Source organism: Streptomyces cinerochromogenes (genome assembly GCF_014648635.1).
Taxonomy (GTDB): Bacteria; Actinomycetota; Actinomycetes; order Streptomycetales; family Streptomycetaceae; genus Streptomyces; species Streptomyces cinerochromogenes.
Genome location: NZ_BMRM01000021.1, coordinates 1 through 175,397, shown reverse-complemented (window position 1 = coordinate 175,397; position 175,397 = coordinate 1). Strand labels below are relative to the sequence as shown.

Below are 175,397 nucleotides of genomic sequence, written 5' to 3'. Positions count from 1 at the left end.
GGCCGCGGTGCAGGACACGGCCGAGGCCGCTGGGCGGGATGCTGTCGTCGTGGGCAGTCTCCGGCGTGACGAGGACGGCCCGCGCCGCCTCCTCACCTCCCTCGCCGCGCTGCACACCACGGGCACCGACGTCGACTGGACGGCGTACTTCGCGGGCGTCACCGGCCGGGCCGACCTGCCCACCTACCCCTTCCAGCACACGCGCTACTGGCTGACCCCCTCCGGGCCGTCCGCCGGGGAACTGGCCGGAGCGGGCCTCACCGCCGCCGGGCACCCCCTGCTCGGCGCGGCCGTCGACCTCGCCGAGGACGGCGGCCTCGTCCTGACCGGACGGCTCGCCGCCGACCCGGCAGCCTGGACGGCCGACCACGTCGTCCTCGGCACCCCACTGCTGCCCGGCGCGGCACTCGCCGAGCTGGCCCTCGCCGCCGGCGACCGCGCCGGCTGCGCCACCCTGGAAGAACTCGTCCTCGGTACCCCCCTGGCCCTGCCCGAGCGTGGCGCCCTGCGCCTCCAGGTACGGGTGGGCCCCGCCGAAGCCGACCACCGCCGTACGGTCAGCGTGCACGCGCGCCCCGAGGACGGCGACACCCCCTGGACGCGGCACGCCGAGGGCGTCCTCGCCCCCGGGGACGGCACGGCCGGCACACCGCTGACCGAGTGGCCCCCCGCCGGTGCCGCACCCCTGGACGTGTCCGCGCTCTACGACAGCCTCGCCGACCGCGGCCTCGACTACGGGCCGGTCTTCCGCGGCGTCCGCGCGGCCTGGCGGCACGGCGACGACATCCTGGCCGAGACCGAACTGCCCGCGGAAACGGACGAGTCGGACTTCCTGCTGCACCCGGCCCTGCTGGACGCCGCCCTGCACCCGATCGGCCTCGGCGGCCTGGTCGGCGACGGCGGACTCCCCTTCGCCTGGCACGGCCTGCGCGTGCACGCCGTCGGCGCCCGCGCGGCGCGGGTACGGCTCACCCCGCTGGGCGACGAGACCGTCGCCGTCGACCTCGCCGACGGCACAGGCGCCCCCCTGGCCACCGTCGCCTCCCTGCGTCTGCGCGCGGTCACCGCCGGACAGGTCGCCGCCGCCCGCACCCTCACCGACCCGGCCCTGCGCCTGGACTGGCTCCCGGTGGCCGGCACCGCACCCGCGTCCGGCACCGCCGTGGAACTCCTGCGCCTGGACACGACGCACGGCACGGACGCCGGTCCCAAGGCCGTACGCGAGGCCGTGCGCACGGCCCTCACCACGATCCAGGAACGGCTCGCCGAAGACCGGGCCGAACGGCTGGTCGTCGTCACCCGCGACACCGACCTGGCCGGCGCCGCCGTCGGCGGCCTGGTGCGCTCCGCCCAGTCCGAGCACCCGGGCCGCTTCGGTCTCGTCGTGCTCGACGGCCACCCCGACTCCGAACGCGCCCTGCCCACGGCCGCGGCCCTGACCGACGAGCCGTGGATCGCCGTACGGGAAGGGGAGACGTACGTCCCCCGACTCGCTCGGGCCGACGCACAGACGGGCGACGACGTGCCGTTCGGTGCGGACGACGTGGTGCTGGTGACGGGTGGCACGGGTGTGCTGGGGGCGTTGGTGGCCCGGCATCTGGTGGTCGTGCATGGTGTGCGGCGGCTGGTGCTGGTGAGTCGTCGTGGTGGTGGTGAGGAGCTGGTCGCGGAGCTGGCGGCGTCGGGTGCCGTGGTGGATGTGGTGGCGTGTGATGTGTCGGACCGGGCCGCGGTGGAGCGTGTGGTCGGGGCGTATGCGTTGACGGGTGTGGTGCATGCGGCGGGTGTGCTGGACGACGGCACGGTGGAGTCGCTGACGCCGGAGCGGGTCGAGGGGGTGTTGCGGGCGAAGGTCGACGGTGCGTGGCATCTGCACGAGCTGACGGCGGGTCTGGGTCTGCGGGCTTTCGTGTTGTTCTCGTCGTTGGCGGGTGTGGTGGGCAGTGCGGGGCAGGGTGGGTACGCGGCGGCGAACGCCGCGCTGGACGCCCTGGCCGAGTACCGGCGGGCTCGGGGACTGCCCGCCACCTCCATCGCCTGGGGCCCCTGGACCGACGGCATGACCACCGGGCTCCGCCGGGCGGACCTCGCCCGCATCAGCCGGTCCGGCACCCGGACCCTCGGCACCGAGGACGGGCTCGCCCTCTTCGACCAGGCCGTCCGGGGCACGGACGCGCTGGCCGTCGCCGCGCTGTGGGACCTGCCCGCACTGCGCACGGCGCACGCGCTGCCGCCCCTGTTCCACCGGCTCGTCGGGCGCCCGGCCCGGCGGTCCGTCGCCGACGGAACCGTGCCGGGCGCGCAGTGGGCCGACCGGTTCACCGGACTGTCGCCGGCCGAACGCGAACGAGCCGCCGTCGAATGGGTCCGCGAGCAGGCCGCGGCCGTGCTGGGACACGCCTCCGCCGGCGCCGTCGCCGCGGACCGGGCCTTCCTCGACCTCGGCTTCGACTCGCTCACCGCCGTCGAACTGCGCAACCGGCTCACCACGGCGACCGGACTGCGGCTCGGCACCACCGCGGTGTTCGACTACCCCACCCCGGCCGGACTGGCCACGCACCTGCTGGAACGCGTCCTCGGCACCACGGACGGCCCGACCCGGGCCGCCCCCACCGCCGTACCGGCGGACGAGCCGATCGCGATCGTCGGCATGGCCTGCCGCTACCCCGGCGACATCACCTCACCGGACGAGCTGTGGCGCGCCGTCACCGAAGGCCGCGACGCGATCTCCGGGTTCCCCACCGACCGCGGCTGGGACCTGCGCGCCCTGTTCGCCGACGACCCCGAGCGGCCCGGCACCAGCCACACCCGCGAAGGCGGATTCCTGCACGACGCCGGCGACTTCGACGCCGACTTCTTCGGGATCAGCCCGCGTGAGGCGCTCGCCATGGACCCCCAGCAGCGCCTGCTGCTGGAGACCTCCTGGGAGGCGATCGAACGCGCCGGGATCGACCCGGCCTCGCTGCGCGGCAGCCGGACCGGCGTGTACGCGGGCGTCATGTACCACGACTACGCGGCCCGCGTGGACGTCCTGCCCGACGGGGTCGAGGGCTATCTGGGCACCGGCAACTCCGGCAGCATCGCCTCCGGCCGGATCGCCTACGCCCTCGGCCTGGAGGGCCAGGCCGTCACCGTCGACACCGCCTGCTCCTCCTCGCTGGTCGCCCTGCACTGGGCCGTCCGGTCCCTGCGCTCCGGCGAGAGCGACCTGGCCCTGGCCGGCGGCGTCACCGTGATGGCCACCCCGGGCGTCTTCGTCGACTTCTCCCGTCAGCGCGGCCTCGCCACCGACGGACGCTGCAAGTCCTACTCGGCCGACGCGGACGGCACCGGCTGGTCCGAAGGCGTCGGCATGCTCCTCGTCGAGCGGCTCTCCGACGCCCGCCGCAACGGGCACCGGGTGCTCGCCGTCATCCGCGGAACCGCCGTCAACCAGGACGGCGCGTCCAACGGGCTCACCGCGCCCAACGGGCCGTCGCAGCAGCGGGTGATCCGGCAGGCGCTGGCCGACGCCGGTCTGCGGCCGTCGGACGTGGACGCCGTGGAGGGCCACGGCACCGGCACCTCGCTCGGCGACCCGATCGAGGTGGAGGCGCTGCTCGCCGCCTACGGCCAGGAGCGGGACGAACCGCTCTGGCTCGGCTCCGTCAAGTCCAACATCGGACACACCCAGGCCGCCGCCGGTGTCGCCGGTGTGATCAAGATGGTCCAGGCCATGCGGCACGGGACGCTCCCGCGCACGCTGCACGCAGGCGAGCCCTCCCCGCACGTTGACTGGGCCTCGGGCGCCGTGGAACTGCTCACCGAGCAGCGGGAGTGGCCGCGGACGGACCGGCCCCGCCGGGCCGCCGTGTCCTCCTTCGGACTGTCCGGCACCAACGCCCACGTGGTGCTGGAACACGGCGACCAGCCGGCCGAGCCCGTCGAGCGGCCCGCCGTACCCGTCCCGGTGCCCCTGTCGGCGCGTACCGACGCGGGGCTGCGGGCCCAGGCCGACCGGCTCGCCGCGGCACTGACCGCGGACCCCGGCCTGGTCCCGCTGGACATCGCCTACTCGGCGGCCACCGGGCGGGCCCGCCTGGAGCGCCGGGCCAGCATCGTGGCCGCGACCCGGGAGGAACTGCTGGCCGCGCTGGCCGAACCGGGACCGGTCACGGCGGCCGGCACCGGGCACACCGCGTTCCTGTTCACCGGGCAGGGCGCTCAGCGCCCCGGCACCGGCGAGGAACTCGCCGCCGCGCACCCCGCGTTCGCCGCCGCCTACGCCGAGGTGTGCGCCGCGTTCGACGCGATCCTCGACCGGCCGCTGCGCGAGGTCGTCACCACCGGCGACGGCCTCGACGACACCGGGTACGCACAGCCGGCGCTGTTCGCGCTGGAGGTCGCCCTCGGACGGCTCTTCGAGTCCTGGGGCGTCGTCCCCGACCTGCTGCTCGGCCACTCCGTCGGCGAGCTGGCCGCAGCCCACCTGGCCGGCGTCTGGTCGCTGCCCGACGCGGTACGCGTCGTCGCCGCCCGCAGCCGGCTCATGGCCGCCCTGCCCGCCGGCGGTGCGATGGCCGCCATCGAGGCACCCGAGGAGGAGGTGGCCGCCGCACTCGTCGACGGCGCGGTGCTCGCCGCGGTCAACGGCCCCCGGTCCGTGGTCGTCTCCGGAACGCGGGCCGCGGTGCTGGCCACCGCCGCGCTCTTCGCCGGGCGCGGCAGCCGCACCCGGGAGCTGAAGGTGTCGCACGCCTTCCACTCACCGCTGATGGAACCCATGCTCGCGGACTTCGCGGCCGCCCTGGCCGACGTGGAGTTCCAAGCGCCGCGGATCCCGCTGGTGTCCACGCTGACCGGCACCCTCGCCGGCGATGAACTGCGCACCCCCGGCTACTGGGTCCGGCACGTACGCGACACCGTGCGGTTCGCCGACGGCGTCCGCGCCCTCGGGGAGGCCGGCGCCGACACCCTCGTGGAACTCGGCCCGGACGGCGTCCTCACCGCGATGGCCGCTCCGCTGCTGCCGGACACCGCCGTGGCCGTGCCGACACTGCGCGCCGGACGCCCGGAGGCGCCCGCCGTGGCCGCCGCCCTCGGCACCCTGCACGACCGGGGCACGGCGGTGGACTGGCCGGCGTTCTTCACGGACACCGGAGCCCGGGCCGTCGAACTGCCGACGACCGCGTTCCAGCGGACCCGCTACTGGCTGGAGTCCGCGCCCCGCACCGGCGACCTCTCCGCCGCCGGGCTCGCCACCGCCGGCCACCCGCTGCTCGGGGCGGTCGTCGACTCGCCCGACAGCATGCTCCTCACCGGCCGGCTGGACACGGCCACCCACCCCTGGCTGGCCGACCACACCGTCCTGGACACCGTCCTGCTCCCGGGCACGGCCTTCGTGGAACTCGCCCGCGCGGCGGGCGACCGCGCCGGCCTGCCCCGGGTACGGGAACTCACCCTGGCCGCACCGCTCGTGCTGCCCGCGGACGGCTCCGTCCTGGTCCAGGTGCACGTCGGCAGCGCCGTCGACGGGGAACGGCCGGTCACCGTGTCCGCCCGCGCCGACGACGGCCAGGAGTGGACGCGGCACGCCACCGGCGTACTCGCCCCCGCCGCCCAGCCACCCGGCGCCGACCCCCTGCCCTGGCCGCCGCGCGACGCCGAACCGCTGCCACGGGCCGGCCACTACGACGAACTGGCCGCCGCAGGACTCGGTTACGGCCCCGCCTTCCGCGCCCTGCGCGCGGTCTGGCGGCGCGGAGCCGGCCCGACGGCCGAGGTGTTCGCCGAGGTCGGCCCCGCACCGGGCACCGACCCGGCGGGCTTCGGCGTGCACCCGGCGCTGCTCGACACGGCCCTGCACGCGGCCGGCGTCGGCGGACTCACCGCCGCGGGCGTACCGTTCACCTGGACCGACGTCCACGTGCACAGCACCGGCGCCCGCTCGCTGCGGGTCCGGATCACCCCGGACGGAAGCGGCGGGCTGTCCCTGCGCGCAACGGACGACGAGGGCCGCCCCGTGATCGAGGTCGCGGCGCTGCGCCTGCGCGCCCTCGCACCGGAGGACCTGCGCGCCGTACCGGCCGCCGGCGAGACGCTGTACGACCTGGACTGGGTGCCCGTCCCCGTCCCGGCGGCCCCGCGCCCCGCAGGCCGCCGGGCGGTCCTCGCCCCCGCCGACGCCGCCCTGACCGCCGTACTCGGAGCGGACACCGAGACGCTCAAGGACCTCGCCACGGTCCCGGACGACACGGACGTCGTGCTCGCGGCCCTGCCCGCCCGAACCGGCACCGACGTGCCCGAGGCCGTCCGGGCCGCCCTGCGCGACACCCTCGACCTCGTCCAGACCTGGGTGGCGGGCGACCAGTCCGCGGCCCGGCTGGTCGTACTCACCCGCGGCGCGGTCGCGCTCACCGGGGAGCGGCCCGACCTGGCCGGCGCCGCCGTCTGGGGCCTGGTACGCGCCACACAGTCCGAGCACCCCGGCCGGTTCGTACTGGCCGACGTGGACGACGACCCGGCCTCCCTGGCCGCGCTGCCCGCCGCCCTGGCTACGGACGAACCGCAACTGGCGATTCGCGCCGGCACCGTGCGCGCCGCCCGTCTGGTCCGCGCCGCCCCCGCCGAACCCGCCGCCCCGCTGGGCGCGCGCGGCACGGTGCTGGTCACCGGAGCCACCGGCAGCCTCGGTGCCCTGGTCGCCCGTCACCTGGTCGCGGAGCACGGCGCCCAACGGCTGCTCCTGGTCAGCCGGCGGGGGCGGCAACCGGAACTGGCCGCCGAACTCACCGCGGCCGGCGCCCAGGTCCGCTTCGCGGCCTGCGACGTCGCCGACCGGGACGCGCTGTCCGCGCTCCTGGCGAGCGTCGACCCCGAGCACCCCGTGACGACCGTCGTGCACGCCGCGGGAGTCCTCGACGACGGCGTCGTGGCGGCACTCACCCCGGACCGGCTCGACACCGTCCTGCGGCCCAAGGCGGACGCCGCCTGGCACCTGCACGAACTCACCGGCCCCCTCGACGCGTTCGTGCTGTTCTCGTCGGCCGCAGGACTCCTCGGCGCCCCCGGGCAGGCCAACTACGCTGCCGCCAACGCGTTCCTGGACGCCCTCGCGGCCCACCGCCGGGCCGCCGGCCTGCCCGCCGTGTCGATCGCCTGGGGCCCCTGGGCCGACGGCATGGCGGCACAGCTCGACACCCGGCGCGCCTCCCGGGCCGGCCTGCTGCCGCTCGACGCCCCCCTCGGCCTGGCGCTTCTCGACGCCGCCCGGACCGGGGCACCGGCCGCGCCGCTCGCCGCCCGGCTCGACCTGCCCGGGCTGCGCGCCCGGGCGGCCGAACTCCCGCCGGTCCTGCGGGCCCTCGTGCCCGCTCCCGCCCGGACGGCACCCGAGCCGGCCGAGCCGCTCGCGGACACCCTGGCCGCCCTGCCCGCCGGGGAACGTGAACCCCACGCGCTCGACGTCGTGCTGCGGCACACCGCGGACGTGCTCGGCCACGCCACGGCCGACGGCGTCGACCGCGACCGCGGCTTCCAGCAACTCGGCTTCGACTCCCTCATGTCCGTGGAACTGCGCAACCGGCTGGGAGCCGTGGCCGGTCTGAGGCTGCCCGCCACGGTGATCTTCGATCACCCCACGCCCGCCGCGCTCGCGACCCACCTGGTGGCCGAACTGGCCCCCGGCCGCCCCACCGCGGCCTCCCTGCGCACCAGCACGCTCGCCCAACTCGAAGAAGCGGCACCCGAGTTCGCCACCGACCCCGAGCTGCGCGAGGACCTGCGCACCCGGCTGCGGGCACTGCTGCGCACCCTCGACGACCCGGCCCCCGACGAGCCGCTCGCCGAGACCGGCGAGGAGAGCCTCGCCGATCTGCTCGACCTCGCCGACCGGGAGCTGGGGGACTTCTGATGACCGACGACGACCGCACGACCGACCGCACCACCGCACGAGGAGCCACCGCGTTGTCCCAGGAACAGACCGACGACCGCAAGGTCGTGGAAACGCTCAAGCGCCTGACCAACGACCTGCGCCGCGCCAAGCAGCGGCTGCGCGAGGCGGAGGACCGGACGCACGAGCCGATCGCGATCGTCGGCATGGCCTGCCGGTACCCCGGTGGCGTCACCTCGCCGGAAGACCTGTGGCGGCTCGTCCTCGACGGCCGGGACGCCATGGGCGCCTTCCCCACCGACCGGGGCTGGGACCTGACGGCACTCTTCGCCGACGACCCGGAGCGCTCCGGCACCAGCCACACCCGCGAGGGCGGATTCCTGCACGACGCGGGCGAGTTCGACCCCGGCCTGTTCGGGATCAGCCCCCGTGAGGCGCTCGCCATGGACCCCCAGCAGCGGCTGCTCCTGGAGACCGCCTGGGAGGCCGTCGAACGCGCCGGAATCGACCCCACCTCACTGCGCGGCAGCCGCACCGGCGTGTACGCCGGGGTGATGTACCACGACTACGGCACCGGGGCCCACCCCCTGCCCGAGGGCGTCGAGGGTTACCTCGGCCTGGGTACCGCGGGCAGCGTCGCCAGCGGCCGGATCGCCTACACACTGGGCCTGGAGGGCCCCGCCGTCACCATCGACACCGCCTGCTCCTCCTCCCTGGTCGCCCTGCACTCCGCGGTCCGCGCCCTGCGCGCCGGGGAGTGCACCATGGCCCTGGCGGGCGGCGCGACCGTGCTGTCCACCCCGGCCGTGTTCGTGGACTTCTCCCGGCAGGGCGGTCTCGCCGCCGACGGCCGCTGCAAGTCCTACTCGGCCCAGGCCGACGGCACCGGCTGGTCCGAGGGCGTCGGCATGCTCCTCGTGGAGCGGCTCAGCGACGCCGAACGGCTCGGCCACCCCGTCCTCGCCGTGCTGCGCGGCTCCGCGGTCAACCAGGACGGCGCGAGCAGCGGCCTCACCACCCCCAACGGCCCGGCCCAGCAGCGGGTCATCCGGCAGGCGCTGGCCGACGCCCGGCTCACCCCCGCCGACCTGGACCTCGTGGAGGGCCACGGCACCGGTACCCCGCTCGGCGACCCCATCGAGGTGCAGGCGCTGCTCGCCACCTACGGGCAGGACCGCGCCGAGCCGCTCCGGCTGGGCTCGGTGAAGTCCAACATCGGCCACACCCAGGCGGCCGCCGGCGTCGCCGGTGTCATCAAGGCCGTCATGGCCCTCCGGCACGGCGTGCTGCCCGGCACCGCCCACCTGACCGAGCCGACCCCCCAGGTCGACTGGGCCGCCGGCGCGGTGGAACCGCTGCGGGAGTCCCGCCCCTGGCCCCGGACCGGCAGGCCGCGCCGCGCGGCGGTGTCCTCCTTCGGCATCAGCGGAACCAACGCCCACGTCGTCCTGGAGCAGGCCCCCGACACCCCCGCGGCGACCGAGGCCACCGCGGACCGGGCACCCGCGACGCACCCTCCCGCCGCGCAGCCGACCCACCGCACCGGCCAGGGCACACCGGCCCCCGCCGCGGACCGGCCCCGGCCGGCCGCCCTCCCCGTCCCCCTCTCCGCCGCCACCGAGGCCGGTGTCCGCGCCCAGGCGCTCCGGCTGGCCGCCCACCTCGCGGAGCACCCCGAACTCGCCCCGCACGACATCGCGTTCAGCGCCGCCACCGGCCGGGCCGCGCTGGCCGGCCGGGCCGTCGTCCTCGCCGACGACCGCGCCGGACTGCTGGACGGGCTCACCGCGCTGGCCGTGGGACGGCCCAGCCCCGCCGTCGTCACCGGCACCGCCGCGGCCGGCGCCCGCCGCGTCACCTTCGTCTTCCCCGGCCAGGGCGCCCAGTGGGCCGGGATGGCCGTCCCCCTCCTGGAGACCTCCCCGGCGTTCGCGGCCAGGTGGGCGCAGTGCGTCCGCGCGCTCGCCCCCTGGGTGGACTGGTCGCCCGACGAGGCGATCCGCTCCCCGGAGGCACTGGAGCGCGTCGACGTCGTCCAGCCCGTGCTGTGGGCCGTGATGGTCAGCCTCGCCGAACTGTGGCGGGCCGCCGGCGTACGGCCCGACGCCGTGATCGGCCACTCGCAGGGCGAGATCGCCGCCGCCTGCGTCGCCGGCGCCCTCACCCTGGAGGACGGCGCGAAGGTCGTCGCGCTGCGCGCCAAGGCCCTGCTCGCGCTCGCCGGCCGTGGCGGCATGCTGTCCGTGCCGCTGCCCGAGGCGGAGGTCCGCGCCCGGCTCGAGGCCCGGCCCGGCCTCGGTATCGCCGCCGTCAACGGGCCCGCCACCGTGGTGGTGTCCGGCGAGACGGCCGCCCTCGACGAGGCCCAGGCCGCCTGGGAGGCCGACGGCGTCCGGGTGCGCCGCGTCCCGGTCGACTACGCCTCCCACTCCCCGCACGTCACCGAGGTCCGCGACCGCCTCGCGGCCGACCTCGCCGGCCTCACCCCGCGCCCGGCGGACGTGACCTTCTTGTCCACCCTCACCGGGGAACCCCTGGACACCACCGCGCTCGACGCCGGCTACTGGTACCGCAACCTGCGCGAGCCGGTCCGCTTCGAGGCGGCCACCCGGCGCGCCCTGGGGCAGGGCCACCGCGTGTTCATCGAGGTCGGCCCGCACCCCGTGCTCACCCTCGGCGTCCAGCAGACCGCCGAGGCGATGGACGTCCCCGCCGCGGCGATCCCCACCCTGCGCCGGGACCACGGCGACCTGCTCCGCTTCCGCACCGCCCTGGCCGAGGCCGCCGTCGCCGGCGTGCCCGTGGACTGGGTCGCGGAACTCGCCCCGTACGCGCCCCGCCGGGTCGACCTGCCCACCTACGCCTTCCAGCGTGAACGCTTCTGGCTCACCCCCCAGCGGCGCGCCGCCCTGGCCGCCGACACCGGCACCGACCCGTGGGACGGCCGGTTCTGGGACATCGTGGACCGCGCCGACGCCGAGGAACTCTCCCGCGCCCTCGGCGTCGACACCGACGACCCGCTCACCGCCGTCGTACCGGCCCTCGCGCGCTGGCGCCGTCTGCTGCGCGAGCAGTCCGCCGTGGACGACTGGCGCTACACCGTCACCTGGGAACGGCTCGCCGTCCCCGACAGCGCCCGGCTGACCGGACCCTGGCTGCTCGTGGTGCCCGAGGCCCGGGCCGACGACGCCCTCACCGCGCGGTGCGCCGCCGCGCTCACCGGGCACGGGGCCGAGGTCACCACCCTCGTCCTGGGTGCCGCGGACACCGGCCGCGAGGCGCTCACGGCCCGGCTCACCGGCCTCCGCCCGGCCGGGGTGCTGTCCCTGCTCGCCCTGGACGACACCCCGCACCCCGAGCACCCCGCCCTGCCCACCGGACTCGCCCTGGCCGTCCCCCTCGTACAGGCGCTGGGCGACGCCGGCGTCACCGCCCCCCTGTGGTGCGCCACCCGGGGCGCCGTCGCCACCGGCCCCGCCGACCGCGTCACCGCCCCCGCCCAGGCCCAGACCTGGGGCCTGGGCAGGGTCGTCGCGCTGGAACACCCCGACCGCTGGGGCGGCCTGATCGACCTGCCCGAAGAATGGGACGATCGCACCTCCGGCCGGCTGGCCGCCCTCCTCGCCGCCGGCGGCGACGAGGACCAGACGGCGCTGCGCGCCACCGGAGTGTCGGCCCGCCGGCTCACCCGCGCGCCGCTCGGCACCCGGCCCGCCCCCCGGCCCTGGCGGCCGACGGGCACCGTCCTGCTCACCGGCGGCACCGGCGCCCTCGGCCCCCACCTCGTGCGCTGGCTGGCCGAGCAGGGAGCCGAAAGCATCGTGCTGCCCGGCCGTCGCGGCGCCGACGCCCCGATAGCGGCCGAGCTGACCGCCGAACTGGCCGGCACCGGCACCGCGCTGCACTTCCCCGTCTGCGACGTCACCGACCGGGCCCAACTGGCCGCGCTGGTCGGCGACCTGGACGCGGCCGGCACCCCGGTGCGCAGCGTCCTGCACGCCGCCACCGCCCTCGAACTGCGCCCGCTGGCCGACACCCCCGTCGACGCCTTCGCCGGCCAGACGGCCGCCAAGGTGCTCGGCGCCCGTCACCTCGACGAACTCTTCGCCGACCGGGACCTGGACGCCTTCGTGCTGTTCTCCTCGGTCGCCGGAGTCTGGGGAAGCGGACTGCACGCCCCCTACGCCGCCGCCAACGCCTACCTCGACGCCCTCGCCGAGGAGCGCCGGGCCCGCGGCCTGACCGCGACCTCCGTCGCCTGGGGCATCTGGGCCGCCGTCAACGAGTGGGACGGCGTGAACGAGGACGTCGACCCCGAACGCGTCGGCCGCCAGGGCCTGCCGTTCCTCGACCCGGACCTCGCCGTCGCCGGCCTGCGGCAGACCCTCGACCACGACGAGACGAACGTGGTGATCGCCGAGGTCGACTGGACCCGGTTCGTCCCCGTGTTCTGCTCCGCGCGCCGCCGGCCGCTGCTGGAGTCCGTGCCCGAGGCCGCCGCCGTCCTGCGCACCGCCACCGTCGACACCGGCACGGTCTCCGCACTGCGCGAGCGGCTCGGCGCCCTGCCCGAGGCCGGCCGCCGACGGGCCGTCACCGACCTGGTCCGCGAGCACGCCGCCGCCGTCCTCGGCCACGACTCGCCCACGGCACTCCCCGCCGACCGCGCCTTCCGGGACGTCGGCTTCGACTCCATCACCGCGGTCGAACTGCGCAACCGGCTCCGCTCGGCCACCGGCCTGTCCCTGCCCGCCACCCTCGTCTTCGACCACCCGTCACCCGCCGCGCTCGCGGACCGGCTGCTCGCACTGGCCTTCGACACCGGCGTCGCGGACACCGCCGCCCCCGCGGCCGCCGCCGCCACCGACGACGACCCGATCGCCATCGTCGGGCTCAGCTGCCGGTACGCCGGCGGCGTCACCTCCCCGGACGAGCTGTGGCGGCTCGTCACGGCCGGCGAGGACGCGGTGGGCGGCCTGCCCACCGACCGCGGCTGGGACCTCGACGCGCTCTACGACTCCGACCCCGACGCCCGCGGTCGCAGCTACGTCCGGCAGGGAGCGTTCCTCACCGACACCGCCGGTTTCGACGCCGCCTTCTTCGGCATCGCCCCGGCGGAGGCCCGCGCCACCGACCCCCAGCAGCGGCTCCTCCTGGAAGCTGCCTGGGAGGCGTTCGAACACGCCGGCATCGACCCCACCGGCCTGCGCGGCGGACGCGTCGGCGTCTTCGCCGGCGCCAACGTCGGCGACTACGCCTCCAGCCGCGGCCCGGGCGCCGGCGGCTCCGACGGACAGCTGCTGACCGGCAACGTACCGAGCGTGATCTCCGGCCGGATCGCCTACACCTTCGGACTCGAGGGCCCGGCCGTCACCGTGGACACCGCCTGCTCGTCCTCCCTGGTCGCCCTGCACCTGGCCTGCCGGTCGGTGCGCAGCGGCGAGAGCGACCTGGCACTCGCGGGCGGCGTCGCCCTCATGTCCAGCCCGGCCGCGCTGATCGGCTTCTCCGCGCAGCGCGGGCTGTCCGGCGACGGCCGCTGCAAGGCCTTCGCCGACGCCGCCGACGGCACCGGTCTCGCCGAGGGCGTGGGACTGCTGCTGGTGGAGCGGCTCTCCCGGGCCCGCGCCCAGGGCCACCGCGTCCTGGCCCTGGTGCGCGGCTCGGCGATCAACCAGGACGGCGCCTCCAACGGCCTCACCGCCCCGAGCGGCCCCGCCCAGCAGCGCGTCATCACCGCGGCGCTCGCCGACGCCGGGCTGCGGCCCGCCGACGTGGACGCCGTGGAGGCCCACGGCACCGGCACCCGCCTCGGCGACCCGATCGAGGCCCAGGCCCTGCTCGCCACCTACGGCCAGGACCGCACCGAACCCCTCTGGCTCGGCTCGGTGAAGTCCAACATCGGCCACTCCCAGGCCGCTTCCGGCGCGGCCGGCGTGATCAAGACCGTGCAGGCGCTGCGGCACGGCCTGCTGCCCGCCACGCTCCACGTGGACCGGCCCACCACCCAGGTCGACTGGACCACGGGTGCCGTCGCGGTGCTGACCGAGGCCCGTGACTGGCCGGCCGTGGACCGGCCGCGGCGGGCCGCCGTGTCGGCGTTCGGCCTCTCCGGCACCAACGCCCACGTGATCCTGGAACAGGCCCCCGCCGAGGACGCCCCGCCGCCCGCCCCCGACGAGGCACGGCCCGTGGTGTGGCCGCTGCACGGCCGCACCCCGAACGCCCTGCGCGCCCAGGCGGCACGGTTGCGCACCCACCTGGACACCCTCCCCGACGCCCGTCCCGCCGACGTCGGCTGGACCCTCGCGACCGGCCGGGCCGTGTTCGACCACCGCGCCGTCGCGTTCGGCACGGACCGCGCCGAACTGCTGCGCGCACTGGACGCCGTGGCCGCCGGAGCCCCCGACCCCGCGGTCGCCGAGGGCGCGGCCGACGGAGCCGACCGGGTCGTGTTCGTCTTCCCCGGACACGGCGCCCAGTGGCCCGGCATGGCCCGGCAGCTCTTCGACGACTTCCCGGTGTTCCGGGACAGCGTGCTCCAGTGCGCCGACGCCTTCGCCGAGTTCGTCGACTGGTCCCTGCTCGACGTGCTCCGCGACGAAGAGGGGGCACCCCCGCTGCACCGGGTCGACGTGGTCCAGCCCGCCCTGTTCACCATGATGGTGTCGCTGGCCGCGCTGTGGCGGTCGTACGGAGTGGAGCCGTCGGCGGTGGTCGGCCACAGCCAGGGCGAGATCGCCGCCGCGTACGTCGCGGGCGCCCTCGGTCTGCGCGACGCCGCCCGGATCGTCGCCACCCGCGGCAAGGCCTGGCTGACCCTGGCGGGCACCGGTGGCATGGCCTCCGTGGCGCTGCCCGCCGCCGCGGCATCCGAGCGCCTGCGGCCGTGGGGCGACCGCCTGGACATCGCGGCCGTCAACGACCCGCGCTCGGTCACCGTCGCCGGCGACCTCGACGCGCTGGAGGAGTTCCTGACCGGCCTGGAGGCCGAGGGGGTCCGCGTCCGCCGGGTCCGCCAGATCGTCGGCGCGGGTCACACCGCGCACGTCGACGCGCTGCGCGACCAGCTGATCGAGACGCTCGCACCGACCGCGCCGCGCTCCGCGCCCGTCGCGTTCTGCTCCACCGTCACCGGAGAACTGCTCGACACCGCCGCGCTCGACCACCACTACTGGTACCGCAACGCCCGCCGCACCGTCCTGTTCGAACAGGCGGTCCGCACCCTGGCGGAGCAGGGCTACGGCCCCTTCCTGGAGATCAGCGCGCACCCGATGTTCACCGTCGCCGTCCAGGAGACCCTGGAGGACACCGGCGGCGGCGCCACCGTCCTCGCCACCCTGCGCCGCGACGAGGGCGGACGCGACCGGTTCCTGCGCGCCGCCGCCGAGGCCCACGCGGCCGGCGTCACCGTCGACTGGCGGCCGGCCTTCGACGGCACCGGCGCCCGCACGGTCGACCTTCCGACATACGCCTTCCAGCGCACCCGGCACTGGCTGGAGCCCGGCGGCGACAGCGGTGACGTCACGGCCGCCGGCCTGGCCCCCGCCGGACACCCGCTGCTCGGCGCCGTGGTCGAACTCGCCGACGGCGCCCTGGTGCTGACCGGGCGGCTCTCCGGCTCCGCGCCCCCCTGGCCGGGGTCCGAGGCGCCGGCCGCCGCGCTGGTCGACCTCGTCCTGGCCGCGGCCGACCGCGCCGACTGCGCGGCCATCGGCGAACTGACCGCCCACGAACCGCTGACGGTCCCCGCCGGCGGCGCCGACCTCCGGGTCACCGTCGGCGCGCCGGACCCGGCGGGCACCCGTACGGCCGCCGTCCACACCCGTACCGCCGACGGCCCGTGGGTACGCCACGCCGAGGCCGCCCTCGTCACCCGGCCGGCCCCGGGACGGTCCCTCACACAGTGGCCGCCGCCCGGCGCCGAACCGCTGCCGCCGGCCCCCGCGGACCCGGCCGCGCAAGCGGACCGTGCCGGTGCCACCGTGGTCGCCACCTGGCAGCGCGGCGCGGACCTCTTCGCCGAAGTCGCGCTCGACACAGACGCCGCCGAACGGGCCGGCACCTACCCGTTGCACCCGCTGCTGCTGGACGCCGCCCTGCGCCCGCTCCTCGACGACGCGACGGTGCCCACCGCGTGGTCCGGTGTCCGCCTGCACGCGACCGGCGCCCGGACCCTGCGGGTGCACGCCGAACGGACCGGTCCGGACACCGTGGCACTCACCCTGGCCGACCCCGAGGGCGGCCCGGTGCTGACCGTCGGCACCGTCCGGCTCGGCGCCGCGCCCGCGGTGGGAGCCGGCCGGCGGATCGGCCAGGACTCCCTGTTCCGGATGGACTGGGTGCCGGCACCGCTCGCGCCCGCCGCACCCGGCCGCTGGGCCGTGCTCGGCACCGACCCGCTGGGCGCCGCCGGCACCCTGCGCGCCCTCGGCCACACCGTGCGCGGCGCCGCCTCCCCGGCCGCCCTGACCGAGGTGCCCGACGCGCTGCTGCTGACCGCCGTCGGCGCGCCCGGCGAGGCGCCCGCCGAGGCACGGACCGTGCTGCGCGACACCCTGGCGGCCCTCCAGGGCCTCCTCGCCGACGACCGGTTCGCCGCCGTCCCGCTCGTGGTCCTCACCCGGGGCGCGGCGGCCGGTGCGGCGGACGACCTCGCCGGCGCCGCGGCCTGGGGCCTGGTGCGCTCCGCGCAGTCGGAGCACCCCGGCCGCTTCGTCCTGGCCGACATCGACGACGACCCCCGCTCCTGGCGTGCGCTGGGCGGCGTCCCGGCGACGGGGGAGCCGCAGCTCGCGCTCCGGGCCGGCGAGGCCACCGTCCCGCGGCTGGCCCGGCTCACCCCGCCGGACGACCCGGCCCCGTGGCAGCCGGACGGCACCGTCCTGGTCACCGGCGCCTCCGGAGACCTCGGCGCGCTGATCGCGCGGCACCTCGTCGCCACCCACGGGGTCCGGCACCTCATCCTCGCCTCCCGGCGCGGCCCGGCCGCCCCCGGCGCGGCGGAACTCCGCGACGAACTGCGGGCGTCCGCCGCCACGGTCACCTTCGCGGCCTGCGACGTCGCCGACCGCAAGGCGCTCGCCGAACTCCTCGCCGCCGTCCCCGAGGAGCACCCGCTCACCGCGGTCGTGCACAGCGCCTCCGTCCTGGACGACGGTGTGGTCGCCGCACTCGACCCCGACCGGCTGGACACCGCGTTGCGCCCGAAGGCCGACGCGTCCTGGCACCTGCACGAACTGACCCGGCACCTGAACCTGTCCGCCTTCGTGCTGTTCTCCTCGGTGGCGGGCACCTTCGGCGGCCTCGGCCAGGGCAACTACGCCGCGGGCAACGCCTTCCTGGACGCGCTGGCCCGCCACCGCCGCGCCCACGGCCTCCCCGCGACGTCCGTGGCCTGGGGCTGGTGGGCCGAACGCGCCGCCAAGAGCGGGCACGGCACGGTCGCCGACGCGCCCGCCGCCGTCAACGGGATGACCCCGCTCACCGCGGAGGAGGGCCTCGCCCTGTTCGACGCGGCCTGCCACGGCGACGAGCCGTTCGTGGTGGCCGGTGCCCTGCACCTGCGTTCGCTGCGCGCCGCGGCCGGCGAACTGCCCGCGCCGCTGCGCGGCCTCGTCCGGGCCCCCGCCCGCCGAGCCGCCGCCCAGGCCGGCACGAGCGCGCCGACGGTGGCCGGAGAGCTGGCCGGCCGGTCGCCCGCACAGCGGGAGGCGTTCCTGGTGGAGCTGGTCCGGGACGAGACCGCGCTCGTCCTCGGCCATGCCGGCCGGGACGAGGTCCCGGCCCACCACCGGTTCCTCGACCAGGGCTTCGACTCCCTCGCGGCACTCAAGCTGCGCAACCGGCTGACCACCGTCACCGGGCTGCGGCTGCCGCCGACACTGGTCTTCGACCACCCCACCCCGGCGGAGCTGGCCCGCCATCTGCTGGCCGAACTCGCCCCGCCCGCAGACGCCCAACCGCCCGCGTTCGACGACGAGGACGCCGCGACGGCCGTCCTGGTCCTGGAAGAACTCGGCCAGTTGGACGAGGCCATCACGCGCCTGCCCGCCGACGGTCCCGAACGCACGCGCATCGCCGGGCTGTTGACGGATCTGCTGGCCAAGTGGGGGCGATGACGTTGTGCACGGCACTGGCCAAAATCCATGGGCCGTCCGATAGCATCGCCATGATCGCTACGGCAGGGCGGGCCGACCACCGTCCCGGCCGAATCGCGCCAAGGACGCGCGTACGGCCGAGGGCGATCGCTACGCGTGAGCAGGCAGTCACGTCCGGCGCCGCACGCACGCACACAAGGGGGAACTGATGGAGAACGTGCAGGCCTGGGTGCTGCCCGCGGGTCCGCAGGACAGGTCCGGCGGCCCGGTCCGCGGCGAGCTGACCCTCACCCGCATCCCGGTCGCCTCCCCGGGCGAACACGAGGTACTCGTCGAGTCCCTCGTGGGCTGCTGGGAGGCCAACATGGAGCACGCCCTCGCGCGCACCCCCGTCGACATCGTGCGGCAGCGCGGCGAGGACAGGATCGTCATCGGCACCTGCGGCGTCGTCCGCGTGCTGAAGACCGGCCCGGCCGTGCGCGGACTGCGCGAGGGCCAGGAATGCCTGTGGATCCCGTTCGGCCAGGTCGACCGCAACGGCTACGCCGAGACCATCTGCGCCTACGACGCGCCGGGCTCGCCCGGGCTGCTGGCCGAGCGCATGGTCGTCCCCGCCGACCGGCTCGTGCCGCTGCCGTCCGACGGACGCTACCCGCCGGAGCGCTGGGCGCCGTTCGCCCGGTACTTCACCGCATGGGACAACTGGCGCGTCACCAGCCGGTGCTGGCGCAGCCAGGTCGACGACGCCTGGGACGAGCAGCCCCTCGTCCTGGGCTGGGGCGGCGGCGTCGTCTTCGCCGAACTGGAACTGGCCCGCCGCGAGGGCTTCCGCACGGCGATGGTCTCCGGCCGGGAGAGCCGGCTGAAGGAGATCGCCGCGTCCGGTGCGATCGCCGTCGACCGCCGCGAGTTCCCCGACCTGGACTACCTCCGGGCCAAGGAGTCCACCGACCCCGATGCCATGGACCGCTACCGCGCCTCCGAGGCCCGGTTCCTGGAGATCGTCGGCGAACTCTCCGGTGGCCACGGCGTCTCCGTCTTCCTGGACAACCTCGGCGGCGGCCTGCACCGGGCCACCATGAAGAGCCTCGCCCGCGAGGGCGTCGTCTCCACCGTCGGCTGGAAGACCGGCATGCGGCTGTGGAACCTGCGCGCCACCGAGTGCATCAGCCGGCACATCCACGTCCACACCCACGCCTGGCGACTGCAGGACGCCGCCCGCATCCGTGACGTCCAGCAGGAGACGGGCTGGCTGCCCGACATCGCCGACGACCCGGTGACGCCGTTCGCCCGCGTCCCCGAACTGGCCGAGTCCTACCGCCGGGACGACCTCGACACCTACTTCCCGTTGTTCTCCGGCGCCGGGAGGGGCTGAGCCATGAGCCCGCGTTCCTACGACGTGGCGGTCGTCGGCATGGCCTGCGCGTTCCCCGGCGCCCCGGACCTCGGACGGTACTGGGCCAATGTGCTGGCCGGTGCCGACGCGGTCACCGAGGTCCCGCCGGACCGCTGGCAGGCCGACCGCCACTGGGCCGGGGCCGGGGCGGCTCCCGGCGAGCGGTCGCCGTCGAAATGGGGCGGTTTCCTGCCGCCCCTGCCCTTCGACGCGCTCGCCCACGGCGTTCCGCCGAACTCCCTCGGCGCCATCGAGACCGCCCAGCTGCTCGCCCTGGACACCGCCGACCGGGCGCTGGCCGACGCCGGGTACGCCAAGCGCCCGTTCGACCGTGAGACCACCTCGGTGATCTTCGCCGCGGAGGCGGGGGCCGACCTCGCCTCCGCGTACGCGGCACGCTCCCTGCTCGGTCAGCACCTGGAGTCGGTGCCGCAGGAACTGGACGCCCGGCTGCCCCGGCTCACCGAGGACTCCTTCCCCGGCACCCTCGCCAACGTCATCGCCGGCCGGGTCGCCAACCGGCTGGACCTCGGCGGCCCCACCTACACCGTGGACGCGGCCTGCGCCTCCTCGCTGGCCGCGCTCGACCAGGCCTGCAAGGAACTCCTCGCCCACACCAGCGACATGGTCCTGTGCGGGGCCGTCGACACCCACAACGGCCTCCACGACCACCTGCTGTTCGGCTCGGTGCGGGCCCTGTCGCCCACCGGCCGCTGCCGCGCCTTCGACGCCTCCGCCGACGGCATCGTCCTCGCCGAGGGCGTGGCCTGCCTGGTGCTGAAGCGGCTCGCGGACGCCGAACGCGACGGCGACCGCGTCTACGCCGTGATCAAGGCGGTCGGAGCGGGCAGCGACGGGCGCGGCCTCGGCCTGACCGCGCCCCGCCCCGAGGGCCAGCGGCGCGCCCTCGAACGCGCCTACGCCCTGGCGGGCGTGTCACCCCGCGAGGTCGGCCTGGTCGAGGCGCACGGCACCGGCACGGTGCTGGGGGACCGCACCGAACTGGAGACGCTCACCGAGGTGTTCCGCACGGCCGGCGCGCGGCCCGGAGCGTGCTCGCTGGGCTCGGTGAAGTCCCTCATCGGTCACGCCAAGTGCGCGGCCGGCATGGCCGGACTGATCAAGGCCGTCCTCGCCGTGCACACCGGCGTCCGCCCGCCCACCCGCCTCACCGAGCCCAACGCGGCGTGGAACCGGTCGACCAGCCCCTTCGTCTTCGACACCACCGCCCGCCCCTGGGCCGGCCCCGAACGCGTCGCGGGCGTCAGCGCGTTCGGCTTCGGCGGGGTCAACTACCACGCGGTCGTCACCGCCCACCACTCCGACCCGGCGGGACACGCCGTCGCGCCGTCCGCCGGACTGCTGCTGTTCCGCGGCACCGAGGACGAGGTCCGCGACGCCCTGCGGGAGCTGGCAGGCCGGCTGGCCGACGGCGCTCCGGGGCCGGCCGCCCCGACCGCCGTCACCGGCACCGGCCCGACCCGCGTTGCCATCGTCACCGGGGACCCCGCCGCACTGCGGGAACAGCTCGAACTGGCCCTGCGCCTGGAGGACCGCCCCGAGCACGGCGTCCATGTGGGGGACGGCACCCGGCAGCCCGTCGCGCTGCTCTTCCCGGGCCAGGGCAGCCAGCGGCCCGGCATGCTCGTCGACCTCTTCGTCGCCTTCCCGCGCCTGCACCGGTACCTGCGTGCCGAACCCGCACTCGCCGACGCCCTCTTCCCGCCCGCCACCTTCGGCGGCGACCCCCCGCGCCTGGTCGACACCCGGCTCGCCCAGCCCGCCCTCGGCCTCGGCGGACTCGCCGCCCTGGACCTCCTGCGGGCCTGCGGCGTCGCATACGACATGACCGCCGGCCACAGCTACGGCGAGCTGCCCGCCCTCGCCGCCGCCGGCGTCCTCCCCGAGCCGGCCGTACTGCCGCTGAGCGGCGCCCGTGGCGCGGCCATGCACGGCGCGGCGGGTACGGACCCCGGCGCGATGGCCGCGGTCGCCGCGCCCGCCGGCACGGTCACCGACCTGCTGGCCCGGCACGGACTCGCGGACGACGTCACCCCGGCCAACCACAACGCCCCCGGACAACTGGTGCTCGCCGGTTCCGCGGCCGGGATCGACACGGCCGTCGCCGTCCTGCGGGAGGCCGGTCACACCGCCAAGCGGCTCCCGGTCGCGGCGGCCTTCCACACCCGGCGGATGGCCCCGGCCGTCGACGTGTTCGCCGCCGCGCTCGCCGGCCACCGGCTCCACGCACCCCGGGTGCCCGTCTGGTCGGGCGCCACCGCCCGGCCGTACCCCACGGAGCCCGGGGCGATGCGCACACTGCTCGCCGACGCCCTCGCCCGCCCGGTGCGGTTCGCCGAGCAGATCGAGGACATGTACGCGGCCGGCGCCCGCGTCTTCGTGGAAGCGGGCCCGGGCACGGTCCTGACCCGCCTGGTCGGTGAGGTGCTCGCCGGCCGGCCGCACACCGCCCTGTCCGTGGAGGCACCCGGCCGCCCCGGCCTGCCCCACCTGCTCGGCACCCTCGCCGCGCTCGCCGTCCGCGGAACCCCGGTACGGCTGGACGAGTTGACCGGCGACCGCGTACCCCCGCAGGAGCCGGCCCCCGCGACCGCCGGCTGGACCGTCGACGGGCACCTGGTCCGCACCGCGGACGGCACGCCCGTACCCGGCGGTCTGCGGCCCGCCGGACCGCCCGCCACCCTGACCGGCGGCGGCACGCCCGACGGCCGCGACGAGACCGTCATCGAGTTCCTGCGCGGCACGCAGCGGATCGTGGCCGCGCAACAGGAGGTCGTGCTCCGGTACCTCGGCACGGACGCCCCGGCGCCCGAGCGGCCCGCCGCGGAGCCGCCCCGGCAGCCCGCCGGGCCCGAGCCCGAGACGGCCGCACCCGCCGGGACCTCCGCACCGACCGTCCTGGACCTGGTCGCCGCACGCACCGGCTACCCGCCCGCCATGCTCGACCCGGACCTGGACCTGGAAGCCGCCCTCGGCGTCGACTCGCTCAAGCGAACCGAGATCGCCTCCGCCCTGCTCCGGGGCACCCCGGCCGCGGAAGCCGTGGGCGAACTGGCCGACCTGCGCACCATCCGGGCGATGACCGACTGGCTCACCGCCCGCACCGTCCCCGCCCACCAGCCGACCGCCCCGGAGCCGCACGACCGGCCCGCCGACCCGAAGGACACCTCCGGTCAGGTGGGCGGGGCGGAGCCCGAAGGCCGGTCCGCCGGTCCGTCGGACGCCGTCGGCGGCCGGGTAACCGGGGCGGAGGCCGCAGACCCGTCCGCCGGTCCGGCGGACGCTGTCCGTCAGGAGACCGAGGGCCCTTCCCCCGGTCCGTCGGGCGCTGTCCGGCACGTGGTCGAAGCCGTGGCCGAGGAACGGCCGGCCGGCCCGCCGCCGGCCCTGACCCGTGCCGTGGTCAGCGGCGGCGGCGAGATCGCAGACGTACTGGCCGCCCAGCTCAAGGAGAACGGCACCGAAGTCGTCAGCGACCCCGCGGGCTGCGACGCCCTCCTGCTGCTCGACGCCCTCGACGGCGGCGACGGCATCCTGCCCGGCCGGTTCGCCGAACTGCGGGCGGCGATCCTGGGCGGTGTGTCCACCCTGCTGCTGGCCACCTGCCACGCCGCGGGGCCCGCCGGCAGCGGACTGCACGGGCTCGCCCGCGCGGTCTCCCGTGAGCATCCCGGTCTCGCCGTGACCGCCGTCGACCTGCCCGCCGGACTGCCACCGGAGGCCGCGGCCCGGACCCTGCTCGGCGAACTCCGCGCCCCCCGCCCCTCGGTGACGCACACCGCAGGCCACCGGGCCGTCTGGCGGACCCGGCCGGCCCCGCTGCCCGCCGCCGACGTCACCGCCCGCGACCTCGGCCTGGACCGCGACTGCGTGGTGCTCCTCACCGGCGGCGCCCGCGGCATCACCGCACGCGTCGCCCGCGCCCTGGCCGCTCTCACCGGCTGCCACGTCGAACTCGTCGGACGCAGCGAACCCCTCGACGGGCCCATCCTGACCGACGCCGACCTGCGCGCACGCCTGATCGCCGACGGCGGGCGCGACCCGGCCGGAATCGAACGCGCGGTCCGCGCCCACGCCGCCGGCCGGGAGGTCCGGCAGTGCCTGGACGACCTCGCCGAGCGGGCCGCGTCCGTGCGCTACCACCGCGCCGACGTACGCGACCCCGAACGACTGGGCGCCGTCCTGGACGACGTGTACGCCCGGCACGGCCGGCTGGACACCGTCGTCCACGCGGCCGGCCTGGTCCGCGACCGGCTGCTGCGGGACAAGACCCCCGACGAGTTCGCCGAGGTGTACGACACGAAGGTCGCGGGCGCCCGCACCCTGGCCGCCCGGTTGCGGCCCGGCCTGCGCCACCTGGTGCTCTTCGGCAGTATCTCCGGCGTCACCGGCAACCGCGGCCAGACCGACTACGCCGCCGCCAACGACGCCCTGGACACCCTGGCCCGGCACTGGTCCGGCCGGGTCGCCGACCGGGTCCTCGCCCTGGACTGGGGCCCGTGGGCGGCCGAGGCGGGCGGCATGGTCACCGCCGAACTGGAACGGGCGTACGTCCGCAACGGCATCGGCCTGATCGACCCGGAGGACGGTGTACGGGCCTTCCTGCGCGAACTGGCCTTCGGCCGCGACCCGCAGGTGCTGATCACCGCCGGGGACCCCGCCCGGTTCGGGAGCACCCTTGACTGAGATCCTCCTCGCCGCCGCGGACGACCCCGGCACCCTGCGCGCCGCCCTGCGCTCGGGCGGAGGCGGCGGCACCGGTCCCTGCCGCGTCGCCGTGCTCGGCCCCACGGCCGAGCGGGTCGGACAGGCCCTCGCCCTGATCGAGCGGGGCGAGCCCTGGCGCGGCGGCAACGACATCTGGTTCGCGCCCCGCCCCGGGCCCGTCGGCGGTACCGTCTTCCTCTTCCCCGGACTGGACGCCCGCACCGGCCCGCCCCCCGACGACGTCCTCCACTGGCTGGGCCGTCCCGCCGGACCGGTGACCGGCACAGCCACCCTCGCCGAACGCACCCACGCCACCCTGCGGCTCAACCGGGTGCTCCACGCGGCGCTGCTGCGGGCCGGGATCGTCCCGGACGCCATGGCGGGCCACAGCGCGGGGGAGTGGAGCGCGCTGTTCGCGGCGGGCCTCTTCCCCGAGCAGGCGTTCGACGCGTTCTCCCGGACCATGGGTGCCGCCCCGGTCCCGGACGTGGTCTTCGCCGCCGTCGGCCTGCCCGCCGAGGCAGCGGCCCGGCTCGCCGAGGGCGAGCCGCGGGTGGCACTGTCCCACGACAACGCGCCGGACCAGAGCGTGCTGTGCGGCGACGAGGACGCCGTCACCCGCTGCCTCGCCCGGATCGCCGACCCCGAAGTGCCCCGCAGGGTGCTGCCGTTCCGGTCGGGATTCCACTCGCCGATGCTCACCCCGTACCTGCCGGGCTTCTCCGCCGTGTTCGACCGCGTGCCGCTCGCCCGGCCCGCCGTCCCCGTCTGGTCGGCGACCACCGTCGCCCCCTACCCGGACGACGATGCGGAACTGCGAGCCCTGTTGAACCGGCATCTCGTGGAACCGGTGCGGTTCCGCGCCGTGATCGAGCGGATGTACGGGCAGGGCGCCCGCGTCTTCGTCCAGGCCGGCTGCGGCAGCCTCACCCGCTTCGTCGCGGCCACCCTCCACGGCCGGCCGCACCTCACGGTCAGCGCGGGCTCCGCGACGAGGCCGCAGCTCGACCAGCTGCGCTGGGCCGCCGCCGCGCTCTGGGCCGAGGGCCACACCCCGGACCTGACCGCACTCGGCCTGCCGCGGCCCACCGGGGACCTGACCGCACTCGGTCCGCCCCGGTCCGCCCCGGCCCGGACGCCGAACGCCCACCGGGCGACCGGAGCCGACCCGGTCACCACCGTCCACGCGGTACCCGGTGCCCACCCGGTGACGGACGCCTACGAGGCCGCCGTCGCCGCGGTGAGCGCGTCCGTGGAGACCGTCTACCGGACCTGGAAGGAACGGACATGAGCAGCCGACGACACGCGGTCGTGACCGGATCGTCCAGCGGCATCGGCGCGGCCGTCGCCGCCCGGCTGGCCCGGGCGGGCTGGGCGGTCACCGGCTGGGACCGCAGACCCGGCGACGGCACCGGCCTCGCCGACTGGCGCGAGGTGGACGTCTCGGACGCCGAGTCCGTCCAGGCCGCGGCCCGCGAGGTGACCGGCACCGACCTCCTCGTCAACAGCGCGGGCGTCGGGGCCATCGCCCCGTCGGCCGAGCTGAAGCCCCGCACCTGGGAGCGGGTCGTCGGCGTCAACCTCAGCGGCACCTTCTACTGCGCCCAGGCCCTCCTCCCGGCCCTGTCCGCGAACCGCGGACTGGTGGTGAACCTGGCCTCCGTCATGGCCCACCGGGCGGTGCCCGGCCGGGCCGCCTACTGCGCGTCCAAGGCCGGCGTGGTCATGCTCACCGAGGCACTCGGCGTCGAATGGGCCGAGCACGGTGTACGCGTGGTGGCCGTCAGTCCCGCCTACGTCCGCACCCCCCTCGTGGCGGAGGGCTTCGCCCGGGGCAACCTGGACGAGGCCGCCATCGCCGCCCGCACCCCGCTGGGCCGGCTCGCCGAGCCCGAGGAGATCGCCGACCTCGTCCTGACCCTCACCGGCGACGAGTTCGCCTACCTCACCGCCACCACCCTGCGCTTCGACGGCGGCTGGACCGCCGACGGCGTGTTCCCCCGCTGAACAGGCCCACGGACAAGGAGAACCAGACCCGATGCCCGTCACGGACTTCGGCGTCCTCGCGCTCGCCCACGCGCTCGGCGACCCGCATGACGTCGCCGCCACCGCGGCCGACCACGTCGACGACCCCGACCGCGTCCTGCTGTGGGGCTACCGCGGCTACCACCGCGCCCCGGAGGGCACCACCTCCACCGCGCTCGCCGCCCGCGCCGCCGAGAAGGCCCTCGCCAAGGCGGGCGTCGATCCACGCGACCTCGACCTCGTCGTGGTGGCCGACAGCAGTGTTCCCGAATACCTGCTGTGGGACACCTCGGCCGCGGTCGCCCGCGCGATCGGCGCCGGCACGACACCGACGCTGCTGCTCAGCCAGGGCTGCGCGTCCGGCGTCACCGCCTTCCGGCAGATCGCCGGCACCTTCGCGACGCGCACCGACGCCGAGACGGTCCTGCTGGTCGCCGTCAACCAGGTCAGCGAGGCACACACCAACCGCATGCGCTTCAACACCCTGCTCGGCAGCGACGGCGCCGCGGCGGCCGTGCTGCGCCGCGGCCACGGCCGGCTGCGCTGGCTCGCCACCGAACAGCTCACCGACCCCGCCTACGCCGACTTCTACCGGGTCGAGTACGGTGGCGCGACCGCCCCGCACGCCCCCGAGGGAACCGGCAACCCGGACGTCGACCCGCTGGCCCTGGTGTACCGGCACTTCCGCCGGGAGCCCGAGGACCTGGCGAAGTTCGTCCGCGTCATCAACAGCCGCGTCCGCACCGTCTTCGAGGACGCGTGCGACGAGGCCGGTGTCGACCCCGGCCAGGTCAAACGGTTCCTGTTCCTCAACGACAACCAGGAGTCCCTCGCCGACGTCGCCAAGGCCGTCGGCGTGCCCCTCGACCGCACCAACGCCGAACTGGCCAAGGACCTCGGCCACTGCGGCGGCGCCGACCAGCTGATCTGCCTGGACACGCTGCTGGAGCGCGGCGAGCTGGCCGAGGGCGACGTGGTCGCGCTGGCCGGCCTGTCCATCGGCATGCACTGGTACTGCACCCTGCTCGCCGTCTGACCCGGCACGGCCGAGACACACCCGTACCCACCGATCACACGATCACGCCGGTCACGCCGGCACACCGACGAACACGGAGAAGGACGACCATGGCAGAGCTGACCATCCAGGACCTGATCGACGTCTTCAACCGCAGCAACGGCGACCAGGACCCGGTCGAGCCCGAGGGCGACCCGTCGGACGTCACGTTCGCCGCCCTCGGATTCGACTCGCTCACCACGCTGAACGCCGTACGCCGGATCGAGCGCAAGCACGGCGTCGCACTCGGCGAGAACGTGATCAGCGAGGCCCGTACGCCGCGGCAGCTGCTCGACCGCGTCAACGCCGCGCTCTCCGCGGCCTGAAGCCCCAAGGGGGACACGACATGTGCGGAATCACCGGATGGGTGGCCCACGGCGAGGACCTCGCGCGGCACCGGTCCGTCGTCCAGGCGATGACCGACACCATGATCTGCCGCGGGCCGGACGCCGAGGGCGTCTGGATCGACGGACCCGTCGCGTTCGGCCACCGCCGGCTGTCCATCATCGACCCCGAGGGCGGCGCCCAGCCCATGGTCGCCGAACGCGACGGCCGGACCCTGGCGGCCCTCACCTTCTGCGGGGAGATCTACAACTTCCGTGAGCTGCGCGCCGAACTGACCGCCCTCGGGCACACGTTCCGTACCGGCAGCGACACCGAGGTCGTCCTCCTCGCCTACCTCCAGTGGGGTGCCGAGTTCGCCGCCCGGCTCAACGGCATGTTCGCCATCGGCCTGTGGGACGCGACCACCCGCGAACTGCTGCTGGTCCGCGACCCGATCGGGGTCAAGCCGCTCTACTTCGCCCGGACCTCCGACGGCGTGGTGTTCGGCTCGGAACCGAAGGCCGTGCTGGCCCACCGGGGCGTGCCGCGCCGGGTCGACGCCCAGGGTCTCGCCGAGATCCTGGACATGGTCCGCACCCCGGAGATCACGCCGTTCGCCGACCTGACAGAGGTCCGCCCTGGACAGGTGGTGCGGGTGACCGAGGGCGGTCTGACCCGCACCCGGTACTGGCAGCTGACCGCCCGCGAGCACACCGACGACCTGAACACCACGATCACCACCGTGCGGGAGCTGCTGGAGGACATCGTCTCCCGCCAGCTCGTCGCGGACGTCCCGGTCGCCACCCTGCTCTCCGGCGGCCTCGACTCCTCGGCCATCACGGCCCTGGCCCAGCGCGCGCTGAACGCCGAGGGACGCGGTCCGGTCCGCTCGTACTCGGTGGACTTCCAGGGTGCGGCCGACGGTTTCGAACCGGACGCGGTCCGCGGCACGGCCGACGCGCCGTACGTACGGGACTGCGCAGCCCACGTGGGCTCCGACCACAGCGAGGTGCTGCTCGACAGCACCGAGCTGGCCGACCCGGCCGTCCGGGCGGCGATCCTGGGCGCCACCGACCTGCCGCCGGCGTACTGGGGCGACCTGTGGCCGTCGCTGTACCTGCTGTGCCGCGAGATCCGCAAGCGGGCGACGGTGGTGCTGTCCGGCGAGTCCGCCGACGAACTGTTCGGCGGCTACCGCTGGTACCAGCGCCCCGAGGCGGTCGACGCGCCGACGTTCCCCTGGCTCACCCCGGGGTCGGCGCGCATCTTCGGCGGCAGCTCACTGATCGACCAGGGCCTGCTGGAGAAGCTGGACCTGGAGGGCTACCGCGGGGACCGCTACGCCGAGGCCCTCGCCGAAGTGCCGGTGCTGCCGGGGGAGTCCGCGTCCGACCGGCGCATGCGCGAGGTCACCTACCTGAACATCACCCGGTTCATGCAGGCCGTGCTGGACCGCAAGGACCGCATGAGCATGGCCGTCGGCCTGGAGGTCCGGGTGCCGTTCTGCGACCACCGCCTGATGGACTACGTGTTCAACGTGCCCTGGGCGATGAAGTCGTTCGACGGCAGGGAGAAGAGCCTGCTGCGCGCCGCCGTCCGCGACGTGCTGCCGGCCTCGGTCCTGGAACGCACCAAGACCCCGTTCCCCTCCACCCAGGACATCCGCTACGAGCAGGCCCTGCGTGCCGAGCTGCGGGAGGTGCTCGCCGATCCGGACGCGCCGGTGCTGCCGCTGCTCAACACTGCTCGGGTCAAGCGCGTCCTCGGCCGTGAGCTGGACGACTTCAGCATGCCGCACGACCGGGGCGGTATCGAGATGGCCCTGTGGCTCAACCGCTGGCTCGTCTCGTACGACGTGACCGTCACCATCTGACGGCCGACCGCCGGAGCGCCGCCCGCACGGGCCGGGCGGCGCTCCGACCCACCCCGGGCGACCTCGCCGACCACCGTCCGCACCAGCACGTTCCACAGTCAAGTACGTTCCACAGACAGTACGTTCCACCAAGGGGGACACATGGCCGATCGGTCCAGCGCGGCGCACCAGTTGTGGCTGCGCGGCTTCCACCAGCCGACACCGGGAGCGCCGCGCCTGCTGTGCCTGCCGCACGCGGGCGGCTCCGCGAGCTTCTACTTCCCCGTCTCCAAGGCCCTGTCGCCCGCCGTGGAGGTGCTCGCGGTGCAGTACCCCGGCCGCCAGGACCGCAGGCAGGAGCCGCCCGCGGAATCCGTCCAGGAACTCGCGCAGGGTGTGTTCCGCGCCCTGGACGAGCGGGACGACACACCCCTCGCCCTGTTCGGGCACAGCATGGGCGCCATGGTCGGCTTCGAGCTGGCCCGGCTTCTGGAGGACGCCGGGCGGCCTCCCGCGGTGTTCTTCGTCTCCGGCCGCCGGGGCCCCTCCGTCCAGCGGTTCGAGAACGTGCACGAGGGCGACGACGCGCGGCTGATCGAGGAGGTCACCAAGCTCGACGGCACCGACGCGGCGCTGCTCCAGGACGAGGAACTGCTGCGGATGATCCTGCCCGCGCTGCGGGCCGACTACCGCGCGGTGGAGACCTACCAGCCCACCGCCGGACCGCGTCTGAAGAGCCCCTTCGTCGCGCTGACGGGCGACGCCGACCCCCGGGTGACCCCCGACGAGGCCCGGACCTGGTCCCAGGAGACCGACGGCCCCTTCGAACTCCACGTGTACCCCGGGGCCCACTTCTATCTGGTGGCGCAGCAGCAGGCGGTACTGGCCCGGATCGAGGCCACGCTGCAGCGGCTGGCGTCCGGCACCCGCGCGGCGGTCTGACCCCCGTGAAGGAGATACTCAGCGCTGTCCTGTCCGGACAGGCCGGCCCCGCGGACCTCGCGGCCCTGCCGCTGCCCGAGTCGTACCGTGCGATCACCGTGCACAAGGACGAGACGGAGATGTTCGCGGGCATGGAGACCCGCGACAAGGACCCGCGCAAGTCGATCCACCTCGACGAGGTGCCCGTGCCCGAACTGGGTCCGGGCGAGGCCCTGGTGGCCGTCATGGCCTCCTCGGTCAACTACAACTCGGTGTGGACCTCGATCTTCGAGCCGCTGCCGACGTTCGCCTTCCTGGAGCGCTACGGCAAGCTGTCGCCGCTGGCCAAGCGCCACGACCTGCCGTACCACATCATCGGCTCCGACCTGGCGGGCGTCGTCCTGCGCACCGGCCCCGGTGTCAACGCCTGGCAGCCCGGTGACGAGGTCGTGGCGCACTGCCTGAGCGTCGAGCTGGAGTCGCCCGACGGACACGGCGACACCATGATGGACCCCGAGCAGCGGATCTGGGGCTTCGAGACCAACTTCGGCGGTCTCGCGGAGCTGGCGCTGGTGAAGTCCAACCAGCTGATGCCCAAGCCCCGGCATCTGACCTGGGAGGAGGCCGCGGCCCCGGGGCTGGTGAACTCCACCGCGTACCGCCAGCTGGTGTCCCGCAACGGCGCCGGCATGAAGCAGGGCGACAACGTCCTGATCTGGGGCGCGAGCGGCGGACTCGGCTCCTACGCCACCCAGTTGGCGCTGGCCGGCGGCGCGTTCCCGGTGTGTGTGGTCTCCAGCGAGCAGAAGGCCGCCGTCTGCCGGGCCATGGGCGCCGAGGCGATCATCGACCGCAGCGCCGAGGGCTACCGGTTCTGGAGGGACGAGCACACCCAGGACCCGAGGGAGTGGATGCGCTTCGGCAAGCGCATCCGGGAACTCACCGGCGGCGAGGACGTCGACATCGTCTTCGAGCACCCGGGCCGGGAGACCTTCGGCGCCTCGGTGTTCGTCACCCGCAAGGGCGGCACGATCGTCACCTGCGCCTCCACCTCGGGCTACCGCCACGAGTACGACAACCGCTACCTGTGGATGTCACTGAAGAAGATCGTCGGCTCCCACTTCGCCAACTACCGCGAGGCCTGGGAGGCCAACCGCCTGGTCGCCAAGGGCAGGATCCACCCCACCCTGTCGAAGGTCTACCCCCTGGAGGAGACCGGACAGGCCGCCCACGACGTGCACGGCAACCTGCACCAGGGCAAGGTCGGCGTGCTGTGCCTCGCCCCGCGGGAGGGCCTGGGCGTGCGGGACGAGGAGACACGCGCGAAGCACATCGACGCCATCAACCGTTTCCGGCCGCCCACGGCGGCAGCCCCTTCGAAAGGAACGACGTCATGAGCAACCCGTTCGACAACGAGGACGGCCGCTTCTTCGTGGTCGTCAACGACGCCGGTCAGCACTCCCTGTGGCCGGCCTTCGCCGAGATCCCGGCCGGCTGGTCGGTCGTCCACGGCGAGGCCGACAAGGCGTCCTGCCTGGAGTACGTCACCACCCACTGGACCGACATGCGGCCCCGTCAGCTGGCCGAGGCCATGGCGGCGCAGAGCTGACCGGCCGAGCGCGGCGGCGCGGGCGGCACCGGTGACCCGGTGCCGCCCCGGCGGCGTGCCTCGGGCGAGGACCTCGGCGGACTCGATGCGGTCCCGCGTCAGGCGGTGGCGGCGGCGTCGAGGGCGGCGAGTGCTTCGGTGGCCTCGGTCTGGAGCGGGCTTCGCAGTGCGGCGAGGGCGTCGCGGGCGGTGCGCAGTGTCGTGCGGGCTTGCGGGTGTCCCAGGGCGGCGAGTGTCTGACCCAGGTGCAGGCGGGCCCGTTCGGCCCACGCCGACACCTGGGCGGCCTCCAGGGCGCTGAGGGCCTGCCGCAGCGGCGTCTCGGCCTCGTGCCAGCGTCCCAGGGCCGCGAGGTCGTTGCCGATGTGCAGGCGCGTGACGGCGAGGTACAGCGCGATCACCCTGTCCGTCCGGCCGGGGATGCCCGCGCGGCAGATCCGTTCGCTGCGGTGGTGCAGGTCCAGTGCCTCGGCCGCCCGGCCGGTCTCGCGCAGCAGGGTACCCAGGGTGTTGAGGAGTGTCAGCTCGGCCAGCCGGCCCTGCGGCGACTTCTCGGTGGTGATACGGAGGGCGCCCTCGCGCAGCCGCTCCTCGGCCTCCTGCATGCGGCCCTGCCGCTGGAGCGCGCCCGCGCCGTAACCGAGTGCCCAGCCCTCCTGGAGTGTGTCCCGGCACTCGCGGGCCGCCGCGAGCGCGGCGTCGGCACTCGTCAGGGCGGCGGGGGCATCGTGGGTACAGAAGTTGTGGGCCCAGGAGAGGTAGTTGAGGTGGACCGCCTCCTCCCGTCTGCTGCCCAGAAGGCGGGCGGAGGCGGCGGAGAGCCGGAACACCTCCACCCACTGCTCCCAGTGGTGGTTGAGGTCGGAGAACCAGTGCATCGCCTTCGCCGTGTCCAGGACCTGGCGATGACGGCCGGTGTCATGGGCCCGGCGCAGTGAGGCGAGCCACTGGGCCCGCTCGGCCTCCAGCCAGGCCCGCGCCTCGTCGCGGACGGCGGGCGCCGTCTCCGGGTCCGGGTCGTCGTGCGGCACGGTCTGTTCGTGGTCGGTGTCGAAGTGCAGCGCGGCGGCCGTGGCCCGGCGCAGCATCCAGGACGCGGCCCGGTCGAGCGCGGCGTCGCGCACCTCGGGACCGTCCTCGGTGTCCACCTGCTCGGCCGCGTACAGCCTGAGCAGGTCGTGGAAGCGGTAGCGCTCGGTGGCGCCGTCGCTCTGGAGCAGACCGGCGTCGGTGAGTTCCTCCGCGCAGCCCACCGCCTCGTCGTGGGACAGGCCGGACAGGAGCGCGGCGGTCTCGGGGCTGAAATCCGTTCCGGCGGCCAGCGCGGCACGCCGGAGCAACGTCTGTGATTCCGCCGGCAGTTGCCGGTAGGAGAGCGCGAAGGCCGCACGCACCCGCAGACTTCCGGCCTGCAGGCCGTCCAGCCGCCGGCCCTCGGCAGCGAGACGGGCGACGAGCTTGCCGAGGCGTTCGTGGGGCCGGCTGAGGAGCCGCTGGCCGGCGATCCGGACGGCCAGGGGCAGGTGCCCGCACAGGTCGGCGAGATCGCGCGCGGCCTGTGCCTCCGCCCGTACCCGGTCCGGCCCGATGATGCGGGTCAGCAGTTCGACCGCCTCCTCGCGCCGCAGCAGGGCGAGATCGGTGCGGTGGACGGACTCCAGGCCGGCCAGGGAATGGCGGCTGGTCACGAGGGTCAGGGACGGACCGCTGCCGGGCAGCAGGGGGGTCACCTGCGATTCGTCGGCGGCGTTGTCGAGGAGCAGCAGCAGGCGTCGCTCACCGGCCAGGGACCGCCACAGACCGGCACGGTCGTCGGCACCGGCCGGTATCGCCGCGTCGGCGACCCCCAGCGCACCGAGCAGCCGGGCCAGCGCGTCCCGCGGGGTCGTCGGCTCGGGATCCATGCCGTGCAGGTCCAGGGCGAACTGCCCGTCCGGGAAGTGCGGGGCGAGGTGGTGCGCGGCGTGCACCGCGAACGAGGTCTTGCCGAGCCCCGGCTGCCCGGTGACCACGGTGACCACCGGCGCCCCCGCATCGGTGTCCTGCGCCAGTTCCAGCAGCCGGGCCAGCGCCGGGCCGCGGGCGGTGAAGTCCTGGATGTCGCGCGGCAGCGCCAGGGGCCCGCCCCCGGCCGGTCCGGGCGCCGTCCGGAGGCGCGGGCGGCCCAGGGCGGCGGACTTCTCCAGGCCGGCCGCTTCGTCGCTGTCCAGTCCCAGCGCCTCGGCCAGCGCCTGCACCGTACGGCGCTGCGGTCCCCGGGTGCGTCCGCGTTCCATGTCGGCCAGCGCCCTGACGCTCACCCCGGCCACATGCGACAGCGCTTCCCGGCTCAGCCCGCAACGGACCCGCAGGTGCCGCAACCGCTGTCCGAAGTCCCCCGGGGAAGGCGTGCCGTCGTGCACCGTCGATGACCTCGTTTCGTCCGGCTCGTCCGGTTGGGAAGTCCCTGGCAGAAGTATGACCGACGGTACTTCTGCCGGTGGAATCGCCTGGGCGGCGGAAACCGGAAATGGTCGACTGGAGTCAGACGCGGAACGCGCCTGCCGGTACCGCCGGAGGGCGCACGCCACGCGTGAGGTGGTGTGCGCCGTCGTCCGGCTACCGGAACGGCAGGGCAGTCGACCACCTGATCGACCTGATCCGCATATGACACATCGGCCATGGCACCGTGCCGTGGCCCAGAACCACTCACGGGGGATCCTCCATGAACACTGCACGTCACCGCTCCACGCTGCTCGCCGCCGCGGGCACGGTCGTGGCACTGTCGCTCACCGCCTGCCAGAGCGACGGGGACGGCACGTCGTCCGCGCCGACCACCTCGGCCACGGTGGCGTCGTCCCCGGCGGCCGCCGCGCCGACGGCCGGCAAGGCCACCGGCACGTCCGGCTCGACGGGCTCGACCGGCTCGGGGGGTTCGGCGGTGTCGAAGGGCTCGGCCGGCTCCGACGGCGCCTCCGCGGGCTCGACCGGTGCGACCGGCGAGCGGGTGAGCGCTTCCACCGCGGTCTGCACCGCGAAGGACGTCCGTGTCACCGCCGCCACGCAGGACGGGCCGCCCTACACCCACATCGTCCTCACCGCGAGGAACACCAGCGGGCACTCCTGCCGGCTGACGGGCTTCCCGCACATCCAGTTCCTGGAGAGCCACAAGAAGGATGTCCCGGCCGTGGCCAAGAGCAAGCCGGCCACGCCGGTCGTCCTCACCGCGCAAGCCCCGGCCTACGCTCTGGTGAAGCTGTCGGACGGCGGGCTCGACGAGGACAACGAACCCGTGTCGGCGTTCTCCGTCATGCTGGACGGCGACTCCACGGTCATGGCCGTCACCGCGCCGGGCAGCGACGGCATCGCCGTCGACCCGGCGAAGGCCCTCACCGGCTACTGGACGCCTGAACTGCGCAACGGCGCGGACGACTTCTGATCCCAGCCGAGGAGGACGGCCTCCCCGGACGGTCGCGCGGACAGGGCCGCAGAGGGGGTGTCGGCGGTGCCGGAGCGAATGCCGCGCAGTCGTCCGTGCCGGCGCGGTCGGGGCGTCAGGGCTCCGGCTTGTCCGCCTCCCGGATCTCGTGGAGGTGGATGAGGACGTCGAAGGACTTGCCGATCGCCAGGTCCCGTGGCTTCTCGGGGAACTGGGTGCCGATGCCGAGCGTGGGCCGGGCGACGTTCAGCCAGGCCCGCGCGGCAGCCGGGGTCTTGCGGACGTCGAGGTAGAAGTCCCTGTAGGGGACCTGGTCGAGGGTGTACTCGTTCCGGCCCGGCCCGGCAGCGCCCGCGGTGAAGGTCTTCCAGTCACCGCCGAGGGCGGCGTCCTTCGACAGGAACGAGCCCCGGAAGAAGGCGAAGTCGATGGGCAGGTAGTTCTCGCCCATGGTGTCGCGCAGGAACGACCCTTGGGTCCTGGAGTACAGCCCGGGGTTGTCGGAGACGTAACCGACATGGTTGTTGTGCGCCGAGACCAGGACCTTGTCGCCGGTGTGCTCCTGGCACCACGTGACGTTCCGGGCCATCACCTCGTCACGGAACCTCGTCACCGGCGCCGGGCTCGGGAAACCGCTCCGAGAACGCTCCCCGGGGCCCGAACTAGAAGGGGCCGCCCAGGGCATCGCCCACCGCCGCGCCGACGACGGCACCGGCGGCCCGCTCCATCCGCTCCATGGCCGGTAGGACCCCCTCAGTGATGTGATCCATGCCACACTGATGGGTCCGGTTCGTTCCAGGGTATCCGGAAGGGGCGACTCCCGAACGATGGAGGTACGGCGTCCGTTTGCCGACTCTCGCGCATATCCCGTGGACATCTGAGAAAGATCCATCACACAAAGGACATGAGGCTTCACGTCGCCTTCATCGAAAGTCAGGCCAACCGGGTCCCCGGCACCCTGCCGCGGCACACCAAGACCCACCGAACCGGGACGATCACAACGGGCCAATGTAGGGATTGGCCTTGCTGCCGCCCTCGCCCGAGATCCACACTCACTGCTGTACGACGAATGATCGTTCGACTCCTCCTCCAGCTGTGAGCGCTGTTTCCTCCATGCCTCTTCGGCATGTCCGCGTCGCCGTTCCAGCGGCGCGTTCCGGTCTCCCTCTCTCTCGAAGGAGTTCGTCATGTCCCGTAGCCAGAACCAGCAGGACGCCCTGGGGCTTCAGGACCTCGTCCTCGACGCGGACCTGGACCTGGACCTGGATCTCACCGACCTGACGGTGACGTCGCTGCGCGACACCGCGGCGCTGCCCGAGAACGGAGCCTCGTGGGGCTCCTGTTCGTGCCAGGGCTCGTCGTCGTGCGCGCAGCCGCAGGACAACGGACCTGTGGTCCTCTGACCTCGCGCAGGATCCGGACTGACGCCCTTCGAAGCTGAAGGGCGTCAGGTGCCGTCCTGATCCGCCCCCGGTCCCGTGCCACGCGAGGCCGGCGCATGGGGTGGTCATCGTGCGGCCGGCCGGGCAGGCCGGTCCTGCCCGGCCGGCCGCACGAGCCCGCGCCCGCTCCGGCCCTGCCGTCCCGGCGCGGTTCGCCGAGGTGCTCGCCCGGTCCGCGTTCCCGCCTGCTCCACCGGTCCCACCCGCCCACCGACTCGTATGCCGGGAGCCCCTGTCATGTCGTACCCCGTCCCGCCGGCGGCCCCGGTGCGCGTGCCGCCGCCCGACCGGGCCGGCCCGTCCGGACCGGCTGCGACAGACACCCCGGCGGCCGCGTACGACCTGGTGGACCGCCGCGCCCCGGCGGACCCGTACGACGAAGCGGGCCGCTCCGATCCGGCGGACCCGTACGCACGGATGGCGCCCTACGCCCTCGTCCGGACGACCGCGCTGGCGTACCCCGCCGAGAGCGCCCCTTCCGCCGCCGTGCGGACCCTGCTCGCCCGGCTCACCGTTCTGGCGGCCCGGGACACCGCCGTGCGGGCCGCCCTGTGCGAGGACCTCTTCGCCGCGCGCGGCGCGCACGACGAGGATTTCCACCGCCGGGTGGTCCTCCCGCTCCGCCGTGCCCTGCACAACGGCCGCGAGCCGCGCCCCGCCCTCCTCGGCCGACTCGGCACCCTCCCCGAGCGGGTGCCGCGGCTCGCCGAGTGGCTCGCCCTGCGTGAGCTGCGTGCCGGGCTGTCCGACGAACTGGCCTCGGCCGTCCCGCGCGCCCTGGCCGCCGAGCGCGAGGCGCTCGCCGGCCTCTGCCGTTCCTCCGACTTCGCCCGGGCCATCGCGCTGACCAGTGCCGACCTGCTGCGGGCGGTCAACAGGGCCGGTGAGGGCGCGCACGGTCGGCGGGTACGCAAGGAGGAGGCCTCGGTCCTCCGGCACGCCCTGCGGGCCAGCACGAAGACCAGTCCGCTGTCGTGGTTGACGGCCGTCGGGTGGGCGGCCGGACCCTTCGCCGACACGGCCAGCGATGCCGACGCCGATGCCGAAACGGCCGCCGATGCCGACAGGGCCGCCGATGCCGATGCCGAAACGGCCGACGCCGATGCCGCCGCCTCCGGGCCCGAGCCCTCCGCTGCACCGATTTCCGTCGTCAAGGAGAACCGCACGCTCGTCACCGCGCTCACCGCGGCCCTGCTCGACGAGCCGCGCCGCCGCCGCGCCCTTCCCCACCGGCTGACCAGCACAGCGCGGGTGGCCGACGGGCGGGCGCGCTTCGCCCGCGCGGAGGCGCTGTTCGCCGGTGGCCGGTACCTCGTCAGCAGGGAGGACTCGGTGGAGGTGGCCGCCCGCCCCGCGCTGGGCACGCTGGCCGCCGCCCTCGCCGACGGCCCGCTCACCCTCGGCACGCTGACCGCCCGGCTCGCGGCCGGCCTGGGGCGCACGGCCGACGACTGTGCCGTCACGCACTTCGTGGACCGGCTCGCCGACTCGGGACTGCTCGTGCCCGCCGAGCCCGTCGACCCCCAGCACCCCGCTCCCCTCCTGGCACTCGCCGACTGGCTGGGCCAATGGCCCGCGGACGCCTCCCTGGCCGACCGGATCACCCGGCTCGCCCACGACACGGCCCGGTTCTCGGCCACCCCCGCCACAGAACGCCCCGCCCTGCTCACCTCCCTGACCGTGCGCTGGCACGAGCTGCTCGCCGACGCCGGCCGGCCCGTCGCGCCCGACGCGGCCCCGCTGACGGTCCTCACCGAGGATGTCGTCACCCCCGTTCCACTGTCCCCCCGCCGCCCGCCGATCGCGCCGCACACGGAAGCGGACACCACGGCACCGCCGTACGAGGACCGTGCTGCCGGGTACGATCCGTTCACCTCGGCCGATCAGACGGCGCTCACCGAACTCACCTCCCTGGCCGAGCTGTTCGACCTCGGACATGTGATGAGCCGGGTCGCCCGCGACCGCTTCGTCGCCCGCTACGGGGAAGGCGGCGTCTGCCGCGACCCGTGGGACTTCGGCGCCGACACCGCCGCCGCCTGGGAGGAATCCGGCCGCCACGCGGCCCGGCCGTCCGACGACCCCGCACTGCCCGCCGGGCTGGCCGAACTCACGCGGCTGCGTGAGGAGTTCACGGGACTGGCGCGGAAGGCGGCGGGACCCGCCGGGGAGACGGCCGCCGAGGTGGTCCTGCCGGCCGGTCCCGTCCGCGCTCTCGCCGCCCGCCTGCCCGACTGGACGGCCGCCCGACCGCTCAGCTACTCCCTCTTCGTCCAACGGGCCCATGAAGAAGACCTGTTGTGCGTCAACCACGTCTACGGCGGCTGGGGCCGGTTCACCAGCCGCTTCCTCGACGCCCTGCCGGCGGGCGCGGCGGCCGCGGTCGGCGAGCGCCTGCGGCGGGGCCTCGGGGGCGCCCGGGCGGCCCAGATCCGGCCGGTGGGCGGGTTCAACGCCAACCTCCACCCGCTGCTGCTCGCCGAGGAGATCGGACCCGACCACGGACGCACGTCCCTCGCCGAGGCCGACGTGGATCTCGTCCACGACGCGGCCACCGACCGGCTGCGCTTCCGGGTACGGGCGACCGGTGACCTGCTGGACGTTCTCTATCTGGGGTTCCTCGCCCCGGTCATGCTGCCGCAGCGGCTCGCGCCGTACCTCTGCGACCATCCGGCGGGGGCGGTGGACTTCCGCCCCCTGCTGCCCCGGCACGTCATGGACGCGCCGGGCGGACCGGTGGTCCGTACACCACGGCTGCGCCACCGGCATCTGGTGCTGGCCCGGTGTCGCTGGCACCTCGGCCCGGCCGCGCTCGACGCGCTGCGCGCGGACCTCGCAGCGGAGCAACGGGAGGTGCCGGTGGCCGCGGTGACCCGCTGGCGGGCCCTGCTGGACCTGCCGGAGCAGCTGTTCGTGCACCCGGTCCCGCAGCCCCCGGCCGGACGCGCCGTCGACGACTTCGTCGCGCGGCTGCGGGCGCCCAAACCGCAGGCGCTCGACCTGGGCAACGCCCTGCACCTGCGCTGCCTGGGCAACTGGCTGGCACGTCATCCCCGGGGCGTCGTCCTGGAGGAGGCCCTGCCCGTCTTCGGCGGCCGGGACCGTCCCGCCCGTGCCGTCGAGTCCGTCGTGGAGACGTACCGCCCGGCACGCCGCCGTACGGCCGCCTTTGCCGCACCCGCGGACCCGGCCCCGTCCGCGCCCCGTCGAGGAGGCACCCGATGAGCACCTCGGCCGGTCCCGCACGCGCCACCGCACCCGAGGACCCGGCCGTGCCCGGCTCCGCCGTGGCCCTCGACGTGGTGCTGTACGACTACCGCGAGGACAAGGCCCCTCTGCTGCGCGAGGTGGTACTGCCGCTGGCCCGCCGGGCCGCCGCCGAGGGGCTGGCCGCGCACGTCGAACGGCACTGGCTGTACGGCCCGCACGTGCGGCTCCGGCTGCGCGGCACGTCCGGCGCGGTGGCCGAGGCCGCCGAGCGCGCCGCGGCCACCCTGCGCGGCTGGGCCGCCGGCCATCCCTCGGCCGCCCGCGTCGACGAGGAGGAACTGCTCGCCCGGGCCGCGGTCGCCGGCCGCGCTGAGCTGATCGCCCCGCCGTACGGCCCGCTCGTCCCGGACGGCACGGTCCGCGTCGAGCCGGTCGACCAGTCGTCCCTGCGCGCCCTGATCGGGTCCGACGGGGCCCGGCTCCGTGACGACCTGCTGGCGCTGGGCCTGCCGGCGCTGGAGACCGGGTGCGCGTTCCTGACCGGGCACGGTGCCGCGCCCGCCGCCCGGGTACAGCTCGCGGTCGCGGCGCTGGCCGCGCACGCCGCGGCACACCCGCAGGGTCTGGTCGGCGGTCACTACTCGTTCGTCTCGCACCTGGAGGACTTCCTGGTGTACGAGGACGAAGGAGGGCGCCTGCGGGCGGCCTTCGAACGCCGGTGGCAGGCCACCGAACCGGCCGTCACCGCCCTGGTCGGACGGATCACGGGCGGCGGGGCGGCGGGCTGGGAACGCGCCTGGGCCGACTGGTCCGCCGAGGCGTGGCGCATCGCGGAGGAGCGGTTCGCCTCGGGCGCGGACTTCACCGGAGACCCCCTGGAGTACCGGGACCGGGCGGCAGCGCTCGGCGACCGGACGGTGGCCGAGCGCTGGGATCAGGACGTACGCACCCGCTACAGCGAGTTCCACCGCCGGCTGCGCCGCTCGGACCCCGAGGGCAGGATGTGGAGCCGGCCCGACTACCTGATCTACCGGGCCTGTACGAACGCGCTCTACCGGCTGTTCGCGATCTGCGACGTACGGCCCGTGGAGCGGTACTTAGCCGCGCACCTTCTCGTGCGCACGGTGCCGAAGCTCACCGGGCACACCTGGCAGGCGCGCGTCGACGAGGTGATCGCGGCGGTGGAGGGCTCCTCATGACCACCGCTTCCGCCGCATCGGGTGCGCCGGAGAACCCCGTTGCGGGCATGGGGGCCACTCAGTCGGCCCCCGATGCCCCCCTGGCGCCCGAGCCGAGGCCGGTACGGCGGCTCCGGCTGCGGCCCGGCGTGGCCGTCACCCCGCTGCTCGCGGGGCTGCATCTGCGCGGTCGCGGCGTCACGGTCACGCTGGAGGGCAGCCGCGCGCTGCCGGCCCTGTGGCGCCTGCTCTCGGACCGGCTCAGCGCGGACCCGCCCGCTGGGCATCCCTTCGCCGCGGACCCGCTCGCTGTCATGGAGCGCGCGGTGCCCGGTGACGGCCGGGCGCGGGCCGATGCCGGGGCGCGGGCAGACACCGGCAGCGGCGCCCGGGCGGACACCGGAGCCGGGGCCGGGAGCCCGGTCCGGGCCGACGGCGGAGCGGGAGCCGGCACCCGGACCGAGGGCGCCGCGAGCGACCAGGCCGGCCACCGGGTGGAGGCCGCGCTGACCACCCTCACGGCCCGGCTGCGCGAGCACGACCTCCTGGTCGAGCACCCGGACGGTGCCGAACTCCCGCCCTGGCCCGGCTCGTCGGCCGCCCACCCGGCACAGGCCGTCGAGGCGATCCGGGCCGCGCGACCGGTCGTCGCCGCAGCGGATCCCCGGGGTCCGCTAGCCGTGAGCCTCGTCGGGGCGCTCCGCCGCTCGGGGGCGGCCCCCCGGGTCACCACCGATGTCCGGCTGCCCCCGGACCAGGCCGTGATCACGGCTGACGTGCCGTCCGGAGCCGTGGCACTGGCCGTGTCCTGCACCGCCGACGGCGGCTTCGTCACCGAGCCCGGACCCCCGCGCCTCGTCCGCTCCGACGCCGCCACCCTCGCCGGCCGCCTCGCCACAGACGACAGCACCACCACCGGCGCGGCACCGGGGACGCCGAGCGGCCCCGCCGCCACGCGGTCACGGCCGGCCGCGCCCGGCCCGAACCCGTCCGGGACTGCCGTCGGTCCCGGGGCGCCGCAGCGGACGGCTGCCACCGGCGGACCGTCCCGCACGCATGCCGCACTGCTCGCCGGTGCCGCGGCCGGGCGGCTGCTCGCGGCCGTCGCCGGCCTTCCCGATCCCGCCGAACCCGAGAACGCCTCCCGCACGACGGGGGCCCGGCACCCGGCGGTGCTGATCGCCCGGGCCGACCCGCCCACAGCGACGTACCACCCGTGGGCCGCGGCCCCGCGTGCCGGCCGCCGCCGGCCCGACGCCCCGCCCGCACAGGACCTCGGGGAGGCCCTGCGCCGGGTCACGGACCTGGGCGACCCGCGCCTGGGAGTGCTCGACGCGCCGCTGCCCGCGGACCTGCCGCAGCTCCCCGCCTCGCTCGTGTCCTGCCGGACCCCGGCGGGACTCTTGGTCGCCGGGGCGGTACGGACCGACCTCGCCCGGCTGGAAGCGGCCTGCCGGGCCGCCGAACTCGCCCTGGACGACGGCTCGTCGGTCCCGGCGGTCGGGGCGGGCCCCGGCCACGCCCTCGGCCGGGCCCTGCGCCGCGCCGTCCTCGGCGGCATCGAGGGGGAAACCGCCTTGCCCGCGAAGCGGGACCCCGCCGCAGCGGACGCCCGCGGGGGCGCCGCCGGGAACGCTTGCGTGGGTGCTGCCGCGGACGGCTGCGCGGACGGCTGCGCGGACGGCTGCGCCGGCGCCGCCGGGGACGACGCCTGGCGCACGCACCCGCAGGCCCGCCACTGGTGGACCGTGTTGACCGAACGCATGGGCCGGCCCGCCGAACTGTCGGTCCGGCGGCTCGGGCCCGGAGGGGCCCACCTGGCCGTCGTCCGAGTCCGCCCGGCCTCCAGCGGAACCGGTGCCGGCCCCGGCACGGTGAGCCGGGCCGTCGAGGCCACGGCGGCCGACGCCGTGGCCCTCGCCGCCCTGGACGCGGTCACCCGCGTGATGGCGGCGGAGCACGTGCCGGGCCCGGTACGGCACACCGCGCTCAGCGGTGCCGTGGCCCCGCTGGCCGCGTCCGGTGCCGAGCCGGCCGACTGGGCCGACGAGGGATGGACCGACACCTGGCTGGCCGGGATCGCCGCCCGGGAACCAGCCCTGCGCGCCGCTCTGTACCGCCTGACCGGCCTGCGCCCCGCCCCTTGGCGGGGCACCGGCCGGCCCGCTCTCGCCGAGGCCCTGCGCGCCTCCGGATTCACGATCCTGACCGGAGGTCCACGATGAACACCGCGGACGCGTACACCCTGCCCGTCCGGGTCCTCGATCCGGAGGCGGCACTCGCGACCGTCCGGGGAACTGCCGTCGTACGGCTGACCGCGTGGGACCTCGCACTGGCCGAGCGGCTCAGCCGGCACGCCCTGGCCCACCCGGTGCGCCTTGTGCCGGTGCGCGAGGACGGGGCGCTGACCGTGATCGGACCGGTACTCCATCCCCGGGCGCGGGCCTGCGCCGGCTGCGCGGAGTACCAGCGGCTGGCCACTGCGGGCGGCCGGGTGCCGTGGCACAGCCCACGGCTGGCGCTCGGCGGCACCGGCACCCCGCCGCTGGCCGAAGCGGCGCTGCGGCTCGCGGCGGACCTGCTGACGGCCGTCCCGCCGGGACCGCAGCAGTCCGCCGCCGACCGGCACGGCCGGGACACGACCGGCCCGCCGGGACCGGACCCCGGCGCCTCCGGCCCGGTCGCCATCGAGGATTGGGCCGTCGTTCACGTCCTCCACGGCGACCGGTACACCTGGTCCAGCCACCGTGTCCGGCCGGTCGGCGGCTGTCCCGTGTGCCGGCCGCTGCCGGACGACTCCCCGGCCGCCGCCCGCTTGCCCGCCGGCCCCCGGCCGTTGCCCGATCCGTCGGTGCTGCGCGGCGCCAACACCCGGACGACACCCGCCCGGCTGCGGGACGCGTTGCACGACGAGCGGTTCGGCCCGGTGCGCCGGCTCTTTCGGACCGAGGATTCCGCGTTCGCGCTGACCACCGCCTGGGTGACGGACGGCCGCTCGCTCGACGACGGCGGTTACGGTCGGGCGGGCGACTTCGAGTCCAGTGAACGGGTCGCCTTGTTCGAGAGCGTGGAGCGGTTCGCCGGAATGCGGCCCACCGGCCGCCGCACGGTGCTGCGCGCCTCGTACGCCGACCTTGTCGCGGCGGGCGAGCACGCCGTACTCGACCCCGTCCGGCTCGGCCTGCCGGACCCCGAGTTCGACGGCCACCCCGCCCGGCGGACCGTGCCGTACTCCCCGGATCTGGCGCTCGACTGGGTGTACGGCTGGTCGCTCACCGAGCACCGCGCGGTGGCGGTGCCCGAGCACGTGGCGTACTGGGACGTACCGGGCCCGGACCGGCCGCGGGTGGTGTACGAGTCCTCGAACGGCTGCGGACTGGGCAACAGCCCCCAGGAGGCCGCGCTGTACGGGCTGTTCGAGGTCGCCGAACGCGACGCCTTCCTGATGGCCTGGTACGCGCGCACCCCGCTGCCCCGGGTCGCCGTACCCGCGGACGACCCCGAGGTCACCCATCTGGCCGACCGTGCCGTGCTGCTGCGCTACCGCCTGACCCTGCTGGACGCCACCAACGACCTGGGCATACCCGCGGTGATCTCGCTCTGCCGTTACGAGGGCTCGCATCCCGGCGCGCCCCGCGCGTTCCTGGCCGCCGGCGCCCACCACGATCCCCGGGTGGCGATCCGCTCGGCGGTGGCCGAGGTGGTCACCAACGTCCAGGAGGCCGCGCGCCGTTCGGCCCCGGGAGGACCCCGGGACCCGGAGCGGCTGCGACCGATGCTGGACCGCCCCGAGCTGGTGCTGGACCTCGACGACCACGTCGGCCTCAACACGCTGCCCGAAGCGCAGCCCCGGCTGGACTTCCTGTTCACCGACACCCCTCAGGCGCCCTGGCGGGAAAGGTGGCCGGGGGCGCCCGAGCCGGTGACCGACCTGACCCGGCTGCTGGACCGCACCGTCGAGCGGCTGGCCGCCGAGGGCCTGGAGGTCATCGCGGTCACGCAGGACGAGCCGGGCGTACGCGACAGGCTGGGCCTGCACTGCGCCAAGGTGATCGTCCCCGGCACGCTGCCGATGACCTTCGGGCACGTCAACCGCCGCACCACGGGACTGGGCCGGCTGCTGGAAGTACCCCACCGGCTGGGCCGTACCGCCCGGCCACCGCGCCACGACGAACTGCCCCTGCACCCCCATCCCTTCCCGTGAGGACGCGATGACCACCGCCCGCCCCCGCCCGGCCGCCTCCGGGACCACGCCCGAGGACCCCGCGCTGCCCTGGCACAGCTTCCACGTCGCTCTGCACACCGGTGGCGCGGAGACGGACGCGTTCGTCACCGACGACCTCGCCCCGCTGATGGACGCTCTGACCGCCGACTCGCGCGCCGCCTGGTTCTTCATCCGCTACGGCGAGGGCGGCCCCCATCTGCGCATCCGTTTCCGGGGGCCCCTGTCCGCGCGTGCGGCGGCCGAACTGCCCGCCAGACTCGCCGAGTCGGCGGCGGCCCGGCCGGCGCAGTTCACCGGCCCCTGGCCGCTGCGGCACGGCGAGGTGCGCGAGGTCCCCTACGTCCCCGAGACCGAGCGCTACGGCGGCCCTACCGCGCTTCCCCTCGCGGAGGAGGTGTTCGCCCACTCCACCCGTGCGGCCGTCGGAGCCCTGCGCGCGACCCCGGACCGTGCCGCCCGGCTCCCGCTCGCCCTCGACCTCGCCCTCGCCACCGCCCAGGCGCTCGGCCTGGACGAACTCCAGGCCGCGGGCTGGCTGCGCCGGCACGCCGCCTCCTGGCGCTGGATCACCGAGGTGGAGCCGCTGCCCGGGGCAGCCGTCCACTCCCGGGTGAACGCCGTGTTCGCCCTCCAGCGGCCGGCACTGGTACGCCGGGCCGGGGCTCTGCGCACCGCCCTCGACACGGACAGCGCCGCGCCATGGCTGGCGGAGTGGGTACGCCGGGTCCGCGCCGCGGACGCCCGGTTGCGGAACGCCGTGTCCGCCGGGCAGGCCGCCCACCGCCTGCCCTGGGTGTGGGCCTCCCAGCTGCACATGCTGTTCAACCGGCTCGGCGTCACCCCCGACGAGGAGCGCGCCGTCTGCCACCTCGCGGCCCGCACCCTGCTGGAGACCGAGGACGACCCGGGGTTCTTCCCCGCCGGGCACCGCGCGGCCGACTACCAGTACCTGGAGCGCAGCAAGTTCCGGATCGGGCGGCCCGAGGACACCGAGCTGCGCGACCTGCCCCCGCCGTCGGCCCCGGCGACCCGGTCGGCGACCGAACTTCCCCTGCCCTCGGCTCCGCTGCCGGACCTGTCCTTCGCCGAGACACTGCGCCGGCGCGGCTCCGTGCGCGGGCCGCTGTACGGGCCGCTGGACGCGGAGATCCTGGGCGGGGTGCTGTGGTCCGCGTACGCCGAGAGCCACACGACGCACCAGCCGCTCTCCGACGGCACCGTACGCACCCTGCGGCACCGCCCGTACCCGAGCGCCGGTGCCCTCTACAGCGTGCGCGTGCGCCTGGTGGCGCTGGACGTCGCGGGGCTGGCCGCGGGCACGTACCACTGCGTACCGGAGCGCCGCGCCCTGCGGCTGATCGGCCCGGCGCCGGCCGTCGCCGACCTCAAGGCGCTGTCCTCGTATCTCTCCCGGCCGGCGGACGACCCGGACGCGGTGGGCATCGACGAGGCCCCGGCGGTGCTCACGGTCCACCTCGACCTCGGACTGCTGCGCCGCCGCTACGGCCTGCGGGCACTGCGGCTGGGGCTGCTGGAGGCCGGCCACCTCACGCAGACACTGCTGCTCACCGCGGCGGCGTTCGGCCTGTCCACCCTCCCGCTGGGCGGCCTCCACGACGACCTGGCCCATGAACTCCTCGGCCTCGACGGCCTGGACGAGCCGGTGCAGTACCTCCTTCCCTTGGGCCGCCCCGTCCCGCCCGCCCTGCCGACCGCGTCGACCGGGAGCGTCGTCCGAGGACCAGGGTCCTGAGGGGGACGCCGGTCCGGGGCGCGAGTGGCTCATCGGCCCTTCCCGGTGACCATGCTGATCAGGCCGTGGGCTGTGCCGTCGGCAGAGTTGATCCCGGAGATCTCCTCCGTGTCGGCGCAGCGGCGGACCATGGCCTGCTCGTACTCGATGAGCGCCGTCTGGCTGTCGTCGAGGTGCGCGGCGAGAGCCTCACCGGCGCGACGTCGCTGTCGGTGATCAGCGCGGCGAGCTGGCGTCCAGCCGTCGAATTCCTGCGCGATCCGCGCGTTGGGGCCCGTTGCAGCGCATGATGTGGAGCTGGTCCACCGGCTCGGGCCTGCGCCATCGTGGCCTTCGCTGGCATTGGTGGTGGCTGTCGCGGCGCCGGCCTGAGAAGCTGTCCGATGCCGGTGCCGGGCTATTCGGTGAGGGACATTCGAGGTGCATGGCGACGATCAGTCAGTGAACCTTCCGACCGCGCTGCCGCCGGAGCGGGTTGCTGAGATCAACGAGGTCATCGACCGGATCACACGCTGGGCGAGGGACCGCGAAGACATCGTCGGCCTGCTCCTGGTGGGATCGTGCGCCCGCAACACCGCGCGACCGGACTCCGACATCGACGTCGTCCTGCTCACCACGGAGGAATCCCGGTACCTTCGTGAGGATGCCTGGGCCGTGGAACTCGGCCTGGGCGAACCGATCCGCACCCAGCCGTGGGGACCGCTCACGGAACGACGCTGTTCCACGGCCTCCGGCCTGGAAGTCGAGCTGGGCATCGGCTCCCCGACCTGGGCAGGAACAGATCCAGTCGATCATGGGACGCATCGTGTCGTCACCGACGGTGCCCGCGTGTTGCACGACCCGGCAGGCATCCTTGCCGGCCTTCTCGCCGCCTGCTGATCGACCGGCGGATTGTCGGTGGAGCCCTTGGGCCGCTTACCGAGCCGGTGGCCGGGGCCGTCCATGACGACCTGGTGGCTGGCGTTGATCAGCCGCTCCGGCAGGGCGCGGTGTCAGCGCCCGCCGGCGGGACGCCAGTGGGACCCCGGGAGGGGCGTCCTCAGATGGGCTTGCGCCACACGGAGATGTGCTTCGGGGAGTCCTGGGTGAACGGCGCTCCGTCCCAGTCCGCGACGCGCCGTTCCAGCTCGAGGCCCGCGATCCGTGCCATCAGGTCAAGCTCCGCCGGCCATGCGTACCGGTGCCGGGAGCTGCCCCGCCGGTAGCGGCCGTCTTCGCCGTCGCGGGTGAGATGGTGCGAGACGAGAATCTGCTCGACGAGGTCGAAGGTGTCGAAGCCGAGGTGCCGTTCGGAGACGTCGAACGGGACCGCGACCTGCCCGGGCGGGAGGAGCCGCAGTGGCGGCACGCCCAGCTCGACGACGTATCGGCCGCCGGGCGCCAGGTGGCGTGCGGCGTTGCGGAAGCACTCGACCTGCTCGTCCTGAGTGAGCAGGTTCGTGATCGTGTTGTAGACGAGATAGACCAGGGTGAACTCGCCGGGGACGATGGTTGTGGCCATGTCTCCCAGGGCGACCGGGAGCATGTCCTCGTCCATCTTGCGCCGCAAGACCGCCACCATGTGCTCGGACAGTTCGATGCCCACAACGGGTACGCCGCGTTCCCGGAGCGGGACGCCTACTCGTCCGGTTCCGATGGCGAACTCCAGCGCCCGGCCGGTTCCGGCGAGGCTGGTGAGGAAGGTGAGCGTCGGTCCGAGAACAGCGGCCGAGGACATGCCGGTCTCCTCGGTGTCGTAGCGGTCGGCCATAGCACGGGTCCATAGTTCACTGCTCGTCACGGGCGGCCACTCTGCCGGGCGCTGCGGGGACTGTCCACGGATTTACGACCGGAGCAATCGTCAAGACCTGTGGATGAGCTGAAGGCAGATCGGGTTGACGAAGAGCGATGGATGGTCTCGCAACGTTTAGCAGCCCAAGGTCGGCTCGCCCACCGATCTGCTCTGTGGCTGGGGTTCGGCGAAACGGCGCGGGGCAGGGGCGAGTCCTGACTACGGTCCGGCCGTGCCGGTGGAGTTTCCGGAGGGACAGGTGACGGCCCAGGCCGCCTCGATCATCTGAAAGATCTCGCCCACCGCGGCCTGCGGATCGGCCGCCTCACGGGCCAGCGAATAGGCGTCGATCACGAACCTCGCGATCGCCCGGCAGGCCGTTGGGGTCCCTGACAGGTCGGGATCGGCGGCGATGGCCGCTGCCAGCGACTCCGCGTGGCGCAGCCGCATCGACTCTTCGTACTCCCGCAGGGCGGGTGAAGCGTCGATCATGCGCCAGATCGGGGCGGCACTGTCCGCCGTACAGTGCCGCACCAAGGCCTGGATCTCGCGGCGCAGCGCGGGGACGAGCGGCTCGTGCGCCGCCCGGTCGGTGACCGCCCGCACGAGGCGCTGCTCGAAGTCTTCGTCCTGTTCGAAGACCAGGGCCTCTTTCGAGGCGAAATGGGAGAAGAGCGTGGTGACGGCCACGTCGGCCTCGGCGGCCACCTCACGGATGCCCACCGCCTCGTACCCGCGCTCCAGGAAGAGCCGCAGGGCGGCGTCAGCGATCTTCTGGCGGGTCGCGGCCTTCTTGCGCTCACGGCGTCCGGTCGGCACGGTCATGCCCTCACGCTATCAGGTGCAAATCCATAACAGGTTCAAAACACTAACCGTTAGTGTTACGGTCCCTGCATGAAGAAGGTGAGCTTCGCCGAGTTCGGCGGTCCGGACGTTCTGCACCTCATAGATGCCGAGGAGCCCCACGCGGGCCCCGGCCAGATACGCATCGCCGTACGGGCGGCAGGCGTGAACCCCGTCGATTGGAGGCTCCGCGAAGGCCAGGTCCTGGGGGCTCATCCGATCGAGTTGCCCGCCGGAGTGGGGTTGGACGCCGCCGGGGTGGTGGACGAGGTCGGTGAAGGCGTCGAAGGGGTCGAGGTCGGCGACCGCGTGTTCGGCGAAGGCACGAGCACGTATGCCGAGTTCGCCGTGCTGTCGGCCTGGGCCCGTATGCCCGAGGGCCTGACGTTCGAAGAGGCGGCCGGCTACCCCTCCGTGGTGGAGACCGCGCTGCGCATCATCCGCGAGGTCGGTGTGCGATCCGGGCAGACGCTGCTGGTCAGCGGCGCGTCCGGGGGAGTCGGATCGGCGGTGCTGCAGATCGCCCGCGACCGCGGCATCACGGTGATCGGGACCGCCGGGGCAGCGAACCAGGACTATCTGCGCAGCCTGGGCGCCCTCGCCACGACGTACGACGAGGGCTGGGTCGAGCGGGTGCGGCAGCTCGGCCATGTCGACGCAGCCCTCGACCTGGCCGGCTCGGGCGTGATCCGCGAGCTCGTCGAACTGACCGGGGACCCGCAGAAGGTGGTCTCCATCGCCGATCTCGGTGCGCCGGAGCTCGGTGTCCGATTCTCCGGCGTGGCCGGGAGCGTGCCGGAAGCGCTCGCCGAAGCCGTCGGCCTCATCTCGCGAGGAAAGCTCCACATCCCGGTCGAGAAGTCGTACACGCTCGCCGAGGCCGCGGCGGCGCACATCGACAGCCAGGCCGGCCACACACGCGGGCGCCGGGTCCTGGTTGTCTGAAGACCAGACTGCGTGTCGTCCTCAATCAGAAATTGAGGACGACGCCGACCAGGATCCCGCTGCTTGATCGGACGCCGCGGACACGAACTGGCTGACTTCTGCCTCCAGTGCGGCGGCGAGCATCTGGCGCGCTGAGCAGGGGCGTACCTTCCCGACCCGCGCTGCGAACGCGGGCCTGCTCGGACATCACGGGATCATCGGGAAGGTACGCCTTCTGCGTCCAAGAAGCGCGCCCGCGCGGCCCCGTGCCGGAGCGACGGAGCTTCGTGCGCCTGAGACCGACGGCTGCTCGGTCGGCGACGTGCACCGTGACGCACAAGTTCCCGGGCGCACCGCCGTTCTTGCCGGGGCCCCGGTACGGGCGAGCCGACGCACGGGGGTTGTCACCAGCGGGGTCGTACGAGCTGACGAACGGGATCGGTCGAAGCAGTCTGGTTGGCTCAAGGGAGGCAGCCGACCTGTCACCCACGCTCATCCGGCAGTCGTTCTGTCACCACAAGCGAAGATCGGGACCCCGCGGCCGTTCATGGCGCTTCCATGGGCTATGGCCGCTGCACGGGCCGGGTTGGGCGTGTGCCCCCACACGGTGCGGCAGAGGCTCTCATCGGGCAGACCCGGAACCGTCGGGTTGCAGAAGACAGGTGATGGACATGCGAACTGAGGCCGCCAAGCGGGTGGAGCTGGTCTTCTCCCTCTTCGACGCCAATGGCAACGGAGTCATCGACTCCGACGACTTCGACCTGATGACGGGCCGAGTTCTGGAGGCGGCGGCTGCGTCGGACGACAGCGCCAAGGACGCCATCCGCGCCGCGTTCCGCCGCTACTGGACGACGCTGGCCACTGAACTGGACGCCAACGGCGACGGTGTGATCACCGTGGACGAGTTCCGTCCGTTCGTGCTCGACCCCGAGCGCTTCGGTCCCACGATCACCGAGTTCGCCGAGGCGCTCGCCGCACTCGGCGACCCTGACGGGGACGGCCTGATCGAGCGCCCGCTCTTCGTGTCGCTCATGACGGCGATCGGTTTCGAGGAGGCGAACATCCACGCCCTCTTCGACGCCTTCGGCCCGGACGCCGAGGACCGCATCACCGTGGCTACGTGGGCCGCCGGCATCGAGGACTACTACGCGCCGGACCTGGCCGGGATCCCGGGCGACCGACTGGTGGCCGCCCGGACCGTCTGAAACGCCCCGCCAGCGGCATCCTCGGGCGGGAGCGGCGACCACTGCGACGCACCCTGACCGCCGCCTCCATCGGAACGCGTCCCACCGGGCGGGGCCTGCGGCAGGCCCCGCCCTCGTCCCCGTGCGGACGTCGTCATGACCGCCGCGGGCGTCAGGACCGGGGCTTGTGCGCGAACACCCACCGGTTTCCCTCCAGCGCATCGTTCGGTTCGGGGAGAGGGCCACGTCGGTGCCGACGGGTGAAGTCGAAGGGCGTGTACATCAAGGCGGACCAGCCCTTGGCCGTCAGGACGCCCGCCGAGTCGGGTCGTGGCCCCTTGTCGAACAGGTGGAGCAGGTCGATGCCGGTCTGTTCCCGCGTCGCCGTGTAGATCGGGCTGTCGCGGTACACCATCAGGTCCTTTTCCAGTTTGGCCTCGAAGGCCAGCGCGCTGCCCTCGGTGGTCAGCCTGTCCACCATGTCGATGAGGTACGTCTCGGCGGGCCCCGGCAGGTAGAAGAGGAGTCCCTCGGCCAGCCAGACGCTCGGTGCGGCCGGGTCGAAGCCGACGGTGATCAGCGCGGTGATCCAGTCCGCGCGCAGGTCGACCGGTACGGGGACGCGCTTTGCCTTCGGGGTGGCCGCCAGGTCCGCGAGCACGTGGTGCTTGAAATCCAGCACGCCTGCTCGGTCGATCTCGAAGACCGTGCAGCCGGACGGCCAGTCCAGTCGGAAGGCGCGAGTGTCCAGCCCCGCGCCCAGCAGGACCACCTGCCGGGGGCCCGTCCGGACCGACCCGAGCAGGAAGTCGTCGAGGACCCTGGTCCGCAGGCCGAAGTAGCGGGCGAACCGCCCCCACAGCGGGTTGCCGTCCCCGCCCGGGACCTGCTGGATGCGCACCGGCCAGTCCGCGCACGCCGGGGCGGCACGCACGAAGTGTTCCGCGTAGACGTCCTGGGCCAGAGCGTCGTGGCGGTGGGTCTCGATCGCCCGTGCCGCAGCGACCAGGAGGGCGGTCAGACCGACGCCTCCGTCCACGCCTTCCACGTCCGTGTGCTGTGGCGCCGTGCCAGTCATGTCTCCTCCGTCGGCGGGAGCGGGGACCGCGAGCTTCCTGCTCGTCGGATGTGGTGGGTCCGCGGCGCCGCGTCCCGTGCTCACCGGCTCCTCCCGGCCGGGAGGAGGACGGGTTTGACCACGCGGCCGGCCTCGCAGTCACGTTCGGCCTCGTTGATGTCGGTCAGCGGGTAGGTGCGGATGAGCTGATCGAAGGGAAAGCGTCCAGCCTGCCAGAGCCGGGTCAGCAGCGGTATCAGCAGCCCGGGGACGGCGTCGCCTTCACAGATGTGGCGGATGCTGCGGCCCCGGTCGAGTGTGCCCGGTTCGAGCGGTAGCGGGTCGTGGAGCCGTGCCACCAGGCCGAGGCTGCCGGTCGGGCGCAGTGCGCGGAGCCCCTCGTTGACGAGCGGGGCGGAGGCCGTGGTGTCGAGCGCGTACCGCGCGCCGCCGTCGGTGAGCCGCCGGATCCGCTCCGCCAGTCCTGCCGTTCCGGCGAGCAGCGGGATGGCACCGAACCGTTCGGCCAGGGCCAGCCGTCGGGGATGCCGGTCGACGGCCACGGTCAGCGCGCCGGCGGCGGTGGCTGCCATCACCGCGGCCAGGCCCACGGCTCCCGCGCCGAGAACGACGAGGCTGTCGCCCGGGCCGGCACTGAAGGTGTTCAGTACGGCTCCGGCGCCGGTGAGGAAGCCGCAGCCGAGCGGCCCGAGCATTTCGACGGGCAGCTTGGTGTCGACCCGGACGGCGTTGCGGGCCGAGACGAGCGCGTATTCGGCGAAGGAGGACTGGCCGAACCACCGCGGGGCCAGCGCTCTCCCGTCCGCGTCGGTGAGCCGCGGCGCGCCCTCCCCACGTCCTCCGAAGAGGTTGAGGGAGGCGAAGGAGTCGCAGTAGGCAGGAGCCGCGCCGCGGCAGTTCTGGCAGTGCCCGCAGGAGTCGAAGCTCAGCACGACGTGGTCACCGACGCTGATCGCGTTGTCCGGGCCGCCGCCACTGCGCACCACGACCCCGGATCCTTCGTGGCCGAGTACGGCCGGCAACGGGCTGCTGCCGGCCGATCGCCGGACCGCGAGATCGGTCCGGCACATCCCGCAGCCGGCGATCTCGACCAGGAGCTCGCCCGCGGCGGGTTCCGTCCGCAAGGCCACCTCCTCGACCGCGAACGGGTCCTCGTACGAGCGCAGTACGGCCGCCTGGAACCTCATTCCTCACGCCTCCCATTCCTCACGCCTCCCGCGGGCGGTGGACGACGAACGGCCGTAGGCTGCCGGACGGCTCCCACGGTCCGCCCGCCACGCCGACGGCGCTGTCCCTGATGCCCCCGAAGGGCTGCGCCAGGGACGGTTCGGCGTGGTGGCCGATCGAGGCCGTACCGCATTCGCGCCGGTCGGCCGACGTTTCGGCCCGGCCGGGAGGCGAGGCCGGGCCCGACGGCGACGGTCCTGGCGCGCTCGGCGAGAGCTTCGGCGGCCTGGGCGTGGAGCCGGGCGGGGGAGTGGACGCGTGCCAGGCCCGGCGGGACCGGTCGATCACGGTGTCCAGCGTGTCCGGCTGCTGCTTGGGGGCCTCGTCGGAGGCGTCCCCGGTGGCCGGACCGACGACGGCGACCTGCGCGGCCCGGCGTCGGGGGCTGCGGTCGGGCTCGGAGGTGGGCATGCCGGCGGTCAGCTCCCGGCGGTGACGCCGGCCGCGTGCTCGCGGGCCTGCCGGTCCATCTCCGTCCGGAAGGCGGCCACCAGGTGCGGCTGAATCCGTCCGGCGTTGCGGTCGCCGCCCTCGCAGACCGCTCCGCGCACCCCGACGATGTCCGTACCGATGCGGGTCAGCGGGCCGAGGTCGGCCTGCTTCACACTGCCCGCGAGGGCGGCGAGCAGGCCGGCCGTGTGGGCCAGCCGGACGAACTCGGCGCAGGCGTCAGGCGGCACGTGGTCGAACAGCCGCGTCCCGTCCTTGATCGCGGTGTCGAGCATGGCGGCGTCGGTGCCGGAGCGGGCGGCGATGTCGGGCAGGGCGAGCGGGTTGACGCAGCCGATCCGGTGGGCGTCGGCGTAGCCGGAGGCGACGACGAGCGCTTCGGGGCGGTGGTCCTTCACCGCCCGGACGACCGCGCGCATGACGTCGATGCCCTGGTCGGGCGTCGTGCATCCGTAAAGGCCGACCTTGATGTACGTGGCGCCGGAGACGACCGCGCCGAGTGCGGCCTGCGCCACCGTGCCGGGCTTGTACGGGACATCCCCCACGGTCGCGGACACCGGTTTGTCCGCCGGTACCGCGTCGCGGATCTCCCGGATCACCCAGGGGAAGTTGGCACCGAGCGAGCCCTCGTCGGGCTTCTTGACGTCGACGATGTCGAGGTGCTCCGCCGCCTTCGCGCAGTCGAGGGCCTCCTCGACACCGTCCGGGGAGATGAGAAGCAACACCATGGACTCCTTCCGCCGTCAGTCCGCCCGGCCGGGGGACAGGGGACCGCGGATCACCTGGTTCATGTGCGGTGTGCTCATCATTTCCGTCACCCACGGGAACCGGGAGAGCGCACGGAGAATCTATGGGCGCTTCTGCCCACGCATGCCCACGCACGATGCGCCGGGCATCACCGGGCAAAGCAATAAATCTAGTGAGGTTTCGTCCGCGCCGGCACACGCCTGCCAGGACCGGCGGCAACTCGTCTGCCTTCGAGGAACTGACCGCCCTGCCCGTACGTGGGGATCCGGGATCGACGCGATGCTACGGGCGGAAACCCCGACCAAGGGTGCCGTCGTCCATGAACGGCTGGTCCAGGAGCACGGATCCACTGGCAACTACCAGCGTGTGAAGCTCCACCTGCACGAAGCCCGGCCCCGGATCGCGGAAGAGGTCGGCATCGTTCCCGATGAACTGGCGGGTCCGCACCGCCGGTTCGAGGTTCATTCCCGGAGCCCAGGCGCAAGCCGACCGGGGAGATGAGGGCAAGATCCTCGCCCACGCCGGGATCCCGAAGGTCCGGATGCCGTTCCGCTGCACCCGGATGCGGTCGCGTTCGCAGGGCACTACGACTTCGGCATCGAGGTCCTGGCAGCCTGTTCCCCCACCGGCACAGGCCGGGCCGAGCGGCAGGTCGACATCGTCCGGGACCACGTCCTGGCCGGCCAGGCATGTGCCTCCCTCAAGGAGTTGGACTCCGCGTTCACGGCCTGGATGCCTGTGTGGCGGGCCCGGACCCACCACACCCACGGCGGGGTCATCGGCCTGGGGCTGTCCGGGACCACATGGCCTCGCGGCCGCTGCCCGAGACGCCCTATGCCGTCACCCAGCGGCACCTGCGACCGGTCGGCAAGAACTGCCTCGTCGACGCCGCCGGAAGCCTCTTCCTTTCAGCCCGACCTCGACCCGCGCAAGGTGAAGGACCTGTCCACCCTTGTCGTTAGTCGAAGCCAAGGCGAACGCGGCCCTGCTCGGCCCGCCCGGAGTCGGCAAGCCCCACATCGCCGTCGCAGCCTGCCGGGCCGACGCGCCGGCGCCCGCGGCCATCACGCCGACGACGACTGCTGCCCAAGCGAAGGCCGCCTGCGACGCCCAGCTGAGGCGGCACGTGACGACGGGAGCAGCAAGCCCCTCGCCTGTGTCTCCTGGACGAAGCCGTCCGCTGCCGACCGTCAGGCAGCGATCACGGCCTGGCCGGCACCGGACTGGTGCGACGACCACGGCGCCAACAACACCTGCTACGACACCCGCTTCAAGGCATGCGGCATCTTCGCCGCCGACGTCACCGTGCGCGATGTCCACACCGGGCGGGTCACCGGCAAGATGCACTACCTGGCCATCGCCTACGCCTACAGCGACCACAGCATCGAGAGGTGGGCCCACCAGGTCGAACTGGTGCAGGTCGGCGCTTCCGGCGACGCCAAGGGCGGCAGCGCGAACGGCAAGGGCACGTGCAAAGGCAAGTGCAAGGTCAACGACGGCAAGTTCCCCTCCCGGAAGACGGGACAGGACAAGGAGGCCGACGGACAGTTCTTGTTCGACACCACGATCAAGGCCCGGCCCAGGGCGACAAGGGCAACGGGACGGGGACAGCCCACTGGAAGTTCACCAACCCCAGGTGGGCGGCGCCGTGCAGGGACCATCCCCGCACGTGGTGTCGGCTCATGATCGGGGGCCGGCCGGGTTACAGCTGATACCAGTCGTCGCCACCGGCTTGGAGCGAACGGACGAGGTAGTCCTGCAGGTTGTTGGCGACCCATCGACGACTGTCGCTCTCGTGCTCCCAGACGAAGATGTCGGGACGCTCGGGCTTCTGCACGAAGGCGAACTGGTCGCCGCCTCCGTTGTCCCCGAAGAAGAGGAAGGCGTCGAACGTCATGTAGAGCTGCGCGAACGTCTGGTCGGACCAGAAGAGCAGGTTCCTCTCGACGATCTGATCGATGGGCCAGACGGTGTCCACGTGAGTGTGCCCGATTACCCCATTGCTTTCGAGAAGCAATTGCCGAAGCTCCGCCGGCAGCGTTCGCCTGAGTCGCGTCTCCGCCGCGACGAGATCGGATGCCTGGGCCGGTTCCCGGAAGCCCACGCCGGGAAAGACCGCTGTCGCTGCCTGTCTCCACATGATCCGGAGCCTAGCCAACCACCTCCAGGGCGCCTGTACCGCATCGGCGGTGGCAGATGAGCATGCCGGCGATACCAACGAAGGCCAGGAAGTGTTCGGCCTTGCGCTCGTGGCGTCGGTGCAGGCGACGGCACCCGTTCAGCCAGGACATGATGCGCTCAACCACTCAGCGGTGCCGGCCCAGGCGGCCGGATGGCTCGATGCCTCGCTGGGCGATGCGCGGCACGAGCTGCCGGCGCCGTAGCCATCTGCATAGGTGGTCGAAGTCCGCTGATGAAGAACTCCTGCTCCTGGCCGTGCTCCTGGTCCTCCCCGACGTCGCCGAACGCCAGCTTGGTTCGTTCGCTTTCACCGACAGCGTTTGTCGATGAGTTTCAGCAGCAGTCGGCCACCGGCCGACTCGCGGATGTTCAAGAGAAATGACGGCAGCGCTGGGGTCCAGGGGCGGGGCGCGGTGCGCTCAGGCGGCGTGGCGGGTCTTGCGGCGGCGTATGGCGAGGGTGGTGCCGCCGCCACCGGCGGCGATCAGCGTGGCGGCCACGCCGGCAATCGCCGCGGTGTTGTCGTTCGTGCCGGTCTCGGCGAGGTCGGAGCCCTTGGCCGTAGTCGACGGAGCGCTGTTGGTCTTCATGGTCTTGTCGATCCAGCCCGCATATGCGGGCGCGCTGGTGTAGAGGCCGGGGCCCTGCGAGCACGGCACGTTCGGGGCGCCAGGCCCCGAGGTGACGCCGATCAGCTCCCAGCGGCCGTTCCGGCCCTTTTGGACCTGCGGTCCGCCGGAGTCCCCGAAGCACGCCATGGCCTTGGGCACGGTGGTGATCGTGCACAGCCGGGTCCGGTCCGCGTACCCGGGCGCGCACTCGGACTCGGCGCCCCTGCGGGTGTTCAGCTCCTGCAGCCGGTCCGGGAACTTGAACTTGGTGTCGACGGTGGTGCCGAAGCCCAGGAGCCGGGTCGGCGTGCCGGGCCGCCCTGCCTGCTCGGCGATCTTGATGGGTTGCTGGGCGACCGGGCGGTCCAGGCGTATCAGCGCGATGTCGTTTTTGTTGGCGGCCTTGTTGTCGCCGTTCACATAGCCGGGATGGACGTAGGTCCGGTCGATCTTCCGGACGGTGCCGCCGGACTTGCGGTGGTCGCTGCCGACCCGCACGATGCCGTCCAGCTTGAGCCCCTCGCCCTTCACGCAGTGGGCTGCCGTCAGCACCCACTGCTGGTCGATCAGCGACGCCCCACAGTTCCCATCGATCAGACCCTGGTCCGGGGCCGATGCCGGGATGACCGCCATGAACGGGTACCTCTCGGTGGAGTCCGACCCGTTGACGATGGCTCCGGCGCTGCCGGTCATGACGATGACGCAGGCCGCAATGGCCAGAGCGCCGACGGCAGCGGTGCGGGCGGTACGGCGACGCAGCGGCTTGAAGCTGAACACAGAGGGTTCCCTTTTTGCTTGGTGGATCCGTATGCATTCAGCCTCGTCGTCCGGTGCCTGCCGGACCATCCGGGCAGCGGGCCGGTCGATGGTGGGGCCAGCCCCCCTCTGTACTGGGGAAAGCCCGGCGCCCGGAGTGTGGCTTGCCCGGCGAAGGACTTCGCAGAGTGCCGGAGAAGTCCCCGGAGGGAGTCACCCGCCGGCTGCGACCCGGAACGGCCGATGCTTCGACATCTGCGGTATGAACAGCCCCTTTCACCAGGAGCATCCCGATGCTGTCCCAGCAAGAACCGCAGTGCTGTCAAAACTCGTGAACATCACCCGACCGTCGATCGGGGTGACTCCCGATCCCGTGAACAACCGCTGTCACGACCCGTGAATGAAGCCACCAGATGCTCGTACAGCACAGCCGCGGTCTCCTGGTCCGCCGGTGACGGCTTGCCGCCCCGCGCGGACCGGCCCGGCTGCGTTGGCGGGGGCCGGGGTCCTGGACGCCCGCAGGAGGGGCTGGAGACGGATGCTGGCCTGCTTCGGCGGCACCGGCTTGGTCAGCTGGCGCCGTCGAAGCACTCCTTGCCGGGATGTCCGAAGGATGGGTAATAGCAGGCGCGCAGATTCCGAGGGTGGGGGGCGGCGATCATTGTCGTCGTCACTACGTTGTCCTTCGGCTGTGCTGTTGCAACAGCGCTCCGCGGGTGTGCGTTAGGACCGGCGATTTCGATGCGGACGCCAGGGTGAGTGGGCCAGGCGCGTATCCACCCTGCCTGACAGCTGGGGCTGAGCCGGATTTCGAGCGTGCGCCGGGCGACGGTGTCCGGGCGGGAGCCGCTGAAGAAGCCGGCCGAGCCGCGTGGCCCGGAGCGGGAGGCGTACGCCAGGTTGCTGAACAAGCTGGCGGGGCTCTACCCCGCGGCCGCGGCGGCAGCGGGCGCGGCGCCGACCACCTTCACCTGCGAGTCCGCTCCGACAGAGCGGACTCTGTCCACACGCGCGGCCTCCGAGGCTGCGGGCATGACCGCACCCGAGAACACCCAGACCGCTGCTCCTGCCGAGCAGGCCGTGCCGCGCCTGGCGCGCACCGCCAGGCGCACGTCGACGTCACGCCGCCCGGGCACGCGGAAGGCTGCCCCCGCCAACACCCTGGCGGGCGGCACCGACCCGCGCTTCAAAAGCGGACCGCTCGCGGTCGTCGGCGCCGACGGGCAAGTGCTGGCGTACTGCACCGGCGGCCTGGTCCTGGACGTGCCTGCCAAAGAGCACCAAGGCGGTCGTCCAACTGCTGCGGATCTCCCAGCGCACCGTTGAACGGTACGTGAAGGACCAGATCAAGAAGCGCCGCCCGGACCTCGCCGCGCGCCTGGAGCACGAGGTCAAGAAGCGGTGGCAGCCCCAGATCCGCGCCAGAGCCCGGCGGACGGCAGCGACGACCGGAGGCACCGTCATCGACACCCGGGCCCGCATGGGCTACACCGCGCCGATCGGGTCGACGGATGAGGACCGTGTCCGGCACCTGACCGTCGCGCTGCCGCCCCACTCCGCCGCTCGTCTCTTCGAGGCCCAGGAGGCCGGCGCCACCGACCAGCAGCTCCAGGAGATCGTGGCCGAAGGACTCAAGGAGGTGTACTTCCAGGACCGCGGCCGCCGTGCCGACAGCCTGGAAGAGGTCCGCTTCACGGACATCGAGCACCTCGGTTTCGACCTGTAGTCGCCGCACCCCGAACAGCCCGCGAGCCCCCGTGTGACTGAGCGCTTCATTTGGCGATTGAGCGCGTGAGTTGGCGACCAGAGCATCCGGTGTCGATGGCTTGGGAGGCACGGGTGCATTGGGTCTCGCTGCGGGTGACCTGCGTCTGGGGCTCGGCCTCGAAGAGGCTCACGGCCGGCCAGGCGCATGAGCCTCGTCCGAGCGGCACCAAACAGGAGTTCCCGCCTGATAACGCCTTCTGAATCTCAGATGTTGCGGGTGGCGCTCTGCGCCGCGTGCCATGATCGAGGGGCTCGGGGCGACGGCGCACAGGTGAGTCCACGACGGGGAGGGCGCGGTGGAGGGCCAGCTTCTGGGAGGCCGTTACCGGTTGGTCCGGCAGCTTGGCGAGGGCGGCATGGGCGAGGTCTGGGAGGCGCGGGACGAGACGCTGGACCGGCAGGTCGCTGTCAAAGTGATCTCCCTTCTCGCCGGGGGGGGAAAGCCGTGGGGATGAGGCCCGCGCCCGTTTCCTGCGCGAAGCACGGATCACCGCCCGGCTCCAGCATCCGTACATTGTGTCCGTCCACGATCTCGGCGAGAGCGATACGCAGAGAGGCACCGTGCCCTTTCTGGTCATGGAGTTGGTGCGGGGCGAAGGGCTCGACGTCAAGCTCCGCGAAGGCTCCGTCGACCTGGCCGAGGCGGCCCGGTGGGGCGCTCAGATATGTGACGCATTGGGTGACGCGCACGCTCACGGCATCATGCACCGGGACATCAAGCCGTCCAACATCCTCGTCACACCTTCCGGAACGGTGAAGGTCCTCGACTTCGGTGTCGCACGCGCCGCCGACCCCTACGCGACTGCTGACCGGCTGACCCAGACCGGATTCATCGTGGGCACGCCCCCGTACATGGCGCCGGAGCAGGCGCGCGGCCACCCGGAACCGAGGAGCGATCTGTACGCTCTGGGCTGCCTGCTCTTCGAGCTGGTCACCGGCAGGTTGCCGTTCCAGGCACCGGACAACGTCGGCTATCTGACGGCGCATCTGAGCCAGCAGCCACCCGCCCCCAGTTCCGTGGCCGCGGGTGTGCCAGAGGCCTGGGACGCTGTCCTGCTCAGACTTTTGCGCAAGGATCCCACAGAGCGGTACGCGAGTGCCGCCGACGCCGCTCAGGCCCTGCGGAGGCTTGCGGACGCGCCCGAGCCCGTGCCGGCGGCCACCGCACTGCTGACAGAGGTTCGGCCGTCGTCGTCCCCCGGTGGCCCCTCTCCCCGGAAGCCCGTTGCGCCGCGGTCCTGGATCGCGATCGCGGTCTGGTTCCTCATCATGCTGGTGGCCGCCACGGTGACCGCGGCCAATATCGACGGAGCCTATGACGGCCGCGACGTAGCCAGCGGCGTCGGCGCAGTCGCCATCGCCACTGTGGGGCTGATCGTATGGTTCGCCGTGCAGGCAAGACCCCGTTGGCAGGCACGCGTGGCCCTGCCGCTCCGGTTTCTCCCGTCGGCGCTCCTCTTCTGCGCCTACGCCATGGTGGTCGCGTCCGCCGCGGCGGACGACAGCATCGACTGGGGCTACTGGCTGCCCCCTGGCGGGATCTCCATGCTGTCGCTGGCGGGCCTCCTGGCAATGGCCGCGGCCCTCACTTCCCGGACGGAACGCCGGACGCGCGGAATCGGCTACGCCCTCGTCGGCGTCAACGCCGCCGCGGTATGGGGATCATCCACACAGCTGGTCTCGGGTAGTCGGGTCTGGTTTCAGTACGTCGGTTTCGTCCAGCCGCAATGGGTCCCCCTCGCCATAGGCGTGTCGGCCATCGCGCTGTACTGCACGCGCGAGATCAGAACGCGCCGGGCGGGTTCCGCATCGAGGTCTGGACGAACACTGCCGAGCACGACGACGAGAACTGGCTCTCCACGCTCATCTCGCTGATCGCCACGTGCCGCCGCAATGTGCCGGACGGCCCAGTCGAGCACCTCTGCCAGGGGCCCTGGGCGACAGTGAGGCTTTCCACCCTCACTCTGAGCTGGTCAGATGAGGGGTGAGGACGGCCTGGACGAGGTTGGTGAACCGGGTGGTCGAGCACCGCAGTTTGCGGAGGAGCCGCCAGGACTTGAGGGTGGCGACGGCCTGCTCGACGAGGGCCCGGATCTTTGCGTGGTACCGGTTCACCTCCTTCTGGCCTGCGGAGAGGGTCTCCCGCCGGTCAGCCGGTAGGGAACACGGCGAAGCAGGATGCAGGCCAGCACCGGCTGGGAGCTCACATGACGTTCCGGCTCACGAAGCGGGGCCACTTCCACGGCATCAGCCTCGGCCTGCTCGCGCTGGCGGACTACCTTGCCGGGGGCAGCAAGCGCCGACGCCGCGCCCTGTCGCTGTGGGACGAGGACATGCGCAACCGGCAGCAGCACGAGACGGACACCGGCCACCTCCCATCCGGCGGCGGCATGACCGGTGGGCAGCGCCGGGCCGAAATACGCGCCCTCGCCGAGCAGCTCGGCCTGGCCCCGCTGTCCGCACCCAGGACCCACCAGATCCTGCTCACCGCCGCACCGGCCGCGGGCCTGACCGCCGTGAAGGTGGGCGCCGCCTGGCGGGTGGCTTCCGGGTTCGCACACGGCCGCTACTGGCCCAACCTGCGCGCGTCCCAGCCCCGCGCGGTCATCCCGGGAGGCGACGGCCACACCGTCGCCTTCGTCCTGGACGAGGACCAGCACCGGCCGCTCGCCGAGTACCGCGCCCTCGTCTTCCTTGCGCGGGCTGACCACCTTCCCCGGACCGGGACGGCGATGGGTGACGTGCTCCGCCTCGTCCAAACCCTCGCTCCTCGCACACCGACAGCCACACTGTGCGGGGCGGGCTACGGATCCGGGTGAACCGACAGAGACCCTCACCTCCGTGGACCGGCTGGCGGCAGCTACGGGCCAGGGCGACGACGTCCGGCTCGCTCTCGCGGAGCTCGTGAAATCCGGCGATGCCCGTGTCCAGCGCGGCGAGGAGCCGCCCGACGCGGAGCGCCTGGAGGCCCACCGCCGCTTCCGCCTGGTCATGGACTGGGAGCACTTCCACGAGAACCGCATCCGGGTGAGACGCGGGTGTCTGAGGCCGCGCACGGCACCCTGGGGACCAGCGACACGCGCCTGATCGTGCTCCGCGGCAACCGCGCCTCGGCAATCGGCCATCGTGGCCGGCCTGCGCGAGAAGTTCGGCCGCAACCTCGCGATGCTGAGTGCCTTGCGCACGTCGACGTCGGCCACCTGCGCGACTGGAACCGAAAGAAGGACCTGCTCCCCAACGGCCTGGAGACCGTCGTTGACGCGGCCAGTGCCCTGGACGACACGATCCATCAGGTTCTCTCCGGAGCGGCCTGGACGACATTCCCCCGATCGACGGCTGAGGGGCGCCACCGCAGGTACGGTCGGCTTCACGGTACGGAGGACAACACACACCACCCGGACCCAGGGGGTCCAACGGGCGTGGAGAACGAACCGCAGAGCATCCCGTGGCGCGGCGAGTGGCGACGACACCTCCGCTCCGGTCGGGAAATGGATCTCAAGGCGTCGCCGTGGCCTGTTCGGTGGTCAGGCGGACCCGCCAGTCACGGACGTCGTCAGGGGGGATGGAGGCCAGGCGGGCTATCTCCGCGTCGTCGCGGCCGTCGGCCCACGCCAGGATCCGGGTCACGGTGCGGTTCCGCGCGGTGCGGAGGTCCTTGAGTATGCCTTCGAGGCGTTCGACCTCCTCGCCTTCGTAGGCGAGTTGCCGGTCGACGGCGGCCCGTTCGTCGGCGCGCAACTGCTGCAGATAGGCGGGGAGACCGGTCAGCACCAACCCCTCCTCGTGCGCGGCGTTCTGGAAGCGTTCGGCCAGGGCCGCCAGCACGCAGTCGGGCACATCGGCGAGCGTGGCTCCGGGGGGCTTGGCCGCCTCCCAGGTGTCCCTGCCGGCCTCTGTCGTCTCCAACCAGGTGCGGGCCTCCGTCGGGGAACGGTCGCCGCACGCCGTGGCGCGATAGGCGTACAGGGCGGCGCGATGGCCGTAGAAGGTGAAACCGTCCTCGATCTGCCGGTCGGCGGCGCGGCACATCCGCCCCGGGACACCGCCGTAGCCCGAGTCGGGCCGGTAGTCGGCGTAAGCCTCCAGTTCCGCGTCGGTGGCCACTCCCCAGGACGGGTCGCACAAGTCGGGGTTTCTCGCGAGGAACGCGCCGACCTCGACCCGCCACGCGGGGACCGGGCTCATCCGGAGCCGGGGCCAGACGACGTCTCCGGAGGGAGCGAAGGTGTAGGTGGCGGCCTGCTCGATGTCGTCCCAGGCGGTGGCGGCCTCGGCGGACCACTCCAGTTCGCCGGCCGGTCCCGTACGGTGGATCGAGTCCACGAGCCGCTGTACGGCGGGCAGTGTGCGCAGCGCGAGCGCATGCAACTCCTCGGCCGTGAAGAAGCGCCAGGAGTAGCCGCGCCGTTCGTCGTGCGCAAGGTGGGTCAGCAGGTGCACGAGAACGCCGGGGGCCGGCAGTGTCCCATCGCCGAGTGCGCTGCGCGGGACACCGGGGAGCTGGCGTTCCAGGTGCTCGCGCGAGGCTCGCCAGTCGACGTCCCCGAACCAGACCCCACCGCTCTGCGCGTCGATGGCCAGCCACTGGTGGTATCCCACGCCCGGGCCGTCCCGCTCCTCTTGCTGCTCGGCGTCTTCGTCGTGCCAGACGTACTCGGCGGGGGGCGGGTTCAGCCCCACGGCCACGAAGCCGTCCTCCACGCGATAGCCGGTGAGGATGTGGGCTGTGATCGGTGCGCTGTCGGCGGCGGTCATGAGGGGTTTCCTCTCGGTGGAACGGCAACCGCCGCAAACCGTAGGTGTGTCCGTCGGCCACCAGTTCAATTTTGAGTCATTTATGCCTGGCTCGGCGCGGCAGGCGGGCACTGCCGGGGTCCCGGTGTCACGCGAGGTCTACGCGCGTGCAAGTGATCACCAGGTTGGCCATAATTCACGCGGCCTCCACGTTTTATTCGCTTCACGGCATGCTTTTGCAGCTCGCCCTCGCTCGATTCGAAGGCATGTCGGGCGCGTACGGCCGCATGGGACACCGGTCGCCGGATCTGCAAACACCTATTCAAGGTTCCGCTACTGGCCGGGGGTTGCGGCGCGTTCCCCACGAACGCAACGTGCTTGACGCCAGCCGCGGCCGATCCGGCGCGGCCTTTCACCAGCTTCGGCGCGCGGCCTCACGGGCAGCGCGGGCGGCGGCCCGCGGGCTGAGGTCGGTCCCGGTGACGCGGTGCCCGCGCAGCGCCAAGCCGATGGCCTGCGTGCCGATGCCGCAGGAGCAGTCGAGCACCGCCACTCGGTCCCGGCCGATCGGAGCGTCCAGGGCGTCCCCCTGCCGACGGATGCTCGCGTCCCGGTCCGCGTAGATCAGGTGGTAGTCGTCGGCGAGTTCGGCGTAGAAGTGCGCCACCGATGTCCCGGGCACGGCCAGAGGTTACGGTCCCTTGTCGCCGAGGGCCCTGATCGCTCCTCGAACGGGGCGCTCTCCCTCACTGACGGCAGTGCCGCGACGACAGTGCCGCGCTGTGTGGAGGCGTTTTCCCCTGGCGGCTACCACGAGCGCTCGCGGCCGCGCAGAAAGTCGCTGGTGGCGTACAGCCAGCACGCGTACGCGCGGGTCACCAGGGAGCTGGGCACCATGCGGTCGTAGCGCGGCGGGTGGTAGCGGTAGGTGTACTCGGTGGCGGCCAGCCGGGCGATCGGGGAGACCCGCCGGGAACGGAGGTGTTCGTAGCGGCGCAGCACCGAGACGGGGTTTCCCGACCGGTGGGCGAGCAACCGGGCGAGCACCCAGGCGTCCTCCAGTGCCTGGTTGGCGCCCTGGGCGACGATGGGCGGCATCGTGTGAGCCGCGTCGCCGAGCAGGGTCGAGCGTCCGGTGCCCCAGACCCGGCGGACCCGATGGGTGTGGTGCGGGAACATCTCGATCTCCGTCTCCCGAAGGCCCTCCAGTACCGCCGGCACAGGCGCCGCCCAGCGGGCGAAGCGCTCACGGAGCAAGGGCAGGGCGGGTGCCCCGGCCGTGCCGGGGTGCCACGGGAGGCTGAACCACCACTGGAGGGTGTCCGGCCCGGCCGGCAGCAGTCCGCAGAAGCCGGCCCGGCCGTTGATCATGAGCCCGTGGTGCGGACCGGTGATCCGGGAACGACGGTCCGCGAGGCCTTGCCAGGTCGCCCAGCCGGCCGGAACGGTCGGGTCGTGCCCCCACAACTGCCGACGAACGGCGGAGTGGTGGCCGTCGGCGCCCACCAGCAGGTCACCCTCGACCGTGCCGCCGTCCACGAAGACGGCCTGGACGCCGGAGCCGTCCTCCTTGACCTGCGCGCACCGGCGTCCGTACGCGATGGTGCCCTCCGGCAGGCCGTCGGCGAGGCGGGCGAGCAACTCGCGGCGCGGCGCGGTGATGCCGGGATGGCCCAGTCGGCGGGCCGCGTACCCGACGTCGATGGCGTAGAGGTGTCTCCCGGCGTCGGTCCGGGTCTCCAACCGGTCGATCCGGGCGCCCAGTCCGTCGGTGGAGACTCCGAGCGCGCGCAGGATGCCGACTCCTCCACTCCAGACAGTGATTGCCGAGCCTGAGGTCCGGGGGCTCGGCGCCTGCTCCAGCACGGTCACCCGGTGTCCCGTCGTGAGCAGTCCCCGGGCGAGCGCCAGACCGCCGATGCCCGCACCAACTACCAGTACTCGCATGGAAGTTGATCCCCCATTTGTGAATACATCGGCGAGTGGGAGCAATGCGGCGCCCACGCTCATACAGTAAGGACGAGAGTCCTCAAGTGTCACGTCCCACCCGCTACTGGCCTGCAGTCCAGATACCGAGGGTCACTATCGTGCGCACTGATCTGAAGGTTGCCGTCTCCCGTGGAGTGGACCACCTGCTGTCGATCCAGGAACCGGAGGGCTGGTGGTCCCGCTGTCCGGACGCGAATGTGATGGTCGACGCGGTCGACCTCTTCATCCGCGAACTGTTGGGGGTACGCGACGAGCGCATCCTCGCGGCGACCGCCCGCTGGATCCGGTCCCGACAACTACCCGACGCCGGATGGGGCCTGTACCCGGGAGGCCCCGGCGACCTGTCCACCACCGTAGAAGCCTACGTTGCGCTGCGGCTGGCCGGCGACGGTCCGGAGGAACCGCACATGGCGGCCGCGGCCCGTTTCGTCCGCAGCCAGGGGGGCGCCGAACGCTGCCGCCTGGAAGCACACCTGTGGCTGGCCCTGTTCGGCCAGGAGGACTGGCGGGCCGTGCCCACCGTGCTCACCGAGGCGGTGCTGCTGCCTCCGCGCTTTCCGCTGTCGCTCTACCGCCTGTCGACCTGGGCCCGGCTGGCGATGGTGCCGCTCGGCCTGGTCCACCGGACCAGGCCCTGCCACGACCCGGGCTTCCGGACGCAGGAGTTGTGGACCCGCCGCCCCGCCCCGGTCACGCTGCCACCAGCCCTCCGGGCGGTGAACCGCGCGGCCGGCTGGTACAACGAGCACGCGCTCGGCCTGCCGCGCCGCCGGGCGGTCAAGCGTGCCGTCCGGTGGATCGTCGACCGCCAGGAGGCGGACGGCGCCTGGCTGGCTTGCAACGTGGCCTCGGTGTTCTGCCTCCTCGGCCTCCATGCCGCGGGCCTGAGCAAGGAGCACCCCGCGATCCGCGCCGGACTGCGCGGGCTGGACGGCTTCGCCGTATGGCAGGACAGCGCCGACGGCCCCGTCCGCCGGATGAACTGCATGCCCACACCGGTCTGGGACACCGCCCTGTGCGTGACCGCACTGGCCGACGCCGGCCTCGGCACCGACCACCCCGCTCTGCTGCGGGCCGCCCGCTGGCTCGCCGGCCAGGAGGTCACCGCGCACGGTGACTGGGCCATGGCCAGGCCCGGGCGGGCCGCGGGCGGCTGGTCGGTCGGCTTCGTCGAACAGGCATTCCCCGACTGCGACGACACGGCGGTGGTCATCGAGGCGCTTTCCAGGGTGACGGCGTCCGACCCCGTCGAGGCCGCCCGACTGCGCGGCGCCACCGTTCGCGGTACGGCCTGGCTGCTGGCCATGCAGTCCTCGGACGGCGGCTGGGGTGCCTACGACGCGGACAACACCTCATGGGCCGCATCCCGCCTCAGCACCCTCGACTTCACCGAACTGACCGACCGGCCCTGCCCGGACATCACCGCACACGCCCTGGAGAGTCTGGCCCGCCAGGGCCTCCAGGCCGATCCGAGGCTCCGGGCCGCCGTGAGGTGGCTGACGCGTCATCAGGCCGCGGACGGCTCCTGGTTCGGCCGGTGGGGCGCCAACCACCTCTACGGCACCGGAGCGGCGGTCACCGCGATGCTGAGCGCCGGCGTCCCGCCGCACAGCCCACCGGTGCGGCGCGCTATCGACTGGCTGACCGACCACCAGAACTCGGACGGGGGCTGGGGCGAGAGCCTGCGTTCCTACGAGGACCCGGCGTGGTGCGGTCGCGGGCCCTCCACCCCCAGCCAGACCTCCTGGGCACTGCTCGCCCTGCACGCGGCCGGTCTGCCGGCCGACGACGACCGGGTCGACCGGGGGCTGGCATGGCTGGTCGCGGCCCAGCGGGAGGACGGCGGCTGGGACGAGGAGCCGTTCACCGGCACCGTCCTGCCGCGGCAGTTCTACATGAGCTACCCCCTGTACCGCCACCTCTTCCCCGTCATGGCGCTCGGGCGCTACCAGCGCTGATGCCGCCCCGGGTCACCGGCCGCCGTCCGGAACCGGCGCCGCCGCCCCGTCCCGTCCTGGATCTGCGCTGCCCCGAGCCACCGGTGACCACCAGAAACGGAGTCCCGTGAAGAAGCCCAGAGTCAAGGCGAACGACCTCACCCAGTACGACGACCTCGCCGACCAGTGGTGGGATCCGCGCGGCCCCTTCGCCGCGCTCGGCTGGATCGCGGCCGAACGCGGCCGGCGCATCCCACCGGCCGACCGGCCCGGCGCCCGGCTGGTCGACGTCGCCTGCGGCGGCGGTCTGCTCCACCCGCACCTGGCCGGCAAGGGTTACCGGCACATCGGCGTGGACCAGTCCGAGCGCTCGCTGGAGGTGGCCGCCGCCCACGGTGTCGACGAGACGGTCCTGGCCGACGTGGCCAAGCTGCCGTTCGAGGACGACAGCGTGGACGTCGTGGTCGCCGGTCAGTGCCTGGAGCATGTCCCGGACCCGTACGCCGTGGTCACCGAATGCTGCCGCATTCTCCGCCCGGGCGGCACCCTGCTGCTCGACACCATCGCCGACACCTTCCTGGCCCGGATCCTCATCGTCACGCTGACCGAGAACCTCCCGTTGCCCGGAATGGCTCCCAAGGGCTGTCACGACCACCGGCTCTTCGTCAACCGCCTGCGCTTGGTCCAGGCCGCCGCGCTCGGCGGCGTGGAACTGCGCCTGTACGGGCTCTGGCCGCAGGCCCGCGCGCTCATCCCCTGGTTCTTCAAGCTCCGGTCGACGGTTCCGATGTCCCCCACCCGCTCCACCAATGTGATGTTCCAGGCGATCGGTACCAAGCGCCCGCCTGCCCCGGGAAGCGAACGGTGACGGCTGAGCGCGCGACGGCGACGCCCGTCCGGACCCGGCCGGGACCGCGGGCCTGGCTGGTGGCTGCCGGGCCGCCACTCGTCCTGGTCATCGTGCTGCAGGGCCTGTACGCGGTGGCCGCCGCCCGCCATGTGCATCCGCTGGAGCCCTGGCGGGTGGCGCTGACCCTTTTCGTCCTCGTGCCGGACTGTGTCGGACGGCGCTACGTGAACGATTACGAGGACTACGTACGCGGCCTCGACAAGACGGACCGGGTGCGGCCCGAGAGCGCCCTCGCGCAAGGCCTGGACATGCGCCGGCTCCGACTGGCCGGGCTCGGCTGCTTCGCCGTCGCCTGGGCCGGTCTCACCGTGCTGGCCGTCACCACCACCTGGTGGCTGCTGCTCCTGATCGCCCTCTGCTACCTCGCCTACTTCGGCTACGCGGGCGGCCCGCGGCCACTGGGCCACCGGGCGTTGGGCGAGTTGCTGGACTTCGCGGTGACCGGCTTCGGCGTCACACTGATCCTCGCCTGGCTGAACGCGGGCCGGGTCGATGCAACCCTGCTGCTCGCGGCCCTGGGCCCCGGGTTCCTGTTCGCCGCATTGATGCTCCACAACAACGCCCGTGACACGGAGAAGGACGCCGCGGTCGGCAAGACGACCCTGCCGCACGTCATCAGTCCGGCGGTGACGAAGCTGCTGTACGGCGGCTGTCTGACCGGCTTCTACCTGGTCGACGCCGTACTGGCCTGGCGTCTGCACGCGGTCGGCGTGCTGCTGCCGCTGCTCACGCTGCCGTGGGCCGCGGCGCTGGTCGCTGCGGTCGCCCGGTCCCGGATCGGCCCGTCGATGGCCTCCTGGGCCTGGCTGTACTACCTGATGATCGCCGACTTCGTGCTCTTCGCGACGGGAGCGTGGATCTGAGATGCCGTCTGCTGGTACCAGTTCCCCTCCGCCGGACCCGGATCTCCTCCGGCTCGCCGGCGACCTGTCGCGCGTCCGCGACCGAGTCGTCGAGGAGCTGACGCTGGACGACCCGCCGATCGAGGACGCACTGCAGCATCTGATCCGCCACCCGGGCAAACTCCTCCGCCCCGCCCTGGTACTCGGCTCCGCTGGACTGGTCGGTGCCGACGCCCCGGTCAGTGAGCAGGTGGTCACCGCGGGCGCTACGGTCGAACTGCTGCACCTCGCCTCCCTGTGCCACGACGATCTGTGCGACCGGGCCGAGGTTCGCCGCGGCGTGCCCACCGTCAACGCGCGCTACGGCGACGACGCCGCCTTGGTGGTCGGCGACTATCTGCTCGCCTCCGCGCTCGGGCTCGCCGGCGCACTGGGCCCGGAGGCGGCCACCGCCGCCGCACGCTGCGCCCGGCGGATCTGTGTCGGGCAGCTCATCGAGCTCCGCGAGACCGGCGACGTGGGCCGCACCGTCCCCGGCTACCTCGCCGCTGTCGCCGGCAAGACCGCCGAACTCATCTCCTTCAGCGCGCGGTTGGGCGCCCTCGCGGCCGGCGCCGACGAAAGCCGACAGGAGGCTCTGTCCGCCTTCGGCCACCACCTCGGAGTGGCCTTCCAGATCTGGAACGACCTGGGTGACCTCACCGCACCGGGCGAAGGCGCCGGCCGGGACCTCGGCAACGGCGTCTACACCCTGCCCGTCCTCTACGGCTTGGAGGCGGCCGGTGACCGGCTGCGTCCGCTGCTGTCCGCGTCTCCTCGGGACCGGACGGTCGCCGAGGTGGTCGCCGTCCTGCGCGAGTGCGGTGCACTTGATCGGGCCGCCGGCACCGCGGCCGGCCGGCTGAGGTCCGCCTTCGACCGCCTGGAAGCCGCCGGCCTGCCTCGGCCCGCCGGCGTGACGGCGCTGCGAAGGATGCTGGCCCGTCTCCTTCCCGAGGTGGCGGAACTGCTCGACACCCCGCCCAGGACCACTCGACCCGCGGAGGCGGCGCGATGACCACCGCGAAGATTCCCAGGCTCGCGCCCGCCGAGGTGTTGCGGTTCGCCACCGACCCGTTCACCGGGATGCTGCGCGCCCAGCGCCTCCACGGGGACGTGGTGGAGGTCGGGTACGGCCGTCAGCGCTCGACCTTCCTCTTCGGGCCGGAGGCCAACTCCTTCGTCTTCGCCAACCCCCACCTGTTCTCCTGGCGTGACTCCTTCGAGGTGATGCTGCCGGTGCTGGGGGAGAGCGCCCTGCTGGTGAGCGACGGCGAGGGCCACCGCAGGCGCCGCCACCTGGTACTGCCCGCCTTCCACCGCCGCCGCATCGAGGACTACGTCCGTCTCATGGCACACAACACCGCGGCCACCGTGAGCGGTTGGGTCACAGGCCAGCGCGTCGACCTCTACCGGGAACTGCGCGCGCTGATCCGCCGCAACACCGTCGAGTCGCTCTACGGCTCCCGGCTGGCCGCCCAGAACGACGCCATCGGCGCTCGGCTGCAGATCGCCCTCGACGCCACGGACCTGCCCCTCGGCCTGCAACTCTTCCTCACCCGCCTCCCCAATCCGGTCACCGCCCGGGCCAAACGGGCCCGTCGCTGGGTCGCCGCGCGCGTCCAGGCCGAGATCGAGCACCGGCGCCGGCATCCCGAACCGGACGGGGACGGCCTCGGCGCACTGCTCGCGGCCGGGGCCGGCGAGCGCTGCCCGCTCGACGACAGTGAGATCCAGGACCAGGTGATCAGCCTGATCGTGGCCGGTTACGAGACGACGAGTGCCGCCATGGCGTGGGTGGTGCACGCCGCACTGAGCACCCCGGGAATCTGGGAGCGGGCCCGGGAATCCGTCACGTCGCTGCTCGGCGAAGCTCCGGTGACCGTGGAGGCACTGGAGAAACTCGACTACCTGGACGGTGTGGTGCAGGAGGCGCTGCGCCTCCACCCGCCCGTGGTCGTCCTGCCGCGGGTGACGGCCCAGGACGTCGAATTCGCCGGCCACCGGCTGCCGGCCGGCACCCGCCTGGCAATCAGCCCGTACGTGACGCACCGGATGTCGCGGGTCTGGCCCGAGCCCTCCCTGTTCGTCCCCGAGCGGTGGCACAAGCGCCATCCCTTGCACCGGGAGGTGACCCCGGCCGGCTTCCTGCCCTTCGGGGGCGGCCGCCACCGCTGCATCGGCGCGCCATTCGCGACCGCCGAACTCAAGACCATCCTCGTGGAGCTGCTCCGACGGACCGACTTGACACCGTCCGGCCCGGTGACCCCGGTCAGCATCATGGCCATGCGCCCGCGCCGGGGAGTCCCGGTCGTGGTGCGCCGACGAAAGGCAGACTCGCGCGCATGAGGATTTCGATCGTGGGTGGGGGCATCGCCGGCTTGACCAGCGCCCTGAGCTTGCACGCGGCCGGTTTCGAGCCACGGGTGTACGAGGCGGCGCGGACCATCGAAGCGGTCGGCGTGGGGATCAACCTGCTGCCGCACGCCGTGCGGGAACTCGCCGAACTGGGCCTGGCCGACGGGCTGGACGCAATAGCCCTGCGCCCGCGCCGGCTGAGCTACCACGACCGGGACGGCTCGCCCGTGTGGGAGGAACCGCTCGGCGTCGACGCCGGTTACCGCTGGCCCCAGTACTCGGTACACCGCGGCCGCCTGCACCTGCTGCTGCTCGCCGCCGCGCGCGAGCGCCTGGGGCCGGACACCATCCGCACCGGCCTGCGGTTCCAGCGCTTCGAGCAGACCGCGGGCGGCGTCCGGGCCCACTTCCTGGACCGGGCGAGCGGCACCCCGGTGACCGAGGACTCCGACCTGCTGGTCGGTTCCGACGGCATCGACTCCGCCGTCCGTGCCCAACTGCACCCGCAGGAGGGGCCCTCCCACTGGAACGGCGTGCACATGTGGCGCGGCGTCGCACCGTACCCGCACATCCTCGGGGGCCGCTCGATTGTCGTGGCCGGAGGCAGCCCCGGTGACAAGTTCGTCGCCTACCCCATTGAGGACCCCGCGACCGAGGGCGGCGACGCCCTGATGAACTGGGTGCTGGAGACGCGGCACATCCCGTCCGCCGCACCGCTGGACCGCTCCAGCCGCCTCGTCCCGCTGTCGGAGGCCCGCGCCGGCCTGGCGGGCTGGAACCTGCCCTGGATAGACCTGCCCACCCTGATCGGGAACTCCTCGGCGATCTTCGAATACCCGATGCTCGACCGGGACCCGCTGCCCCGCTGGAGCTTCGCCCGGGTCACACTGCTGGGCGACGCCGCGCACCCCATGTTCCCGATGGGGATGAACGGTGGGTCGCAGTCCGTCGTCGACGCCCGGGTGCTGGCCTGGTGCCTGGCGCGGGAGCACGATCCAGTGGCCGCGCTACGCCGTTATGACGAGCTGCGCCGCCCGACGGTCAATGCCATCGTGCTGAGCAACCGGAACCTGGGACCAGAACAGATCATCGCCAGGGCCGCTGAGCACGGCGGTCCGCTGCCCGCCGGCCAGTCCGAGGCCATCGCGAACGGCTACAGGGAGCTGACCGAGGCCACTGTGTCCCAGGTGAATTCGCACCCTTCGTGGACGGTGGCCCGCCACGCGGCCGACCGGGTCCGCTGAAGGCCCGCATGCCCCCCAACACCTCCCGTGCCCGCATTCCGCGGGCTGCCTGGGCGCTCAGCTGAGGCTCGTAGCCGAGGACGATGCCGTTGGCGCCGTTGGTGCGCACATCGAGGCGCGCGTGCCCGTCGGCGGTCTGCGACTCGATACCCGCCGGCCGATTGATCTCCTGCCTGATCGAGAAGCATCGAGCCTGGCCGCCTGGCTCACCCAGCGGCCAGGGATCGAGGTCGTCTGCCGGGACCGCGCCCCGCTCTTCGCGGAAGGCGCCACTGCCGGGGCACCCCAGGCGAAGCAGGTCGCGGACCGCTGGCATTCGTGGCACAACCTCGGGGAGGCCGCTGAGCCGGCTGTCGCCCGACATCGCCAGTGCCTTCGCGTCATGGCCCCCGATCGCGAGACGAAGGCCGAACCACCTGCGCCGCCCGAGGAGAAGGCGGATTCGCCATGGGGAGCGATCGGTTCGCCAACCGTGTCCGAGCCAGGCACGCCACGGTCCACGCACTGCTGGAAACTGGCCACAACCGTCACTCCATCGGGCGTCAGCTCCAGATGACCCACCGCACCGTCAAGAGCCTCGCCGACGCTGCGAAGCCGGAAGACCTCGTTCGCGGCCAGTGGCAGCGCAACCGGACCTCCGTCCTCGACGAGTACAAGCCCTACCTGGACACACGTTGGGACGAGGGCTGCACCAACGCCTGGAAGCTCCGGGAGGAGATCGTCCCCTTGGGCCATCGCGGCAGCTACGGCCGGGTCAGCGCCTACCTCCGAGAGAAGCGCACCTCGCCACGACCGGTCGCCGCGCGGTCGCCGACACCCCGCGTGGTGACGCGATGGATCCTCAGCCGACCCGAGACGCTGACCGAGATCGAACAGCTCCGGCTCAAGGTCGTCCTGGCCAACTGCCCCGAACTCGATGCCCTGACCGGTCACGTCCGGTCCTTCGCCCGTATGCTCACCGAGCGCCAGGGTGAACGACTCCCGCAGTGGCTCGACGCCGTCCGCCAGGACGACCTGCCCAGCCTCCACACTCTCGCCGCCGGCATCGACCGCGACCGCAACGCGGTCATCGCCGGCCTGACGCTGCCCTGGAACTCCGGCGTCGTCGAAGGCCACGTCAACCGGATCATGACGCTCGCGCCAGATGTTCGACCGCGCCGGCTTCGACCTCCTGCGCAAGCGTGTCCTGCTCGCATGACGAAGCCTGCCACCTCGCACCGCAAGAACAGCTATACCGGCTCCTCGTACAGATCGATCTCGGAGGGCCTGCGACCGAGTAGCAGCGCGAGACGCCCCTCCATAGCGGCGAACCACTCATCCAGCTCCGCATCGGCATCGTGGAAGAACCAGGAGTCGAAGCTTCCCAAGGCATCCAGGTCTGGTTCGGCCTCGTATCGGAGTTCGCAGTGAACTTGCACGTGTAGTGGTCGTGCTCGCCGTCATCGTCGGTGACGTCGAACTGCCGGGTGAGGCCCACGGTGAACATCGGTCGCCCACTGAAGGCGTACGTGCCGTGTCGAAAAAGCAAGCCGTCGGAGTCGGGCGTGGCCGCTGTGTCAAAGCGCCAGCGCCCGAAACGCACGAAGGCGAGCCAAGCACCCCGAGTGGTCCGCTCGGCCATCTCCGACTGCCCGGTCGCCAGCTCGGCCCGCGAGAAGTCGAGAGCTTCCTCCGGCCGCGGTCTGTTGGGCACGTCGGATCCCTTCGCACTGGCTCGGAACGCTCGGTGACCGCTGCACAGAAGCTGTGCCAGAACCACTACTCGTGAACAAAGCCAGTCAGCCGAGCCAGAGAACCGAACCACGTACAGGCGCCCCCGTGTGCTGTTGATTCTGTACGCGGCGGTCAGCCGGCCGGCGGCGGTTGCGCGGACGTCCTGGCCCTTGATGTTGCCGGCGTCCAGCGGCGGTCGGGGCGTGATGCGTGCGAGCGGGTTACCTGTGGCAGACGTCAGAACGTGCCGCCGGCGTCGTGGCCACCGATGTCGTGGCCGCCGCCGTGGTGGCTGCCTCCCGCGTCGTGGTGGTGCGTGGTGTGATGCCCGGCGCTGTGGCTGCTTCCACTGCCGGAATGGTGGGTGTGATGGTGGTGGGTCGGCTGTGACGATCCACGACTGTCATGGTCAAGGAGGGGGTGAGCGGCGCTGGAGTCCCCCGCCGCCTTCACCGCCCCGTTCTTCTTCGGCTTCTTGTTCGGCGCCGTGTTCGGCGGTTGCTGAGCGGGAGGCGGGGACGGCTTGGCCGGCTTGGCCGGCTTCGGCTTTGTCACCGGGGGAGGCTTCGCCGGGGGCTCGTCCTTCAGCCACGCTGCGATCCACTGCCAGGCGAAGTAGCCGACGACCGCCCAGAAGCCGATGCCGAGCAAACCTGCCATCAGGTGCACCTCCAGTGCATATACAGCGGCGCGGGGTCAGGCCTCGATGTGGGCGACGACCACGATCGTGCGCAGCGCGGTGATGAAGTAGATGATCCGGACGTCGTCGCGTAGTCGCGCAGGCCCGGGTGGGAGCCGAGGATAGGAGCGCCGGCGACGGGGTCGACGGACAGCACCGCCAGGGTGCGCTCCAGGGCCAGCAGTGCGGCTTCGTCGGTCAGGGCCTCGATCTGCTTCTCCGCCGACTCGGAGAAGATGATGCCGGCCCGGGGCGGGAGTGGCGCGGCATCAGGCGACGTGGCTGCGCGCGGTGTGCAGCTGCGCGAGCTTGCGTTCACGCAGCTCTTCTCATGGCGTGCAGGTCGCCGGGTCGGGCAGGCCGCTGAGCGCGATGTCCTCGAGTACGGCCGCCAGGCGGTCGGCGTTCTCGCGGGTGCGGGCCGCGAAGGCGCGCAGTGCGTTCGCGCCATCGGGCGTCAGCGCCTCCCGGCCGGCGGCCGGGAGCTGGACGTCGTCGGGTGCGGGCTGGTCGCTCATCAGGGGCCTCCAGGACGGAGTTGCGGGCCTGTTGCCACGGTAGCGGCCCCGCGGGGCCGCCCGTGCCCGCTTGACCGGACATCACGGCTCAAGCCGAGGCTGATCCTCCCCGGGCGCTGCCGACGGGACGGCCTGCGTGGTGCGGGAGCCGGCCAGGCGCTCGCGGTGCAGGCACCGCTCGCGCCACCAGGCCAGCCGGTCGGCGGACTCCTGGACCGAGCTCCGAGCGCAGATCGCCGGCCGCCCAGCGACACGCCGACACTGTCCGCTTCGTGCTGTTCGAGGCGCGGCCGGCCGGTCTGACCTTCCCCCAACTGGTCACTGACTTTGGCGGCGTGATGTCGTTGAGGGCTGACGATGTGTGATCGTCGCGGTATGCCTGTGGTGTGAGATATCCGCAGGGTGGTGGGCTGACGCGTGAACGGCAGGCGTTTCGCGAGCGGATCCGGCTGGAGGCTGCGGAGCGATTCGCCGCAGGTGCCTCCAGGGTGGAGGTCGCCAAGGACTTACGGGTGAGTGTGCGCTCGGTGCAGCGCTGGCGCCGGGCCTGGCACGACGCCGGCACCGAGGGGCTGCGGTCTCCCGGGCCCGTGTCGCGGCCCAAGCTGGGTGAGCCCCTGTAAGTGGGAGGAACATCTGCTGGTCGGTACGTTCGACCTGTGGCTGTGCGACGACCCGGACCGCCCCAACACCTGGCTGGTGGTCAGCGTCGGCCTGTGGACCGAGCCGCAGCTGTTCGACCCAGAGCCCGCCGCCCGCTGCGGGCACTTTGACTTCACCCCGCACCACCCGCTGCTGTTCTTGCCGCCTCCATTGGGACCGGCGACCTTCACCGCCGGGGTGACCGGTGGCGCCTTCCCCGACAAGAGCTCCTCGCGCACCGTGGCCGCCGACGCGATCGGCGTGGCCCACCAGTGGACCGTGAACGACCCGGTCGTCCTGGTCGCACGCGTCCGCCGTGATCTCATTACGCTGCTGCCCCATCTGCCCGCACCGCACTGAGACTAGGGCGTATTGTGAAAGTGGGGATGGGGCTCACAGGGCCCAGGAAATTCTTGGGCGGCCAGGGATGTTGATCACGTCATGACTCAAGGACCAGCGCCTCGCCCACTGTCCGACGAAGCCCTCTCCGATCTGCTCGGCAAGCAGCAGTTCGGCACGCTCGCCACTGTCAAGCGCAGTGGCCATCCACACCTGACCACCATGCTGTACAGCTGGGACTCCGAGGCCCGCATCGTGCGGTTCTCAACGACGGTCGACCGCATCAAGGTCGGCCACCTGCGACGCGATCCGCGTGCCTCACTGCATGTGCAGGGCGGCGACGTGTGGTCGTTCGCCGTCGCCGAAGGCGAGGCCGAGGTCTCGGAGATCACGAGGGTTCCTGGCGATGCGGTTGGTCGGGAACTGCTCGGAATGATCCCGCAGGCTGCGAAGCCGGAGAATGAAGACGCGTTTCTGGAGGAGCTGGTTGCCGAGCGCCGAGTGGTCATCCGGTTGAAGGTGGACCGGATGTACGGAACAGCACTCGACATCGACAGCTAGGACGAATCGGGTCGGTGCTGGTCATAGCCACTCGTTGATGGCTGCGACCAGCGCGGTCGCGTGATAGTGGACGGCGAGTTTGATGCCCCATGGATGTCAAGCAGCAGCTGGTGTGCCGTGCCACCGTGCTTCTGGGGACGATCATCTGGTAGATCTCTCGTGCGACGTAGCGTTTGAGGCAGCGGATGGCTTCCCGACAGGTCTTGCCCTCGCTGGCGCGCCGCTCCACGTAGTCGCGGGCGCAGGTGTCCCAGCGCAGGCGAGCTAGGACGATGGTGTAGAGAGCGGGGTTGGCTTGGCGGTCGCCACCTGATCCTCGCGGTGAGGTCGTTACTGGTCACTGCCGGCCAGCACACATCCACAAGATCGTGTTACGAGCTCTCAGGGCTCCCAAACATCAAGGCCCTGGGCAAGCTTCGCTACGTCGTCGAGCAGACCTTCTCGCTCCTGCACCAGTTCAAGCGCCTGGCCGTCCGCTGGGAAAGACGCCTTGACCTGCACGACGCCCTCGTCTCATGTGCCTGAGGCCTCATTTGCTGGAGACGTCTCAAGAAGGTCCGCAGCAGATCAGAAGGGTGGCGGCTCGGAGCTGAGTGACTCGGTGTATCCCAGGGACCACCGTCCGGGAACGATCTCGCAGATCGCATCCAAATCGGCGCGTGTCCGGCCCCGGATGTGAAGCCAACTGTGGGCGCCCAGGCCGTCTTGGCGCAGCAGCTTGCCGGGGGCAGAGAACCAACGCACGGGAAACTCTTCCGGACCGGTCCACATCGGGTAGTCCGGCAGTTGGATCCGTTGAAAGTGTTCGGGCACCGCATCAAGCAGGTCTGCCGGCAGCTCGCAGGCGTTGTACAGCCGTCCTCCGCCGCCGAGCAGCGCCTCGCTCAGTACGAGCTCGACGCAGGCCACGGATACCTGGTCCATGAACGGCACCCAGCCGTGCCGCGCGTGGACGAGCACTGAGGGATCGTCTTGGTCAAGGTCGGTAAGGCGCACGCCCCAGAAGGCGCAGCCCTGGTTCTCGCTGCGGAATACGAGGACACCGCCGTACTCGTCGTGCACAAACATCTCGTGAGGCGGCAGCAGGGGGTCCTGGTTGGCGACCAGGTCGGTCCGGGCTCCGGCGAGCGTATAGAACTCGTGCAGCGCAGTCGGCAGCGAGCAGCCGAGAGCCGCCTCCGCCTGCGCCAGTTCCGCCTCGGGCGTGCCGTCGCCCTCGGTCAACCGATCACCCCAAGCACCAGCAAAACTGCGGATGCCCAGGCCCGCTCCCGATCGGAAATCCCGCCGTCCAGAGCCTCGGCCACGTCGAAGCTGCCACTCATGCCACGCAAGGTATCGGAAGCCTGAGCCGCAGCACCAAGAAGCCATCGGGCCACCCATGGGCGAGCGACCCTCCAGGAACGGTCGGCAGCTCACCAGAGCGGCCAGTATGGATCCGACGATCGCCATCCCTCGACGACCACTTCCAAGACCGTGTGACGAGCTCTTAGGCGATGGGCAGCCGTGCTTGCTGTCCTACCGCGGCGCGTGATCAGATGGCGTCAGCATCGCGTGCCGGTGACGGACTGCGTCAGGCATGGAGGTGTGGAATCGAAGGGGCCGCCATCCGTGGCTTCCCGTGACGGCGACCGTGTAGTCGCCTTGAGTCAGCAGCTTGCGCAAGCGCATCAAGAACTGCGTCGCCAGATCAGCGAGATCAGGACAAGCCTCGGACGCCGCCGGTTGAGCGACGATGTACTTGTCACCCATTGCTTGGCCTTCTGTGCCGCGCTGACCTCGCACCACCAGGGTGAGGACAACGGGATGTTCTCCGAATTACTACGAGAACGCCCGGATCTTGCTGCGACGGTCGCGAAACTTGTTGAGGACCATGAGCTGATCGCCTCGATCCTGTCTCGGGTGAGGGAACTCGCTGACAGGGCTGCAGAATCGCGTGGTTCAGCCCTGGAGTCGATCGGGGGCGAGCTCGACGGATTGGCGGCGATCATGGAGTCTCACTTCAGCTACGAAGAGCGGACGATCAGTAAGGCGCTCGACGACGGAATACCTGATACGGGCTGGTCCGGCATGGTGTTCGAGTTCGGCTTGGCGTGAAGTATCTGATCCGGCGCGGCGAAGTAAGGGGTAGTCAGCCGTCGGTCGGCAGGGCCTCGGCGAAGTCGCGTGATGCCCGGTTTGTGTTCGTGAGGTACCAGGAGGTGAGGGGCGCCGAACGCCGCAAGCCCCACGAACTCGTGTGCTGATAGCTTCGCGTCCGTGATCGTGTATCCGCTGTGGCATGTCGGCCACCAGAATGAAGCCGGCGACGACGGCTCGACAGTGCACGTCGATGAGAGCGGCGTGTTCTGCGATGAGGAGGACGGTGACGACGTAAAGCTGCTCGGCATCTACTCAACCCTCGAACAGGTTGAAGAGCGCATACGTCAGGCTCGACTGCTACCAGGCTTCCGTGATGAACCGGAGTGCTTCCACTTCGACGCCTACGAGCTCGATGAGGACCATTGGACCGAGGGCTTCGTTCGAGTTCCGCCGGGCGAGTAGGCCGGTGGGCAGAGCCCCGGTGGGATGCCGTTCCGTGGTCACGTAAGCCCCAGGGCTTCGGCGTAGTTCCATGACGTTCGGTTCGCGATCACCCGAGGCCGAGGAGCGTGAGGGGTCGGCCAGGGTCGCGGGCGTTGCGACGGAGGCCGGCCGCGATGTACTTCAAACCGGCTGTGCGGAGAGCTCCGATGGCGAGGTTGCGCCAGGTGGCCGTCGAGCGGGGCGCGTTAGCGGTCCGCAGCTGGGAGGCGTCCTTGGCGAAGGTGGTGTCCCGGACGTGGACCAGGGCCTTGATCCTCAGGAGAGCGAGTACTTCGCGCAGCGGCATGCCGTGAAGGCGAGACCTGCACCGAGCAGGGGAAAGACCCTGATGCCGAAGGCCTGCGCGGCGCTGACCGGGGCCCGCCCTAGACGGCTGCGGTCGTCGGGGTCGGGTGCGGTCGTGCCCTCACGGATGGCGGACATGCCGAAATGCCTCCCAGGCATATGGGCGGTTCGGCTGCCCAGCGCCTGACCTGACTCCGCCGCCGCGCCGGCCGGGGGTCACCTTGTCCACGCGTCCAGCTTGTCCTGCCACCTCCACCTCCACCTCCACCTGCGCCCCGGCCCGAGCCCGCAGCGCGGTGTCGGCCTGGGCGGTCACGCTGGTGTGGTGCAGAACTGGTGGGCACCGCGCAGCGTGGTGCGTAGATTCCGCTGGGTGGCCCGGCTGTCGAGGCGTACGTCGAGGGCACCGGGAAGCGTGCTGTGGGCCCGCAGGCCCTTGGGCAGCCGGGAGGCGTCCAGGCCGTCACGCCTGGCGATGAGGATGCCGAGCTCGTGACGGCTCACCGCGTCGGGCCCTGCGAGATGGTGGACGCCGGCCGCGTCGCCGCACGCCAGTTCCAGGAGGGCGGCGGCGAGGTCGGCGACGTGCACCGGGCAGCGGATGTCGTCGGTGAACAGGACACCGTCGCGGGTACCGGCGGCCAGTTCCTGCACAACGCGCTCATGCACGGAATCCCCGTCGCCGATGATCAGCGACGTGCGGGCGACGACGGCCTGCGGATGCACGAGGAGGATCCCGGTCTCCGCTGCCGCCTTCGCCGCCCCGTATGGGGTGACGGGGTCAGGGAGGCACGACTCGTCGTAATGGACTCGGGCGCCGGAGAACACCGCGTCGCTGGACACATGGACCAGGCGGCTTCCATGCTTCGCCGCGGCCATCGCCAGCCGGACGGGCCCCTGAGCCGTCACCGCCCAGTCGGCGTTGCCGCTGGATGCGTTGACGACAAGATCCGCGCCGACTTCGGTCATGACGGCGTCCACGCGTCCGGGATCCCGCAGGTCAAGTTGGTACCACGCGGCGTGGGACGTGGTGCCGGGCTTGGTCGCGTAGGTCGCGGCCGTTGCGTGCCCGGCCCTTGCCGCCTGCCGGATCAACTCGGTGCCCAGGAAGCCACTGCCGCCGATGACCAAGACCGTCATGACGCGACGGTAGACCGTCCCGGCCGGTATCGGACACGGCACTGCGGAAATCATCGGCGGGCGCCGCGCCGATCCCGGCGTCAGCGAGGTGTATAGCCTCGGTGGCCGTCCAGCACCGGGCCGGGACGGCCGTCGCGGGGTACGGCTGCCCGGCCAGGCCGAACCCGGTGCCGGTGGCCTCCTGACGAGTCCTGGTCGCAAGCCCGAAACCGCTTCAGGATCCTCGACAGGCGGGGAGTTCCAGCGATGGGCCACCGAGGGTGACGTGGCCCGCTTCCGGATGATGAAACCGGACCACCGTCAGCGATGATCCGCCGGTCCCGGCGGCGTACCGCCGGCCCCGAACGCAGCGCTCTGTGCTGGCACGCAGCACACGACACGGCTGCGGGACAGGACTGCTCGAGCCGGCCGCCTCAGGCCAAACGATGTGGCAACCCAAGGGAGCCTGCAGACGACAGTTCCCAGTTCGTCCAGCGAACGGCCCCGACGATCCCGGGCAGTGGACGAGACGGTCGGGAACGGTTCGCTGATCCACCCAGCCGGCACCCGTATCACGGGTGAGCCGCGATGAGGTACGGGCGTCACCTCCGGTCGCTACGATGCGCGCCGGGGTCGCGTCCCAGGAGGGCGCGAGAACGCTTCTTGAGGGGGATCACCTGTGTTCGTGCTGTCCATCGTGCTGCTCATAGCGGCCGTCGTCCTCTTTCTCGTCGGCCGGCACCGGGAGGTGACGGGCTGGAAGCTCGGGGCGGCGCTCAGCGTCGTGGCGGGGCTGCTGGCGGCGACGTTCGCCTGTGTGCATGTCGTGAGTGCCTACGAGGTCGGCGTCCCGGTGACCTTCGGGAAGACCGGTACGCCGCTGACGCCCGGCGTGCACTTCAAGTCGCCGTTCACCGACGTCACGTCCTTCTCGACCCGCCCGGTCGATCTCGATCTCAACGGCAAGGACGTCGTCGAGGTCCGCTCCTCGCAGGGCGGTCTGCTGTATGCCGACGTCACCATCAAGTGGGCCGTGGTGCCGGCGAAGGCGGTCGAGCTGTACCGGCTGGCGGGCAGCGAGGAGGCCGTCGAGCAGCGCCTGGTGCTGCCCGACGCCCGCGAGATCATCCGCAACGTCTTCGCCAAGCACACCAGCGAGGAGGGGTACACCTCCGCGCGCGAGCAGATCGGCTCCGAGATCGCTGGCCTCGTCAAGGAGCGTCTGGCGCCGCGCGGGATCGACGTCACCACCGTCAACCTGCGCAATGTGAGGCCGTCGGACAGGCTGCAGGACCAGATCGACAAGAAAATCCAGCAGGAGCAGGCCACCGAGCGGGCCACGGAGGCGGCCCGTACGGCGAAGGCGGAAGCGGAACGCAAACGGATCGAGGCGGAGGGCATCGCCGCCGCCAACAAGATCATCGCACGCTCGCTCAGCGACAAGGTGCTGTACAACGAGTGTCTGGAGGCCTACAAGGAGGCCGCCAAGGCCAACCCGGTCTACGCGGTCCCCTGCGGCACGGACGCCAACGGCACACCGGTGATCGTGGACAGCGGGAAGAGGTGACACCAGGCGTCGAGAGAAAGCTCGGCCGCTGCTCCCGCGTGGCGGGACATGCAGCTGATCGAGCCTCTCTTGCACGTTCAGAGCGGTATGGCGTTGCTCCTACATGATGGATATCGCGCTGATCACAGCCGAGTAGATGTACCGCTACCTGCGCCACGTCGTTGTCCGTGACGGCCGCCGACCGGCCCGTACGACCCTGGTCCAGGCGCTGGAAGCGACTTGGAAACCCGGCCGGGCGATGGATGGGCCGGGGCCTTGCCGTCCTGGTACTGCAACGGTGCTTGCCGTGACTAGCAGCCAGGTCAGTGGCTGTGTCCGCGGCGTTTGCAGTGACTGGTGCGGCTTGGTGTTGACGTCGTCTGCGCCAGGTCGACCAGTGCCGATGTGCTCGACGGGTGTAGGTCCTTGTCCGCGATCGCACGGCGGACCATCGCCCTTGGCCATGGCCACCTTGGTCTCGAAGACGACCTCGTCGTCGATGCCGGCCCTGTGGCACCTGTCGCGGTCGTCGGTCCAGGAGGTGGGCAGATACAGACGCCGGTCGATCAGCGTCCGCCCGCGGCCGGTTGCATAGGCGAGGAAGACGCCGATCCGGCAGTTCTCCGTCCGGCCGACGGTGCCGGAGTACTGCCGTTGCACCCCTGCCGACCGTGCCCCCTTCTTCAGGAAGCCCGTGTCGTCCACGACCAGGACGGCGTCGAGGTCGTCGAGGTGGTCGACCACGTACTGACGCACGTCGTAGAGGACCTCGTCGGCGCCCCACTCGACCCGGTTCAACATCCGGTGGATGCGGTCCGGGCCCGCATGGCCGGCTTCCTCCGCCAGCGTCCAGCCGTTCTTCCGCTGCAGCGGAGCGATCAGACCCCGCATATGAGCCAGTGCGGAACCCCGGGGCTCCGATCTGCGGAAACGGTGCGCGAACCGCCCATGCACAGCTTCCAATTCGCCCGCCCACAACCTGGCATCAGCAAGGCCCCCACCCATAACCACCCCAACGACCAACCTGGCCATAAGTCACAGCAAGCACCGTTGCAGTACCAGGCCCCCACGACCCGCAGCCCGTCGTCGGACGCAAGCAGGCCCCACAGTCTCAGGCCTCCAGTTCAGAGAGGCGCTCGAGGTCGTCATGGGCGTACTCCCGCTCCTCGTCGGTGAGATGGATTGCGGAGGCTCGGGTGAGCGCGGACCTCGCGGTCTCTTCGTCATCGAGGCGCACGGCTACATCCGCACGCAGCACAAGGAGCCGAAGCAACTGCACGGGCGTGGGGGGCTCGTCCTCGATGCGTAGCGCCCGATCGATGATCTTCGCGGCGCCCGCGAGGTCCTCCTTCGAGTCCGCGAGCAGGGATGCGTGATGGAGGGCTCGGGAAAAGGGATCCTTGGGCGCGGGTCGGTGGTGCTGGTCCTGGCTCGTCTGCTGTCCGATGCGGATGCAGTTGCCGCCCGGATCGGTCAAAAGGAACTGCCGCATGCCGTATGACGTGTCCTTCAGCGGCCCGATTCGCGGCAGCCCGCGGGTCGGGATTCTTCCGTACGCCGCCTTGAGGCCAGCCCGGAAGACCTCGTGCAGCCCATCGACATCATCGGTATGGACGTAGCACGTGCTGTAGGACTCGGCCGGTTCGTACTTCTTCAACGCGAAGAAGTGGAGCTGAATGCCGCCGCGCTCCACGACCGCGTACGGGTTGGGGCTCTTCTGCTGGAAGGTCACCTCGAAGCCGAGGACGGTGTAGAAGTCGAGCACAGGCTGGATGGTTCGGCACGGCAGGATCGGGATGGTCGTCTCCATGCCGACAGCGTAGTCAAATTTGAGTAGTAGGGGCGAACGGATTGGCCTCCACCCGCCGCTATCAACGGGCGCATGGTGCGGCAGCCCTAGTACTGCAACGGTGCTTGCCGTGACTTCGCCCCAGAGGGCGACCGCCAGCCGTCATGGGGCGCATGTCAACCGGTCTAAGTCGATCCTCGGTCGCCCCGAAGGGTGACCGTCAGGCTGCTCAGCTCGTCGCCGTCGGCGAAGGCATCGACGTTGTGATCCCCAGCTGCCTCCCGGAGGGCGACCGTCACCTGCTTCTCACCAGCGACCTTGTACGTCTCAAGCTGGTTGCGACCCTAGTGCTGTGACCGGAAACGATCACCGGGTTGCTGTGCTGTCACCTCGAAGGCGGCACATCCCGGGGACGCGAGAATGAGCGCCATGGCAGTGAAACGTGAATGGACGTACGACGGTACGGAGCTGGCTTGGCTCCGAGACCGGCTTGGCCGCGCGGAGTCTGGGCCTGGGCACGTGGTGTCCGAGCTTGTACCGACCGGGTACGAGGCATACGTGCGGATCTTTCATCGCTTCGAGGCCACCGATGGGTCGGGCCGTAGCCGCACGTGGCAAGCCTGGGCCAAGGACTCCGCCGTCCCGTTCCATGCTGAACTGTCCCACTGGTGGCTGCGGGATGAAGGCTGCAGTTCGGGACGCTCCCTGTGGCAGGCCGAAGACGGAGCTCTCGACGACAGCAGTCGGCGGGCGCTGGCTGGTGTACTTGGCGAGGTGTCCGGCGACCAGGTCGTCTACTTCGCCTACGATCTCGCGGCCCTGCTCTGGGGCGAAGATCAGCCGCTCATTCGTCGCGCTTCTCTGGCGGACCTGGAGACCGTGAGGGAAGCGGTGATGAACGTGGTGGGGCAAAGCGGCCCGGAGTTCTGGTGGCCGCAGGATCGCAGCTGGGTGGTCACGACCGACTATGACCTGTTGTCGACCTACGTTGGCTGCTCGGCGAAGACTGCTGAGAGGCTCCTGGGTGACGATGAACTCGAAGCCCTGCCGGTCACCCCGCAGACCCGCGTCGACTGGGAAACCGAGCAGCCACACCACCAGTGACCACGCCGACTCTCACGCGACGAGTGGCCGCCTGCCCCAGCGCATGCCCTTCTCGCTGCGGACGCGGACGCGGACGCGGACGCGGGCGCGTTCGCGCCGCTGAGCGGCCAGGACGTCGGGGCGCCGGGCATTCAGGTTGCGCCAGCGGAGGTAGCGGTGCAACTCCCGGGTCTGGACGGTGTGGTTGGGATGGTTGGAGTTGGCGAGGGTGAGTGGAGACCTGGCCCCGGGCGGCGCGGGAGGTCGCCTGCAAGTGACCGGTCACCGGCTGCGGTGCAGTGCGACCAGCAACTGCCAGACCTGGTCCGCGGCTTCCTCCGGCGCGGCCCTTAGCAGCCCGTGCAGCCAGTCCGCGAGGACACCCGCGAAGGTCGCCGCCACCGCCGACGCGACCAGCGGGGCGTCAGCCGCGCCGGCCAGTTCGCGCTCCTCGAGGCTGCGGGCCCGCAGGTCCCGGTGCAGCACCCGGCCGAGCGGCCCGCCGCCGCCCGGCGCGAGCAGCGACCGGTACAGGGCCGCGTGCGGGGCCAGACCGGTGAAGAACTCCCGCAGCGCGGGCGGGGCGTGGACCGGATCGGGCCGCCCTCGCCAGGCGTGCAGCGCGTCCACCGCCTGCCGTACGACGTCCGCGCACGCGTCGACCGCCAGCGCCTCGATGCCGTCGTAGTGCACATAGAACGTGGCCCGGCCCACCCCGGCCCGGCGCACCAGCGCGGCCACGGCGACCTCCGCCGGCGGTCGCTCAGCGCACTCGGCGAGCAGGGCGGCGCGCAGCCGGGCGCGGGTGCGCGCCGCCCTCGGGTCCTCGTGCGGCGCCCGGCTCATCGTGCGGCGAGGACGGCGGCCAGCGCGAGCGCGCCGGGCAGCGCCTGGGCGAACAGGATGCGGCGGTTGGCCGTGGTGGCGCCGAACACGCCCGCCACCACCACACAGGACAGGAAGAACACCTGGACCCGGAAGCCGGTCGGGTCGGAGGCGAGAAGCCCCCACACCAGCCCGGCCGCGAGGAAGCCGTTGTAGAGCCCCTGGTTGGCGGCCAGCGGAGCGGTCGCCCGGGCCGTCTCCGGGTCGAACCCGTGCAGCCCCCGCCCCGGCTTCCGCTGCCACAGGAACATCTCCAGCACCAGGATGTACATATGCAACACGGCCACCAGGCCGACCAGCACGTTCGCCACGATTTCCATGAGCAGCGAGCCCTCCCCTTCTTGGACAGGTGTCCAGGATAGCTGGACACCTGTCCAAGGAATCACAGGGTCCCGCCACCCCCCTCGGCGCAGCTCCGGTGCCCGTAAGGCCAGCTGGATCTCGAAGCGGGCTGCCGGGGCGTGCAGTAGCTCACCGAACAGCTCGTCCAGCTGCCGCATCCGGTAGCGGACCGTCTGCGGAGCCACCGCGTCCGCGTGTTGCTGGAGCAGTCCCAGTCCACTTCGGGCCCCTCGCCGCGCTCGGCCGCGCTCAGCATCTGTGCCCAGTCTTCGGCCGTCAGCCCGACCATGCCGAACGCTTCGGCCAGCGTCCGCCCCGACCTCCTGCACGCCGAAGCCGATCGCGGCGACCAGGTGCACGATGCTCCTGGCGAGTCCGGCCCTTCCGCCTCGGCGGGCACGTCGCCGCCGGCTTCGAGCGCGGCGCGTACCAGGGCGGGGTTCGCTGCCCCGCAGTAGGGCTTCATGAGCCGGCCGGCGACCTCGTACAGCGCGTCCGGCCCTTCCTCACCCCCCGGCCGCGTCGCGGGCGAACGCCACCAGGCGCTGCGGCACCGACTTCTCCAGCGGTCCCGGTGCCGGAGCCCCCGAGCGGGGGCCGTTCGAGAGGTCCTTGTATGGGTAACCACTCCAGCACGGCCAGCCGCCGGTCTCGCCCCTGCGCCGACGTGGCCCGGCCTCGTCCAGGCGGGAGCCAACCACAGCGCCTTCACCGAGCCCGGCAACACCCCGAGGTGAGAGGGTCAACCACCCTGTCGAGTGACGCCGCATCACCTGTCGGGCGGCCCGTGGCTGGAGATTCAGGAGCGCCGGGCGCCGGCCGGGGACCACCGTGGCGCAGACGACAGGCCCGACCACGAGGCCGACCATGCCCGGGGCGAACCCGACCGCTCGGGCGTGCCCGAAGCGACACGGAATCCGAACAAGCAATCTAATACCGGTATGGACGTGACCGACTTCCCCGACGGCCTCGTGCGGACGCAAGCCGCCTGGAACACCACCTACCAAGCGGTCGCCGCGCCCGGACCCCGAGACACCACCGCCCTGCGCCGCCGCCTGCTGCTCCTGTCCGTCCGGCTGTGGTGGCACCCCTACTGGGAGACCGCCCCCTCCGTGCCGGCGGCACGCTCCGCGCTGCGCCACCTCCCCCGCGCCCACGGAGCCGTCCGGGCCGCGAAACCGGTCGCCCCGCCAGACCAGGAGCACGGGGTTACGGCAAGGGTTGCGCCCATCTGTTGTGCCAAGGGTCGCGCGGCCCGCAGGACCGTCCCCGCGTCCGCACCAGATCACGACGCGGCTTTAGCCGTGGTCGGCCCCTTGACATCCCCGTCTGGTTGCTCTGCCCGTATTCCTTGGCTGGTGTGAAGGAGGAAGGGACGGCCGGACGGGCGGCGCGGCCGGGGATCGGGGCCCGCTCAGCCGGTTGCGCGTCGGCCGGCGCCCGTCGCGACTCGCCGCCGTCAGCCCGGTGGCGGAGCCGGGACGGGAGTCGCCGGCGCCCCGGTGCTGTCCTCCCGGTGCTGGGGCCCGGCAAGGGGTGAGGCGGGAGAGTCCCGCCGGATGGCACCCGATGGCCTTCGCACACTCGTTCCGCATAGGCTTGCCGCTGGCCCGAGTCGCGCCCAGTGGCTGCGGGAGGTCAAGGAAGTGGAGGGCCGATGCCCGAGCAGGCTTCGGCATCCGAGGACGGCGCTACTGACAAGCGCCTGCATCTGGTGCCCGACGAGGTCGTCGAGGGCGGCCGGATGGAGGCGGTGCGCCGCTACGACATCCTCGACACCCCGCCCGACGGCGCGTTCGACCGGGTGGCTGCGCTGGCAGCCCGGCTGTTCGACGTCCCCGTGGCGACGGTGACGATCGTGGACGAGGACCGGATCTGGTTCAAGGCCGCGCACGGCCTGGACGGGGTCAGCGAGATCGGCCGGGACCCGGGCCTGTGCGGCTCCGCGGTGCTGCGCGACGATGCGCTGGTGATTCCCGACACTCTGCTCGACGACGTCGCCTGCGGCAACCCGCTGGTCACCGGTCCGCTGGGAGTTCGGTTCTACGCCGCCGCGCCGATCGCCACCGCGGACGGGCACAAGCTGGGCACGGTCAACGTCCTGGACACCAAGCCCCGCTCCATCACCTCCGACCAGACCGCCACCCTGACCGATCTGGCGGCGATCGTGTTGGACGAGATGGAGCTGCGCCTGTCCGCGCTGCGCACCGTGCGCCAGGAGCAACGCGCCGCCGAGGCTGAGCGGGCGGCCCGGGAGCAGGCGGAAAGGGACAAGGCGGCGATCGCCTCCTTCGCCTCCACCTTGCAGCGCACTCTGTTGCCGCCGGCACTGCCGACAGTGCCCGGCCTGGAGCTGGCCTGTCACTATCACACCGCGTCCGCGCACGACGTGGGCGGCGACTTCTACGATGTCTTCCCCCTGCCCGCCGGGAAGTGGGGACTGTTCCTGGGGGACGTGTGCGGCAAGGGCGCCGAGGCGGCCACCATCACCTCTCTGGCCCGCTACACCCTGCGGGCCTCCGCCCAGCACACGGATGATCCCGTCGCGGTACTTGAGGCTCTGAACAGCGCCCTGCTGGCCGATGTGTGGGCGGGCAGCAGGTTCTGCACCGCTTTCTTCGCCACCCTCACCCCTGACGCGGCCGGCGGCTTCACCGTGGAGCTGGCCACCGGTGGGCACCCCCCGGCCTACCACCTCAGCCCCGCCCCGCCCGAAGCCGGGTCCGCCACCCACACGCGGGTGGAAGCGGTCCATCCCAAGGGCGGCATGCTCATCGGGGCCTTCCCTTGCGCCCGCTTCGCCTCCACCACCCTCCACCTCGCCCCCGGTCAGGCCCTGCTCCTCTACACCGACGGCCTGACCGAGGCACACACCAGCACCGGCACCATGCTCGGTGACGAGGGCCTGACGGCGTTCCTCACCACTCGTCCCGCCTCGTGTGGGGCGGCGCAGTTGATCCAGGACACCGTCGGTCTGCTGCACGCCCTGCCCGAGGGCGCGAGTGACGACGTCGCCCTGCTGGCTCTGTCGGTTCCCACTCCCGACCAGGCCGCCGCCGCGACGGGGGCCGGATCCACCGCACACACTGCCGCCGCGCCCGCCGGCGAGGAGCACTGACACCATGACCGACGACATCGAGCTGACCCTGACCGCCACCTCCGGTCCCGCAGCGGTCGCCACCGTCACGGGTGAGATCGACCTGCACACCGCACCCGGCTTGCGTAGCCGCGCGCTGGAGCTGATCGGCCGGGGCCACCACCACTTGATCCTGGACCTGTCCGGTGTGGGCTATTGCGACTCCGCCGGGCTCAGCGCACTGATCGGCATCTGGCACGGCGCCCAGGACGCCGGCGGCTCCCTGACCCTGGCGGCCATCCCCGACCGGCTGATGCGCATGCTCACCCTCACCGGAGTGGACAGCCTCCTGCCCCACTACCCGAGCACTGCCGACGCGCTCAGCGCCCACCAGGGCGCTCGCAACGCCGTCTGAACCGCTTTTTGGCCAGTCTCGACGTTGCGGGGGTGGCGCGATTCGTCGCCAGGCGGTCGACGGCATCCTGCACCGGGTCCGAAACTTCGCCGGGGAGGTTCCTTTCACACCCGGACGGCCCAGCTGTCCGCCACCGGCCTCGCAGACGGACGTAGCGCGGTGCCGGTGACCGAACGGCCGCCGGGGGAGCGCATGCAGATTTCTCCGGCCTGGCCCTGGCCGCAGCGTCCGGTGCTCGCCACTCGACCGCGTCGCCGGGCTCACCATAGGAAGTCGACGGCGTCCGGCCGCGGCCAGGGCTTCGGGTGCCGCAGCGGCTGCGGCGCCACGGTGTTCTCCATGCAATGCGTCTGCTTCGACCCGGATTCGATCTACGTCACCGGGCCGGGTGCGTACGTGCCGGGGTTGGAGGACATCCGCACTGCGGTCTCGCCTACGTGAGCGTGCGTCCGGACCCGCGGGCACATCGCTGGACCGGTCCTGCCACCGGGGACATCGTCGCCTGGGCGGATGAGTGGATCATCAAGGCGACCTCGCCCGACGGCACCGCGCTCGACATGAGCGGCGTGTCGTCCGACGTGCTGCGCCGGCGACCGGACGGCACCCACATCTACCTGGTCGACAACCCTACGGCCACCGGTACAGCGACGCTTGACTGACTGCGCTCGACAGTACTGCCGACCGCAGGCGAGCCGTGTGGCCCCCACCGGTGGGGCGAACCTCGAGGCGTCGGCCAACACGTCATGCACCTCATGAGGCAGCCGCGGCTCCCCGGGACGCTGCACCGGAACGCCGAGAATCAGTCGCTGCGGCGGCTGTTTCGGCCGGTCCACCCGCGCAGACGATGGGGCTCAGACCGACCGGCAATAGGGTGGCCCGGAGGTGGGAGGCAGCCGAGCGGCCAGGGGCTAGGCGATCACGGAGTCCTCTACGCTCAGTAATCGCAAAGGACAGCCTGACCGCACTGCCATAGTGCCTATTTGATCCCTCCCGTAGGGCAGTGCAGGGTGTATCCATGGCATGGACAGCACCACCGGTCGAGCGCACCAAGCAGCTAGGGGACCTGGGTACCGTAACTGAGCGTCAGATGTTGGAGGGTTGGCTGAACTGGCACCGGGAGACGTTGCTGGCCAAATGCGCCGGGCTTGAGCCGGCCCAATTGGCGCGGACGACCGTAGAGCCGTCGAACCTCACCCTCCTGGGCTTGGTCCGGCACATGGCGGAGGTGGAGCGATGGTGGTTCCGACGAAGCTTTGCGGGTGAGGATATCGGTGATGTCTTCACCGGCCCGTCCGATGGCAATGAGGGACTCGACGGAGTGCGCGCAGCCGATGCGGAGAGAGACTTCGGACTGTTCCGGACCGAGGTCCACGCGTGTGACGCGGCGGCGGCCGGACACGATCTCGACGAGACCTTCGTGTCCTCTCGCGGAGTTTGCCTCAGCCTGCGCTGGGTCTACGTGCTGATGATCCAGGAGTACGCTCGTCACAACGGCCACGCTGACTTCCTTCGGGAGCGGACCGACGGGGCGACGGGCGACTGAGTTTCCTTCTCTGGCCGACCGGGCAGCAGGTGCCCCGGACGTGGTGGGGGCTCCGAGTGGCCACGGGGCCACGCGATGATGGAGTTCTCTGCGCTCGGTGATCGCGAAGGACAGCCGTGCCCGCACTGCCGTCTTGCCTGCTCGAACGCCTGTGGAACCAGTTCGTGGCGACCATCTCGTCCGCGATCAGCATCATGTCGTTCTCCAGATGCAGGCCCCACTGGCGCATGACGTCGGCCACAAGGTCGCGGGCGTCGGGGACCGCGCTGGATACCGGGGCGTAGTCCCGTACGACCGTCACCACCGCATGGCAGGGTGACCCTCTGAGGCCCCCGGCAGGCCGGTGGCGGTACCGGTCTGCCGGGGAGCACCGGCGGTCATGCGAGGCCGACGGTCGAGGACGGGTGGTTGACGCCCCGGCCGTAGCCTGCGGTTCGCGGCTGTCCGTGGCTTGGACGGCGTTTTGACGTCGCGGGGCCGCAGTGTTTGGAGGTGGTCGAGGAGAATGCGGAGGTCGTTCGATGCACGACTCGGGCCCCGAGTTCGCGTGCTCGTTCAGCCCTGCTGTCACGGAAGGACTGCGTCTCGACTCAGCCTCGCTCCTTCGACGCGTTGCCCTCGATGGCCTCGACGACCTTCTTCGCTGTGGCCTTGGCCGAGCCCGGGTTCTGGCCGGTGACGAGGTTGCCGTCGGTCACGACGTAGGAAACGAACGGCAGCGCCGCCTTCTCGTAGAGCGCGCCGCGCTGCTTGGCTTGCTCCTCGGCGTTGTAGGGGACCAGCTTGTCGACGCGGGCGAGGACTTCCTCGGTCCAGGCGAACCCCGTCATCTTGCGGCCGGCGATGAGGTGAGAGCCGTCGGAGAGCCGGGTGTTGAGCAGGCCGCAGTAGCCATGGCAGACCGAGGAAACGACGCCGCCGCGCTCGTAGATCTCGCGGGTGATGCGCTGCAGGCCCTCGTTGTCGGGGAAGTCGTACATCACCGCGTGACCGCCGGTGAAGTAGATCGCGTCGTACTCTGATGGGTCGATCTGGTCAGGGCTCGCCGTGTTCTCGAGCAGCGCCATCTTCCCGGGGTTGGCGCGCCAAGCCTTGGCGGTCTTGTCGTAGTTCGGGAACTTCAGCGCACGCGGCTCGAGAGGCACCGCGCCGCCGGCCGGGCTGACGAGCGTCTGCGCGTAGCCGTGCTCCTCGAAGACGTGCCAGGCGTGCGTGAGCTCGGAGAGCCACAGGCCAGTGGTGTGGGAAGGGTCGTCGTAGTGGCCGACGTTGGTGACGACGTTGAGGACGCGCTTGGTCATGGCTGATCTCCTTTCATGCGGACCGGGGTGGCGAGGTGGCGGGCCGTCATGGCCAGCGTTCGGTCAGCGGACGCCCAGGGCACGCAGCGTCTTGAACGCCCGGGTCAGGATCCGCGCCCACTGCTCGTACTTCACCCCGCGGGGCGGGGTGAAGCCCTGGAGGCGCTGGTGGGCGACGGTCTGGGCTTCGGTGTATTTGAGCAGCCCGTCGGCGCCGTGACGACGGCCGAGGCCCGAGTCGCCCATGCCGTCCATGGGGGCGTCGATACTGCCCCAGGCAGCGGCGAACGCCTCGTTGACGGTGACGGTGCCGACGTGCAGCCGTCCCGCGACCTTGCGCGCCTCGGCGCCGTTGCGGCCCCAGACGCTCCCGTTGAGGCCGTACGGCGTGGCGTTGGCCATCGCCACCGCCTCGTCGACGGACCGGTAGCGGTAGATCGACACTACGGGGCCGAACGTCTCGCGGTCGAACAGCGTCATGTCCGGGGTCACATCGGCCAGGATCGTCGGCTCGTAGAACAGGGGGCCGAGGTCGGGCCGGGCCTTGCCTCCGGCCAGTACGGTCGCGCCTTTCGCCACCGCGTCATCGACGTGCGAGCTGGCGGTCTCGAGCTGCGAGGGGGTGGTCAGCGAGCCCATGTCCATCGAAAAGTCGTAGGCCGCGCCCAGGCGCATGGCCCGGGTGCGTTCGACGAACGCGGTGACGAACGCGTCGTGGATCTCATCGGCGACGTAGAGCCGCTCGATGGACACGCACAGCTGGCCGGCCGAGGGGAAGCAGGCGCCGACGGCGCCGGCGGCGGCCTTCTCGATGTCGGCGTCGGCGAGGACGACCATGGCGTTCTTGCCGCCCAGCTCCAGGGACGCGCCGATCAGCCGCTCGCCCGCGTCGCGCGCGATCCGGCGCCCGCTTGCGGTGGAGCCGGTGAACATCATGTAGTCTCCGCCGGCCATGAGCGCGTCTCCGATGGAGCTGCCACGGCCGACCACCATCTGCCAGACGTCGGCCGGCAGTCCGGCCTCGCGCATCAGGTCCAGCGCCCACAGCGCGGTCAGGGCGGTCTGGGTGTCGGGCTTCTGTACGACGGCGTTGCCGGCCATCAGGGCCGGGAGGGCGTCGCCGGCGGCCATGCTGAGCGGGTAGTTCCAGGGCGAGATGACGGTGACGACGCCCTTGGGGTGGTGCAGCTCGGTGGTGTGGGTCAGCACCGGGATCGCGCCCTTGCGGCGCTTCGGTGAGAGCAGCCGCCGTGCGCTGCGCGCGTAGTAGCGGGCCGTGATCGCGATGTCGCTCACCTCGAGGAACGCGTCGCGACGGGTCTTGCCGCTCTCGGCCTGCATCAGGTCGAGGGCTTCCTCCTGCCGCTGGAGGACGAGGTCGTGGAAGCGCAGCATGATGCGCTTGCGGTCGGCCACCGTGGTGGCTGCCCAGCCGACCTGGGCGGCGCGTGCCCGGGCGAAGGCATCCTCGACGTCGCCGGGGGTGGAGACCGGCAGGTCCGCGAGCGGTGCGCCGGTGTACGGCGAGGTCGCCGCGGCTGGGGAACTGGCGCGGGCCTGTGGCCGGCATTTCACGGTGGCAGCCGGGTGGCGGGGCACGCGCCGCTGACGCTCGACGGGCTGTCCTCGCACCGCAGGCCGCTGTCGGATCTGCTGGGGCTTGACCCGGCGCTGCTGGCAGGCGCGACGGAGGGCCGCATATCCGGCGGAGTGGCGGAGGCCAGTGCGCGCGGTGTACGTTCTCGCCGGGGAATGGTGATCTGATGCGGGTCCGCACAGCGGTCGGCCGTGCGGCATCGAGGTGGTCGCGTGGACGTTATGGGTGGAGCGGCCGGACGGCACCGACTACGACGCTCCGTTCATGGCCAGCGCGGTTCGCGCCAGCCCGCGCAGCCAGGCGTGGGCGTGGTCGGTGTCGTAGCGCTGATGCCACGACAGGTATATGGGTGCCGACGGCAGGTCGAGCGGGAGGGGGAGCACGACCAGGCCGAGGTCGGCGACCGCTGACCGCGTGGTGACTTCGGGGACGGTGATCAGGAGATCGGAGCCGCGCGCGAACTCCAGCGCGGCCGCTTCCGTGGGCGCGGTCGCCACCACGCGGCGGGTGAGGCCGAGCCGCGCGAGGGCGTCGTCGAGGGCGTTGTTGAGGTTTCCACGTCGCGAGACGGTGACGTGCTCAGCGGCGGCGTACCGCTTTGCGGTGACGGTCCTGACGCGGGTGAGGGGGTGCCCCTGCCTCACGACGATGACGAGGCGGGTCTCACCCACGTTCTCGGCTCGGATGTCCGGTGCGCTCGGGCGGTTGGCGTTCGCCTCCAGGTCGACCTCGCCGCGCCGCAACTCGGGGGTGTCGATGCTCGATTCCGCGACGAAGCGCAGTCGCACCCCCGGCGCCTGTCCGCGCACGGCCGCGAGTAGTGCGGGGCCGCTCAGGGCGACCAGGGAATCGTGCCAGCGGAGTGTGAAAGTGCGCTCCAACGTTGCCAGATCGAGTTCACGGCTCGGTGCCAGCACCCCCTGAACCTGGTGCAGCAGCTCGTGCACCTGTTCCCGGACTGCGATCGCATACGGCGTCGGGGTCATCGTGCGGCCGGTGCGCACCAGGATCTGATCCCCGGTCGTGCGCCGAATCCGGCCCAGACTCCGGCTCATCGCGGGGGCGGTGACGTGCAGGCGCGCCGCCGCCCCGGCCACACTGCCCTCCTCCAGCAGCGCGTCGAGCGCGGCGAGCAAATTCAAATCCAATTGCATGTGAGTAATCCTAGCCGTGCTTGACATGCATTTGAAGTTAATGGAAGGGCTGCATACCGTTGAGACGAAAGCGCAAGAAATAACGCGCAGTTCGGCCCTCGACCGGCCTCAGCACCCCTCCTCAGACGGGAGTACCACCATGTCCAAAACGCTCCAGACCACTGACGTCGCCGCCCTCGACGCCGACGTGCTCGCTCAGGCCGCGATCGCCGTGCGTGAGGCGGGTTCGGCGCTGCGCGAGCGCTTCGGCGAGGTGGTCGGCTACCAGACCCGCGAAGAGCTGATGCGCGCGCTCGCCGCCAACGACGAGATGGCCCTCGACATCCTGCGCCCCCGCCTCACGCGCCTGCGCCCGGACGCCGGCTGGGTGGAGGACGAACTGGACGGCGGGGCGCTGCCGCCCGGCGAATGGTGGGTCGTGGATCCGGCCGAAGGCAACGTCAACCACCTGCACGCCCTGCCGGAGTGGGCGGTGACCGCCACCCTCGTGCGCGACAACCAGCCCGTGCTCACCGCGGTCCACCTGCCGTTGACCGGCGAGACCTGCACTGCGCTCACCGGCGCGGGCGCCTACCTCGACGGCCGGCCGCTGCACGTCTCCCAGACCGCGGACCTCGGCCTGAGCATCGTGGCCACCAGCCAGGCCCGGCCGGACGAGGACGAGAAGGTCGTGCGACGCGTCGGCTCCTCGATCACCGCGATGCTCTTCGACGCTCTCGTTGTCCGCACCGCCGTATCCGCGACCCTGCACCTGCTGAATGTGGCCGCCGGCCGGATCGACGCCTTCTGGCAGTTCGCCGGCGCCCGCGCGGACCTGCTTCCCGGAGCGCTGCTCGTCACCGAGGCCGGCGGACAGATCTCCGACGCCGGGGGCCGTCCCTGGACCCCGCAGAGCGAAAGCTTCCTGGCCGCCGCACCCGGCGTCCACGCCGAAGCCGTCGCCACCCTCTCCCACTGACCGCGCACCACAACCCGCACGCACGGAAGGACCACATCATCATGACCACGATCGCAGTTCTCGGAAACGGCCGCGTCGGCGGCAACCTGGCCACAGCCCTCACCCGGGCAGGGCATGAGGTGACCGTCGCGGACCGCACGCCGGGCGCCGCCGCCGACGCCGCCCGCACAGCCCAGATCGTCATCAACGCCACCCCGGGCGCCGGCTCGCTGGACCGGCTCGTCGCCCTGCGCGAGGAACTCCGCGACAAGATCCTCGTCGACGTCTCCAACGCCACCACCGACGGACCGGACGGACTGCCCGCCGACCTGATCTACCCCGGCTCAAGCCTCGCCGAGCAACTCCAGGAAGCGCTCCCCGAAACGCGTGTCGTCAAGACACTCAACACCATGCTCTTCCCGGTGATGACCGCGCCAGCCACGCTCACCCAGGCGCCCGACGCCTTCCTCTCCGGCGAGGACCCGCAGGCCAAGCAGACCGTCCGTGAACTGCTCATCAACCTCGGCTGGCACAAGGAATGGATCACCGACCTCGGCGGGATCCAGACCGCCCGCGCCACAGAGGCCGCGATCCTCTTCGTCCCGCACGTGATTCGGTCCAGCGGATTCACACCCTTCGCGATCTCGATCGCCCGCTGACTGTCGAGCTGCGCCGGCCGGAGGTGGCCGGAGCCGGCTCGCTCCGGCTGGTACCCGCTTGAGGTGCACACCGGCGTTCGCCGGGTCGGGCGCTCCTCTTTCACCTCCGGAACAGGTGATCATGCTCGGCGGCCAGCAGGGGGGCAGTGGGCGAGGCAACTGTCGTGCTGGCCGACACCCCGGGGCGGCTCCAGCTTCCAGACGAGCCGATCGCCGATCTCGACCCGGGTGTTCGGGTGTGCTTGATCCACAGGCCCTTCGGTTGCAGAGCCGTCTGCGGGGCGACGACTCCGGTGATGAACCTGCGGATTTCGGTGAGCCTCTTCCGGATGACGGCGAACTCCTATGCCGGCGCACACAACGGGCGTCGGACCTCGCAAACCGCGGCACACGTGGCGGGACTCGCCGCCTGCCTGCTCCACGTCGAAGGATCTGACCCCTGCGACCGCCGGAGAGCCCATCACCACTCGGACTGTCCCCAACCGCCTGCTCGTCTGTCAGTGGGACCGAAACTGCCGGCGTTCAACAACGCGTCGACCAGCCGGCCATCCCTCTACAGAGGCCCGTACCGTTCGCCGTCGGCCCAATCGGTACCCGGGCGCCGCCGGCAGGCACCCGATGACACCCCGGACACACTGCCTGGCCCCGCCCTAAAAGGCGTTGTCCAGCGTCAGAGTGAGTTCGGCGATCCGCCACCCACCGCAGGACCGGCGCAGGCAGAACTCGTAGACCCCAGTCGAGATCATCTCGATGCTCTCGCCGGTGTTCCTCGTCTACACCGGATAGGCCCGCACCTCAGCGGTACACGGCGTCCGTCGTCGTGACCACGACATCACCCAGGTGGTGCCGCACCCTTCCGGTCCGGGCCGTGTGCCCGTCACGGATGAAGCCGAGCACCGGAGCGCGTCCGGTGACCGGGTCGAGCACTCTCTGTCCGGGCATCGTCAAGGTCCAGGTGGGGTCTTCGGCCAGAACCGCTTCCGGCTCGGGCACATTCAGCTCGTCCAGGGCGTGGGCGTAGTGCGCCACCGCCTGCTGGAGTTCGGCGATCACGAGACCACCGTCAGCACGATCTTGCCTTGGAGGTGGCCCTGCGCGGCTCGCGTGTGTGCACTGCCCGCCTCGGGCAGCGGGTAAGTGCTGTCCACCCCGACCTGGAGCTTGCCCTCGTCGAACAGGCGCCCGATCTCGGCGAGCTGGGGACCGTTGGAACGCACCTGAATGTTCGAGACCGTGATGCCCAGACGCGCCGTCTCTTCCGGGTCATACTGGGCGAAGAACACCGGAAGCATCGTGCCGCCGCGCTTGAGCACGGCCAGGAAGCGTGAGCTGTCCGGGCCACCGACGGTGTCGATCACCAGGTCGACACCGCTGACCACGTCCCCGGCCCGCGTCCTGGTGTAGTCGATGAACTCATCTGCGCCGAGCTTGCGCAGGAACTGCTCGTGCCGGCCCGAGGCCACCGCGATTACGTGTGCCCCCTTCCATTTCGCCAGCTGCACCGCGAAGTGGCCCACTCCACCGGCGGCCCCGTTGACCAGCACGGTCATCCCTGGCCTGATCGGCACCGGCTGGTGCACCTGGCCGGTGAAAGGAGACGGCACGTCGTGGCCGAGATCAACCAGGTACTGCCAGGCCGTAAGCACGGCCATCGGCGCCCCAGCCGCCTGCACGTGGTCGATACCGGCCGGCTTGTGAGCCAGGTCCGAAGCCGGCGCGGCCACGTACTCGGCGTATGTCCGGCCGTCGAATCCGGGGAACCGCAGCATGCCGAAGACCTCGTCACCGACGGCGAACCCCAGCACGTCCGGAGCGACCGCCTGGACCACACCTGACATGTCCGTTCCGGGGATCAGGGGGAACTCCAGGGCCGGCCTCATCTCGGCCGGCATGACCTTCATCCCCTCACGCAGGTACCAGTCCGGCGGGTTGATGCCCGCCGCGTGCACCCGGACGAGCACCTCGCCCGGGCCGATCTCGGGAACCGGCACCTCGTCATACTGCAAAACTTCCGGCCCGCCCGCTTCGTGGAACTGGATCGCCTTCATCTCGCCTGTCGCTTTCTTGGGGAAACGTTGCTCCTTCAGTCAAGGCCCAGGACGGCATGGCCGTCCAAGACCGGTTCGGCAACCCAGCCATTCCGAAACGGCATGACGCGTACGCTGCCAGGGTGAACGATCTCGGACAGGACCTGGAACTGCGGCTGGTGCGCTACTTCACCGTGGTGGCGGCGCACCAGCACTTCGGCCGGGCCGCCGCCGACTTGCACGTGGCCCAGCCGGCGCTGAGCCGCCAGATCCAACGGCTCGAGAGGTATCTCGGCGCACGACTGCTGGACCGCGACCCCAAGGGCACCCGGCTCACTCCGGCCGGCCAGAGGTTCCTCCCCCGTGCCCAAGCCCTGCTGCAGGCCGCCCGTCAGGCCGAGCTGGCCGTGCGTGAACAAGCCGAGATTGAACGAATCGCCATCGGCTACGTTGAAGACCTGGTGATCACTACCGCGGTACGGGAACTGCGCCGCCGTTACCCGGACGCCGAGATCGCCACCCGGTACCTGAGCTGCCGCGACGTCGGGGCGCTGTCCGACAAGCGCGTCGACGCCCTGATCGCGCGGGCCCCGCTGCCGCTCGCCGCCGACGACGTCTTCACCACCCCTCTGTACGAGGAGCCCCGGATGCTCGTGGTCCCGCGCGGCCATCCCTTGGCCGACCGCCCGTCGGTGACCGCGGAAGAACTGGCCGGCGAAGAGACGGCACCGTGCCCGTTCGAGACCGCGGACTGGACTGCCTACCGGATCCTCGGGGCGGGCGTGCCGCCGATCGAGAGCTACGAGGACAAGCTCGAACTCGTCGCGAGTGGCCAGGCGATCGCCGTGCTACCGGTCGGCGATCGGCGTAGCTCACTGCGCCCCAACCTCGTCACCGTCCCGATCGAGGGCGCTCCTTCCAGCCAGGTCGTCCTGGCCAGCCGCAAGGGTGACCCGAATCCGATGATCAGGAATCTCCGGCTGGTGGCCAAGGCCGTCCTGACCGCCCCGGCGGCCTGACCGGGCTCGTCTTCTCCTGCAGCAAGGCGACGCCCAAGGGCCAGGAGGTGCGCATCCTGCGCAACGGGCGGACCCGCTCATGCGGCCAAGATCTCCGTGATCCCACGTGACACCCTGCACGACCCTGGTAACCGTGAAGGGGCAAGCAACCGACAGCACGTCACCGACCCGGAAATCCCCCTCATCGATCATTCGATCAGGGTAGTCGGGTTCCTTTGGCGGCTTACGCGGGCCTACCAGCCAGGGCGCCCGCTCGGGTCTACGGGCCACCTACCGCACACATGGACCAACTAGCGTGCTCAAAGGCGTGTGCGGGCGACGGTGATGCATGTGCGCTGTCCGGATCGGGTGCCTGAGGAGATCTACGGTGGGTGCTGGAGGTGCTGGCCGGTCTGTCTCCGGTCGTGCAGGCGCTGCCGCTGTCTGCGGCCCTGGTCGAACTGAAGAGCGCCCTGCGCGCTACCACGGCACCGACGCGGCTCACCAGGGGAGGTTCTGTGCGTACGGTGCATCTCGCAGCTGGGGGTCGACGTCCGGGTCGGCGTCGGGCCGACGATCACCGTCGCGGCCACCGCCTCCGCCCAGATCACCCATCCCCGGATTCCGTAGCTCCGCGTTTCGGACGTGGCCTGTTTTCACTCCCGGACGTTTCCTTCCTTTTCCTGTCACCAGCCACGCCCTAAGTGGTCGAAGTGGACGGCATTTCGCGCACCAGACGCAGGGGAAGGGTCGGAAGATGATCGAATACGGTCAATCGGCCGACGTAGCACGACCTGGGACATGCCACACCCCGCCCACCAGCTCGCAGAAACGTTTGCTGAACGTCCACCCCAGACGCTTGATACGCAGGCGGGACGGAACAGCCCGGTGCGCAGGTCGGGGACGAAGGCTTCTCGTACGACGCGGCGGAAGCGCCGGCGCTGGGCGGGGGTGAGGTGCTGGAGGTCGGTGGTGAAGCGGGGGAGTGTCTCGTACGTGGGCACGGTGTCCTCCGGGCAGCACGACGAAGCCCCCGGCGGTTGCCGGGGGCTGGGTAGGCGGTCGTCCTTGGCGGTGCCTGTCGGCTGGTGCGTGTAGGTGGTGCTCGGTGGTGTCGTTCAGGTAGCTGCAGGAGAGCGATGACACTGGCGAGCCGCCCGGAGCCGCTTCCCGTCTGACGGGCACCTGAGAAGAACGTTCGGCCCTTCCTCCCGCGTGGTGGCACGTGCGGCTGATCGGGCCTTTATTGCGGGTCAGGTCCGTGTGGCGTGGCTTCCACGATGGATATCGCGCTGATCACTGGCGGGCAGATGTACCGCTACTACCTGCGCCAGGTCGTCGTTGGTGACGGCCGCCGGCCGGCTCCCACGCCCTTGGTCCAGGCGGAGGAAGAGGCCGGGGTCCCGACCGGGCGATGGATGGGCCGGGGCCTTGCCGTGCTCGGCCTCGCGGCGGTGGCGTCGTCACCGAGGCGCAGCTACGCAACCGCTTCGGTGAGGGCTGGCACCCGCGCGCCGACCGGATCGAGGCCGACCAGCTCGCCGCCGGGAAGAAGCCCGCGGCCGCGCGCCCGGCCGGGGCGCTCGGCCGCAAGGTGAAGGTCACCGGGTTCGATCTGGTCTTCCGTCCGCAGCCGACGATCTACCTGTTGTGGGCCCTGGGTGATGACGAGACCCAGCGGTTGATCGAGGCCGCGCACGAGAGGACGATCGCCGCTGTCCTCGCCTGGATCGAGGACGAGGTGGCGGTCCTTCGCTTCGGGGCGAAGGACGTCTACCGGGCTCGCCCGGTGCATGGTCTGGTCGCCGCGCGGTTCCGTCACTACGAGGCGCGCTCCGGGATGCTGCTCCTGCACGACCATCTCCTTGTGTCCGTCAAAGCCCAGCGCCCGCACAAGGACAACAACGGCCAGGGCATCTGAAGTTCGGTGCACTCCACGGCTGGCTCTGTCCACGGGAACGGACAGCGGATGTTCACCACTTTGGGGGCACCAAGGATTCGAACAGACCGCAATCTGAGGCGAAAGGTCCTGAGTCCACGACGCCGACGTGCTGGTCCCCATGACCAAGTGTGGTGAGCCGATGACGGACTTAGCTCAGGGGACGGTCTGCCCGGCTCAGGTCGCGGTATCGCTCGAACGCATCGCGGGCGTCGGGGACGAACTCCTGCTGCCTTACCAGGGACTCGAGCTCTGGCTCGGTGAGCCAGTCGTGCCAGGCGACTTCCTGGACATTCGGCCGGACGGATGCCGTGATGACGACCTCGTGCAGTCCGAGCCAGTAGGGACTGATTGCCCCAGCACACAGAAATTTGAGCACGAAGCGGGGGGCAGCATGAACGCCTAGTTCCTCCGACAGTTCCCGGGCTGCAGCCTCCTCGTACGATTCGCCAACATCAGCGGCACCGCCAAGCATCCAGTTGTACTGACCCGGAAAACGGGACGAATCGTCCGGGCGGCGATGAACAAGGAACCGTCCGTCTTCGTCGCGGCACACGATCGTGGCGATGCGATGAAGCCAGCCCTGACGAATGGCTTGAGCTCGGTCAACGACCCCCAGCACCTGGTCCTGCTCGTCGACGCGCTCAACCAGTTCACCCATGGGCCACACGATGCCAGGGGATGCACACGGCGAAGCCAGCGGGTTCTCACGCTGGCTTGCCCCGCCGGCGGGGCCGAAACGAGAGGGCTGACAAACCATCGCAGCCCATCTCGGAACGGCACCGTCCCAGGTCATCCACATTCGAACAGAGCGGGAGGCAGGTGCCTCCCGAAGTGGTGAATCTGGTCCGTTCTCGCGTACCGCAGCCAACCGGCCCTCCTGAACGAGCACTGACGAAGCTTTCGTCTGCGTCAACGTGCAACCTTTCGGCCCCACTACCGGTCTCCTGCTTGGCGGACCCCACGCGTCACTCGGGAGACTTTCGGTGAACGGCGTGGGGCCCCCGAGAACCAGCGGCCACGCACTCCGTGCGCCCGCCGATTGAGCCCCCTGCCTGCGCGATCACAAGGAGCCTCGACACTCATGCCCGTCCGCACAACGGCTACGCTCGCCACCTTCGTGGTAGCGGGCCTCATCCCCCTCACTCTGCCCACCGCGGCAGCGAGCGCCGCGCCCGCGCGGCACGGCGACGACTTCAACGGCGACGGGTACCGCGACTACGCGTACTCGAGCTTCAGCGCAAGAGGGGGCGGCGGCGTCACCGTGGTCTTCGGCACTGCCACCGGGCCCGGCCCCAAGCAGCAGCGCATCACTCAGGCGAGCCCTGGCGTGCCCGGATCCGACGAGGCCGACGACATGTTCGGCGAAGTGCGGGCCGCCGCCGATTTCGACGGCGACGGATACGGCGACCTCGCGGTGTCAGCGACCGGCGAGAACCATTCTCAGGGCGCCGTGACGATCCTTTGGGGGTCCCCCTCCGGCCTGTCCACGGGTACGGCCCTGCCGAACAAGAACCCGGGTCGCGACAACTACATGGGCAAGGACCTGGCGACCGGCGACTTCAACGGGGACGGCAAGCAGGACCTGGCCGTCATCAACGAGTCCATGACCTACGTCTACCGCGGCCCCTTCAAACGCACCGGTACCACCGGCACCGTGACCAAGCTCGACAAGACGTCGTCCTTCTACGCCACCGCGCTGATCTCCGGCAAGGTCAACGGCGACAAGAAAACCGACCTCGCGATCATTGGTGACGTGGTCAGCCCCGAATACATCGCGTCCGACGTCTGGTTCATCAAGGGGGGCGCGAGCTCACTCACCCCGGGCAAGAGCCTCCGCCTGGAGTCGGAATCCGGAAACGGCGGCAGCTCCGAACGCGGCGGCGACGGTGTCATCGCCGACTTCAACAAGGACGGCTACGGCGACATCGCCGTCGGCACACCCCTCTACTCCAAGCACAAAGGCCGAGTCAGCGTCTGGTACGGCTCGTCCGCCGGCCCGTCCCGGAGCACCCGCCTCACCCAGTCGACCAGTGGCGTCACCGGATCTCCCGAGAACCGGGACGAATTCGGCGCATCCATTTCGGCGGGTGACGTCAACGGCGACGGCTACGCGGATCTCGCAGTCGGCGTGCCGGGCGAGGAGATCGATGACCACGACTACGCGGGCGGCGTGCACATCTTCAAGGGGCGGCCGGGCGGCCTGACCGGTGCCGGCTCACAGTGGTTCGCCCGCAACACCCGAGGCGTCCCGGGTGCGTTGACGGCCGACGAACAGTTCGGTGGCCTGGTACGGCTGCGCGACACGGACGGTGACGGAACGGCCGACCTGTACGTGAGCGGTGCCGGCGCTCTGCGGCTGCCCGGTTCAGCCAGCGGCATCACCACCGCTGGCGCGACGGAATACCACGCGGCACCCATCGACAGCTTCCTGCAGTGATGTGGCGTAGCTGACTCGTGTGGCTGCACCAGCTGCTCCCGGACCTCGCTGAGCAACTGCTCGATCCGGGAGCGGAGCGTCCACCGTGGCTCGCCACCGGGTACCCGAGCCGCCCGACTGCCGCTCGGTCGCCCTGACGCGCAACTGGCCGACCATCGGGGCGGGCTGCTGCTCCCGCCTCAGCCGCCACGGATCACCCCATCCCGGCGGCCCTGCCTCGCGGCGGCGGGCGCGCACCAGCGCCCCCGTGAAGCCGTGCAGCGGGCTGTCGTGGTCGGCGGCGATCCAAGGCCCCAGCCAGGCACGGCCCACCCGCTCGCCCAACCAGCGGCAGAACACATCAGCGCCCCGCGCCCGAGGCCGCGTCCCCCCCGCTTGCCTGCCAGGCCAGCCCGGCCGTCTCCGGCTCCAGCAGCGCCTGCATCACCGCCACCACCTCAGGGAAGATCGCCGCATCCCGGCCCACGATCCGCCACCCTGCAAGCCGAACCCGCATTGCCGCCCGCCAGCCGGTGCAGACGGTGCGGCCAGATCTCCTCCCGCTCCCAGCGCAGGGCCTCATCCCACCACCGGGCCACCACCGCGTGCGCCAGGGCGAACACCTCACCGCCTGCCGCCCCGGAACGCCCCGCACTGCGCGCCACACCCGCCCACCGCCGCTGCGCCGTAGCCACCTCCCGCTCAGGTCGATGTGGGGCGAGGACATGCGCAATCGCCAGCAGCACGAGACGGACACCGGCCACCAGCCCTCCGGCGGCGGTATGAGCGGCGCGCAGCGCCGCGCCGAGATAAGCGCGGATAGCAGTGCATCGGCCTGTCCCCGGCATCTCCAAGACACCGTTGGCGAATCCAGGAAGTTGTGTCTACGGGATCTGCGGGGCATGAGGAAAGCTGTGTCGGTTCAGCACTCGTCGGCAAAGGGGGCCAACTTGCGCAGCCTGTTGGCCCGGTGGTCCGTGTGTGCGAGTACGGGGTTGTCTGTCCTGGGCCGATAGGTGCCGTGGCGGTGTGTCAACGAGGGCGGGAGGTCAGGGCCTTGTTCGAGGGCTTTGAGACTAGGCGGGTCCAGGTCGATGAAGCATCGATTTTCGTTCGCTACGGTGGGGAAGGGCCGCCGGTGGTGCTGCTGCACGGCCATCCCCGGACATCTGCGACCTGGCATCGCGTTGCCCCGTTCCTCGTCCGACGCGGTCTCACCGTGGTCTGTCCCGACCTGCGGGGATACGGCCGGTCCAGGGGTCCGGCGCATACCGCACACCACGCGGGGTACTCCAAGCGGGCCGTCGCTGGTGACGTGGTCGAGGTGATGCGCTCCCTCGGTCATGCCCGGTTCGCGCTCGCCGGGCACGACCGAGGAGGTAGTGTCGCGCTGCGTCTTGCCCTCGATCATCCCGACGCGGTCTCGCGGGTGGCGCTGATCGACTGTCTGCCCCTCACCGAGCACCTGTCCCGCATCACGACCGAGTTCGCCACGCAGTGGTGGCACTGGTTCTTCTTCGCCCAGCCGGACATCCCCGAGCGGGTCATCAACGCTGATCCGGACAGCTGGTACCACGGTGACCCCCAGAGCATGGGGCAGGAAAACTATGACGAGTGGCGCGCGGCCACGAGAAACCCCGACGTGGTGCGGGCGATGCTGGAGGACTACCGGGCCGGTCTCACCGTCGACCGGCGGCACGAGGAGGACGATCGCGCGGCCGGGACACAGATCCAGTGCCCGGCGCTGATCCTCTGGTCACTCCGGGACGACCTTGAGGATCTGTACGGGGACCCGGTGAAGATCTGGCGGCAGTGGGCACCGAACGTACGCGGCCACGGCATCGACTCCGGGCATCACGTGGCCGAAGAGGCTCCAGAAGCGCTCGCATCTTCCCTTACGGATTTCTTCGCCGGACGACCTGGATGAGAAGCCGCTGGACCGCCTCCCGCAGAGCACCGTAGGGAAGTGCTCAGCGCAGCAAAGGCGAATGACGGCGACGACGTGCCGACACCTGCTCACGCTGCGGCCACGTGGTGGACGCTGTCCCCGTGGACGGCGCCTTGATCAATGCCCTGCTGGGCAGAATCCGCTCTGCAGGCTCGCCGGATGCGGTCGTTGCGTGCGGTGGGTGCGGCGCCGTCCGGCTGCATGAGCGCGACGACGAGCTGTTCGCGATGCTGCTGGATCGGGTTCAGAAGCCTCACGCGCACGGGGAGACCAGTAGCTGCAGAGAGCCGCTTTCCGTCCGGGCAGCCCCCATGCCTGGCCGCTGCCGCTGTCACCGCTTGCGACCTTCCTTTCGAACCGCTGTAGCCGCCCTCACTCAGGGCCTGCATGAGATGCCCATGCTCTGGCGGCATTGACCGGAGGGGTTCGAAGCCGAAAGGTTTCCGGAGGCGGCTGGGTGGAGTGGTGGGGGAGTGTTGTGGATCTTGCCTATGTGTCGGAGCGCAAACTCTACGGGCGGCTCGGAATGCGGCCTTCGGCTGTGCAGCAGAGCGTGCAGGCTTCGCTGAAGGTTCCGCCGTTGATCGAGGTGTCGGGAAGCCGGAGCAGGGAGAGGGCGGCTGAGCCCATCGCTGCGCATGCGCTGGTGGAGAATGCACAGAGGATCATCGCCAGTCGCCGTGGGATCCGCTGCCGGTGCGGCGGCGGATCGCCCGGAGACTGTGCGAGGCGATCAGCCCTGAAGTGTGGGTGGTCGACGATGTGTCGTTTCCCAAGTGCGGCCCGGCGTCGGTGGGGGTGGCCCGGCAGTACTGCGGAGCTCTGGCCAAGCGGGCGAGCTGCCAGGTCGCGGTCAGCGTGCACGCGGCCCCCGACACCGCCTCGTGCCCGCTGGAGTGGGAGTTGTTCCTCCCTCAGGAGTGGGCGGACGATGACCGGCGACGGCAGCGGGCCGGGATGCCCGAGGAGGTCGGTCACGTGTCCAAGACGCACTTGGCGTTGGGGCTGCTGGACCGGCTGGCCGGCCAGAGACTGGCGGTGCCGGTGATCGTGGCCGATGCCGGTTACGGCCGCAGCGTCTCCTTCCGGCTCGCTCTGGAAGAACGCGGCTGGTCATACGTGATGGCGGTCGACCCAAAAGAGGTTGCCCGTCCTGGCCCCCCAACCCTGCCCCGCTACCGCGAGGTCGCCAGACATCTGACCGCGCTCGTCGACTCCGGTACCCGATTCGAGCCAGTGACCTGGCGTCAGGGCAGCAAGGGCACGACGACCTCGCGCTTCGCCGGGCTCGAGGTACGGACATCGGGCAAGGAAGCCACCCGAACCGCTCAGGAGGCAGCCGGCGGACGCAGCCGATGGAAGGGGGGTGCTGCCGCTGCGGACTTTGCTGGTCGAGCAGCCCATTGAAGCGGCCGGTCCGACTGGCTACTGGATGACCAACCTGCCCGCCACCACCGCGGTCGCCGACCTGGTGCGGTGGGCGAAGACGCGCTGGCGCATCGAGCACGACTACCGCCGTACTCAAGCACGGCCTGGGCCTGGACCACTTCGAGGGCCGCACCTGGCACGGCTGGCACCGCCACCTCACCCTCGTCACCGCCGCTTAGGCCTTCCTCACCCTGTGATGGCTCGACCCAAAATCCCAGACGCCGGCCTGACCCTCTACCAGGTCCTCGACGCCCTTCAAGACCTGCTGAGGTGCTGGACCGGCACCCGTACCACGTGCGGCCGCCCCCTGCCCAGAATCAGATCCAGAACCTAACGAAGCACCACTAGGGCACGTCGACGTCGTCGAAGAGCGTGAGCATCCGGGTCAGGACGTGCACGCACGCGTCCACGTCGGCGCCGGTGAGGTTGCCGCTCACCTGCCGTAGGGCCGCGTGTTCCCGGGCGTGGACCGCGGTGATGGCCGCCAGGCCGTCGGCGGTCAGCCGGATCAGCGAGGACCGCTGGTGGGCGGGGTTGGGGATGACCTCGACCAGGTGCTGCGCGGCGGCGTCGTTGACCATGCGCTGCACGAACTGCCGGCTGAGGGTCTGGGCGCGGCCCAGTTGGGGGACGGTCATGGGTCCGTGCTGACGCAGCAGGTCCAGGACGGCGCGTACGCCGACGGACAGCCCCTCGATGGACTCGGCCTGTTCCACCTTGCGGTACACCCTCCGGTACAGCGGCCCCACCAGGGCGAACACCTCCGTCAGTCGGTCGGCGAGCTCGTCGGGCGGCAGTGGGGTATCGGTGCCTGTCATGTTCCAAGGATGACACTTCGGTTGCCATCTTCCGACGATGATGACACCTTGGTTGTCATGTCTGCTTTCGCCGAGCACCCCGAGATGCTTTCGTTCGCGACCTCTGACGGCTCGCTCGCCTACCGCGACACCGGCAAGGGGCAACCGCTGGTGCTGCTCCATGCCGGCTTCTTCGATCACAGCATGTGGGACGACCAGACAAGGGCGTTCGCCCCGCACTACCGGGTCATCGCACCGGACGCCCGCGGACACGGTGCCTCCTCGAACGCGACCCGGCCGTTTCGTCCGGCCGACGATCTGGCAGCGCTGCTGCGCCGTCTCGATGCCGGGCCGGCGGTGCTCGTCGGGGTCTCGATGGGCGGGGGTACCGCGGTCGACGTTGCGCTCGAGCATCCGGAACTGGTGCGCGCCGTGGTCGTCAGCGGCGTGGGAACCAGCGAACCGTACTTCGAGGATCCCTGGAGCCTGGAGGTCCTGGGGAAGCAGAACGGCGCACTGGCGGCCGGCGACATCGAGGGCTGGCTGGACGGGCACGTGCGCTTCGCGGCAGGCCCGCACCGCTCGCTCGGTGACGTCGATGCGGACGTCGTGAACCGCCTGCGCGCGATGGCGTCCCGGACGATCTCCAAGCACGCGGCCGGCGAACCGGACTATCGCGTACCCGTTCTCCAGACCTGGCGGCGTGCGGCGTCCATCGACGTTCCTGTCCTGGCGATATGCGGCGCCCTCGACGTGAGCGACCACAGAGCGATGGCCGAGCGTCTGGTCGACGCGGTACCCGACGGCCGCGCGGTGTTCGTGGAGAACACCGCGCACTTCCCCAACATGGAGCGGCCGACCGAGTTCAACGCCCTCCTGGCCGCCTTCCTCGAAGCTCTTCCGCACCGGGGCCCGTCCGAGGCCGCGACTCGCCACCGGGTATGACGAGACGGCCAGGAGCCACCTCACCGGCCGGTACGGCGCCGGTCGTGGACCCGAGGCGGATCAACGCCCGTCGTGCCGCATGGCCTGCTCGCGAAGCGCGTGGACGAGCGCCGTGACGTGGGGCCGGTCACCGCGGCTGATCGCGGCGACGCCAATGTGCCGGGCCGGCCCCGGCGACCTGACCGGGACGGTGCACAGGCCCGGGATCTCCGGGGTGAGCGCGATGGAGGGGATCAGGGAGACGCCCACGCCCGCAGCGACCAGTGAGCGGGCGAAGAAGTAGTCGGTGGTGGTTCCGCGCACGTCCGGATCGAAGCCGGCACGCTCGGCGTAGCGCCGCAGGTATGCCTCGCTCTTCAGACAGCCGAGCACCCAGGGCTCGGTTGCCAGTTCGGCGAGGTCGAGCGCGTCGCGGTGGGCGAGACGGTGTCCTGGCGGCAGGACGACGTACAGGGGGTCCTCCAGGAGCGGCGTCCACTCCAGGCCGGAGCCGGGGCCCGGCCCGACGGGCAGCGGGCCGTCGAAATGGTAGGCCAGGGCGAGGTCCACGGCGCCCTGACGCACGAGCGGCAGGGAGTCCTCGGGTTCGCCTTCCCTGATGTGGACCACGGTGCGGGGATGGTCTGCCGTGAACCGGGCGAGGGCGGCGGGCAGCAGCAGTCTGCCGCCGCTGGTGAAGGTGGCGACGGTGAGCTGGGTACGGCCCGTACTGAGTTGGGCGACCCGCTGCCGTGCGTGTTCGAGTTCTGCCGCGACGGATTCGGCGGCACCGACCATGATGTGGCCGGCCTGGGTGAGGGTGACGCCGCGGGTGCTGCGGGCCACGACCTGCGTGCCGAGGCTGCGCTCCAGGGCGGCCACCTGCTGGGAGACGGCGGACGGGGTGAGACGGAGAGCCGTGGCCGCCCGGTTGAAACTCCCGTGCTCCGCCACCGTCCGCAGCACACGCAGCCGTTGCACATCGATCAACAGTTTTCCTTAATACCCGACCAGTAGATCAGCACTTCTGCTGATGACCGTAGGTCTCCAGGATGGGGGCATGCAAAAGATCTGCGTCATCGGCGGAAGCCGGTATGTCGGAAAACTCCTGGTGCAGCGTCTGCACAGCACCGGCCACCAGGTCACTGTGATCAATCGCGGCTCCACCTCGCCGCCCGTCGGCGTCGAGCACCTCGTTGTCGACAGAAACGACGAGGCCGCCCTGACGGCCGCGCTCGGCTCTCGTACCTTCGACGTCGTGGTGGACCAGGTCTGCTACACCCCGGTGCAGGCCGCGATCGCCGTCCGCGCCTTCGCCGGCCGCACCCGGCGCTACGTCATGACCTCCACCATCGAGGTCTACGACCCGGCGACCGCCGCTCTGCCGGCCGTGCCGTCGGGGACGCCGGTACCGGAGGAGACCCTGGACCCGGCCACCTGGCTGGTGGCCACGGACCTTCCCTGGCACGACGACGCGTACCTGCAGGCGCACTACGCCGAGGGGAAGCGCCAGGCGGAGGCCGTCTTCCTCCGCACCGGCGGCTTCGAGTTCGCCGGCGTGCGCAGCGCCCACGTCCTCGGCGGCGGCGCGCAGGAGTTCACCGGCAGGCTGGCGCACTACGCCGGGCGCATCACCCGGGGCGAAGAGATCACCGTGCACGCGAAGGCCTTGCCCACGGTCTTCATCCACTACCGGGAGCTGGCGGAGCTGCTGCTGTGGGCGGCCGCAGCCCACTTCACCGGCCCGGTGAACGCCTGCTCCGACGGCCCGCTCGACGTGTACGACCTCGCCGCGGTCATCGCCCGGCAGGTGGGCCGGGAGGCCGTGTACCGAACCGTCACGACGGGCGAGGAAGCTTCCCCGTTCTCCCTGGACCGCCACTACGCCATGAGCAACGCCCGCGCGAAGGATCTGGGCTTCTCCTTCTCCCACACCACCGACTGGCTGCCCGGCGCCGTTGTCGAAGCCCTCACCACCGACCCGTCACCCACCGCCTGAGGAACTGACGCCACCGTGCAGTACCGCACCATCGCCCACACCACCGTCAGCGCCATCGGCCTCGGTGCCATGCCGCTGTCCATCGAGCACCGCCCGGACGAGACACAGGCGATCGCCACCATCCACGCCGCCCTCGACGCCGGCGTCACGCTCATCGACACCGCCGACAGCTACCACTGGCACGCCGACGAGGCGGGCCACAACGAACTGCTGATCGCCCGCGCGCTGGCCGGCTACGGGGGTGACACCTCCGGCGTCCTGGTGGCCACCAAGGGCGGCCGTGGCCGTCCCGGAGACGGCAGTTGGACCGTCACCGCCACCCCTGCACACCTCAGACGAGCCGCCGAGGCCTCCGCCAAGCGCCTCGGCGTCGACGCCATCGGCCTGTACCAGCTGCACAAGCCGGACCCGGCCGTGCCCTGGGCGGAGTCCGTCGGCGCGCTGCGCGACCTGCTCGACGCCGGCACGATCCGCGCCGCGGGAATCTCCAACGTCACCACGGCCCAGATCCGCCAGGCACATCAGATCCTCGGCGACGGGCTCGCCTCCGTGCAGAACCAGTACTCGCCCGCCGTCCGCGACAGCGAGCCCGAACTACGGCTGAGCGCACAGCTGGGTCTGGCCTTCCTGCCCTGGAGCCCCCTGGGCGGCCTCTCGCGCAGCTCCCTCGACGGTCCCTCCGGCCCGACGTCCCTCGGCACCGCCTTCCACCGTGTCGCCGCCGAGCGCGGCACCAGTCCCCAGCAAGTCGCCCTGGCCTGGCTGCTGGCCCGCTCCCCGGTAGTGATCCCGGTACCGGGAGCCAGCCGTCCGGCCTCCATCACCGACTCGGCCAGGGCCGCGGACGTCACGCTGAGCGAGGAGGAGCTGGCGCGACTCGAGGACGTCCTGCCGTCCGACCAGAGGCCGCCCAGGGTCGGTCAATGAAGCAATCACCTTCCGAAAAGGGGCGCCTCGAAAGGCGCCCCATGTCGTGCTCAGATCTCAGTAAATACGGATGGATAAGATCTCGTGGACGTGACCCGGATTCCACGAGCTCCACTTCTGAAGGGTGACGGTTTCCAGCGTCGGGTCACTCAGGTTTCGCTGGAACTGCAGAGTCACGACGTTGTTCCCGGATTCCACCCAGTTCACGCCGTAGATGGCGACGGGCATCGATCCGGCATTGGCGAAGCAGAGCGTGTCGCGACCCTCGTTGTTGTGGATTTCGAGGTAGCCGTTCTCGTTACAGTCCGTACGGTTGATGGTCGGCCCGATGGCGGAAGCCGTGCTGGGCGAGGCCACGGCGGCCGTGGCGGGCACGATCGTGGCGGTCAGAGCGGCCGCGGACACTGCTGCTACGCCGAGGAAACGGCGCATGGAAAGCTTCATTCTCTTCCTCTCGCACGAGTAGCTGGAGCCCTCACCGTCTCACACGCCCCCATCCGGCAGAAAGCACTTACTGGCCATGTGCACGCACCCCTTGGCGCCCACGCGGAGCAGGGTGAGCGACACCACGTTTCAACCGGACGTACGAAAGTCTTGCCAGTTGGACAGGGTATTCAGCTGGCCGAGTTCTAAAAGGCGGAAGCCCCGATACCGGAAGAGCGGTCAGCAGCCCGCCGGCCGTCACGCAGATGATCAGCGGCGGAACAGAGATGACTCGTTGCCGGAAGTCAGCTGAAATTCGGGGAATACCAAGCCGTCCCACTTGGTCGCGGGAGGGGCTACCGTTCCCTCCATGCCTTCTGCGCTGGACACGCCCCAGGGAGCGGCCGAACTCGCCGAGTCCCTGCTCGCCCCGCTCGAACATCGCTGGCTGCACACCCAGGCCGTGGCGGTTCGGGCTCACCAGGTTGCCCCAGCCGTGTCCAGGGCGGACAGGGATCTCCTCGTCGCCGCCGCCTGGCTGCACGACATCGGTCACGGGCCTGAGGTGTGTGACACCGGGTTCCATGCTCTCGACGGTGCTCGACACCTTGAGTCGCTGGGTGCGCCGGCGCGTCTGGTGCGGCTGGTCACCCAGTACTCGGGGGTCGTGTACGAGGGGGAGCGGCGCGGGCTCTGGGCTGAGCCGGCGGTCCACGGGCGGGAAGACTCTGCGCTCCTGGACGCCTTGGTCTTCGCCGACATGACGACAGGTCCCGCCGGGCAGTCCGTCGACATCGACACCCGGATCGACGACATGCTGCTCCGGCACGAACCAGGCAGCGAGGTCCACAACGCGATCAGCAAGGCCCGGCCGTACCTGGGTGCCGCGGTGGAGCGCACCTGGCGGCGGTTCGCTGTCTTCATGTCGCTGCGACCGAGTCAGCAGGAGGCCATCGACGGCAGTGGCTGGTGGCCTCCGACGCTCTTCGCCGTGGAGCACCAGGATGCGGAACTGCTGGCCCGGCTGCTCGATACCGGCGCGGACCCCGACGAAGGAAACGGTGCGACTCCGCTCACGCACGCGATCGAGACGGAAGCCGACGTGGCACTGCAGAGCGGAGAGCCGCTCACCGTGGCCACGACTGCGGTGCTCCTCGCCTACGGCGCGGATCCGGCGCTGCGGGACAGCCGCGGCGAGACGCCGCTCGAGGCGGCGGAACGCAACGACCACGTCCTTGCGCTTCGGCTGCTGCGCAGGCATCTGCCAGGCGACGAGGTTCGGGTTTCGAATACCTCGTCGGCTCCTTGCTAGATTCGGCGCAACCCGGCATCGGCAGAGCGCCGATCACTCCGTGAAGGCGGATCACATCAGGTGCGAGGGGACTGCGCACGTCCGGGCACCGCCGTCTCACACAGCGCCGTCGCGTGGAGAGGGGAAGATGTGCAGGATCTGCCCGCGTCAGTGACGGAGCCCGACGGCTCCGTGGTCGTGCGTGTGCTCAGTTACAACATCCGCTCCATGCGCGACGACGTCGCGGCCCTCGCCCGGGTGATCCGGGCCTGCCGGCCCGACATCGTCTGCGTGCAGGAGGCGCCGCGCTTCTTCCGCTGGCGCCAGGCCGCCGCCGGCCTCGCCGGTTCCTGCGGACTCGTGTACGTCTCGGGCGGCGCCCCCGCCTCCGGCCCCATGATCCTCTCCTCGCTCCGCGCCCACGTGGAACGCACGGAGGACGTCCTGCTTCCCCGTACCCCCGGCCTGCACCAGCGTGGCTTCGCGACCGCCGTGCTCCGGTTCGGCCGGGCCCGGCTCGGGGTGCTGAGCTGCCACCTGAGCATCGACGACCGGGAGCGCTATGAGCAAGGACGGCTGCTCCTCGACCGGCTGTCCGCCCTGGACGCGCCGTACGCCGTCGCCGCGGGCGACCTCAACGACCGGCCCGACGGCCGTACCTTCGGCCTGCTCGCGCACGCCCTGCGGGACGGCTGGGCGACGCAGCCGTGGGGGCGTGAGCACACCACCCGGCTGGGCGACCCACTGCAGCGGATCGACGCCGTCTTCGTGACGGAGGGAGTCCAGGTGCTCGGGTGCGGAGTGCCGATGGGGCTGTCGGGGGTCGAGGAACGAGACCTGCGGGCCGCCACGGATCACCTACCGGTGCTGGCCGCCTTGCGGGTGCCCGCCGCGTAATGCTGTGAAGGCCGGACGAGCGCCGGGCGACCGGAGCCGTTCAGAAGGCGTAGCGGATGCGCAGCCAGGGGGTGTGGGCCGCTACCAGTGTGCGCAGGGCCTGGACGGCCTCCGCTTTGACACGGTTGGTGTAGCGGACGTTCAGTGCGCCGTTCTCGGAGCGTTTGCCCTGCTGGAGGGCGGGCTGCCACAGCACCTCCTCGGCTCGGGGGTGCCAGCCGAGGTTCACCTCGTGCAGTTCCCGGTTGTGCGTGAGCATGATCACTTCGCAGGCCGCCTGCCGCTTGACCCGGTCGGGCAGTACGTCGTCGAGCTGCCGGAGGACCTCGGTCCAGGCCTCCTGCCAGCCGGGGCGCAGCACCACGGGGGAGAGGTTGAAGTGGACCTCGTAGCCGGCGTCCAGGAAGTCCGCCGCGGCGGCGATCCGGTCGTCCACCGGTGACGTGCGGATGTCCAGCAGCCGCGAGTCCTCCGGAGGCATCAGCGAGAAACGGATGCGGGTCCGGCCCCGCGGGTCCAGCGCGAGCAGGTCGGGATTGACGAACTTGGTGGCGAACGACGCCTTCGCCGAGCGCGACTGGCGGAAGAACCGCACGAGATCGGCGGTGTTGTCGCTGATCAACGCGTCCACCGAGCAGTCGCCGTTCTCCCCGATGTCGTAGACCCAGGCTGACTCGTCGCACTGGTTCGGTTCCGGTTTCCGGCCCTGGCGTGCGATGTGCCGTGCCAGATGGGCGATGATCGCGTCGATGTTGGTGAAGACGGTGACCGGGTTGGCGTACCCCTTGCGGCGCGGCACGTAGCAGTATGCGCAGGCCATGGCGCACCCGTTCGAGGCGCCGGGGGCGATCCAGTCGGCGGACCGTCCGTTGGGCCGTGTGGTCAGCGTCTTCCGCTCGCCCAGTACCAGCGTCTCCCCCTTCACCCGCACCCATCGGTCGACGTTGCCCTCGTTGCCGTGCAGCCCCGGGATGCCCCAGTGGGAGGGCACCTCGACCACCTCCGCGTCCGGGAAGCGGGCGAGGATCTCACGGCCGCGGGCGGAAGCGGCGGCGGCGGGCTCCGCGTAGACGATCCGCACGGGCAGCAGACGGCGGGCCGCGGGGGAGTCACGGAAGAGGGGGCGGTCCTGCGCTCCCCGTTCGCAGGAGTCGTCGTGTCCGGGCGTACCGTCCTCGTGCGGGGGCGCGCCGGAGCCGAGCGCGTCCAGCCCGAACAGGGCGTCGGCGCCGTCGGCCGGTCGGGCGGAGTGGTGTCGCATGCGTGCTCCGCTCGCGGTGGTGTCGGGGCTGAGGGCCTCACTCCACTGTAGGGGGCTGCCACGGCTACGACGCGTACGGGACACCGCGCCCGGTGCGCCGGACGCGGAGGTCCGTGAGCGGGGCTCACGCGTCGTGGAGCGGGTCGTGGCCCCAGTTCATCAGCGAGTGGCGCCACCGCGTGTCCCGCACCTCTCCGGACGGGCGCTGGGCCAGGTGGCGGCGGACGTAGCCGACCACTTTGCGCATGTGTGCGTAGTCCGCGTCCGAGAGGTCGCCCTTCTTCTTGTGGAGGATCTCCACGATCGTGCGGCCGGAGGCGTGACCGGTGGACTCACCCCCGTCCTTGTGCTGCCCGGCCGCCCGGGACTCCTCCGTCGCCAGCCATTTCTCCAGGGCGGACGGTGTCATGTTCACCAGTTCGCGGAAGGCGTCCCAGATCTCGCGGTGCTCGTCGGAGCCGGCCACGCCGGTCTACTTCTTCTTCCTGAGGGCCGACGGCTTGTGCACGGCCGTGCGGCCCGACTTGTCACTGCGCACCTCGTACTGGGGGTCGCCGGGCGAGGCGTCCACGGTCCGGCCCGCCGCCTCGGTGCGCTCGGTGATCTTCTTCTCCACGGTCCCGGTGGTCTCGCTGCCGTGGCTGCGCCAGGCCACCTTGTCACCCTTGGACGGTCCGTCCTTCCCCGAGGAGCCCTTCGCCTTCGCCATGGTCGTCCTCCTGCTGCGCTGAGGTTCGCGGGTGGGGCACTCCCACCTTGCAGCCGAGGGCCGGCCGCTGCATCCCCAGGAACCCCCAGGTCGGACACCGCCACGATGACACAGCGCGTCGGTCGACCCCACGACGTCCCCGCATCTTGGGCGGACAAGGGCCACCACGGCGGCGTCCCCTCCGTCCGGGTTCCCCTCACGGCCGTCCCACAGCGCGCCGCAGGGCGAGCGCCGCCGCCCCGTCGCGGACCGACGGTCGTGCGGGGCCACACATCCGGCACCCGCTACTCCCCGGCGAACGGCCAGAGCATCGCGGTACGCACAGCCACCTCCGGCGTCTCCGGCACCAAGCTCAGCTTCCTGGCCGCCGACCAGGCGGGCGCGCCGCCCCAGCGTCGTCAGAGGTCTGACCACCAGCGGGTGTTCAGGTGCCGCGCCGGCTCGGAGTGGACACGGGCCTTGCGCGGCCTTGAGCGAACCGCGGTCGCCTGGCCCGCACATGCTCACGGGCAACGCGGCGTGCACCCCGGTCGGCATGCCGCCCTGGCGGGTGCCGTGCATGACACCGTAGCGCCGGCGGATCACGGCAGCGTCGCCGACCCCGTACACGTCGGGGTGGGACACCGACCGCAGCGCGGCGTCGGTGAGGATGCGTCCGTGCTCCTCAACGGCCAGCCGGGCGGCGGCTGCCAGGGGCGCCACCACCCGTGCTCCGCCGGTCCACAGGACCGCGTCGGCCGCGACGCTCTCCCCGCCCGCTGGCTCCACCGCGTCGGGCAGTACCTTCACCACCTCGACGCCGGTGCGCACCCGGACGCCCAGCCGGTCGAGCGCGGCGCGCAGATACGTCCTCGCCCTGCGGTTCACGGCCGTACCGGGCTCCTGTCTGCCCAGCACGGAGGGGAAACAGCACGAGGAGCCAGCGGCGTCGCTGGGCTCAGGCGCCCACGGTTCCGTCGATACCCTCACGCAGGAAGTCCGCGTGCCCGTTGTGGCGGCCGTACTCCAGGAGCACGTGCACCATCACCATCCGCAGCGACACCTCCTCGCCCCATCGTGGCTGGTACCCGGCCTGGTCGAGGGATTCGGCCTCCCGCTCGACACGGCGTGAGTTCTCCACCTCGGCCTCCCAGGCCGCGAACGCCTCCTGCCTGGTCGACGTGCTCGCGTCGTACGCCGCCTGGAAGTCGATCTCATCCGACCAGACCATGGGCGCGTCGTTGTCGTCGAACACGCGACGGAACCACGCACGCTCCACCTCCGCCATGTGCCGCACCAGACCGAGCAGCGAAAGCGTGGACGGCGGCATCGACTGCCGCCGCAGCTCCTCGTCGGTGAGGCCCTCGCACTTCATGGCGAGGGTGGCGCGGTGGTAGTCCAGAAATGCGCGCAGTGTCTCCCGTTCGCTACCGAAATTGGGCGGTCCTATGCGGTTGTCGGCGGTCACTGATGTCCCCCTCGTCCGAGCCTGCGGTCAGGGCCAGTATCCACTCCCACCGACCGCCCCCCGGACCAGGGGCACCGCGCTCAGGGTCAGCCCTCACGCACCAACCGTCGGTCACCTGATTCTGAGGATTGTCTGCCTGTTCCGGCGAGAATGAGCCGCATGGACCGCCTGCTGCACCTCGACCGTACGCTCGACCAGCTGGACCCACCCGCCTGGGGGTCCCCTGCCGCTGACGCGACCCATCTGGTGCGCAAGGTGCATGCGTTGCGGCGTGTGCCCCTGGGCCAACTCGGTCCGGCGGATCTGCGCACCCTCGTCTCACAGCAGGTGGCGCTGCCCTACGTCCTTCCCCTCGCAGTGCGTCTGCTGCTGGAGGAACCGCTGCTTGACGCCTACTTCTACGAGGGTGACCTGCTGCTCGCCGCGGTCAACGCGCCCGCGTCGGCCTGGGCCCGGCTGCCGGATCTGGGTGCGCGGCTGTGCACCCTGGTCAGCGCATTGCCGGAGCCGGCAGTCGCCCGCCTGCCCACCGGAGCCACGGAGGAGCTTGCCCGCTTCGTCAGGTGGGCGGACTCACTCCCCTCCACCAGGTAAGGGCCGACCGCCTTGGTGCCACCGACGAGAGCGCCGACAGGGCCTTGGCAGTGACTTGACGGTGCGACGGTGTCTTCTCCGGGCCGCGCCGTCTGAACGCCGGAAGTCACTCGGGGAAGGCAAGGGAACGAAGGTCAGCGTCCAACATGCGGATCAACTCGCCGACTCGTCCTCCGCCGCTCGGCGCCGCGGGGAAGCGTTTGAGTACGTCAACGACGACGGGTGTGGCACGGTGCACCGTCTGCTCAAGGTGCCTGGCGCCCACGCTCCGATCGTCACCGGCGAGGAGTTCGGCCGCTCTGGCCGCGTGGGCGCCGGCTCCGAGAATGTGCTTGACCTGGGTGGCCTTCGCCAAAGGATGCAGGTAGGCGGCGCCGGCCGCGGACATCGCTGCCCATGCTGCCTCGCGCGCGGCAGCAGTGTCCGTGCTCTTGGCCGCCTTGAGGGCCGCCGACGCTGTGTCGCGAAGAGCTTTCCCGCGTTCGCCGCCGCTGGCGAACTCCCATGCGGCACTGACAGCGTCTCGAGGTCGCGAGTCACCCGGCTGATCGGCCTCGAACACCTTGAGCGCCGCCTCCGCACAGGTCGCGGCGAACGCGGTGACCTCACGAAGGTCCTGCTTGCTCAGAACGATCTCGCTCACTTCCGCTGTCATCGTTTCCTCTTCCACGATCGGGCTGAGCGGTCGGTGCGGCTCGGGTCAGTCGATGCCTACGGGCTCCACAACAGACGGGATCGTAGAAGGCCGCCCGGCGACAGCGAGCCGGAACCGGCCGGCCGACCACTCCGTGAGTCGCCCTACCCCGCAGACAGCCGCCCACGACCACCATGACGTACAGGGGCCCACTGCCGAAGGCGGCATCGTCCAGGCTCAAGTTCCGCTCAAAGCAGCGGCGTCCGCCCCGAGAGCGAGCTCATACTCCCTGAAAGGATCACATACACAGGGGAGAACGCGCATGAAGACCTTGCTCATCCGGACGACGATGCTGGTCCGAGACACGGTCTCCGGCCGTCGGCGCCTCAAGCGGTACACCCACCCGGAGGCCCACCGCCGCAACCACCACCGCGACGCCCACCTCGCCTACCACTACATTCCGACGGCACAGCAGATTCCCGTCACTGGGTCGAGTGGCATGTAAGAGGCTTCGCGCACACCAAGGGCCGGGCTGGGCCGGCACAGGCAGACCGGCGACGGTGTCCTGCCCGGCCCGGGTCGGCGGGCCCACGCCGTGCAGAGGGAACTGGGTCGGCCAGGTCGCCTCCGTCGCCCACCGAGCGCCGGCCCGGCCGGACGCGCACGGAAGTCATCCGATGCCTCCCACGTCCTCCCCGTTCCGCTCGACCGTCCCGGACCGAGCCGAACTCCACCGCACAGGCCTCACTCGGCAGAGGCGTCCTGCCGACACCCGGTAGCCGCCAAGGGGCTGGCCCATAACGATCACCAGGACTGCGCCGCAGCCGGTTGTCGACCAGCCGCGGAGTCAGTCGAGTCCGGTTGCCCATGCCGTCAGCGTGGCGAAGTCGTCCGTGGTCAGGCCGCGTCGTGGGTCGACCCGGTGCAGGAGGGCAAGACCGTCGTGGTGGTTCCTCACCCAGGTGCGGTCCGCCTCCGTGATGTCATCGTCGACCCAGGCGAACGCACGGCCCTTCGCCCACGCGACGATCTCAGGCGTCTTCCAGAACACGCCGTTCCCGGGCTCGGGTCGAGGCGAAGGCCAGGGGATGAAGGGCAACTCGGGTAACCCCAGGACTGGCGCGACGAAGACATTGGCTTCTTCCTCCCACGTCGTCGCCCATACGAGGTCGAAGGGAAGCGCGTCCAGAGCCGGGCCGTGATTCGGGTTGAGCCACACCCGCAGCGGTTTGACCGGCTTGTTCGGCAGCCCCCACTCGGCAAGCCGGCGCCGCTCGGCGGCCTCCCAGCGAGGGGTCAGCAGACGGTGTGTCTCATAGCCCTCGGGCCGGCGGTGCGGCTTCGCGGCGTAGGGGTTCAGTGGTCCGTCGACATCCAGCAACAGCACTGGGCGCACTGGCTCATCCCCCCTCGGTCCTGTGCCGCACGGTACCGGCCGGCCGCTCAGGTCGGCCGGGTCACGGTGCGACTACCCCGGGCCCTGGCCGAGGCCGCGGTGGCCGCGTGGAAACGTGACGAGCTGGGTGGGCGCGCCCCGAGACCCATGAGGAGCGGGCGTCGCAGTAGTCGGGCCGTGGCCGTTGCTGGTCGGCCGGCCCAGCTGGCCCTGACCAGGTGGCCGCCGAACGCAGCCGAGACCTGGTCAAGGGGTACGGCCGGCAGCACGTCCAGTCGTCTTCGATCGGCTATTTCCGGGCGGCTTTCAGTAGCTGGTCGACGGACATTTCGGCCCACCGGGACTTGGTGTTCATTCCGTACGGCTCCTGTTCCGAATCGCTGAGTTCTTCGCTGCCATTGGCTTTGCGCGCGATGGACACGTACAGGTACGGGTCCGTGTCTCCCTTGGCGACAAGAGGGCGCTCGTCCCATGCGTTCCAGGCGGGCAGGATCCACCACGCGCTCACATAGTCCGTGGGGTGCGTGAGGTTCAGCATCTCGCTGCTGTGGTAGATCTTGGCGTGGTAGCGCAGAAAATCGCTTCCAGCGGCAGTGAGCCAGCCCGGACCGTCCCATTCGTGCGCTCCGGTATCAGGGTTCCAGGAGGTCTCTTTCGAATCCGGGTAGTTGTTTCCGAGCTTGCCCCGGTCTGCCCTGATGAACGATGCGTCCGCGTCGATCTCGACACGACCGATCCCTGAGTGCAAGGGCACGTCGATCACGAAATCCCGCGACAGGTCGTCACCCGGATCGAGGCGATCGCCCGGGCCCGCGAAGGTCCCCATGCCCAGCATGCGGGAGGGCTCGTAGACGACGTGTCTCACTGTTTCGTCGAAGTCTTGAAATTCTCGCTTCCAGGTGTCCTGTTTCGTACCCTTTTCCGTGTACCGGGTGGGCCAAGCCACGGCCTTCCAAAGGGTGCCTACCACATAGATCCGTACGGACCCGGTGTTGCGGAACTCCACGTGTTCCGGAACGTGAAGCACTGTGCCGTCCGCGCTCAGTGCGGGCGTCCCGAACGTGACGCTGAACGGCGTCTGCACGGGTGTCGAGTAAGGGACGTACATCTGGGAGTAGGCGAGTCCTGCGATGCCGATGACCGCGGACACCACCACACTCATCGCGACGCCTTTCGGGTGCGGGATGTGCTTCCACACTCCCTGCTGTGTAAGCGTCCACAGCGCCCAGGCCGCCCACAGTGCCAGGCCGATCCACAGCCAGAGGAAGACGGTGTACGACCTGCCCTGGATCTGAGTGATCAGGAACATGAGGTCGGTGACGGTCACGCTGACGACGCCGACAAGCACAGCCGTGCCCGAGTAGCGCAGCGCCCGGTTGCCCCAGTAGTCGCTCACCGCAAGAGCCGCGATCACTTCCACCAGCGAAGCGGTCACGAAGACGACCCCGACGACGCGCCCGCCGTACGCCAGCGCATTGACCGCGTCCTTCGTCCCCACGTGGAAGAGCACGGCGGCGGACACGAGAAGCCCAAGCGCGGTCACGGCACCAGCAGTTCGTCTGCGCCATGGGCGATCGGGCCAGTCGGAAGGGTCTGCCAGCCAATCGACCTGGCCGGGGTCGTCGAGGTCCAGCTCCGGCAGGCCCGCTCGGCGCGCCAGCCGCAGAGGACCGCGTCGCGACCAGGCCCGGCCGACGGTCTCCCCTCGCACCCGCAGGGACCGCTGACCCCGGTCGTCCGGGGCCTCCACGACGACTGTAGGACGGTTGCGCATGAGCCAAGCGTGACAAGACCCTCGGGATCGCTCACGCAATGACGCGCACCCGCATCCCGGTCGGCCTAGCGGGTGCTCGGGAGAACGAGGGAGACGACGACCATCGCAGTGACGGTGAGCGGCACGATCCCGCGTCGCGACCGGATTCGGCAATACCCGTCGGCACCGCCCACGCATACGTCACCGCTGTCACCGGCGTGCTCCCCGATCTCGCTCCCGGCCTGCTCAAGTCGCTGTGCGAGCACGGTCCGGACTTCGTCCTGCCGGAAAGACGCTCCGCTCCAGCGTGGTTCCAACCTGCAGTTCGAAGTCGCCCGCACCCACGAAGTTGCCGTGACGGTCAGGAGAGAGCTGTCCTGACACGTAAACCGTGTCACCGACCTGGCGCAGGGCCGCAGTGGCCGTGTCAGCCGGTCTGGTGGAGGCGGGTGGCGTTGTCGTACGACTCGCGGGCGTCGAGGAGTTCGTCCCAGTGCTGCTCGGTCCAGGCGCAGGCGACCGCCATCGGTTCGAGCAGGCTGTGGCCCAGTGGGGTGAGTTCGTATTCGACGCGCGGGGTGGTGTCGGTGTGGACGGTGCGCTTGATCAGGCCGTCCCGCTCAAGGGAGCGCAGCGACTGCGTGAGCACTTTGGGGGTGACACGGCTGAGTGGTACGCGCAGTTCGGAGTAGCGGCGCGGTCCGGATTCGAGGCAGCGGATGACGAGGGCCGCCCATTTGTCGCCGAACCGGATGGGATTGAGCGAGGACGGACACAACTCGTCGAACATGTCGGCGGACAGCGGTTTCCTCATGGCCTCACGATAACCGGTATCCGGTTGGTAACCACGGCCGTCGTTAACGTCGGTGGACCAGCCAGGGGCACACGGCCTCCGGCCCAGGTGAGAGGCGGTTCGTCGTGAACATCGTGATATTCGGCGCGGGTGGCCGGGCCGGGCGGCAGGCCGTCGCCGAGGCGCACCGGCGCGGCCACCGGGTCACCGCTGTGGTGCGGGACCCCGCGCGTCACAGCGATCTGACCGGCGCGCGGTTGGTGGCGGGCGATGTCACCGACGCGCTGAGCGTCGAGCGGGTGGCCGCCGGGCACGACGCCGCCGTCAGTGCCGCCGTGGATCTGTTCGTACCGGCGCACGGCTTCTTCACCGCCTCCTCCCGCGCACTGAGCACCGGCCTGGCGAAGGCGGACGTGGGCCGCCTGGTGGTGGTCGGTCTCGCATCGATCCTGCCCGGGGCGTCGGGTGCCGCCCTGATGGACGAGCCCGGCTATCCCGACGAGTACCGCTCGTTCTCTCTCGCCCATGCGGCAGGGCTCGACGAGCTCCGGGCCGGCGGCCTGGACTGGGCGTACGTGGCTCCCGCGGGCGACTTCGACCATGACGGCACGCATACCGGCCGGTACCGGGTCGCCGACCACGGGGACCCGGCCAGCCGCATCTCGTACGCGGACTTCGCGATCGCGCTGCTCGACGAGGTCGACGCTCCCCGCCACCACCGCGCCACGGTCAGCGTCCGGGAGAGGTGATGCCGCAGGTCCACGACAGCCCGATCCCTTTCGTCGCCGAGCACATCCGCCGTTTCGAGGAGACCGGCGGCCGGCCCCGGCTGGGTGTGCGCGACCGCTCCTGACGACCCGGGGCCGGAGATCGGGCGAACTGCGCCGCACCGCACTCGTCTGCAGACGCGACGGCGACCGCTGCGTCCTGGCAGCCTCCAACCGCGGTGCGGACCGTCACCCGGCCTGGTACCTCAACCTGCCCGCCGACCCTCACGTCACCCTCCAGGTCGGTGCGCCGGCCTCCACCGCCCGAGCACCCTTCGCCACCGCCACAGAGCGTCTGCGCCTGTGTTCCTTCGGGCGGTGCAGGGGAACCGCGAGGTGCGGTACCCGAACACCGCCGCGCCGGACCACGTGGGCCACCACGACGCCGGCACGGTCGACCGGCTCCTGGACCCGTCGGGCGGCATGCTGCCGGTCGACCAAGGGGAGCAGGCCGGGCCGAGCGCTTTGACCTGAACCGGTGCGGCCGCCGGCACCCCTACTACGGCGGCACCGAGGCGGGTACTACGGCGGCACCGAGGCGGGCCGGCCGTCCGGATCGACATGGGCATCCCGTCGATCCGCGGCCCGTCGTCGAGGTGCTCAACCGCGTGCTTGTCTACTGGAGGGCGCTTACCTCCCTACCCTGACAGCATCGGAACCCAGTGGTCCATCACCATGCGCAGACGCCGACGGTGATCGGCGATCCAGTCCTCCGGCGGGACGAGCGGGACGCGAACGGTGACCATGGACCCGGATTCGTCCTCCACGATCACCTCCGGGCAGCCGTACTCGCCGGCGAGCTGGACGAAGAGGGACGGCCCCCTGCTCATCTCCATCCAGGCCACGTCCTCGCCGGCATCGAGCCGGTCCAGCGCGTCAGCCCAGCTCTCCAGCCTCGCAACGTACAGCGCAACATCGACCCGCCCGGACACGAAGGGCGTTCTCACCACGATCTCGGCGTCGAGTCCGGCGGTCCACCTGGGGTTTCTCCCCAGGACACGGACGGTGACGCTGTTCCCCTCGTCGTCGGCGAGGGAGATGAGCTCCCTCGGCGGACTGTCGCGCATGGCTGCCCCTTTCGTCGGCAAATACGGGGATCCTCGCCTGGCCGGAGGGCCTCTCCCACTCCATTTTGTCAGCCGTTCAAGTACTCCAGCGGCGGTGCGTGTCCCGGTGGTCGGTGGCGGAGCGGGACGGCAGCGGCTGCGATGGAGAGCGGCCTGCCGGAAAGCGTCGTCGCGGGGATCCGGCGCATCGCTCGCCGCCTCATGTCGCCAACGCCTGAGGTCCGTGTCAGCCTGAGGAGGGGGTGCAGCTGCTTGTGCGCCCCGAGTGCAGAGGGCAGAGTGCAGAGGGCAGGAGCAGCCTCATGACGAAGCTGGCCGATGACCTGCGGACTCTGAGCCGTGAGGCCTACGTCTACCTGTATCCGCTGGTGACGATGGACGTCACGCGCGAACGATGCGTGAGCGTGCCGGCTGGTCTCCAACCCGGGTCGGGGCCGCCCAACCAGTTCCACCACATCCGTGAGTTCCCGTCCGCGGACTTCCGTGATGTGGTGCGCCCGAACTTCGACACCCTGTATTCGGCCGCCTGGCTGGACCTGACCCACGGACCGGTCGACGTGTCCGTACAGGACACCGAGGACAGGTACTTCCTGCTGCCGATGCTCGACATGTGGACGGACGTGTTCGCCGCGCCAGGCAAGCGCACGACGGGTACCGGCGCGCAGCGCTACACCCTTGTGATGAACGGTGACCAGGTCGCAGATGCCCAGGACGCCACGATCATCCAGGCGCCGACGCCCTACGTATGGGTCATCGGCCGGACGCAGACCAACGGTCCCGACGACTACAAGTTCGTCAACGCGGTCCAGGACGGCTACACGGTCACCCCGCGCACGCCGGCACCCGGCGAGACCGAGCAGCGCTCCGCACCCGCGGCCGAGGAGCCGCTCTCCTTCGTCAACGGACTCAGCGCCGTCGAGTTCTTCCGCCGCGGCGCCGAGTTGCTGCGCCTGCATCCCCCGCACGCCACGGACTTCTCCGTCCTGGCCCGCATCGCCGGTCTCGGCCTCGTCCCTGGGCGCCCCTTCACGGACAGCGGCTTCGCCCCGGAGCAACTCCGAGAGATCCAGGCGGGCGTCGATGAGGCCCGACAGCAGATGCTCGCCGCCCGCACCTCGTTGGGACGGCAGCTCAACGGATGGGCGGTCGTCACGGAAAACATCGGGGTCTACGGCAACAACTACTTCCAGCGCGCGGTCGTCAGCATGGTCGGGCTCGGCGCCAATCAGCCCGAAGACGCCGTCTATCCGGTTCTCGGTGCCGATGCCGACGGAGAGCCGCTGGTGGGCGAGCGCGACTACGTGCTCCACTTCGACGCCGATGCGATGCCCCCGGTCTCCGCCTTCTGGTCGGTCACCATGTACGACGCGGCAGGCTTCCCGGCACCCAACGAGCCGAACCGCTTCGCGCTCGGCGACCGCGATCGGCTCAGCTACAACGGCGACGGCTCCCTCGACATCCTCATCAGCCACGCCCATCCCGGCCCCGAACGCGAAGCCAACTGGCTTCCCGCCCCCACGGGCCCGCTGGGCGTCACTCTGCGCCTGTACGCGCCCCGCCCGGTGGTGCTCAGCGGATGCTGGGCACCACCCGCTGTACGCAGGTCCTGACACCGACGCACCGCCGTCGCTCCGGCCGGGGCCCGGACCGGCGTGGGTGGGGGAGTGCTCGGCACGGCGCAAGGACTGTGGTGCCCGTGCCGGGCCGGGCGTGGGCTAACTCGTCCAGCTGTGGGCTACGTCGACCACGATCCGGCCGTCCAACTGGGTCACACGGAACGGCAGTCGGGCACGGACACCGAGACCGACCTGCGTCTGCCCCTCGAAGGTGCCGCCGAACCGGGTGTCCCGGAAGGTGTTGTAGCCGCTGACGTTCACGCCGGGCAGGGTCTTGCCCACTTGTCCCGGGTAGGTCGGCGCGCCGGCCTCCAGGTCGTAGCTCCACGCGCCGATGCGGATGTCGAGGATCGCCCCGCCGGCAACGGGTATGTACTCGCCCGTGGGGTCCGCGTAGAACCGGTCCACGTACTGGACGTGGTAACCGATCTGGTCGCCGCCGCCGGGCACGTCGAACACGATGCGGTCGTAGCACTCGTGCTGCCCGGTCCTGACGTTCTCAAGGTGATCGGCCCCCATGGTGGCACCACCCTTGGCGCCGCTGCCCCAGCCCGTCGGGCAGGTCGCTGTCGCGCGCGGTCCCTCCGCCGGGGCCGCGCCAGCGGTGGTCGCCGCCGTCCCCAGCGTGGCTCCCGCGAGCGCGAGCACCGCCACTGCCGCTCTGACACGTCGCATCCTGTCCCCCTTGGTCGCGTGCCTCTGATGCTGGGTGAGACGGGCGGCCGCAGTGGAAGGTTGTACGCGAGACGGGGACAAAAAGGGAATCTTGCCGTCCGTGAGTTGGCGTTGAGCCGCTCGGTTCGATGCGACTCTGGGGGAGTGGTGACGAACAGGCGAGGTGAGGTGGTCCCGGTGGGCGGCGTCACCGCGGACGATCCCGAGCGCCGGCGTCGGCTGCGCGTGTGCGCCTGCGGTGTAGCGTCTGGGGCTGGTTGATCGGCCGGTCGGGGAGGAGACCCCGCGTGGTCTGCGTACCGGGTGTGCGCTGCTGTGGGCAACGGGTGTGGTGCTGCTGGCCTTGGGCTGGTGGGGGGACGACGAAGGTTTCTGGACGGACAGGGCGTTCGTCACCAACGTCTTCTCGTCCGTGACGGCGGCGGCCTTCGGCGTCCCGCTGGCCCTGGTCGTGCTCAACCGCGTCGGGATGGCGCAGGCAGAGGCGGTGGAAGCCCGTGCGGGGCGGCGTCTGGCCGCGCGAGTGGTCGGCGACTTCGCCGCTTCTGTTCCCCGTCTGGTCCCTGGCCCCGCGGGGGTGCTGGATGAGGCGGCGGCTGGACTGCGCGCATCGGAACGCGCCGCTCAGGAGGCGATCAGGAACTGGGAGTCCGGGCAGAACGACAGCGGCCTCACGGAGCTGCGGCAACTGCTGGAGGAGGGAACGCTCGAGCGCGTCCTGGAAGGCTTTCGCACCGCGGTGCGGCCGGGCAAGCGGGCCGTGCGGCGGTGGCCGAGGTCTCGGCGCACTGGTCGTTCCTGAACACGGCCGTGCGCAGTCGGCTGCTGGAGACCGGCGGATCCTGGCTCGCTCCGCATCTGGCCGCCCGGATCGACGAGTACACCGCCCGGCTGACTGCTGACCCCTATATGGACGGCTGGCTGCGGGACCTGGACATCGCGGTGCGACGGTTCAAGAACGGCTCGGACGTCTCCACCGCCCTCCACGAGCTGTGGCGGCAGCTGGAGATGGGATCGGAAGTGGCCGAGGCACTGAGTGGACTCGGCGCACTGAGCCGTGAGGCGTCTGATGCCCTTCAGAACCCGCCGCCCTCGCCGCGCAGAGGCGCGGACAGGTAAGGGCGTTGGACCAGCCGGTGAGCGCCTGGTCGGAGGCGCTTGCGATGCTGCTCTTCTTCTCCTCCTCTCGCTCGGTCAGTACCTGGAGACGCGTCTCGGGGATGCTCCGAAGCCCTTCCCTGAACTGAAGCCCGTAGCTGGTTGCGCCGGCCGATGTCAGAGTTCGAAGGTGGTGGCCACCTGTTCAGCGAGATCGTCTTCCGTCATCCCCGTGTCGACGTGGATGGTGGGCAGTTGGAGACGCTTGGTCTCCTGCTCAAGGAGTCTTGTGAACAGGTGGTCACGTGCGGCCATGTTGCGCTCAGCCCGTGCCGGATCGCTGGTCTTGCTCGTGAAGCCTTCCCCTCTCCCCGACCGGCTTCGGATGGCGGCCTGGCGGAAGGCGGGTGTGGGAAGAAGCCAGACGGCGTGCTCGGGAGCAGCGAGGAGAGGTTTGACAAGGCGCGGCAGCAGCCGAAACCCCTCGACGATGATGCATGGCTCCTGCGGCAGGCGAAGGAGGTCTTCGATGATCAGGCCGAAACCCTCACCTCGAAACCAGTGGAACGTCTCGAGCATGACCTCCGGAGACCGGTTCACCCACCGCTCGTCCATGTCCATGGCGATGAACTCGTGCAGGTAAGGGGCCTCCTCGGGGGTGGTCCGCCCCGCGTGGTCATGCATCACGTCATCGGTCGCGTAGAGACGCCAACCGTAGCGATCGGCGAGTCGGCGGGCGATCGTGGACTTGCCTGCGCCACTCCCTCCACCGATCCAGTAGACGTTCCGCAGCCGTGCCGGAAGCTCTGCGGCATCGGCCACCTCTTCATACCGTCCGTGCTCCATCTTTCTCCGATCCCAGTGGAACGCCAGGCCCTCGGCCTCGCCGAGCCAGTCCGCGCGCATCACTCTCCCCTCCGGGCCGGGAGCTGACCCCTGCCGTGCCCGCCGTACGGTGGACCCGTGCGCGCCCAGTCTCCCGCACCGGAAGGCTCGGTGACCGCCGCCCGCCTCGTCCCCACCGTCGCCGGGACGTCCGGGAGCGACGGACGCCACCGCGCACGCCGACAGCGACCTGCACCTGCTGAGGCCAGGACCTGCCGAGGCCAGGACCCGCCGATGCGGTGGACCGGCACGTGCACCACCTGATGCGGATCGCTCACCACCCGGCAGAACCAGACACAGAACGGAACGAGACCGCAGCTTGTTCTTCAACCAGCGCGGGCGGGTGGCCGGTGATTCTGGCGCTCCCGGCGAAGTGCCTGGCGCTCCACGCTAAGGCGGGCAACCGGTGCGTCCGGCGACGATGGCTGATGGCAACAGCACTTCGGAACCGACTGGGGGAACCAGTGCGCAAACCGCACACGCTGCCCGTGGCGGCGGCCTTCCTGACCGCAACGCTGGCGCTGACAGCGGCGGCTCCGGCCGAGGCCGCAAGCACACTGCGGCACAAGAACTACCGCTCCGGCTACTGCCTGGGCATGCACTCCAGCCGCAGCACCGTCAATCTGACGGACTGCGGCAGCAAACGCACCGTCTGGCGGCCGTACGCGGCGACCAAGGTCGGCGGCGTGAAGTACGTGAAACTCCGGAACCCCTACAACGGCAAGTGTCTGGGCGTGAGCCACGGCTCCGTCGCCGGCGGTGCGGCGCTCGCGTGGGGCAACTGCACCAGCACGAGTGACCACTCGCAGCTGTGGCGGTCGAAGTACATCCGCTCGGGTGTCTACCTGATCGTCAACGCCAAGTCGAAGAAGTGCGTCGGCACCCGGGGCAGTTCGACGGCGAGGATGACCCCGGTGATCCAGGGGCACTGCACCTCGGCGACGGGCAGTACCCAGCTCTGGAAGAAGCTGAGCGGCTGAGCCGGCCCTCGGCAGCGGTGGTCCGGCGCCACGGGATGCCCTCGTCCCGGGTGCCGGACGCCCGCCTCCCTGACCGGTGTCCATCCCGCGGCCGTACGCGCGGTCCCGGTACCCGCAGGGCGTGATGCTCGGACAGGGCGGTGTGCAGGCGGTCCGCCTTCCGCAGCGCCGCGCTGGGGGAGGGGCGAGGAGCCACCGCGGCCTCCTCGGCGGCCGGCTCCTCACCTACGTGTGCGCGGAACTCCTCGCAGGACGTCCGGTGGCGGTCACCGCGTCGGCTGGGCCGTGCCGGTGCGCGCATCGCCTCCCCGTGCCCTGAGCGGCACACCCGCTTCGGTGAGGACGCTGTGCACGAAGCCGTACGACCTGCCATGGGCCTCGGCTATGGAACGGATCGTTCGCCCCTCGCGGTACTCCTTGGTGAAGGTCTCGGCCAGCTCCTTGCGTGCGCTACCCGTGATCCACTTGCCCTTGCGCATGGTGATCTCCTCTCGCGTCGTCGAGCTGTGATCACCGGTTGCCCGGTTCGGCACGCTCCATGCGATCGACCGGCGCGCACCGCTCACCCGAACGTCGTGGCGACCGCGCAGCCTCGGCCGTCCCCCCGCAGCGAGGCTCGCCCCACTCAGGAGGCGAGCCTCGTCACGCGTTCGGGGGTCAGCTCAGCACTGACGCAGTCCTGGAGCCGGGTCGACAGACGTGTACACATCCACGGCCGGCACGTTGCCCCACTGGCCGTTGTCGAGCTGCGTCCAGTACCAGATGTTGTTCCCGCCGCCGTGGGGGTCACCGGGACCCCAGCACGCGAACCAGCTGAACGACGAGTTCAGCGGCCCCCGCACCGCTGAACCGTACGAGCGGTGCTCGTAGCCCTTGGCGCCCACGCGGTTGCCGCACCACAGCTTGCCGTCAGCGCGGACCCCGCACTCGGCAGCGGCCTGACCGGCGGGCTTCGCCGATGCCGGTCCAGCGGCGGTGAGCAGCCCCGCGGCCAGCGCGGCGGTGGCCAGGGCGACGGAAAGCTTCCTGCGTTCGATCACGAGTCCTCCTCGAAAACACTGCCTGGGACCTACCGAGGGAAAGCCGGCGGAGTGAGCGAGCCTGTCGGCCCACCACCGTTGCGTCCCGCGCCGGGTAGAGCACAGCTGTGCGGCACGGACGCTGCGCCGACCCCGGCCCACGACAACCGCTCGTGTCCCGGGACCACCGACGCAGCCGCCGGCACTTCGAGACTGAGCGGTGCCGCCATCGGCTGTCGAGAATGCTCCTGTTGCCCATTCCATGAGGAACCGGGAAACCTCCAGGGAAACCGCCGGAACAGCTGCGCGATGCGGCGGCCTCCCCCCTTGGCAGGCTGCAGGGCGGCCTTCCGGAGGGCCCGTGATCACGTGCGAAGCAGACGGGCTGTGCGACCGGCGGTGACGGACTGGCGCTGGGACTTGGGGCCGAGTGCACGGGCCTGCCCCGTACGACCCTTGCCGGGTCGTACGGGGCAGGCCCGTCAGCCCTGTGCGGTGCCACCCGAGCGCTTGGCCTCAGGCGGCCTGCAACTCCAGCAGTGACGCCACCAGCCGGTCCACCTCCTCCCTCGTGTTGTACAGCGCCAGCGACGCGCGGGCCGCGGAGTCGAGGCCGTAGTGGGCCAGGGCCGGCTGGGCGCAGTGGTGGCCGGCCCGGACGGCGATGCCGTCGTGGTCCAGCCAGTCGGCGATCCCGGTCGGGGTGTGGCCGGGCAGGGTGAAGGTCAGTACGCCGATCCGCTCGGCCGCCGAGCCCAGCACTTCAAGGCCCGGGACCTTGGCCAAGGCCTCCTGGGCGTAGGCCATCAGCTGCGTCTCGTAGTCCGCAACCGCCTTGCGGTCGAAGGCCGTCAGCCAGTTGAGGGCGGCCAGCAGACCGGCCACGCCGGAGATGTGGCCGGTACCGGCTTCGAACCGGTGCGGGACCGCGGCGAACGTCGTACGGTCGAAGCTCACCGACTCGATCATGTTGCCGCCCGACTGCCACGGCGCCATGGTCTGGAGGATCTCCGGCCTGGCGTACAGGGCGCCGATGCCCGTGGGGGCGTAGATCTTGTGGCCGGAGAACGTGTAGAAGTCGGCATCCAGGTCCTGTACGTCGACGGGAAAGTGCGCCACCGCCTGTGCCCCGTCCACCAGTACCTTCGCCCGGTAGCGGTGCGCCAGCGCCGTCATCTCCCGCACCGGCGGCACGGTACCGAGGACGTTCGAGGCATGGCTGACGACCACGAGCCGGGTGCGCGCGGAGAGCAGATCGGCGTACGCGTCCTGATCGATGCTGCCGTCCGGCCGCAGGGGTACGGGCACGACGCGCGCTCGTGTCTGCCTGGCGACCAGTTGCCAGGGCACGATGTTCGCGTGGTGCTCGAGCACCGGCACCAGGATGTCGTCCCCGGGGCCGAGGTTGGCGCGCCCCCAGCTCTGGGCGACCAGGTTGATCGCCTCGGTCGTCCCGCGGACGAAGACGATGCTCTCGGGCGAGGGCGCGCCCAGGAACTGCGCGACCGCGGCCCGACCCGCCTCGTACATCTCGGTCGCTTCACGCGCCATGGTGTGCGCGCCCCGGTGGATGTTGGAGTTGGCAGAGGCGTAGAACGCCGTCAGCGCCTCGATCACCTGCCGGGGCTTCTGCGTGGTGGCGCCGTTGTCCAGCCAGACCAGCGGGTGACCGTTGACCGTCCGGTGCAGAATCGGCACGTCTCGGCGGGCCGCCTCGGGCGAGAAGCCCTGGGAGGCGCCGGACGGCCGGGGAACCATGGCCAGGCCGGTGAGCCCGGAGGACCCGGGAAGCCCGGCCGGACTCGGAGCGGCAGGCGCCGCCAGGCCGGTGAATCCGGCAACGTCAGGAGTAGTCATGGTACTTGAACACCTCGACGTTCTGGAGCACAGCGAGCGCGTCCTCCACCAGCACCGCCGCGTTGAAGTACGCCGTCATCAGGTACGACGTGATGCCCTTCTGGTCCGTGCCCATGTTCTTCATGGCCAGGCCCGGCTCGACCTCGTCGGGGACGCTCGACGGCCGCAGGCCCACCACGCCCTGTTCCGCCTCGCCCAGCCGCATCAGCAGGATCTCGGTCGTACCCCCGCCCGCACCTCCGGACAGCCGCACCTTGTCCGACGGCAGTAGCGGCACCCCGCGCCAGGTCAGCAGCGGAGTACCGAAGCGGTGCTCGATCACCGGGGGCACCCCCCGGCGCGTACATTCGCGGCCGAACGCCGCGATCGCCTTCGGGTGGGCGAGGAAGTACGAGGGCTGCTTCCACACCCGCGTCAGCAGCTCGTCCAGGTCGTCGGGGCTCGGCGCGCCGGTACGCGTCTGTACGCGCTGCCCGGGGGCGACGTTGTTGAACAGCCCGGACTCAGGGTGGTACAGCATCGAAGCCTCCTGCCGCTCGCGCAGTGCGTGAACGGTGAGGTTGGCCTGGGCCCGCGTCTGGTCGATCGGCCCGTTGTAGAGGTCGGAGACCCGCGTGTGCACGCGCAGTACGGTCTGCGCGAGCGTCATGTGGTACTCGCGGGGCGCGTCCTCGTAGTCGACGAACGTCCCCGGCAGGTCCGGCTCGCCCGAGTGTCCCGCGGCGAGGTCGATGGGGACCTCGGCACCGGCCATGACGTCGGCGCCGACGACGTACGCGTCCACCGCACCGCGTAAGCTCTCCTCCCGCTCGCTGAGCCGGGCGAGTTGCGCGCGCTCCAGGCAGAGGGCTACGCCGGCGGTCAGCGCCTGCACGCGGTACGGCATGACCTCCGTGCGAGTCCACGCGCCGAGGTCGAAGAACTGGCCGTCGCCGATGACGTCGAGGAGCGCGTCCGCGCCGTACTGCCCGACGGCACGCTTCTCCGCGCGCCCGTGCACGATCACCCACAACCGGTCGGCCGGGGCGCCTTCCTGGGCCAGTACCTCGCCGGGCTCGAAGGACACCTGCGTGAACGCGCCGGCCAGTTCCTCCAGCAGCGCCTCCTCCGCGTCGCGCAGGTAGGGCAGTTCGCGGAGGTCGCCCGCGATGACGCGAGGCGTGTCGTCGTCGGTCGTGCTGATGCGGTCGTCCCCCAGGACGTACGTACGGCGCCGGTTGACCCGGTAGACGCCGGACTCGACGTCCACCCAGGGCAGCGCACGCAGCAGATAGCGCGGGGTGATGCCGCGCATCTGCGGGGTCGTCTTGGTGGTGTTGGCGAGTTGCCGTGCGGCATCCGGGCCGAGACTCAACCGCTCACTCATGAAGGACTCCTCGCAGGTAGGGGGTGGGAACGAGGAGCGATCGTCTTCCTGCCGCCGGTCCCGCACAAGAGTGGATTTATCTGCTGATGGCAGGAATCATCCGCTATGTGCAGCTTGCGGGAATCGCATGCACGCCCGAGCGGTCACGGATAGCCACAGGTGGTGGCACGCGGGGTGACAGGAAGACTTCTATCGGAGCCGGCAGGACCGTCGCTCCGAATCGTCCGCGAAAGGCCGAACATCACCTCATATGAATGCTTTGTGAATCTCAAAGGGTCGATTATCGACTCCGCCCCGCTGGCCCGCCCGCCCGTGGTTCCAGAGCCCACCGGGTCCGTTGGGTCAGGAGATGAGAGAACCGGGCTCGCAGGACGGGACGGAGGCGGAGCCGCAGTTCCCGTCACCTTCGACCAGGACCTTTGCGTCGCCGCGTCACCACCGGGCGCGCAGCACGCCGTCGCTGTCGGGCAGAACGGCGCACAGCAGCGGGTGGCGCTCGTCGAGGCCCAGGGGCAGGGCACAGGCCGCCCGCGCGCCGGCCACCAGGGCGGCGAGCTCCTGGTACTCGGTGTCGTCGACGACCGCGTGACTGACCGTCCCGTCCTGCGCCTCCCAGACGAACTCCACAGCTCCCTCCTCGGGCAGTGCGGCGAGGACCGCGCCGACATCGGGGTCCAGGTCGGGCCAGACGGACAGCAGGGCACGCGGGCTGAGCCCGGCGCGCACCGCGTCGAGATTCCCCGCCGTGAGGCGGTGCCAGCGTGGGGCGTTGCGGACGTGGACCTCCTCCAGGAGCACTGTCTGCCTCGCGGCCAGAGCAGTGCGCACGCGCGCCCAGAAGTCCTCGTCGGCGGCCTCCGTCACCTCTGATCCGTTGGCCTCCGCGGCGTAGGGGGAGGCCGTCAGCGGTTCCGGGAAGAGACCGAGTTCCCGTGTGCGGGCCACGGCGTCCGCGCAGATCCGGTCGCTGCCCACGTACACGTACTGGTCCCACCCGACGTGCACGGTGAACACGTCCCCCGCCTCCAGTCGGCACCAGGCGTCCTGGTCGCGGAGCATGACCCGGACCAGCTCCAGAGCGACGGGAAGGGAAACCTCGGCCCCGTCGTGGTAGCCGGTGAGGTCGGGCGGGAAGAGACCGCCGAGGCCGTGTCCCTCGACCGGCGGCTCCACACCGAAATGGATCAACCCGGTGACCGCGGGCTCGCGTATCTGCAACCGGTCGATGCCCGAGGCCTCAGCGAAGGCGGAGATCGCCGCCAGGTACGCCGCTTCGACCGGCCCGTGGTCACTGACCGTGTCCTCCGCACCGGTGTAGTGGCCGTGCTCGTCACGGTCGGCAGGATCGTACTTGGTGATCCGGTGGACGAAGGACGGCGGCACGTTGCTCCTGGGACGGTCGGAAGGGGACCAGCGTAGTTCCCGCACGGCAAGGGGCTGTCTCCCAGTCGATGCAGCCGATGTACGGCGAAGGGGGAGCGGTTCGTACGCTGAATGTACGGTGTTCGTACGGAAGCGGGGCTACTCTGTCGGTCGGGAGGTGTTCCATGTCGCAGGGTGAGTTGTTCGAGGCGGTCGATGCGCTGCTTGCGTCCCGCGCCCCGCTGCCGCGGCCGGCGGAACGCAGGCGTCTGCGGAAGGCTCACGGCCTGACGATCGACGAGGTCGCCACGGCGCTGCAGGTGCGCCGGGCGACGGTCAGCGGCTGGGAAGCCGGGAAGACCGAGCCCCGCCCGCCGGAACGGGATGCGTACGCGCGTCTGCTCGACGGGCTCGCGAAGCTCTACCCCGCCCCGGCCGACGCGGACGCCCAGGACGAGGACGCGGCGGTGCCCGAGACGTCCACCGACCCGGCGGCCCCGGCACCGGAGGCACGGCCTGGCTCCACCGGCCGGCCGATCCAGGCCGCGGCCGAGACCGCTGCCGAGACCACCCGGGGCCGTCCCGTTGCTGTCGAGGAGAGCCGGGACCGACCTGCTCCTGCTCCCGCTGCCGCTGCCGCTGTTCGTGCACCGGCCGCCGCGTCTCGCGCGGGGGACAGCGCCGGGAGCAGGCCGGCGCCGCGTCGTTCAAGCCTGAAGAAGGCGGCCCCGGCCAACCCCGCGGTGGGCGATACCGACCTCCGCTTCGGCAATGGTCCGCTCGCGGTCGTCGGCGTCGACGCCGGGGGCCAGGTGGTGGCGTACTGCACCGGTGGCCTGGTCCTGGACGTGCCCGCCAGGTCCCTCCCGGCCTTGGTGGAGTGGACACTCACCGAGGCGCGGCTCGGGCAGCCGAGGCTGTCCGGACCGGGTAAGGACGCCGATCCGCTGCTCGTGCTCACCGAGGCCGCCCTCAGGCACTACGGCCTTCCCGTCGCCCTGACGGATGAGGAGCGGCTCGCCGGGCGGATCCCGGAGGGCCACAAGGCCGTCAAGCAGCTGACCCGCGCCGACTGGAAGCTGACCAAGCGCGGGTTCGGGCCGTGGGCGCGGATCTACCGCCCCGCCACCGGATCCGGGCGGGCTTGCGTGCAGTTGTGCATCCCGTCCTGGCACGCGCTCGACTCCCGTTACTGGGGCGAGGCCGGGCAGCTTCCGCCCGCGGACCTCGCCCGTGTGCTGGGCGTGTACGCGTCGCGGGTGATGACGCCGCGCGGCTCCGCGGCCGTGACCGGTCTGGAGCTGATGACCGCGCTGCACCCGCCGACCCGCGCCTCCGCACCCGACGCGGACGGTCGGCGGCATTCCGAGCACAACCCCGGCTCGCTGGGCCGGGACCCTGTCGACCCGGCGCCGTGCGAGGCCCCCGACGGGCACCCGCTCCTGGCGGACCTGCCGCGCTTCCATCTCCGCGGCCCCGGCGAGAAGCTGTTCGAGGAGGCGTACGACTGGGCGCGGCCGATGACGGATACCGAGTGCACCCAGCCGTACCTGGTCGGCATCGACGTCAACCTCGCCTTCGCCGCCGGCGCCAACGGCCTGGTCGTCGGCCTCGGTGCGCCGACACACGTCAAGGCCCCGGTGTTCGACCCGAAGCTGCCCGGTTCGTGGCTGGTGGACCTGTCCCACGTCGACCTGTCGCGGGTGAAGGCCGGCAAGGACAAGTGGGTGGAGCTGGACGCCGGTCTGCTGCCCAGCCCGTTCACTCCGAAGGGCGAGCGCCCGGACGGCCCGGCCTGGTACGCCACACCCACCGTCGCCTACGCCGTGGAGCTGGGCTACGAGGTCGCGCCGATCGAGGCGTACGTCCGCTACGACAACGGCCGCTATCTGGACGGCTGGTACCAGCGGTTGCGCGACGCCTACCTCACCACGATGGCCGATCTCGGCGTGCACGCGGACATGGCACCGGTCGACTTCCTGACGGCGATGGACGGCTACAAGGAACGCGACCCGCAGCTGGCGATCGTCGTCTCGGCGATCAAGGCTACGGTCAAGGGTGGCATCGGCAAGCTCCGCGAACGCCCGCGCGGTGAGCGCTGGCGGCCCGGGGAGCCGTGGCGGGCCCTGTCCCGCCCGACCTGGCGGCCGGACATCCGCGCGGCGGTCATCTCCCGCACGCGCATCAACCTCCACCGCAAGATCCTCAAGCACGCGGCGTTCACCGGCCAGTACCCGGTGGCGATCCTGTCCGACTGCGTCGTCTACGCGGCGGGCGGCGCATCGCCGCTGGACTTCCTGCCCTACCCGGACGGCAAGCCGCTGCCCGGCGGCTTCAGGCTCGGCGTCAACCCGGGCTTGGTCAAGCACGAGGGTACCCAGAGCGTGCTGTGGGGCGAGGAGGTCCGCGACCGGTTCGACGCCCCGGAACTCAACCTCGCCCGGTACATCAAGGACGGCACCGTCACCGACGCCGACAACGGAGAGTAGGAGAGGGCGATGAGCCTGTTCGGGGACGGCCTGGACACCGCGGTACAGAAGGCGTTCACCCGCCCGGTGCCCAAGAGCGCGCCCGCGCAGATGCGCTACCTGGTCAAGCAGCTCAAGGGAACCAGGCCGGTCGCCCAGATGCTGCGCATTTCCCAGCGCACCGTCGAACGGTACGTGAAGGGCCAGATCAAGAAGCCGCGTCCGGACCTCGCCGCCCGCCTGGAGCGCGAAGTGAAAGCGCGGTGGCAGCCGCAGATCCGTGCCAAGGCCAAGGAGCGCGCGGCGACGACCGGCGGCATCGTCGTCGACACCCGCGCCCGGCTCGGCTACACGGCGCCGATCGGCACGACCGACGATTCCCGCATCCGGCACCTGACCGTCGCCCTGCCCCCGCAGTACGCCGCCCGCCTCTTCGACGCCCAGGAGGCCGGCGCCGGGGACCAGCAGCTGCGGCAGATCACCGCCGAAGCGCTCAAGGACGTGTACTTCCAGGACAGTGGCAGCCGCGCGGGCCAGCTGGAGGAAGTCCGCTTCACCGACATCGAGCATCTGGAGTTCGACCTGTAGCGGCGCGGGGGCGGGCCGAACGACTTACGCCCCCGCACGAGTGTGACTTGGCGCTTCATCCGTCGGATGAGCGATCGAGCCGGCGGATCTGTCTGGCCGGGCCGGGTGCTTTCGCCGCCGGCCATGCACCCGTCGCCTCTCCGGACAGGGGGGCGCCTGGTTGCTCGTTGAACGGCACCGGCCCGGCCCGATCGGGTGATGCCGGGCCGGCAGCTGTGGCGCCTCGCCGACAGCGCAGGCGGACGACGCCACGATGATGACCGTGACCCCCGCGAACCGCAGTCGCCACGCGGCTCCCTCGCGAGTACGGACGCTTCCGTGACGCCTCGCCCGACGTCCTGCACTTCAGCCGAACGCGGTCTCACCCGGCCCCGCCGGCGTGACCGTCCCGAGGCCAAGCGGCGGCACTGCGCCGCGCCCGGGCGGCCAGGCTGAGTGGCGCGTCGGCGGCCGCTGACGGCGCGACGCGGAATCGCGCCTGCCCAACGCCCCCATCACCCCGTACCACGCCGTACCGGTACACGAAGCGGAGCAGTTGATGAGAGTGAAGTCCGCGATCGCGGCTACGGCCGCCCTGGCGCTGCTGTCCGTGGCAGCCCCCGCCGCGGCGGCGACCCCGTACCGGCCGGCCACACCGGTGGCCAGGACGTCCGCCGCAGGCCCGTCCGCTGCCGGTGCGTCGACCGCGGCGTCGGACCACGAGGCCACCCGGCAAGCGGTGCGCGACCTCCTGCGGACCGGAACGCCTGGGGCGCTCGCCTACGTCCGGGACGCAGACGGCCCTTGGTTCACGTCCAGTGGTACGGCCGAGCGCGGCACCCTGCGTGCCCCCGCCGTCGGCGACCGTTTCCGCGTCGGCAGCATCACCAAGATCTTCACCGCCACCGCCGTCGTGCAGCTGGCCGCCCAGGGGCGACTCCGCCTCGACGACACGGTCGAGAAGTGGCTGCCCGGGCTGGTGACGGGCAACGGCAACGACGGCCGCCGGATCACCGTCCGCCAGCTGCTGAACCACACCAGTGGTCTGTTCGACTACACCGAGGACGCCGACCTGGCCCGCACCCACCTCCACGGCGAAGGCTTCCTCCGCAACCGGTTCGACCGCTTCACCCCGCAGCAGGTCATCAAGATCGCCCTGGCCCACCCGCCCTACCACTCCCCGGGTCAGGGATGGCACTACTCCAACACCAACTACGCCCTGGCCGGTCTGATCATCGAGAAGGCGTCGGGGCGTTCGTACGCGGACCAGATCCGGCGCACCATCATCAACCCGCTCCGCCTCACCTCCACCACCGTCCCCGGCACCGCCACCGGCCTGCCCGCACCCAACCTGCACGGATACTCCAAGCTCGGCGAGACCGCTCCCTCCGCGCGGATTTACGACGTCACCGAGATGAGCCCCACCATCCCCGGCGCCGGCGGTCAGATCATCTCCACCGCGCCCGACCTGGCCCGCTTCATCGCACACCTGATGAACGGCACCCTGGTACCCCAGTCCTACCTGAAGCAGATGCGCACCACCGTGCCCCTCATTCCCCACCTCTCGTACGGCCTGGGACTGTTCGAGCGGAAACTGCCGTGCGGCCGGACGATCTGGGGACACGGCGGGCAGACCCAGGGCTACCTGTCCTACACCGCCGCCACGGCGGACGGCTCGCACGCCGCGACCGTGGCCCTGAACTCGGACTGGGCCGACCCCTCCCAGCTCGACGGCGTCCTCGACAAGGAGTTCTGCCCCGGCGGCTGACCTCACCCCGCTGAGCAGGATCCCGGCATGGTTCTTGTCCTGGTCGTCGTGGACGGAGCAGTAGGAGGTCCTGGCCAGGTCCATCAGCTCATCCGGGCGCCGGCCCGGTCCGGGCACCCGGAGACGCTCTACCGGCGAATGGCCGAGATCAGTCCGCCGGGCCGCTCCTCGCGCTGCGGCGGGGTGTTGATCGGGCGGCCGTAGGCGGCAGCGCGCTCGCGCAGGGTGTGGCTGTCGGCCTCCCAGCCGTGCCCGGCCAGCCAGCCCACCGGGTCGTCGGGCATCTCCGAGACCCACATGGACGCCGCCGATCCGGGCGCGGCGTCCGCACCGAATCGCTCGATCACGCCGCGTGAGCCCAATGTCAGCCCCAACTGACTGCCTGCCGCCGACTGCGTGCTGATCCGGGCCAACAGCAGCTCCACCGCGTCCTCGGGTAGATAGATCAGCAGTCCTTCGGCGATCCACGCGGTCGGCTCGGCCGGGTCGTGCCCCGCGGCGGCCAGCGCGCCCGGCCAGTCCTCACGCAGATCCACCGGGACTGTGATCCGCTCGCAGCGTGGGACGGCCCGCTCCTGTCGCAGCACCGCTGCCTTGAAGTCCAGTGGCTCGGCGGTGTCGACCTCGAACAGCCGGGTGCCCTCGGGCCAGTCCATCCGGAAGGCCCGGCTGTCCATGCCGGCGCCGAGAAGGACGACCTGCCGGACTCCGGACGCGGAGGCCTGCCGCAACAGGTCGTCGAGGAACTTCGTTCTGATGACGATGGAGAACGACACGGCCAGCCGGCGGCGTCGCGCGGCCTCGTCATCGGGCAGCGGCGGCGAGGAGGGCCACAGGCCGCCGGCGGCGGCGAAGGCCTGTGCCAGCGGGTCGCGGAACAGCGCGTTCTCCCGCTCGGTCTCCAGCGCTCGCACCCTGGCCACCCCCACCGCCGTGGCCCACACCCCCGACGGCTGCACCCACTCCTGCTCATCAGTCACCGCGCCAGCCTAGATGATGGCTTCCATGGGGTCTGATGACCCGTCGGACAATTCGGGTCTCGCAACGAGACGTCAGTTTCGACCCGGCGCGCGCCTCTGGGGGGAGTGTTGAAGGCGAAGCCAAGCCGCCTGCGTGACCGGTGCGAGGGCCAGCGGGGCGACGACCATTGATCAGCGCGACTGGGCTCCGTACGATCTCCCGATGGGGCACGACGATCTTCCGACTCTTGAACTTGCCTTCCCCGGTCCGGAACGTGACCGTGGCGTCGCGGCGATCTTGAGCGGTCAGAAGACCGCACTCACGGGTCTCCTGGAGATCTACGAGCACGCCGGAGAGGCGGTGCCGCAGACCGGCCAGCGGTTCTCGGTGCTCGATTCCGAGGGCCGTCCGGCCGTCACGATCGAGCTCGTCGATGTGCGGGTCGTTCCGATGAAGGAGATCGACGACGACTTCGCGCGAGCCGAAGGGCGCGGCTACTCCGATGTGGCACGGTGGCGGGTGGCCCACGAAGAGTTCTTCCGGAGCGACGGCGTGAGCGACTTCCTGGGTCGTACCCCCGTCATTGACGATGACACGCTCGTCGTTGCTCAACGCTTTCGGGTGGTCGCGCCCGATGCCCCGCCTGACCGGTGATCCCGACCGACTCGAGGAGAGCTCGTCCCCGGCGGACCATCCCGACTTGATCAACTCGATGCCGGGCCGTCCTCGGCGGCGGGGCCGTTCGCGCCCACTTCAGGGGCATTCCACAGCTCTCGCAGTTCTTCCCATTGCGGTGCCGGGCCGTGCAGGGCCTTGGGCTGACCGGGGCCTGGGGCGCGCAGCCCGGCGAGGACCAGGTCGAGGTAGCGCAGGTGCAGCGCCGTGGCGCGCTCGCCGGCCACGGGAATCCGTGGGGTGAGGTGTTCGAGCAGCAGGGGGATGTCGGCGGACGTGAAGTCGGCGCGCAGCACGCCCGCCCGGTGGGCGCGGTCCAGCAGGTCGTCCAGGGCGGAGCGCAGCCGTTCCGCGGCGGCCCGCACCTCGTCGGTGGCCGGCAGCCTGCCACCGACCAGGGGCAGGAGCGGACCGTCCGTCCCCTGGACGGTCAACGCGTCGCGGAAGAAGCGAACGAGCGCGGCCCAGGGGTCGGGTTCCTCGGCCAGCGCGGTTCGTGCCTGCGTGACGAGTTGTTCCATCCCCGCGATCCGCATGCGCTGGGCCAGCAGCTCCTTGCTGGGGTAGCGGCGGTAGAGACTGCCCATTCCGATGCCGGCACGGCGGGCGATCTCGGAGACGGGAGCGTCCCAGCCGCGCTCGGCGAAAACCTCGCGCGCGGCCTTGAAGAGGCGGGTGTCGTTGCGGTGTCCAGCTGGTGGACATGGACCAGGCGCGGCTGCTCAGGGATGACGGGCGGTTCGCCGGAGGCCTTCAGCAGGCCGCTGATGCGGTGGGCGGCATGCGTCACGCGGGCGCGTTCGCGCCGGCTGACGCCCGGGGAGTGGCCGGCGGGCCACAACAGCAGCAGGGCGCCCCGGCAGGTGCCGGGTCCGGAGACGGGCGCGGCCGCCAGACAGAAGTGGTAGGGCTGAGTGGCGGCGGCACGCGGATAGCAACGGGCCAGCTCTTCCAGGCTGCCGATCCACACCAGGCGGTCCTCGCGCACGGCGTCTGCCACCGAGGCCGGGGAGGCCAGCGCGATGCGCGTCCAGGGATCGGCGTACTCGGCGGGCAGGCCGCCGGTCACCACCAGGCACAGCACCTTCCGCTGGGCATCCAGCAGGTAGAGGCCGCCGGCGGTGGCCCCGGTGCGGCGCACGGCCGCGACCAGTGCCTCATCCAGGGCCTGTTCCGTCGGCCTTGCGGCGGGTGGTTCACCGTGGCGGGGCATCGTCCGGTCCCGGTCGGCCGTCGAAGGGGCCCCTGCGGGTGAAGCGGGCGCGGGCGGCCTCGCCGCTCATGCCCAGCGCCCTGCCGACCTGCGGCCAGCCGGCTCCGGCCTGCCGGTCCGCCGGCACGGCCAGGCGCACCAGAAGGTCGGTCAGGCGGGGAATGCGGGCGACGGCCGTGCAATGCGCGGCCCCCTCCGGCGCCCTGCCTCTGCCGGCGGCCATGCCGGCCAGTTCCCGCTGGACCTGCGTCAGGAGCAGAGAGCCGACGGTGACCAGGGTGCGCCGGGCGGTCTCGGCCTTGCTCCAGCGCCGCCTGGCCCGCCAGGCCGCCTGCCGGTGCCCGGCGTGGCAGTACCGGCGGCCCGCACCGGCGGAGTCCGGAAGGGCCGCCCCGCACCAGCTACAGCGTGCGTCGTCACCCATACCAGGACACTACGCCCGCGCAACGGCGACGGCGCGCCCGCAACGGGACGTACAGGCGCAGGCTGACCAGGCGGTTCCTGCGGGCCAGTGTGCCCGAGAGGGCGGATATGTACACCCATGCAGGATTCGGACGAACGCCCAGCCAGGGGGGTCATTTCCTGCGGTCGCCGAATCCCGCACCGGATATTCCTTCGGCAATGCTTACGCGTTCCACGACCGCCGCCTCCTCACACACCACATCCAAGGCGCGGCCCACTCTTCCTGGGCACGCCGACGACCGTCGCCACCCTGCACAACCTCGTCATGGCGGCTTGAACCAGCGGGCCAGCCGTCACCCAAGCCGTCGGCCCAACCCGCCCAACCCGCCCAAGCCGTCTGCGACACCCTTTGGGCCGTGTCTCCCAACTGGCGTGGTGACTAAAGGGTTTGACGGTGCTCGTAAACTGATGACGTGGCATTCATGAGCACCCCGCACTGCTGCTTCCTGTGACCGGAAGGCGTTGAGGGCGATGCCGGACGGCGTCGCCCTTCGTGGTGTGCCTGCTGCGTAAAACTACGTTCCCGACGCTGCCCGGCCCTTTCCCGGCAACGACGGTCCGAGCGCGCGTGCAGGCACGGTCTCCTCCCTTCCCCCTTTCCTGGAGTGCCTCGTGTCCGTGTCGCTTCCCCCAGCCCTCGAACAGTCCCTCGACCTGCTGTGCTGCCCAACGTGCCGCTCACGCGACCTGCAGCCCGACCGCGGCGCGCTGCGCTGCCCGGTGGGCCACACCTTCGACATCGCCCGCCACGGCTACGCCGGCCTGCTGACGGGCACTCGCGCCACCAGCGGCGACGACGCAGCCATGGTCCAGGCCCGGGACCGGTTCCTGTCCACCGGCACCTACGCGCCCCTCCGCAAAGCCGGGGCCCGTCTGGCGTCCGACGCCGTATCCGGGCGGCCCACGGTTGTGGACGTGGGGTGCGGCACGGGCTACTACCTGGCCGGCGTACTCGACCAGATACCCGGCGCCCGGGGCCTGGGCCTGGACACATCGGTGCGCGCGCTGCGCTCGGCAGCCCGCGCTCACGAGCGAGCCGCCGCAGTGGCCTGGGACGTCTTCCGTCCCTTTCCGCTGGCAGACCGGGTGGCCGACGTCGTGCTGAACGTGTTCGCCCCGCGCAACCCAGCCGAGTTCCATCGCGTCCTGCGCCCCACTGGCCGGCTGATCGTGATACGTCCCACCAGGCGACACCTGGCCGAGCTGCGCGGTCGGTTGCCCGCGGTCATCGCGATCGATCCGGTCAAGGAAGAGCGCCTGCACCGGGCACTGCACCCCTTCTTCGAGGCTGCCGTCACCGAAGAAGTGGAGTACACCGCGCCCCTGAGCAGGCCGGATGCCCTGGACCTGGTAGCGATGACGCCGAGTGCACGCCACGTCAGCCGTGCGGACCTGAGCAATGACGGCTTCCTGCCCGACCAGGTCACCGTCTCCGTGCTGGCCACCGCCTACCAGCCTCGGTGACCACGAGCGGGCACCTACGCCCGCCGACCGATGAGCAGCGGCACGCCTGACGCCCGGCCTTCCCTCCAGCACAGGGAAGGCAGGGCGTCGCCAGGAGAAGCTGCCGGTGGCGTGACGTGGAGGAGGCGAAGGGCGTCGCATACCTCGGCCGCCGATGGGGGACGGCCGTCGGGGCCCTTGGCGAGGAGGGCCATGACCAAGGCGTCCAGAGCGGCCGGCACACCGTCGCGCGCCAGGCCCGGCGGCTGCGGGGCCGTGTTCAGACGGGCGGCCATCAACGTGACGGGCTCGCCGGACGGTATCCACCGGACGCGGAGGACACAATGCAGGGCACTCCCGCGCCATGCGGCGGAAGCCGTCATCGAGGAGACCGACCGCCGGGGGCCCCGCTCGGCCGGCCTGACGGCTCGGTTTGGCGGCCCGGATGACGGCTCGGTCTGGCGGCTCGGTCTGGCGGCCCGGCCTGACGGCCCGGATGACGGCCAGGTCTGACGGCTCGGCCGGCGGCGGAGCCGCAAGCGATCACCCGGTAGGCTGCGGCGGTGCGCACGGTCGAGCTCCTGGTGGATGAGGCGGCAGAGCTAGCGGTCCGGGAGGCCTGGCGGCGGCTCGCGGACGCGGGGCTGCCTAGTCAGGCGCGCCACCGTTCACCGACCAACAGCCCGCACCTCACCCTGGCGGCCTGCCCGGAGCTGACCGCCCCCATCCGCTGGGAGCTCGCCGAGGTGGCCGCCGCCCTGCCGCTGCCGGTGCGGTTCACCGGCGTGGTCCGCTTCGAGCGGCCCACCTCGGTGCTGGCCTGGGAGCTGGACCTCGACTCCGCGCTGGCCGACTTGCACCGCCGGGTGTGGGAGGCGGTGGCCTCGGACAGCCCGCCCGCGACCCTCAACCCCTTCCATGAACCGGGGCGCTGGCGCCCGCACATCACCCTGGGCCGGACCCGGCGGGCCGGTGCCTTCGCCGACCGGCGGATTGCCGAGCTGCTACCGGCGCCGCCGCTGTCGCTCCGGCTGACCACCCTGCGCAGCTACGACACCGAGACCGGCGCCCTGGAGGTGCTGAAGCCCCGCCCCTGAGCGCCCCGGACGGGTGATCTCGGCTCGCCGTGCGGTCAGAAGTCCGCGGGCTTCGTCACGGCGCTCCGCATCGACCAGCGCAAAAGCATCCTTGAGCCCCCCCCTGCCACCAGGTTCCGTCGTCAAAGGATCCGGCCGTACAGGTGAGGGCGGTCGGGCTCGGCGGTCTTGTCGTAGCGGGTGGCGACATCAGCCGGCCGATGTCGCCGGCCGCACCGCGACCGCGACCTTGCGGGTCTCGAGCAGTATCAGCAAGCCGTTGACCACCATCAGCGTCGCGGTCAGGCAGTGGACGCCGAGAGCGGTGGCCACGGAGCCGTGGTGGGCCAGCACGGTGGCCATGTCGCCGTACGCAGCGAGGGCCTCCACCAGCAGCACCCAGCCCAGCGCCCGGCGGTGGCCCGTCACCAGCAGGACGCCCAGGACCAGGGCCAGGACGACGTCGCGGATTCCCTTGACGATCAGGAAGCCGTCGCCGTCGCCCGACGGCCAGCTCGGCAGGCCGAATCCAGGCGCCGTCGTCTGCGGGCTCAGGATGAATTCCGTCCCGAACCAGAGGATGAAGAGGATGAAGGCGGTGGCCAGGATGGTGTTGCTCTTCTTCAGCCACATGGTTCTTCTCCTTTGAGTCTTCGTCAGCTTGGTGAGCTTCGTAGAGCCCGGTCAGTCGTGAGAGCCGCCGGCATACAGGGGCGAACCAGTGCATGCCGGGGCAGCGGCGGTCTCAGGTGAGGGCGGCGACCAGCAGGGTGAAGGCGGCGATGATGACGGCGACGCGGACGTAGTGGTAGCGGCCCCAGCGGTTCAGTTGCTGCTTCCAGTCGGCGGGCCGGTTCTCGGGGGTCCAGGTCCTGTTCCGGTTGTTGATCGGAACGAGCAGCAGCATCGACATGACCACGCTGACGATCAGCAGGCCGGCGGCGGTGACGACGAGTCCGGCGCCGGGGCGGTGCCATCCGGCGACAGCCCAGATCGCGCTGAGGACGAGCGAGCCTACGTACCAGAACGGCATCAGGGCGCCGAGCATCCGGCCGCCGTGGGCGTGGCCGAGTTGCCCGCTGTCCTCGGGGAGCGCGTCCAGGATCCGGTTCATGATGAAGGCGACGGAGAACTCCACCCCCACCATCAGGCCGACGACGACGGTGGTGACGACTTCGAGCGTGTCGAACATGACGATCCCTCCATTGAGCTAGCAGCGCTAGCGGATGAGGCAACGCTAGTACTGCTGCCGCTCGATTGTCTAGCAGTGCTAGGATCGATTCATGTCGGTAAAGGAACGCAAGGAGCGCGAACGCGCGGCCCGCGAACGCCTCATCGTGGCGGCGGCCCGTGAACTCGCCGAGCAGCAGGGCTGGGACGCGGTCACCACCCGCCGGCTCGCCGAGCAGATCGAGTACAGCCAGCCCGTCCTCTACAGCCACTTCCGCGGCAAGCGCGAGATCATCGGCGCCGTCGCCCTGGAGGGTGCCGCCGAGCTGGCCGCGGCGGTGCGTGCCGCGACCGCCGGCGTGGACGGCCCGCGCGACCGGGTCGCCGCCCTGGCCCGCGCCTACCTCGACTTCGCCGAGCGCAACCCGGCGGTGTACGACGCCATCTTCCAGCTCGACGGCGGCCTGGCGTACGCGCAGGAGGACACCCCGGAGCCACTGAAGGACGCCTTCGCCGCGCTGATGGAGTCCCTGGCCGAGGTCGCCGGGAACGGCATCGACCCGGGGCTGTTCACCGAGGTGTTCTGGGCATCCCTGCACGGGCTCGCCACCCTGACCCGCGCGAGCCGCCTGCTGCCCGAGTACGCCGAGCCGAGGGTGGAGTTGCTGGTGGACCGGCTCGCCATGGTCTGACACCATCGCCGTGCCCGTCGCGCTCCGGCGGGCACGCAGCCGAGGCCCTCGGGCCCCGTGGCGCGGGCAGCGTCGCACACGCGGCGCCCGCTACCTCAACGCCTTTCGCCCGCTCGGGATGTACCCGCGCACACCATGCCTTCCAGCAACTCGACGGCACGGCGGGCGGCGGGGTGCCGTGCGATCGACTTCTTCACCGCGAGACTCAGATACCGGACCGGAGTGGGGGACACCAGCGCGACGGTCGTCAGGTCCTCCGGCAGCTCGCCGATACCGAGCGCCGGCACCACGGTCAGCCCGATTCCCGTTGCCACGAAGGACATCGCGGTCCGGTAGTCGTGTGTCTCCACCACGAAACTCGGGGCGAACCCGGCTTGTGCGCAGGCGTTGAGGAGTACCTGGCGGCACGCCCCTTCGCGGGGTTCGTTGTCCACCCAATGCCGCTCGGCGAGGTCCGCCAACGGCACCTCCGGCACCTCGGCGAGGGGATCGTCGACGCGGACGACGGCGAGGTAGGGGTCCTCGGCGAGCCTGTGCACATCGACGGACCCGGGGCGCTCGACACCCTTCTCCTCCACGAAGATGTCGACGTCCGGGTCGCCCGACCCGAACTCGGTCAGCAGCAGGTCCAGCCGGAGATCCGGGAACTCGGCACGCAGCGCGGCAACGGTCGGCGCCAACCACGGGGCGCCGGCCGAGCCGAAGTAGCCGATCGAAAGGCTGCCGACCCGGTCGGCGCGCAGATCGCCGACCACCCGCTCGACCCGGCTGATCGCCTCGAACAGCGTCTCGGCCTCGGCCGCGAGGGCCCGGCCGGCCGCGGTGGGCTCGATGCCGCGACCGGACCGTTCGAACAGCTGCAGCCCGGTCTCCCGCTGGAGTGTGGCGAGCTGCTGGCTCACCGCGGACGGTGTGTAGCCGAGCGCGGAGGCGCTCGCGCGGATCGAACCTGTCGCGACGACCGCCCGCAGGACGCGGAGCCGTGGGATGTCCAGCATGCTGTCAATGTACAGCTCTGCTTAACGGATGTGCAGAACTCGCCGCTTGTGCTGTACAGAACGCGGGGATCATGATGCCTGGGTGACCGATCTAGTTGAGACCGCCCGACCCACCGGCGCCGGCAGAACAGACATGGGCAAGATCGCGGCCGCCGCCGGGCTCGCGGTAGTGCTGTGGGCCTCGGCCTTCGTTGCCATCCGCGGCGTCGGGCACGCGTTGTCCCCTGCGCCGTTGGCGCTGCTCCGGCTCGGCATCGCGGCCGTCACGCTCACGGTGATCGCGGCGGCCAGGCGGGCGGTCCGTGTCCGCCTGTCCCGCAAGGCGTTCCTGCTGATCGCGGCGTACGCCGTGCTGTGGCTCGCCGGCTACACCGTCGCCCTCAACGCGGGGGAACGGCACGTCGATGCGGGGACCGCCGCACTGCTGGTGAACCTCGCGCCGCTGCTTGTCGCCATCGCCGCCGGGAAGTTCCTCGGTGAAGGCTTCTCACGGTCCCTCATCGCCGGCGCGCTCGTCGCACTGGGCGGAACCGCGCTCATCGCGACCGGGGCAACCGTACAGCGCGACTGGGCAGGCGTTCTGCTGTGCCTGCTGGCCGCAGCGCTCTACGCCGCGGGCGTCATGATCCAGAAGGTCACGTTGCGCCACGTCGACGGGCTGACCGCGATCTGGCTCGGCTGTGTCGTCGCCACCGTGGTCCTGTTGCCCTGGGCGCCGCAGCTGGTCGGCGAGCTGAAGGTGGCGTCCACCGGAGTGGTGCTAGGCGCCGTCTATCTGGGCGTGTTCCCCACGGCCATCGGTTTCACCGCGTGGGCTTACGCGCTGCGCCGCATGGACGCCGGCCGGCTGTCCGCGGTGACCTACGCCGTTCCGGCCGTGTCGGTGCTGTTGTCGTGGCTGCTGCTCGCGGAGATCCCGACGGTATACGGGCTCTTCGGCGGCGTGCTCTGTCTGACCGGTGTCGCCATCTCCCGCCGGCGGTGAGTCACCGGCGGTCGCCACCGCCGGGGCTCCCGGGTGGCCGGCGGTGGTGACGCGGTGGTCGATGATCCGGTCCGCCGCCGGCCATGGCCCCCCGAACAGCGGCGCGAGTTGTTTTGGTGTCAGGTTCGTTCGCCGGTAGGCCGCGACCAGCGGGACTCGGTCGCCAGCCACGGCGAGATCATTCCACTGCTTCTGGATCCTGCTGCGCGTAGGCAGTGCGGCAGCGTTCGACCTGCCCGGCGACCTGTTCCATGAACCACCGCATGATCTCGTAGGGGACAATGTGCTCGTCGTGGCTGTGGATGTGGACGGTCGGTTCCAGGGCCGGGTCCTCGTCGGGGACGAAGGCCACCAGGAAGGCAGCTCCGGGCCGGTGGGTCATCGCGTCGGGGACATCGGCCCTCGCGGCCGGCGCAGGCACGGCTTCGCTCAGCTCCACGGCCCAGGCGTCGTCGGGCAGGGCGTAGTGGAACTGGACGGCGTAGTGACGGCCTGCGTGTTCTCGCAGCTCTGGCATGTCCGCAGGCTGCCACAGCCGTCGGGCCGGAGTCGCGCGGATATCCGACCCCGGCCCCGGACCCCCGCCGCCCAGAGCCTCGGTCACGCGACTCGGCCAGTGGTTACGGGACGACCCACAGGGCTCGTCCTCAGGGTCAGCCCCTATCCCGGGGGACGGCACTTCCTGGCCGACCCGAACGGGCTCTGGTGCGTGCAGTCGCGAGGCGGAGGAGGGAGTCGACGGGGGAGCGTCGGCGAGTGACGGCAAGGCGGCAGATGCGCGTGTCCGGCACCATGCACCCCGGCGAGATCCGGACGAGAGAGGTCCTAGCAGGCCCCGAGGTCCTCCCAGACACCCCATGGGCCGGTGGTTCCGGGCTTGTCGCCGGTCACCCACCACTTGGCTCGCCAGTTGTGGCCCTCGTAGGACACGGTGTCGCCGCCGTTGTAGACCCGGGCGGGGTCCCAGGTCGGCGCCGTGCAGGTGCCCCCGCCACCCCCTCCGTTGCCCCCGCCGCCGCTGCTCCCGCCGATGGTGACGTCGATGCAGGAATAGAACGCATTGGCGGTGTCGGCGATGTTCCAGACGGCGAGCACCTTCTGCCGGCCCGTGAAGCCGCCGAAGTTCACCTGCTGGCTGACGTCCGCGGCCGGCTGCTGGTTGTGGCCGTCGAACTCGGCGATCTTCTGGCCGTTGATGAAGTACTGCCAGTTCGCGGTGGAGTGCCGGGCCGTGTTGTGCCACGTGAACGTCGCCGTAGTGCCGACCGAAGTGGCTTTCCAGCCCTTGCTGTCGTCGTCGAGCTCGGCGTACTCCGCGTGTCCGCCGCTACAGCTCTGCAGGCCCTTCGGTCCCTCGACGCTCTGCGGTTCGTACTTGATCTGTCCGCAGGCCACGACGCCCTCGGCGCACTGTTCCTGACGGCTCGTCGGCAGCGTCACCCATCCGTGGGCGCCGGCCGTGCTCGCCGGGAGGCTCACGGCGAGCACCGGAGCGACCAGCGCACCGATCGCGAGAGCCGCCCGTCTTCTTGCGTTCATGCCAACTCACCTTCCTACGGGAGTGTGTGGTCACGTCATGGTCCGGTCCAGGGCCCGACTAGGTCTAGACCATAGCCTCACGTCAGGGTCGGTCAAGAGGGCTCGCGGCGACAGACGCTCCCCGCGCCGGACGTTCGGACGTGGTCCAGCGCCCTGTCGGGCGCGTTGTCCAGGGAGGACGAGCCGGGTGATCCGAATTGGTCTAGTCCCATTTTGGTCCAGACCATTGACCCCGTCTCGGGTGGGGGCTATCCCAGTAGTCGGCAACTCCCTGTCCTCTCCAAGGACATCGGCCACCCTCTCCTCACACCGGGACTGACATGAGACTCGTGCGTTCCTTCCGCGCAGCCCTCACCGCTGCCGCCACCGTGGCGGCCGCAACGGGCCTCGCCCTCACGGGAACCGGCACCGCCCAGGCCGCGACGCCGCTGCCGAACCACGTCTTCGCCCCCTACTTCGAGGCCTGGACCGGCGAGAGCCCCGCCGCCCTGTCCGCCCAGTCGGGCGCCAAGCACCTGACGATGGCGTTCCTGCAGACCGCCTCCAAGGGCTCCTGCACGCCGTACTGGAACGGCGACACGAGCATGCCGATCGCCGCCTCGTCCTTCGGCGCCGACATCAAGACGATCCAGAGCAACGGCGGTGACGTCATCCCCTCGTTCGGGGGTTACACGGCCGACACCACCGGCACCGAGATCGCCGACAGCTGCACCGACGTGCAGCAGATCGCCGCCGCGTACGAGAAGGTCATCACCACCTACGACATCTCGCGGCTCGACATGGACATCGAGGTCGACTCGCTCGACAACACCGCCGCCATCGACCGCCGCAACAAGGCCATCAAGCTGGTCGAGGACTGGGCCGCGGCCAACGGGCGCAAGGTGGAGATCTCCTACACCCTGCCGACCACCACGCACGGCCTCGGGGACACCGGCGAGGCGCTGCTGCGCAACGCGGTCGCCAACGGCACCCGGGTCGACGTCGTGAACCTCATGACGTTCGACTACTACGACAACCAGGCCCACGACATGGCGAAGGACACCCAGACCGCCGCCCAGGGCCTGTACGACCTGCTCGCGCAGCTGTACCCGGGCAAGAGCGCGGCCCAGTTGTGGAACATGGTCGGCGTCACGGAGATGCCGGGCGTCGACGACTTCGGCAAGGCGGAGACCTTCACCCTGGCCAACGCCCGCACCGTGTACGACTGGGCGGTCGCCAAGGGCATCAACACCCTGTCCTTCTGGGCGCTGCAGCGGGACAACGGCAGTTGCCCGGGCGGCGCCGCCGCGGACAACTGCTCCGGCATCCAGCAGAACACGTGGGACTTCACGCACGTCTTCGCCCCGTTCACCGGTGGCGGCCCCACCACGCCGTCCAACGACTTCTCCGTCGCGCTCACTCCGTCTTCCGGCTCCGTGACGGCCGGCCAGTCCGCCACGGCCACCGTGAAGACGGCCGTGACCGCGGGGGACGCCCAGAACGTGAAACTCAGCGTCAGCGGAGCCCCGGCGGGCGTCACCGCCTCCCTCAGCCCGACGTCTGTCACCGCGGGCGGCACTTCCACCCTCACCCTGGCCACCACCTCCGCCGCGGCCTCCGGCACCTACACCCTCACCGTGACCGGCGCGGGCACCTCGGGCAGCCACTCGGCCACCTACTCCCTGACCGTCACCGGCGGTTCCGGCAGCCAGTGCACCGCCGCCCCGTGGGCCAAGGACAAGGTCTACACCGGCGGCCAGCAGGTCTCGTACAAGGGGCACACCTGGAAGGCCAAGTGGTGGACGACGGGCGAGGAACCCGGCACCACCGGCGAGTGGGGCGTCTGGCAGGACCTCGGCGCCTGCTGAACCACCGCCTCCCCGGACCTGCCCGGGGGCCGCGCTTCAGCAGGCGGCCCCCAAGACCGTGTCCGATGTGGTGAGGCGGACGAGTCGCTCGTAGCGGTAGATGGCTGCGGCGAGTCCCGGAAGGCGAGATAGCTGCGGGGTGGGCGCTCGTAGCGGTGGTCGAGCGTCTGCCTTGTTTCCGGGTGCCGGTCGGGCGGATCCCGCCACCAGGCGGGTGTCCGCGTCGACGATGCACGGCCTCAGCACGGTGGCGCGTCGGTGCCTAGGCGTGCCGGGCGTGGCGGGTCGCATGCGCTGTGGCGGTGGTGCCGTGCAGCCGCCGCGCGGCACCGAGTGCCAGCACGCCCGAGATCAGCGCGTAGATCCCGATGATCTGGGCAACGGTGATCGCGCCCACGTCCGGCCGGGCCCAGAGCAGCACTCCGGCGACCACGGAGGCGGCACCGGCCAGGAACAGCAGCCACTCATGGTGCAACTCCCGACGGAAGTGCACCGCTGCCCAGATCTCGGAGATGCCGGTGATCACAGCCCAGGCGCCGACCAAGGTGACCAGCGCCAGCGCGGTCACGCCGGGCCAGGCGATGGTGATCACGCCTGCCGCGATGCCCAGGACACCACCGACCGCGTGTGCGAGACGGTGCCCTTTGTCGCCTTCCTTGCGCAAGGCACCGGCCAGCAGCGCCACACCGTCGACGAGCGCGTACACACCGAACAGCAGCGCCAGCGCCAGTACCGTCACCCCCGGCCATACCAGAGCGGCGATCCCGAACAACAAGGCCGCCGCACCCCGCAGCACCAGCATCCACATCAGCTGCCGACGCACTCGCTCATCCCCTTCGCTCGACCGAACCGGTCCCTCACGCGTACCCCGAGTTCGCTCCCGTACCGGGTGGGACGCCGAGGCCGCGGGAGGTGCGGTTACCCGACGCACCGCGCATCGTTCGCGGGAAGGACGGGACTTGATGACGGCATGGACACCCCGCACGACCCCCGCCTGGATGGCTGGGGGACAACTGGGGCGTGGGTAGCATGGCGTGAGCCGGCGCATGCCCGCACATGAGCGGTGCTCAGTCCGCGAGGGTGTGCGGGCCGAGAGTCGCAGGGCCCAGGCGATGCAGGCGAACGAAGCGGTGCACGTCAGCGCGCGGATCAGGTTCCGCCTGACCCAGGCGGTCTCGAAGGCTGCCCGCACAGCGGCGGGATCGGCGATGCGGTCCGGTGTGCCGGCCGCCGCGAGCCGGTCGTTGAGCGGGACGCTGACCGTCCTGGTGATCACCAGCACGGCGAGCTGGAAGGTGGCCGCCGCGCCGATCCACAGCAGCATCGTCCGGTCGCCGTCCCGCAGCACCAGCACGCCCGCGACGCTGACCAGCACCATGGCGCCCAGGACGGACAGCATGAACCAGCCGTTGAGAACCGCCACGTTGATCCGCTGCATCACCTCGATGAAGCTCCGGTCGTCGGCACGGGCCAACCCCGGCATCACCGAGCAGGAGTAGGCGTAGAACAGGCCGGCGCCGAGTCCGGTGGTGAGTGTCGCCCACCATGTGCTGATCAGCGGCACCTACCAGCTGCCCGGCGAGGTCACCGAACGGCTGCTGCGCACGCTGCCGGCCGTGGTGCTGCTGGCCGCCGAGGACGGTCGCCCGTCTCGCCGCCGAGGTCGGCACCTCGCGCGCCGACGCCACTCTCGCCTCGGTCGCCCGTCAGGTCGGCTACAGCAGCGCCTTCGCGCTCAGCACGGCCTTCCAGCGCGTCCGCGGTGTCAGCCCCGCCGATCACCGCGTCCTGATCCGCTCCGAGCCGACCCCCTGACTCCGGCGTTGCCGGGCTGTCGGGCGTTTCTCCTGCATTGTTTGATGCCAGAGTGAATTCGCCAACTTACACCGACGGCGCGGCGGGGGTTGAAGTCCGCAGATCAGGGAAGGTCACCCAGGGGTTTGTGGCATGAGGGGGGACCTTGAGCGCTCTGATCTTCGGCATCATAGCCTCTGCAGCAGCAGTGTTCTCTATCCTGTTTTCTGCTTGGCAAATCCGCCAGCTGACCCGGCAAACGGTCATCACCAACGGAATCGCAGCGGCGTCAGCCATCTACAACAGTGTGGAACGACTCCACAACGTCGGCACACTCATTTTCCAGCATCCTCAGCTGAACAAGTACTTCTTCAACGATGCTCCTGTGCCCGGACCTGGAGATGAGAAGGAACAGGTCCTGACCCTGGCTCACATGTTCGCCGACGCTCTTGACTACGGCCTCATGATCAAATCACTGGCCCCGGGGACAAGTGAGTACGATTGCTGGGATCACTACGTAGCCGGAATGTTCGCATCATCTCCTGCCTTACGGCAGGTTGTGCTCGATCATCCGTCCTGGTGGCCGACGCTGGCACCCCACCTTCCGGAGCCGTCTCCGCCTGCAGGTGTGCCGCAGATTTGATTCGCCACCCTTCGGCATCCGCTACCCTTCGGCGTCATAGACCACTGAGCCGCCTGCCACTGTGATCTGCACGCGCGCATCCGAAATGGGCGCCGCGTGGTTCGTGACGAATCCGGGAGCGAAGATATCGGTGTCCAGCAGAGCGAGGTCGGCGCGACTGCCCACCGCAATGCGGCCGCCTTGATCGTCGTGATTAACGTAGGAAGAGCCGGCGGTGAAGGCGTCCAGGGCATCATCGAGGCTCATGCATTGTTCGGGGAGAAACGGGGCGCGGTCGCGATCCTGGGGTGAGGTTCTGGTGACAGCCACCTCAAGTTGCTGGAGAGGATCAGCCGTGGTCACCGCCCAGTCGCTCCCCATGGCCAGTCGAGCTCCCGAGGCGAGCAATCCGGCAAACGGAAACTGCAGCCTGGCCCGCTCCGTTCCGAGGAAGGGGATCGTGAGATCGTCTCTTTCGCTCGCGCTCTGCGCCCAGAACGTTTGACAATTGGCAACGACTTCCAATTCATTGAAGCGGACGATGTCTTCTGGCTGGACGACTTGCACATGGGCGATTTGGTGACGTCGATCGTTCCTGCCATTGGAGGAGCGGGCGCAGTGAATCGCATCGAGGCTTTCTCGTACTGCACGGTCTCCAATCGCATGAAAGTGCACCTGAAAGCCCTGAGCGTCGAGTTCGGTGACGGCGGTGGCCAACAGGTCTCGATCCAGGTAGGTGACGCCCCGTCGGTCGCTGTGACCGCCGCATCCGTCGCAGTACGGCTCCAGCAAAGCTCCGGTGAAGTTCTCCAGCACACCGTCCGTCATGATCTTCACTGATGTGGGGAAGAACCCGGATCCCAAGTGTGCCGTGGGTGAGACCACCGCGAGTCCACGTTCTCTGCGGGCCAGCAGTTCAGGGAGCTGTTCCATTTCCCGCTTCCTGTCCCACCACAGTGCGCCGACAACGCGTGCTGTCAGTCGACCTTGCGCAGCCAGTGACTCGTACGCGGCTTGTGTGGCGGGGGTGACCCAGGCATCCTGCCAGCCTGTGATGCCTAGAGAATGCAGATAACGCTGAGCGTCCAAGACGGCCGCTTCCCACTCCTGTTGGTCCGGCTGTGGAACGAAGTGGTCGTTGATCCAGTACGCAGCTCCTTCCTGCAAGGTCCCCGAGGGGTTCCCGGTGACGGGGTCACGGTCGATGCGACCGTCGACAGGGTCCGGGGTGTTCCTCGTGATGCCGACTACCTCGAGCGCCCGGGAATTGAGCCATGCGCCGTGCAAGTCTCCGTTGAGCAGAAACACTGGCCGGTCAGGCACGACAGTGTCCAAGTCCTCCTTCCGTGGACGGCCGTTGGGGAAGTGTTCTGCCGCCCAGCCGCCGCCGACGATCCAGGGCTTCGAAGGATGCTGCTGGGCATAGAGGGCGATCGCCTCAAGGTAAGCGGATCGACCCTGCACGTCATGAAGGGAGAGACGCCGTCTGTCCAGTCCCGCGAAGGGCGCGTGCACATGACTGTCCTGGAAACCTGGGACAACCAGCCCTCCAGGCGACTCAATCACCCGCGTATGAGGTCCGATCAGGTCCCGGACACTGGCAAAGTCAGGACCGATTGCGCTGATTCTTCCTCCGCGGACCGCTACGGCTCCAGCCCATTGTCCCTGGCCGAGGCGGACGCGCGCTCCCGTCAGAACGAGATCTGCGGTCGGCCTGCGCATGCGCCCTCCAAGGCGTTGGGTCTCGTCTCATCGGCGTGCATAGGACCAACAGCGTTCACGGTGAAGGATTGACCTCCCTCTCGACCGCAAGACGCCTCTCACCCGCGGACAGCACATGTACGCCGACCGACTAGCCACGTCAAGTCGATTTAGGGTGGTGCGGTGCGCCCTGCGGCCGGTTGCAGCGCCCTCGCAAGCCATGATTCACCGAGAGGCAGCCCCACTCCCTCAGCGCTGAGAGCAGCCCCGCAGTCGACCGCGTTCGATCGCGCGTGACTTCCGCGGAGGGATGCCCTGAGTAACTGCGTGAGTGAGGTTTTCCCAGTGAAATGAGCCCCAGTCGACGTGGGTCAGCCGGCCTGTACCCGGGCGGCGGGGAGGTTGGCGAGAATCGCTGAGACCGTCTGGTCCGGTGTCTGCTCCGACGTGTCCAGCCAGAGCCCGATGTGCGGCGTCTCCTCGCGCAGAGCGTAGTCGAGGGCGTCGACCGTCCAGGCGGCGCCGTATCCGGTCTTCGGGCGCTTGGCTTCTCTGCTCTGCACGGCTGCCGTGGAGGGAGCCAGCACGACGACGTACAAGGGTCGTGTATGCACCCTGGCGACATACCGGCCCAGGTCTTCCCCCAGGACGATGTCCTGGACGACTGCGGTCCAGCCGTGGCGGGCGTACTCGTCGGCCACCAGCGCGGACAGCCGGTAGCGCAGTTCCAGTTGGGCCCTGGCCTCGGCGGTCTCTTCAGGCAGCAGTTCCTCCCTACCGGATACCACCATCCGGCGGAAGACGTCGCCGCGCACGTGGGCGGCTCGGGGTAGCCGCCCGGCCAGCAGTTCGGCCACGGTCGACTTCCCCGCCGCCATCACGCCGGTGATCAGGACGACTGCGGAACCCAGTTCGGTGTCCACGTGGACCTCTCAGGTGAGACGGCATGCGGGAGCCCCCTTCGGAGGCAGGCGTGAAGCCCCTGGCAGGACAGGTCTCACCACAAGATCATGTCCGTAACCACCAGAGGCTCCACATTGGTCACCCATGGTGCCACGCTCGATGTTCCGCGCCACGTGGTGCAGTACCGCGCACGCCTGCTGGCCGCCCACCGCCGTCGCATCGGCACGCCGAAAGGGACGACGCACGTGATCCTGGACGGCACGCTGATCGAGTGCGACCGCGTCGCCGGCGTCCGCGCCAACGGGAACGCCCTGTGGCTCAGCCAGAAGAACAAGGCATTCGGCGGGAATGCGCAGTTCCTGGCGGCCCCGGACGGCACCCCGCTGTGGGTCTCCGACGTCGCGCCGGGTCCTGCCCCGGACATCATCACCGCGCGGATCCACGTGCTCCCCGCGCTCTACAAGGCCGCCGCCGAACTCAGGCAACGCCGGCGCAGCCTGCAGTACGTAACCCTCAGACCGAGCCGCATCGGCGACAACGCCCGCGCTGCCCTCGTCCTCAACGGAATCTGGAAGTGACCACCGTTGAGAAAACCTCAGTGGCTCGCGCCGCGGGAGCGGAAGAACGTTCCCACCTGGCCGTCGCAGGAATTACCGCCCGGCATGTGCCTGGTGATGCCATGGTGGGACGGAACCACACGGGGGCGGCAGGCGTCACCTTCCCCGGTGGGTGTAGGCGCCAGGTGGTGGACGGCGTAGTGAAGGTGGCCGCGATGGAATCAGTGCCCGTGGGCGAGGAAGGAGCTGCGTCGGGCGAGCAGGCCCTGCGGACCACGGCGGCCCTGGACGGGGACGGCACGGTCATCGCCGAGGCCCGTGCTCTGGCCGCCGGTTTCCTCGCCCGTGTCCAGGCCGAGCACGGACTGCCGGTCTCTCAGCGCGCCGTGGATCTCACCCAGTTGGTGGTCAGCGAGTTGGTCACCAACGCCCGCAAGTACGCGCCCGGGCCGGTGCTGCTGGATGTGCGGATCGCCGGGGACATGGTCGAGGTCGTGGTGTGGGACTCCGATCCGGTGCTGCCCGTCGCCCGGGCCGCGGATGCCGGCCGGGTGGGGCAGCACGGTTTGGAGATCGTCATGGCCGTCGCCCAGGGGTTCGAAGCGCAGCGGGAGCCGGTCGGCAAACGCATCACCGTCCGCATCGCCCTGCTCGATGACCCGGTGGGGCGGTCGTCAGACGCCACCCCCTGCAAGGGCGGGTAAGACCCACAGGCCCTTCACGCGAGCGTGCCGGTAGCCGGAGGCCGCTCCGGGTACCCGTCTGCGGCCGTCTTCCGTAAGGGGGCCCGACACCGTGGTCATCGTTGCCTGCCTGCTGCTGCCGTTGGTGGCTTTGGCGTTGTACGGAATGGATCGTGTCGAGGACTGGCTGACCCGCACCCCACGGTCGTCCCGCCACGCCCGCCCGCGGCACCTGCGCCTGATCCACGGCGGCAAGCGTGGACGCCTTGCGCGTCCGCAACCCGGTCGGCGGTCCGACGCCGCCTGACCGAAGCGGGCACGGGCCGGAAAGGCGTCCGGTCAGACCGCCCTTCCTGAGCCTGCCCGTTGGCGGTACCGCGCGCTCATCGGAAGGGGCCGGGGCACGCTGGTGCCGGGCGAACTGCGCGTCCCGCGGCGGCGGGTGACGAGCCGCGTGGTGGCGTGAAGCGGGCCGCCTCGCTCGGGGAGGGCCGAGCAGACGCCCGGCGTCACCCCGGCTCACGCGTAGCGCGTCCACGAGTTCGGCGACAGCGGCGGCGATTGCCTGGTTCTCGACGCCGACCGCCCCGCCGCGGTCACCACCCACGCCTCCCGCCCCGACGAGCAGCCTGGACGAGACAGCCCAGAAGCTGAACGGGACACCAGAGCACGTTTGTTAGGCTCGCTTCGCCTCCCGTGGGGGAAGTCCGGTGAGAGTCCGGCGCTGACCCGCAACGGTGTGCACGGCACCGGATCCGATGGCTGTCGTGCGAGCCCGATCGCCTGCGGGGGCGTATCGACCCGTTGACTGCTCGCCGTGGACTGCGAGAGGGGACCGTACGGCCGGCTCGGCCGTACGGGCTGCTCCTGCTCGACGTCCAGCAGGCGGCCCGTGCGAAGGACGGCCCTCCCGTGCCTCGAAGTACGGCTCCCAGCCGCATACCCGTGCTGCCGCTCAGCCTGGCTCTGGCAGTGCTGCTCCTGCTGTCCCTCGCCGGCGGGGTCGGGCTCGGCGCCGCCGGCGTCGGCTGGACCGAGACACTGCGTTTCCTGTGGGCCGGACTCACCGGCGGGACCGTGCGCGCGCAGGACGCGGCCCTGTACACCATCGTCTGGGAGATCCGGCTTCCACGGGTGCTGCTCGGCGCCGTGGTCGGAGCGGGCCTGGCGGCCGTCGGGGTGGCCGTGCAGGCGATGGTGCGCAACGCGCTGGCCGACCCGTTCGTCCTCGGCATCTCCTCGGGCGCGGCGGTGGGCGCCAACGCCGTCATCCTCCTCGGTGCGTTCGCCGGTCTCGGCGTGTGGGCGCTGTCCGTGTCGGCGTTCGCCTCGGCGCTCGCGGCCATGGCGCTGGTGTACGCCGTCGCCCGTTCGCCGCAGGGCCTGACACCACTGCGGCTGATCCTCACCGGTACGGCACTGGCGTACGGCTTCGAGGCCGTCACCACGGTCATGGTCTTCGGCGCCGCCCGGGGCGAGGCGGCCCGGTCGGCGATGATGTGGCTGCTGGGCAGCCTGGGCGGTGCCACCTGGGCTCAAGTGCCGCTCGCGACGGTCACGGTGGTGGCCGGATGGACCTGGTTGCGGTGGCGGGCCGAGGCGCTCAACGCGCTCGCCATGGGCGACGAGACCGCGGCCGCGCTCGGTGCCGGACCGGTTCGGCTGCGCCGGGAGGTGTTCGTCGTCACCGCGGCCGTGACCGGGACGGTGGTCGCGGTCAGCGGGGCCATCGGATTCGTCGGTCTGATGGTGCCGCACGTCGTACGCATGCTGGTCGGCGCCGACCACCGCCGGGTGCTGGCCGTGGCACCGCTCGCCGGAGCCGTGCTGCTGGTGTGGGCGGACGTACTGTCCCGGCTGTTGTTCGCCCCCGCCGAGCTGCCGGTCGGAGTGATCACCTCGGCGGTCGGCGTTCCCGTGTTCCTGCTGCTGATGCGGCGGGGCGTCTACGCCTTCGGAGGGCGCTGAGCATGCGACTCGACATCGAGGACGTCACCATCGAGGCGGCCGGATCCCGCCTGGTCGAGCACATCGACCTCACCGTGGGCAGCGGGGCGTTCGTCGGACTCGTCGGCCCCAACGGCAGCGGCAAATCGACCCTGCTGCGCTCCCTCTACCGGGCACTGCGACCGGCCGGGGGAGTGGTACGGCTGGACGGCGACGACCTGCACGCCATGGACGCCCGGGCCGCTGCCCGGGCGCTGGCCGCACTGCCGCAGGAGTCCTTCGCCGAGTTCGACTTCACCGTCGCCGAGGTGGTCGCCATGGGCCGGCTGCCGCACCGGGGCCGCACGGCCGCATCGGACCGGGAGATCTGCACCCGGTCGATGGAACGCACGGGCGTCACCCACCTCGCCGACCGCGGGTTTCCGAGCCTGTCCGGTGGCGAGAAACAGCGGGTCCTCATCGCCCGGGCCCTGGCCCAGCAACCGAGGGTCCTGGTGCTCGACGAACCCACCAACCACCTGGACGTCGCCCACCAGTTGGCCGTCCTGTCCCTGGTCCGCGGCAGCGGTCTGACCGTGCTGGCCGCACTCCACGACCTCAATCTCGCGGCAGCCCACTGCGACGTCCTGTACGTCCTCGACTCCGGCCGGATCGTCGCCTCCGGGCCGCCCCAGGACGTTCTCGAACCTCCCCTGCTCGCGAAGGTGTTCGGCGTCCGGGCCCACACCGTCCGGCACCCCGAGACGGACACCGTCCAGCTCCTGTTCGACCTGCTCCCGCCCACCACCTGAAGGACGCCCATGCGCAAGCAGCTTCTCGCCGCCGCCCTCTGCCTCGCCGCGACCGCCGCCGGATGCGGCGCCACGGTGGAGCCGGACCAGGACGCCGGACCCTCCTCCTCGGTCACCCTGACCAACTGCGGCCGCCAGGTCACGTACGACAAGGTCCCCGAGCGGGTCGTCACCAACGACGTCGGCATCACGGAGCTGATGTTCGCCCTGGGCCTGGAGGACCGCATGGCCGGCTTCGCCATGCCCGACGACAAGGGAGACCTGCGCGGCGTGCCCTGGAAGGACGGCTACGACAGGGTCAGGTGGCTGTCCAAGGACCAGCTCACCAAGGAGAACGTCCTCGACAGCCGCGCCGACCTCGTCTTCGCCGGCTGGAACTACGGCTTCCGCGAGGACAGCGGCTTCACCCCCGACGCCCTGGACAAGCTCGGCATCCCCACGTACATCCTCACCGAGTCCTGCCACAACGGCCGTACGAAGTCCTCCCGCGGCATCATGCCGCCCCTGGACGCCTTGTACGCCGACCTCACCAACCTCGGCAAGCTCTTCGGCGTCGAGAAGCGCGCGGCCACACTGATCGCCGACTTCAAGAAGCAGATCGCAGACGTGCGGGCGAAGGCGCCCAAGGGCTCCGACCGTCCTTCCGTCTTCCTCTACGACAGCGGCCGGGACACCCCCTTCACCTCCGGCCGCTACGCCGCCCCCGAACAGATCATCACCGAGGCGGGCGGCGTCAACGTGATGCACGACGTGGCGGACTCCTGGACCACGGTCGGCTGGGAGAGCGTCGTACAGCGGAACCCGGACGTCATCGTCATCTGCGACTACGGTGACGTCAGCGCCGAGCAGAAGAAGAAGTTCCTGCTCTCCTACGCCCCGCTGCGCGACGTCTCAGCCGTCAAGCACCGGCGGATCGTCTCACTGGACTATGCCGACCTGGTCGAAAGTCCCCGCAACCCGTCGGCTGTGGCCCGGCTCGGCACCTACCTGCGGACCGTGCCGGCCGGCCGGTGACGCGAGGGGGCGGTTTCCCCTCCCCGCGTCTCCGCGCCCTTGGGCCCAGGCTCAGCGCACCGTGCTGCGCCCCACGACCGTCCCCGCCCGGTCGATGCAGATGACGTCCACGGCGACCGGCGCTCCGCGCAGCACGGCAAGAGCCTCGTCCCGCGCGGCCTGCGCCACGAGGTCGCCGAGCGGCACGCCGGCGGCCTGGCACAGCTGGAGCGCGGCGAGACCCGTGTTGGCCGCGGCCACCTCGGCGGCAAGCGCGTCGTCCGCGCCGCCGCCGCGGACCAGTTCGGCCAGGAAGCCCTTGTCGACCTGGGAGCGGCCGGAGTGCAGGTCCAGGTGGCCCGCGGCGAGCTTGGAGAGCTTGGCGAAGCCACCGCAGATCGTGAGGCGGTCCACGGGGTGCCGGCGGATGTACTTCAGTACGGCGCCGGCGAAGTCGCCCATGTCGAGCAGGGCGTCCTCGGGCAGGCCGTACGCGGCGACGACCGCCTTCTCGGACGTCGAACCGGTGCACCCGGCGACATGGGTCCGTCCGGCCGCACGGGCGACATCGACGCCCCGCCGGATCGAGTCGATCCAGGCCGAGCAGGAGTACGGCACGACGATGCCGGTGGTGCCGAGTATGGACAGGCCGCCGAGAATGCCGAGCCGTGGGTTCCAGGTGGAGCGGGCCAACTCCTCGCCGTGGTCGACGGAGACGGTGATCTCCACGTCGCCGCTGCCGCCGTGGCGCGAGGCCACTTCGGCGACGTGGTCGCTCATCATCCGCCGGGGCACGGGATTGACGGCCGCTTCCCCGACGGCCAGCGGAAGCCCGGGCCGGGTGACCGTCCCCACGCCGGGTCCGGCCTTGAAGACGACGCCACTGCCTGCGGGCAGCCGCCGGACCGTCGCCCGGACCAGTGCGCCGTGCGTGACGTCCGGGTCGTCTCCCGCGTCCTTCACGATCCCCGCCATGGCGGAACCGTCGGTCAGTTCCTCGGCGGCCAGGGCGAAGGACGGTGTCTGCCCCTTGGGCAGCGTGATCGTCACCGGGTCGGGAAACTCACCGGTCAGCAGGGCGGTGTACGCGGCCGTGGCGGCCGCCGTCGCGCAGGCCCCGGTGGTCCAGCCGTGCCGCAGACCGGTGTGCTCCAGCTGGGCGCGACGACCGCCCTTCGCCTGACCGGACCCCTGCGGCCCGCCCCCTCGGTTGTCCCTCACGCCTAGACCCTCACTACTCCTCATGAACGGACCCGACCTCCCCTGCACCTACTGCTCCTCGGCGGCACCACGGGGGCCCGTCGCCTCGCGGAACTGCTTGACGGCGACCAGCCATGTTCCCCTGCTCGCCCTGCGCCTGCCCGGGTGGGTCCCCGTAGCGGGCGATCGAGGGCACGAGGTGGGGGCGCTCAGGGAAGCGGCCCGGTCGCTGCCCGGTACTCGTCCGACGGGTCTTCCTCCCCACCGGCCGCACGGGCGTGGCAGCTTGCGAAGGCGCCGACAGTTGCCGCGGTGAGTGACGATGTGGTGGCTGCTACCTTCCGGAGCCATGACCGACAACGTGTACGTGGGCAATGCCGGCAGGGACGCGGCGCTCGACCGGGGGTGGCTGCTGGGGCATTTCAAGGACGCCTCCGACCCCCGGCACAGCGAGGACGTGGAGATCAAATGGGGCGTCCACCCACGGGGCGATGAGCGGGCCCAGTGGGTGACCGGCGAAGAGCGCACCGCCCTGTTGGTCCTCATCAGCGGCCGGTTCCGAGTGGAACTGCCCGGGCGCAGTGTTCTCCTGGCCGAGCAGGGGGACTACGTCGTGTGGGGCCGGGGCGTCGATCACTCCTGGTTCGCGGAGGAAGAGTCCGTGGTTCTGACGGTCCGCTGGCCCTCGGTCCCCGGCTACAAGGTGACCGGTGAGGGCGATTCCGCAGGTGGTCAGAGCCATTCGTTGGGGGACGCGACCAGCACGGTGGTCTCGTAGCGGATGGCCGACTTCTCCGTAAGGGAACAAGCCTTCGGTGATTGCGGACTCCGCCGGGGTGCCCGGATCGCCTGATGCAGGTGAGCCCGGCAAACCGTCGTGTCGGTCCGAGGCAGCTGACTGTTCTGCTGGGGCCGCGGCGTTCGGCTTCTTCAGGAGCTGCGGCAGCACTGGTTGCCGTTGCTCAGTGACGGTACGAGGCTGTCGCGATCTCGATGAAGGATCGGATCAATGGATTGGTGTCACCCTCGTTCCACACGGCGACCACTCGGCTCGGCGGCATGTCGACCAGCGGCACCATGGTCAGCTCCGCGGGCAGATCGTGTCCGAGCGGCGCCAGCCCGACCGTGCCGTTCCACAGTACGGCCTGCAGACATTCCTGGACGGCACGCACCACTGGACCCTCGCGTGCCCTGCCGCCGTTCCAGTACGACTGCCAGATGGGGTCGGTGCCCTCCGGGAACGTGAACCAGCGGCGGTCGCTCAGCTCGGCCAGCCGCAGCCACTCGCGGCGGGCCAGCGGATCGTCGGCGCGCAGGACCACACCGACCGGATCGGCCCGCAGTACACGCACCGTCAGGGCAGTCTCGTCGAACGGCGACCGAGTCAGCGCGACGTCGACCAACCCGGCGCGCAGCCCGCAGGTCGGGTCGGTCAGATCGGTGTCGCGGATGCGGATGTCGACGCCGGGGTGGCTTCGGCGGTAGGCGGCGGCCAGCCTGCCCACTCCCGGGTCGGTGCCGTCGCCCAGGATGCCGATGGTGAGGGTGGCGACGCCGGCCGCCGCGCTCACGCGTTCCCGGACGCGGTCGGCATGGTCGAGTAGGGCCCGCGCCTCGTCGAGCAGCACCGAGCCCACCGCAGTGAGCGTGACCCCCGTAGGCGCGCGGGTGAAGAGCACGGCCCCGACATCGGCCTCCAACTGCTTGATCGCCCGGCTCAGCGGCGGCTGACTCATGTGCAGTCGGGTGGCGGCCCGGCCGAAGTGGAGTTCCTCGGCGACCGCCACGAAGTAGCGCAAGGTCCGTAGCTCCACGCTGCCACGATACCCACGGGGTATCGGCGCCGCGGGATGAGTCTTGGACACGGGCAGGGCCGCGGCGGTGCACTCGTGAGCATGACCGAAGAAGCGAAGACCAGCGAGCCGCGGACCGACTCCACTGTGTCGGTGGTGGGTCCCGGCGACGGCGAGACGATCGTTCTCGGCACCACGCGCATGCGCATTCTGGAGGACGGCAGCCACACCGGGCACCGCCTCGCGATCGCGGAGTCCGTCCTCGCCCCGCACACCCAGGGACCGCCACAGCACCGCCATGCCCGACACGACGAGGGCTTCTACGTCCTCTCCGGCACCGTGCGGTTCACCGTCGGGCACGAGGACTACGACGCCACCACCGGCACGCTCGTGATGGTTCCGCCCGGTACCCCGCACACCTTCGCCAACCTGACCGACCAACCCGCCGTCATGCTCAGCACCTTCACCCCCGACCTGTACGTGCAGTACTTCCGGGATCTCCAGGAGGTGCTCGTCAACGGTCGGCCGCTGACGCCGCAGTCCAACATCGACGCGATGAGCCGCTATGCGACCGAGCCGGCCACCGACCTCGCCTGAAGCCGACGGCACCACGGCCCGGCCCGGCCACACTCCTTGGATCCCGACGTCTGCGCGCTGGATGCGGGCCCGGCGGGCCCAGGGGCCCGCGCGTTCTGGGTCCAGGGCCCCGGCGCCAGGCCCTGGGCCCGAGCGGGAGATACTGGCCCCGCCGACACCGGAGTGGGGGAACCAGCCGATGACGTACGTGACGGCGCCGGACGGGACGCGCATCGCCTACCAGCTGCAAGGCGGGGGAGTGCCGCTGGTCCTGCTGGCGGGCCAGGCCAACAACCACCACTGGTGGGACACGGTCCGTGCGGACTTCCACCCCGCCCGCAGCACGCTCACTCTCGACTACCGCGGCACCGGCGACAGCGACAAACCCGACACACCCCACAGCATCGAGCTGTTCGCCCAGGACGTCATCGCCGTCCTCGACGGACTGGGCATCGACCGGGCGGACGTCTACGGCACGTCCATGGGCGGCCGCGTGGCCCAGCAACTCGCCGCCCGTTACCCGCACCGGGTCCGCGCGCTGGTTCTCGGCTGCACCTCACCCGGCGGTCCGCACAGCATCGAACGCGGCAACGACGTCCGCCGAGCCCTCGCCCAGCCTCAGCCCGAAGCCGCGGAGCAGGCGCTGCTGCAGCTGATGTACACCCCCCGATGGCTCGCCGACCACCCCGGCCCGCACCACACCCTCGGTGACCCCGCCATGCCCGCCCACTCCCGGCGCCACCACCTCACGGCCAGCAACCGGCACAACGCCTGGGATCTCCTGCCCGGCATCAGCGCACCCACCCTGGTCATCCATGGAACGGACGACCTGCTCAACCCCACCGCCAACGCGCCCCTGCTCGCCGACCGCATTCCGGGTGCCCGGCTCCACCTCGTCCCCGAAGCCCGGCACGCCTACTTCGAGGAATTCCGCACTCACGCCAGCCCCGTCGTCCTGGACTTCCTCACCACCGTCTCGCAGCAGCCGTAGAAGCACCGCGGCCGCACTCCAGTCGGCGAACCTGCCGGAGTCAGCGGAGACACCCCGACCCTCGGCTCTCACGAACAGTTCCTCACCCTGGACCACGACCTCGCTGTCCGTGGCCGAGGTACCCCCGTGGCCGGGCGGTCAGGCGGTCAGCGCCGCGAGCTCCGCGTTGGCGCGCTCAGTGACCAGGGCGAGGACGCGACCGGCCGCGGCCAGGTCCTCGTCGGGTATCCCGCCCCAGATGCGGGCGGTGACGGGGGCCGTCTCCGCGCTGATGGCGGCGAGCAGTTCGTGCCCTGCGGCCGAGGGGCGAAGGCGCGCGCCGTCCGAGACGAGCAGCTGGTTGGCCAGCAGCTCGTCGAGAGTGGCGCGGATGTCGGCCGGATCGGCCTTGAGGGAGCCGCGGACCTGCGCGACGAGATCGTCCGGCGTCTGCGGAGCGTCGGCGGTGACGGCGGCACGCAGGGCGATCTGCTGCTGGAACGTGATGCCGTGCCGGGCCAGGACGTGCTCCAGGACCCCGCGGGCGGCGTAGTGGGCCAAGCCGAGGGTGCGGGGGTTGGCGACGGGTGCGGTGGTGGTCATGGTGTTGTCCCCTGGGTGCTCTCGTCGTTCGGTAGGGATGGAGCGAGAGGTGCGTCGAGCAGGGTCGTCAGTTCGTCGGTGAACGCGCGCGTCCGCGGGGCGTCGAGGCCGCCGAGCGGCTCCAGCAACTGCTGAAGCAGATCCTGGACCACCGCGATGGCTCGCCGAGTGACGGCGAGACCCTGCTCGGTGAGGGCGAGCTGTACGGCGCGCGGGTCGCGGGGATCGCGGGTGCGCTCGACCAGGCCGGCCGACTCCAGAGCGCGCGCCAGCTTCGAGACGTACAGCGTCTCCAGGCCGGTGTGGTCGGCGAGTCGGCGCTGACTGGGCCGCTCACCGGCGCGCTGCATGCCGTGCAGCGACGCGACCAGTGAGTACTGCGCGTGGGTGAGGCCCAGCGGAGCCACCGCGCGATCGACCGCGACGCGCCATTTGTTGGCGAGCCGCCATACGAGGAAGCCGGGCGTGGGGCCCGGTGAACCCTTGCTCATGGCGGATAGATTACATGGCTACTATATCCATGGCTACTATATCCGGTGGGTCCGAAGGCGCACGCGGTCCGGCGCCGCGCCGGACTGACGGAACGCCTCCGGCGGACCGCCGGCCCTCGCGCTGAATCCCGCCTGGGCTCCCCGGACCCACGTGCCGTTCCGCGCCTACCGCTACGGTCCGGACCGCACCGTCCGGCTCCGCTCCTGCGGCAACCGCTGACGAACCGGGCCCCACGACCGGGCGGACGCCCCCGCGACCGCCCGCCGGCGTCCGAGATCGCGACCGGGCGGCCGCCGCGCTGCCGGAAACACGACGACGACAGCGGCGCGCTACCCGGCGTCCGCGATCCAGTTGCCGTGGAATCCCAGCGGCACCCGGCCGGGCAGATGAACCCGGGCCAGCGGACGACCGCCGAAGTCCACGGCGGAGAGGATCACGAGGTCGGTCGCGCCGCGGTCCGGATCGTTCACGTACGACAGGACGTAACCGTCGTCCTCGTCGCGCGCCCCGCGCCGCGGCACGAACACCGGCTCGCTGACCGCCGCGCCCTCGGGGAAGCGGTGGAACCGCCGGCTGCCGCGCAGCATGTCGTGCTTCACCAGGTAGTTCGTGAACTTCTCGTCCGGCGGCACCCCGTCGACCGTCTCGTACGCGCGCCACATCTCGGCCGCACTCGCCGTGTAGGCGTACCGGTGCCGACGGGAGACCAGGGACTCGTTGATGCGGGGGAACTCCTGCGGGCGGTCGTCCAGCCGGGTGCTGCGGACCCGGCCCGCGCGCACATCGATCGTCCAGCGGTCCAAGGTCGGAGCACCGGTCGCCGAAGGACCGCCCGCACCGCGTCCGGCAGCGTGGAACGGCGCGGGGAACCCGGTGTACTCCACCACGACGGTGTCACCGTCGTCGTAGGCGTTGAGGGTGTGCGAGTAGAACACGGGGTCGATCTCGAACCAGCGCGTGGTGCCGCCGGCGCGCGGCAGCAGCCCGACACGCATGGGGTGCCTGTCGTTCCACACGTACGGCACGAGCGCGCCCGCCTGGGCGGCGGCACCGTCGAAGGTGACCGGTACGTCGACGATCACCACGTACGTCGCGGTGAGCGCGAAGTCGTGCATCATCGGCGCGTCCGCGACGGCGATCCGCGCGGTCCGCGCCACCCGGCCGGTGCGGTCGATCACGGTGTGCCGCACGTGATCCCAGGTGGGGTAGTACGCGATCGCGTGCAGCTCGTCAGCCGTGGCGTCGTACTTGGTGTGCGCGGTGAAGGCACCCGTGAGGGTGGAGCGGAAGTCGTACGGGCCCACGGTGTTCAGCTCGCCGTCCAGTTCGTACGGCAGCGGCCCACCTTCCTGCACGGCCAGGATGCGCCCGTTGTACGGGATGACATGCGTGTTGCACGCGAAGTCGTCCGGCGGCGCCTGACCCGGGTACGTCTCCCCGAGCTTCGCCGTCACCTGCGAGGACCGCACCCAGCGGTTGCGGTACCACTCCGCGCGCCCGCCGCGCAGACGGACCCCGTGCACCATGCCGTCGCCGAGCATCCAGTGGTGAGCACGGACATCCTCCAGACCCAGCGCGTTCGGACCGTTGCGCAGATAGCGGCCGTCCAGGTCACGCGGAACGCGTCCGGTCACCTGGAGATCGAACGCGGTCACCTCCTCGGTGACCGGAGCGAACGCCCCCTCCAGGAACGGGGTCGCCCCCGCCGCGCCGCCGCTCCTCCCGGCTACGGGACTCGTCTGCGCCGAAGCCGTGAAGAAGCCGGGCCCCAGGCCGCTCCCGAGCACGCCGCCCGCTGCCGCGACCGCGGCGCCCTTGAGAAGTCGCCGCCGTGTGTGACGAACCTGACTGGCCATCATGTTTCCCCGTTCCCGTTCTCTTGCCGATGCCCGGACCCGGTGTCCGGACCAGACGCCCGGGCCCGTCGACCGGACGCGTAGTGACGGAAGCAACCCTCCTCCCCACTCGCCCGTGAAGCAGTAGGCCCAGGCCCCGAGTCGGCGGTGGCGCCGGCACCACCCCCGAGCCACCGTGCCGTCCCGATCCGTGGCACCGGGATCCGGCTCACCGGAGCCGCACTTTCCATGACCGATGACTGATGACCGATGACCGATGACCGCTCGGCCGCACTCGGCCCACCGCGCAGCAGTGGCAGCACCAGCCACCGAGGAGGTTGACCAAGACCAGGCCGCCGCCGAGGCGGAGGAGAACACCCGCCTCCGCGCCGAGCTGCTGGCGGCGAACCCATGGATGGCCAATTACGTGCAGGAACCGGCAGCAGTTGCACAAGGGCCCGCACCGGGACCATCCCCGCACGCGCGGGGAGCAGACTCACTGAGCTTCTTCAGCGTTGCCGCTCCAGGGTGAGGACGGCCTTGGCGATTGACGTCATGCGGTTCGGGCTGCATCGGGATCTGCGGAAGATCCGCCAGGACTTCAGACGGGCGACACCGCGTTCGACTGGTGCCCGTGCTGCGGCCAGAGCCCGGTTGACGGTCTTCTCGGTGGGCGTGAGTTCCTGCAGCGGCCTGCGTTTGATGCCCGTGGTCAACCAGGGGCCGCCGCCCTGGTAGGCGAGATCGGCCAGGATGGGAACGCCCTGGCGCTCGCAGATGCGGATGATCCGGTGGGTGCGGGCGGCGGTCAGGTCGTGAGACCGGCCCGGCAGCCCGGGTGAAAGCCACAGCAGTCGGCCGTCTGGATCGGTGACCACCTGCACGTTCACTCCATGCCGGCGATGCTTGTGGGAGTAGTCCGCACGTGAGTCGCCGACCCGGTCGCACTCGGCGAGGGTGCCGTCCAGCAGGACGAAGTCGGGGTCGGCCTCGCGCAGGACTTTCAGCAGGCCCGGCGCTCGTTCGGCGAGCAAGTGGATGACCGCGCTGGTGTAGGCGTGGGCGGTGGACTCGCTGATCCCGAACCCGGCAGCGATCTTCGCCAGGGTGACGTGTTCGCGCAGGTACACCAGTGCCACCATCGCGCGCTGGGACGGGCGGAGCTTGCAGCGCCGATCGCCCTCCCGGGTGACGATGAGCATGGTGACCCACTCCACGAGTGTGTGGGGCAGGTCGAGTGCGGCAGGATAGATGACCAACGAGGCCCCCGGGCAGCGTGATTGAGACGTCAGACATCTCGATCAACAGCCCAGGG

General features: G+C 71.4%; 148 protein-coding genes and 19 pseudogenes. 92 read left to right on the top strand and 75 right to left on the bottom strand.

The annotated features are described in order from the left end of the window. The first annotated feature begins 49 nt into the window (after positions 1 to 49). The 12 genes from IEZ20_RS33070 to IEZ20_RS33015 all read left to right on the top strand — a co-directional run bounded on the left by IEZ20_RS33070 (position 50) and on the right by IEZ20_RS33015 (position 31,879). Positions 50 to 7,891 (top strand): type I polyketide synthase, encoded by a 7,842-nt coding sequence (locus IEZ20_RS33070; RefSeq protein ID WP_189305515.1) that lies wholly within the window; start codon positions 50 to 52, stop codon positions 7,889 to 7,891. Next, positions 7,891 to 17,991: a type I polyketide synthase gene (locus IEZ20_RS33065; protein ID WP_189305513.1), complete on the top strand. Its 10,101-nt coding sequence runs from the start codon at positions 7,891 to 7,893 to the stop codon at positions 17,989 to 17,991. The genes IEZ20_RS33070 and IEZ20_RS33065 overlap by 1 nt, the downstream gene beginning before the upstream one ends. A gap of 187 nt (positions 17,992 to 18,178) precedes the next feature. After that, positions 18,179 to 19,345 (top strand): zinc-binding alcohol dehydrogenase family protein, encoded by a 1,167-nt coding sequence (locus tag IEZ20_RS33060; protein WP_189305511.1) that lies wholly within the window; start codon positions 18,179 to 18,181, stop codon positions 19,343 to 19,345. 3 nt (positions 19,346 to 19,348) lie between these two features. Further along, positions 19,349 to 24,073 (top strand): type I polyketide synthase, encoded by a 4,725-nt coding sequence (locus tag IEZ20_RS33055; RefSeq protein ID WP_189305509.1) that lies wholly within the window; start codon positions 19,349 to 19,351, stop codon positions 24,071 to 24,073. Further along, entirely contained in the window at positions 24,066 to 25,385 is a 1,320-nt protein-coding gene (locus IEZ20_RS33050; protein WP_189305506.1) for an ACP S-malonyltransferase, read from the top strand. The genes IEZ20_RS33055 and IEZ20_RS33050 overlap by 8 nt, the downstream gene beginning before the upstream one ends. Further along, a complete protein-coding gene (locus IEZ20_RS33045) occupies positions 25,382 to 26,101 on the top strand; it encodes an SDR family NAD(P)-dependent oxidoreductase (RefSeq protein ID WP_189305504.1) in 720 nt (239 codons plus the stop codon). The genes IEZ20_RS33050 and IEZ20_RS33045 overlap by 4 nt, the downstream gene beginning before the upstream one ends. 31 nt (positions 26,102 to 26,132) lie before the next feature. Further along, a complete protein-coding gene (locus IEZ20_RS33040; RefSeq protein WP_189305502.1) occupies positions 26,133 to 27,155 on the top strand; it encodes a 3-oxoacyl-ACP synthase III family protein in 1,023 nt (340 codons plus the stop codon). An 89-nt stretch (positions 27,156 to 27,244) separates the two neighbouring features. Further along, positions 27,245 to 27,499 (top strand): acyl carrier protein, encoded by a 255-nt coding sequence (locus tag IEZ20_RS33035; protein ID WP_189305500.1) that lies wholly within the window; start codon positions 27,245 to 27,247, stop codon positions 27,497 to 27,499. Between the two features lie 20 nt (positions 27,500 to 27,519). Further along, positions 27,520 to 29,370: an asparagine synthase (glutamine-hydrolyzing) gene (gene asnB, locus IEZ20_RS33030; protein WP_189305498.1), complete on the top strand. Its 1,851-nt coding sequence runs from the start codon at positions 27,520 to 27,522 to the stop codon at positions 29,368 to 29,370. A 141-nt stretch (positions 29,371 to 29,511) separates the two neighbouring features. Next, complete coding sequence (locus tag IEZ20_RS33025) at positions 29,512 to 30,291, top strand: thioesterase II family protein (RefSeq protein WP_308434714.1); 780 nt, start codon at positions 29,512 to 29,514, stop codon at positions 30,289 to 30,291. A gap of 5 nt (positions 30,292 to 30,296) precedes the next feature. Next, complete coding sequence (gene ccrA / locus IEZ20_RS33020; protein ID WP_189305495.1) at positions 30,297 to 31,667, top strand: crotonyl-CoA carboxylase/reductase; 1,371 nt, start codon at positions 30,297 to 30,299, stop codon at positions 31,665 to 31,667. Continuing rightward, a complete protein-coding gene (locus tag IEZ20_RS33015) occupies positions 31,664 to 31,879 on the top strand; it encodes an MbtH family protein (RefSeq protein ID WP_189305493.1) in 216 nt (71 codons plus the stop codon). Before ccrA ends, IEZ20_RS33015 begins: the two co-directional genes overlap by 4 nt. Before the next feature lie 98 nt (positions 31,880 to 31,977). On the opposite strand, the gene IEZ20_RS33010 is transcribed toward IEZ20_RS33015, so the two are convergent. Then, a complete protein-coding gene (locus IEZ20_RS33010; RefSeq protein WP_189305491.1) occupies positions 31,978 to 34,281 on the bottom strand; it encodes an ATP-binding protein in 2,304 nt (767 codons plus the stop codon). Positions 34,282 to 34,583: 302 nt separating this feature from the next. Here IEZ20_RS33010 and IEZ20_RS33005 point away from each other — a divergent pair, with 302 nt between their 5' ends. Further along, positions 34,584 to 35,297, top strand: a complete 714-nt coding sequence (locus IEZ20_RS33005) for a DUF4232 domain-containing protein (RefSeq protein ID WP_189305490.1) — start codon at positions 34,584 to 34,586, stop codon at positions 35,295 to 35,297. A 115-nt stretch (positions 35,298 to 35,412) separates the two neighbouring features. Here IEZ20_RS33005 and IEZ20_RS40125 read toward each other — a convergent pair whose 3' ends face one another. Continuing rightward, positions 35,413 to 35,886: an erythromycin esterase family protein gene (locus tag IEZ20_RS40125; RefSeq protein WP_229896401.1), complete on the bottom strand. Its 474-nt coding sequence runs from the start codon at positions 35,884 to 35,886 to the stop codon at positions 35,413 to 35,415. Between the two features lie 13 nt (positions 35,887 to 35,899). After that, positions 35,900 to 36,034: pseudogene (locus tag IEZ20_RS40120) on the bottom strand (ADP-ribosylglycohydrolase family protein); the annotation flags it as partial. 450 nt (positions 36,035 to 36,484) lie between these two features. Here IEZ20_RS40120 and IEZ20_RS32995 point away from each other — a divergent pair. From IEZ20_RS32995 to IEZ20_RS32965, 7 genes are all read left to right on the top strand, one after another. Further along, entirely contained in the window at positions 36,485 to 36,700 is a 216-nt protein-coding gene (locus IEZ20_RS32995; protein WP_189305486.1) for a thiazolylpeptide-type bacteriocin, read from the top strand. A gap of 276 nt (positions 36,701 to 36,976) precedes the next feature. Beyond that, positions 36,977 to 39,961 carry a lantibiotic dehydratase gene (locus IEZ20_RS32990; protein ID WP_189305484.1) on the top strand — a complete coding sequence of 995 codons (2,985 nt, stop codon included), beginning with the start codon at positions 36,977 to 36,979 and terminating at the stop codon, positions 39,959 to 39,961. Further along, positions 39,958 to 41,145 carry a lantibiotic dehydratase C-terminal domain-containing protein gene (locus IEZ20_RS32985; RefSeq protein ID WP_189305482.1) on the top strand — a complete coding sequence of 396 codons (1,188 nt, stop codon included), beginning with the start codon at positions 39,958 to 39,960 and terminating at the stop codon, positions 41,143 to 41,145. The genes IEZ20_RS32990 and IEZ20_RS32985 overlap by 4 nt, the downstream gene beginning before the upstream one ends. Further along, the gene (locus IEZ20_RS32980) at positions 41,142 to 43,349 is read left to right on the top strand and encodes a hypothetical protein (RefSeq protein ID WP_189305480.1); all 2,208 of its coding nucleotides are present in this window, start codon (positions 41,142 to 41,144) and stop codon (positions 43,347 to 43,349) included. Before IEZ20_RS32985 ends, IEZ20_RS32980 begins: the two co-directional genes overlap by 4 nt. Beyond that, complete coding sequence (locus IEZ20_RS32975) at positions 43,346 to 45,328, top strand: TOMM precursor leader peptide-binding protein (RefSeq protein WP_189305477.1); 1,983 nt, start codon at positions 43,346 to 43,348, stop codon at positions 45,326 to 45,328. Before IEZ20_RS32980 ends, IEZ20_RS32975 begins: the two co-directional genes overlap by 4 nt. 7 nt (positions 45,329 to 45,335) lie before the next feature. Beyond that, positions 45,336 to 47,102 (top strand): thiopeptide-type bacteriocin biosynthesis protein, encoded by a 1,767-nt coding sequence (locus IEZ20_RS32970; protein WP_189305475.1) that lies wholly within the window; start codon positions 45,336 to 45,338, stop codon positions 47,100 to 47,102. 441 nt (positions 47,103 to 47,543) lie between these two features. Beyond that, positions 47,544 to 47,981 carry a nucleotidyltransferase domain-containing protein gene (locus IEZ20_RS32965; protein WP_229896395.1) on the top strand — a complete coding sequence of 146 codons (438 nt, stop codon included), beginning with the start codon at positions 47,544 to 47,546 and terminating at the stop codon, positions 47,979 to 47,981. 160 nt (positions 47,982 to 48,141) lie between these two features. On the opposite strand, the gene IEZ20_RS32960 is transcribed toward IEZ20_RS32965, so the two are convergent. Continuing rightward, positions 48,142 to 48,882, bottom strand: coding sequence for a class I SAM-dependent DNA methyltransferase (locus IEZ20_RS32960; protein WP_189305473.1), 741 nt, complete (start codon positions 48,880 to 48,882; stop codon positions 48,142 to 48,144). 210 nt (positions 48,883 to 49,092) lie between these two features. Continuing rightward, on the bottom strand, positions 49,093 to 49,698 hold the full coding sequence (locus tag IEZ20_RS32955) for a TetR/AcrR family transcriptional regulator (protein WP_189305471.1): 606 nt from the start codon (positions 49,696 to 49,698) through the stop codon (positions 49,093 to 49,095). Between the two features lie 69 nt (positions 49,699 to 49,767). Here IEZ20_RS32955 and IEZ20_RS32950 point away from each other — a divergent pair, with 69 nt between their 5' ends. After that, on the top strand, positions 49,768 to 50,661 hold the full coding sequence (locus tag IEZ20_RS32950) for an NADP-dependent oxidoreductase (RefSeq protein ID WP_189305469.1): 894 nt from the start codon (positions 49,768 to 49,770) through the stop codon (positions 50,659 to 50,661). 650 nt (positions 50,662 to 51,311) lie between these two features. Then, positions 51,312 to 51,845 carry an EF-hand domain-containing protein gene (locus IEZ20_RS32945; RefSeq protein ID WP_189305467.1) on the top strand — a complete coding sequence of 178 codons (534 nt, stop codon included), beginning with the start codon at positions 51,312 to 51,314 and terminating at the stop codon, positions 51,843 to 51,845. A gap of 151 nt (positions 51,846 to 51,996) precedes the next feature. On the opposite strand, the gene IEZ20_RS32940 is transcribed toward IEZ20_RS32945, so the two are convergent. The 5 genes and pseudogenes from IEZ20_RS32940 to IEZ20_RS40910 all read right to left on the bottom strand — a co-directional run bounded on the left by IEZ20_RS32940 (position 51,997) and on the right by IEZ20_RS40910 (position 55,791). After that, positions 51,997 to 52,902 (bottom strand): class I SAM-dependent methyltransferase, encoded by a 906-nt coding sequence (locus tag IEZ20_RS32940; RefSeq protein WP_189305464.1) that lies wholly within the window; start codon positions 52,900 to 52,902, stop codon positions 51,997 to 51,999. A gap of 80 nt (positions 52,903 to 52,982) precedes the next feature. Further along, entirely contained in the window at positions 52,983 to 54,089 is a 1,107-nt protein-coding gene (locus IEZ20_RS32935; protein WP_189305463.1) for an NAD(P)-dependent alcohol dehydrogenase, read from the bottom strand. A 19-nt stretch (positions 54,090 to 54,108) separates the two neighbouring features. Further along, positions 54,109 to 54,291, bottom strand: a pseudogene (locus IEZ20_RS32930) (aldehyde dehydrogenase family protein); the annotation flags it as partial. 257 nt (positions 54,292 to 54,548) lie between these two features. Beyond that, positions 54,549 to 55,304: a (5-formylfuran-3-yl)methyl phosphate synthase gene (locus tag IEZ20_RS32925; protein WP_189305543.1), complete on the bottom strand. Its 756-nt coding sequence runs from the start codon at positions 55,302 to 55,304 to the stop codon at positions 54,549 to 54,551. Positions 55,305 to 55,608: 304 nt separating this feature from the next. Continuing rightward, positions 55,609 to 55,791, bottom strand: coding sequence for a hypothetical protein (locus IEZ20_RS40910; protein WP_189305460.1), 183 nt, complete (start codon positions 55,789 to 55,791; stop codon positions 55,609 to 55,611). A gap of 369 nt (positions 55,792 to 56,160) precedes the next feature. Between IEZ20_RS40910 and IEZ20_RS32915 the strand changes: the two genes are divergently transcribed. Beyond that, positions 56,161 to 57,012 carry a hypothetical protein gene (locus tag IEZ20_RS32915; protein ID WP_189305458.1) on the top strand — a complete coding sequence of 284 codons (852 nt, stop codon included), beginning with the start codon at positions 56,161 to 56,163 and terminating at the stop codon, positions 57,010 to 57,012. A 16-nt stretch (positions 57,013 to 57,028) separates the two neighbouring features. On the opposite strand, the gene IEZ20_RS32910 is transcribed toward IEZ20_RS32915, so the two are convergent. Further along, positions 57,029 to 57,466, bottom strand: a complete 438-nt coding sequence (locus tag IEZ20_RS32910; protein WP_189305456.1) for an SMI1/KNR4 family protein — start codon at positions 57,464 to 57,466, stop codon at positions 57,029 to 57,031. Positions 57,467 to 57,515: 49 nt separating this feature from the next. Here IEZ20_RS32910 and IEZ20_RS40840 point away from each other — a divergent pair, with 49 nt between their 5' ends. Beyond that, positions 57,516 to 57,710 (top strand): hypothetical protein, encoded by a 195-nt coding sequence (locus IEZ20_RS40840; RefSeq protein WP_189305455.1) that lies wholly within the window; start codon positions 57,516 to 57,518, stop codon positions 57,708 to 57,710. Positions 57,711 to 57,926: 216 nt separating this feature from the next. On the opposite strand, the gene IEZ20_RS32900 is transcribed toward IEZ20_RS40840, so the two are convergent. Both IEZ20_RS32900 and IEZ20_RS32895 read right to left on the bottom strand, forming a co-directional pair. Continuing rightward, positions 57,927 to 58,895 (bottom strand): serine protease, encoded by a 969-nt coding sequence (locus IEZ20_RS32900; RefSeq protein WP_189305453.1) that lies wholly within the window; start codon positions 58,893 to 58,895, stop codon positions 57,927 to 57,929. A gap of 548 nt (positions 58,896 to 59,443) precedes the next feature. Beyond that, positions 59,444 to 59,785, bottom strand: a complete 342-nt coding sequence (locus IEZ20_RS32895) for a DUF2690 domain-containing protein (protein ID WP_189305452.1) — start codon at positions 59,783 to 59,785, stop codon at positions 59,444 to 59,446. 233 nt (positions 59,786 to 60,018) lie between these two features. On the opposite strand from IEZ20_RS32895, the gene tpg (IEZ20_RS32885) reads away from it, so the two are divergent. Further along, the gene (tpg, locus tag IEZ20_RS32885) at positions 60,019 to 60,600 is read left to right on the top strand and encodes a telomere-protecting terminal protein Tpg (RefSeq protein WP_444545265.1); all 582 of its coding nucleotides are present in this window, start codon (positions 60,019 to 60,021) and stop codon (positions 60,598 to 60,600) included. Positions 60,601 to 61,112: 512 nt separating this feature from the next. Then, positions 61,113 to 62,516, top strand: a complete 1,404-nt coding sequence (locus IEZ20_RS32880; protein ID WP_308434715.1) for a protein kinase domain-containing protein — start codon at positions 61,113 to 61,115, stop codon at positions 62,514 to 62,516. 84 nt (positions 62,517 to 62,600) lie between these two features. Here the strand turns inward: IEZ20_RS32880 and IEZ20_RS32875 are convergent. Beyond that, positions 62,601 to 62,809, bottom strand: a pseudogene (locus tag IEZ20_RS32875) (transposase family protein); the annotation flags it as partial. Between the two features lie 39 nt (positions 62,810 to 62,848). Here IEZ20_RS32875 and IEZ20_RS32870 point away from each other — a divergent pair. Continuing rightward, positions 62,849 to 63,460: a hypothetical protein gene (locus IEZ20_RS32870; RefSeq protein ID WP_189305450.1), complete on the top strand. Its 612-nt coding sequence runs from the start codon at positions 62,849 to 62,851 to the stop codon at positions 63,458 to 63,460. 22 nt (positions 63,461 to 63,482) lie between these two features. Beyond that, a complete protein-coding gene (locus tag IEZ20_RS32865) occupies positions 63,483 to 63,728 on the top strand; it encodes a DUF6042 family protein (protein ID WP_229896394.1) in 246 nt (81 codons plus the stop codon). A gap of 408 nt (positions 63,729 to 64,136) precedes the next feature. On the opposite strand, the gene IEZ20_RS32860 is transcribed toward IEZ20_RS32865, so the two are convergent. From IEZ20_RS32860 to IEZ20_RS32850, 3 genes and pseudogenes are all read right to left on the bottom strand, one after another. Further along, complete coding sequence (locus IEZ20_RS32860; RefSeq protein ID WP_189305448.1) at positions 64,137 to 65,396, bottom strand: hypothetical protein; 1,260 nt, start codon at positions 65,394 to 65,396, stop codon at positions 64,137 to 64,139. Between the two features lie 400 nt (positions 65,397 to 65,796). Then, positions 65,797 to 66,057 (bottom strand): annotated as a pseudogene (locus IEZ20_RS32855) (methyltransferase domain-containing protein); the annotation flags it as partial. A gap of 125 nt (positions 66,058 to 66,182) precedes the next feature. Then, on the bottom strand, positions 66,183 to 67,322 hold the full coding sequence (locus IEZ20_RS32850; RefSeq protein WP_189305445.1) for an FAD-dependent oxidoreductase: 1,140 nt from the start codon (positions 67,320 to 67,322) through the stop codon (positions 66,183 to 66,185). A gap of 140 nt (positions 67,323 to 67,462) precedes the next feature. On the opposite strand from IEZ20_RS32850, the gene shc reads away from it, so the two are divergent. The 8 genes and pseudogenes from shc to IEZ20_RS32810 all read left to right on the top strand — a co-directional run bounded on the left by shc (position 67,463) and on the right by IEZ20_RS32810 (position 76,104). Further along, entirely contained in the window at positions 67,463 to 69,322 is a 1,860-nt protein-coding gene (gene shc, locus IEZ20_RS32845; RefSeq protein WP_229896393.1) for a squalene--hopene cyclase, read from the top strand. Between the two features lie 106 nt (positions 69,323 to 69,428). Continuing rightward, on the top strand, positions 69,429 to 70,169 hold the full coding sequence (locus IEZ20_RS32840; protein ID WP_189305440.1) for a methyltransferase domain-containing protein: 741 nt from the start codon (positions 69,429 to 69,431) through the stop codon (positions 70,167 to 70,169). Then, on the top strand, positions 70,166 to 71,074 hold the full coding sequence (locus tag IEZ20_RS32835; protein WP_189305438.1) for a UbiA family prenyltransferase: 909 nt from the start codon (positions 70,166 to 70,168) through the stop codon (positions 71,072 to 71,074). Before IEZ20_RS32840 ends, IEZ20_RS32835 begins: the two co-directional genes overlap by 4 nt. Position 71,075: 1 nt before the next feature. After that, positions 71,076 to 72,110, top strand: a complete 1,035-nt coding sequence (locus tag IEZ20_RS32830; protein WP_189305436.1) for a polyprenyl synthetase family protein — start codon at positions 71,076 to 71,078, stop codon at positions 72,108 to 72,110. Next, complete coding sequence (locus IEZ20_RS32825; protein ID WP_189305434.1) at positions 72,107 to 73,441, top strand: cytochrome P450; 1,335 nt, start codon at positions 72,107 to 72,109, stop codon at positions 73,439 to 73,441. The genes IEZ20_RS32830 and IEZ20_RS32825 overlap by 4 nt, the downstream gene beginning before the upstream one ends. Continuing rightward, positions 73,438 to 74,694: an FAD-dependent monooxygenase gene (locus IEZ20_RS32820; protein WP_189305432.1), complete on the top strand. Its 1,257-nt coding sequence runs from the start codon at positions 73,438 to 73,440 to the stop codon at positions 74,692 to 74,694. The genes IEZ20_RS32825 and IEZ20_RS32820 overlap by 4 nt, the downstream gene beginning before the upstream one ends. A 142-nt stretch (positions 74,695 to 74,836) precedes the next feature. Continuing rightward, a pseudogene (locus tag IEZ20_RS40905) lies at positions 74,837 to 75,017 on the top strand (transposase); the annotation flags it as partial. A 229-nt stretch (positions 75,018 to 75,246) separates the two neighbouring features. Beyond that, positions 75,247 to 76,104: a hypothetical protein gene (locus tag IEZ20_RS32810; protein WP_229896392.1), complete on the top strand. Its 858-nt coding sequence runs from the start codon at positions 75,247 to 75,249 to the stop codon at positions 76,102 to 76,104. Positions 76,105 to 76,644: 540 nt separating this feature from the next. On the opposite strand, the gene IEZ20_RS32805 is transcribed toward IEZ20_RS32810, so the two are convergent. After that, a complete protein-coding gene (locus IEZ20_RS32805) occupies positions 76,645 to 77,067 on the bottom strand; it encodes a hypothetical protein (protein ID WP_189305420.1) in 423 nt (140 codons plus the stop codon). A gap of 348 nt (positions 77,068 to 77,415) precedes the next feature. Then, positions 77,416 to 77,604, bottom strand: a complete 189-nt coding sequence (locus tag IEZ20_RS32800) for a hypothetical protein (RefSeq protein WP_189305418.1) — start codon at positions 77,602 to 77,604, stop codon at positions 77,416 to 77,418. A 218-nt stretch (positions 77,605 to 77,822) separates the two neighbouring features. On the opposite strand from IEZ20_RS32800, the pseudogene IEZ20_RS32795 reads away from it, so the two are divergent. The 4 genes and pseudogenes from IEZ20_RS32795 to IEZ20_RS32780 all read left to right on the top strand — a co-directional run. Beyond that, positions 77,823 to 77,924 (top strand): annotated as a pseudogene (locus IEZ20_RS32795) (RacP protein); the annotation flags it as partial. A 66-nt stretch (positions 77,925 to 77,990) separates the two neighbouring features. Then, a pseudogene (locus IEZ20_RS40510) lies at positions 77,991 to 78,218 on the top strand (helix-turn-helix domain-containing protein); the annotation flags it as partial. Further along, positions 78,214 to 78,606 (top strand): hypothetical protein, encoded by a 393-nt coding sequence (locus tag IEZ20_RS32785; RefSeq protein ID WP_189305414.1) that lies wholly within the window; start codon positions 78,214 to 78,216, stop codon positions 78,604 to 78,606. The pseudogene IEZ20_RS40510 and the gene IEZ20_RS32785, both read left to right, overlap by 5 nt. A gap of 81 nt (positions 78,607 to 78,687) precedes the next feature. Then, entirely contained in the window at positions 78,688 to 79,146 is a 459-nt protein-coding gene (locus tag IEZ20_RS32780) for a PPOX class F420-dependent oxidoreductase (RefSeq protein ID WP_189305412.1), read from the top strand. 118 nt (positions 79,147 to 79,264) lie between these two features. Here the strand turns inward: IEZ20_RS32780 and IEZ20_RS40900 are convergent. Both IEZ20_RS40900 and IEZ20_RS32775 read right to left on the bottom strand, forming a co-directional pair. Next, a pseudogene (locus IEZ20_RS40900) lies at positions 79,265 to 79,456 on the bottom strand (IS110 family transposase); the annotation flags it as partial. A gap of 257 nt (positions 79,457 to 79,713) precedes the next feature. After that, entirely contained in the window at positions 79,714 to 80,370 is a 657-nt protein-coding gene (locus IEZ20_RS32775) for an SMI1/KNR4 family protein (RefSeq protein WP_229896390.1), read from the bottom strand. Positions 80,371 to 80,757: 387 nt separating this feature from the next. Here IEZ20_RS32775 and IEZ20_RS32770 point away from each other — a divergent pair, with 387 nt between their 5' ends. Beyond that, complete coding sequence (locus tag IEZ20_RS32770) at positions 80,758 to 81,243, top strand: hemerythrin domain-containing protein (protein WP_189305410.1); 486 nt, start codon at positions 80,758 to 80,760, stop codon at positions 81,241 to 81,243. Between the two features lie 162 nt (positions 81,244 to 81,405). Beyond that, positions 81,406 to 81,690: a DUF7336 domain-containing protein gene (locus tag IEZ20_RS32765; protein ID WP_189305408.1), complete on the top strand. Its 285-nt coding sequence runs from the start codon at positions 81,406 to 81,408 to the stop codon at positions 81,688 to 81,690. A gap of 88 nt (positions 81,691 to 81,778) precedes the next feature. On the opposite strand, the gene IEZ20_RS32760 is transcribed toward IEZ20_RS32765, so the two are convergent. From IEZ20_RS32760 to IEZ20_RS32750, 3 genes are all read right to left on the bottom strand, one after another. Further along, positions 81,779 to 82,018, bottom strand: a complete 240-nt coding sequence (locus IEZ20_RS32760) for a hypothetical protein (protein WP_308434713.1) — start codon at positions 82,016 to 82,018, stop codon at positions 81,779 to 81,781. Continuing rightward, a complete protein-coding gene (locus IEZ20_RS32755; RefSeq protein ID WP_189305406.1) occupies positions 81,988 to 82,155 on the bottom strand; it encodes a hypothetical protein in 168 nt (55 codons plus the stop codon). Before IEZ20_RS32755 ends, IEZ20_RS32760 begins: the two co-directional genes overlap by 31 nt. Before the next feature lie 174 nt (positions 82,156 to 82,329). After that, complete coding sequence (locus IEZ20_RS32750; protein ID WP_189305404.1) at positions 82,330 to 83,157, bottom strand: SDR family oxidoreductase; 828 nt, start codon at positions 83,155 to 83,157, stop codon at positions 82,330 to 82,332. A 664-nt stretch (positions 83,158 to 83,821) separates the two neighbouring features. Between IEZ20_RS32750 and IEZ20_RS32745 the strand changes: the two genes are divergently transcribed. Continuing rightward, positions 83,822 to 84,703, top strand: a complete 882-nt coding sequence (locus IEZ20_RS32745; RefSeq protein ID WP_229896389.1) for a prohibitin family protein — start codon at positions 83,822 to 83,824, stop codon at positions 84,701 to 84,703. A gap of 404 nt (positions 84,704 to 85,107) precedes the next feature. Here the strand turns inward: IEZ20_RS32745 and IEZ20_RS32740 are convergent. Beyond that, positions 85,108 to 85,687 (bottom strand): annotated as a pseudogene (locus tag IEZ20_RS32740) (IS701 family transposase); the annotation flags it as partial. 106 nt (positions 85,688 to 85,793) lie between these two features. Beyond that, positions 85,794 to 86,492: a bleomycin resistance protein gene (locus tag IEZ20_RS32735; RefSeq protein ID WP_189305400.1), complete on the bottom strand. Its 699-nt coding sequence runs from the start codon at positions 86,490 to 86,492 to the stop codon at positions 85,794 to 85,796. A 399-nt stretch (positions 86,493 to 86,891) separates the two neighbouring features. On the opposite strand from IEZ20_RS32735, the gene IEZ20_RS32730 reads away from it, so the two are divergent. Beyond that, the gene (locus IEZ20_RS32730) at positions 86,892 to 87,575 is read left to right on the top strand and encodes a hypothetical protein (RefSeq protein WP_189305398.1); all 684 of its coding nucleotides are present in this window, start codon (positions 86,892 to 86,894) and stop codon (positions 87,573 to 87,575) included. A gap of 12 nt (positions 87,576 to 87,587) precedes the next feature. On the opposite strand, the pseudogene IEZ20_RS32725 reads toward IEZ20_RS32730, so the two are convergent. The 4 genes and pseudogenes from IEZ20_RS32725 to IEZ20_RS40835 form a co-directional block, all read right to left on the bottom strand. Continuing rightward, positions 87,588 to 87,788 (bottom strand): annotated as a pseudogene (locus tag IEZ20_RS32725) (hypothetical protein); the annotation flags it as partial. A gap of 48 nt (positions 87,789 to 87,836) precedes the next feature. Next, positions 87,837 to 88,400, bottom strand: a complete 564-nt coding sequence (locus tag IEZ20_RS32720; RefSeq protein ID WP_189305394.1) for a TetR/AcrR family transcriptional regulator — start codon at positions 88,398 to 88,400, stop codon at positions 87,837 to 87,839. Further along, on the bottom strand, positions 88,397 to 88,759 hold the full coding sequence (locus IEZ20_RS32715) for a DUF1304 domain-containing protein (protein WP_229896398.1): 363 nt from the start codon (positions 88,757 to 88,759) through the stop codon (positions 88,397 to 88,399). The genes IEZ20_RS32720 and IEZ20_RS32715 overlap by 4 nt, the downstream gene beginning before the upstream one ends. A 111-nt stretch (positions 88,760 to 88,870) precedes the next feature. Next, positions 88,871 to 88,966: pseudogene (locus IEZ20_RS40835) on the bottom strand (helix-turn-helix domain-containing protein); the annotation flags it as partial. A 756-nt stretch (positions 88,967 to 89,722) separates the two neighbouring features. Between IEZ20_RS40835 and IEZ20_RS40955 the strand changes: the two are divergent. From IEZ20_RS40955 to IEZ20_RS32695, 5 genes are all read left to right on the top strand, one after another. Further along, complete coding sequence (locus IEZ20_RS40955) at positions 89,723 to 90,145, top strand: DUF8825 domain-containing protein (protein ID WP_506004963.1); 423 nt, start codon at positions 89,723 to 89,725, stop codon at positions 90,143 to 90,145. A 293-nt stretch (positions 90,146 to 90,438) separates the two neighbouring features. Then, positions 90,439 to 91,899: a PP2C family protein-serine/threonine phosphatase gene (locus IEZ20_RS32710; RefSeq protein WP_229896388.1), complete on the top strand. Its 1,461-nt coding sequence runs from the start codon at positions 90,439 to 90,441 to the stop codon at positions 91,897 to 91,899. A gap of 4 nt (positions 91,900 to 91,903) precedes the next feature. Next, positions 91,904 to 92,272 carry an STAS domain-containing protein gene (locus IEZ20_RS32705; protein WP_189305390.1) on the top strand — a complete coding sequence of 123 codons (369 nt, stop codon included), beginning with the start codon at positions 91,904 to 91,906 and terminating at the stop codon, positions 92,270 to 92,272. Between the two features lie 437 nt (positions 92,273 to 92,709). Next, on the top strand, positions 92,710 to 92,931 hold the full coding sequence (locus IEZ20_RS32700; protein ID WP_189305388.1) for a Cif family virulence factor: 222 nt from the start codon (positions 92,710 to 92,712) through the stop codon (positions 92,929 to 92,931). Positions 92,932 to 93,287: 356 nt separating this feature from the next. Continuing rightward, positions 93,288 to 93,815 carry a DinB family protein gene (locus IEZ20_RS32695; RefSeq protein ID WP_189305386.1) on the top strand — a complete coding sequence of 176 codons (528 nt, stop codon included), beginning with the start codon at positions 93,288 to 93,290 and terminating at the stop codon, positions 93,813 to 93,815. A 590-nt stretch (positions 93,816 to 94,405) separates the two neighbouring features. Here IEZ20_RS32695 and IEZ20_RS32690 read toward each other — a convergent pair. The 3 genes from IEZ20_RS32690 to IEZ20_RS32680 form a co-directional block, all read right to left on the bottom strand. Continuing rightward, positions 94,406 to 95,116, bottom strand: coding sequence for a type 1 glutamine amidotransferase domain-containing protein (locus IEZ20_RS32690; RefSeq protein WP_189305384.1), 711 nt, complete (start codon positions 95,114 to 95,116; stop codon positions 94,406 to 94,408). 63 nt (positions 95,117 to 95,179) lie between these two features. Further along, positions 95,180 to 96,913, bottom strand: coding sequence for a succinic semialdehyde dehydrogenase (locus tag IEZ20_RS32685; protein WP_373304014.1), 1,734 nt, complete (start codon positions 96,911 to 96,913; stop codon positions 95,180 to 95,182). Positions 96,914 to 96,961: 48 nt separating this feature from the next. Then, positions 96,962 to 97,867, bottom strand: coding sequence for a LysR family transcriptional regulator (locus IEZ20_RS32680; RefSeq protein ID WP_189305380.1), 906 nt, complete (start codon positions 97,865 to 97,867; stop codon positions 96,962 to 96,964). Positions 97,868 to 98,006: 139 nt separating this feature from the next. On the opposite strand from IEZ20_RS32680, the gene IEZ20_RS32675 reads away from it, so the two are divergent. Both IEZ20_RS32675 and IEZ20_RS32670 read left to right on the top strand, forming a co-directional pair. Continuing rightward, positions 98,007 to 98,825 (top strand): inositol monophosphatase family protein, encoded by an 819-nt coding sequence (locus tag IEZ20_RS32675; RefSeq protein WP_189305377.1) that lies wholly within the window; start codon positions 98,007 to 98,009, stop codon positions 98,823 to 98,825. A 41-nt stretch (positions 98,826 to 98,866) separates the two neighbouring features. Next, complete coding sequence (locus IEZ20_RS32670) at positions 98,867 to 99,463, top strand: NADPH-dependent F420 reductase (protein WP_189305375.1); 597 nt, start codon at positions 98,867 to 98,869, stop codon at positions 99,461 to 99,463. Between the two features lie 795 nt (positions 99,464 to 100,258). On the opposite strand, the gene IEZ20_RS40090 is transcribed toward IEZ20_RS32670, so the two are convergent. Together IEZ20_RS40090 and IEZ20_RS32660 are read right to left on the bottom strand one after the other, a co-directional pair. Beyond that, entirely contained in the window at positions 100,259 to 100,516 is a 258-nt protein-coding gene (locus IEZ20_RS40090) for a nuclear transport factor 2 family protein (RefSeq protein ID WP_229896386.1), read from the bottom strand. Then, entirely contained in the window at positions 100,513 to 101,511 is a 999-nt protein-coding gene (locus tag IEZ20_RS32660; protein WP_189305373.1) for an NADP-dependent oxidoreductase, read from the bottom strand. The genes IEZ20_RS40090 and IEZ20_RS32660 overlap by 4 nt, the downstream gene beginning before the upstream one ends. 56 nt (positions 101,512 to 101,567) lie before the next feature. Here IEZ20_RS32660 and IEZ20_RS32655 point away from each other — a divergent pair, with 56 nt between their 5' ends. Further along, positions 101,568 to 102,509 (top strand): LysR family transcriptional regulator, encoded by a 942-nt coding sequence (locus IEZ20_RS32655; RefSeq protein WP_229896385.1) that lies wholly within the window; start codon positions 101,568 to 101,570, stop codon positions 102,507 to 102,509. Positions 102,510 to 103,902: 1,393 nt separating this feature from the next. Further along, positions 103,903 to 104,409, top strand: a complete 507-nt coding sequence (locus IEZ20_RS32650) for a relaxase domain-containing protein (protein ID WP_189305370.1) — start codon at positions 103,903 to 103,905, stop codon at positions 104,407 to 104,409. Positions 104,410 to 104,578: 169 nt separating this feature from the next. Here the strand turns inward: IEZ20_RS32650 and IEZ20_RS32645 are convergent, their stop codons facing one another. Beyond that, positions 104,579 to 105,088 (bottom strand): NUDIX hydrolase, encoded by a 510-nt coding sequence (locus IEZ20_RS32645; RefSeq protein ID WP_189305368.1) that lies wholly within the window; start codon positions 105,086 to 105,088, stop codon positions 104,579 to 104,581. Positions 105,089 to 105,511: 423 nt separating this feature from the next. On the opposite strand from IEZ20_RS32645, the gene IEZ20_RS32640 reads away from it, so the two are divergent. The 3 genes and pseudogenes from IEZ20_RS32640 to IEZ20_RS32630 all read left to right on the top strand — a co-directional run. Beyond that, a complete protein-coding gene (locus tag IEZ20_RS32640) occupies positions 105,512 to 106,867 on the top strand; it encodes an FG-GAP and VCBS repeat-containing protein (protein ID WP_189305366.1) in 1,356 nt (451 codons plus the stop codon). 1,036 nt (positions 106,868 to 107,903) lie between these two features. Then, positions 107,904 to 108,773: an alpha/beta fold hydrolase gene (locus tag IEZ20_RS32635; protein WP_189305364.1), complete on the top strand. Its 870-nt coding sequence runs from the start codon at positions 107,904 to 107,906 to the stop codon at positions 108,771 to 108,773. Between the two features lie 693 nt (positions 108,774 to 109,466). Beyond that, positions 109,467 to 110,452 (top strand): annotated as a pseudogene (locus IEZ20_RS32630) (IS701 family transposase); the annotation flags it as partial. A gap of 114 nt (positions 110,453 to 110,566) precedes the next feature. Here IEZ20_RS32630 and IEZ20_RS32625 read toward each other — a convergent pair. Further along, on the bottom strand, positions 110,567 to 111,040 hold the full coding sequence (locus IEZ20_RS32625) for a MarR family winged helix-turn-helix transcriptional regulator (protein ID WP_189305362.1): 474 nt from the start codon (positions 111,038 to 111,040) through the stop codon (positions 110,567 to 110,569). Positions 111,041 to 111,097: 57 nt separating this feature from the next. On the opposite strand from IEZ20_RS32625, the gene IEZ20_RS32620 reads away from it, so the two are divergent. Next, complete coding sequence (locus tag IEZ20_RS32620; RefSeq protein WP_189305360.1) at positions 111,098 to 111,964, top strand: alpha/beta fold hydrolase; 867 nt, start codon at positions 111,098 to 111,100, stop codon at positions 111,962 to 111,964. Positions 111,965 to 112,024: 60 nt separating this feature from the next. Here the strand turns inward: IEZ20_RS32620 and IEZ20_RS32615 are convergent, their stop codons facing one another. Then, the gene (locus IEZ20_RS32615) at positions 112,025 to 112,933 is read right to left on the bottom strand and encodes a LysR family transcriptional regulator (protein ID WP_189305358.1); all 909 of its coding nucleotides are present in this window, start codon (positions 112,931 to 112,933) and stop codon (positions 112,025 to 112,027) included. 70 nt (positions 112,934 to 113,003) lie between these two features. On the opposite strand from IEZ20_RS32615, the gene IEZ20_RS32610 reads away from it, so the two are divergent. Together IEZ20_RS32610 and IEZ20_RS32605 are read left to right on the top strand one after the other, a co-directional pair. Beyond that, complete coding sequence (locus tag IEZ20_RS32610; RefSeq protein ID WP_189305356.1) at positions 113,004 to 113,942, top strand: NAD-dependent epimerase/dehydratase family protein; 939 nt, start codon at positions 113,004 to 113,006, stop codon at positions 113,940 to 113,942. Between the two features lie 15 nt (positions 113,943 to 113,957). Then, positions 113,958 to 114,869: an aldo/keto reductase gene (locus IEZ20_RS32605; RefSeq protein WP_189305354.1), complete on the top strand. Its 912-nt coding sequence runs from the start codon at positions 113,958 to 113,960 to the stop codon at positions 114,867 to 114,869. 57 nt (positions 114,870 to 114,926) lie between these two features. Here the strand turns inward: IEZ20_RS32605 and IEZ20_RS32600 are convergent, their stop codons facing one another. Further along, a complete protein-coding gene (locus tag IEZ20_RS32600) occupies positions 114,927 to 115,313 on the bottom strand; it encodes a beta/gamma crystallin domain-containing protein (RefSeq protein WP_229896384.1) in 387 nt (128 codons plus the stop codon). 349 nt (positions 115,314 to 115,662) lie between these two features. On the opposite strand from IEZ20_RS32600, the gene IEZ20_RS40630 reads away from it, so the two are divergent. After that, entirely contained in the window at positions 115,663 to 116,604 is a 942-nt protein-coding gene (locus IEZ20_RS40630; RefSeq protein WP_308434712.1) for an HD domain-containing protein, read from the top strand. 150 nt (positions 116,605 to 116,754) lie between these two features. Further along, complete coding sequence (locus IEZ20_RS32585) at positions 116,755 to 117,480, top strand: endonuclease/exonuclease/phosphatase family protein (protein ID WP_229896383.1); 726 nt, start codon at positions 116,755 to 116,757, stop codon at positions 117,478 to 117,480. Between the two features lie 40 nt (positions 117,481 to 117,520). Here IEZ20_RS32585 and IEZ20_RS32580 read toward each other — a convergent pair whose 3' ends face one another. The 5 genes and pseudogenes from IEZ20_RS32580 to IEZ20_RS32560 form a co-directional block, all read right to left on the bottom strand. Next, positions 117,521 to 118,741 (bottom strand): spore photoproduct lyase family protein, encoded by a 1,221-nt coding sequence (locus tag IEZ20_RS32580; protein ID WP_189305350.1) that lies wholly within the window; start codon positions 118,739 to 118,741, stop codon positions 117,521 to 117,523. Between the two features lie 124 nt (positions 118,742 to 118,865). Then, the gene (locus IEZ20_RS32575) at positions 118,866 to 119,207 is read right to left on the bottom strand and encodes a DUF3140 domain-containing protein (RefSeq protein ID WP_189305348.1); all 342 of its coding nucleotides are present in this window, start codon (positions 119,205 to 119,207) and stop codon (positions 118,866 to 118,868) included. Positions 119,208 to 119,213: 6 nt separating this feature from the next. Then, positions 119,214 to 119,450 carry a hypervirulence associated TUDOR domain-containing protein gene (locus IEZ20_RS32570; RefSeq protein WP_189305533.1) on the bottom strand — a complete coding sequence of 79 codons (237 nt, stop codon included), beginning with the start codon at positions 119,448 to 119,450 and terminating at the stop codon, positions 119,214 to 119,216. Positions 119,451 to 119,954: 504 nt separating this feature from the next. After that, positions 119,955 to 120,347 (bottom strand): annotated as a pseudogene (locus tag IEZ20_RS32565) (FAD-dependent oxidoreductase); the annotation flags it as partial. 40 nt (positions 120,348 to 120,387) lie between these two features. Then, complete coding sequence (locus IEZ20_RS32560; RefSeq protein WP_189305346.1) at positions 120,388 to 120,897, bottom strand: DinB family protein; 510 nt, start codon at positions 120,895 to 120,897, stop codon at positions 120,388 to 120,390. A gap of 150 nt (positions 120,898 to 121,047) precedes the next feature. On the opposite strand from IEZ20_RS32560, the gene IEZ20_RS32555 reads away from it, so the two are divergent. Beyond that, positions 121,048 to 121,491 carry a contact-dependent growth inhibition system immunity protein gene (locus IEZ20_RS32555; protein ID WP_229896382.1) on the top strand — a complete coding sequence of 148 codons (444 nt, stop codon included), beginning with the start codon at positions 121,048 to 121,050 and terminating at the stop codon, positions 121,489 to 121,491. 106 nt (positions 121,492 to 121,597) lie between these two features. Here the strand turns inward: IEZ20_RS32555 and IEZ20_RS32550 are convergent, their stop codons facing one another. Next, complete coding sequence (locus IEZ20_RS32550) at positions 121,598 to 122,134, bottom strand: putative immunity protein (protein ID WP_444545264.1); 537 nt, start codon at positions 122,132 to 122,134, stop codon at positions 121,598 to 121,600. 313 nt (positions 122,135 to 122,447) lie between these two features. Between IEZ20_RS32550 and IEZ20_RS32545 the strand changes: the two genes are divergently transcribed. Continuing rightward, on the top strand, positions 122,448 to 122,630 hold the full coding sequence (locus IEZ20_RS32545) for a hypothetical protein (RefSeq protein ID WP_189305342.1): 183 nt from the start codon (positions 122,448 to 122,450) through the stop codon (positions 122,628 to 122,630). A 342-nt stretch (positions 122,631 to 122,972) separates the two neighbouring features. On the opposite strand, the gene IEZ20_RS32540 is transcribed toward IEZ20_RS32545, so the two are convergent. Continuing rightward, positions 122,973 to 123,512 carry an HAD domain-containing protein gene (locus IEZ20_RS32540; protein WP_189305340.1) on the bottom strand — a complete coding sequence of 180 codons (540 nt, stop codon included), beginning with the start codon at positions 123,510 to 123,512 and terminating at the stop codon, positions 122,973 to 122,975. Positions 123,513 to 123,810: 298 nt separating this feature from the next. Next, positions 123,811 to 125,295 (bottom strand): hypothetical protein, encoded by a 1,485-nt coding sequence (locus IEZ20_RS32535; RefSeq protein ID WP_189305338.1) that lies wholly within the window; start codon positions 125,293 to 125,295, stop codon positions 123,811 to 123,813. Between the two features lie 127 nt (positions 125,296 to 125,422). Between IEZ20_RS32535 and IEZ20_RS32530 the strand changes: the two are divergent. After that, positions 125,423 to 125,558, top strand: a pseudogene (locus IEZ20_RS32530) (IS5/IS1182 family transposase); the annotation flags it as partial. 143 nt (positions 125,559 to 125,701) lie between these two features. On the opposite strand, the gene IEZ20_RS32525 reads toward IEZ20_RS32530, so the two are convergent. Further along, positions 125,702 to 126,088, bottom strand: coding sequence for a winged helix-turn-helix transcriptional regulator (locus IEZ20_RS32525; RefSeq protein ID WP_189305337.1), 387 nt, complete (start codon positions 126,086 to 126,088; stop codon positions 125,702 to 125,704). Positions 126,089 to 126,192: 104 nt separating this feature from the next. Here IEZ20_RS32525 and IEZ20_RS32520 point away from each other — a divergent pair, with 104 nt between their 5' ends. The 3 genes and pseudogenes from IEZ20_RS32520 to IEZ20_RS32515 all read left to right on the top strand — a co-directional run bounded on the left by IEZ20_RS32520 (position 126,193) and on the right by IEZ20_RS32515 (position 127,308). After that, entirely contained in the window at positions 126,193 to 126,816 is a 624-nt protein-coding gene (locus IEZ20_RS32520) for an NAD(P)-dependent oxidoreductase (protein WP_189305335.1), read from the top strand. 100 nt (positions 126,817 to 126,916) lie between these two features. Further along, positions 126,917 to 127,081, top strand: a pseudogene (locus tag IEZ20_RS40830) (nitroreductase/quinone reductase family protein); the annotation flags it as partial. 71 nt (positions 127,082 to 127,152) lie between these two features. Next, positions 127,153 to 127,308 (top strand): hypothetical protein, encoded by a 156-nt coding sequence (locus tag IEZ20_RS32515; protein WP_189305550.1) that lies wholly within the window; start codon positions 127,153 to 127,155, stop codon positions 127,306 to 127,308. A gap of 164 nt (positions 127,309 to 127,472) precedes the next feature. Here the strand turns inward: IEZ20_RS32515 and IEZ20_RS32510 are convergent, their stop codons facing one another. After that, on the bottom strand, positions 127,473 to 127,901 hold the full coding sequence (locus IEZ20_RS32510; protein ID WP_189305333.1) for a DUF5959 family protein: 429 nt from the start codon (positions 127,899 to 127,901) through the stop codon (positions 127,473 to 127,475). Positions 127,902 to 128,203: 302 nt separating this feature from the next. Between IEZ20_RS32510 and IEZ20_RS32505 the strand changes: the two genes are divergently transcribed. Further along, positions 128,204 to 129,511: a DUF1254 domain-containing protein gene (locus tag IEZ20_RS32505; RefSeq protein WP_189305331.1), complete on the top strand. Its 1,308-nt coding sequence runs from the start codon at positions 128,204 to 128,206 to the stop codon at positions 129,509 to 129,511. Positions 129,512 to 129,616: 105 nt separating this feature from the next. On the opposite strand, the gene IEZ20_RS32500 is transcribed toward IEZ20_RS32505, so the two are convergent. Then, positions 129,617 to 130,192, bottom strand: a complete 576-nt coding sequence (locus IEZ20_RS32500) for an AMIN-like domain-containing (lipo)protein (protein ID WP_189305328.1) — start codon at positions 130,190 to 130,192, stop codon at positions 129,617 to 129,619. 328 nt (positions 130,193 to 130,520) lie between these two features. Between IEZ20_RS32500 and IEZ20_RS32495 the strand changes: the two genes are divergently transcribed. Together IEZ20_RS32495 and IEZ20_RS32490 are read left to right on the top strand one after the other, a co-directional pair. After that, positions 130,521 to 130,994: a hypothetical protein gene (locus IEZ20_RS32495; RefSeq protein WP_189305327.1), complete on the top strand. Its 474-nt coding sequence runs from the start codon at positions 130,521 to 130,523 to the stop codon at positions 130,992 to 130,994. Continuing rightward, positions 130,961 to 131,311 (top strand): hypothetical protein, encoded by a 351-nt coding sequence (locus tag IEZ20_RS32490; protein WP_189305325.1) that lies wholly within the window; start codon positions 130,961 to 130,963, stop codon positions 131,309 to 131,311. The genes IEZ20_RS32495 and IEZ20_RS32490 overlap by 34 nt, the downstream gene beginning before the upstream one ends. Positions 131,312 to 131,467: 156 nt before the next feature. Here the strand turns inward: IEZ20_RS32490 and IEZ20_RS32485 are convergent, their stop codons facing one another. Further along, positions 131,468 to 132,196 carry a shikimate kinase gene (locus IEZ20_RS32485; protein ID WP_229896381.1) on the bottom strand — a complete coding sequence of 243 codons (729 nt, stop codon included), beginning with the start codon at positions 132,194 to 132,196 and terminating at the stop codon, positions 131,468 to 131,470. 443 nt (positions 132,197 to 132,639) lie between these two features. On the opposite strand from IEZ20_RS32485, the gene IEZ20_RS32480 reads away from it, so the two are divergent. After that, a complete protein-coding gene (locus IEZ20_RS32480) occupies positions 132,640 to 133,155 on the top strand; it encodes an RICIN domain-containing protein (protein ID WP_189305324.1) in 516 nt (171 codons plus the stop codon). A gap of 266 nt (positions 133,156 to 133,421) precedes the next feature. On the opposite strand, the gene IEZ20_RS32475 is transcribed toward IEZ20_RS32480, so the two are convergent. From IEZ20_RS32475 to IEZ20_RS32455, 5 genes are all read right to left on the bottom strand, one after another. After that, positions 133,422 to 133,634 (bottom strand): helix-turn-helix domain-containing protein, encoded by a 213-nt coding sequence (locus IEZ20_RS32475; protein WP_189305322.1) that lies wholly within the window; start codon positions 133,632 to 133,634, stop codon positions 133,422 to 133,424. A 183-nt stretch (positions 133,635 to 133,817) separates the two neighbouring features. Next, complete coding sequence (locus tag IEZ20_RS32470; protein WP_189305320.1) at positions 133,818 to 134,195, bottom strand: hypothetical protein; 378 nt, start codon at positions 134,193 to 134,195, stop codon at positions 133,818 to 133,820. 495 nt (positions 134,196 to 134,690) lie between these two features. Then, positions 134,691 to 136,031: a cysteine desulfurase gene (locus IEZ20_RS32465; protein WP_189305318.1), complete on the bottom strand. Its 1,341-nt coding sequence runs from the start codon at positions 136,029 to 136,031 to the stop codon at positions 134,691 to 134,693. Further along, entirely contained in the window at positions 136,018 to 137,397 is a 1,380-nt protein-coding gene (locus tag IEZ20_RS32460; protein ID WP_189305316.1) for a family 2B encapsulin nanocompartment shell protein, read from the bottom strand. The genes IEZ20_RS32465 and IEZ20_RS32460 overlap by 14 nt, the downstream gene beginning before the upstream one ends. 432 nt (positions 137,398 to 137,829) lie before the next feature. Beyond that, positions 137,830 to 138,780, bottom strand: a complete 951-nt coding sequence (locus tag IEZ20_RS32455) for an RNA-binding protein (RefSeq protein ID WP_189305314.1) — start codon at positions 138,778 to 138,780, stop codon at positions 137,830 to 137,832. A 164-nt stretch (positions 138,781 to 138,944) separates the two neighbouring features. Between IEZ20_RS32455 and tap the strand changes: the two genes are divergently transcribed. From tap to IEZ20_RS32440, 3 genes are all read left to right on the top strand, one after another. Next, entirely contained in the window at positions 138,945 to 141,248 is a 2,304-nt protein-coding gene (gene tap / locus IEZ20_RS32450; protein WP_189305312.1) for a telomere-associated protein Tap, read from the top strand. Positions 141,249 to 141,257: 9 nt separating this feature from the next. Then, complete coding sequence (tpg, locus tag IEZ20_RS32445; protein ID WP_189305310.1) at positions 141,258 to 141,815, top strand: telomere-protecting terminal protein Tpg; 558 nt, start codon at positions 141,258 to 141,260, stop codon at positions 141,813 to 141,815. 538 nt (positions 141,816 to 142,353) lie between these two features. After that, positions 142,354 to 143,562, top strand: coding sequence for a serine hydrolase domain-containing protein (locus tag IEZ20_RS32440; RefSeq protein WP_229896380.1), 1,209 nt, complete (start codon positions 142,354 to 142,356; stop codon positions 143,560 to 143,562). 128 nt (positions 143,563 to 143,690) lie between these two features. Here IEZ20_RS32440 and IEZ20_RS32435 read toward each other — a convergent pair whose 3' ends face one another. Beyond that, positions 143,691 to 144,542, bottom strand: coding sequence for a class I SAM-dependent methyltransferase (locus IEZ20_RS32435; protein WP_308434711.1), 852 nt, complete (start codon positions 144,540 to 144,542; stop codon positions 143,691 to 143,693). A 202-nt stretch (positions 144,543 to 144,744) separates the two neighbouring features. On the opposite strand from IEZ20_RS32435, the gene IEZ20_RS32430 reads away from it, so the two are divergent. Continuing rightward, a complete protein-coding gene (locus IEZ20_RS32430; protein WP_189305308.1) occupies positions 144,745 to 145,176 on the top strand; it encodes an ASCH domain-containing protein in 432 nt (143 codons plus the stop codon). Positions 145,177 to 145,226: 50 nt separating this feature from the next. Here the strand turns inward: IEZ20_RS32430 and IEZ20_RS32425 are convergent, their stop codons facing one another. The 3 genes and pseudogenes from IEZ20_RS32425 to IEZ20_RS32420 all read right to left on the bottom strand — a co-directional run bounded on the left by IEZ20_RS32425 (position 145,227) and on the right by IEZ20_RS32420 (position 146,834). Then, on the bottom strand, positions 145,227 to 145,718 hold the full coding sequence (locus IEZ20_RS32425) for an SbtR family transcriptional regulator (RefSeq protein ID WP_373304016.1): 492 nt from the start codon (positions 145,716 to 145,718) through the stop codon (positions 145,227 to 145,229). A 27-nt stretch (positions 145,719 to 145,745) separates the two neighbouring features. Next, positions 145,746 to 145,853 (bottom strand): annotated as a pseudogene (locus IEZ20_RS40825) (helix-turn-helix domain-containing protein); the annotation flags it as partial. A 540-nt stretch (positions 145,854 to 146,393) separates the two neighbouring features. After that, positions 146,394 to 146,834 carry a hypothetical protein gene (locus IEZ20_RS32420; RefSeq protein WP_189305306.1) on the bottom strand — a complete coding sequence of 147 codons (441 nt, stop codon included), beginning with the start codon at positions 146,832 to 146,834 and terminating at the stop codon, positions 146,394 to 146,396. A 650-nt stretch (positions 146,835 to 147,484) separates the two neighbouring features. Here IEZ20_RS32420 and IEZ20_RS32415 point away from each other — a divergent pair. The 3 genes from IEZ20_RS32415 (at position 147,485) to IEZ20_RS32405 (ending at position 149,412) form a co-directional block, all read left to right on the top strand. Further along, on the top strand, positions 147,485 to 148,336 hold the full coding sequence (locus IEZ20_RS32415; RefSeq protein WP_189305304.1) for a methyltransferase domain-containing protein: 852 nt from the start codon (positions 147,485 to 147,487) through the stop codon (positions 148,334 to 148,336). Positions 148,337 to 148,528: 192 nt separating this feature from the next. Continuing rightward, on the top strand, positions 148,529 to 148,828 hold the full coding sequence (locus tag IEZ20_RS32410; RefSeq protein ID WP_189305302.1) for a hypothetical protein: 300 nt from the start codon (positions 148,529 to 148,531) through the stop codon (positions 148,826 to 148,828). 50 nt (positions 148,829 to 148,878) lie between these two features. Then, the gene (locus IEZ20_RS32405; protein ID WP_189305300.1) at positions 148,879 to 149,412 is read left to right on the top strand and encodes a 2'-5' RNA ligase family protein; all 534 of its coding nucleotides are present in this window, start codon (positions 148,879 to 148,881) and stop codon (positions 149,410 to 149,412) included. 189 nt (positions 149,413 to 149,601) lie between these two features. On the opposite strand, the gene IEZ20_RS32400 is transcribed toward IEZ20_RS32405, so the two are convergent. Beyond that, positions 149,602 to 150,024 carry a DUF4267 domain-containing protein gene (locus tag IEZ20_RS32400; RefSeq protein WP_189305298.1) on the bottom strand — a complete coding sequence of 141 codons (423 nt, stop codon included), beginning with the start codon at positions 150,022 to 150,024 and terminating at the stop codon, positions 149,602 to 149,604. Positions 150,025 to 150,136: 112 nt separating this feature from the next. After that, the gene (locus tag IEZ20_RS32395) at positions 150,137 to 150,583 is read right to left on the bottom strand and encodes an anthrone oxygenase family protein (RefSeq protein ID WP_189305296.1); all 447 of its coding nucleotides are present in this window, start codon (positions 150,581 to 150,583) and stop codon (positions 150,137 to 150,139) included. Between the two features lie 91 nt (positions 150,584 to 150,674). Between IEZ20_RS32395 and IEZ20_RS32390 the strand changes: the two genes are divergently transcribed. Further along, positions 150,675 to 151,253: a TetR/AcrR family transcriptional regulator gene (locus IEZ20_RS32390; protein WP_189305294.1), complete on the top strand. Its 579-nt coding sequence runs from the start codon at positions 150,675 to 150,677 to the stop codon at positions 151,251 to 151,253. A gap of 95 nt (positions 151,254 to 151,348) precedes the next feature. On the opposite strand, the gene IEZ20_RS32385 is transcribed toward IEZ20_RS32390, so the two are convergent. Beyond that, entirely contained in the window at positions 151,349 to 152,251 is a 903-nt protein-coding gene (locus tag IEZ20_RS32385; RefSeq protein ID WP_189305292.1) for a LysR family transcriptional regulator, read from the bottom strand. Between the two features lie 133 nt (positions 152,252 to 152,384). On the opposite strand from IEZ20_RS32385, the gene IEZ20_RS32380 reads away from it, so the two are divergent. Beyond that, complete coding sequence (locus IEZ20_RS32380) at positions 152,385 to 153,236, top strand: DMT family transporter (RefSeq protein WP_229896378.1); 852 nt, start codon at positions 152,385 to 152,387, stop codon at positions 153,234 to 153,236. 54 nt (positions 153,237 to 153,290) lie between these two features. Here the strand turns inward: IEZ20_RS32380 and IEZ20_RS32375 are convergent. From IEZ20_RS32375 to IEZ20_RS32365, 3 genes and pseudogenes are all read right to left on the bottom strand, one after another. Further along, positions 153,291 to 153,398, bottom strand: a pseudogene (locus IEZ20_RS32375) (IS5/IS1182 family transposase); the annotation flags it as partial. Positions 153,399 to 153,414: 16 nt separating this feature from the next. Then, the gene (locus IEZ20_RS32370) at positions 153,415 to 153,753 is read right to left on the bottom strand and encodes a hypothetical protein (protein WP_189305289.1); all 339 of its coding nucleotides are present in this window, start codon (positions 153,751 to 153,753) and stop codon (positions 153,415 to 153,417) included. A gap of 308 nt (positions 153,754 to 154,061) precedes the next feature. Further along, positions 154,062 to 154,775: a lytic polysaccharide monooxygenase gene (locus IEZ20_RS32365; protein ID WP_189305286.1), complete on the bottom strand. Its 714-nt coding sequence runs from the start codon at positions 154,773 to 154,775 to the stop codon at positions 154,062 to 154,064. A 320-nt stretch (positions 154,776 to 155,095) separates the two neighbouring features. Here IEZ20_RS32365 and IEZ20_RS32360 point away from each other — a divergent pair, with 320 nt between their 5' ends. Beyond that, positions 155,096 to 156,622, top strand: coding sequence for a chitinase (locus IEZ20_RS32360; RefSeq protein ID WP_189305284.1), 1,527 nt, complete (start codon positions 155,096 to 155,098; stop codon positions 156,620 to 156,622). A 262-nt stretch (positions 156,623 to 156,884) separates the two neighbouring features. Here the strand turns inward: IEZ20_RS32360 and IEZ20_RS40070 are convergent, their stop codons facing one another. After that, on the bottom strand, positions 156,885 to 158,186 hold the full coding sequence (locus IEZ20_RS40070; RefSeq protein ID WP_229896377.1) for a DUF308 domain-containing protein: 1,302 nt from the start codon (positions 158,184 to 158,186) through the stop codon (positions 156,885 to 156,887). Positions 158,187 to 158,254: 68 nt separating this feature from the next. Here IEZ20_RS40070 and IEZ20_RS40895 point away from each other — a divergent pair. Next, positions 158,255 to 158,437, top strand: a pseudogene (locus IEZ20_RS40895) (AraC family transcriptional regulator); the annotation flags it as partial. A gap of 145 nt (positions 158,438 to 158,582) precedes the next feature. Continuing rightward, positions 158,583 to 159,059: a hypothetical protein gene (locus tag IEZ20_RS32340; RefSeq protein WP_189305283.1), complete on the top strand. Its 477-nt coding sequence runs from the start codon at positions 158,583 to 158,585 to the stop codon at positions 159,057 to 159,059. Between the two features lie 21 nt (positions 159,060 to 159,080). On the opposite strand, the gene IEZ20_RS32335 is transcribed toward IEZ20_RS32340, so the two are convergent. After that, on the bottom strand, positions 159,081 to 160,760 hold the full coding sequence (locus IEZ20_RS32335; protein ID WP_189305281.1) for an amidohydrolase: 1,680 nt from the start codon (positions 160,758 to 160,760) through the stop codon (positions 159,081 to 159,083). Positions 160,761 to 161,110: 350 nt separating this feature from the next. Next, positions 161,111 to 161,662: an AAA family ATPase gene (locus IEZ20_RS32330; RefSeq protein WP_189305279.1), complete on the bottom strand. Its 552-nt coding sequence runs from the start codon at positions 161,660 to 161,662 to the stop codon at positions 161,111 to 161,113. A gap of 87 nt (positions 161,663 to 161,749) precedes the next feature. Between IEZ20_RS32330 and IEZ20_RS40505 the strand changes: the two genes are divergently transcribed. The 5 genes from IEZ20_RS40505 (at position 161,750) to IEZ20_RS32305 (ending at position 166,634) form a co-directional block, all read left to right on the top strand. Beyond that, on the top strand, positions 161,750 to 162,220 hold the full coding sequence (locus tag IEZ20_RS40505; RefSeq protein WP_268253091.1) for a transposase family protein: 471 nt from the start codon (positions 161,750 to 161,752) through the stop codon (positions 162,218 to 162,220). A 194-nt stretch (positions 162,221 to 162,414) separates the two neighbouring features. Continuing rightward, on the top strand, positions 162,415 to 162,903 hold the full coding sequence (locus IEZ20_RS32320; RefSeq protein WP_189305277.1) for an ATP-binding protein: 489 nt from the start codon (positions 162,415 to 162,417) through the stop codon (positions 162,901 to 162,903). Positions 162,904 to 163,794: 891 nt separating this feature from the next. After that, the gene (locus IEZ20_RS32315; protein WP_373304012.1) at positions 163,795 to 164,850 is read left to right on the top strand and encodes a FecCD family ABC transporter permease; all 1,056 of its coding nucleotides are present in this window, start codon (positions 163,795 to 163,797) and stop codon (positions 164,848 to 164,850) included. Positions 164,851 to 164,852: 2 nt separating this feature from the next. Continuing rightward, a complete protein-coding gene (locus IEZ20_RS32310; protein WP_189305275.1) occupies positions 164,853 to 165,620 on the top strand; it encodes an ABC transporter ATP-binding protein in 768 nt (255 codons plus the stop codon). Positions 165,621 to 165,629: 9 nt separating this feature from the next. Then, the gene (locus IEZ20_RS32305) at positions 165,630 to 166,634 is read left to right on the top strand and encodes an ABC transporter substrate-binding protein (protein ID WP_189305273.1); all 1,005 of its coding nucleotides are present in this window, start codon (positions 165,630 to 165,632) and stop codon (positions 166,632 to 166,634) included. A 51-nt stretch (positions 166,635 to 166,685) separates the two neighbouring features. On the opposite strand, the gene IEZ20_RS32300 is transcribed toward IEZ20_RS32305, so the two are convergent. Beyond that, a complete protein-coding gene (locus IEZ20_RS32300; protein WP_189305271.1) occupies positions 166,686 to 167,834 on the bottom strand; it encodes a cobalt-precorrin-5B (C(1))-methyltransferase in 1,149 nt (382 codons plus the stop codon). 103 nt (positions 167,835 to 167,937) lie between these two features. Between IEZ20_RS32300 and IEZ20_RS40055 the strand changes: the two are divergent. Next, positions 167,938 to 168,115: pseudogene (locus IEZ20_RS40055) on the top strand (cobalt-precorrin-6A reductase); the annotation flags it as partial. 47 nt (positions 168,116 to 168,162) lie between these two features. Beyond that, positions 168,163 to 168,591 carry a cupin domain-containing protein gene (locus IEZ20_RS32295; protein WP_189305269.1) on the top strand — a complete coding sequence of 143 codons (429 nt, stop codon included), beginning with the start codon at positions 168,163 to 168,165 and terminating at the stop codon, positions 168,589 to 168,591. Between the two features lie 184 nt (positions 168,592 to 168,775). On the opposite strand, the gene IEZ20_RS32290 is transcribed toward IEZ20_RS32295, so the two are convergent. Beyond that, the gene (locus IEZ20_RS32290) at positions 168,776 to 169,627 is read right to left on the bottom strand and encodes a LysR family transcriptional regulator (protein WP_229896376.1); all 852 of its coding nucleotides are present in this window, start codon (positions 169,625 to 169,627) and stop codon (positions 168,776 to 168,778) included. 81 nt (positions 169,628 to 169,708) lie between these two features. Here IEZ20_RS32290 and IEZ20_RS32285 point away from each other — a divergent pair, with 81 nt between their 5' ends. Continuing rightward, entirely contained in the window at positions 169,709 to 170,203 is a 495-nt protein-coding gene (locus tag IEZ20_RS32285) for a cupin domain-containing protein (RefSeq protein WP_189305267.1), read from the top strand. A 178-nt stretch (positions 170,204 to 170,381) separates the two neighbouring features. Continuing rightward, positions 170,382 to 171,173 carry an alpha/beta fold hydrolase gene (locus tag IEZ20_RS32280; protein WP_189305264.1) on the top strand — a complete coding sequence of 264 codons (792 nt, stop codon included), beginning with the start codon at positions 170,382 to 170,384 and terminating at the stop codon, positions 171,171 to 171,173. A gap of 138 nt (positions 171,174 to 171,311) precedes the next feature. Here the strand turns inward: IEZ20_RS32280 and IEZ20_RS32275 are convergent, their stop codons facing one another. From IEZ20_RS32275 to IEZ20_RS32260, 4 genes are all read right to left on the bottom strand, one after another. Beyond that, positions 171,312 to 171,755: a winged helix DNA-binding protein gene (locus IEZ20_RS32275; RefSeq protein WP_189305262.1), complete on the bottom strand. Its 444-nt coding sequence runs from the start codon at positions 171,753 to 171,755 to the stop codon at positions 171,312 to 171,314. After that, complete coding sequence (locus IEZ20_RS32270; RefSeq protein WP_189305260.1) at positions 171,752 to 172,246, bottom strand: MarR family winged helix-turn-helix transcriptional regulator; 495 nt, start codon at positions 172,244 to 172,246, stop codon at positions 171,752 to 171,754. Before IEZ20_RS32270 ends, IEZ20_RS32275 begins: the two co-directional genes overlap by 4 nt. 330 nt (positions 172,247 to 172,576) lie before the next feature. After that, positions 172,577 to 174,103 (bottom strand): carotenoid oxygenase family protein, encoded by a 1,527-nt coding sequence (locus IEZ20_RS32265; RefSeq protein ID WP_373304011.1) that lies wholly within the window; start codon positions 174,101 to 174,103, stop codon positions 172,577 to 172,579. A 488-nt stretch (positions 174,104 to 174,591) separates the two neighbouring features. Then, entirely contained in the window at positions 174,592 to 175,341 is a 750-nt protein-coding gene (locus IEZ20_RS32260) for an IS5/IS1182 family transposase (RefSeq protein WP_053639592.1), read from the bottom strand. Between the last annotated feature and the right edge of the window lie 56 nt (positions 175,342 to 175,397).

Excerpts from the sequence above, each read along its gene's own strand:
- IEZ20_RS33065 (WP_189305513.1), top strand. The coding sequence starts at position 7,891 with ATGACCGACGACGACCGCACGACCGACCGCACCACCGCACGAGGAGCC.
- IEZ20_RS33060 (WP_189305511.1), top strand. The coding sequence starts at position 18,179 with ATGGAGAACGTGCAGGCCTGGGTGCTGCCCGCGGGTCCGCAGGACAGG.
- IEZ20_RS33055 (WP_189305509.1), top strand. The coding sequence starts at position 19,349 with ATGAGCCCGCGTTCCTACGACGTGGCGGTCGTCGGCATGGCCTGCGCG.
- IEZ20_RS33045 (WP_189305504.1), top strand. The coding sequence starts at position 25,382 with ATGAGCAGCCGACGACACGCGGTCGTGACCGGATCGTCCAGCGGCATC.
- IEZ20_RS33040 (WP_189305502.1), top strand. The coding sequence starts at position 26,133 with ATGCCCGTCACGGACTTCGGCGTCCTCGCGCTCGCCCACGCGCTCGGC.
- IEZ20_RS33035 (WP_189305500.1), top strand. The coding sequence starts at position 27,245 with ATGGCAGAGCTGACCATCCAGGACCTGATCGACGTCTTCAACCGCAGC.
- asnB (WP_189305498.1), top strand. The coding sequence starts at position 27,520 with ATGTGCGGAATCACCGGATGGGTGGCCCACGGCGAGGACCTCGCGCGG.
- IEZ20_RS33025 (WP_308434714.1), top strand. The coding sequence starts at position 29,512 with ATGGCCGATCGGTCCAGCGCGGCGCACCAGTTGTGGCTGCGCGGCTTC.
- IEZ20_RS33015 (WP_189305493.1), top strand. The coding sequence starts at position 31,664 with ATGAGCAACCCGTTCGACAACGAGGACGGCCGCTTCTTCGTGGTCGTC.
- IEZ20_RS33005 (WP_189305490.1), top strand. The coding sequence starts at position 34,584 with ATGAACACTGCACGTCACCGCTCCACGCTGCTCGCCGCCGCGGGCACG.
- IEZ20_RS40125 (WP_229896401.1), bottom strand. The coding sequence starts at position 35,886 with ATGGCCCGGAACGTCACGTGGTGCCAGGAGCACACCGGCGACAAGGTC.
- IEZ20_RS32995 (WP_189305486.1), top strand. The coding sequence starts at position 36,485 with ATGTCCCGTAGCCAGAACCAGCAGGACGCCCTGGGGCTTCAGGACCTC.
- IEZ20_RS32990 (WP_189305484.1), top strand. The coding sequence starts at position 36,977 with ATGTCGTACCCCGTCCCGCCGGCGGCCCCGGTGCGCGTGCCGCCGCCC.
- IEZ20_RS32985 (WP_189305482.1), top strand. The coding sequence starts at position 39,958 with ATGAGCACCTCGGCCGGTCCCGCACGCGCCACCGCACCCGAGGACCCG.
- IEZ20_RS32980 (WP_189305480.1), top strand. The coding sequence starts at position 41,142 with ATGACCACCGCTTCCGCCGCATCGGGTGCGCCGGAGAACCCCGTTGCG.
- IEZ20_RS32975 (WP_189305477.1), top strand. The coding sequence starts at position 43,346 with ATGAACACCGCGGACGCGTACACCCTGCCCGTCCGGGTCCTCGATCCG.
- IEZ20_RS32970 (WP_189305475.1), top strand. The coding sequence starts at position 45,336 with ATGACCACCGCCCGCCCCCGCCCGGCCGCCTCCGGGACCACGCCCGAG.
- IEZ20_RS32955 (WP_189305471.1), bottom strand. The coding sequence starts at position 49,698 with ATGACCGTGCCGACCGGACGCCGTGAGCGCAAGAAGGCCGCGACCCGC.
- IEZ20_RS32950 (WP_189305469.1), top strand. The coding sequence starts at position 49,768 with ATGAAGAAGGTGAGCTTCGCCGAGTTCGGCGGTCCGGACGTTCTGCAC.
- IEZ20_RS32945 (WP_189305467.1), top strand. The coding sequence starts at position 51,312 with ATGCGAACTGAGGCCGCCAAGCGGGTGGAGCTGGTCTTCTCCCTCTTC.
- IEZ20_RS32940 (WP_189305464.1), bottom strand. The coding sequence starts at position 52,902 with ATGACTGGCACGGCGCCACAGCACACGGACGTGGAAGGCGTGGACGGA.
- IEZ20_RS32935 (WP_189305463.1), bottom strand. The coding sequence starts at position 54,089 with ATGAGGTTCCAGGCGGCCGTACTGCGCTCGTACGAGGACCCGTTCGCG.
- IEZ20_RS40910 (WP_189305460.1), bottom strand. The coding sequence starts at position 55,791 with ATGAACCTCGAACCGGCGGTGCGGACCCGCCAGTTCATCGGGAACGAT.
- IEZ20_RS32915 (WP_189305458.1), top strand. The coding sequence starts at position 56,161 with ATGCCGTCACCCAGCGGCACCTGCGACCGGTCGGCAAGAACTGCCTCG.
- IEZ20_RS32910 (WP_189305456.1), bottom strand. The coding sequence starts at position 57,466 with ATGTGGAGACAGGCAGCGACAGCGGTCTTTCCCGGCGTGGGCTTCCGG.
- IEZ20_RS32870 (WP_189305450.1), top strand. The coding sequence starts at position 62,849 with ATGACGTTCCGGCTCACGAAGCGGGGCCACTTCCACGGCATCAGCCTC.
- IEZ20_RS32860 (WP_189305448.1), bottom strand. The coding sequence starts at position 65,396 with ATGACCGCCGCCGACAGCGCACCGATCACAGCCCACATCCTCACCGGC.
- IEZ20_RS32850 (WP_189305445.1), bottom strand. The coding sequence starts at position 67,322 with ATGCGAGTACTGGTAGTTGGTGCGGGCATCGGCGGTCTGGCGCTCGCC.
- IEZ20_RS32830 (WP_189305436.1), top strand. The coding sequence starts at position 71,076 with ATGCCGTCTGCTGGTACCAGTTCCCCTCCGCCGGACCCGGATCTCCTC.
- IEZ20_RS32825 (WP_189305434.1), top strand. The coding sequence starts at position 72,107 with ATGACCACCGCGAAGATTCCCAGGCTCGCGCCCGCCGAGGTGTTGCGG.
- IEZ20_RS32820 (WP_189305432.1), top strand. The coding sequence starts at position 73,438 with ATGAGGATTTCGATCGTGGGTGGGGGCATCGCCGGCTTGACCAGCGCC.
- IEZ20_RS32810 (WP_229896392.1), top strand. The coding sequence starts at position 75,247 with ATGACCCACCGCACCGTCAAGAGCCTCGCCGACGCTGCGAAGCCGGAA.
- IEZ20_RS32805 (WP_189305420.1), bottom strand. The coding sequence starts at position 77,067 with ATGGCAGGTTTGCTCGGCATCGGCTTCTGGGCGGTCGTCGGCTACTTC.
- IEZ20_RS32800 (WP_189305418.1), bottom strand. The coding sequence starts at position 77,604 with ATGAGCGACCAGCCCGCACCCGACGACGTCCAGCTCCCGGCCGCCGGC.
- IEZ20_RS32780 (WP_189305412.1), top strand. The coding sequence starts at position 78,688 with ATGACTCAAGGACCAGCGCCTCGCCCACTGTCCGACGAAGCCCTCTCC.
- IEZ20_RS32760 (WP_308434713.1), bottom strand. The coding sequence starts at position 82,018 with ATGCCGCTGCGCGAAGTACTCGCTCTCCTGAGGATCAAGGCCCTGGTC.
- IEZ20_RS32755 (WP_189305406.1), bottom strand. The coding sequence starts at position 82,155 with ATGTCCGCCATCCGTGAGGGCACGACCGCACCCGACCCCGACGACCGC.
- IEZ20_RS32750 (WP_189305404.1), bottom strand. The coding sequence starts at position 83,157 with ATGACGGTCTTGGTCATCGGCGGCAGTGGCTTCCTGGGCACCGAGTTG.
- IEZ20_RS32735 (WP_189305400.1), bottom strand. The coding sequence starts at position 86,492 with ATGGAGACGACCATCCCGATCCTGCCGTGCCGAACCATCCAGCCTGTG.
- IEZ20_RS32730 (WP_189305398.1), top strand. The coding sequence starts at position 86,892 with ATGAGCGCCATGGCAGTGAAACGTGAATGGACGTACGACGGTACGGAG.
- IEZ20_RS32720 (WP_189305394.1), bottom strand. The coding sequence starts at position 88,400 with ATGAGCCGGGCGCCGCACGAGGACCCGAGGGCGGCGCGCACCCGCGCC.
- IEZ20_RS32715 (WP_229896398.1), bottom strand. The coding sequence starts at position 88,759 with ATGGAAATCGTGGCGAACGTGCTGGTCGGCCTGGTGGCCGTGTTGCAT.
- IEZ20_RS40955 (WP_506004963.1), top strand. The coding sequence starts at position 89,723 with ATGGACGTGACCGACTTCCCCGACGGCCTCGTGCGGACGCAAGCCGCC.
- IEZ20_RS32710 (WP_229896388.1), top strand. The coding sequence starts at position 90,439 with ATGCCCGAGCAGGCTTCGGCATCCGAGGACGGCGCTACTGACAAGCGC.
- IEZ20_RS32705 (WP_189305390.1), top strand. The coding sequence starts at position 91,904 with ATGACCGACGACATCGAGCTGACCCTGACCGCCACCTCCGGTCCCGCA.
- IEZ20_RS32695 (WP_189305386.1), top strand. The coding sequence starts at position 93,288 with ATGGCATGGACAGCACCACCGGTCGAGCGCACCAAGCAGCTAGGGGAC.
- IEZ20_RS32690 (WP_189305384.1), bottom strand. The coding sequence starts at position 95,116 with ATGACCAAGCGCGTCCTCAACGTCGTCACCAACGTCGGCCACTACGAC.
- IEZ20_RS32685 (WP_373304014.1), bottom strand. The coding sequence starts at position 96,913 with ATGCCGCACGGCCGACCGCTGTGCGGACCCGCATCAGATCACCATTCC.
- IEZ20_RS32680 (WP_189305380.1), bottom strand. The coding sequence starts at position 97,867 with ATGCAATTGGATTTGAATTTGCTCGCCGCGCTCGACGCGCTGCTGGAG.
- IEZ20_RS32675 (WP_189305377.1), top strand. The coding sequence starts at position 98,007 with ATGTCCAAAACGCTCCAGACCACTGACGTCGCCGCCCTCGACGCCGAC.
- IEZ20_RS32670 (WP_189305375.1), top strand. The coding sequence starts at position 98,867 with ATGACCACGATCGCAGTTCTCGGAAACGGCCGCGTCGGCGGCAACCTG.
- IEZ20_RS32660 (WP_189305373.1), bottom strand. The coding sequence starts at position 101,511 with ATGAAGGCGATCCAGTTCCACGAAGCGGGCGGGCCGGAAGTTTTGCAG.
- IEZ20_RS32655 (WP_229896385.1), top strand. The coding sequence starts at position 101,568 with ATGGCCGTCCAAGACCGGTTCGGCAACCCAGCCATTCCGAAACGGCAT.
- IEZ20_RS32650 (WP_189305370.1), top strand. The coding sequence starts at position 103,903 with ATGGATGGGCCGGGGCCTTGCCGTGCTCGGCCTCGCGGCGGTGGCGTC.
- IEZ20_RS32645 (WP_189305368.1), bottom strand. The coding sequence starts at position 105,088 with ATGGGTGAACTGGTTGAGCGCGTCGACGAGCAGGACCAGGTGCTGGGG.
- IEZ20_RS32640 (WP_189305366.1), top strand. The coding sequence starts at position 105,512 with ATGCCCGTCCGCACAACGGCTACGCTCGCCACCTTCGTGGTAGCGGGC.
- IEZ20_RS32625 (WP_189305362.1), bottom strand. The coding sequence starts at position 111,040 with ATGACAGGCACCGATACCCCACTGCCGCCCGACGAGCTCGCCGACCGA.
- IEZ20_RS32620 (WP_189305360.1), top strand. The coding sequence starts at position 111,098 with ATGTCTGCTTTCGCCGAGCACCCCGAGATGCTTTCGTTCGCGACCTCT.
- IEZ20_RS32610 (WP_189305356.1), top strand. The coding sequence starts at position 113,004 with ATGCAAAAGATCTGCGTCATCGGCGGAAGCCGGTATGTCGGAAAACTC.
- IEZ20_RS32600 (WP_229896384.1), bottom strand. The coding sequence starts at position 115,313 with ATGAAGCTTTCCATGCGCCGTTTCCTCGGCGTAGCAGCAGTGTCCGCG.
- IEZ20_RS40630 (WP_308434712.1), top strand. The coding sequence starts at position 115,663 with ATGCCTTCTGCGCTGGACACGCCCCAGGGAGCGGCCGAACTCGCCGAG.
- IEZ20_RS32580 (WP_189305350.1), bottom strand. The coding sequence starts at position 118,741 with ATGCGACACCACTCCGCCCGACCGGCCGACGGCGCCGACGCCCTGTTC.
- IEZ20_RS32570 (WP_189305533.1), bottom strand. The coding sequence starts at position 119,450 with ATGGCGAAGGCGAAGGGCTCCTCGGGGAAGGACGGACCGTCCAAGGGT.
- IEZ20_RS32555 (WP_229896382.1), top strand. The coding sequence starts at position 121,048 with ATGAGCCGCATGGACCGCCTGCTGCACCTCGACCGTACGCTCGACCAG.
- IEZ20_RS32545 (WP_189305342.1), top strand. The coding sequence starts at position 122,448 with ATGAAGACCTTGCTCATCCGGACGACGATGCTGGTCCGAGACACGGTC.
- IEZ20_RS32535 (WP_189305338.1), bottom strand. The coding sequence starts at position 125,295 with ATGCGCAACCGTCCTACAGTCGTCGTGGAGGCCCCGGACGACCGGGGT.
- IEZ20_RS32525 (WP_189305337.1), bottom strand. The coding sequence starts at position 126,088 with ATGAGGAAACCGCTGTCCGCCGACATGTTCGACGAGTTGTGTCCGTCC.
- IEZ20_RS32510 (WP_189305333.1), bottom strand. The coding sequence starts at position 127,901 with ATGCGCGACAGTCCGCCGAGGGAGCTCATCTCCCTCGCCGACGACGAG.
- IEZ20_RS32505 (WP_189305331.1), top strand. The coding sequence starts at position 128,204 with ATGACGAAGCTGGCCGATGACCTGCGGACTCTGAGCCGTGAGGCCTAC.
- IEZ20_RS32500 (WP_189305328.1), bottom strand. The coding sequence starts at position 130,192 with ATGCGACGTGTCAGAGCGGCAGTGGCGGTGCTCGCGCTCGCGGGAGCC.
- IEZ20_RS32485 (WP_229896381.1), bottom strand. The coding sequence starts at position 132,196 with ATGCGCGCGGACTGGCTCGGCGAGGCCGAGGGCCTGGCGTTCCACTGG.
- IEZ20_RS32475 (WP_189305322.1), bottom strand. The coding sequence starts at position 133,634 with ATGCGCAAGGGCAAGTGGATCACGGGTAGCGCACGCAAGGAGCTGGCC.
- IEZ20_RS32465 (WP_189305318.1), bottom strand. The coding sequence starts at position 136,031 with ATGACTACTCCTGACGTTGCCGGATTCACCGGCCTGGCGGCGCCTGCC.
- IEZ20_RS32460 (WP_189305316.1), bottom strand. The coding sequence starts at position 137,397 with ATGAGTGAGCGGTTGAGTCTCGGCCCGGATGCCGCACGGCAACTCGCC.
- tap (WP_189305312.1), top strand. The coding sequence starts at position 138,945 with ATGTCGCAGGGTGAGTTGTTCGAGGCGGTCGATGCGCTGCTTGCGTCC.
- tpg (WP_189305310.1), top strand. The coding sequence starts at position 141,258 with ATGAGCCTGTTCGGGGACGGCCTGGACACCGCGGTACAGAAGGCGTTC.
- IEZ20_RS32440 (WP_229896380.1), top strand. The coding sequence starts at position 142,354 with ATGAGAGTGAAGTCCGCGATCGCGGCTACGGCCGCCCTGGCGCTGCTG.
- IEZ20_RS32430 (WP_189305308.1), top strand. The coding sequence starts at position 144,745 with ATGGGGCACGACGATCTTCCGACTCTTGAACTTGCCTTCCCCGGTCCG.
- IEZ20_RS32425 (WP_373304016.1), bottom strand. The coding sequence starts at position 145,718 with ATGGAACAACTCGTCACGCAGGCACGAACCGCGCTGGCCGAGGAACCC.
- IEZ20_RS32420 (WP_189305306.1), bottom strand. The coding sequence starts at position 146,834 with ATGGGTGACGACGCACGCTGTAGCTGGTGCGGGGCGGCCCTTCCGGAC.
- IEZ20_RS32410 (WP_189305302.1), top strand. The coding sequence starts at position 148,529 with ATGACCAAGGCGTCCAGAGCGGCCGGCACACCGTCGCGCGCCAGGCCC.
- IEZ20_RS32400 (WP_189305298.1), bottom strand. The coding sequence starts at position 150,024 with ATGTGGCTGAAGAAGAGCAACACCATCCTGGCCACCGCCTTCATCCTC.
- IEZ20_RS32395 (WP_189305296.1), bottom strand. The coding sequence starts at position 150,583 with ATGTTCGACACGCTCGAAGTCGTCACCACCGTCGTCGTCGGCCTGATG.
- IEZ20_RS32390 (WP_189305294.1), top strand. The coding sequence starts at position 150,675 with ATGTCGGTAAAGGAACGCAAGGAGCGCGAACGCGCGGCCCGCGAACGC.
- IEZ20_RS32385 (WP_189305292.1), bottom strand. The coding sequence starts at position 152,251 with ATGCTGGACATCCCACGGCTCCGCGTCCTGCGGGCGGTCGTCGCGACA.
- IEZ20_RS32380 (WP_229896378.1), top strand. The coding sequence starts at position 152,385 with ATGGGCAAGATCGCGGCCGCCGCCGGGCTCGCGGTAGTGCTGTGGGCC.
- IEZ20_RS32370 (WP_189305289.1), bottom strand. The coding sequence starts at position 153,753 with ATGCCAGAGCTGCGAGAACACGCAGGCCGTCACTACGCCGTCCAGTTC.
- IEZ20_RS32365 (WP_189305286.1), bottom strand. The coding sequence starts at position 154,775 with ATGAACGCAAGAAGACGGGCGGCTCTCGCGATCGGTGCGCTGGTCGCT.
- IEZ20_RS32360 (WP_189305284.1), top strand. The coding sequence starts at position 155,096 with ATGAGACTCGTGCGTTCCTTCCGCGCAGCCCTCACCGCTGCCGCCACC.
- IEZ20_RS32335 (WP_189305281.1), bottom strand. The coding sequence starts at position 160,760 with ATGCGCAGGCCGACCGCAGATCTCGTTCTGACGGGAGCGCGCGTCCGC.
- IEZ20_RS40505 (WP_268253091.1), top strand. The coding sequence starts at position 161,750 with ATGTCCGTAACCACCAGAGGCTCCACATTGGTCACCCATGGTGCCACG.
- IEZ20_RS32320 (WP_189305277.1), top strand. The coding sequence starts at position 162,415 with ATGGAATCAGTGCCCGTGGGCGAGGAAGGAGCTGCGTCGGGCGAGCAG.
- IEZ20_RS32310 (WP_189305275.1), top strand. The coding sequence starts at position 164,853 with ATGCGACTCGACATCGAGGACGTCACCATCGAGGCGGCCGGATCCCGC.
- IEZ20_RS32305 (WP_189305273.1), top strand. The coding sequence starts at position 165,630 with ATGCGCAAGCAGCTTCTCGCCGCCGCCCTCTGCCTCGCCGCGACCGCC.
- IEZ20_RS32295 (WP_189305269.1), top strand. The coding sequence starts at position 168,163 with ATGACCGACAACGTGTACGTGGGCAATGCCGGCAGGGACGCGGCGCTC.
- IEZ20_RS32285 (WP_189305267.1), top strand. The coding sequence starts at position 169,709 with ATGACCGAAGAAGCGAAGACCAGCGAGCCGCGGACCGACTCCACTGTG.
- IEZ20_RS32280 (WP_189305264.1), top strand. The coding sequence starts at position 170,382 with ATGACGTACGTGACGGCGCCGGACGGGACGCGCATCGCCTACCAGCTG.
- IEZ20_RS32275 (WP_189305262.1), bottom strand. The coding sequence starts at position 171,755 with ATGACCACCACCGCACCCGTCGCCAACCCCCGCACCCTCGGCTTGGCC.
- IEZ20_RS32270 (WP_189305260.1), bottom strand. The coding sequence starts at position 172,246 with ATGAGCAAGGGTTCACCGGGCCCCACGCCCGGCTTCCTCGTATGGCGG.
- IEZ20_RS32265 (WP_373304011.1), bottom strand. The coding sequence starts at position 174,103 with ATGGCCAGTCAGGTTCGTCACACACGGCGGCGACTTCTCAAGGGCGCC.